Origin of the sequence: Leeia aquatica (genome assembly GCF_012641365.1) — a bacterium.
In the GTDB taxonomy this organism is placed as follows: Bacteria; Pseudomonadota; Gammaproteobacteria; order Burkholderiales; family Leeiaceae; genus Leeia; species Leeia aquatica.
Map to the genome: position 1 here is coordinate 569,563 of NZ_JABAIM010000001.1, position 216,127 is coordinate 785,689.

Here is a 216,127-nt window from a genome sequence, read left to right on the forward strand (position 1 = left end):
CACGTCAAACGGATGGCGGTTGGTCTCGGCCACCCCGGAGATAAAGTAAACCAAGAACAGCGGGAACAACGGCAGCCAGTTCCAGCCGAGCACGCTGCCACCGAAGTGCAGCGACTGACGGGTCACGATATCGGTCAGGTTCAGCGAGCCGGAGACCATCAGCACGCCAACCAGCGCAAAACCCATGGCAATTTCGTAAGACACGATCTGGGCAGCGGAACGCAGTGCACCCAGGAACGCATACTTGGAGTTGGAAGCCCAACCCGCCACGATCACGCCATACACACCCATCGAGGTGATGGCCATGATGTAGAGCAGACCGGCATCGACATTGGCCAGCACCACTTCCGGCTGGAAGGGGATCACCGCCCAGGCGGCAATCGCCGGCATGATGGTCAGCACCGGTGCCAGGATGAACAGCACCTTGTCGGCCTTGGTCGGCAGGATGATTTCCTTGGACAGCAGCTTGATGGCATCGGCAATCGGCTGCAGCAGACCCAGCGGACCCACCCGGTTCGGGCCGATCCGGATCTGCATCCAGCCAATGATCTTGCGCTCGGCCAGCGTCAGATAGGCCACGGCGCCCAGCAGCGGCAGCACGATGACCACGATCTTCAGCACGATCCACACCAGCGTCAGTGCGTCCCCACTCAGTCCCAACTTATGCAGCAGCTCCATGTTTACGCACGCTCCACAGTAATCGCGTCAAACAGGCCACCCAGTGCAATGGTGCTGGCATGGGCTGCCGAAACCTGAACGGCGTCATCGGCCAGTGCCTCGCTGGTGCTGACAGTCAGCACCACTTCCGCACCGCCTTGGCGCAGCTTCACGCGGTCGCCCGCTTGCAGGCCCAGCCGTGCCAGTGTGGCGGCATTCATGGCCGCCTGCGGCACAGCCGCATCCACTGTCGCCTGCAGGGCCGGTGCGCGACGGGTCAGGCTGTCAATCTGGTACAGCGGTACATCGCCCACGCGGTGCAGCCCCTCAGCAGCGGCAACCGACACCGCCACGCTGGCGTGGTTGGACAGCAGCGCCGGAATATCCAGCCCTTGCTGCCATTCGGCACGGACCACGTCCACGGTATCTTGCTCAAAGCCCGGCAGGTCGAACAGGTTGCCCAGCACGCGCAGCACCTTCCAGCCCGGGCGGCTATCGCCTTGCGGCTTCACCACCGGATTGAAAGTTTGCACCGTACCCGCCATGTTGATGAAGCTGCCCGCCGTTTCGCTGAACGGGGTAATCGGCAGCAACACATCGGCGTACTGCAGTGCGGCTTCCGATTTGAAGGGCGCGCAGTATACCACCATCTTGGCTGCAGACAAGGCACCCAGCGCCTGGGTACCGTTGTGGCCGTCAAATTCCGGCTCGGTATTGAACAGCACATACGCTTGCTTGCCACCGGCCAACAGATCGCCTGCGGCGTGGCCTGCCGTGGTGTGCTTGCGGCCATGACCATGCATCGGCACTGCGCCCATCAGCCAGGCACCGGTGCTGTTGGCGGCCATGCCCAGCACGCCCAGCTTGGCGCCGGACAGTTGAGCCAGTGCATTGGCCAGCGTCAACAGCTGTGCATAGTACGGATGGTTTTGCGCCAGTTGGCCCAGCAGGATGCTGCGCTGCTCACCGTTGAGCAGGGCAGCCGCGGCAGCGCGGTGGGCATCGCTCACCACCAGGCCGTTCAGGCTGGCAGCCAGCTCAGCGGGCAGCTCGCCACCCGTTGCCTGCTGTACCGCCAGCAGCACGCTACCCAGCGCGGCTACCAGCTGTTGCGGTGCGACCACCACATTGCTGCTGTACTTGACCAGCAGGTCGCTGGACAGGCAGGACACGCTGGCGACCTTGGCGCCGTGCTTCACGGCGTGGCGCAGGCGGGCTGCCAGCAGCGGTTGTTCCTTGCGCAAGGCACTGCCAACCAGCAGTGCGCCACTGACCGTGCTCAGCTCGGCCACCGACTGACCCAGCCACGGTGCACCTTGCACGCTGGCATCGGCACTGAAATCAGCCTGACGCAGGCGGTGGTCAATATGGTTGCTGCCCAGGCCGCGCAGCAGCTTCTGGAACAGATACAGTTCTTCAGTGGTACTTTGCGGCGAGATCAGACCCGCCAGCGCATCGGCACCATGGTTGGCGCAGATGTCCTGCAGGCCATGCGCAACGTATTCGATGGCCTGTTGCCATTCGACTTCGTGCCAGCGGTTGTCCTGCTTGATCATCGGCTTTGTCAGGCGGTCTGCCGCGTTCAGCGCTTCGTAGGAGAAACGGTCACGGTCGGACAGCCAGCACTCGTTCAGCGCTTCGTTTTCCAGCGGCAGCACACGGTGCACCTTGTTGTGCTTGACTTGTACGATCAGGTTGGAACCCAGACCATCGTGCGGGCTGACCGACTTGCGGCGGGACAGCTCCCAGGTACGGGCCGAATAGCGGAAGGGCTTGCTGGTGAGCGCGCCGACCGGGCACAGGTCGATCATGTTGCCCGACAGCTCGGAATTCACCGATTTGGAGATGAACGGCATGATCTCCGAATGCTCGCCGCGATTGGCCATGCCCAGCTCCATCACCCCGGCAATTTCCTGGCCAAAGCGCACGCAGCGGGTACAGTGGATGCAGCGGGTCATGTCGGTGCTGATCAGCGGGCCCAGCTCCTTGTTCGGCACCACGCGCTTTTCTTCTTCGTAGCGCGAGCTGGAGTTGCCGTAACCGACGGCCAGATCCTGCAGCTGGCACTCGCCACCCTGATCGCAGATCGGGCAATCCAGCGGGTGGTTGATCAGCAGGAATTCCATCACGCCCTTCTGGGCCTTCAGCGCCAGCTCCGAGCGGGTCTTGACCTTCATGCCGTCGGTTACCGGGGTGGCACAGGCCGGCAGCGGCTTGGGTGCCTTCTCGACTTCCACCAGACACATGCGGCAATTGGCCGCAATCGACAGCTTTTTGTGGTAGCAGAAATGAGGGATGTAGACACCGGCCTGGTTGGCGGCGTCCATCACCGTGCTGCCCGTTTCTACAGACAAGGGTTGACCGTCGATTTCAATTTCTAACATTGCAAGCGCTACCTGAATGTTGCGGGCTACCCTGCTGGGCAACCCCATGCTGGCACCGGCCTTGTGGCCTGCCAGCGCCCGTCAAATCAGAACCACCGATGCTCGACCATGCAGCGTTTGTGCTCGATGTGGTGCTCAAACTCGTGCTTGAAGTGCTTGGTAAAGCTGCGCACCGGGAACACGGCGGCGTCGGCCAGTGCACAAATGGTGCGGCCTGCCATGTTGTTGCCTACCGAGCTCAGCAGGTCGAGGTCATCCGCCCGCCCCTGCCCGTTCTCAATCCGGTGCACCACGCGATACAGCCAGCCGGTACCTTCACGGCATGGCGTGCATTGCCCGCAGGACTCTTCGTGATAGAAGTAGGCCAGACGTTCCAGCGCTTTCACCATACAGACGTTCTCGTCCATCACGATCACCGCGCCGGAACCGAGCATGGAGCCCGCCTTGCTGATGGCGTCGTAATCCATGGTCAGGTCCATCATCACATCACCCGGCAGCACCGGTGCAGACGAACCACCCGGAATCACCGCCTTCAGCTTGGCGCCATTGCGCATGCCGCCTGCCATCTCCAGCAGGGTGGCAAACGGAGTGCCGAGCGGAATCTCGTAGTTACCCGGACGATTGACGTGGCCGGAGATCGAGAACAGCTTGGTACCACCGTTGTTCGGCTTGCCTGCTTCGAGGAACTTGGTGGCGCCATCACGCAGGATGAACGGCACCGAGGCAAACGATTCGGTGTTGTTGATGGTGGTCGGCTTGCCATACAGGCCGAAGCTGGCCGGGAACGGCGGCTTGAAGCGCGGCTGGCCCTTCTTGCCTTCCAGCGATTCCAGCAGCGCGGTTTCCTCGCCGCAGATGTAGGCACCGTAGCCGTGGTGGGCAAACAGGTCAAAGCTGAATTCGGACCCCAGAATGCGCTCACCCAGCAGGCCTGCCTGACGGGCTTCGTCCAAGGCAGCTTCAAAGCGCTGGTACACTTCGAAGATTTCACCGTGGATATAGTTGTAGCCGCGCTTCACACCCATGGTGTAAGCGGCAATGATCATGCCTTCGATCAGCGCATGCGGATTGAACCACATGATGTCGCGATCCTTGAAGGTACCCGGCTCGCCTTCGTCCGAATTACAGACGATGTACTTGTCGCCCGGGAAGCTGCGCGGCATGAAGCTCCACTTCAGGCCGGTCGGGAAACCGGCACCGCCGCGACCCCGCAGCGAGGAATTCTTCACTTCGGCGATGACTTCGTCCTGCGGCACCTGGTTTTCGATCAGGCGCTTGAGCGCACTGTAACCGCCACGCGCCTGATAACTGGCCAGGGTCCAGCAGTCGGGATTGCTGGTGTCGACGCCTTCAAAAATGACACCCGAGGAATAGACAGCCATCAGCGACCACCCTGTTGTTCGAGTTCTGCCAGTTTCTTGTCGATGGCTTCCTTCGACATGAAACTGCACATGCTGTGATTGTTCACCAGCAGCACCGGGGCATCGCCACAGGCGCCCATGCACTCCCCTTCCATCAGGGTGAAGCGGCCATCTGCGGTGGTTTCACCAAAACCGATACCCAGCTTTTCCTTCAGGTAATCGGCAGCGGCCACACCGCCACCCAGCGCACAGGGCAAGTTGGTGCAGACGGTGAGCTTGAAGCTGCCCACCGGCTTGAGGTTGTACATATTGTAGAAGGTGGCGACTTCATAGGCCGCGATCGGCGGCATCTCCAGATAGTCGGCCACCGCCTCGATGGTTTCCGGGGCGAGCCAGCCTTTTTCTTCCTGCGCGATGCGCAGGGCCGCCATCACGGCGGACTGTTTCTGGTCGGCCGGATATTTGGCGACCTCGCGGTCGATCCGGGCAAGCGATTCAGCGGACAGCATCAGCGGTCAATCTCCCCAAACACGATGTCCTGCGTACCAATGATGGCCACCACGTCGGCAATCATGTGGCCACGGGCCATCTCGTCCAGCGACGCCAGATGCGGGAAGCCAGGCGCGCGGATCTTCAAGCGGTACGGCTTGTTGGCACCATCCGACACCAGATAGATGCCGAACTCGCCTTTCGGATGTTCGACGGCGGCGTAGGCTTCGCCGGCCGGAACGTGCATCCCTTCGGAGAAGAGCTTGAAGTGGTGGATCAGCTCCTCCATATTGCTCTTCATCTTGACCCGCGACGGCGGTGCCACCTTATGGTCGTCAATGATGACCGGGCCGGGGTTCTTGCGCAGCCAGTCCACACATTGCTTGATGATGCGGTTGGACTGACGCAGCTCTTCCACGCGCACCAAGTAGCGGTCGTAGCAGTCACCCTGCACGCCCACCGGGATGTCGAACTCCACCTTGTCGTACGCGGCGTAGGGCTGCTTCTTGCGCAAATCCCACGCGATGCCGGAGCCACGCAGCATCGGCCCGGTCATGCCCAGCGACAGTGCGCGCTCAGGGCTGACCACACCGATGCCGACGGTACGCTGCTTCCAGATACGGTTATCGGTCAGCAGGGTTTCGTAGTCATCTACACACTTCGGGAAGCGGTTGGTGAAGTCTTCGATGAAGTCCAGCAGCGAACCCTGGCGGTTTTCATTCAGCTTGCGCAGGGCCTCGGCATTTTTCAGCTTGGACACTTCGTACTGCGGCATGCGATCCGGCAGGTCACGATAGACACCGCCCGGACGGTAGTAGGCGGCATGCATGCGCGCACCGGATACCGCTTCGTAGCAGTCCATCAGATCTTCCCGCTCGCGGAAGGCGTACAGGAACATGGTCATGGCACCGATGTCGAGCGCGTGTGCCCCGATCCACAGCAGGTGGTTCAGGATACGGGTGATCTCGTCGAACATGGTACGGATGTACTTGGCCCGCTCCGGCACATCAAGGTCCAGCAGCTTCTCGATGGCCATCACATAGGCGTGCTCATTACACATCATCGACACATAGTCGAGACGGTCCATGTAAGGCACGCTCTGGATGAAGGTGCGGGTTTCCGCCAGCTTTTCAGTCGCACGGTGCAGCAGGCCGATGTGCGGGTCAGCCCGCTCGACCACTTCACCATCCAGCTCCAGCACCAGACGCAGCACGCCGTGGGCGGCCGGGTGTTGCGGACCGAAGTTCAGGGTGTAATTGCGAATCTCAGCCACCGTAGCCTCCTTCACGCACGATGCGCGGCGTGTTCTCACGCGGCTCAATGGTGACCGGCTGGTAAATCACGCGCTTCTGTTCTTCGTCGTAACGCATTTCGACGTTACCGGAAATCGGGAAGTCCTTGCGGAACGGGTGGCCAACAAAGCCATAGTCGGTCAGGATGCGGCGCAGGTCCGGGTGACCAGCGAACACAATACCGTACAGGTCAAACGCTTCGCGCTCGTACCAGTTGGCGGCAGACCAGATCTCCACACAGGAGGCGACCACCGGCATGTCGTCATCGGCACAGAACACCCGCACACGCAGGCGCTGGTTCAGCGCGACCGACAGCAGATGATAGACCACCGCAAAGCGACGGCCATCCCACGCGCCATCGGCGTAGGTGCTGTAGTCCATGCCACAGAGGTCGAGGCACTGCTCGAACTGCAGGCCATCGCTGTCACGCAGCTGGCGCAGGGTGGTGGTCAGGTCTTCAGGTTTGACAACGGCAGTGAGCTGGCCACAGGATTCCAGCACATGCACCAGGCGGTCGCCAAGGACAGCCTGCAGGGTGGTAGTCAACGTTGCGGTCATCGTGTCAGGCCTGCCGTGCAATGGTGGAAGTACGGCGGATCTTGCCTTGCAGCTGGATCAGGCCATACAGCAGTGCCTCGGCGGTCGGCGGACAGCCCGGCACATAGACATCAACCGGCACAATACGGTCACAGCCACGCACCACCGAATAGGAGTAATGGTAGTAGCCGCCGCCATTGGCACAGGAGCCCATCGACAGCACCCAGCGCGGCTCGGCCATCTGGTCGTACACCTTGCGCAAGGCGGGCGCCATCTTGTTGCACAGGGTACCGGCCACGATCATCAGGTCACTCTGACGCGGACTGGGGCGGAAAATGATACCGAAACGGTCCAGGTCATAGCGCGCCGCGCCAGCCTGCATCATTTCCACCGCACAACAGGCCAGGCCAAAGGTCATGGGCCACAGCGAACCGGTACGGGTCCAGTTCAGAACCTTGTCAGCCGTGGTGGTGACAAAGCCCTTCTCCAACACGCCTTCTACTCCCATTCCAGCGCACCTTTTTTCCACAAATACACGAAACCGATCACGAATTCAGCGAGGAAGATCATCATGGAGACAAAGCCGCCCCAGCCGATGTCTTTTTGTGAGATCGCCCACGGAACCAAAAAGGCCGTTTCGAGGTCGAACAAAATGAACAGGATGGCGATCAGGTAGTAGCGCACATCAAACTGCATGCGCGCATCTTCAAACGCCACAAAGCCGCACTCGTAGGCGGAAAGCTTTTCAGAATCCGGACGATTGGGCCCGATGAGACGGCCGAGCAGCATCGGCACCAGACCGATGCCAATCCCGACAGCAATAAAGAGCAAGACCGGAAAGTATTGTTGCAGCATACCGCCCCCAAGCGACTTCGCAATTCGGGCAGCAACAAACACCACCCGACCCGCGGCCGGATTGCCAAGACTTGAAACAAATGGTGCCGACAGTGAGACTCGAACTCACACAGCTTTCGCCACTACCCCCTCAAGATAGCGTGTCTACCAATTTCACCATGTCGGCCCAGGAAAATCACACCCCGTGAAAAACGGGGCCAGACTTAATTGGGAACCTGAGGATTACCCGCCGGTTTAGCCGGCGCTTGCGGCGCAGGTTGGGTCGCCGCTGCAGGCTGGGTCATGATACTGGAGGATTTCTGACCATGCACGGCCAGAACTGCCAGACCCAGACTTGCTGCAAAGAACACGGTTGCTGCGATGGCGGTACTGCGACTCAGAAAGTTCGCCGAACCGGATGCGCCAAACAGGGTACCCGAAGCGCCAGAACCGAAGGATGCACCCATATCGGCACCCTTGCCCTGCTGCAGCAGCACCAAGCCGATCACGATCAGTGCCGCCAGCACATCCACCACCAGCAGCAAGGTTTTCAGCCAATCCATACAGAACCTTATTTTACCGTTTACCGGAAACTTCGACAAATCTTGACAAACTCGTCCGCCTTCAGCGAAGCCCCGCCAACCAGCGCACCGTCAATATCAAGCATAGCCTGCAATTGTGCCGCATTTTCAGCTTTTACGCTACCCCCATACAGGATTTGCAAGCCTTGCGCGGCCTCAGCCGCTTCCTCTGCCACTTGGGCACGGATAAAGGCATGCACTTTCTGCGCATACTCAGGGGTCGCCACCTTGCCAGTGCCTATCGCCCACACCGGTTCGTAAGCCACCACCACGCGCGTCCAGTCAGCCGCCGCCAGCCCAGCCAGCAAGGGCTGCAGCTGGGCTGCAATCACGGCTTCCGTTGTACCGGCGTCATGTTGCGCCAGTGTTTCACCCACGCAAATGACCGGGATCAAGCCCGCTTGCAACGCCTGCCCTACCTTTTGTAGCACATCATGGTCGCTTTCGCCGAACAAGGTGCGCCGTTCGGAATGCCCCACCAGCACATAGCGGCAGGCAAAGTCGGCAAGCATGCGGGCCGACACTTCACCGGTAAAGGCACCCACCGGCTCGCGGCACAGGTTCTGCGCGCCCCAGTGAACAGCGCTCCCCTGCAGCAGCGCTTGCGCTTGCGCCAGATACGGTGCAGGCACGCACACGGCCACCCGTGCCTCTTCTGCGGAGAATCCGGCCTGCAGCAAGCCTTGCAGCAAGGCGGCATTCTCTTGCAGATTGCCATGCATCTTCCAGTTGCCCATTACCAGCGGGCGGCGTACCGTCTGCGCCATGTGCGGCTCCGTATCATGAAAAAGGGGCGGTTTGCACCGCCCCCGGATGATACCACTGCCCTGCCCGGCTGGGCAGGCTCAGCCAAAGCGACCGGTGATGTAATCCTCAGTCTGCTTCTTCTTCGGCTTGGTGAAGATGTTGTCGGTCAGGTCGAATTCCACCATCTCGCCCAGATACATGTAGGCGGTATAGTTGGACACCCGCGCCGCCTGCTGCATATTATGGGTCACCACTAGGATGGTGACGCGGTTCTGCAGCTCGGTCATCAGCTCTTCAATGCTGGCCGTCGCAATCGGGTCCAGCGCCGAGGTCGGCTCGTCGAACAGCAACAGTTCCGGATCGGTCGCCAGCGCGCGTGCAATACACAGACGCTGCTGCTGGCCACCAGAGAGGTTGAACGCCATATCGTTCAGGCGGTTCTTCACCTCATCCCACAAGGCAGCACCACGCAGCGATTCTTCTACCTTGTCGTCCACCAGCGATTTGTTGTTGGTGCCACGGATGCGCAGGCCATAAGCCACGTTCTCGTAGATCGACTTGGGGAAGGGGTTGGGCTTCTGGAACACCATGCCCACCCGCATGCGCACTTCGATCGGGTCCACCCGGCGATCCAGGATGTTCACGCCATCCGGCTGCAGCACAATCTCGCCCTCATAACGGTTGCCCGGATAGAGGTCGTGCATGCGGTTGAAGCAGCGCAGGAAGGTGGATTTGCCGCAACCGGAAGGACCGATCAGCGCGGTCACCTTGTTGGCATACACCGGCAGGCTGACGCCCTTCAGCGCGTGAAAGCCGCCATAGTAGAAGTTGAGATTGCGGGCTTCCACCTTGAGGGTTTCAGCAGCTTGCTGCTCTTTTACCGGATTCAGGTCCATGTTTTCAGTCACTTTCATGGTTGTGCTCACCACTTGATCGATTTGCGCAGACGGTAGCGCAGGTAAATGGCCAGGCCGTTCATCAGCAGGGTCATCACGATCAGCACCAGCCCCGCCCCGGCGGCCAGCGCATGGAAATCTTCCTGCGGACGCGACACCCAGTCAAACATTTGCATCGGCATCACGGTGTACGGGTCTTTCAGCCACTCGAAGGAAATCCATGGGAAATCCGGCTGAATCGGGCTGTGCGGCAGGAAAGTGATAAAGGCCACCGCCCCCACCACCACCAGCGGTGCGGTCTCACCGATGGCGCGCGCCATGCCGATAATCACCCCGGTCAGGATACCCGGCATGGAGTACGGCAGCACATGACGTGATACGGTCTGCCATTTGGTGGCACCCACCCCATAAGACGCCTCCCGGATACCCACCGGGATCGAACGCACGGCTTCACGGGTGGTCACAATGATTACCGGCAGGATCAGCAGTGCCAGCGTCATGCCTGCGGACAGGATACTGTTACCCAGCGCAAACTTCTGCACAAACACCGCCAGCCCCAGAATACCGAAGATGATGGAGGGTACACTGGCCAGGTTGGAGACATTCACTTCAATCAGCGAGGTAAACCAGTTCTTGCCAGCATACTCTTCCAGATAGAGGCCTGCAGCAATGCCCAGCGGAACCGCCACAAGCAGCGTCACCACCATCACCGCTGCCGAGCCCACCAATGCGGCCAGCACACCGGCCCGCGATGCACGACCAGACGGGAAGTTGCTGAAAAAGTCTTGCTCTGGCGACACCATCGGGGCATAGCCATCATAAATCAGCCCGCCAAACAGGGTGATCAGGGTCAGCAGACCCAGCATGATGGCCACCAAACCCATCGCCGCAAAAATCACATCCCAACGCTTGTGGCGGACGATCATCTGCCGCAGCGCGAGGCTACGTTGCGCATCCATCAGTAGGTCTCCCGGAATTTACGACGCAGCCAGGCGCCCAACAGGTTGAACAGCAAGGTCACCAGCATCAGCGCCAGACCGGCTGCAAAAATGCTCTGGTAGCCTACGCTGCCATGTTCCAGGTCACCCTTGGCCACCTGCACAATGTAGCTGGTTACGGTGAGGCCTTCCTGCATCGGGTTGACGGTCAGGTTCGGCTGCATGCCGCCTGCCACCGCCACAATCATGGTCTCGCCCACCGCACGGGAAATCGCCAGAATGTAGGCTGCGCCAATGCCGGATGCCGCACCTGGCATCACCACCCGCCAGGCGGTTTGCAGCTTGGTGGCCCCCATCGCGTAGGAACCTTCGCGCATGTGCATCGGCACCGCGCGCATGGCATCTTCCGCCAGCGAACTGACATACGGGATGATCATCAGGCCCATGGCCAGACCGGCCGACAGCAGGTTGTAGCCCGGCAAATTGGGCATGATTTTCTGCAGCAACGGCGTAATCACCAGCATGGCAAAGAAGCCGTACACCACAGTTGGCACCCCGCCCAGCAGCTCCAGAATCGGCTTGGCCATTTCGCGGGTACGGAAACCGGCAAACTCGGACAGGTAAACCGCAATCACCGTCCCCAGCGGGATGGCAATCAGCAGAGCCACCAGCGACGAGGTCAAAGTACCGGACAGCAGCACAAAAATGCCAAACTGCGGGTTCTCAAACAGCGGTGTCCACTGGGTGTCCGTCAGGAAGCGCCAGACCGGCACATCCTTGAAAAAAGACAGCGACTCGGAAATCAGCACCACCATGATGCCGACCGTCGCCAGTACGGAAATGGAAGCGGCCGCCAGCAGCAGCAGCTCAATACCACGCTCTTTCATATTACGCGAAGCGCGGTAGGTCAGTGTCGAACGCGCCAGTGCGGCGTCAGCGGTAGCAGACACGTTTTCCCCTCATACAAACCCTCTCTACAGGAGGGTAGAAGCACGTACGGGGGCGATGCCGCCCCCGCCTTGTCGATCAACCTGGCTTACATCTTGGCTTCGAGGGCCAGCAGGTCTTCGATCTTCACACCCACCTTCGGATCACCACCAAACACGGTACCCAGCTTCTTCTTGGCCACGTGTTCCTTGATCATGCCGTAAGCCTTGTCAGGCAGCGGGATGTACTTCACTTCCTTGACCAGCTTCGGTGCATTGGTCAGGTAGAAGTTCACCAGTTCCTTCACTTCAGCACGGTCCAGCGCCTTGGCGTTCACGTAGATGAAGATCGGGCGGGACAGCGGCTGGTAGCTGCCGTTGATCACGTTTTCAGCCGACGGCATCACAGCCGGTGCACCATCCTTGGCGATGATCGGCACGGCCTTCAGCTTCTTGCTGTTTTCAGCGTAGTAGGCGTAACCGAAGTAGCCCAGGCCACCCTTGTCACGCGACACGCCTTGCACCAGCACGTTGTCATCTTCCGATGCGGTGTAGTCACCACGGCTGGACTTCGGCTTGCCGACGATGGCTTCGGTGAAATAATCGAAGGTACCGGATTCAGAACCCGCACCGTACAACTTCAGCGGCATGTCAGGGAAAGATGTATCCACCTGGTTCCAGTTGCTCACCGCACCCTGAGCTTCCGGTGCCCACATTTTCTTCAGCTGGGCCACGGTCAGCGCCTTGATCGGGCTGGACGGGTTCACCACCACGGTCAGCGCGTCGTATGCCACCGGCAGCTCCAGGTAGCTGATACCGGCCTTCTTGCACTCGTCCATTTCCTTAGTGGTGATCGGACGGGAAGCGTTGGAGATGTCAATCTCGCCACGGCAGAACTTCTTGAAGCCACCACCAGTACCGGAGATACCCACGGTCACCTTCACATCGCCCTTTTTGGAGGCCTGGAAGTCTTCCGCCACGGCTTCGGTAATCGGGTACACGGTGGAGGAACCGTCGATCTTGATCAGGGATTCGGCGTGAACAGCAGCCGTGCTCAGGGAAAATGCACCTGCGACCAGCAGGGCTGCGGACGTCATCCGGATCTTGCTCATGTGCTTACGTCTCCAAAGGGTTCCAGTTTTCGCATTGGCCGGTTGGCTTCTGCAACTGGCGCCATCATAGGCGGGAAACATTACACAATTGTGACACAATCATGCATCGACTGGAGCCACCCTGCCGCAGCGGCTCCCGTGCGGCCAGACTCAGGCGGCAGCGGCCTCTACTGCGGCGGCCAGACGTTGCACCCAGTGTTGCACCAGGGCCTCTTCCCGCGCCTCTACCATCACCCGGATCACCGGCTCGGTACCACTGGGGCGCAGCACCACCCGCCCCTGCCCGCGCAAGGCCTGCTCGGCTTCCGCCAGCGCCGACTGCACGCCTGCCGAACTGTGGAAATCAAAGCCCTTGCGGATGCGGACATTGATCATCTTCTGCGGGAAGGGGGTCAGTTCCGCCGCCAGATCGGCCAGCTGCTGCTTGCGCTGCAACAGCGCCCGCAGCACCTGCAGGGCCGACACAATACCGTCACCGGTGGTATGGCTGTCCAGGCACAGCAGATGGCCCGAGCTTTCGCCGCCCACCTGCCAACCGGCTTCCAGCAGGCGCTCCAGCACATAGCGGTCGCCCACCTTGGCACGGGCAAACGGGATATTGCGTTCCGCCAGCGCCACCTCTACCGCCATATTGGTCATCAGCGTCCCCACCACCCCGCCCTTCAGGCTGCCTTGCTCGTGGCGCGCCAGCGCGATCAGGTACATCAGGTAGTCGCCGTCAAAGCTGCGCCCGGTATGGTCAACCATGATCAGGCGGTCACCGTCGCCATCCAATGCAATGCCCAGATCGGCCTGGTGTGCTACCACCGCGTCCTGCAGCGCCTGGGTATCGGTGGCGCCAAAACCGGCGTTGATATTGGTGCCGTTCGGCTGGTTGCCGATGGCAATCACCTCGGCCCCCAGCTCGTGGAACACGTCTGGCGCCACGTGGTAGGTCGCACCGTGCGCGCAATCCACCACGATCTTCAGTTGCTTGAGGTCCAGATCGTTGGGGAAGCTGCTCTTGCAGAATTCGATATAGCGACCGCGCGCATCATCCAGGCGGCGCGCCTTGCCCAAGCGGGACGAGGCCACCACCTGCATCGGCTGCTCGAGGGCGGCTTCAATCGCCAGCTCCATCTCGTCCGGCAGCTTCCAGCCGCCCGGCCCAAAAAACTTGATGCCGTTATCTTCAAACGGATTGTGCGAGGCACTGATCACCACCCCGGCGTGCAGGCGCAAGGCGCGGGTGAGGTAGGCGATGCCCGGCGTAGGCAAGGGGCCCACCAGCAGCACATCCACCCCAGCAGCGGTAAAGCCAGCTTCGAGCGCAGCCTCCAGCATATAGCCGGAGATGCGGGTATCCTTGCCAACCACGACGGTGGGCCGTTCACCACTGCTGTGCGCAGACTCCATGCTGGCAAACACCCGGCCAGCTGCATTGGCCAGTCGCATCACGAAATCCGGGGTAATCGGCGCTTCGCCCACCCGGCCACGCACCCCATCGGTGCCAAAATATTTGCGACTCACTGTAACGCCTCCCACATCTTCAATGCATCACGGGTGGCCGCCACATCGTGCACCCGCACGATGCGCGCCCCCCGCGCCACTGCCAGCAGGGCCATGGCCACACTGGCATGTATTCGTTCTTCCACTGGCCTGCCGGTCAGTGCACCTAACAGGGATTTGCGCGACACACCGATCAGCAAGGGGTAGCCCTGTGAAGCCAGGCGTCCTGTGGCCTTGAGCAGCTCCAGATTATGTTCCACCGTCTTGCCAAAACCGATGCCGGGGTCCAGCACAATGCGTGCCGACGCCACCCCGGCCGCCCGCAGCACCACAGCACGCTGCAGCAGAAAGTGCTCGACCTCGTCCACCACACTCGCATAGCGAGGAGCCTGCTGCATGGTGGCCGGGTCGCCCTGCTTGTGCATCAGACACACTGCTGCGCCACTGTCCGCCAAGGCTTCAACCGCACCCTCTGCCTGCAGCGCGTTGACATCATTGATCAGATCGACCCCGGCAGCCAGCGCCGCACGCATCACCCCTGGCTTGACGGTATCCACTGACAAGGGCACACCGTCGTCCCGTAGCGCCGCCAGCAGCGGCATCACCCGCTCCAGCTCTTCGGTTTCGGATACCGTCGCGGCACCAGGGCGGGTGGATTCGCCGCCAATATCCAGCAAGTCGGCCCCCTCCGCCACCAGCTGGCGCGCATGGGCCAGCGCGCGGGCAGGATCAGCATAACGTCCGCCATCGGAAAACGAATCCGGCGTCACGTTGACAATGCCCATGATCAACGGCCGCTGTAAGGACAGGCGAAAACGCCCGCACTGCAGCATCCCCTCTTCCTGCATGACCACTCCTGCAAACAAAAACGCATTGGCCGAGGCCAATGCGTTGTGAGTGTAACAAAACCGTGATGTTTATGCGGCGCCAACCGTCAAGTGACGCGCCTTACAACCCTTCAGCCGGTTTGCTGGTGGCCTCAGGAGAAGGAGCAGCCGGAGGCGGCGTATCGCTGCCGCTGCTGCGCAGGCCGGCGGCCGGTTGCGGCGGGCGAATCGGACGACCGGCCATGATGTCAGCAATCTGCTCGGCGTCGATGGTTTCATACTCCATCAGCGCGTCGGTCATCGCTTCCACCTTGTCACGATTGGTGAGCAGGATGTCCTTGGCACGGGCATATTGCTCGTCCAGAATGCGGCGAATCTCGGCGTCCACCTTCTGCATGGTGGCTTCCGACAGATTCTTGTGGGTGGTCACCGAGCGGCCCAGGAACACTTCGCCTTCATTCTCGGCGTACACCACCGGGCCCAGCTCGTCCGACATGCCGTAGCGCATCACCATGTCACGTGCGGTGCTGGTGGCGCGCTCGAAGTCGTTCGAGGCCCCGGTCGAGATGTCCTTGGTAAACAGCTCCTCAGCCACCCGCCCGCCAAACAGCATGCAGATGTTGGCCAGCATTTCATTGCGGTACAGGCTGAAGCGGTCCTGCTCCGGCAGTGACCAGGTCACGCCCAGCGCACGGCCACGCGGGATCACCGTCACCTTGTGTACCGGATCACACTCCGGCAGGCTGGCACCGATGATGGCATGGCCGGACTCATGATAGGCCGTCTTGCGTTTGTCTTCCGGCTGGATCACCATCGAGCGGCGCTCCGGGCCCATGAAGATCTTGTCCTTGGCCTGCTCGAAATCCAGCATGTCAACCAGACGCTTGTTGGCGCGGGCAGCAAACAGGGCGGCTTCATTGACCAGGTTGGCCAGATCAGCGCCGGACATACCCGGTGTACCCCGGGCAATCACGTCGGCCTTCACATCGTTGGCCAGCGGCACCTTGCGCATGTGCACGTTCAGGATCTGTTCGCGACCACGGATATCCGGCAGCGGCACCACCACTTGGCGGTCAAAACGGCCTGGCCGCAGCAAGGCAGGGTCCAGCACGTCTGGTCGGTTGGTAGCGGCAATCACGATCACGCCAGTGGTGCCTTCAAAACCATCCATCTCCACCAACATCTGGTTCAGGGTCTGCTCGCGCTCGTCATTGCCGCCACCCAGACCGGCGCCGCGCTGGCGACCGACCGCGTCGATTTCGTCAATGAAGATGATGCAGGGTGCGTTTTTCTTGGCATTCTCGAACATGTCGCGCACGCGGGCCGCGCCCACGCCGACAAACATTTCCACAAAGTCTGAGCCGGAGATCGAGAAGAACGGTACCTTGGCTTCACCGGCAATCGCCTTGGCCAGCAAAGTCTTGCCGGTACCGGGGCTACCCACCATCAGTACGCCGCGCGGGATATGACCGCCCAGACGCTGGAATTTGCTCGGGTCACGCAGGAAATCGACAATCTCGGCCACTTCTTCCTTGGCCTCGTCACAACCGGCGACGTCGGCAAAGGTGATGGCGTTGTTATTCTCATCGAGCATGCGGGCGCGGCTCTTGCCGAAGGAGAAGGCACCGCCTTTGCCGCCACCCTGCATCTGCCGCATGATGTAGATCCACACCCCAAAGAACAGCAGCATCGGCGCCCAGTTGACCAGCAGCGACAGCAGGATGTTGCGCTCTTCCGGCTTGGCGGAGACTTCCACGTTGTACTTCAGCAGGTCGTCCATCATGCGGGAATCAAACGGGGCGCGGGTGGTGAACTCGCTGCCATCGTTGCGCACGCCACGAATCACCTGCACATCCAGCGGGGTGCCTTCGATGGTGACCGACTTGACTCGCTGATCGCGCGCCATGCGGATGAAATCACTGTAGCTGACATCGCTCGAGGAGCGGTCATTGCGGCTGAAGCTGCTGTATACCGACAGCAATATCGCCGTGATCACCACCCAGATGATCAGGTTCTTGCCCAGATTGTTCAAGGTTGCTTCCTCATGACATGCGTTTGCCTGTGTCGGACGACTGCCGCCCGACAAAGTTCACGCCGGACTGTCCTCATTATCTACCGCACCTGCCGAATTGACCAGACAGGATTTCCCCAGCAAGTACACTTCCGTGCTTTTATCGCGCGACGCTTTGGGTTTACGGGTCAGCACCTGCTTGAAGTGCTGCCGCATCTGTTCCATGAAATCCGGGTAACCCTCACCCTGGAACACCTTGACCACAAAGTGCCCACCGGGACGCAGCCAGCGGCTGGCAAAATCCAGCGCCAGCTCGTTCAGGTAAATGCTGCGCGCCTGATCGGTTGTCCGGTTCCCTGAGAGATTGGGGGCGATATCGGAAATTACAAGGTCTACCTGACGTCCGGCCAGACGCGATTCCAGCTCCGCCAGCACCTTGTCCTCACGAAAGTCACCCTGAATGAAGTCTACGCGGGGCAGCGGGTCCATCGGCAGAATGTCCAGCGCAAACAGCCGGCCTTCGTCACCCACCAGCTCCCGCGCCACCTGCGACCAGCTGCCGGGGGTGGAGCCGAGGTCCACCACCGTCATGCCACGGCGGAACAGTTGGTCTTTTTCGTGGATTTCCAGCAGCTTGAACGCGGCACGAGAACGGTAACCCCGCGCTTGGGCCTGTTGCACCCAGTGGTCGGTCACATGTTGTTGCATCCACGCCTTGCTGGTCTTGTTTCGTGTCATACTGGTAAAATAGCCGGTTTAGTCAGGTTAGCCATCATGAAAATCGAATTGAATCCAACGCAGCGCCGCGCGCTGCGTGCCCAGGCCCACGGTCGCAACCCGGTGGTCAGCATTGGCCAGAACGGTCTGACCGATGCCGTCATCCGTGAAATCGCCCTGTCGCTGGACGCGCACGAGCTGATCAAGGTGCGGGTGTTTTCCGACGAGCGCGAAGAGCGCGAAGCCTTGTTCGACAGCATCTGCGATCAGCTGGACGCCGCCCCGGTACAGCACATCGGCAAACTGCTGGTGATCTACCGCCCGAATCCGGACCGGCCCCGTATCACGCTGCCACAGGAAAAAGGCAGCAAGACCAGCACCGTCAAACTGAAAAGCCCCAAGTAAGCTTCCCTCTGTTGCTGCGCGTACTGCCCTGGCGTACGCGCAGCGCTGCCCTCTCCGTTCAGGACAGGATCAGCAGCACCCCCAAGACACACTGAATCAGATACAGCATCATGCTGATGGTGTGCCAGGACACCACCACATCCCCCAGCCGCACCCCGAGGGCCGCCGAGCCGGTATGAATGGCGTAGCCCAGCACCAGCGCAAACAGCCACATCACGGTGATCAGCCAGAACGGCAGGGTGCGCATAGCGCGAAAACCCACTTTCCAGAACTGGTGGATCAGCAGGATCAACCCTGCGATGCAGCCGGTGAGCGCCACCGCGCCAAACAGGCTGCCCGCCACGCTGACGCCGAGATCATGCCGCCGCAGCATCAGCCAGGCCATGATGGCCGCAACGAACAGCAGACTGCCTACCCACAGGGTTTCCGCCAGTTTGCGCAGCGCTTCCATCAGCCCTCTCCGTCGCTCAAATGTAACGAACGTCCAGCACTTCGTATTCGCGGATGCCGCCCGGTGCCTGCACCTCGGCCACATCACCGGCCACCTTGCCGATCAGCGCACGGGCAATCGGGCTGGATACCGAAATCTTGCCCAGCTTCAGATCCGCCTCATCATCACCCACGATCTGGTAGGTCACCTGATTGCCGCTTTCCAGGTCTTCCAGGTCCACCGTTGCGCCAAACACACAGCGACCATCGGCATCCAGCTCGCTCGGATCAATGATCACCGCGGTCGACAGCTTGCCTTCCACTTCCAGGATGCGACCTTCAACAAAGGCCTGACGTTCCTTGGCCGCATCGTACTCGGCGTTTTCCGACAGATCGCCCTGTGCGCGGGCTTCAGCAATGGCCTGAATCACAGCAGGACGTTCCACCGACTTCAGCCGCTGCAACTCCGCCTTCAACAGTTCCGCGCCATGGACGGTCAACGGAATCTTCTGCATGGTGCTACTCCTCATTCTTGATGATTTCTTTTTTGGCACCGCTGATGGCGCACGCACCAAAAAGAACAAGCCGCCGTACACAGGGACGGCGGCTTGCGGGATGATTTGCGGGCTATTGTAACGCGGTTTTTCCCATTGCGGGAGGGTTTTTCACCCTCCCCTGTTCATCAGGCCAAGCGGGCATGCAAGTCTTGCAGGGCATAGACCGGCAGGTCGGTCGCATGCTGCAAGCCTACCGCTGCCGCGCGCGCTTCCGGCAAGGTGGTGTAATACGTCACCTTGCCTTGCAGGGCGCTGTGGCGGATGGCGAAGGAATCACGAATCGCCTGCTTCTTTTCTTCCACCGTATTGATGATCATGGCCACTTCGCCATTCTTGATCATGTCCACGATGTGCGGACGGCCTTCCATCACCTTGTTCACCGCCGTCACCGGCAGACCCGCATCACGGATTGCCGCTGCCGTGCCCTTGGTGGCCAGCAGGGTGAAGCCGAGGTCGGTCAGGGTGCGGCAGATATCCACCACGCCAGTCTTGTCGGCATTGCGCACCGACACGAAGATCTTGCCTTCCGACGGCAGCTTGACGCCCGCCGCCAGCTGCGATTTGACGAAGGCTTCGGCAAAGGTCTGCCCCACGCCCATCACCTCGCCGGTGGATTTCATTTCCGGCCCGAGGATCACGTCCACGCCCGGGAACTTGATGAAGGGGAAGACCGCCTCCTTCACCGAGTAGAACGGCGGCACCACTTCCTGGGTCACCCCTTGCGACGCCAGCGATTGCCCGGCCATGCAGCGGGCTGCGATCTTGGCCAGCGGCAGGCTGGTGGCCTTGGACACAAACGGCACGGTACGCGAGGCACGCGGGTTCACTTCCAGCACGTAAACCACCGCCTGCTCACCCTTGCCCTGAATGGCAAACTGCACGTTCATCAGGCCGACCACGTTCAGCGCCCTGGCCATCGCCACCGTCTGGCGGCGCAGCTCGTCCTGCAGCGCCGGGCTCAGGCTGTACGGGGGCAACGAGCACGCCGAGTCGCCCGAGTGCACCCCGGCCATCTCGATGTGCTCCATGATGCCGCCAATCAACACCTGCTCGCCGTCGCAGATGGCGTCCACGTCGACTTCCACTGCGTCGTTCAGGAAGCGGTCCAGCAGCACCGGGCTGTCGTTGGACACCTTCACCGCTTCGCGCATGTAACGCTCAAGGTCGGACTGCTCGTGCACGATTTCCATGGCACGGCCACCCAGCACATAGCTCGGGCGCACCACCAGCGGGTAGCCGATTTCGTTGGCCAGCACAATCGCGTCCGGTGCAGTACGCGCCGTGCGGTTTGGCGGCTGCTTCAGACCCAGATCGTTCAGCAGCTTCTGGAAGCGCTCGCGGTCCTCAGCGGCGTCGATCATGTCCGGCGAGGTACCGATAATCGGCACCCCGTTCATTTCCAGTGCACGTGCCAGCTTCAGCGGAGTCTGCCCGCCGTACTGCACGATCACGCCCGCCGGTTGCTCGACGTGGACAATCTCCAGCACGTCTTCCAGCGTCAGCGGCTCGAAGTACAGGCGATCGGAGGTATCGTAGTCGGTCGACACGGTTTCCGGGTTGCAGTTGACCATGATGGTCTCGAACCCGTCTTCACGCAGCGCCAGGGCCGCATGCACGCAGCAGTAGTCGAACTCGATACCCTGGCCGATACGGTTCGGGCCACCGCCCAGCACCATGATCTTCTTGCGGTTGGTCGGCTGCGATTCGCACTCCTCCTCATAGGTGGAGTACATATAAGCGGTATTGGTGGAGAACTCGGCCGCGCAGGTATCCACCCGCTTGTAGACCGGGCGCACGCCCAGCGCATGGCGCTTGCGGCGTACTGCGTTCTGGTCGGTGCCCAGCAGGCTGCCCAGACGGCGATCCGAGAAGCCCTTGCGCTTCAGGCGGCGCAGCCAGCCTGCATCCACGGCGTCAATCGATTGGCCACGCAGCGCTTGCTCTTCGCGCACCAGATCATCAATCTGCACCAGGAACCATGGGTCGATGGCGGTCAGCTGCTGCACTTCCTGCAGCGACATGCCGATACGCAGCGCGTCGGCCACATACCAGATGCGTTCGGCACCTGGCTCGGCCAGCTCTTTTTCGATCACATCGCGTTCGGTGGTTTTTTCATCCAGACCGGACATGCCGGTTTCCAGACCACGCAGTGCTTTCTGCAGCGACTCCTGCCAGGTGCGGCCCATTGCCATCACCTCCCCCACCGACTTCATCTGGGTGGTCAGGCGGTCGTTGGCTTGCGGGAACTTCTCAAACGCGAAGCGCGGGATCTTGGTGACCACGTAGTCGATGGACGGCTCGAACGAGGCCGGGGTCGCACCACCGGTGATGTCGTTCTTCAGTTCGTCCAGCGTAAAGCCCACCGCCAGCTTGGCCGCCACCTTGGCGATCGGGAAGCCGGTGGCCTTGGAGGCCAGCGCCGAGGAGCGGGACACGCGCGGGTTCATTTCAATCACGATCATGCGCCCGTCTTGCGGGTTGATCGAGAACTGCACGTTGGAGCCGCCGGTATCCACCCCGATCTCGCGCAGCACGGCAATCGAGGCATTGCGCATGATCTGGTATTCGCGGTCGGTCAGCGTTTGTGCCGGGGCCACGGTGATGGAGTCGCCGGTATGCACGCCCATCGGGTCGAAGTTTTCGATCGAGCAGACGATGATGCAGTTATCCGCCTTGTCGCGGACCACTTCCATCTCATACTCTTTCCAGCCGAGCAGCGATTCTTCGATCAGCAGCTCCTTGGTCGGCGACAGGTCCAGACCCCGGGTGCAGATTTCGACGAATTCTTCCACGTTGTAGGCAATGCCGCCGCCGGAACCACCCATGGTGAAGGACGGGCGGATGATGGCCGGGAAACCCACCCGCGCCTGCACCTGCATCGCCTCTTCCATCGAATGCGCCACACCGGAGCGGGCGGAACCGAGGCCGATGCGGGTCATCGCATCCTTGAACTTCTGGCGATCTTCCGCCTTGTCGATGGCTTCCGGCGAGGCGCCGATCAGCTCGACCTTGTACTTGTCCAGCACGCCGTGGTGCCACAGGTCCAGCGCGCAGTTCAGCGCCGTCTGGCCACCCATGGTGGGCAGGATGGCGTCCGGGCGCTCTTTGTCGATGATCTTTTCCACCATCTGCCAGGTAATCGGCTCGATGTAGGTCACGTCCGCCATATTGGGGTCGGTCATGATGGTGGCGGGGTTGGAGTTGACCAGGATGACCTTGTAACCCTCTTCGCGCAATGCCTTGCACGCCTGGGCGCCGGAGTAGTCAAACTCGCAGGCCTGGCCGATCACGATGGGACCGGCGCCGATGATGAGGATGCTCTGGATGTCTGTCCGCTTGGGCATGGGGGCACTCTACCAAATTAAACGCATTGCATTCGACCTGCGGGCCAACGGGCCATGCGGCCCGCTACCCCAGACCGCTACATCACTTCTGACGCTTCGCCATCAAGTCCACGAAGCGGTCAAACAGATACGCCACGTCATGCGGACCGGGGCTGGCTTCCGGGTGCCCCTGGAAGGAGAACGCCGGTACATCGGTGCGGGCAATGCCCTGCAACGAGCCATCGAACAGCGACACATGGGTCGCCCGCAGAGTGGCGGGCAGGCTGTCCGGGTCCACCGCAAAACCGTGGTTCTGGCTGGTGATCATCACCTGCTTGCTGTCGAGGTCCTGCACCGGGTGGTTGGCACCGTGGTGACCGAACTTCATCTTCAGCGTACGTGCGCCAGAGGCCAGCGCCAGCAGCTGGTGGCCGAGGCAGATACCGAATACCGGGATGCCGGTGGTCAGCAGCTTGCGGATCGCCGTAATGGCGTAATCACACGGCTCCGGATCGCCCGGGCCATTGCTGAGAAAGAGACCATCCGGGTTCAGCGCCAGTGCTTCTTCTGCAGTGGCCGTGGCAGGCAGCACCGTCACCTTGCAGCCGCGCTCGGCCAGCATGCGCAGGATGTTGCGCTTCACGCCGTAGTCAAACGCCACCACGTGATACACCGGCTTGTCCTGCTGGCGGAAACCACCCTGCAATTGCCATTCGCCTTCGGTCCAGCTGTAGGCTTGGTCAGTGGTCACCACTTTGGCCAGATCCAGACCCGCCATCGACGGCGCTTCCTGCGCCATGCGGATGGCACGGGCTTCGTCGATGTCGCCCGCCATGATCACGCCATTCTGCGCGCCTTTTTCACGCAGCAGGCGGGTCAGCTTGCGGGTGTCGATATCCGCAATGGCCACCACCTGGTTGGCCTTGAGATAATCGGGCAGCGACTGCTCGGCACGCCAGTTGGACAGAGTAAGGGGCAGATCGCGAATCACCAGACCGGCGGCATGAACACCGGCGGACTCGCAATCCTGCGCGTTGACGCCGACATTGCCGATATGGGGGTACGTGAGGGTGACAATCTGATGCTTGTAGGACGGGTCCGTCAGGATTTCCTGATACCCGGTCAGCGCGGTGTTGAACACCACTTCGCCTACGGTGACACCGGTACTGCCGATGGCCGTACCACGAAACACGGTTCCGTCGGCAAGGGCAAGAATGGCGGGCTGAGGTGCTGACACAGTGGGGCTCCTTGTCCTTGAATGGGGGGTCTGCGCACGTCGGGAGCGGCAGGCAGACCGGCTTTTTCGCCCCCCACTTATGCAAACGGGACAGGCCGGCAGGCCTATCCCGTTTCGCGCAGTTCTTAACCATGAGATTATAGCGGAGAAAGCACTTCGCTTCAATGCAAACCCGCTCCGTAATGACCACATACCGCCCAGACAATAATCAACCCTGGCGCACGCTGAACTGGCAGGATGCCAGTCTGGCCGCCGAAGAGTTTCGCACAGCCCTGAGCCACAACCGCGGGCTACCGGCAGACAGCCCTTCGGCCCGCCATCCGCTGCTGCGCCACATCGAGCACTTCCGCCCTGCCGCCGTACTGCTACTGCTGCACTGGCGACCGCAAGGCGTGGACATCATCCTGACCAAGCGGCAATATCATCTGAAACACCACCCCGGCCAGATCAGTCTGCCCGGTGGCCGGCAGGACCCGCAAGACCGTGACCTGGCGACGACCGCGCTGCGCGAGGCCCGCGAAGAAATCGGCCTGCCATCTGAGCAGGTACGCATACTGGGAGAGCTCCCTGCCCTGCTCACCGTCAGCGGCTACGAAGTCACCCCGCTGGTGGGATGGCTGGATCAACCCTTCCGCGCCACCCCCAACCCCGGGGAGGTGGCCCAGGTCTTTCACCTGCCGTTACTGTATTTATTGAACCCGGATCACATTCGGCGCTTTCGCATCGAGCGGCGTAGCGGCCCGGTTGACCTGCTGACCATCCCCTATCAGGCACACTTCATCTGGGGGGCATCGGCCAGCATGCTGAGCAGCTTCCGCCAGCGTTTGCTGCTGCACCGGCCCTTCTAGGGTGTGGCATCACGGATACAGCACCCGCTTTGCGCCAGATCAAGGACAAGTGGCCTGCTTTACTCCACAGGGCAAGCTGCTACAATTTGACGCACCCGAGAAGGTTGGCAGGGCGCGACGTCGCCAGCAGCGGACAACGCATCCGGCTTTTTCCAGAACAGAAAAGAGGTTGATCCGTGAACAAACTGCTGCAAATCATGGTGGTCAGTGCCGGTCTGCTGTTGCTTGCACCTGTCGCCGCCAACGCCGCAGGCGATCCTGCCCGTGGCAAGCAAAAGAACTCCATGTGTGCGGGCTGTCATGGCATTCCAGGCTACCGCACCGCCTTCCCGTCGGTGTACAGCGTGCCCAAGATTGGCGGCCAGCACCCCGAATACATTGTCAGCGCGCTCAAGGCCTACAAGGAAGGCCAGCGCAGCCACCCCACCATGCAGGGGATCGCTGCCGGGCTCAGCGAACAGGACATGCAGGATCTGGCTGCATACTACGCCGCACAAAAATAAGGGACGACAGCCAATGAACGCCATTCAACGCATTGCCGCCTGTAGCAGCCTGCTGTTGCTCGGGCTGACCAGCACCAGCAGCTTCGCCGGGGGCGACCCGGCTGCCGGGCAAAAGAAAGCCCAGGCCTGCATTGCCTGCCATGGTCAGGGCGGCCTCAGCACCAGCCCGACCTATCCGATTCTGGCTGGCCAGCAGGAAGACTATCTGGTTCAAGCGCTGACCGACTACCAAAAGGGCAACCGCAAGAACCCGATCATGGCCGGCATGGCCAGCCCGCTGAAAAAGCAGGATATTGCGGATCTGGCTGCTTACTTTGCCAAGCAGACCAGCCCGCTGGCAGTCAAACGCTAAGCCGCTCCAGCCACTCGCCCAGTGCGGGCGGGTGGCTCCCCCTCGCTTTACCCCACTCTCTGCCTTTCCTGCCGGATCAGATCGACTGCTTTTTCTGCAATCATGATGGTCGGCGCATTGGTATTGCCGCCTACCAGCGTGGGCATGATGGACGCGTCAACCACCCGCAGCCCGTCTACCCCGCGCACCTTCAGCGCAGGGTCCACCACCGCCAGTGCATCCACCCCCATCCGGCAGGTGCCGACCGGGTGGTAGATGGTTTCGGCATGCTGCCGGATGAAGTGCTCCACTTCTGCATCGCTTTGTACCGCAGGCCCCGGCAGGACCTCCGCCCCACCATACGGGGCCATGGCAGCCTGGGACAGGATCTGCCGGGCGTGGCGCACGCCACGGATCATCCGGCGCAGGTCATCCGGGTGGTCCAGATAGTTCGCTTCAATGCGGGGTGGCTGCGCAGGGTCGGTTGAGGCCAGTGCCACCCGCCCTCGGCTCTTGGGGCGCAGGTTGCAGACGTGCAGGGAAAACCCCTGCCCGGTCAGAAAGCGCAGGTTGCGGCCATGGTCCTTGAGCTTGGCCGGGGTGAAGTGAAACTGCAGGTCCGGAATGACTTCGTCCGGAGCGCTCTTGATGAAGCCACAGGCCTCGGCGCCGTTGGTGGAGAGCATGCCGTCCCGCCGCATCAGGTAGCGCAGCAGATACCAGGGGGACTTGAGCAGGTTGCGCAGGCCCAGATTGTACGAAACAGGCTGCCGGGAAGCCTGCACCACCATCACATCCAGATGGTCCTGCAGATTCTGCCCCACGCCGGGCAGATGCGCCAGGCAGGCGATGCCTTGCGCCTGCAAGGCCACCCGATCACCGATCCCGGACAGCATCAGCAATTGCGGACTGAAAATGGCCCCGGCAGCCAGCAACACTTCGCAGCGCGCCTGCACCACCTGCTCCTGCCCCCCCTTCCGGTACGCTACCCCACTGGCTTTGGGTGCGCCTGTCGCTGTGGTCGACAGCAGGATGCGCGTCGCCTGTGCGCCGGTGATCACGGTCAGATTAGGCCGCTGCCGCACCGGGGTCAGATAAGCCTTCGCCGCACTGCAGCGTGCGCCATCCTTCTGGGTAACCTGAAACAGGCCCACCCCATCCTGCTGCGCACCATTGAAATCCGTGTTGTGCGGAAAGCCCGCCTGCACGCCCGCCTCGACAAACGCCTTGCTCAGCACGTTTGGCGTGCGCAGATCCGCCACATTCAGCGGGCCACCCACCCCGTGATACGGGTCCTCGCCCCGTTCCTGATGCTCGGCCCGCCGAAAGTAGGGCAACACCTCCTGGAAAGACCAGCCCGTGCAGCCCTGCGCGGCCCACCCATCATAATCTGCAGCATGACCCCGGATATAGCACATGGCGTTGGATGAGCTGCTGCCACCCAGCACCTTGCCACGCGGCCAGAACAGCCGACGCCCGGCCAGCGCAGGCTCGGGATGAGTATTGAGGTTCCAGTTCATGCCCGGGCTGCGCATCATCCACAGCAAGCCAATCGGCACATGAATGGCCGGGTGCCAGTCGCTGGGGCCGGATTCCAGCAGGCACACCGACAGGCTGGGGTCTTCTGACAAGCGCGCCGCCAGCACACAACCCGCCGAGCCACCGCCCACCACCACATAGTCGAAACCCGTCATCCGCCCGCCCCTCCAGCCGTATGGATTACCCGATTTAGTGAATGCAAGTTTACTTTCACTGCATCATAAGAGGGTTCACCTCAGGCAGGCAACACCAGCCCCTTCTCCCGTTCCCGAGACACCGCAGCTGCCACACCCTGCACGCCATACCCAACAGCCGCACAGCACATCCCGGAGACGAGACATAGCCACACTCAAATGAGAATAATTGTTCATAACACAAAAACATAAATCATCAAGTGGTATCTGAATAACCGTTCGTCAGAACTAAAAAAACATTTAGCAAAACTAAATTTAACTGGCTAACAAGCTGAAAATAAAGGACTGATCTAAAAACAGCCCAAGCAGTCATCCACACATCTGGTATTAGAGTCCACCCATTCATCAGCTCCGTATTGATCCTGAATTTCCACCATGTGAGCATCCCCTTCGTGCATTGAGGCTGAAGCAGTTAGTCAAAATAGCAGCATGAGATGCACACACTGTGTCTTTTACTCAAAACTTGAAACGAGGAAACACGACAATGAAAAGCACTTTGAAAACGTTGGCAGTGGCCGCCATGGTCAGCGCTGCCGCACTGATGAGCTCGCCTGCTTTCGCGGTGTACTGTGTCCAGGACGTGTGCTTTGACAGTTGGGGCGGGGGTAACGGCAAGGAGCGCCCAGATCCGGAAGCGACAACGAAGGATCAGATGAGGAAGGCCAAGGCTGCCTGCATGGCCTGGAACCTCGCCCACCCGACGAAGAAGAGGGATTGCTCGGTATTTGATTAAGTCGCTGCCCTGCAGGGCAACCGCAATCATGTCGTGCCGCGGTTGCCCTGCACGGACAGGATGAATTCCATCCATGTACAAGACACGTAGCTATCGGGTACGCCCCCGCGCACCATCAGTCTCCAGCCACGAAGTACGCCAATCGCCACTGGCCTGATAGTTTCACGAACCCGGCGCGATAACTCAGCCCAGCGTGCGCAGGACATGCCACCGTCTCTGGTGTCTCTTGAGCGCACGCCACGCCAGCCGCCGTGATCCGCGACAGCGTGCGCAACAAGTCAGGCCTGGCCTTCCAGGCCGCAATGGCCTGATCTGCACTGCCATCTCCACCGAAGCTCCAGATGAACTCCGCCACCATCAACCGTCTCAGCGCCACATAGTCGCGCTGCAGTGCAGCCCGATGCACCTGCTGTTTGACCACATCCAGACGGGGTGATGCAACGCCAGGCCCGGACATACCCTGCAGCAGTAGCCCCATCATCACTGCCTGACACTTTGGCTTGATTGCAGACATCCCTGCTAACCTCTGCTTCCTTATCAACCACAATCATGCATTATGCATATAAATTGATGTCATATCACTGAAATATTTTTAAACATCAGGGTACTAGTTCACTTATTGCTGAGTGACTACATTGACCAGTGAATGACCCACGCCCGGCCCTGCCGGACCTTTACTAACCTCGCACCAAGCTATGCAAGAAATGAAAACCATGTTATCCCACACCCGACTCACCCTCTCCCTGCTGACCACCCTGCTGCTCACGGCCATGCCTGGCAGCCAGGCACTGGCCGCCACCCCACTCACCCCCTCCGGCAAACCGGCAACGGCCAAGGCAGGCAGCAAAACCACCGATGAGGACGTCATCGCCGCGCGCAACAGCATCCGTCAGGAAGGTCTGGAAGCCACGGTCAGGGAGCTGGCCAAACCCAAATACAATGGCCGCCTGCCCGGCACAGAAGGCGATACACTGTCCCGCGACTGGCTGGTGAAGCAGTTTGAAGCCATAGGCCTGACCCCAGCGGGCAGCAAAGGCTACCTGCAACCCTTCACCACCAGGATCACCGACCCTGATGAATCTTCCAACTTGCAGCTTGGCCAGAAGGCGAATACCAGCAACATCATCGGCATCCTGCCGGGTAATGACCCTGAGCTGGCCAAGGAAGTGATCATCATCAGCGGCCACCGGGATCATCTGGGCTTCAACAATGACCTGCGCAAGCAATACCCGGGCGCCAATGATGACCTGACCGGGGTCGCCGCCACGCTGGAGCTGGCACGTGCCTTTGCAAAGCTGGAAGGCCAGAACAAGCGCACACTGATGTTTGTCGCCTATGGTGCGGAAGAGCAGAAGTACATGGGCTCCATCTACCATAGCCAGAACCCGGTCGCCGCCGCCCCCAACGCACAGATTGTGCTGATGATCAGCATCGACATGATCGGCCTTGGCTACGACAAATGGCAAAGCTTCAGCCAAAAGCAAATGGATGCCTACAGCAAGCGCTGGTTCCGCGAGGTGTATAACGACTCGGATGAAGACAAGGACGCCTATTCACACGAATACCCGAAAACCCCGGGCCCGACCTTTGACTATGATGCCGGACCATTTGCCCGTATCGGCATCAACACTCGTGTGATTGGCCTCGCCGACGTGCCGAATTACCACTCCGTCAACGACACCCCGGACAATGTACACTTCAAGCCCATGGTCAACGTCACCCGCACCCTGTTTGACTATCTGTGGCAGGTCGACCAGGACGATCAGCCGCACACCCGCTAAGTGCAAACCGCCGGATGCCTGCGCCGGGCATCCGGCATTGCTCCGGCAAAGCGTTGCCATTACACTGGCCTGCACAGTACACACGGGTCAGGCCAGCCATATGGGATACGCATTATGGGATACGCCCTCTACCTCATCCTGTTGACGCTACTGTTTGCCGCATGGGTGTGGCTCGTGCCAGCGCTCAGCCAAGCGCCTCATCCTACCCTTCGGGAAAAGGCCTTGTCCTGGCCCATCTTGCTGCTATTCCATCAGCGCGAGCCGAAATATCACTTGCGGGAGCGCATCGGGCTGGCGCTGCTCTATCTACTGATGGCGCTGGCGCCCATGCTCAGCAGAGTGCTGGACAACAGTGCTGCTTGACAGACCAGACATGAATCTCAGCGCAGACGCTCCACTCTCACTGGCCGAATCCATCTTCTGTGCAGCGGATACAGCGGAGGAGCATGGTGATTTTACTTTGGCCGCCTCACTCTTTTTACAGGCCGCATTAATGGGCGATGGTGCCGCCATGTCCCGCCTTGCCATTCTGTACGAATCAGGTCAGGGTGTATCGTGGGATGTGGAAGCTTCGGTGGCATGGGATCGGCGCGCCATTGATGCCGGTTATGCCGCCTCCCGCTTCAATCTGGGCATCACCTGCCGTCGCAGCGGGCAGATTCGGCAAGCCCGCTACTGGTTTGAACGGGCCCTGGAGCATGGTGATAACGATGCCGCGCTGGAACTGGCCAAGCTGTACGCGGTCAGTGGCAGGGAGCGGGATACCGTTCGCGGCTACTTGCAGCAAGTACTCAACAGCGAGGATGTGTTCCCGTCTTCGAAAGAAGAGGCTGCGGAAATGCTGGCAGTACTGGACCAAGCCTCTGCCAAAGCAGGCCCTTACCAAACAGGTGCACAACCTTGACCACCCCACTAGACACACCCAGCCGCAAACAATCATCACACGCAGCGCCATTCTGGCAGTGGATACTGGTCTTGCTCGCAGGCAGCACGGTCATGGTGCTGGTGGTGTTCCTTGCCCCTGCATCGAGCAGCCTATGGCCACTGTTTTCGATCTCGGTCGGCTGCGCCGCCATCTTGTCTCATGGCACACCCTCCCTCATCGGACGAATTTTGACGGCAATGGCAGTCTTTGCGCTTGCCATCTTCACCTGCGGGCTGACTGGCGTCATGACCGCTTGCGGGATGGGTCACTGCTTATAGCTGGCCCGACAGGCACAACATCAGCCCTACCGCCTAAGCTTCCCCCACATCAGGCCCCCAGCGGCTGATGTCCCCCTCCCCTGCCAAGGCAGCCACTTCACGGCGGGCAGACTGGAAATCGAGGTCGTGAACAAGGTCATCCCACTGCAGGGGATTGGGTTCGCCGTGCAGGCGGGCGAGGCGGCTGAGGGACACCGGGCTAATCTGCCAGTCCAGCCGCTGCAACAGACGCTCGGCCTCTTCCGGGCGGTTGGTGGCCAGTACCAGATCACAGCCCGCCTCGAACGCGGCCTTGGCACGCTCCTCGATGGTGTTGCCTGCGAAAGCGGCACCGGCCATGTCCAGTGCGTCGCTGATGATGGCACCCTGAAAGCCAAGCTGGCCGCGCAGGATGTCCTGCAGCCAGCGCGGCGAGAAGCCGGCGGGCCGCTCGTCTACCTTGGCGTAGATCACGTGCGCAGGCATCACCGCCGCGAGCCCGTGCTCGATCAAGCGGCGGAAGGGTTGCAGGTCGGCACCGTGAATTTCCGAGAGCGGGCGGTCATCCACCGGCAGGGCGTGGTGGGAGTCCAGCACCACATGACCGTGACCGGGGAAGTGTTTGCCGCAAGCGTTCATGCCAGCCTGCCGCATGCCCTGCATCAGGTATTGCCCCAGCTCGCTCACCGCATGCGGGTGGGCATGGAAGGCGCGGTTGCCGATGACGGTGGACACCCCATAGTCGAGGTCCAGCACCGGGGCAAAGCTGAAGTCCACCCCGCTGGCGCGCAGCTCCGCCGCCAGCACCCAGCCGGTGCGCGCTGCCAGCGCACGCGCGGCTGCGCGGTCGTCATTCCACAGCTTGCCCAGCTCGGCCATCGGCGGCAGTCGGGTAAAGCCATCGCGAAAGCGTTGTACCCGGCCGCCTTCGTGGTCCACCGCGATGATCAGCCGTGGGCTGCGTAGCTGGTGAATCTCACGGGTCAGTGCACACAGTTGCGCCACCGAACGGAAATTGCGGCTGAACAGGATGACACCGCCCACCTGCGGGTGCAGCAGGCGCTGCCGCTCAGCATCGGTCAACTCGGTACCGGCGAGGTCGACACACACCGGTCCCAGGGGCAGATTGACTGTGGTCATGGCTCGTTTCCTATCCGATTTCCAGAATCACGGTGGCAACCGTGTAGTCGGCCTCATCGCTGAGGCTCACATGCGTTCGGCTTATCCCGCGCTCCGCCAGCCAGGCGGCAACCGCCTCATCCCAGCACAGCAGCGGTCGCCCCAGCGCGTCGTGGCTGAGCCACAGCGCTTGCAGGGTAATCGGCGCACGCACGCCGGTGCCCGCCGCCTTGCCAAACGCCTCTTTCACCGCCCAGCGCTTGGCCAGCAGGCGGGCCGGGTGGGCGGCCTGAGCAAAGGACTCGCGCTCAGCCGGGGCCAGTATTTGCTCGACAAAACGCTCTCCATGCCGCTCCAGCCCTTGCTGGAAGCGACTCACCCGCGCGAGGTCGGTCCCCAGTCCATAAATCATGCGTCCCTCCCGTTGGCGGGCTCGTCCAGCTGCCGCAACAGGCGGAACAGCTCGCGGGTGGCCAGCGGCCGCTCTGGCAGCAAGCTGGCCAACAGTCGCCGCATCAAGGCCAGTGCTTGCTGGCGGGTCTCAGCCCGCTCATAGTGGCCGTCGTGCAGGTCGAGCAGGGTTTGGCCATCCAGCGGGATGTCATCACGCTGGCGCTCACGCGCCGGGTACAGCCCATGTTGCAGCCGATAAGCATAGCGCTGCCCGGCCTCAACCGGCAGCCCTTCCACCGTGTGGCTAAGCAAGAGGCCGTACCCCAGCTCACTCAGCAGCGCCTGCTCGAACTGGCGCAGCACCGGTGCTTGCTCCAGGCCGTGGCTGAGCGCATGCAGCGCGTGCTGGTAATGATCAAACAGCTCGCCGCTGGCGTCTTCCTTGGGCAGCAAGGCCAGCAGCAGTTCATTGAGATAGTAGGCACAGATCAGGGCATGACCTGCCGGAAAGCGTACCCCGCCGACCCACTCGGCCTTGTGCAGGGTTTTCAGCTCGTGTTTGCCATACCAGGACAGCAGCAGCGGCTGAAACGGCAGCAGCACCCCGCGCAAGGCAGAGCCGGGGCGGCGTGCGCCGCGGGCGACGATGCTGAGCCGCCCATGCTCGCGGCTGAACACTTCCAGAATCAGGCTGGTTTCCCGCCACGGGTAGTGGTGCAGTACAAAGCCTTCGGTCAGATCGACTCGCTGGGATTGCGCCACGGCCTGCGCTTACTCGAAGCCGAACTCGCGCAGCAGGCGGGTATCATCAGCCCAACCGCTCTTGACCTTGACCCACAGCTGCAGGAACACCTTGCCGTCGAACAGCTTTTCCATGTCGATGCGCGCCTCGGTGCCGATGCGCTTGAGCTTTTCGCCGCCCTTGCCGATCAGGATGGCTTTCTGGCCGGGCTTATCCACCATGATGGCGGCGTGGATGCGGCGCATGCTGCCATCCAGCTCGAACTGCTCGATGAACACGTTCATGGCATACGGCAGTTCGTCGCCCAGCAGGCGGAACAGCTTTTCCCGCACGATCTCAGCGGCAAGGAAGCGTTCACTGCGGTCCGTGATCTGGTCTTCCTCGTACATCGGCTCGCCCTGCGGCAGCAGCGGGCGCACGGCATCAAGCAACACGTCCACCTTGTGGCCATGCTGGGCGATCACCGGTACCAGCGCGGCAAAATTGAACTTGCCGGACATCTCTTGCAGGAAGGCGAGCAGGGTTTCCTTGTCGTCCTTGAGGTAATCCACCTTGTTGACCACCAGGATCACCGGACGGTTGGTCGGCAGGCGCTTGAGCACATCGGCATCCGCCTGCGAGAAGCGCCCGGCCTCAATCACGAACAGCACCACGTCCACGTCCGCCAGCGTACCGCTGACGCTGCGGTTCATCGCGCTGTTCATCGCGCTCTTGTATTTGGTCTGCCAGCCGGGGGTATCGACGAACACCATCTGGTGGCTGGCATCGGTATAGATGCCGGTCACACGGTGGCGGGTAGTCTGTGCCTTACGTGAGGTAATGCTGATCTTCTGCCCGATCAGGTGATTGAGCAGGGTGGACTTGCCAACATTGGGCCGACCCACGATGGCCACCAGGCCACAGTGAAAGTCCGAAGGGGGCGGAAACGCTTCTGTCATGATGCTTTCTTGTTTGCCTGCCGTTGCTGCGCCTGTTGCAGCGCGGCCTTGGCAGCCTCCTGCTCGGCGAGCCTGCGACTGTTGCCACTGCCTGGCACCGTGATGCCGAGCACAGCGATTTCACATTCCACCGCAAAGGACTGCGCGTGGCTGGCCCCTTGCGCTTGCAATACCCGGTAGACCGGCAGCGGCAGCCGCTGTCCTTGCAGCCATTCCTGCAGCAAGGTCTTGGGGTCTTTACCCAGCGTCTGCGGGTTGAGCGACACCAGCACCGGCTGGTACAGCCGGGCAATCCAGGCCAGCGCCGGCGCCAGCCCACCATCCAGATAGACGGCACCGAACAAGGCTTCCAGCGCATCAGCCAGAATTGACGGGCGCTCCCGCCCACCACTCTTGACCTCACCCTCGCCCAGCCGCAACACCTGTCCCAGCTTGAGGCCGATCGCCAGCTCGGCCAGCGCCTGCTGGTTGACCAGATTGGAGCGCACCCGCGACAGTTCTCCCTCGGAGAGCTGCGGGAAGCGCTCGTACAGCAGGTTGGACAGCGCGAGCGACAGCACACTGTCGCCCAGAAACTCCAGCCGCTCATTATGTGGCGTGCCAAAGCTGCGATGCGTCAATGCCTGTTGCAGCAATGACGCATCGGCAAAATCATGACCGATACGCGCTTGCAGCGCCCGGTCTTCCTGCCGCCTCAAGGCAGCTTACCACCACCACCCGCGCCAGCGGAGGTATCAAAATCCAGCACCAGGCTGACATTGCCGAACAGCTCAATCTTGGCCTCATACTTGGCCCGGACGGTAACATTGTCACCCGAACCCTGGATTTCCAGACCTTCGCCCTTGATGGAATGGATATCTGTCACATCCGCAGTCTTGTTGAACGCGGCACGCATCTCAGCCGGTGTTCCCCCCTCGTGCGACACCTTCTTCAGCGCGTTCTTCACCGCCTGATATTCCGAGATGGCCGGAATGGTCTTGGCAATAATGAGCAAGAAAAAGCCCAGCACCACCGCCACGATGATCAGCCCCATGATGGACAATCCGTGTTCGGCCTTGCGCGGTTTCAGTTGCAGCATGCAGCGTCTCCTCAATCAATGCGTTTGCCCATATGGGCTGGCGGTATGCCTGTTTGCCAAGCCCCGCTTCCCTTACCGGTGTGGACGGGAGGAAAGCTTCGTTATCATAGCGGCATTACCCCTGATCGGATAGTTAAACACTATGCCATGAGGCAGCCAGCCCATGGGGATGCGCTTACTGGATGGAAGTACCGATACGGCTGAACGCGCCGATGTTCATCCAGATCAGGGTGGCTTTGCCGACGATGTTCTCGTCCGGCACGAAGCCCCAGTAGCGGCCATCCGAGCTGTCGTCGCGGTTGTCACCCATCATGAAGTAATGGCCTGCGGGCACCTTGCAGGTAAAGCCACTGTCATCATACTGGCAGTTATCGCGGTAGGGGAAATTCAGCACCTGATCCTGGTTCACGGGAGGGGCTTGCTCGACCGTCTGCACCAGATAGCTGCGGGTTGCGGTTGTTTCCTTGAAACGTTGCACCGGAATCAGATTGGCGGAGTTGTCGCGCACATAGCTGCCTTCTGCGAGAGCAACCTGTGTTACCGACTTGCCATTCACCGTCAGCTGCTTGTTACGGTATGTCACGGTATCACCCGGCAAGCCGACCACCCGCTTGATGAAATCCGTCTTGGGGTCCACCGGATAGCGAAACACCATCACATCACCGCGTTGCGGCTTGCCCGTCTCGATCAATACGGTGTTAAGCACCGGCACACGGATGCCGTAGCTGAAGCGGTTGACCAGAATGAAGTCACCCGGTTCCAGCCCGGGCCGCATGGAGCTCGACGGTATGGTAAAGGGCTCAAACAGGAAGGAGCGTACCAGAAACACCACGGCAATCACCGGGAACAGGCCCGCGAACAGCTCCACCTCATCCGATTGGCGCTCGCCTTGCTTGCGACGGCGCGCCAGATACCATTTGTCCACCGCCCAGACCACACCGGACACCAGCACGAACAGCAACATGGCCAGCGACAAGGTGGTGTACACCGCAATCAGGCCAAATACGCCGATGATCAGCGCCATATGGGCAAACTGTACCGTGGCGTGTGCTTCACCCTTGTCATTGCGCGGCAGGTTGCGGCCCATCGCCAGCATCACGGCCCCGATGATGGCGGCGCCGGTCCAGGTTGCAATCCAGTTCATGCTTGTCCTTGTGTGTACGGCTTACTTGTCGCTGACTTGCAGGATGGCGAGGAAGGCCTCTTGCGGAATCTCCACATTACCCACCTGCTTCATCCGCTTCTTGCCAGCCTTCTGCTTCTCCAGCAACTTCTTCTTGCGGGTGATATCGCCGCCATAACACTTGGCCAGCACGTCCTTGCGCATGGCTTTCACGTTCTCGCGGGCAATGATGTTGGCACCAATCGCGGCCTGCACTGCCACGTCGTACATCTGGCGCGGGATCAGCTCACGCATCTTGCTGACCAGTTCGCGGCCACGGTATACGCTGTTGGCCCGGTGCACGATGAGGGACAAAGCATCCACTTTGTCGCCATTCACCAGCACGTCGAGTTTGACCAGATCAGCAGGCTGGAATTCCTTGAAGTCATAATCCAGCGAGGCGTAGCCACGGCTGACCGACTTCAGCTTGTCAAAGAAATCCATCACCACTTCGTTCATCGGCAGGTCGTAAGACAGCATGACCTGACGGCCCATATACTGCATATTGCGCTGCACGCCGCGCTTGTTGTTGCACAGGGTCATCACCGAGCCGAGGTAATCCGGCGGCACCAGAATGTGGGCGGTAATGATCGGCTCGCGGATTTCTTCGATCTTGGAGAGGTCCGGCAGCTTGGAGGGGTTTTCCACTTCCAGCTCGGTGCCATCTTTCATCAGCACGTGATACACCACGGTCGGCGCGGTGGTGATCAGGTCCATGTCGAACTCGCGCTCGAGCCGCTCCTGCACGATCTCCATGTGCAGCAGGCCAAGGAAACCGCAGCGGAAGCCAAAGCCCAGCGCTTGCGACACTTCCGGCTCGAAATGCAGGCTGGCGTCGTTCAGCTGCAGTTTTTCCAGCGAATCACGCAGGTTCTCGTAGTCATGGCTTTCCACCGGATACAGACCGGCAAACACCTGCGACTTGATTTCCTTGAAGCCTGGTAGCGGCTCGGTCGCGGCCTTATTGGCGATGGTGATGGTATCGCCCACCTTGGCGCTCTTCAGCTCCTTGATGCCGGCGATCACAAACCCCACCTCACCGGCACGCAGCGCATCGCGCTGCAGCGACTTCGGCGTGAACACCCCGACCTGTTCGCACAAGTACTGGGTCTTGCTGCTCATCAGCAGAATTTTGTCTTTCGGCTTCAGCTCGCCATCCACCACCCGCACCAGCATGACCACGCCGACGTAGTTGTCGAACCAGCTGTCGATGATCAGCGCCTTGAGCGGCGCGGTCGGGTCACCGGTCGGTGCCGGGATATTGGCGACCACCGATTCGAGGATGTCCTCAATGCCGATGCCACTCTTGGCGGAGGCGCGCACCGCATCCGTCGCATCAATGCCGATGATGTCTTCGATCTCTTCGCACACCCGCTCCGGCTCGGCAGCAGGCAGGTCGATCTTGTTGAGCACCGGCAGCACTTCCACACCCTGTTCGATGGCGGTGTAGCAGTTGGCTACCGTCTGCGCTTCCACCCCTTGCGAAGCGTCCACCACCAGCAGCGCGCCCTCGCAAGCGGCCAGCGAGCGGCTCACCTCGTAGGAAAAGTCCACGTGCCCCGGGGTGTCAATCAGGTTCAGGTTGTAGACCTGGCCATCGCGTGCCTTGTACTGCAGCGCGGCGGTCTGCGCCTTGATGGTAATGCCCCGCTCCTTCTCGATGTCCATCGAGTCGAGCACCTGGGCAGACATTTCGCGGGCGTCCAGTCCGCCACAGAACTGGATGAAGCGGTCGGCCAGCGTGGATTTGCCGTGGTCGATGTGGGCGATGATCGAGAAATTGCGTATGTGTTTCATGCAGCTTGTGGTTCCAGCAGGCCGTGCGGCAGGCGCAGTCGGCAATAAGAAGGGGCACTACACGAGTGCCCCGTCACCTTAACCCTAGATTTTACCCAATTTCCGCCAGATACGCATCCAGTCTTGCACGGTTGAGGTGGTAATGACACAACTCGTACTCACCCGCCATCAGCACCGGAATCAGCTGGCCGTAGCGGGCCTCGGTGTCATCATCATCCTCAATGTCCACCACCTGCAGCAGCAAGCGCCCCCGGTAGTCCTGCTGCAGTGCAGCCAGCATGTCCTGGCACAGGTGGCAGTATTCGCGAATGTAGAGTGTCAGCGTCGGTAAGGCGCTCACTTTTCCGGAACCCGCACCGGGATGTACAGCGTGCTGTCATCACGGCGGATCAGCAAGGCCACCACACTGCCCTTCGGCGCCCGCTCCAGCAGCAGCAGCAGTTGCTGCTGCGACTTCAGGGTTTCATTGCTGACGCCGATGATGACATCGCCCTCCTCCACCCCGGCTCGCGCCGCGGCACCCTGCGCCGAGGTCACCAGCAGACCAAATCCGACGTCCAATTGACGTTTCTGAGCCGCATTCAGCTCGGTCACCTGCAAGCCAATGCGCACCAGCGCATCCGGCTTCGGCGGGGCGGCAGGCTTGGCCTTGGCGCTGTCATCCACCACCTCACCCAGCGTCACCGTCACATCCTGGGATGCCTTGTTGCGCCATACCTGCAACTGTACCTTGCTGCCGGGTTTGGTGGAGCCCACCACACGTGGCAACTCGCTGGACGCACCAATCGGCTTGTTGTCGAACTTCAGAATCACATCACCGGCCTTCAGCCCGGCACGGTCAGCGGCAGAGCCCTTTTCCACACCCACCACCAGCGCACCCGATGGCGCACCCAGACCCAGCGACTCCGCAATATCCTTGCTCACTTCCTGGATATTGATACCCAGCTTGCCACGACTGATCCGGCCATTGCTCTTCAGCTGATTGGCCACGTCCATCGCCACGTCGATCGGGATCGAGAACGACAAGCCCATGAACCCGCCGGAGCGACTATAGATCTGGGAGTTGATGCCAATCACCTCACCGCGCATATTGAACAGCGGGCCACCGGAGTTACCGGGGTTCACCGCGGCATCGGTCTGGATGAACGGCACATAAGTATCGTCCGGCAGGGTACGCCCCTTGGCCGACACGATCCCGGCCGTCACGGTGTTTTCCAGCCCGAACGGCGAACCAATGGCCAGCACCCACTCGCCCACCTTCAGCTTGTCCGGGTCACCCAGCGTAACGATGGGCAGCTTGCTGGCTTCAATCTTCAGCACGGCCACATCGGTGCGCTTGTCCGCCCCGATCAGCTTGGCCTTGAATTCGCGCTTGTCGGTCAGCTTGACGGTGATCTCATCCGCACCATCCACCACATGCGCATTGGTCAGAATCACGCCATCGGCACTGATGATGAAACCGGAACCCAGCGAGCGGGTCTGGTAATCCCGCTGCTTGGGCAATTGCGGCATGAAGCGCTTGAAGAATTCATAGGCCGGGTCACCCTCGGCAAACGGATTGGCAGCGCCACCACTCACCGTCTGCGTGGTACTGATGTTGACCACCGCAGGGCCCTGCTTTTCCACCAGCTCAGTAAAATCCGGTAAATCCTTGGCTGCTGCCACGCTCACAGTGGACCACAACACAGCCACACCCAACAGGCCGGATTGCAACGAACGCCACAGTTTCATGCTCTTCCTCGACTCCAGTCAGACCCAGATCCAATCAACGCTTGGGCTTGATCCGCAAGCTGTTACCCAGCTGCTGCAGGGCCCCTTTCGGCACCTCGCCCAGCAACATCATCACCGCGCCTTCATCGGTTTCCACCAGGATATTGGTGTCGTTCTGACGCGATGCGCCCTCTGCAGGCCGCCCTTCCTTGCCGGTAAATTCCAGGAACACCGACATGGAAGCCAGGCCATCCGAGAACAGGTAATGCGACACCGGCGCAGGCTTGCCCGGTAGCTGCCGCTTGCTGCCCCGCACCAGCTTGAAGCCTGCGGGCAGCTGCTTGTCGTTGATGATCAGGTCGTCCGCCTTCACCGGGCCATCGCTACGCTGCCAGGCCCCCACCTTGTTGGGCAGACGCGGCTTGAAGGCACTGCGATCAATCACCCCGCCGATGTTGACCTGGGTAAAGGACATCTGCTCCAGCAGCTCCTGCCGGTCGTTATAGACCTGCGCCTTGAGCAGCACCGCACGGGTGGGCTCATAACAGAAGCGGAACGGGTTACGCAGCCCGTCCTTGGGTGCCAGCAACACCATCTGGCAATCGTGGTCGGCCACCCGCTCCATGTCCTGCCGGATCACGTGATAGTTTTCCAGCAGGGCGCGACTGTCATTCGGCAGCACATCAGGGAAGAAGCGGCTGTAGGACTGGTAATCCACCTTGTCACTGCGGTTGGCAGGCACATAGCAGCTGAGCATGTTGTTGGCACGGATCAGCTCCTGCGCCGGGCCATCCAGCGCCTCCAGCTTCTCATAGCTGTTGCCGTCCGCAAACTGATGGGTAATGCGGGAGGTTTCCACCAGGGTATCGCGCTGGTAGACATACACTCCGACGAAACTCTGCTGCCGGGTGGCCTGCGTCACCCGGTTCAGCAGTTGCAAGCCTTCCGAGGGCGACAGTGCCTGCCCGGCCAGCGCTACCCCGACACAGCACGGCAGCAGCAAGCGCAGCAGGTGAACCGGTTTGAAACATAAACTCATTTGTTCACCGGCTCCCCACCCTCATAGTTGGCGGGGCGCACCTCGCTGCGGCCATTCACCTGCCCGGAGAACTGCTGATGCGCAGCCAGGTAGGGGCGCATGTCTGCCGTACCTGTTGCCTTGAGCGGGGCCGTGACCGCAGCCTGCATGGTCGGGGCATTGGCCGGGGTCGGGCGGGTATGCCAGCCCATCCAGCCCACCACCGACACGGCAGCGACCGATGCCGCAGCAGACAAGGCCACCATGGTGCGGCGAGCCGGCATGCGCGCGCGTCGCGGCGCCAGAATGGTCGGCTCGGCTTCCAGCTGCGCCATCACCCGGCTGCGGACATCCACATCGGCAGCCCCTTTCTCGCGCAGCGCATCACGAATCAGGTGATAGGTATGCCACTGCTCAGCCCCGTCCGGGTTGTGTCGCAACCATTGCAATACCGAAGCTTCTTCCTGACTGGAAAGCTCACCATCCATCAAGGCTGAAATACGCTCGTTCATGCTGTTCACCATCTTCTGTTCTGCTTCTGTTCCACCAGCGGTCGCAGCTCCGCTGCAATCGCTTCCCGGGCGCGGAAGATCCGCGACCGCACCGTGCCAATCGGGCACTGCATTGCCTCAGCAATTTCTTCGTAGCTGAGTCCTTCCATCTCGCGCAGCGTGATGGCCTCGCGCAGCTCCTCCGGCAAGGCTTCCACCACCCGGTTCACCGCCTGCACGATCTGCTGGTTGGCCAACTCGGTTTCCGGGGTATTGTCATCCGGCACCTGCTCGGCCATGTCCAGCGTTTCGGACTCGTCCACCTCAATGGATGTCGAGGTGGTGGTCGCCCGCCGCCCTGCCGACATCAGATAATTCTTCGCCGTATTAATAGCGATGCGATACAGCCAGGTATAGAACGCACTTTCCCCGCGGAACGAGGGCAAGGCCCGGTAAGCCTTGATAAAGGCTTCCTGCGCCACATCCTCGATCTCCTCCGGATTGCGGACGAAGCGGGACAACAGGCGTGCAAGCTTCCGCTGGTATTTGCCTACCAGCAGGTCAAAGGCCCGTTTGTCTCCGCGCTGTACGCGCTCTACCAGCTGTTGATCGACTTCGCGATCACTCATGCTGCCATCCCTGATGCTGCGGGACCGGCCCATCCGGTTGCCGCAGACTGAACTCTTGTTTTTGAAGGGTGCAATGCTACCACCTGCAGCAACAGACCTGAAAGCGGAAGGGAAGTTCCGGCCACCGTCTGTTAAAATTCACACCTCACTCACGTCAGCAGGAAACGGGCAGCATGCACAAGACAGACGTCCTCATCATCGGCAGTGGTCTGGCAGGCCAGGCACTGGCGCTGCGGCTGGCCGACCGGCTGAAGGTCACGCTGGTGACCAAGAAAGCCCTGCTCGATGGCGCCAGCAGCTGGGCGCAAGGCGGCATCGCCGCCGTGCTGACCGACGAAGACTCCATCGACGCCCACCTGCAGGACACCCAGATTGCCGGTGGTGGCCTGTGCGATCCGCACGCCACCCGCTACATCCTCGAGCATGCCCGCCGCAATATCGAATGGCTGATTGCCCAGGGCGTACCGTTCACCCCGGATGCAGGCCACCCCTTCGGCTTCCACCTCACGCGGGAAGGCGGTCACAGCCACCGCCGCATCATTCACGCCGCCGACGCCACCGGCGCAGCGGTACAGCAAACGCTGGTGGAGAAAGTACGGCAGCACCCGAACATCACCGTGCTGGAAAACCGGGTGGCGATCGACCTGATCACCAGCCGCAAGCTGGGCCACAGTGAACAGCGCGCGCTCGGTACCTATATCCTGAACACCGAAACCGATCACGTGGAAACCCTGCTGGCCTCGTACACCGTGCTCGCCACCGGCGGCGCAGGCAAGGTCTACCTGTACACCACCAACCCGGATACCGCCACTGGCGACGGCATTGCCATGGGCTGGCGCGCCGGATGCCGGGTCGCGAACATGGAGTTCATCCAGTTCCACCCCACCTGCCTCTACCACCCGGAAGCCAAGTCCTTCCTGATTACGGAGGCGGTGCGCGGCGAAGGCGGCATCCTGCGCCTGCCGGATGGCCACCGTTTCATGCCGGATCACGACCCGCGCGCCGAGCTGGCCCCGCGTGACACCGTCGCCCGCAGCATCGACTTTGAAATGAAACGCCACGGCCTGGATTGCGTGTATCTGGACATCTCGCACAAACCACGCGATTTCCTGCGTGACCACTTCCCCACCATCTACGCCCGCTGCCTGGAGCTGGGCATCGACATCAGCCGCCAGGGCATCCCGGTGGTCCCCGCCGCCCACTACACCTGCGGCGGCCTGATGGTGGACCTGCAAGGCCGCACCGATGTCGCCAACCTCTACGCTGCCGGTGAAGTGGCGTACACCGGCCTGCACGGTGCCAACCGGCTGGCCAGCAATTCGCTGCTGGAATGCCTGGTGATTGCCGAGAGCGCCGCCGAGGACATCCTCTCGCGCCAAGCCGAGCCGCTGCCCAGCGTGCCGGACTGGGACGAAAGCCGGGTGACCGACGCCGACGAAGAAGTGGTGATCGCGCACAACTGGAACGAGCTGCGCCACGCAATGTGGGACTATGTCGGCATCGTGCGCACCACCAAGCGCCTGCAACGCGCCCAGCACCGCATCCAGCTGCTCACGCAGGAAATCAACGAGTTCTACCGCAACTTCCGCGTCAGCAACGACCTGATCGAGCTACGCAACCTGGTGCTCACCGCCGACCTCATCATACAAAGCGCCCTGCGCCGCCACGAAAGCCGCGGCCTGCACTTCAGCCGCGACTACCCGGACCTGCTGCCGAAAGCGGTACCGACGGTGCTGGTGCCGTAGAATAATTAGATCAATCTTATCTCGAAATAACATAAAAATTTTTACTTTAGAGCCGAGCGTGTTTATGAAAGGTAAACATTGGGTGCACACATGCAAGAAGATTTGAATATTTCCATAAAAAAAGAACTTATCAACTTTGAGGCCCACATAGATGCATATTACTCCTCGCTTAATACAGAAGGAGTATGGCTTTTTCTTGCAACGCTTGGTTGCTGGGGTGTAAGCCCCGCCTGGCCTCAACTTCATGCAATTGTTTTAACGGTCATTTTATTTATGCATAGAACATATTTAAAATTCAACGACAAGAGATCTTTAAAGACCATAAGCAAAGATCTTGAAAGCAAAATAAAAAATGAACTTGACGCAGGAGACACACAAAAAGCTAGACTGCATGATTTGCAGCAGATTCACAACATTAAGTTATCCACCACGTCCCAGTTCAAATCTACAATAATTTTTTTTCTTTGCTATACTTTTCTAGTCGTTACAGTGTGGCATTGGTTCTCTATTCCGAAGGTATATTAAAAACAAAACGGGCTACCTATTCAGGTAGCCCGTTTTGTTTTACACAGCCTCAGGCTGCACTGCCTGGATCAGGAACAATCAGGCCTTGTTCTTCAGATAACGCGTCACACCGCGGTAGGCAATATAGCCTGCAACCAGTTGAGCGAGATAGAAACCAAGGCTCAGCGAGAACGGCGATGGGCGGCTGAATTCGCCCAGCGCGTTCGCCAGTTGATCCATGCCCGCGTTGAAGCTGGAGAACACGCGGTAAGCCTGAATATCCGCCAGCAGGGTCACCAGCAGTGGCGCACACAAGGCCAGCGGGGCCAGCTTGTGCTTCCAGAAGTGGGGAACAGCAATGCTGGCGCTTGCGAGCAGTACCAGCAGCACACCCGCTGACACAATCTCGGCCAGCGTGATTTTCTGCGCGGCCAAGAAGCCATTGCCCGACAGGAAAGGCAGGAATAGCGCCACGATGGCAAACACGCCATAGGCGATGGCAACATCCTTGCCGATGTCTTGCCCGATGATTTTAGCGAGCGCGACACCTTGCGTACCCAGTTGCGCCATTTTTTCCTTGGCCAGCTCGCCTTCGGCAACCGGGGCAAGCCCAGTGAGGGTGTCGCCGTCCAGACTGAGCAGAACCGTCATGTCCGGCTTGGGCGCGACATTGCCTTGCCACAGCTTGATGTCAAATTCGAAACGCTGCTCAGCAGCGGCAATGGTGCCACTCTCGCCATTCCACGCAATAATGGTTCCGCGCATACCCGATGACTCCCTTTTATGTGATGTACGGTCTGAATCATGATGTACCGTGCGTCCCCATCATGGCAGGTACTGCTTGAGCAGAACAACACACGGTCACACACCGACGGCATGACATTATCACATAAAGGTGGCGTTCTCCATCTCGTACCGGTGATAGCCATGCGAGCAGAAAGCCGCGCCAGCCCTCGCTTGGTGAGATGCATTCTTGCCCATACGGTGGACCAGACCGGATTGACCCGCCCGTCCACCTGTACAAAAGGCCGGTGTTGCCACCGGCCTTTTGTCTGTCGCGCTCGCCTGCTTTAGCGGGATTTGACGAAGGGGATGCCGATCGCTTTGGGGGCGATGGCGCGGCCAACGAAACCGGCTACCAGCAGCACCGTCAGCACGTACGGGATCACTTCGAAAATCTGCGACGGCATGATGCCGACCACCGGCAGCGATACCCCAGTGAAGCGGATCTGCAGCGCGTCGAAGAAGGCGAACAGCAGGCAGCCGATCACCGCACTACCCGGCCGCCACTTGCCGAAAATGAGCGCCGCCAGTGCCAGGAAGCCCTTGCCGGCGGACATGTCCTTGGCAAAGCCGGAGTTGATGGAGATGGCCAGGAAGGTACCGGCGATGCCGCAGAGGATACCGCCCCAGAACAGGGCAATGTAGCGCACCTTGGCCACGCTCACCCCGGCGGTATCAGCGGCATGCGGGTTCTCGCCCACCGCGCGTACGCGCAGGCCAAAGCGGCTGCGGTAGATGAACCAGGTGACCAGCGGGATGATCAGCACCGTCAGGTATACCAGCAGGGAGTGGCCGGAGATCACATTCTTGTAGATGTGGCCAATCAGCGGAATGTCCTGCACCGCCTCCACGCCCGGCCAGTGGATTTCACGGAAGCGCGAGGCATCATCCAGCTGCGGGGTAGCGCCGCCCTGCTCAAACCAGGCCAACCCCAACACCGGTGTCAGGCCGGAGGCGATGGTATTGATCGCCAGCCCGGAGATCAGCTGGTTGCCATTGTAGGTGACGCTCACAAAGCCGTGCAGCATGGCCATCAGCACCGCAGCACCCATGCCGGCCAGCAACGCCAGCCAGGGGGAATGGGTGACGGCGGCCACAGCACCAGCAGCAAACGCAGCTGAGAGGATTTTGCCTTCCAGACTGATGTCCACCACGCCCGAGCGCTCGACAAACAGCCCCGCCAGCGCCGCCAGGATCAGCGGCGTGGACAGGCGGATGGTCATTTCCAGCAAACCGAAGAATTGGTCCATATTAGTTCTTCCGTTTGAAAAGTTGTGACAGCAGCGGGTCGAACAGGTTGTCCAGTGCACCGCAGAACAGGATGATCAGGCCCTGAATGAAAATGATCATCTCGCGGGTGATGTTCGGCTTGTCCAGCGCCAGGTCCAGCCCGCCTTGAGTGAGCGCGCCAAACAGCAAGGCAGAGAGCACCACCCCGACCGGGTGGTTGCGCCCCATCAGCGCCACCCCAATACCGACAAAGCCGATACCATTGGTGAAGTTGGTATTCAGGCGGTGGGTGGAGCCCAGCACTTCGTTGACCGCAGCCAGACCGGCCAGTGCGCCGGAGACCACCATGGCCATGATCACCACTTTGCTGACATTGATACCGGCGTAGCCTGCGGCTTGCTGGTTGGTACCCACCGTACGCAGCTCATAGCCCCAGCGGCTGTGCCACACCACCAGCCAGAACACTACGGCCACTACCACCGACAGGAACAGCATGGCGTTGAGCGGGGTTTGCGGCAGATCCAGCCCGATGGCCGCCCCCATCTGCTGCATGGAAGGAATCCAGCCTGCCTGCACCAGCTCACGGGTAGAGGTACTGTTGAATGCACCCGGCTCTGCCAGCGGCTTGCTGATCAGGTAAGACATCAGCGAGCTGGCAATGTAGTTGAACATGATGGTGACCAGCACGATATGGCTACCGCGCTTGGCTTGCAGCCAGCCCGGCAGGAAAGCCCATGCACCGCCAAAGGCGGCCGCTGCGACGATGGCAAGCGGAATCAGCAGCCAGGAGGGCAAGCTGGTACCAAAGGCAAAGCAGACCAGCGTGACGCCCAGACCGGCGATGTACATCTGCCCTTCACCACCAATATTGAACAGCCCGGCGTGAAACGCTGCGGCCACCGCCAGCCCGGTGAAGATGAAGCTGGTGGTGTAGAACAGGGTATAGCCGATGCCTTCCTTATAGCCGAAAGCGCCGCCCACCAGCAGCTTGAGGCATTCCCACGGGTTCTCGCCGATCAGCCATACCACCAGTGCCGTCACCGCCAGTGCAGCACACAGATTGAGCAGCGGCAGCAGCGTGAGCTGCGCCCAGCGCGGCAGGGCGGACGGTTGTCCGAATTTCAACATCAGTGACCTCCCATCAACAAACCGAGCGAGGTGGGGGTCGCCTCGCTTGCCGGCATTTCGCCGGTAATCTTGCCACCTGCCATCACCACCACGCGGTCGGACAGGGCCAGAATTTCGTCCAGCTCCACCGATACCAGCAAGATGGCCTTACCTTCATCACGCAGCTGGATCAGCCGCTTGTGGATGAATTCGATGGCGCCAATGTCCACACCACGGGTCGGCTGGCCAACCAGCAGCAGGTCCGGGTTGCTGTGGATTTCGCGCGCCAGCACCACTTTCTGCTGGTTGCCACCAGACAGCTGGCCCACGCGCAGCAGCGGGTCCGCCGGGCGGATGTCGAACTGCTGGATGAAGGATTGCATGCGCTCCACCAGCTTCACCCGATGGTACAGGCCCTTGCCTTGCAGGGCCGGGTCGCGGTGGTAGCCGAGAATGCCGTTCTCGAAATTGGAGAAGGACTTGATCAAGCCTTCGCGGGAGCGGTCTTCCGGCACATGGCCGATACCCATCTGCCGCAGCAGCGCCGGTCGTGGCAGCTTGCCCTTCAAACGGCTGATGTCCTGCCCCTTGTAGAGGATCACGCCCTCGCTGGCTTCGGTCATGCCCGCCAACACTTCCATCAGCTCGGACTGGCCATTGCCGGACACCCCGGCAATGCCGACCACTTCGCCAGCGCGGACTTCAAAATTCAGTTTGTCGAGCAGTTTGACGCCACGGTTATCCACCAGACTGAGGTCGCGCACCTGCAGCACCGGCGCACCGGCTGCACGCACCTGCTTTTCCACCTGCATGTTCACCTTGCGGCCCACCATCAGGTCCGCCAGGATTTCCTTGCTGACGTCCGCCGTCTGCACATTGCCGACCACGGCACCGGCTCGCATCACGGTCACCGCGTCGGTCACGTCCATCACCTCACGCAGCTTGTGGGTGATCAGGATCACGGTCTTGCCCTGCGCTTTCAGCGCCTGCAGGATGCGGAACAGATGGTCGGCCTCCTGCGGGGTCAATACGGCAGTGGGTTCGTCCAGAATCAGGATGTCGGCACCACGGTACAGCGCCTTGAGGATTTCCACCCGTTGTTGCAGGCCCACGCCCAGCTCGCCCACGATGGCGTCCGGATTCACATCCAGCGAATAATCCTGGTTGAGCTTGCTGAGGTGCGCGCGCGCCTGGTCCATGCCGCCTTTGAGCACGAACCCGCCTTCGGCACCCAGAATGATGTTTTCCAGCACGGTGAAGTTGTCGACCAGCATGAAGTGCTGGTGGACCATGCCAATGCCCAGGGCAATGGCGTCGTGACTGTTGCGGATGCGCACCGGCTTGCCGTTGATGGCAATGCTGCCGGAATCCGCCTGATAGTAGCCGTAGAGAATGCTCATCAGCGTGGATTTGCCCGCGCCATTCTCTCCGATGATGCCGTGAATCGATCCCTTGGCGATGGTCAAGGTGACGTCACGGTTGGCATGCACGGCGCCGAAGCGCTTGTCGATGCCGCGAAGCTCGATTGCCATCTCAGCCATGAGCTTTTCCCCGTTATGTTTTTACTTGTAAGACTTCAGGTGACATGCCACCAGTTCGGGGGGCGCCCCGGCAGCAAATCAAAGCCCTGCGCAGCAGCGCAGGGCTTTGAGGTACAACGTGCCCGTGCGGGATTATTGCACCGGGCAGCTGTTTTTGTCGCGGTAGTCCACCACCACAATCTTGCCAGCGATGATGTCGTTACGTGCGGCCACCACCTTCTTCTCGATATCGGCAGAGATCAGCTTGCGGTTGTTGCTGTCCAGCGCCCAATCCACGCCGCCTTCCTTCAGGCCCAGCACTTTCACGCCCGGCTTCCAGGTGCCATTCTTGGCGGCCGTGAAGGATTCGAACACGGCGTTGTCCACGCGCTTGACCATGGAGGTCAGCATGGTGCCCGGCTGAATGTGGTTCTGGTTGCTGTCCACACCGATCGCCAGCTTCTTGGCATCCTTGGCGGCCTGGTACACGCCCAGACCGGTGCCGCCTGCAGCAGCAAACACCACGTCCGCGCCACGGTCGAACTGGGACTTGGCCAGCTCAGCACCCCGTGCCGGGTCGTTGAAGGCTTGCGGGGTGTTGCCGGTCATGTTCTGGAACACTTCGGCGTTCTTGTTCACGTACTTGGCGCCCTGGGCATAGCCGCAGCCGAAAGCACGAATCAGCGGGAAATCCATGCCACCGATGAAGCCGATCTTCTGGCTCTTGGAGGACAGGGTAGCGGCCACGCCCACCAGGAAGGAGCCTTCCTGTTCCTTGAACACGATGTTCTGTACGTTGTCGCCCTTGGCTACCGCGTCGATCAGGGTGAACTTGACCTTCGGGAATTCCTTGGCCACGGTTTCCACCGCCTGGGTGAAGGAGAAGCCCACCGCGATCACGATGTCGGCGTCCTTGCGGGCCAGGTTACGCAGCACTTGTTCTTTCTGGGCTTCGTTGGCGATCTGGCCTTCACGGTAAGCCACGCCGCTTTCCTTCTTGAAGCGCTCGGCGCCGACGTAAGCCATTTCGTTGAAGCTCTTGTCAAACTTGCCTGCGGAGTCATACACCACAGCCGGGACAAAATCCTTGGCGCTGACGGTCGCGGCCATCAGGGCGGCGGCTACAGCGATGCTCATGTGTTTGATGCTGACCTTCATGCTCTTCACCTTTGTATGAGTGTGATTTTCCAGTACTTCAACAAGCCGAAACAGGGCCACCTGACCTGCATTCCCTGCGGTTAGACAGGGTAGACTGCACGCCAGCAGCGCCTGCAGGATTCCAGCGTGTCGGCATTGTCCCTCGCTTGCGGCGTGCGGACAAGCCACTGCGAACTTTCATTCACGGACTGTTCACTGACTGAGGGATTCTGTTGTCCCGTCGTGTGCGGCAATTGTCATCAAATCAGGTGAAAATTGTCAACAATTTCCATCACCCCTACGCCGCTTGCCACATCTGCGCAACGGGCCATTGGGCCAGCCACTTGATCGTGCTCAGTTTTTTACCAGCTCCAGCTGGCCGTTGCCCCGCACCATCTTGACGCGATTGAGGAAGCTCATGCCCAGCAGCACACCGGGCATGTCCGCCTCGATCACCGCCCCTTCCACCTGATACAGGGTAATGGTACCCAGCCGCACGGTATCCCAGCGGACAATCCACACCGGCACCAGCCCATTGGCTGTCTGGCTGACGGCGCGTTGCCCATTGCGATACTCCAGCCCTAGCTGGCGAGCGGTGGCGGCGCTCATCGACACGGTGGTCGCACCGGTGTCCACCAATGCCTGCACCGAGTGACCATTGACTTGCACCGTGGTGACAAAGTGGCCATTGCCATCTGCCGTCAACACCTCGCGGGCCTTGCCCTTGTCGCTGGACGCGGTGGAGAAGCTGCTGCTGCCCATGGCAATGCGGGTGCGGCTGCCGTCGATCTCGAAGGTACCGCTGCTGCCATCCACCGCCAGCAACTTGACGCTGCCCTGGCTTTGCCCCACCCGCAAGGTCTTGGGGCCACTGCCATCGACCTTGACCACTGCCATGCCCGGCATCACGCCAATCACTTCCACCTGGGTTGCCGCAGCCGACAATGCACAGCATGCCAGCAAGGCCGCCAGTCCGGTTTTGATCCGCAAGTTTGCCTCCTGTTGGTCCCTGAACCCGTAATAGTCAACGCTGGCCCATTCGGCCAGGCTGGAATGAAAAACGCGGGCTCACGAGCCCGCGTTCATCTTACACCAGCTACGCCATTTCAGCGTGCTGAGTGACCACTCAGTTTCACTTCCACCCGCTCGTGAGCTTCCAGCCCGGCGTAGTATTCGCGCAGGATGGCCAGCACCTCGGGACGGCTGAAATGCTCCGGCACCGGCTGGTCTTCCGACAGCAGCTTGCGCAGCTTGGTGCCTGAGAGCAACAGGCGCTTCGATTCATCATGCGGGCAGGTACGGCTGGAGGCCATACCGCCGCACTCGGAGCAGTAGAAGGTCCAGTCGATCTTCAATGGCTCGATCTGCAATGCCCCGGCAGGCAGGGTATCGAAAATGTGCTGGGCGTCGAACGGGCCGTAGTAGCTGCCCACCCCGGCGTGGTCGCGCCCCACGATCAGGTGGGTACAGCCGTAGTTCTGGCGGAACAGCGCATGCAGCAGTGCCTCACGCGGGCCAGCGTAACGCATGTCCAGCGGGTAGCCGGCTTGCAGCACGGTACCCGGCACAAAATAGCGGTCCACCAGCGTGCCGATGGCCTCGGTCCGCACCGGTGCTGGAATGTCGCCCGCTTTCAGCTTGCCCAGCAGCGAGTGGATCAGCACGCCATCGCACACTTCCACCGCAATCTTCACCAGATACTCATGTGAGCGGTGCATCGGGTTACGCGTCTGGAAGGCAGCGATCTTCTTCCAGCCCTTGGCGGCGAACGCGGTACGCGTCTCGGCCGGGGTCTGGAACAGCTCGCCATATTGCTCGGGGAATTCACCCAGGCTCAGCACCTGCACCTGACCCGCCAGATTGACCTCGCCCTGCTCCAGCACCATGCGCACGCCCGGATGCTCCGGGTCAGTGGTGGCAAACACCTGCTGGCATTCGTAGGCTTTGTCGATGGTGTAACGCTCACTCAGCGTCAGGATGGCCAGCGGGCTGCCGTTGTCCGGGTCACGCAGCACCACCTCCTGCCCGACGGTCAGCGCCTCGGCCTCGCTGGCACTGGCAGACAGGGTGATCGGAATCGGCCAGAACACCCCGGCCAGCGCGCCCTGCTGCAGCTGCATGTCGGCGCAGACACCGCGCCAGTCTGCCTCGCCCATGAAGCCGCTCAGCGGCGTAAAGCCACCGATGCCCAGCATGATCAGGTCCCCCTTCTCACGCGAACTGACCGTCAGTGACGGCAGCGATGGCACCCGGGCCAGCGCTGCCTCCAGCGCCGCACCGGTCAACAGCAACGGCTTCAGCTCACCCCCACCGTGGGGCGGAATCAATGCAGACATCCAGAACTCCTTGCGGGCGACACGCGGCCCGGTAACATGATCAGACAAGCGTCACTATATCACCCGCTTTAGCGCCATTCATTATCATGTTTCCATATCATTATAATAAACAGGTCTATACAAACACCAAGTCAAAAAAGCGTCATGGACGGGTATGCTAGAATAGGGGCTCAAGACCTCACTACAGCGCTGGAGTATTTGCCCATGCGTGTCATTGCCGCGCAAGATGCCGAACGTCTGGCTCGCAATATCGTCATCCCGCCGCGCCCGGCTTTGCTGGATCAGCTCCAGCAATTGATTCACCAGGCGGACCCGGACCCGGCCCAGATTGCCGTCGTCGTGGGGCAGGACCTCAGCCTGACCGCAGCGGTGATCAAGGTCGCCAACTCGCCCCTGTATGGGCTGGAACAGAAGGTGGCCACCGCCCCACAGGCCATCCAGCTGCTGGGGCAGCAAAATGTACTGCAAATCCTCTCCGGGCTGATGCTGCGCGCCGCCATCGGCCAGGCCACACAGCCTGCGCAGGCCGCCCGGCTGGAGCAGTTCTGGCACGACAGTACCCAGGTAGCCATGATCTCGGCCATGATCAGCAAATCCCTGTCGGGCCTGTCTGCCGAGGAGTGCTACAGCTTTGGCCTGTTCCGCGACTGCGGCATACCGGTCATGATGCTGCGCTTTGCCGACTACCTGAAGACATTGGCGCTGGCCGAAGCAGCCCGCTGTGAGCAATTCCCGCTGATCGAGAACCAGTTTCACGATTGCGATCATGTCCGGATCGGTTATATGGTGGCACGCGCCTGGCTGCTGCCAGAAGAGCTGGCGCAGGCCATCCTGCACCACCATGAAGACCCGACACTGTTTCAGCAGACGGACGCCAGCCTGTCACGGGTCGTGACGCTGGTGGCTGTCGCCCGGCTGGCTGATCATGTGCAGCACACCCTGCAGCACGCCATCCAGGACAGCCAGTGGCAAAAAGAAGACGGCGCGGCCCTGCTCAGCTGGCTCGGCCTGACCCCGACCGACTACGAAGACCTGCGTGACGCCATCCACCAACGATTCCACCAGCACTGACCCCCGCCTTGCGGCAAGTCAAACTGCCGTATCGCAGGCTGTTAGATGATGCGGGTTTGCCTTTGAGTTTGCTGTTTCATGTCTGAGCTGTGCTATCACTGCCAATTGCCGGTGCCTGCCGGGGCGGATTTTCCCATCCGGCTGGATTCGGGCCATGCCCCGGCCTGCTGCGCCGGTTGTCAGGCGGTGGCACAAACCATCCTCGACAGCGGCATGGGGGTCTACTACCGCCAGCGCAGCGAACCCGCCGGCAAGGCGGATCCGTTGCCGGACAGCCTGCGCCAGCAACTGCTGTTGTACGATGATCCCTTGGTGCAGCAGGACTTTGTCCATCCCAGCGACCAGCACCCCGAGTTGCAGGAAGCCCTGTTGCTGCTGGAAGGCATCACCTGCGCCGCGTGCGTGTGGCTGAATGAGCAGACCGTACGCCGCCTGCCCGGCGTACACCATGTCAGTATCAATTACAGCAGTTACCGCGCCGTGGTGCGCTGGGATCCGGCACAGGTGCGGCTGTCTGACATCCTGCAGGCCATCAGCCTGATCGGCTACCGCGCCCACCCTTTTGATGCGTCTCGTCAGGCCGCCCAGTACCAGCAGGAGCGCAAGACCGCATTGCGGCGGGTGTTCGTCGCCGGTTTCGGCATGATGCAGGTGATGATGTATGCCTGGCCCGCCTATTTCTCTGACCGGCTGGAACTGCCACTGGATCAGGACGTATTGATGCGCTGGGCCAGCCTGTTGCTGACCTTGCCGGTGGTGCTCTACTCCGCCTGGCCGTTCTACCTCGGTAGCTGGCGCGACCTGAAGAGCGGCCGCATGGGTATGGACGTGCCAGTGACACTCGGCATCCTCGGTGCCTTCCTGCCCAGCGTCTGGGCAACGGTCAGCCAGCATGGTGCCGTGTACTTTGACTCGGTCACCATGTTCGTCTTTCTGTTGCAGGGCGGGCGCTATCTGGAGCTGACCGCGCGGCGCAAGGCCAGTGAAAGCGCCGACAGCCTGTCACGCCTCTTGCCCGCCTTTGCCCATCATTTGCCGCACTGGCCCCAGCCCGAGGTGGTAGAGCAGCCACTGGCGCGACTGGAGGTGGGTGACCATGTGCTGGTCAAACCCGGTGAAACCATCCCGGTTGATGGTGAGGTGGTTGACGGTGACAGTTTGGTGGTCGAAGCGCTGCTCACCGGCGAAAGCACACCATTGCCACGTCAGCCGGGCGACCGCGTGGTGGGTGGCAGCCTCAACCAGCACAATCCGCTGGTGATCCGCGCCACCCAGGTCCGGCAGACCACCCGGCTGGCGGGCATCGTGCGCCTGCTGGAGCAGGCGCTGGGCGAAAAGCCCCGCATGGCCGAGCTGGCCAACCGCTTTGCCCACGGCTTTGTGCTGCTGATCCTGCTGGTGGCCATCGCCACTGCTTTCTACTGGGGGCGGCACGATCCGGCACAAGCGCTGTGGGTAACGGTCTCGGTGCTGGTGATCACCTGCCCGTGCGCGCTGTCGCTGGCGGTGCCAGTAGCGCTGACGGCCGCCACCGGACAGCTGGCGCGCCTGGGCGTGCTGGTCGGGCGCGGCCATGCCCTCACCACCCTGCCGCAAGTCACCCAGGTGGTGTTCGACAAGACCGGTACCCTGACCCTGGGCGAGCTGAGCGTCGCCCACGCCCATTACTTTGCACCCGCCGCCGAGGTGCAGCCGCTGCTGGCGAGCCTGGAGTCGCGTTCGGAGCACCCGGTCGCCCGCGCCCTGCTGCGTCACGCCGGCAGCCATGCCGCCCTGCCCTTGTCGGACTATGACAACCAGCGCGGCCAGGGTGTCAGCGCCGTGATTGCAGGCCAGCGCTACTGGCTGGGCCGCCCGGAATTTGCCACCCCCCATTGCAGTGCCCCGCGCCCGTCTCAGCCGGAACATGCCGTCTGGCTCGCCAGCAGTACGCAGTGGCTGGCCGCCTTTGAGCTGAGCGATACCTTGCGTCCGGATGCACAGGCCACCGTGCAGGCCCTGCAGCGTGCGGGGCTGCGGGTGACGCTGGCCAGCGGCGACCAGCGTGGCCCGGTTGCGCATATTGCCCACAGTCTGGGCATCAGCGACTGGCACGCCAGCCTGTCGCCAGAAGACAAGTTGGCGCTGATCCGGGAACGGCAGCAGGCTGGCGAAGTGGTCATGATGGTGGGTGACGGCGTCAACGATGCGCCGGTACTGGCGCAAGCCCAGCTGTCGGTCGCCATGGCCAGCGGTGCCGACCTGGCCCGCCACAGTGCGGACATGATCCTCAATACACCGCAACTGTGGCCGCTGTATCAGGGCTGGCAACTGGCGTCACAGACCCGTCGCATCATGCGGCAGAACCTGCTGTGGGGCTTCTGCTATAACGGTATAGCCATTCCGCTGGCGGTGCTCGGTCATGTGACCCCGTTCATTGCCGGGATCGGCATGGCGGGCAGTTCGCTGCTGGTGGTATTGAATGCCTTGCGGCTGTTGCGGCGCAACGCCGTCAGTTACCCGCCAGCCGCTTGATGTGCGTCAAGAATCAAGTGGCCTGACTGCGCTAAATTGCCGCAGTCAGGTGGAAAAGATGCTGCGGCGCTTTGTCGCATCGCAGCAAGCATGCGTATAATTGGCCGCTTTTTGATTTCTGGACCCTCCATGGACATCGTCTATTTGCTGATACCCCTGAGCCTGCTGGCGGTACTGGCGATTGGCGCGCTGTTCTGGTGGGCCATCAAGTCCGGCCAGTTTGATGATCTGGACGGACCCGCTTATCAGGTCGTGATGGACGAGGATCGTCATCAGGCCGTGCCCGCCGACACCGGGCCGCGTCACCAGCCGCACGACGCCTGCTGACCTGCTTGCAGGCCAGAACAGAATTTTCAAAACGGGAGAACCCACACTATGGAAGTGCAAGCCACTTATAACTATAAAGTGGTCCGCCAGTTTGCCGTGATGACCGTGATATGGGGCATCGTCGGCATGCTGGCGGGCGTTTATATTGCAGCATTACTGGTCTGGCCGGAGCTTAACGGCAATATTTCCTGGTTGTCTTACGGCCGCCTGCGCCCGCTGCACACCAATGCCGTGATCTTTGCCTTCGGTGGCTGCGGTCTGTTCGCCACCTCCTACTACGTGGTACAGCGCACCTGTCAGGTTCGCCTGTTTGGCGAAAAGCTGGCCGCCTTCACCTTCTGGGGCTGGAATCTGGTGATCGTGCTGGCCGCCATCACCCTGCCGCTGGGTTACACCTCCGGCAAGGAGTATGCCGAGCTGGAATGGCCGATTGACGTGCTGATCACGCTGGTGTGGGTCTCCTACGCGGTGGTGTTCTTCGGCACCATCATCAAGCGCAAGGTACCGCACATCTATGTGGCCAACTGGTTCTTCGGTGGCTTCATCCTGACCGTCGCCTTGCTGCATCTGGTCAACAGCGCAGCGGTTCCTGTCAGTTTCTGGAAGTCTTACTCGGCCTATGCCGGGGCACAGGATGCCATGGTGCAATGGTGGTATGGCCATAATGCGGTGGGTTTCTTCCTGACCGCGGGCTTCCTTGGCATCATGTACTACTTCATCCCGAAGCAGGCGGATCGTCCGGTGTACTCCTACCGCCTGTCGGTGGTGCACTTCTGGGCACTGGTGTTCACCTATATGTGGGCGGGTCCGCACCATCTGCACTACACTGCGCTGCCGGACTGGGCACAGAGCCTGGGCATGGTGTTCTCGCTGATCCTGCTGGCGCCGAGCTGGGGCGGCATGATCAACGGCATCATGACCCTGTCGGGTGCCTGGCACAAGCTGCGTGATGACCCGATCCTGAAGTTCATGATCGTGTCGCTGTCCTTCTACGGCATGTCGACCTTCGAAGGCCCGATGATGTCGATCAAGACCGTGAACGCCCTGTCGCACTACACCGAATGGACCATTGGCCACGTGCACTCCGGCGCGCTGGGCTGGGTGGGCTTCATCACCATCGGTGCCTGCTACTACCTGATCCCGCGCCTGTTTGGCCGTGAGCAGATGTATTCCAAGAAGCTGATTGAAACCCACTTCTGGGTTGCGACCATCGGCATCGTGCTGTACATCGCCTCGCTGTGGATCGCCGGCGTGATGGAAGGCATGATGTGGCGCGCCTTCAACGTCGACGGCACCCTGGCTTACCCGGACTTTGTCAACATCGTCAAGCAGAAGCAGCCGTACTACATCATCCGTCTGCTGGGTGGTGCGCTGTACCTCTCCGGCATGCTGATGATGCTGTACAACACGATCAAGACCATCCAGCAGGGCAAGGCCACTGAGGCCGCCATCCCGGCCGTCACTGCCCACGCCTGATCAGGATCGCACATCATGTTTATCAAACACGAAACCATTGAAAAGAACGTCGGCCTGATGATCATCCTGACCATCCTGGTGGTCAGCATTGCCGGTCTGGTCGAAATTGTGCCGCTGGCTTTCCAGCGCTCCACCACCGAGCCGGTCAAGGGCCTCAAGCCTTACACCGCGCTGCAACTGGCAGGCCGTGACATCTACATCCGCGAAGGCTGCTATGGCTGCCACTCGCAGATGATCCGTCCGTTCCGCGCCGAAACCGAACGCTATGGACACTACTCGGTGGCCGGTGAGTCGGTGTACGACCACCCGTTCCAGTGGGGCTCCAAGCGTACCGGTCCGGATCTGGCCCGTGTCGGCGGCAAGTACTCGGATGAATGGCACCGCCGTCACATGAACAACCCGCGTGACGTGCTGCCGGATTCGATCATGCCCGCCTACCCGTGGCTGGAACGCACGCCGCTGGATGGTAGCGACCTGTCGAAGAAACTCTCGGCCATGAAGCTGCTGGGCGTGCCTTACACCGACAAGGAAATCGCGGATGCCCCGGCTGCAGCGGAAGGCAAGACTGAACTGGACGCGCTGATCGCTTACCTGCAAGTGCTGGGTACCGCGATCAAGAACAAGCGCTAAGACATCAGGAGCATAAGCATGGATATCAATATCCTGCGCGGTGTCATGACTGCCGCCACCTTTCTCGTCTTCCTGGGCGTGATCTGGTGGGCAATCCTGCCGAAGAACCGTAGCCGGTTCGAGCAAGCTGCCCACCTGCCCTTTGCTGACGACGACAAGCCTGCGCAGCCGTCTTCTGGAGATCAAAAATGAGTGACTTCGTACACGGCTTCTGGAGCCTGTATATCAGTATCATCACCATCGCCGGTTTTATCGGCCTGTTCATCCTGTTGCTGTCACAGAACAAGGTGAAGAAGGCTGCTGGCGAGCAGGTCAAGACCATGGGCCACGTCTGGGATGGCAATCTGGAGGAGTACAACAACCCGCTGCCGCGCTGGTGGATGGGCCTGTTCCTGCTGACCCTGGTGTTTGGTGTCGTCTATCTGGTGCTGTATCCCGGTCTGGGCAGCTACAAGGGCGTTTACGGCTGGTCCTCCAGCAAGGCGTATGAGGATGAAGTGAAGGTGGCGGATCAACAGACCGCCCCGCTGTTCGCCAAATACCGCGCCATGCCGGTGGAGCAACTGGCCAAAGACCCGGCTGCACAGCAAATGGGCCAGCGCCTGTTCCTGACCTACTGCGCACAGTGCCACGGTTCGGATGCACGCGGCGCCAAGGGCTTCCCCAACCTGCGTGACAACGACTGGCTGTGGGGCGGCGAGGCCAAGACCATCGAAGAGACCATCCTGCATGGTCGTCCGCCGATGGATCAGGACGGCAAGCAGGAAGCTGTGATGCGCATGCCGGCCTGGGGTCAGTCGCTGGGTGACGAGAAGATCAAGGATGTGGCGAACTATGTGGTCAGCCTGTCCCGTCCGGCCGAAGCCGATGCCTCGCGCGCTGCACGTGGCAAGGATGTGTACAACCAGAACTGTGCGGCCTGTCACGCTGCCAATGGCAAGGGCACGCAAGCCATGGGTGCGCCGAACCTGACCGACAACACCTGGTTGTATGGCTACAAGATGGAAGACATCGTGCTGTCCATCACCAACGGTCGCGGTGGCCTGATGCCTGCTCAAGAGAAGCTGCTGGGCAAGGACAAGGTTCATCTGCTGGCCGCTTACGTCTACGGCCTGCCGAAAGACCAGTAAGCCTTAACCCTTGGGGCTGCGACGGCTTGTCGCAGCCCCAAGGTGCTCTACTGCACTATACTACCGTAATGCTGCATTGCAGCGTGCCGGTCGCCAAGCCGATGCTGCCGCGTCGTTTTCGCAACCTGCATGCCTTCCCGAGACTGTCATGACCCAGTCATTCAAGAATATCCCGATCAAAACCCAGCCCGCTCCGCCGCTCGATGACCAGGACGAGCTGTATGAAGTTCGCAAGAAAATCCACCCGCGTGCCATCAGTGGTCTGTTTGCCACCTGGCGCTGGATTGCCGTCTGGGTCACACAGCTGGTGTTCTATGGTCTGCCCTGGCTGAGCTGGGAGGGTCGTCCGGCGGTGCTGTTTGATCTGGATGCCCGCAAGTTCTACATTTTCGACCTGATCTTCTGGCCGCAGGATTTCATCTACCTGGCGCTGCTGCTGATGCTGTGCGCGTTCGGCCTGTTCTGGTGGACCGCTATTGCTGGGCGGCTGTGGTGCGGCTACGCCTGTCCGCAGACGGTCTATACCTCGATCTTTTTGTGGATCGAGGCCAAGGTAGAAGGTAACCATCTGGCGCGGCAGAAGCTGGATGCTGCGCCGATGAGCGGCCGCAAGCTGCGTCTGCGCGCCACCAAGCACGCGATCTGGATTGCCTTCTCGCTGTGGACCGGCTTCACCTTCGTGTCCTACTTCACGCCATTGACCGACCTGTTCCGCGAGAGCCGCCATGGCGGTCTGGGGCCGTGGGAACTGTTCTGGATCTGCTTCTATGGCTTCGCCACCTATGGCAATGCCGGCTTCCTGCGCGAGCAGGTGTGCAAGTACATGTGCCCGTATGCCCGCTTCCAGGGCGTGATGTTTGACCGCGATACCCTGATCATCAGTTACGACACCGAGCGTGGCGAGCCTCGCGGTGGCCGCAAGAAATCGGCCAACCCGCAAGAGCTGGGGCTGGGCTCCTGTGTGGACTGTAGCATCTGCGTGCAGGTCTGCCCCACCGGCATCGACATCCGCAACGGCCTGCAAAGTGAGTGCATTGGCTGTGCCGCCTGTATTGACGCCTGTGATCAGGTGATGGAGAAGATGAACTACCCGAAGGGGCTCATCCGCTACACCACCGAGAATGCGCTGGAGCACCGCTATGCGGAAGACCGGTTCCTCTCGCACATCCTGCGCCCGCGCATCATCATCTACACCGTGATTCTGGCCGTATTGGTCACCAGCATGGTGTGGACGCTGGCCACCCGCAATCCGCTGAAGGTAGATGTGGTGCGCGACCGTAATGCACTGGTGCGTGAAACGGTATTCGGGCAGGAAAATGCCTACACCCTCAACCTGATCAATACCGATGACCATGAACATCTGCTGATGATCAAGACCGAGGCCCTGCCGCAAGCGGAGCTGCTGAGCGACCAGGCCCTGCCGGTACGTGTTGCCGCAGGCAGCACCCAGCGCCTCACCCTGCGGGTCCGTACCAAAGGCACGCTGGCCCAGGGCAGCAATCCGCTGATCTTTGTGGTGCAGGCCGTCGACCAGCCAACCATGCAGCGTCGTGAAAAAACCTCGTTCCAGGCCGCCCGCTGAGACCCTATGAAACCTGCTACCCCACCCATCACCCCCTGGTACCGCCAATTCTGGCCCTGGCTGCTGATTTGCCTGCCTGGCGTGGTGGTCATCGCCAGCATCGCCACCTGGATCATCGCCAGCCGCACGGCCGACGATGAAGTGGACAAGGACTACTACAAGGTGGGCCTCACCATCAACCGCGACAAGGGCAAGGAAGACCAGGCCCGCCAGCTGGGGGTGCAAGCCAACCTGATGCTCGGCGAGCAAGGTCTGATCCGCGTCTACCTGCGCAGCAAGAATGCCCTGACGGCGGAGCCCCTGGAGCTCTTCCTGCAACACCCTTCCCGCCAGGCCTATGATCAGCGGGTACAACTCAAGCCGATCGGCCCCGGCCTGTACGAAGGCCAAGCCCAGCCGCTGCGTGCAGGGCGCTGGTATGTGGACCTGAGCAGCAAGCAATGGCAGGTGCGGGGGGAAGCGCACTACCCGCAGCAAGGCCCGCTGGATCTGGCCGCGCCGTAATCGCCCGAAAAGCCTGTGGGCAGCCGCGTCCCCCGGCGCCCATCCTGTACAAGCGCGCAGGTCGTTCACAGGACACTTGACGACGCAATGCAACATCCGCCATGCTGAAACGGTAGCTCTTCCTTTCAGCCTGGGAGCATCCGATGAAGCGTGCTGTGCTGCTGTTGTGGCCGTCGTTTATGCTGTCTGTGGTGGTAACCGGCCTGTTTTTTGCCTTCTTTGATCCACAAGAGCTGTCCATCCAGGGGCAACCCTTGGAATTGAGCCGCATGCAGACCTATACCCTGGCGTTTTTCGGGGCTTGGTTCTTCTTTGCCGCTTGCAGCTGGCTGACCCTGTTTTTTGAGCGCACGGCGGAGCAGGTTGACCACCTGCCGGGCCACGACCACGGTAACGCCTGACGTCGTGCTAACATGCAGTGTTGCCCGCAACAAGCGGGCTTAGCCTGCTGGAGATTGCATGACCCCCTCCCCGGTCATCCAGATGGATGATGGCCACGCCCATCCGGTGCGTAACATTTTCTGCATTGGTCGCAATTATGCCGCCCACGTGGCCGAGCTGGGTAACACCAGCTTTGGCGAGCCGGTTGTGTTCATGAAGCCATCGCATGCCCTGCTGCACGCACCCGGCCCTATCCGCCTGCCCGCACACTCGCAGGACATCCATCATGAGGCCGAGCTGGTCCTGTATATCGGCCGTCAACCTGATCCGGGTCACCTGCTGCAGTCGATCACCGGCTACGGTCTGGGGCTGGACCTGACCGCGCGTGACCTGCAGAGCCATGCCAAGCAGCATGGCTTGCCGTGGACACTGGCGAAAGGCTTTCCCGGCTCGGCGTGTGTCTCCCGCTTCCGCCCCGCCGAACAGATCGAGGACTTGTCGGCGCTGAATTTCACCCTGCATGTGAACGAACAGTTGCGGCAGCACAGTGACCTGAACCTGATGCTGTACCCGCTGGAAACCCAGCTGCGCTTCCTGCTGGAACGTGTAGGGCTCGATGCCGGCGATCTGGTGTTTACCGGCACCCCGGCGGGTGTCGCAGCCCTCCAGCCAGGTGACCAGCTGCAACTGGCCTTTACCAATGGCAGCCTGTCTGCCCGCTTCAGCGTGGAGGCCGCATGAAGGGTTGGCTGGCCGCCCTGTTGCTACTTGTCACGCTGCCTGCCGGGGCCGAGTCTTACGATGACATGCTGCAAGGGGTGAAGAACGACTTCGCAGGGGATGTTTCCGAGCTGCTGGCGCGCGGTTTTGATGTGGATACCACGGATAATCAGGGCAATACCCTGCTGATCTTGGCTGCCAGCAATAGTTCGACCCGGGTCTTCCCCCTGCTGCTGGCAGCCCGCCCCAAGCTGAACCGGAAGAATCAGTTTGGCGAAACCGCGCTGATGATGGCGACGTACCGCAAGCAGACCGGCATGGTCAAAGCCTTGCTGGAAGCAGGTGCTGCGGTCAATCAGGAGGGCTGGGGCCCACTGCATTACGCCGCCAGTGCCGGACATCTGGAAGGCCTCCAGCTGATGCTGGAGGCTGGGGCAGACGTCAATGCCAAAGCCGCTGAGGGCAGCACACCGCTGATCATGGCGGCACGCGATGGCCACACCGAGGTGATTGCGCTGCTGCTGAAATACAAGGCCGACCCCAATGTGGTCAACGAAAGCGGCATGACCGCGCTGCGCTGGGCCATCCGGCGTGAGGATACCGACAATATGGAATTGCTGGTGGAGGCGGACGCACAGCAGTAAGGACTGCCCCACCGGTTTTTGATCCACCCGCAGCATGAAGGAGGTCATCATGAAGACGGCAGGACAATTGCTGGCAGAAAAACAGCGGCAAGCCATCTATAACGTCCCCCCACAGGCCACCATCTATGCCGCGCTGCAGCTGATGGCGGAGAAGGACATCGGTGCGGTGCTGGTGATGGATGAAGACAGCCTGGTGGGCATCTTTTCCGAGCGCGACTACGCCCGCAAGATCATCCTCAAGGGTAAAAATTCGACGGACACCCTGATTCAGGATGTGATGACCTCCCGTCTCTTCGTCGTCAGCCCGCACAGTACCATTTCCGAGTGCATGGCCTTGATGTCGGAAAAACGTATCCGCCATCTGCCGGTGGTTGAAGGCAGCCAGGTGATGGGCGTGCTGTCGATTACCGATCTGGTGCGAGAAACCATTCGCGAACAGGATTTTGTAATCCAGCAGCTGGAACAGTACATCCACCAGTGACCGTCAGCCTGCCAGCTGGCGCGCCAGCTCCAGCGGCAGGTCTTCGGCAAGGTGATCGTAGACGACCCGGACCCGGCGGTTGCCCCGTATTTCACGGTGCACCGTCAGCCAGATCGGATAAGCCGGAATGCGGAGATTCGGCAGCACCGGCAGCAAATCCGGTGCCTTGCGCGCCATGTGGTCGCTGAGAAAACCGATTCCCATCCCACTGCAGACGGTAGCCCAGTACACCAGATAATCATCCGTCCGCAAAACAAAATGTTCGGCGGGCAGATCCAACCCCAGCAATTGCAGGCCGCGCTGGATGGTCGTCCCCTGATCCTCGCCCAGCAAGGCATGCGCCAGTAAATCCGGCAGCTGTTGCGGGGTACCACAACGCGCCAGATAATCACGATGGGCATAGGCCCCAATCCCGATTTCCGCGACCTTGCGTGCCACCAGTGAGGCCTGTGCCGGTTGCACCATGCGCAGCGCAATATCCGCCTCGCGTTGCAACAGATTATCCACGGTATTGCTGGCCACCAGCTCGATGCGGATGGATGGGTAACGCTCACGTAAACGGCTTAGTACCGGTGGCAGCAACTGAAAGGCAACCGGTTGACTCGCCGTAATACGCACCACCCCCGGTAGCAGAGTGTCGCTGCCCGTCGCCGCCATATTCAGCTGAAACGCCCCTTCCGCCATACGCTCGGCATGTTCCGCCAGCTGCAATGCCATGGCGGTTGGCAACAAACCACGGCCCGTACGCTCAAACAGCGCCACCCCCAGTTGCTGCTCCAGCTCGCTGATATGCCGTCCCAGCGTAGGCTGACTGCTGCCCAGCTGTCGTGCGGCCCCAAGCAAGCTCCCCTGCTGCAATACCGCCAGAAACGAGGGAATCAATTGCCAGTCAAAGCGGGTTTTCATACCGATTCATTCATATATGAATATCAGAGTAGCAATTATAACCAATTGTGGATAACCATGCCTTGCCGGACAATGGCTTCACACCCAACCCACCCGGAGCACAGCATGAAAAACGTTCTGATCCTCGGCGCCCGTGGCCGCTTTGCCAGTGCCGCACTCAAAGCCTTCGTGGCCGATGGCTGGCAAGTCACCGCCCTCACCCGTCCCGGCCGCCAACCACAGCCGCAAGCTGGCGTGCGCTGGCTGGCGATGGACCTGCAAGACAGCCAGAGCATCGCCGCCGCTGCGGGCCCGATCGACCTGGTGGTACACGGCCTCAGCCCGCGCTACACCGATGCAGACTGGAAGCAACACGCACTGCCGATGCTGGAAGCCAGCATTGGCATCACAGCGGCACTGGGCTGCGCGCTGATGCTGCCGGGTACCGTCTACAACTATGGCAGCCAGCTGACCCCACAACTGACGCCAGAGCAAGACTTCCAGCCCGACCACTACAAAGCACAGGTCCGGGTACACATGGAACACGCACTGAAAGTGGCGGTGCAAAAAGGTCAGATCCGGCAGGCTATCGTACTGCGGGCGGGCGATTTCTTTGGTGCTGACAGTGGCACCTGGCTGGATCAGGCCATTGCCAAAAACCTGCACGGCGGGGTAATGCAATGGCCAGGGCCGCAAGACGTCGCTACGCCATGGGCTTACCTGCCAGACCTGGCCGCCACGGCAGTACGGGTGGCCAACAAGCGCGATCAGCTCCCCGCCTTCAGCCGCTTGCACTTCGCTGGCCATCAGCAAACCGGCGCAGACTGGGCCAAAGTGCTGCAAGCGATTGCGCAGCAACAAGGCTGGCTGCCACAGGCGCAAGCGCTCACCGTCAAGCGTTTGCCATGGTCTATCCTGCGCGTGGTCGGCTGGTTCAAGCCAGAAGTCGCCAGTCTGGTCAAGCTCAATTACCTGTGGCGCACGCCGCACGCGCTGAACAACCGCTCACTTGAAGCGCTGATTGGCCCGGAGCCGCATACGCCCTTCCCGCAAGCCGTCGCACAGGCCCTGCAGCAGGCTGGATTGCTGACCGCTCAAACAGGGCGTGCCGCCATCGCTGCATGACCCACTGGCTCCCAGATGACACAGGTACATCCCGCCCCCGACAGGGTGGGATGTACCACAGGGGCTTGCTGATGGCATAGCCTTGTTCCTGCAGCTGCCACCCTCCATGCAGGGCGTGGCGGCATGCGCAGACCAAAGGTACGGTAAAACATACCTTAACTGAAACTCAAGTCAGCCCTGGAAATCCATGCTCAGCGCCTTGATGATGAAACAATGGCTGTGTAAGCTTCTGCCCGCGTATTAACCAATGCGCTTAAACCATACAAGAACGCAGGAGCAGTTATTTTGAATCGTATCCGCAAGCCTTTTATCGCCGCCTTGATCACCCTGGCCTCGGCCACCGCCATGGCAGACACCTTCCAGACCCGTTGGGAAGAAGTGACCGAGCCGCTGACGGTCAACGGCAATAGCCAGTTCACCATTGAAGACACCGGCGAAGGTTTTATCCGCATCAAGGAAAAATTCAGCAACAACTACCTGAATATTGAGACCGGCTCGCTCAAGAGCACCAACATCACCCCCGGCTGGCACAGCGCCCAGTGGAAGGTGATCCAGACCGGCGACGGCTGGATCCGCCTGCAAAACCGCTGGAAGCCTAACCAGTACCTCCACGTCGAAACCGGCAGCGCCAAAGCCGGCCCGATTGAATCCGGCTGGTTCAGCGCACAGTGGAAGATCATCAAGTAAATGATGGTGCCAGACTGCCAGGCACACCGCTGTGCTTCGGCAGTTTTCTGAGGCGGGTAGATAAAAAAAGAAACGACACCCCGTCTGTCCAGTCCTCCCCACTCAATACGTCATCACTACTTTGTCGGTCTTGACGTTGTAATGCCAGATCCGTTTGACTTTACCCGCGTTCACATACACCAGTGCTATATCATCCCCGTTGGGGGCAATCCAGAGCTTGTCATTTATGGAGAACAAGCTGAGCCCTGACTCGCGCGTGATCCGTCCACGCCCCTCCAGACGAGACTGGACCTTGCGTTTGACGACATCCCCACTTTCTGCAGCAATCAGAAACAGCCCATCCCCCCGCTCCTCCAGCGCAACATAGCGGTCCAGTTTGCGATCATAAGTCAAAGAGGCGAGGTCAACCCCTTGTAGAGATTGATAATCAAGCCACTTCCGGTTCTTGGCATCATAGCGATACCAGTAGCCATGCCCTCCCCATGTGACGATGCTGACAATCTCCCGTTTGCTGTCATAGGCAATATCTCTGGGATGAGAAAACTCAGGGAAATCCGGCGGCAGATGCACCAGCGTAGACCGCTCCTCAGGCAGGTCGATGATTTCCAGAAAGTCCCCGCTATAATCCATCCGGTACAACGCCCGGCCTGAGTCGGACAACACCAACAGGCTCCGGTCATAATAGGCTTTTTTGACGGACTCTTGCGGCCCCGTCAAGCTCCAGTTCACCCGAATAAAATCCTTGGTGATCAGGCTGAATACAAAGTTGCTGTCCGGTTTTTGGGGTTGTGGCCCAGCCTGGGTCAGTGCTGCGCTGGGTGGGTCCAGTTGGGTGATGCAAATATCCGGCGGCAAAGTCCCATGACCTTGGAAAACATCCACCTTAGTGATGCCAAACAGGGCATTCAACTGACTCATCAGTTTCCCGAACTCCGGGCTGTCAATCTCTCGGGGTTCGCCCAGTGCAACCCGGTATGCCAGGGTGGGCACACTGGTACTCAGTGTTTGTGGTTCGAAGCCGGATACCAGAATACCCACCACGGTGGTTTGTGGTGTTGCGGTAAGCTGCCAGCGGGTTTGCTTTCCCCCAACCAATATCAACAGCACTCTGGAACCGGGCCGATCTACCCTCACCTGCACCGGATGCTTCTGGCGATCCACCTCACCAGGTTTATACCCGGAAATCACCAGCACCTCCGCCCCTACGGCCAACGCTTTGGGTGGCTCCAGCGGTAACAACGGTAGCACTTTCAGCGTCTCGCGCGGCAACTCCGCCCGAATGGCCGGGCCAAACGACAAGGCTTCATCTGCCTGCGCAATATGCACCGCAACCAGTGTGATCAGCCCGAGCAGCATCCGAGAACAGGACATCTTTACGTTTCCACAAAAATAGTGAGTCGGTGTTGTAGTAGCCCGGCAGGCTTATGGCTGGTACGCCTCATCCACCAGGCGCTGGCTCAGCCACCAGATGTTGCCGTGCGCATCACGCACGCCGCCTTGCCGGTCGCCATACGGCATGTCTTCTACGGCCATCTCCAGCGTGGCACCATGCTGCAGAGCAAGCTGCATGGCCTGATCAGCATCTTCCACATAGAGGTAGTACGCCGCCGCCATCGCTGGATAGTGAGGAGTGGCTTCGCTGATCATCACGGTGGAGGTCCCCAGCCGAACCTGCGCATTGGCAATCTCACCATTGGGGCGCATGCTGCGGCAAGTTTCCTCCCCACCGAGACCCTGAATCAGGAAGCGGACAAAGGATTCCGCATCCCGCACAAAGAAGTAAGGGGTCACGATATTGAAGCCGGACGGGATATGCATGCGGGGACTCCTAGTTGAAGCTCATATATCGGCTTATCAAACTGCCAGCAAGTGAATATATGAAAATTCTGCCTTGCCATGTAGTGCAGCAACCACTTCCTCCAGCTCACCATCAAACCGCACACCGGCACCCCAGCCCTTGGGAATACACGTCACTTGCTGAATGATACCGCGCACCGCTTACTGCATTGACTGATCGCTCCGTTCGTATAAGCAGCTGATCTCACCAGCACGACCAACTCCAGCCCCTCACTCACTCCTCCTCAAACACCGCTTCCAGTTCATCGCGCCATTGGCGGTGGGCGGCGTGGGCGCGTTCGAGGGCGGTGGCGGGGTCGGCGACGGCGAGGTCGATCCGCTGGGCAAAGGCGCGCCCGGCGGCTTCGTCTGGCGTCTGCTGCCAGTTGTTGCCGGAGGCATCTTCCACATTGCACCAGAGTGCGCCGCTGCTTAGCAGGGCCTGCAGGCCGTCCAGGTTTTCTGCCAGGATGTAGATGCCGGTGGGGGAGCTGGTGTCCGGGTCATCATGGTTGCTGGCCCAGCCAAAGGCCAGTACCGGGCCGGTGGTCAGTGTGGCGCCATCACGCAGCCAGACGCCGACGATGATGGATTCCTGCGCTTCAAACCAGTCCTCGCTATCATTCGGCTCTTGCCACGGCGGGGTGAGGTACATCAGGCAGGCGACCTCTAGCTGCTCCGGTATGAAATCCTGGTTATGGGTTTCAAACCAGCAGCCGGGATAGAGTTCCTGCCAGTCGCTGAACTGCGCTTGTGCGCAGCGTTGCAGCCAGTCCGGCACCGCATGCAGGGCGGCAAAGGCTTGCCAACGTTCTTTTTGTACGGCTTCCCAAGCGGGATCAGGCATCGTATTGTCCTCGTCTTCAATGTTTTGGTGAGGCCATGCTGCCCGCATGGCGTCTGTGTACGCTCATGATGCCGCTTGCCGCCCACACCCTGCAAGGGCCAGCTTGCGACGCTGCAAAGGTTGACCATGTTCCTACTGTTTTACCGGATCGTGCACCGCCTTGCTTTCCTGCTGCTAGGAGGCGGGCTGGCGCTGGCGTGTGCTGCGCAGCCACTGGCGGTGGGCAAGGGACAGTTTGAGTACCGTGATGCTGGTCATCCGGACAAGCCCATCACCGTCTGGTATTACCGCCCGGCCAGCTTGCGGCCGGACAGCAAGGTGGTATTCGTGATGCATGGCACCCTGCGCAACGGTGAAACCTATCGCGACCACTGGGCGGACTATGCCAGGCGCCATCATTTCCTGCTGATCGTGCCGGAGTTTGCCAAGGCCTACTATCGAGAGGCGGATTATCAGTTTGGCGGTGTTCGCCATGCCGACCCGGCGCGCTGGAGCTTTGCCAGCATTGAGCACCTGTTTGACCTGATCCGTAGCCGGGAATCGCTGCAGACCGCGCAGTATTACCTGTACGGCCATTCTGCCGGGGCGCAGTTTGTACACCGTTTCATGCTGCTCATGCCGCACCCGCGGGTGGCGCTGGCGATCTCGGCCAATGCCGGGGCCTATACCCTGCCGCGCTTTCCTACAGGGAGCCAACCCGGCTTTCCGTGGGCGCTGGACCCGGCACGGGTTGATGAAGGCCAGTTAACCGCGGCGCTGGCACAGTCTCTGCTGGTGCTATTGGGGGAGGAGGACACTGATCCGCATCACCCGCACTTGCCGAAGGAGGCCGAGGCCGAGGCACAAGGGCCGAATCGCTTGCAGCGCGGGCAGTATTTCTTCCAGCTGGCCCGGCAGCAGGCGCAGCAGCGTGCGGTGCCCTTCCACTGGCGGCTGCGCACCGTGCCCGGCGTGGGTCACAGTGATAGTGGCATGGCGCGGGCGGCGGTCGAGGAGATCATCAGCACGCCTTAGCCCCTGTTGTCACTGTCGCGACACACCGGCGTCATGCCTTCATCATGGCCGTGTCACAGCCAGCCCGCATACTGCGCGGCGACTTGTTGACTCTGGAGTGTATGTCATGGATCGTCGTCGTTTTCTGCAATCTTCACTGGCAGGCAGTGCGCTGGCCCTGCCCGCCACCCGCCTGCTGGCCGCCCCGGCCATTGTCGGCTCGGATGCCGTGCGTCCTACCCTGCCCTCCGGCATCCAGATTGGTGATGTCACCGCCAACCGGGCCCTGATCTGGACGCGCGCTGATCGTACTGCCCGCATGATTCTGGAGTGGGACACCAGCGAGCGCTTTGCCAACCCGCGCCGCATGGTGGGCCCGTGGGCCACGGAAGCAACGGACTTCACCAGTCGGGTGGACCTGAGCGGCCTGCCCGCCGGGCAGCAGCATTTTGTGCGGGTAAGCTATCAGGATGCCGGTACCGGCCGCACCCTGTCTGAGCCGGTGGTGGGCCGCTTCTTCACGCCGGGGATAGTGGCACGCCCGGTGCGCTTTGTCTGGTCGGGCGACACCGCCGGTCAGGGCTATGGCATCAACCCGGAATGGGGCGGCATGCGCATCTATGAAACCATGCGCCAGCAGCACCCGGATTTCTTCATGCACTGTGGCGACACCATCTACGCTGATGGCCCGATCGAGGCTGAGCGCAAGGTGGAAGAAGGCCGCATCTGGCGCAATCTGGTGACCGAAGAAGTGAGCAAGGTGGCCGAGACGCTGAACGAGTTCCGCGGTCGCTATCGCTACAACATGATGGATGCCAATGTGCGCCGCTTTGCCAGCGAAGTGCCGCAAATCTGGCAGTGGGACGACCACGAAGTGACCAACAACTGGTCCGACAGCAAGGACCTGAGCGGCGACAAGCGCTATCAGGAAAAGAACGTCGGCGTGCTGCAGGCCCGCGCCACCCGCGCTTTTCTGGAATACGCCCCGCTGCGCCCGGCGGACGCCAGCGAGCCGGAGCGCATCTATCGCCAGTTCAGCCACGGCCCGCTGCTGGACGTGTTTGTGGTGGACATGCGCAGCTATCGCGGCCCTAACAGTGCCAACCTGCAAACCAGCCGCGATCACGATAGCGACTTCATGGGCGAAACCCAGCTCAAGTGGCTGGTCGAAGGGTTGAAGCGCTCCAAAGCCACCTGGAAGGCCATCATGGCCGACATGCCGATTGGCCTGCACGTGCCGGATGGCAAGCTGGCCGACGGCACCGCACGCTGGGAAGCCATCGCCAACGGTGAAGACGGCAGCCCGAAAGGCCGCGAGCAGGAAATCGCCTGGCTGCTGCGCGAGCTGAAGAAGCAGCGCATTCACAATGTGGTGTGGTTCACCGCCGACGTGCACTACACCGCCGCCCACCACTACCACCCCAACCGCGCACAGATTGGCGACTTTGACCCGTTCTGGGAGTTTGTGTCCGGCCCCTTGAACGCAGGCAGCTTTGGCCCGAACGCCATTGACCGTACCTTTGGCATCGAGGTGGTGTTCCAGCAAGCCCCGAAGGAACCGAACACCTCGCCGCTGGCCGGTTTGCAGTTCTTCGGTCAGGTGGACATCGACCCGAAGAGCAAGGCGATGACCGTCTCCCTGAAAGACCTCAACAACGCGGTACTGTTCAGCAAGCAGCTGCAACCCGCCTGAACCGCCGCTTCAGCTGTGGCGCAGCCCACCCTGTTTGCACAGGGTGGGCTTTTTTATGGCTCGCACCGTCACATCATCAACATAATTTGACAATATATCTACAAATATGTAGAAATAGCATCATGGAAAATTGGCTCAGCTTGATTACCACCCTGCCTACTGAGAATGCCACCCTGCGCCAGCGGGCGTGGCGCGCGCTCAAGGCATCCGGCGCAGCGGTATTGCGCGATGGCGTCTACCTGATGCCCGCCCGGCCATCCTGCCTCGATACCCTGGGCAAGCTGGCGCATGAGGTGCGTGAAGGCGGCGGCAGCGCCCACTTGCTGACGCTGCGCTCGGAAGAAGACGAGGACTTCATCCCGCTGTTTGACCGTAGCGCCGAATTCAGCGCGCTGCGCGCCGAGATTCGCCAGCTGCGACAAACACTGACGCCGGATACCCTGCCGCAGGTGCAGCGGCACACGCGCAAGCTGCGCAAGGCGCATATGGCGCTGGCCGAGATCGACTTCTTCCCGGCTGAGCCGCAGCAGCTTTGCGAAACTACGCTGCGCGAGCTGGAGCTGGCCTGCGCCCGTGCGCTGTCGCCGGACGAGCCACAGCCGCAAGGTGGCGACATTCCCCGTCTGTTACTGGCCGATTATCAGGGCCGGGTGTGGGCCACCCGCCAGCGGCCGTGGGTGGACCGGCTGGCCAGCGCCTGGCTGATCCGCCGCTTCATCGACCCGCACGCCACGCTGCTGTGGCTGGCGAGCCCCGCCGATTGCCCGCCGGATGCACTGGGCTACGACTTTGACGGCGCCACCTTCAGCCATGTCGGCAAGCAGGTGACGTTCGAAGTGTTGCTCAGCAGCTTTGGCCTGCAGCAGCCCGCCCTGCTGCGCCTCGCTGCCGTGGTGCACAGTCTGGATGCCGGTGGTGCCATGCCACCGGAAGCCCCCGGTCTGGAAGGCATTCTCGCCGGGCTGCGCGCCCAATTGACCGATGACGATGCCTTGCTGGCTGCCGCCTCGGCGGTGCTGGATGGCCTGTTGACCCACTTTAGCCAGGATACCCCTGCCGCATGAGCCCCTCCCCTTTGGCTGACAACACCCCGCCCCCGCCCGTTTCCTTCTGGCAAGCCCTGCTGTTCTGGCTGAAGCTGGGTTTCATCAGCTTTGGCGGCCCGGCAGGCCAGATTGCACTGATGCATCAGGAGCTGGTGGACAAACGGCGCTGGATCTCCGAGCGGCGCTTCCTCCACGCGCTGAACTACTGCATGCTGCTGCCGGGGCCGGAGGCGCAACAGCTGGCCACCTATCTGGGCTGGCTGATGCACCGGGTGCCGGGCGGCATCGTCGCCGGGGCGCTGTTCGTGCTGCCCTCGCTGCTGATCCTGATTGGCCTCTCCTGGCTGTATGTGGCGCTGGGACATACCGCCATCGTCGCCGGGCTGTTCTGGGGCATCAAGCCTGCGGTCACCGCGCTGGTGTTGCAGGCCGCCTGGCGGGTGGGCAACCGTACCTTGCGCAACCCCTGGCTGTGGAGCATTGCCGCGGTGGCCTTTCTCGCCATTTTTGCCGTCGGGCTGCCCTTCCCGCTGATCGTGGCTTGTGCCGCGACGATTGGCTATATCGGTGGGCGCATCGCTCCGGCGCAGTTTGCCACTGGCGGCGGACATGGCAAGGCCAGCGGCACGCATCACCCCGCCTTGATTGACGATCACACCCCCACCCCGCCGCATGCGCAGTTCCGCTGGTCGCGGCTGGCATCGGTAATCGGGGTCGGCCTGCTGCTGTGGCTGCTGCCGATGGCCGCGCTGTATCAGTACTACGGCTGGCAGCATACGCTGACACAGATGGGCTGGTTCTTCACCAAGGCGGCGCTGCTGACCTTTGGCGGCGCTTACGCGGTGCTGCCCTATGTGTTTCAGGGTGCAGTCGGCCATTACGGCTGGCTCAGTTCCGGGCAGATGATGGACGGGCTGGCGCTGGGCGAAACCACGCCCGGCCCCTTGATCATGGTGGTGGCCTTCGTTGGTTTCCTGGGTGGCTATGGCAAGGCGCTGTTCGGGCCGGATGCCCTGCTACTGGCTGGGGTGGTGGCCGCCTCGCTGGTGACCTGGTTCACCTTCCTGCCCTCCTTCCTGTTCATTCTGGCCGGCGGGCCACTGGTGGAGCGCAGCCACCATACGCTGTCGCTCACCGCGCCGCTGACCGCCATTACCGCAGCGGTGGTCGGCGTCATCCTCAATCTGGCGCTGTTCTTCGCCTGGCATCTGCTGTGGCCAAAAGGCTGGCAAGGCGGCTTTGAATGGGCCGCCGCGCTGCTGGCACTGGCGGCGGGGGTGGCCCTGCTCTATTTCAAACGCAATGTGATCGAAGTGATCATCGCCTCGGCGCTGGCCGGGCTGCTGATCCAGACCCTGTTGCACCCTTAACCTGTCACCGGATGCTTGTCATGAACTTGCTGCCTCGCCCCCTTCCCTTTGATCCCGCGCAGATGCCCGGCTTATCTGAGCGTTTGCTGAACAGCCACCACAGCAACAACTACCAAGGCGCACTGAAACGCCTGAACGCGCTGCGCAGCGAGCTGGCTGCCCAGCCGCTGAGCGGGCAGGCCAACTACCATATCAACGGCCTCAAGCGCGAAGAACTGATCGCCAGCAATTCCGTGACGCTGCACGAGCTGTATTTCGACAGCCTGCACCCGGCCCCGGAGCCGATGGTTCCGGCCATGGCACTGGCGCTGTCGGCCAGCTTTGGCAGTGTCGAACAATGGCAGCAAGAGTTCGCGGCGATGGGCAAGGCGCTGGGCGGCGGCTCCGGCTGGGTGATTCTCGCCTTTGATCCGCGCAGCGCACGCCTCATCAACCAGTGGGCCAGCGACCATACCCAGCTGCAGGCGGGCAGCCTGCCGCTGCTGGCACTGGACATGTACGAGCACGCCTACCATCTGGACTTCGGCGCCAATGCCGGGGCTTATGTCGACGCTTTCATGCAGCAGATCGACTGGGACAAGCTCTATCTGCGTTACCAGCATGCGGTACACGCCTGCAGCGAGGGTTACGAAGTGGAGCCCGACGCATTGGGCGACAGCACCATCCTGGACGTACGCCGTGCCGGGCCCTTCCAGCAGTCGGCCCACATGCTGCCCGGAGCGCGCTGGCAAGACCCGGCGCGGGTCGATGAGTGGGCGGCAGAGCTGCAACCCGGCCAGGCAGTGACGGTCTATTGTATCTATGGCCACGAAGTCGGCCGCTCCACAGCCCTGCGCTTGCGTGCGCGAGGGGTGGATGCCCGCTTCCTCTGCGGCGGCATCGACAGCTGGCAGGCGGCAGGACGTCCGCTGGTGGATAAATGACCGCACCGGCCCACTGCATGCAGCGGGCCGGACCGGGGCACATGCCGTAGCAAACCTTGGCCTGGCTCACCAGCCCAGGCCAGGGGTGAGTCTCAACGGGCAACCGTCTCCGCCAGCGTATCGGCGTAGCAGGCTTTCAACTTGCTGTAGTCGTAGAAGAAACTGCCTTGGGCTTGCCTTGCACTGTCACACGCCGGTTTGAAGGCAGTTTCCTTCTCGTTGTACAACATCTTCACCAGCAACTGGCCTTGCGGGTTGCGCCAGATATCCCACTGGATATTGGCGGCCATCGGTGAAACGGTCTGACCCCGCCATGGGTTGCTCTCGTAGCGGTAGCGTTGTCCCTCAGCCACTGGCGCATCCACCCCGGCCAGCCCCAAGCGGGTGGCGAACGGCATGATGATTTCCGCATGGGCAAAGCGCAGCTTGGCGGCATGGTCCATCTTGCCTTGTGCCACCACATCCACCTCACGGAAAAAATCCTGCAGCAGGCCATTGGCCATGCGCGAGGTGACTTTGGCAGAGGCCACGGTGGACGGGCCACTCAGATAGAAATCCTCGGCATCCGAAGCAGCCGCCAGCAGGCGAGCCTGCTCCGGCTGCAGGTAGCGGCTGAACGCGGCTTCCAGTGTGGTCTCAAACGCGGGCGCAATCTGGTAGAGCCCATACAGCGCCTGCGCTACCTCCAGCGTATCATCCACCTTGCGCTTGCCGCCGCTACCAGCGGTCCCACTGCAACGCTGATCCTCACTATTGAATGCGAAACTGCCCAAGCTCAGCGACAGCTTGCCGCTGTCGATGCGCTCGACAAATTCCGGGCTGAACAACTGCACCACCACCGCGCGGGCTGCAGCTTTCAGGGCGGGGTCCTTGCGGGAGGCTTCAACAGCATCCTTGGCTTCCGCACTTTTCTGGTAGCGCTGGATGGCGAGGCTATCCTGATACACCGCGTAGTTGGGGTCTGAGTTGTCTGTAACCAGATCGGTATCGGCCTTTAGGCGGTGGAAATACAGCTGGAAGCGGTTTACCCCCTCCGGCTGTGCCACCGCTTTATCCGCCGGGTAGCCGGTCAAGGCGGGTGCGGGCACGATCAAGGGCTGTAGCGCTGGCAAGCGTTCTGCCAGCGAGCGGGTAAAGGAACGGGAGCTGTCGATGGCCCGGTCCACGCCGGAGGTCTGCACCACCAGCTTTCGACCGTCCTTCAGCGCTGCGGCAAACAGTGCGCCCTGCCGCTGTAGCAGACGCTCGGCCAGCTGGCGATGTTCACGGAGACCACGCACGGTGAGGTTGCCATAGCCCGGCTTGCTGATGTCTGCTACGCCGCAGCCCAGCAAGGCGTTCGCCTTCATCATTGCCATCAGGTCCGGCCCTAGCTGCTGCCCCAGCGGGGTCAGCGCGCCTTCCGATTGCGCCAGCTGCCACAGCGCGTACAACATCACATCGTCCTTGGCGCTGGACAGACCGCGCGACCCATGCCGCGCCACCAGCTCGGTGAACATCGGCGCAAAACCAGCAGGCGCCTTTTCATAACTGGCCGCATCCTGCTGCGGCTGATACGGTGTCTTGGTGGCATACCAGCCTTCGGCATTGGTGCCCATGCAAACCAGGGCGAGCAACAGCCCTCTATGTGCCATTCTTTTCACAACGTGTCCTTGTCGGGTCAGTTTCATGTCGCGGGATCATCACGCCACGCGGTCTGCACAGCCTATCAGCCGCATGTGTCGGACCGATGTCAGCGGCAGTACACCCGTCAGTCCGGCAGCAGCTCGATCACCACGCTGCCCCGCTTGTGGCCGCCATCGACATAGCGATGCGCCTCCACCATTCGCTCAAAGGGATAGCTGCAGTCGATCACCGGTTTGAACACGCCGCTGGCGGCGAGTTCCGCCACAGCCAGCAGGTCTTCCCTGCGCTCGGCGGCGGGGCCGGCGATGATGCGGTGACGGGTGGTCAGCGCAACCCAGGGTGCGGGCAGCATGTCGGGTAGCCCGGCCAGCACCAGCAGCAGGCGGCCTCCAGCATTCAACACCGATTTGCTGCGACGATAGGGTGCATTCCCCACGGTATCGACAATCACATCCCAGCGCTCGCCACGCTGGGTGAAGTCTTCACGGGTATAGTCGATCGCCTGCGCCGCGCCCAGTGCGTACATCCGCTCGACATTGGCGGTACTGCACACGGCCGTGACCTCGGCCCCTTGATGGCGAGCCAGCTGCACCAACGCGCTGCCCACCGTGCCGGATGCACCATTGATCAGAATGCGCTCGCCCGGCTGCAGCCGCCCTCGGCGCAGATAGTCCAGTGCAGTCATGCCACCAAAGCAGAGTGCCGCCGCTTCGGCATCACTGAGCCCTGCCGGGATCCGCGCCAGCTTGCCGTCTTCAGGCAGGCAGCGGTATTCGGCGTGGCAGCCCATGGCCATGCCGGTGAAGGCAAACACCCGGTCACCCACGACAAACTGTTGCACCGCCTGGCCGACGGCCACCACCTCGCCCGCCAGCTCGGTGCCCAGCACCGGCTGCCGGGGCTTGCTAAACCCCAAGGCCAGCCTTGAGATCAACCGAAAACCCAGTGGCACATTGAGGGCGCGCACCCGGCAATCGCCCGAGTTCACGGTAGTGGCATGCACCTTGATCAGGACTTCCTTGTCCTGCGGCACCGGCTGCGGCCGCTCCTGCAGTGTCAGGACCTCCGGCGCACCATAGCGTTCACAGACATACACTTTCATGCATTCGCCTTTCGAGAGAAGCGTCCGGCCTGCCCCTCTCGTCAAGCGGCAGGTCGACTCAATCGCAATGCCCTGCTTGGGGGCAGGGTGCCTTGATGCGGTGCACAACCAGCATCCTGTCAAAGCGCCACTTCATCACCAGCACCGAGCCCGCCAGCAGCAGCGAGCAGGCGTTCGCCAGAATGACCGGCAGGGACTGGATCAGCAGACCATACCAGAGCCACAAGGCAATGCCCATCACCAGCAGCAGATAGGTGGCCAGTGAAATATCCCGCGCCGAGCGGTCACGCCAGACTTTGAGCGCCTGGGGCAAAAAGGCGAAGGTGGTGCAGCAGGCCGCCACCATGCCAATGCCGTCGATCAGGTTCATGACCCTTCCTTCCAGATCCCAAGCGTTGAGATCCATTAAATGGTAATGATAACCGGATTTCCTTCCGGGTCCGTCACTACGCTTTCATAGTATCCATCCACACTGAGCCGGGGCTCGGCCAGAATGGTGCATCCCTTGGCGGCCAGCTGCTCGGTCAGGCGGTCGACATCGGCTGCGCGCCCGGCCCCCACCGCAAAGCTGCCTTGCGCTGGCAGTGCCTGGTCCGCGCGTGCCTGCAGCAGCTTGAGTGAGGCTCCGTTTTCAAACAGCAGGCAGGTGCTTTCCACTGCGCCCCATAGTTCGCAGCGGCGCTCACTGGCGCTGGCCTGAAAGTTGCTCTGGTAAAAGCTGCTCATCCGCGACAGGTCTCGCACCCACAGGCAGGTATAGGCGAGTTGCATGATTCTCTTCTCCAGCCACACGCTGATCCAATTATGCACATATCGGCACAAAACAGCAAATATCGGAACACATAATGCAAGCACGCTCACAAGTACGCTGGATTACCGCTATACTGGGGCGCATGTTTACCGAAGAACGCCGACAACACATCCTCAGCGAGCTGAAAGCCCAGGGGCGGGTGACGGTGGCCGATCTGGCCGCCCGGCTGGCCGTTTCCGAAGATACGGTGCGGCGCGACCTGCGCGCGCTGGCGAGCGAGGGCTATCTGCAAAAGGCGCATGGTGGCGCGGTGCTGCTGGACATCCCGCACCTGCCCTGGCAAACCCGCACGCAGATCCTCAGCGACAGCAAAACCCGCATTGGCCAGCGTGCAGCACAGCTGGTGGAAGCCGGGCAGGTGGTGCTGCTGGATGCAGGATCAACCCAGCTGGCGCTGGCGCAGCACCTGAAAGTCCGCCCGCTAACCGTGCTGACCAACTCGCTGGACATTGCACAACTGTTTGCCGACGATGAGCAGGTGACCCTGATTCTGGCAGCAGGCACCTGGCAACCCTCGCATCGAGTGTTCCTTGGCGAAACCGCCCTGCAGACCTTGGCGGGCATCCGTGCCGACTGGGCCTTTGTAGGCGTCTGCGCCATCCATCCGCAAGCCGGGGTGACTGCGGCCAACCCGCTGGATGCCCAGTGGAAGCGCGCGCTGAGCCAGCACGCGGTGCGGACAGCCTTGCTGGCCGACCACAGCAAATTCCACCAGCTGGCGCCCTATTTTGTCAGCGAACTGAACCAAATTGATGTGCTGGTCACCGATCAGCCCGACGACACCCTGCAAGCCTGCGGCGTACAGATGCTGTGCGCGCCGCCGAACGAGACCACCCGATGACCCTCACCCCAGACTATAGCCAGTGGCAGCAACGCGATGAGCTGGACCTGCTGCATATCGACGCCCCTTTCGGCCAGGCGCTGATTGCCCGCCAAGGCGCGCAACTGCTGCAATACCAAGCACATGGCCAATCGCCCATGCTGTGGCTATCCCCTCTGTCACGCTTTCAGCGCGGCAAGGCCATACGTGGCGGCATTCCGCTGTGCTGGCCGTGGTTTGGCGCTCATCCGAACGACAGCAGCCTGCCGCAGCATGGCATCGCCCGCCAGCTGGACTGGACCTTGCAGCAGGCCGAAGTCACCCCGCAAGGCGCCAGCCTGCACTGGCAGCTGCAAGACAGCGACGCCAGCCGTGCGCTCTGGCCCCACCCCTTCCGGCTGGAGCTGCACATGCAGCTAGGTACAACCCTGCGGCTGACGCTGACCATGCATAATCTGGATGACCGCCCGCTGACCACCAGCCACGCGCTGCACAGCTACTTCCCGGTGCCGCAGGTCGCCCAAGCCACGGTAGACGGCCTAGACGGCTGTTCCTTCTACAGCAAGCCCGACCAGCAAAGCGGCCAACAGCAAGGCCCGGTAACGATCGACAGCCTGCTCGACCGGGTCTATCTGAATGCTCCAGATACACTCACCCTGCACCGCCCTGGCCTGCCCGCGCTGCAATTGCGCAGTGCAGGTCTGCACAGTGCCATCGTGTGGAACCCCGGCCCCGGTGCCGAGCCGCACATCCCTGATGTTGGCCCGCACTGGTCACAGATGCTGTGCGTGGAAAACGGCAACGCCCTGGACAACAGCCTCACCCTACCCATCGGCGGGTCGCATCAGCTGCGACTGGAGATTGCCGAGCAATCCGTCGCATGCTGACCGTTCAAGCCCGCAAGCTGACGCTTCGTCCATCTCCGATTGAGGTGGGCGGCGGGCTCAGGCACAATGGCTACTTTTAGCTGCGGCTGACGCGCCCATGTCCGACACGGTTACCCTCTCCCTGACCGGCCAGGTGCTGCCGGGCCATGATGTTCAGCAGGTTGCCCAAGCCTTGGCGGCACTGCTGAAGATTCCGCCGGAGCAAGCCACCGGGCTGCTGGCCGGAAAAGTAACGGTCATCCGCAAGGCGCTGCCAGTCACGCAACTGCCGCAATACCTGCATGCGCTGACCCGAATTGGTGCCGATGCACGCGTGGAAACCAGCGCGCCGGAGCCCGCAGCGGCTACACCCGTTTCTGCCCCGGTAGTCAGTGTCAGCAAGCCCGGTGCCAGCGCCTTCCCTACCCTGCTGGCCACGCTGGACGATGAGCCGGTAGTGGCAGCCGCCCCCAACCCTGTACCGGCCCCCGTCGCCGCCCCCAGCCCGGCCCCCATACCCGCTGCCCCTGCGGCCAGTCAGTTGCCCGAGAGTGCCGATGATCCGTGGATGATGGCGATGCCCGCCAGCAAGCCCCCGCAGGCATCGGCGCCTGAGCCTGCGGCTGTAGCCAGCCCGGCCCCGTCACCCGCCCCGGCGCCGATGGCGGCGGATGACCCCTGGCTGATGCTGAGCCCAGATGGCCCTGCACCCGCAGCGGCACCCGCTGTGGCCAGCCCTCCCGCCGCCGCACAGCCCCCCGCGCCGCAGCCCGGCGGGCTGTCGCTGGTCGATGCCCCGGGGCTGGAGACACCTCCACCGGCTGAAGCACCTGCCAGCAGCGAGATGACCTGCCCGGCCTGCGGCAAGCAGCAGCCCAAACGCACCCTGTGCGTACAGTGTGGTGCCGACATGCCGCGCATGCTGGCAGCGCGCAACCAGCCGTCGGCGAGCCCTGCGCCCGCAACCGATTCACCCACCTCTGGCAAGGACATCTACGCCGCCCCCAGCAGCCCGCTAACCCGGCAAGATGACGATGGGCCAGACTGGGATACCCCGCCGCTGGTGGCCCTCTCGCTGGAAGGCCGCATCGGACGCATCCGTTTCATGGCCTACCAGGTGGGCGCCAGTGTGCTGACGGGACTGATGGACATCGTCAATCTTGGCATGGCGCTAGACCTGATCCTGGGTCTGCTGGCCTTCTGGATTACCCTGCGGGTGTGGGCGCTGCGTCTGCATGACTTGAACCTGAGCAGCAAATGGCTGCTGCTGCCGCTGCTCTCGGTACTCATGGTGCTGACCAAGAGCCCGGTGATGGGGCTCATTACCATGGGCATCTGCATCATCGCCTTCCTGCTGCTGCTGATCCTGCCCGGCTCAGAGGATGAAAATGAATATGGCCCGCCTGCCGGGCCCAATTCCGTGCTGGTTTATATCGGCGCAGCCCTCTACATGACCGCTACCCTGTATGTGGCCTACTCCGCCTATCAGGGTTACAAGATGGCTGTCGCATTTGCCCAGGCAGCCGCCCAGCAGCAGTCTGCACAACGCTATGATGAGAGCGGGCAGGAGCAACCAGTACCGCTGAACGAGCAATAGTCTCGCCTTGATGCGACTCGCCGTGTGCCGGCATGGATGCGGTGACTAAAGCTGGGGTTAAGACTGGGCCGTCACAATGATGCCATTGGTATGGCATGCAACCCCTGCATTCCCCAATTGCACCTCAGCGCAAAAAAGGCCACCTCATGACGTCCGAGAACAGCGAAGCCTGGATATCCAAGCATGACTTGATCAGCGAGATCACCCACTACATGAAGTACGCCGGGGCGGAGGGGGAGCATGATCCGTGGTACGACCCCAAGGCCGATGTGGGTTACCAACAGGCGCATGTCGACCAACTGGATGGTTTGCTGACCCGCTTCCTGCAAACACTGCAAGGCCTGCCAAACCCCAAAGCGGAGGCGGACATCATGGCGGCGGTGCAGACCGCTGTGCTGGGCATCAACGCGCTGAATGACTCAGTGCAAGGCTGCATGATCGAAACCGGTGAGCGTGAAATGCTGTGTGATTTTTTCTGCCTGGCAGTCAACGAGGCCGGGCTCGCATGTGAAGACGACATCACCGACGAATGGCGCGACTGGTGAGCCTTGGCATGCCTGTTGTGTCCATACGCCCGGCCACCCCAGCAGACCAACCCGCGCTGCGCCAGTTGTTTCTCACCACCCGGCGCATCGCCTTTCATTGGCAACCACCGGATGCCTTCCAGCGGGATGATCTGGATGCCCAGACAGTGGGGGAAGCCTTATGGGTAGCGGTGGATGCGCAGCAGAGGCTGGCAGGCTTCATTGCCCTGCAAGAGGCGGACCATTTCATCCACCACCTGTTTGTCAGCCCGGATCACCAGCGTCTGGGCGTTGGCCAGCGCTTGCTGCAGGCGCTGCCCGGCTGGGGCCACCATCCCTTCCAGCTGAAGTGTCTGCAGCGTAATCAGCCGGCGCTGGCCTTCTATCAGGCGCAGGGGTTCCGCAAGGTGGGCAATGGCGATGGCCCGGATGGCGCCTATGACCTGCTGGAACATACAGCCCGCGCCACAGCGTGATCCAGCTTGCCTCACGGCCCTATTATTCCATTTTACGGAACGATATTTTAAGAAATACGGTTATTATCATTTCATAGAGAAAGGCCCATCATTCTCCCCATCGAGCACGCCGTGCTCACTACCCAACAGGAGAATGCCATGTCCCGCCTTTCCATCCCCGCTCTGAATGCCGCACCGGAAGCCTCCCGCCCGACCCTCGACGCCGTCAACCAGCAACTGGGCGTGGTGCCCAATCTGTTCCGCCTGCTGGGTAGCAGCCCGGCGGCGCTGAATGGCTTTGTCAGCCTGCAAGGCGCCCTGTCCAAAACGCTGGACGTGAAAACCCGTGAGCGCATTGCGCTGGCCGTGGCCCAGGCCAATGGCTGCGACTACTGCCTGTCCGCCCACACCTACCTGGGCCAGAACCTGGTCAAGCTCAGCGCGGAAGAAATGGCGCTGAACCGCAAGGGTGCCTCCGGCGATGCCAAGGCCCATGCTGCCGTGCAATTCGCTGCCAAGGTGGCACAAGCGCGGGGTCACGTCAGCGATGCCGACATTCAGGCGGTGCGTGCTGCCGGTTACAGTGATGCCCAGCTGGTCGAGATGGTGGCCTTGGTGACTGAAAACACCTTCACCAACTTCCTCAACTCGGTCGCCCAGACCGAGATCGATTTCCCGGTGGTTCGCGCTGCGGAAATCGCCTGATCGGGCCGGGGTGGGTGCAACCGCACCCACCCGTTTTGCTTGCCACGCGGAGAACCGCCATGACTTACGGATTTCTGGACATCGCCATCACCCCCAGCGTACGCGCCGTGCAAGCGGAAATGGGGGTGGACCATGTGTGGCGGGATTTCAAAGGCCACCGTGAATTTGACCGCTTTGGCGACAGCGAGGCCGGTTTCATCGCCGCACGCGACAGCTTCTACATGGCCACCGTGTCCGAGACCGGCTGGCCCTATGTGCAACATCGCGGCGGCCCCGCCGGTTTTCTGGTGGTGGTGGACGAGCACACGCTGGCCTTTGCCAACTACCGGGGCAACCGCCAGTACATCAGCAGCGGCAATCTGATCGCCAACGACAAGGCCTGCCTGTTCCTGATGGACTACGCCCACCGCGCCCGGCTGAAGATTTATGTCCAGGTCGAGCGGCTCGCCCCGCAAGATGACCCGGCGTTGACGGCTCTCGTCGCCCAGCCTGAATACAAAGCCAAGGTGGAAAGCATCTTCCGCCTGCGCCTGCAATCCTACGACTGGAACTGCTCGCAGCACATCACCCCGCGCTTCACCGAACCGGAGATCCATGAGGCAGTGGAACCGCTGCGCCGCCATCTGGCGGAGCTGGAAGCGGAAAATGAGGCACTGCGGGCGCAGTTGAAAGCCAAACCCTCTGCATAAGGCCCTGCTCACATTCTTATAGGCGTACGGGCGAGACCCTCTCAGTCCTGCCCTGCCAGCCCGCTACAACTGGTCTCTTGTAGCCCACATAGCTGGTTGACCCAGCCTTGGAAGCGCGCAGGCGGCTTGCCTTGCCCTGCGCCCGGCTGCATCTGCGCCTGAAGGTCGGCGGACAGTTTGTCCCTGCGCCACGCCACCAGCGCCCAATGCCCACTGCAGGCCAGCAGTTGCCCGGCCCTAACCATCTCATCACTGTCGAATGCGCCGTCCTGCAACTGCAAAACCACCGGCGAGCGAACACTCGGCCTAGCGTAGGCCTTGCTCGCCTGGGATTTCACCACCAGCTTCGCGCCACTGACCCAGCCCCTTCCGGTAAATACCTTGCGCGCCGGCAGGCCGGTCAAATCCGGATTATCCCGTGCATGCTGAATCTGGAACCAGCCCCCTTGCGCGGCCACCACCTCCACCTCGATCCGTACCGGGAAAATACCCATTTCACGGTTGCGCCACACCGGGGGCAGATGCCCCAGTACCTTTGCCGACACCCCCGGCGCTTGCCTCACATTCAAACCGGCTGGATCGGTTTCTTGCACAAAGGCGGTGAAGTTGCAGGATGCCCGCTGGTCCGCCTGCGCCGCTGACACCGCCAACTGCGGCGGCGCAAGGCTGGCCGCCTGTGCCGTCAGGCTTACAGCAAGCACACCCGCCATGATCCCCAGCCCGTGCACGAATCTCACCACACCCCATCCCTTTCATCACAGCGCAGCACTTGATCTGCCTCCGGCACCCCCGCCTCACGTGTCGCGGGCCTGGGTATCAGCGTCGTGCCTTGGGCTTGTACACGCCATCAAACATGACATCACCCCAGGCGATGGCACACCCTGCCACACGCAGCTTCAGGTTCTCACCCGCTCGCGCCATCTCCATATGGCAACCCTCTTCATGATACGCCCAGCCCCCCGGCACGAAGGTCAGCGCGCCCGCTCCGGAGCCATTGCGCAGATGGTTGCCGGATTTGCCCTTCATGGTCACTTCCAGCGAAAACGTGTAGTCCTCGTGGATGGTCAAGGTGCGCGTAAACCGGCGGTCGCTGCCCTCAAATACGCCTGTGGGTGGGTAATTGGGGATGTCGAGGGCGTGCGCCGCAGCCGCCGCCCCCAGGGCTGCCAGCAGCAACAAGGTTTTCATGCCGACTCCGTGGCGCTGTGAAATATGCAATATTCATGCTTATACCGCAGAAACGGCAGCACCGGCAAATGCGTCAGCCAATCACTCCTGACCATTCAAACAGGACGGCGAAATGCGGCCCGTGTGGCCTCCACTTGCGCCCGTATCACGCAGCCATGGGCATGATCATTGACCAGCCCCATGGCCTGCATGAAGGCGTAGACCGTGGTCGGCCCAACAAATTTCCAGCCGCGTTGTTTCAGCGCTTTGGAGAGGGCTATCGATTCTGCTGAGGTCGATACGGTTTGCGGGGCTGCCCGCGTGGCGGCATCCGGCTCGTAGCGCCAGAAGAAGGCGGCCAGTGATCCGGCCTCCTGCACCAGCTGCCGGGTACAGCCTGCATTGTGGATTGCGGCCTCGATCTTGCCACGATGGCGGATGATGCCTTCATCTTGTAGCAATTTCGCCACACCTTGCTGATCGAAGCGCGCCACCTGCTCGAAGTTGAAATCGTGAAACACCGCCCGAAAGCGGGGGCGCTTGGCCAGAATGGTGCGCCAGCTCAAACCGGACTGAAATCCTTCCAGACAGATTTTTTCAAACAGGCGGACATCATCTGCCACCGGGAAACCCCACTCGGTATCGTGATAATGGCGAAACGCCGGGCTGATGCTGCACCAGCGGCAGCGCAGCTGGCCATCGTCATCGACAAAGGTCGGGCTCATGGCTGCGCCGCCAGCAGGAAATCCAGCCTCGGGTCCACCTTGGCGGGGGTCATGCCGATCACCGTTACGCTGACCACACCCTGCGCCACCAGTGGGTCCTGTGCCAGCCGTTGCTGCAAGGCCGTCTCACTCAAGCCATGCACCAGAATGCCGCCGCCCGCTTGCCCCGTCAGGTTGCCCGATGCCAGAAAGCAGCCCTCCGCAAAGCCCTGCTGCAGCCATGCCTTGTGCTCCGCCATCCACTCCGGCGTCGGGGCTGGATTGCCCGTCATCGTCAGCCTTACCATGAACATCGCGACCTCCTGTATGGATGCGGCCTGCGCCGCTTACTTTCCGGATGGCGGCGGCAACTGCGCCAGCCACTGGTTCAACTGCATCACCTCTTGCTGGATATAGGCTTCATCGTTGAACGCGCTGGCCAGCGTCGCAATGCCTTGGCTGCGGCCCAGCAGATGCATGGCCAGGGCATCGGCCTCCAAGGCGTAGCCCAGCTGCGCGAACTGCTGCGCCAGCCACTGCCGGAACAAGGTGAACAGCTGGCTCGCCTGCGGCAAGGCCGGGTGCTCCAGCTTGGCCAGCTCGGTGCACAGTGTCCCCACCGGGCAGCCATGCCGACGGATCCTGGCGGCATTCATCGTCAGCATGCCGATGAACTGACGGATGCGCCCAGCGGGGTCAGCAGCATGGTCGGCCCAGGCCGCCAGCATCTGCTGCGTCTTGCGGCTTCGGTGCGCAATCACGGCGGTGAGGATGTCGTCCTTGGTTTTGAAGTGATAGTAGAAGTTACCCCGCGAAAGCCCCACCTCGTCCGCAATATCGGCAAAGGAGGTGTGGTCGTAGCCGCGTTCATAGAACAGGCGGTCTGCGGTTTCTACGATGCGATCCTGAGTCGCGGTACGGCCTGCTTGCATCTCTGCCTCTCGATGATGATGGCTTGCGCGCAATCACCATTAGGTCATTTGTCCTATTTAAATTAGGACAAATGACCTAGACCTGTCAATAGCGGATTGCAAGCCATGAACCGCCAAGGTGCGGCAGGCATACTCCAAGCGAACAGAAGCGGCTTGCCGCGTCAGCGATGCAAGCCACTGCGGGAGGGTGTAGAACAGTCCGTGTGGTAATACCGGCTCAATACTCGGACGACACTTCCGGGCATTTCACCTTGCTGGCGGGCTTCACTTCCTGCAACTGCATGGCCGCATCCAGCATCCACGCGCTGTGGCGGCGGCTCTGGATGCCCTTGCCATCCGCGCGGGTGAGGTTGACGGCGATCACCTTGTTGCCCTTGCCAGCACTGCAGCCCGCCTGGAACAGCAGACCTTCATTGGCGGCCAGTTTGGGCAGCGGGATAGTGATCAGCTGCAGCGGTGACTTGGCCTGCTCGCTGGGCGACAGCGCGGCATAGTTGCTGCTGCTATCCACCACAAAGGCCGCCTGCGAGTAGCGCTCCAACGAAGTGTACTTCGGGTCCGCCGGCATGGACCGCGCCATCGCCGTCACATGCTTGCCCGCCATCTTGTCCACTTGCAGATCGGTCCACTGGTTCAGCAGCTCCTTGCGCGTCGGCAGCGGTGCATTGCCTGCCGGGCTCGCCGCAGCCGGAGCCGCAGCAGCGGGTGCGCTGGCGGTGCCGCTCTTTGGCTTGAACATGCCATCAAACAGCACATCACCCCAGGCAATGGCGCAGCCTTCCACATGCAGCTTCATGCCACCCATCGCCCGCTTCAGGGTCACATAGCAGCCCTCTTCCCGATAATCCCAGCCACCCGGCGCATCGCTGAACTTGCCGCTGCCGGAGCCATTGCGCAGATTGCTGCCCGGCTTGCCCTTCATCGTCACTTCCAGCTCGAACTTGCCATCTGGACGAATGGTCAGCTCGCGCGAGAAATCCTTGTCGCTACCGTCATACACCCCGGCCTGCGGGTAGGGGGAATACTCGGCAGCGTGAACCACAGCGCATGCCAGGCCAAGGGCAGCAGCAATAAAGGAGGGTTTCATGGTGAACTCCGGAGGGTTTGAAATATGCAATATTCATGCTTATACCGCATCCACCACCTCGCGGGCAAATGCGCCAAGCCTCACCACGGCCAGTCTGACTTGAACATTCCATCACGCCCGGTCAGAATCACCGGCTGGCAAGCCACCGCATGCCAGCCCATTGTTCCGCTGAGCCACGCATGAAAATCACCCTGCTGAATCCGCCTCACACCGCCATTGGCAGCCGTATCCCCGGTGAACACCTGCCCCCCTTGGGCCTGCTGTCCATCGGCGGGCCACTGCTCGATGATGGCCACCACGTCCACCTGCTGGATGCAGACCTGCGCGCGTTGAAGCCCGACACGATTGTGGCCGAAGTGCTGGCCGATAGCCCGCAGCTGGTGATGATCGGCCATTCCGGCTCCAGCTCGGTCCACCAGACGGTTCTGAGTCTGTGTCAGGCTCTAAAGGCGCAACGGCCCCAGCTCATCATCATCTACGGAGGGGTACACCCGACTTATCACTGGGATGAGATCATGGCGGAATCCGCCGACATTGATTTCATTGTGCGGGGAGAGGGCGAGCACACCGCGCAGCGGCTGGCGCGCGCCATCGAGGACGGCACCCCCTTCTCCGCCGTGCCCGGCATTGTGTACCGCGAGCAAGGCCAGATTCGTGACACGCCAGCCGCCGAAGTGATTGCCGATCTGGACCAATACCGCATCGGCTGGGAGCTGATTGACCACAAGGATTATTCCTACTGGGGCGGCAAGCGGGCGGTGGTGGTCCAGTTTTCGCGCGGCTGTCCCTACCTGTGCAGCTACTGTGGCCAGCGTGGCTTCTGGACCAAGTGGCGCCACCGCGACCCGCACAAATTCGCCAAGGAGCTGGCCCGGCTGTACCGGGAGCACGGCGTGGAGCTGATCAACTTTGCCGACGAGCTCCCCACCGGCTCCCGCAAGGCCTGGCGCACCTTTCTGGAAGCCCTGATTGCCGAAAACGTACCGCTGATTCTGGTCGGCTCCACCCGCGCCGGGGATATTGTGCGTGACAAGGACATCCTGCACCTCTACAAACAGGCGGGGGTCATCCGCTTTCTACTGGGCATTGAAGCCTATAGCGAGGACCTGATCGCCAACATCCGCAAGGGCGGCAGCGTGTCGGAGGACCGGGAAGCCATCCGCTTGCTGCGCCAGCATGGCATCCTCTCCATGGCCACCTATGTGCTGGGTTTTCAGGAAGAAGGTGATGCCGACTACTGGCGCTCCTACCGCCATCTGCTGTCTTACGACCCGGACCAGGTGCAGCTGCTCTACGCCACCCCGCACAAGTGGACACCGTTTTACAGCAGCGTGGAAAACCGGCGTGTGGTGCAGAAAGACACCACCAAGTGGGATTACAAGCACCAGGTGCTGGAAGCAGGCAACGTCCCCGTCTGGCGCGTGTTCCTGTGGTTCAAGATCATCGAAGTGCTGATGCAGGCCAGACCCCGCGTGCTGCGCCGGATGCTGTTTCACCCGGATGCCGGCGTGCGGCATGCCATGCGCTGGTATACCCGCATGGGCCGCCGGGTCTGGTTCCATGAAATCATGGAATTCCTGTTCAAGACCCGCATCGAGAAAAACGGGCCACTGCTCTCCGCCCTCAAAGGCAGCAACTTCGCCTCACGCGAATACGCCATGCAAGCCAAAGGCAAACGCAGCGCCGGTACCATCCCGATCAGTGAAATCAAATCAGGCTGAATCCGGCATGCGGTTCTTCTCGACAAAGCGGGCAGCCGCCAATCAGCCAGCGAGCAGGCGATACCCCGATGAGCGGCTTTGACTGCACCACCTGCGGCCAGCACCACGACGAACTGCCAATGTGCTTGGGCCTCTCGGCACCCGAGCTGTGGCTGCGCTGGCCGGACACCGAGCGCAGCCGCGCACGGCTCAGCAGCGACCAGTGCGTGCTGGAGGGCCGGTACTACGCCATCCTCGGCCGCATTCTGCTGCCGGTCGTCGATACCGCCACGCCCTTCACCTGGCTCGCCTGGGTGTCGCTGAGCGAAGCCAGCTTCCGGCGCTGTGATGCGCTATGGCACACCCCGGGCCGCGAACAGGAGCCGCCTTGTTTCGGCTGGCTGCACAGCGCCCTGCCCGGCTACAGCACCAGCACCCTGAGCCTGAAAACCCATGTGCAGACCATGCCCGTTGGCGAGCGCCCGCTGATCACCCTGGAAGCCACCGCCCACCCGCTCGCCCTCGAACAACACCACGGCATTACCCTGGCCCGCGTGCAGCAACTGGTGGAAGCCTCGTTGCACGGCTAACGAGCCAAGCGCACGCCCCTATCGAGGCGCAACGCGCGGGCAGTGCCCCGCTTGCGGGATGTACGGGCATGCCTTACCCCAGCTTGTGAAAACGGAATACGCCGTGCTCAGCGGGCATGATCTGGTGCGCCAGTGATGCCGCCAGCGGCATGCCACGCTCGCTGTTGGTCAACAGGACAAAACCATCTCCTGTCGTGGCAGACATCATGGCAAAGGCCCGGAACCCCGGGTTGTTACCCCACTGCCAGAGGTAGGGGCCCTGGGCAGCGTTTTCGATGCCCCAGCCCAGCCCCCAGCTCAGCCCGAGCCCGTTCTCTACGGCAACCGCCTGGCTCAGCGTCCGTGTCAGTATGGTTTTGTCTACAAACACAGCCTGCATCAAGCGGGCATAGTCCGCCGCCGTGGTGAGCAATGAGCCTGCCGCCAGCGGCTGGGTATAGGTCAGCTGACTTTCGTTGCCAAACCATGAGGTGCCTTTGACGCTCTGCATCCGGAGGTCATCCGTCCAGCGCAGCCGTGAGTGCTGCATACCCAGCGGCACAAACGCATACCGGGACACACTGCGCTCAAAATCCAGCCCGGTGAGTGCGCAGACCAGCGCCTGCAGGAGCATGAAGCCCTCCCCCGAGTATTGCCAGCGAGAGCCTGGCTGGAACGCAAGAGTGAGCGGCCCACGGCTCCAGTTGGGCAGCCCCGAGCTGTGATTCAGCAAGGTAAACACCGGGATGTGTGCCAGGCTGGCCGCCGGGAAGATATCCGTATGCGCCAGCCTCAGTGGCACCATGGGATCGGCCTGATGCACATACCCCTCAGGCAAGTAGTTCGAGACCGGGGCCGACAGGTCGAGTTTGCCTTCCGCCACCAGCTTCATGACGACGTATGCAACAAGCGGCTTGGTCAGCGAGGCGGCCTGGAACACAGACACCTCATCCAGCGGGGGCTGCATTGAGCAGGGCGACACCAGCACGGCTGGAGCAGGCTGGCCTGCCTTGAGCGCCACATAACTGGCAGCGCATACCCGCAGCCGGGCAGCCAAAGCCTCAAACGGCACCTCACGGTAGTCGGCAAGAACACTTGCGCACGAGGTCAGCAAGGGTGCAATGACACCCGCTGCCAGAAAGGACCGGCGAGTAACAGGCATGGGGCAGCCCCGTCGTCTGGGAAACCATACTATAGCAGCCTCACCCAGCCAATGACGCATCACGATGGATGTCCCCCACTGGCCAAGGGGTCGCTCGCGCGCGGCATGCGCCGCAGCAGCGAACTACTGCATCAATCAGCAGCTCGCCGGTAGTGCATCGCGACCGCGCCGTTACGGAGCGGTGTTGCCGACACCAGATCGAGCCGTCGCGTGCTGGGCAACCCGCTCTGATAAAGGGTCGGGCCATGACCGGCAATCCTGGGATGGATGAGGAACTGGTACTCGTCAATGAGATTCAGGCGATCCAGCTCAGCCGCAAGCTGGCCACTGCCGAGGAGCACGCCCCCGGGTGTTGCATCCTTCAACCTTTGGACACTCGCACGCAGGTCACCTGCCATGTGGTGGCTGTGGACCCAATGGAAATCCTTGCGCGTAGAGGACACCACATACTTCGGCTTGGCCTCCAGCTTGACCGCCCACTCCCGGATCGCAGGCGGGGCCTCCACCTCACCACGGGCCACCGCTGGCCAATAGCCCTCCATCATTTCGTAGGTCACCCGCCCCCACAGCATCGCACCGCCCTCATCCATGAGGCGGGTGAAAAACGCATGTGTCTCCTCATCCGCGATACCCTCACGGTGATCGACACAACCGTCCAAGGTCACGTTGAGGCTAAACGTCAGGATTCCCATGGCAACCAATACCTCCTCGGGGCGAATGCATCATGTAGACGGACAGAACGGCCCGGCTGGCCCTCATCATGATGACACGAAAATACGGTGTCCCACGCTGTTTCATACTGAAACACCCACCATGCGGCCCCCTCCTGCCTTCCCCACTGCGTTGCCCGACTGATGTCGAGCACAAGTGCGGCGGCAGTGGGCAATGGCGGTGTCGATGGTGGCGGTGGCGGTGGCGGTGGGCTGCAGTTGGCGACAGTTCGGCCATACCGGTAGACTGCCTGCAGGACGAACTACCTGATCATGGCATGCGCCAGCACATCAAGCTTACCTTATCCCGATTCCCGCACAGCAAACTGGCTTTTCTGTGCGTGTTCCTGCTGCTGATGTTCCTGCTGCCACGGCTGTTGTCCTGGCTGTCTGCCACAGATTATCAGCCCGGCGCGGTGCCGAGTGGACTGTTTCAGGTGGCCGTCAGCAGCCACACAGGCAAACCCTTTGAGCTGGTCAGTCTGCAAGAAGCCCGCAGCCCGGCCTTGGCGGGCCGCACCTTATGGACGCAAGCCGCCAGGTTCAGTGAGGGCGGGGGTATCAGGGAAGCAGAAGTTCGCATCGTGGCACAAAGCCCGCAAGGCACCCTGATCGAAACCATCGACAGCGATGACGACCTCACCCTTACCAGCCGCTACCGTGTAACAGCCGGGCGCATCGAACCCGTCTCGCTGCAAACCTTCAGCCCCGGCCATGTCATGAGCGGCATCCTGCTGGCCATCGCTCTCAGCAAACTGCTGTTTTTCGTGCTGCACACATTGAAGCCGCTATCGATGTCTCAAGCGAACGCGCCACAAGAGAAGCCATGATCTGCAGCAGTCCAGACGTGGCCTGGCAAGCGGGCACCGTCAAAGCGGGTCCACGATCAGATCAAGCCTGAACGTCTACACCCCATTTGATGGCGCAACACTTGGTGGATATCACACCCTCTTTGCAAATCGAAATGAAAAGTCGCATTTTCTGCCACCAAACACCACACTGGGCTAGCGCTTTGCTGATGCCAGCCTGACATGCATTAACCCTGTCAAAATGGGGCTGTCATCCTCGCCTTTCAGGACAGGTCATATGAAGCTGCCACATTTGAGCCGAAACCGCCTGGCCTATCTGTCTAGCTTGCTTACCTTGTCGGCCTGCATGATCAGCTGCGGTGGTTTGTTCCACCTTTTCGACTGGGCACCCCCTGCATGGCTGCAAGACCTGCAGCCCAACCCGTGGTTACTGCTTCTGCTGCCTTTCTTCCTGATCTTCCTGTGCCTGCAACCTGTGGTCTGGCTGGTGGGTGATGTGGACGAGGCCTGTGATGCGATTGCGGATGTTGTCCTGCTTGCGCCACTGGCCGCTGTGCTGACTGATACGGCCAATATCTCCATGCAGCACCCCGCCAGGACCCTGTTTATGGCGCTGCTCAACTACAACCTCATCGCCCTGGCCATCTGCGCGATCCCCACCGTGCTGGCGATGGGTTTGTGCATGCTCCGCTCTCGTTGGCATCAGCACCGTTCACCTGCCACGACCGCTGTTCTGCCCGAGGGTGAAATAAGTCCGGCCTACAGTGATGCAGCGGCCCGCTAATCGCTTGATGCACATAGCTTCGCCTGCAGAAGTTCAACAGCATATCGACACTCCAGTTCAGGCTTGGCATGTAACTTCGATAGCCGTTGTAGCATCACTGCATCACTTGAGATAATTTGCCCTGCCAGAGCCCAGCCTTTCAGGGCGTCTACTGCGGCCACTGCAACCCGATCCTCAGGATGACACAAAAGCTCCTTCAAGATATCCAGCGACGATGCTGCATATACTTCTTCGAGTGTTTCAGCACACCGGCACAACCAAGATACACTCCGAAAGGATAGTGCCTGCCGCAAGCGTGTCCAGTCTGAATGCTTAAATTGCCATAGCAATTCGATAGCAAGCGGCAGCGCATGATCGTACCAATAGTCTGCGCCAGCAGGATCAATGCTGTTATCGTATTGTTCAAACCGATCCTGCATAACCGTACTACCCCGCCGTATATGTCAACAGTACCTTGTCGGTTTTGACGTTGTAATGCCAGATCCGTTTGACACTGCCGCCCTGCAGGTACAACAGCGCAATGTCGTCGCCATTCGGGGCGAGGGTAAGGCGGGGCATGCGTTCATTGCCTCGGTCGTACAGGCGGCCGAAGCCTTCGAGACGGCTGGCGATTTCCTTGCTGCCTTGGGCATTGCCGTCGCCGGAGATGAACAGCAGGCTGCCTTGATCGGTCCATGCGACATAGCGATCCATCTTACGGTCGTAGGCCAGCGAGAACAGGTCTATGTTGTTCAGGGAGCGGAAGTCCAGCCAGCGGCGGGCTTTGGCGTCGAAGCGGTAGAGAAAACCTTCGCCTCCCAGGCTGATGACGCTGATGATATTGCGTTTGTCGTCATAGGCCAGATCCATCGCCCAAGAGAAGCGGGGGAAGTTCGGCGGGAGGGTGATGGCGGTAGCACTGCCGCCTGCCGAATCAGCGACTTCCAGCTGATCGCTGCTCAGGCGGTAGAGCGGGCGACCTGCTTCCGGTGCGGTCAGTTTGCCTTCTGGATACGTTTTGTCCGCATGGCCTGCCGGGCCACTGAGGGTCCAGCGTACTTTGCTGCCATCCGTTGCAAGCAAACTGAACCCCACATCCGTGACCGGTTTTTGCGGTGCGGGGTCTGCGGTGGTCAGGGCGGCTCGCGGCGGGTCCATGCTGTTGATGCTCAACGCGGCGGGAATGGCGTAGCTGCCTCGAAAGACGTCGATCTTCTTGACACCCATCCGAGTGTTCAAGGTGGTCAGCAGTGTCTTGAAGTTCCGGTTCTCGGTTTCATAGGCGTAGGGCAAATCGGCCAGCCAAGCCTGTGTCTTGATGGTAGTGGTCACGGTGGGTTTGTCATGGCCGCCGACGATGATGCCCACGATGTTGGTGCCCGGAGAGGCGATCACGTTCCACTGGATTTTTTCGTAACTGCTCAACACCAGCAGCACCTTGGAGCCTGGCCGGTTGACGTTCACAATGATCATGCCACCCGACTGACTGGCATTGGCAGGCTCATAGCCGGAAATCAGCACCACCTCGGCCCCATTAGCCAGTCCGGCAGGGGGTTGCGATATTTGCAGGGGCAGCTGGTGATTGCTTTGTGCATTATTCGCACGCACGGGCGTCCCAAACTGGACTTGACCCTGTGCCATGGCAGTGTTGATCCCGCCCAGCGCTATCAGCGAGGCAAGGGCGATTTTCGGGTAGGACATCTGTTGTCTTTCCTGGTCGATTAAAAATCAGTCCGCGGTAGCGTGTTGCGTTTCAGCCCCCCCACAGCGGGACTAATGCAACATCGCTTCATTAAGCTGTGGCAGCAGCAGGCGTGGCAGGTTGGGGTCTTTGCGGATAGTTTCGCTGCGTTTGCCGTTGCGGCGTTCCCATTGCAGCACTTTGCCTGCGGGGTAGTTGATGCTGGTGCCATTGCTGTCCTTGCCCTGCTGCACGGTACGTTCCTGCCCGATCAGGCGCAGTTCACCCGCTTCCAGCCGATACTGCAGGCGCAGGCTGCCGGTGCTGCTGCTGCGCTCAAAGAAGAGGAAGCTGTCGGCCTTGGTCTGATAGTCGGGGTCACTGCTGCTCGGGTCGCTGCTCACCAGGCGGTAGCGTTGTTTGAGGGTGACGCTTTGCTTGCTGCCGGCAGGCACGGCCAGTTCGCCCGAGCTGAACTGGAGGGCGAAGCTGCCATCTGGCTGCCCGTAGAACACCACCAGTTGCACTGTGCTGCCGTCTTTCAACGGGCGCAGGGCGGCGAAGTCTTCCCGCTGGTCTTGGTTCAGCTCTTCAATGCTGAATGCAATGCGGCTGGGGTCGCTGTCCGGAAAGGCCTTGCGCCAGGCGCTGTGGGCACTGTTGATGGTCTGGCGGGCGGCAGCAATCACGCTGGCGTTGTTTTCCTGGCCGCTACGGCAGTAGACCGGCGCGGTGGCCGGGTCTTGCAGCAGACCGAGGCAGCCAATGCGGATGGCTTCTGCCATCCATTCGCAGCGGTTGCTGGCGTTGCAGGGGGGATGACTGCTGGCATCCACATTGATACAGCGGGCCACCAGCAGGCTGGAGAGCTGCGCGCCTCCCGTTTGCTCGCAGCTTTGCTCGGCCATGACCATGCTGGCGGCGGCCCATAGCAGACCTGCGATGGCAGCCTTGAAACGTCTTTGCACGTCATACTCCTGTGTTTGAAGGAAGGCGGGATCGCCATACGATCCGGCCATGCTGAAAAAGTTTAGCGATCGCAGCCCACCGTGGCAGCAAGGCTGGCTCTGTCAGGGCTGAACCGTGATGCGCTGAAGCAGGGTTTCAATCGCGCGGAGGACGAGGTCTGGCCGGTCTACCATCACCTTGTGGCCACTGTCTTTGGCGAGGACATAGGATCTGCTTGTATCTTTCTGCACAAAGGCACGATGGGCAGCATGCCAGGCGGCGGCTTCTTCCGGGGTATCCACCGCTGGCTTTTCTGCCACGATGTCTACCACCGGCAAGCCCGGCGGCAGGCTTACTGCATCCAGCGCCTTGGCCGTGTCCGGGTAGGCTTCCATCATCGGGATGACTGCAGCCGCAAGCTTGGGGGCTTTTTCGCGTATTTCCGGGTATTGCGGCCGATAGGTATCCAGAATTTTCTGGATGCGCTCGGCTGTGTTGTAACCCGGTATCACCGTATCCAGCAGCACCACACCTTTGACCTGGCGATGCTGTGCCGCCAGCAATAAGGCGATGTTGCCGCCATAGGAATGGGCCACCAGTATCAGGTCACCTTTGACCTCACAGGCTTCCAGCGCAGCCGCCAGTGCGGCGACCTCCCGCTGTACCGTATAGGGAGACGGGTCTACTTCACTGTTTCCCAGCCCTGCCCGGTCATAGACAAAGGTGCTGAGCCCCAGCGGCTTGGCCTGCTCCAGAAAGCGGGACCAGCCCGTGGCATCGTTGCCGCCCCCGGCTTCAAACACAAGCGTCGGTTGCGCGCCGGCCTGATGATTCACCCACAGCCCATGGCCATTGACCGGAAGCATGCCCGGGCTACAGGCGGGCCCTGCCACCGCCATGCTGGCGGCAACCCACAGTAGACCTGCGATGGCAGCCTTGAAACGTCGTTGCACGTTATTCTCCTGCGTTTGAGGGGAAGCGGGATCACCATACGATCCGGCCATGCTGAAAAAGTTTAGCGAGGCCATACTGGCAGCGTGTGATGGCGGCGAGTACCTTCATGACGAGCTGCGTGATGAGCCGCATCAAGACCTGGGGCAGCCCAGTCTACGCCCCGGCCACGCGATCACGCCCCCACATCGGGCGGGTGAGACACAGCGGGCTCCGGTACCCAGCCCGCACGCTTGAACAATTTAAGCACGCCATGCAGGCAGAGGGCCACGGAGCTGATATACACAACCATCACCAGCGCCAGTTGCAGGTAGGGGTTCAGCGGCAGAACAATGGCGGGTTCACCCAAGTACAGCGCCATCCATGGCCACGCGCACACCACACTGATGGCAGACATCAGCAAGGTCCACAGCAGCGCCAGTGCCAGCAGGCGCAGACCGCGCCACAGGCGGCGCAGGGCGTGCTGCCGCAGCAGGGCCCACAACCCGATCAGCAGCATGCCAGCCGCCAGCAGCACCGCAGCCACCGACACCATGCTTGCCAGCACCTTGAACCCCTGCTCCATGCCCCGCTCACCTCGCCAAGAAACCAACATGCTAGCAAGCCTTGCCTTGTGCGGCTATGGGGCGGGGTGGACAGGTTCGATGATCAGCAATACACCGTCGCTACCCGCATCAACCGCGTGCGGGATACCCGCAGGAACCAGGCAGCATTGCCCGGCATGCACCCACCGCAGCGTTCCATGCAGCCGAAGCGGCATCTGGCCGGACAGCACCAGCAGCAGCTCTTCATAAGGGTGGCGCTCTTCCGGTAGCGCCTAGCCGTCCATGCGCAGCACCTTGCCCCGCAGACTGCTGGAATCGGTAAACAGGTGCGAGCACCAGGCCTGGGGCAGACTGGTGGCGAGAGTATGGAGGTCGATGAGGTCTGGCACAGCTGGCTCCGGCAGTCAGAAAACCACCAGCTTATGCGGTGTCCGTGCTGCGGTCTTGTACCAGACTGCTACTGGTATCCCCCATGGGTCTGGTTGTCACACACGGTTGAGCAGGTAACGGAAGGGGACCTGCTTGATCAGCCCGTCGCCCGGAAAATGACTTTGACATTTCATGCGCAATGACAAGACAATCCTTCCAGAGAAACCGGCTTGACTTGCAAGGCAGGTATTAAAAGGGGCACCCTTGATGAATCTCGTAGCACTTGGGCACCTTGTTTCGGATCGCTTTTGCGACCATAGGCATCATGGCAACGACGTGCAGGTGCCATCGTGAGTAGATCTTGCTGCATCTGGATGCTTATTGCGGCTTTGTTCGCATGCACGTTGCGCACGGGGGCTGCCGCAGGAACCGTAAGCGTGCACAGGGTTGAAACTGCGCTGAAGGAAGGCGGTGCCAAGCTTGCTCTGGAGACGTATTTCAGCTGCGAAAAGCATGAGGGCAGCGCTTACGTGGAAATAGCCACCGGTTCTCCGCCGTGGGTGTCGCTAGCAGAAAAAATGCTGGCCTACTCAGATGCCTGTTACACCGAAGGCATTCAGGCCGCGCTGGGACAAGCCATGCAGCAGTCGCCAAAAACCGTCCTGCCCCTGGTTGGAAAAACACCAGCACTTGCAGCCGACGCGATCTGCCTGCCTTTTATTTCAGATGAACTTCCCGCCAGATTGCAATTGAGGGCGATCCGGAAGTCAAAACAGGCCATCCAAAGCGTCGTATCCAGACGCCTTGCCGCACAAAAGGCCCGTTGTTTACATTTCATCCAGTCGGTCGAAGCCGGCATTTCCTCACCGTGATCCGCATCCCTGTCCTGCCCGCTGGTTGCCCCATTCGACAAACGCCAGCCTGTACGGCGTCAGTGCAGCGGCCTGCTACCAGACTGCTGTTGATAACGGGCCGGGGTGAGGCCGTACAGCCGTTTGAACAGCCGGGTAAAGTGTGCCAGGTCCACCAGCCCGACCGCCGGGGCAATGTCGGCAATGGGCCAGCCCGCCGCCAGCGGTTGAAATCGGGTGTCGTCCCCGCAGGCGGGCGATGCAGCAGGCAAGAGTGCTGCGACGCTCACCCCGCCCCCAGCAGCACACGGGCGAGGAAGGCACGTACGTCGCGCTGGGCGAGCGGTAGCGCCGGGCGGCTGCGGTCGTGCGGGAGCCAGTAGAAGGGTACATCGCGCTCTACCGGCTGGGTGCCGCCGTGCATGCGGTCGGGGTGCATGCCGTGGTCGCTGGTCAGTACCACGTGGTAGCCTTCGGCGTGCCAGCGCGGGATCAGCAACGCCAGCTGCATGTCGAGCACGCGGGCGGCCATGTTGTAGGCGTCTGTACCGCCACCATGCACGTGCCCGGCGTGGTCGCTGCCCATGGTGTGGATCATCAGGAAATCGGGCTGGTAGTGCTGGCGCAGCGCTTCACCGTCGGCCAGGGTGTGGCTGTCCGGGTACTCATCGGCGTGGTACCAGCAGGCCGCGCCCAGGCCCGCCGCCGGCACGGCTGCCAGCCGGTGCTGGTAGGGGTGATAGCGCTCGCCGCTCAGCATCTCGTAAAAGAAGTAGTAGGCGGCAGCGGCACTGCGCTTGCCGGACTGCATCAGCTGGTGAAACAGCGTTTCGCCGCAGGACACACCCGGCTGATCATTGCTGACCACGCCGTGCTCGATCGGTGCACGCCCGGTGATCAAAGTAGCATACAGCGGGCGCGACAGGCTGGGCAGCATGCAAGGGAACTGGGTACGATGCGCGCGCCCGCCCTCCTCCAGCGCCGCCAGATAGCCCATATAAAATCGCGCGGTATCCGCCCGCAGCCCATCGGCCAGTACCAGCACCAGCTTGTCCATGCTTTGCTCATCCATCCAGACAGGAGAAAGCAGACATCATAGGCCCGGCACTCGCATTTGCCCACCCTCCCCTTGCCACGGGGTCCGTGCTAACGGCATGATGGGCCTTTACTCAACTGACACCACCATGACGCCCCCGCGCCTGCCCTCCCTGCACGCCCTGCATGTGTTTGAAGCGGTAGGTCGCCTGCTCAGCTTCACACGGGCGGCGCAGGCGCTGCATTTGACGCGCAGTGCGGTCAGCCACCAGATCGCCCGGCTGGAGGATGAGCTGGGGCAGAAGCTGTTTGTGCGGGAGACCCGCCGTATCCGCTTGACCCCGGCCGGGGCCGAGTATCTGGACTGGGTGCGGCGCGCCTTTGCCTTGCTGCAGGAAGGCACGCAGGCGGTACGTGCGCCTACCCGGCAGGTGCTGCGGGTGAGCCTGCTGGCTTCGTTCGCCAGCCACTGGCTGGTACCGCGCCTGCACCGCTTTCAGGCGCAGCATCCAGACATCGAGCTGCAGATGGACCCGAGCATCCGCCTGTCGCAACCCGGCGTGGATACCGATGTGGCGATCCGCTACGGGCGGGGGGACTGGCCGGATGTGCAAGGCATCCAGATCATGGACGAATGGCTCACGCCGATCTGCAGCCCGGCCTTGCTGGCCGAAGGCGGGCCGTGGCGGCTGCCGGAAAGCCTGCTGCAGCACAACCTGCTGTTTTCCTGGTCACCCAATGCGCTGGAATGGAGTGCGTGGTCGGGCGCGTTTGGCTGCTCGCTGGCCGGTACCCGCCAGACCATGCTTACCGACTACAATATTGTGCTGCACGGTGCGCAATCCGGCCAGGGGCTGGCAATGGGCCGCCTGCGGCTGCTGGCGCCGCTGCTGGCGCAAGGCAGCCTTGCCTGCCCCTTCCCGCAACTGGTGCTGCGCGGCGATGTGAGCCACTGGCTGCTGCTGCCGCCCGGTCCGCCCTCCCCGGCGGCGCAGGCGTTTGCCGACTGGCTGCAGCAGGAAGCCGCCATGGGTGAATCCAGTTCACCCATCGGGTAAATTCTTCGCGCTCGTCAGCCGCGCGCGCGACCCTCATGATGACTCCACCTTTAGCCCATACCGGAGATCATCATGTCCAACAGCATCCGCGCCCGTGTCGAACAACTGGGCCTGTCCCTGCCGCCGCTCACCAGCCCGGCCGCCAACTATGTGTCGCGCGTTCGTACCGGCAACCTGCTGTACCTCTCTGGCCAGATTGCGCAGCAGCAAGGCGAACCGGCCTATATCGGCAAACTGGGCCGCGAATTCAATGTCGAGCAAGGCCAGCTGGCTGCGCTAAGCTGCGGCCTGTCGCTGATTGCCCACATCATCCAGGCCACTGACGACCGGCTGGACCAGGTCCGCAAAGTGGTAAGGCTGGGCGGCTTCGTCAATGCCACGCCGGAATTTGCGGACCACTCACAGGTAGTCAACGGCGCATCCGACCTGATGGTATCGGTGTTTGGTGACGCCGGACGCCACGTGCGTACCTCGGTGGGGGTGGGTTCGCTGCCGGTCGGGGTGGCGGTGGAAGTCGACGCCATCATTGAGCTGGCCTGATGAACCGCCCCGCCCTCGCCCACTGGCGCGCGCAGACGCCCGGCCTGCAGCACGTCTGCCATTTCAACCATGCTGGCAGCTCGCTGATGCCGCAGCCGGTGCTGGATGTGCTGCAGGCACAGTGGCAGCGTGAAGCCGAACGTGGTGGCATGGAAGCCGCCGCCAGCGTGGCCAGCGCGGTGGACGCCACCTATCAGGATGCCGCCCGCCTGCTGGGGGCCCAGCCGGACGAAGTGGCGTTCAGCACCGGAGCCGGTGCGGCCTGGGGGCGGCTGGTGGCCAGCATCCGCTGGCAAGCGGGCGACCGCATCCTGATCGGGCGGCAGGAATGGGCCAGCAATCTGGCGCTGTTGCAAGACCTGTCGCAGCGGCATGGCCTCTCGCTGGAAGTGCTGCCCAGCCGCGACGATGGCAGCGTGGACCCGGACGCACTCAGCACCGTGCTGGACGATCGGGTGCGGCTGGTGTCGCTCACCTGGCTACCGGCCAACGGCGGGCTGATCAACCCGGCGGCGGAGATCGGCCAGCGCTTGCGCGGCAGCCGTGCGCTGTATCTGATCGACGCCGCGCAGGCGGTCGGCCAGCTGCCGGTGGACGTGAATGAGCTGCAGTGCGACCTGCTGGTGGCCGCCGGGCGCAAATACCTGCGCGGCCCGCGTGGCAGCGGCCTGCTGTATGTGCGCCGCGAGCGGCTGGCCGAGCTGACCCCGCCTTATGGCAATGTGCAGACCCAGCCCTGGCGCGAAGGCCGGTTCGACTGGATAGACAGCGCCCGGCGGTTTGAAGATGCCGAGCTGGCCCCCGCCATCAAGCTGGCTTTGGGCGAAGCCATCCGCTACGCGCTGGACATCGGGCTGGACACCATCCTCCTGTGCATCGACCAACAAGCACAAGCCTTGCGCCAGCGGCTCGCCACCCTGCCGGGGGTAACGGTACATGATCTGGGCCTGCAACGCTCCGGCCTGGTGTCCTTTACCGTCGACAGCCTGCCCGCCAGCGTGCTGCAGCAGCGCCTGCGCCAGCAAGGCATCCACATTGGTGCCAACGGCGTGGCCTACACCCCGCTCGACATGCAGGCACGCGGCCTGCACGAGCTGGCCCGCGCCTCGGTGAGCTACTACAGCAGCGATGAAGAGCAGCACCAGCTCTACCACGCCATCCATGCATTGATTCCACAAGGAGAATACCTATGAATTTCGGACTACAGGGCAAACATGCCCTGATTCTGGGCGGCGGCAGCGGGCTGGGCTATGCCACCGCCGCCGCACTGGCGGCAGAAGGTGTGAGCCTTACTCTGCTGGGGCGGCAAGCCGAGCGCCTGCAACAGGCCGCGCAGCGCTTGCAGGGATACGGTGTCACCGTGCACTGCCTGCCGGCCGACCTGGCCGACCCGCAGCAGGTGACGCAAGCCCTGCTGCAGCTGGACGAACTGCCGCCAGTCGACATCCTGCTCAACAATGGCGGCGGCCCGCCGCCGTGCGCTGCTGCCGGTATTCCGCTCTCGCTGTGGCAAGCGCAATTCCAGAGTCTGGTGCTGTCGCTGGTGCAGATTACCGACCATGTGCTGCCTGGCATGCGCGCGCGCGGCTGGGGACGCATCCTGACGGTCGCCTCCACCACCGTGGAAGAACCCAACCCGGCGCTGGCGCTCTCCAACAGCCTGCGCAGCACGCTGGTGGGCTGGTGCAAGACACTGGCCAGCGAAGTGGCGGCGGATGGCGTGACGGTGAACATGCTGCTGCCGGGCCTGATCAACACCGACCGCAGCGTATCGCTGACCGCACGCGCCGCCGCAGAGGCCGGTGTGAGCGTGGACGAGATGAGCAAGCGCCAGTCCGCCAGCATCCCGCTGCGCCGCTTTGGCGAGCCGGAAGAGTTTGGCGCGGTGGCCGCCTTCCTCGCCAGCCAGCAGGCCAGCTACCTGACCGGCTCCATGATCCGGGTGGATGGCGGCAAGGTGCATCACGTCTAGCATAAGTGGTTAACCCCACCCAGCCAGGCGAGGCAGGCTGAGGACAGCCTAACCAGTAGGGCGCAATACCCGCAGGGCATTGCGCCGCACCGCTAGCCCTGCCTCACCTTGGCATACCGGCAAGGTACGAACATCAAGGCTTGCTGCCTGCGCGTAGCGCTGGCATGATGCTCATTATTATTAGCGCGCTAAGGAGATAGACATGGCTGGCTTGATCATCCTCACCGGCGGCAGCCGGGGCATTGGTGCCGCCACGGTACGGCTGGCTGTCTCCCGTGGCTACGCCGTCTGCTTCAGCTACCTGCGTCAGCAGGCGGTGGCCGAAGCGCTGGTGGCCGAGCTGCGCGCCAACGGCGGGCAGGTGTGGGCGGTGCAAGCGGATGTCGGGCAGGAAGCTGACGTGCAGCGCCTGTTTGCAACGGCAGACGGCCTGGGCCAGCCCCTCACCGGGCTGGTCAACAACGCCGGCATTCTGGAGCGCCAGATGCGGCTGGTAGAAATGGATGCCGCCCGCTGGCAGCGGGTGCTGCAGGCCAATGTGATCGGCAGCTTCCTCTGCACCCGTGAAGCGGTAAAGCGCATGTCCACCCGCTTGGGCGGCCAGGGCGGCAGCATCGTCAATGTGTCGTCTGGCGCGGCACGCGGCGGCTCACCGTTTGAATACATCGACTACGCCGCCTCCAAAGGCGCCATGGACAGCATGACCATCGGCCTCTCCAAAGAAGTGGCTGCCGAAGGCATCCGCGTCAACGCCGTCCGCCCCGGCGTGATCGAAACCGACATCCATGCCGACGGTGGCGAACCCGGCCGCGTCGCCCGCCTGGCCAGCACCGTCCCCATGCAACGCGGCGGCCAGCCCGAAGAAGTCGCCGAAGCCATCCTCTGGCTCCTCTCCGACGCCGCCAGCTTCAGCACCGGCGCGTTTATTGATGTGACGGGGGGACGGTGAGGCGGGGCATGCCGTGCGCTCACTCTTAGTAGGGCGCAATAACCGCAGGGCATTGCGCCATTTGCCTGCCCCGTGAGGGCATGTGATGCTGCCTTCAAGCTGGCATAACGGGCCATTGCTGTACTACTCAGCTGATGATAAGTTGAATACGGCGCAATGCCCTGCGGTTATTGCGCCCTACCGGGTTCATCTGGCTTATAGTCTGCGCCGCAAGCGTTTAAATTGGATGAAGAACCTCCACATCACTTATCGCCCCATCTGAGTCATCTACTGCTTCCCAAGCAGAACCATCGGGAAAATAGCAAATAAATCTTCCTTGCCCTTCTTCGCCAGTCTTTCGATAATCCCCTATTACGGCCATAGAATTAAAATAAAAAGCTACATTTTTGGCCATTTTCTCAAGCGCAGCATCATCCAGAGGGCGATATATGAAGCCTGATATATTTGTCTTTAGTCCTGCCGGGGATTCCAGCAATCCAACGCCAACACGATCCTTACCCTCCCATTGCTCAGACCAGCACTCGCTATCTGTAACAACATTTTCTAGCGGGAGGTCTAAATACTCAGCTAGAAACTTTGCCATTTCCTCGAATGATATACTCGTTCTAAGCCCTATTTCGTACACATCATGCATTTTACGTTCTCACTGAATTGAAAAGCGTTATCAAGTTCTTCATTGATTCAGTGGTCAGACCTAAACTTCCAGCTGCCATATTTCCATTGAATGCTCGCAGCTGAGTAGAGCGCAATAACCGCATAGCATTGCGCCATGCACCTACCCCGAGAGGCCATTTAATACCTCCATCCGCCTGGCACAATGGGCCATTGCTGCACTACTCAGCTGATGGTAAGTTAAATACGGCGCAATGCCCTGCAGTTATTGCGCCCTACCGGGCTGTACACCGGGCTAAGGTACCCACAGCAACCCATGCAGCAGGATGCAAAGCGCCCCCTTTATGCCAGCACGTCCAGCCCTTTTCGCTCCACCAGGTTCAACAGTTTCAGCGAGGGGCCGTTGGGGTGTTTCTCGCCCCGCTCCCATTTCTGTACCGTCGAGGGGCTGGTGTTCAGGTAGGCCGCAAATACCGCTTGGCTGGCCCGGCAGCGTTGTCGCAGGGTCTTGATCTCGTCTGCGGTGTAGTCTTTCACTGGCGGCAAGCTTGTGGCGTCAAATTCGCGCATGGTCTGGGTGTCGAGCAGGCCAATGTCGGCGAAGTCCTGTGCGGTCTCTTGCAGTGTCTTCAGCAGGCGGCTAGTCATGATTGTCCTCTTTCCCGTCCGGGTTTACTGGCAGCAGTTTGCCTTGCTGCACGGCATGCGCCAGTTGTGTTGCGGTCCAGCTCAGCATGATGGTTGCCAGGCGTTTCAAGGCTTTCAACTCCTGGCTGTCTATATTGTCGCGCTCGTTCTTGGCAAATCCATACACAAAGAAGGCGCGGTCTTGTGTCCGGTAAGCCAGCAGCGTTCTGGCGCCACCGCTTTTGCCTCGGCCTGGCAGGGCAATCCGTTTTTTCACCACGTGGCCGCCCAGGTCTGCATCAATCAGGCCATTCTCCATCTCGGCGACCGCTGCGGCCAAGGCGGCGTCGGTCAAGCCTTCTTTGCCAGCCCATTTTTCAAATGATCGGGTTTTGTAGATGTGCATGCGCTGGCCGGATGTCATGGATTAAAACTATACCACCTAGTGATATAGATTCATAGTGGAAATGCCCCCTCACAACGGCCTCAACATCCGCTGTCCAGCCTGCACCAGCGTGCGGGAGAGGTGTTCCAGGCGGGGGGATTGTACTTTCCAGCTGTGCCAGTAGAGGCCTACGTCGACGGGGTGGGCGGGTAGCAAGTCGTGCAGGCCGTTGCAATCGGCAAGGCCGCCCACTTGAACTTCGGGCAGCATACCCCAGCCGAGGCCGAGGCGCACCGCTTGCAGGAAGGGCTCGGAGGCGGGCAAGTAGTGGCGGGGCCAGGCTTGGTCGCTGAGGCCAAAGTGCTGCTGCAGGAAGTCGGCCTGTAGCCGGTCTTTGCGGTTGAACACCATCACCGGGGCGTGGCGCAGGCGCTCGCGGCTGACGCCATCGGGGAACCAGCGCTGCATGAAGTCGGCGGAGGCCATGGCACGGTAGCGCATCACGCCCAGCGGTTCGGCCACGCAGCCGCGCATGGGCTGGGCTTCGGTGGAGATGCAGCCGAGCGCCAGCCCGGCTTGCAGCAGCTGATAGGTGTGGTCCTGATCGTCTACCGTCACGTCCAGCAGTACCCGCTGGGCAATCAGGAAAGGGGCAACGGCGGGCAGGAACCAGCTGGCGACGCTATCGGCATTCACCGCCACCGGCACGGTGAGCAAGGCCTCCTCCCCTTCAGTGAAGCGAGCCACCAGATCGGCCTCCAGCAGAGCGGCCCGCTGCACGTATTGCAGCAGGGCTTGCCCATCCGGCGTGGCGCGGCAGGGGCGGCTGCGCACCAGCAGCGGCCGACCCAGCGACGCTTCCAGCGCACGAATACGCTGCGAGATAGCGGAAGGGGTGACGTGCAGCGCCGTGGCGGCCTGCTCCAGACTGCCGCGCTCGATGGCGACACGAAACGCCTCGCACTGCTTCTGGTCCAGCTGCATGCCCACCCCACTTATTAAGATATTCTAATGATTATGGAGTAATTTTAACTTTGCTTCACCCTGTGGCTGACAGGCGTTAAGCTGGGTGCAACGTAAATGGAGACCTCCCTATGCTTAGCGCCGCCCTGTCCGGATTCAGCCTTGCTGCCGGTTTGATCATGGCCATCGGTTCGCAGAACGCGCATGTGCTGCGCATGGGCCTGCTGCGCCAGCATGTGGGCAAGACGGTGCTGGTGTGCATGCTGAGTGATGCGCTGCTGATTGCCGCCGGGGTGGCGGGCATGGGTACGCTGGTGCAACAGCACCCTCTGCTGCTGGACCTCACCCGCTGGGGTGGTGCGGCGTTTCTGTTCTGGTATGGCCTGCGGGCGTGGCGGGCGGCATTTGCCAGTGAGAGCCTGAACCTGGGCGATGCGGCGCCTCGCTACACTGCGCGCCAGGCCATGCTCACGGTGCTGGCGTTTACCCTGCTCAACCCGCATGTGTATCTGGATACCGTGGTGCTGCTGGGCTCGATTGGCGCGCAGCAGCCGGGCGAGGGCAAGCTGTGGTTTGCCATCGGCTCCACCACCGCGTCCATCCTGTGGTTTGCCGCGCTGGGTTATGGGGCGCGGCTACTGGCACCGCTGTTTGCCCGGCCCTTGTCATGGCGGCTGCTGGACGGGCTGGTGGGCACAGTGATGTGGAGCCTCACGCTCTCGCTGGTGTGGCGGTAAACCTTCACACGGCTGCACAAATCGTCACACGCACGGCCAGGCAATGACGTTATCATCCCCCGGTCTTTACAGGAGATGATCACGCATGAATGCAGCACAACAGGCCGAGTGGCAACAGCAAGTTCTGGCGTATAGTCAGGCCATCAATGCTTATGTGGATACCGGCCTGCGCGAGGGCTGGGATGCAGCGGGCAAGGAGCCGGCGGTCCCCGAGCTCCAGCATCTGCTGCAGCCGGTGGTCGAGCATGTACGTGCGGCTTTTGCAGCGGGTAATGACCGCGACCTCAAGGCCGAGCTGCCGATCAGCCATGAGGCGATGATCCCGCTGCTGGAACATGTAGGCTGCGCGGTGATGCAGGTGCTGCTGCTGGACGATGGTAGCATCCTCGCCCGCATTGGCGACTGGTATCAGGATGGCGGCGTGATGCATGTGCGTGGCCGTGAGGCACACTGGCTGGAGGATATCCTGTTCATTGGCCGCTCGGCGGACCGTCGCCATTATGCTGCCGCTAGCGCAGCAGGCATCCGGGTGACCGAGGGCTGGCAGGGCCGCGAAGTGGCCCGTTTCGACTGGCCCACCGGGCAGGAAGGTCTACTGGGCGAGCTGGGCGGGTCGGATGTATCCTGGGCGCAGCAACCCAACCAGTTGATCCCGTTTGATGAGGGCCAGCGCCTGCTGCTGGTCAGCAGCCACGGCATCTGGGTGCTGGCGGCGAGCGGCGCCACCCGCCTGCTGCCGACCGACGCCGAAATCGAGGAAGACCGCGAAGACCTCGACGACGACGAGGCCTTCGACATGCGTTACGACATGCCACACGGTGCCGTCTCGCCAGACAACCGCTGGATTGCCGTCGGCAACCAGGGCAGTGCGCATCTGGTGTTCGACCGCGACCTCAATCTGGTGGCCAGCATCGGCCCGCACAGCGAGTACCCGCACTTTGCCTGCTTCAGCGAAGATGGCCGCCACGTCGCCTTCAACGCCTGCCATTTCTACAACGGCACCACCATTGGCGTGGCGGTAGCCGATTTGCCGGGCATGGATACCGATTACTACGCGGACGATCCGCGCCAGACCGTGCTGCAGGAAGGCTCGCGGGTGTACGCCACCGCCTGCCGCCCCGGTGAGTTGATCATCGGTGATGCCAATGGCTACCTGCGGGCGATGGGTTGGGATGGTCAGCCTCACTGGTTCCACCACCTCGGCAGCACCATCTCCGGCATGGACATTTCCGCTGATGGCCGCACGCTGGTGGTGGGCAGCCACGCAGGCTACCTTTCCATCATCCAGCTGGATGCCGAAGCCGCCCGCCCCTACCAGATCGGCAATGCCCGTCACTGGGAAGAAAAGCGCTGGTTCTTCTGGCAGAACACCGCACCTTTCTGCTGGTAAGCACACACGCCATGCCGGTCGTCGGCAAGCATGAAAAAGCCCTTGTGGTAACCGGTATTTGCTGCCATGATATGGAACATACGTTCTACATCATGGCAGCTGTGCATGATGTAGCGCACCGTCCCCCACAGCGGCGCAGCCAGGCCGGCAACGGTCTGCCAGCGCCGCTTGAGGCCCACATTACCGCCCCGGAAAGCGCTCAGCAGAAAGGCAGCACATGTCCTCCAGTACCGATTTTGACTTCTTCATGGGCCGCTGGAATATCCAGCACCAGCGCCTGAAAGAGCGTCTGGCCAATTGCCAGGAATGGGATCACTTCCACGGCTCTTCCCATGCCCAGCACATCCTGGGCGGCATGGGCAATATTGATGACAACTATCTGGAGATGCCGGGAGGCGCCTATCGTGCCATCACCCTGCGCTCCTTTGACCCCGCCACCCGCCAATGGAGCATCTGGTGGCTGGATGGCCGTTTTCCCGGCACGCTGGATGCCCCCATGCGCGGCAGCTTTGAAAATGGCGTGGGCTGCTTCCTGGCGGACGATGTGTTTCAGGGTCGGGACATCAAAGTCCGTTTCCTGTGGTACCCCGCCAAGGACGGCACCCCGCGCTGGGAGCAGGCCTTCTCGGTAGACAACGGACAGACCTGGGAAACCAACTGGATCATGATTTTCCACCCCGCCGGGGAAGGCTCAGCCCAACCGGTTTGACCCGCAAGGGGAGCGGTAGCCACAGCCCATTGAGTTCACTCGGTGGGCGCGGTATGCTGGCAGGGCAAGCCATATGCCATTCGCCAGCCTGTCGCCCGGAAAGGGTAATGGGTGATGCCCTCAACAGCCCGTCAGGCCACCCATGCAGCCCACCTACGCCGAGAAACGCAATGTGCTGCTGCTGGCCAGTGCGCAGGCCCTGTTCCAGACCATTTCCGTGATGGTGCTCACCCTCTCCGGGCTGATTGGCCAGCAGCTGGCCACCGACAAGCGGCTGGCTACCCTGCCGATTGCCATGATGATGGTGGGTGCCGCGGCCACCATGATCCCTGCTTCCCTGCTGATGCAGCGCCATGGCCGCAAGGCGGGCTTTCTGCTCGGCACCGGGCTGGGCTGCGCCGCCGGGCTGCTGGCCGCACTGGCCCTCTGGCTGCATCACTTCTGGCTGTTTGTCCTCGCCAATACGCTGGTGGGCGGCTACCAGGGCTTTGCCCAGTACTACCGGTTTGCCGCCGCCGACATTGCCAGCGCGGATTTCAAAAGCCGCGCCATCTCCTGGGTGATTGCGGGCGGCATTGTCGCCGGGCTACTGGGGCCGAACATCGGGCGCTGGACCCAAAGCATCAGCCCGCTGCCCTACCTCGCCGCTTATCTGGTGCTGTTTGGCCTCAGCCTGCTGGCCATGCTCATCGTCAGCCGCACCCATATCCCGCCAATGCAGGTGAGCCAGCAGCACGGCCCGGCGCGGCCCCTGCTCACCATCCTGCGCCAGCCGGTCTTCCTCACCGCCGTGATCGGCTCTGCCGTCGGCTATGCCGTGATGGCGATGGTGATGACTGCCACCCCGCTCGCCATGCAGCTCTGCGGCCAGCCGCAAGGGGCCTCCGCCACTGTCATCCAGTGGCATGTGCTCGGCATGTTCATCCCCTCGTTTTTCACCGGCAACCTGATCCGCCGCTTTGGCGTGCTGCCGATCATGGGCCTGGGCATCGCCCTGCTGGCGTTACAAGTCGTGATCTCGCTCAGCGGCATCGGCTTCCTGCACTTCCTCTCCGGGCTGATTCTGCTGGGTGTGGGCTGGAATTTCCTCTTCATCGGCGGCACCAACCTGCTCACCGAATCCTACCAGCCCAGCGAACGCGCCAAGACGCAGGCCGCGCACGACTTCCTGATGTTCGGCCTGGTCAGCCTCGCCTCCCTCTCCGCCGGTGGCCTGCTCAACACCTGGGGCTGGCAATCGGTCAACCTCACCGTCCTCCCCTTCCTCGCGCTCGCACTACTCGCCGTGCTGGGGCTGGGGATCAAACGGCGGGGGCGTCTCCAGCTGAGCTGAAGCCGCGTAAACGTCCCTGAAGCGCAGCATGTCAGCGAGGCGCGCCTCACCGTTCCCCGGGAAGCCACAGGCCGGGACAAAATCTTCAGCCTCCTTGAACGTGCCGAACAGGCGATCCCACAGGGTCAGATCGCCATAGTTATAGTGGTGCACGTCCAGCTGATGGTGAATGGCGTGATGCTCCGGGCGCTGAATCAGGTAACCCAGCCATTTCGGTGTGCGGATATTGGCGTGGTAGAAGTACTCGCCCGTTGCACCAAATAGAGAGGTCCACGCCCCCGCCTCTGCCGTACCCCCCATCACGCAGTAGATCAGCAGGCCGGTCAGGATCGAGTCCGCCGCAATCTCCAGCGGATGCTTGTAGAACGAGGTCAGCACCTCAATCCGGCTGGGGCTATGGTGAATCTGGTGAAACAGCAACCAGAAGCCTCTGGCATGGCGAAGGCGGTGCCACCAGTAGAACACAAAGGTACCCACAAACCAGTAGAACAGGCCTTCCAGTACCGGATTAGACCAGCCGCCAATCTGCAGCAGGGCGTGCCCCCTGAAATACCGGTTCCACGTCAAACCGCCCAGCCCGATCAAGCCGAGCTGCAGCAGGTTCATCAACCCCGCCCGCCCATACCAGCCGCGTGCATTCGGCAAGGCCCGCCCCGGCGCCACCCGCTCCACCACCAGAAACACACTGGTACTCAGTACAATCAATACTGCGGGAAGGAACTGCTCCTGATACGGCATGGGGCCCTGCGCCTCCGGTCATCAAGCAGGCTAGTGGCACCTGAAGCAGGTACCCGCTGCCTGCCCGTCATTCAAAGTGGTACAGAAACGAGCATGTGCGAATGCGCATGGATTGCATGGTAGCAAGCCTGCCCATGCCCGCTACGCCGCAAAAGAAAGTCCCATTTATTGATACCCAAAGGCGCAGCACAGCGTCCCAGCCAGCCAACCCGAAGGCGTGGGTCCTGCAGACAGCCTCGGGTACAATGCACACATGCGGCGCAATGCCCTGCGGTTATTGCGCCCGGCCTCGCTATTCGACTCGGCCAACATTTGGCGACTCACCCACTTTGATCAATAAATCAGCAATCCAAATTGCCTCTTCCTTAGTTCCAACATACAAATTTCCCGGCAGGTCTTTAGCAAGCCTGCTTGCCTCTTTCATATCAATACTGAGTGCTTTTCGAATTACTTTTAAAATTTCTTTTTTAGAAATTACCTGCAAAACATTAACTCGCCACAATCCATCATAATCAATTATTTTCTGCCGAATATCTACTGGCGGAATTCCTCCTCCGTCCGCTTCGCTGCGTAACCCACAGTTGGTACAATTAACCGTTTCGTACCAACGAAGCTTACCTCGATGGTTAAGCTGCCCAGCATTAAGTGCATTCTCACACCCACATTGAGGGCAATTGTTCTTAGTAAGTATTTTATTAAATTCAACCATTTATTCTACCCAGTTCAGTAGGGCGCAATGCCCTGCGGTTATTGCGCCCTACTTTGCTCTCGCTTGCTCCAGTGTTGCTGTGGACGCCCCCTCTATTTCCCCCATCCACTCAGTACAACAGCACACAGCCCGGTTTGAGTGCCACTTGCGCTTCGTTCAGCACACGCTCCGCATCTAGTTGCCCGTCAAAGACCCAGTAAACCTTGATAGCGGTCTCTTTTCTTTGCAGGGGATAAGGATTGGCCAATACGCTGGCGATCGAATCGACATAACCTCCTCTATCAGGCTGGTTCCCCATGGTGGCGGTCAGGCAATTCAGGTTAGCACGGGTATGGCGTAAGGTGGGCTGACTGATCTGCAAGGTGCCATACAACAGGGTTTGGTGGCGGTCGCCCTTTTCATCGGATGTTACGGCCCGGGTTTTGGTGATGGTAATGCGCGCGTCGCCTTCCTTCAGGGTGATTTCCGCCGGGGCAGGCTGGCAGCCGCTCAGCAGCGCGACCACGCCCAGCATGAGCAAGTAACCCCAGCACTGTGTTAAGCGCATACACGCTCCTTTTGATGTACAGCCATCCTAACAATTGCCTGGACAGTCGCTTGCTGCACCCCACTTCTCAGTGCTCAGCAGCCCCTGACTTCGTTGCTTGCGCTGCCGCACGGCGGGTTTTCCATCGTCGCAGCAGGAAGATGCCTTCGTAGAACAGCATGTTGACCAGCATCGCCACGCCATAGAAGGACCCAGTACTATGAGCTTCAATCAGCCCGGCGACCAGCAGCCCCGGTGACAGGCATACCAGCACAAATATCAAGCCCGAGTGCGCCAAGGCCATGCCGTCCCGCGCCACCCACAGCAGGGGTAGCGCAGACCATGCCAGGCTGTACAGATGGTGGCGGGTGACGGGCTTCATGTCTCCTTCCGATGCTTGGTGCGAGAGGGGTAATGCGCTTGATGCCAGTCGGCATCAGTCTCCAACAAAATGCCAGCTTTTCTGGGCAAAATCGTAGTGATTCGTTTCAAATACCGTCCATGGCGACTGGTACATCAGAGCAGGCCGACCTCCCTCATCCAGCCGATAGTACAAGCCCAACCTAAACCTGGCCTGCTGTGTGTTATACCCGATGCCCTCTAGCTGGGCGGGGTAGTGTCCGGTGCGGTCATGATATTGGACCACGGCCTGTGCAACGACGCTTGCATCTTGCCCGATGGACCAGCTACGGCAGTATTGCCCGCCCCAGGCTACGGCGGCCAGCAGTGAGGCCAGCATATACACTGCCATGGGGTGGAGACGTGGACGCCGCAGCAGGCCCCTCACGCTCCAGATCAGCATGGGGACGGCCAGCATCAGCGTCATCATGCCGGGCATGCGCGCCATAAACAGCAATACCGCGCCCATCGCCAACACATACCAGCTGACTCTTGGAATAGTCATGCCGACTCCTTTATCCGCTTTGGGGTACACGCTACCATACTGTTCAGCCTGTGGCAGCCTTTCACGCATGCCGTTGCGGCACGGGATCAGCCAACGGGATTGAAGGCGGGATGGCTCAGGCAAGCCTTGGGTATGATGCACACACGGCGCAATGCCCTGCGGTTATTGCGCCCTACTGCACTTTCCCCCAATAGTCTAGGGGTTATTATTAAATGACATCCGCACAAAAGAAATTGGTACTAAATTTTCACTATATATCGAGGCTAATTGGACCACTTGTTTTGGCTTCCGAAATGGACAATCAGATCAACGAACTTGGATTAATTGATTACACTGATGCTTTGCAGTGCAAAATTGCGTTTGACTGCTTGATCCGACCGAGCTTTGACCGATTAAATGAACTGACCAGGCAAGAGGTAAAAAAATCTTTAGGTTATTTGGTTGAAAACCCAACATACTTTCCTGATTTAATTGAAGATAGGCTTTTATTGTGTGGCGTGCCATTTATTGCTTTTAGATTATTCCTCAGCGAGCTCTGGAATACATTATTTCCTTTAGAAGATACCAGTGATTACAAACCTGAAAATTACAAGATTAAAAACAAGCCTCTTGCTTTAAATCAGTATTCATTTAGTCAGCCAGAGAGTGAATCACTCCAAGATAGATTGAATGAGCTGTATAAAAAACTGTTAAACCGTTAATTGTTTTGGCAGCAAGAAATGCCTCTCTCTTGTTGTTCCAAACAGGGCTGCAAGTGTCAGTTGACAGTTCGTAATTGTAAGGTCTCGCATGATTGCGTACCCCGCTAAAGCGTAGTAGGGCGCAATAACCGCAGGGCATTGCGCCGCATCGGTAACCCTGACCAGATGCTACAAACAAGCGTGTCATGATTGTCAGGGCATTCAGGGTGGGCAAAGTATGCATACCGCCTGCGGGTAACGTCAGTTACAGCCTTTCACGGTTGAAATACCATCCTTGCTCCTCCAACTGGCTGTAGGCGTGGATGCCTAAAACATGTCTCGTTATGATGCATACACGCGGCGCAATGCCCTGCGGTTATTGCGCCCTACCTGCTGAATGACGCTCTGTTCGATCATTGCCCCTCCACCATTGGGCACTTCAATCCCAAGGCTTCATTGACGTGCATAAAGTCCTGATAAGCGGTGGCGTATTGGACTCCAGCGTCTCCCGGTACCACAACCTTATCCTCATATTCCTTAAACGCTATTTTTTGATGCTTCAGGTACATCACATAGCCATGGCGGTAGCATGAGGTTTGGGCAAGATATAACTCTGACAAGGCGGGGGGCTGTGGTGTTTTATGCAGCAACAGCCATGTACCCGCTAGCGCAAGGATGGCGACAACAAACAGAATGCTCTTCTTCAAAATAGGCAAGCCTTGGGTTGTGTGACAGCGGTCACGGTCTGGGCGCTTCTCGTTAGTTTACCGTGATGGAGACCCCCAATAAAAAACCCCGTACTGCTGTACGGGGTTTTTGGTTTGCAGCAGAAGAACACTCAGGCTTTCTGGCCCAGCTCGCGGGCGAGGTAGAGCCAGGTTTCGACCACGGTGTCGGGGTTGAGCGAGACGGTTTCGATGCCTTGCTCGACCAGCCATTTGGCGAAGTCCGGGTGGTCGGAGGGGCCTTGGCCGCAGATGCCGATGTATTTGCCTTGCTTGCGGCAGGCGGCAATGGCCATGCTGAGCATGGCTTTGACGGCATCGTTGCGTTCGTCGAACAGGCTGGCGATGGGGCCGCCGGAGTCACGATCGAGCGCCAGCGTGAGCTGGGTCATGTCGTTGGAGCCGATGGAGAAGCCGTCGAAGTATTCGAGGAACTGTTCGGCGAGGATGGCGTTGGACGGGATCTCGCACATCATGATCAGGCGCAGGCCGTTCTTGCCGCGCTCGATGCCGTTCTGCCGCAGCAGCTCGACCACTTGGCGGGCTTCGTCCAGGGTGCGGACGAAGGGGATCATCACTTCGACATTGGTGAGGCCCATGTCGTCGCGCACGCGCTTGATGGCGGTGCATTCCAGCTCGAAGCAGTCGCGGAATTCCGGCGAGATGTAGCGGGAGGCGCCACGGAAGCCGATCATCGGGTTTTCTTCGTGCGGCTCGTAGTTGGTGCCACCGATCAGGTTGGCGTATTCGTTGGACTTGAAGTCCGACATGCGCACGATGACCTTTTTCGGGGCAAAGGCGGCGCCAATGGAGGCGATGCCTTCCACCAGCCTGGCGATATAGAACTCCACCGCATTGGGGTAACCGGCAATGCGCTCTTCCACCTGGGCCTTGAGGTCCCACGGCAGGTTCGGGTAGGCCAGCAGCGCCTTGGGGTGGACGCCGATCATGCGGTTGATGATGAATTCCAGCCGGGCGAGGCCTACGCCTTCGTTGGGCAGCTGGCTGAAGTCGAAGGCGAGCTCAGGGTTGCCGACGTTCATCATCAGCTTGACCGGGGCGGGCGGCATCTTGTCCAGCGCGAGGTCGATCACGTCGATATCCAGCAGGCCTTCGTAGATGTTGCCGGTGTCGCCTTCGGCGCAGGAGACGGTGACGGGCTGGCCGTCTTTCAGTAGGTGGGTGGCGTCACCGCAGCCCACTACCGCCGGGATGCCCAGCTCGCGGGCGATGATGGCGGCGTGGCAGGTGCGGCCACCGCGGTTGGTGACGATGGCGGAGGCGCGCTTCATCACCGGTTCCCAGTCCGGGTCGGTCATGTCGGTGACCAGTACGTCGCCGGGCTTGACCTGGTCCATCTCGGAGGCGTCTTTCACCAGCCGCACCACGCCCTGGCCGATCTTCTGGCCGATGGCACGACCGGACACCAGCACATTGGAGCGCTGCTTCAGGCGGTAGCGGCGCAGGGTTTCCACGCGGGCGTCTTGCGACTTCACAGTTTCCGGGCGGGCCTGCAGGATGTACAGCTTGCCATCCACGCCGTCCTTGCCCCATTCGATGTCCATCGGGCGGCCATAGTGCTGCTCGATGATCATGGCGTAGCGGGAGAGCTCCAGCACGTCGGCGTCGGAAATGGCGAACTGGCGGCGCTCGCTCTGGGTGGTGTCCACCACGCGCACCGAGCGGCCGGTTTCGGCCTTGTCGGCGAATTCCATGCGGATCAGCTTGGAGCCGAGGTTGCGGCGCAGGATGGCCGGGCGGTTGGCGGTGAGGTTGGGTTTGTAGACGTAGAATTCGTCCGGGTTCACCGAGCCTTGCACCACGGTTTCACCGAGGCCATAGCTGGCGGTGAGGAACACGGCGTCCTTGAAGCCGGATTCGGTATCGAGGGTGAACAGCACCCCGGCGGAGCCTTTGTCCGAACGCACCATGCGCTGGATACCGGCAGACAGTGCCACTTCGGCGTGTTCAAAGCCTTGGTGCACGCGGTAGGAAATGGCGCGGTCGTTGTACAGCGAGGCGAACACGTGCTTGATGGCCACCAGCACTTGCTCGATGCCGGAGATGTTGAGGAAGGTTTCCTGCTGGCCGGCAAAAGAGGCGTCCGGCAGGTCTTCCGCCGTGGCGCTGGAGCGAACGGCTACCGAGATAGTGGCGCCGGAATCGGCTTCCATTTTGGCGTAGGCTGTGCGGATGTCCTGTTCCAGATCGGCGGGCAGCGGGGCGTCGATCACCCACTGGCGGATTTCGGCACCCACTTTGGCCAGCTGGGTGACGTCGTCCACGTCCAGCCGGGAAAGGGCTTCGTTCACGCGGTCGGTGAGGTGGCTCTCGGCCAGGAAGCGGCGGAACGCTTCTGCAGTGGTGGCAAAACCACCGGGCACCCGTACACCGGCACCGGCCAGCTGGCTGATCATTTCACCCAGCGAGGCATTCTTGCCCCCTACCCGTTCCACGTCCGTCATGCGGAGGTGCTCGAACCAGACTACATTTTGCGACATCGTCGATTTCCCGTTGATTACGATCAAAACCGGCAACACGCACACGCACCAAGGCCGCAGGCAGCCAGTTTGCTGCAGTGCACCGAGGGGGCGGCGTGGAATGCGCGCATTCTACCGTGTTTCGTTTTTACCGTGCGCGTTCGCACTGTAAAAAGGATGAAAAGTCATTATGTTACGCAAACCCACCGAGACAGCCTGTAGTTTGACTAGATTAACGTATTTTTCAGCGCCGAACGCTGCCGAAAGCGCCCATTCTCCGTCTATAATCGTCCATCCCCCCTCCAGCAGAGAGCCAACATGACGCACCGCCGCAAGGTGTTCTTCGTTTCCGACCGCACCGGGATCACCGCCGAAGTGCTCGGCCACAGCCTGATCACCCAGTTCGAAGACATCGACTTCCAGCGTACCACCCTGCCCTTCATCGACACCATCGAAAAGGCGCAGGCGGTGGCACAGCAGCTGGGCGACATCTGCATGCAGGAGGGGCACCGCCCGGTGGTGTTCTCCACCATGGTGGACAGCCAGATCCGCAACGCGCTGCGCCAGCGCAACAATGCCCTGCACCTCGACTTCTTCGAGAAGTTCATCGACCCGCTGGAGCAGGAATTCGGCATGCAGTCGTCGCACACCATGGGCAAGAGCCATGCCATTGATGACAACGACGACTACAAAACCCGCATCGACGCGGTGAACTTCACCATGGCCAATGATGACGGCGGCCAGACCAAATACTATGAAGAGGCGGATGTGATCCTGGTTGGCGTGTCGCGCTCTGGCAAAACCCCCACCTGCCTCTACCTTGCCCTGCACTACGGCATCCGCGCCGCCAACTACCCGCTGGTGCCGGAAGACTTTGGCAGCATGACCCTGCCCAGCGTGCTGCAGCCCTACCGCAACAAGCTGTACGGCCTCACCATCCGCGCCGACCGCCTGCAGCAGATCCGCAACGAGCGCAAACCAGACAGCAAGTACGCCTCGCTGGACAATTGCCGTTTCGAGATCGCCGAGGCCGAGGCGCTGATGCGCCGCGAGCGCATCTCTTTCCAGGACGCCACCCACAAATCGGTGGAAGAGCTGGCCTCCACCCTGATCCACACCGCCGGGCTCACCCGCCGGCTGTTCTGATCGCCTTGCCTGCTTTCAGTGTAGACGGCGCACCGCAGAATGTGCGCCGGACTGCAGCATGACTGTGCGGGCTACTTGAGAGTGACCCGCGTCACCTCCATCAACACCGGGGTGTGGTGGTGGCCGGTGATGGCGTGAAAGAGCGTACCGGTCAGCACCACCGTCTTGCCCTGGTAGGGTTTGAAGCGCACGCCAGCGGGCGGCACCAGGGTAATCAGCCGCTGGCCCGTTTCAGCTTCTTCTTCAGTTTGCGGGTTCGCCGCCACACAGATCGGTTTGGGCAGCACCAGCACCGCCTGCACCTCGCGCGCATCCGTCTTCGGGCTCTCGCCATAGTTGGGCGGGCCGTAGAAGGTTTTCAGGGTCACGGTTCCCGTGAGCGTGAGCGGCGCACCGGCGTAATGCAGGCAATCTGCAGCACGGGCGGCCGGGGCAAGGCTGAACGCGGCCAGCAGGGCAAACCGGAGGAAGGTCATGATGGGGATGGCTCCTTGGGGCAGATCAGGCGACGCTGAATCTAAGTGGCAACGCAGGCCCTGTCAATGACGAAGTCATGTCAAGGCCACGCCCCATGAACGATGCGCTGCAGCGGCTCGGAATGCCTCGTATCGCGCACGTCTGCGCCACCACAGCAAGATTGCCGCATCCATCCCCAGCAGGATACCCTGCACGGCAGTCAGCCAGCCCAGGAGCAGCACCAGCCCATACGCGACTTCATCCGCGCAGCAAGGATGCGTGGTCAACAGCAGGCTGGCCGCAAACAGCAGCAGGGTCACCGCCCCCCAACAGGTATTGCGCCGGTAGCGAGGGATGCGCAGAAAGTGGCACCAGAAGGCGGCTGGCATCAGGGGTGCTGCCGGGATGCATCCTGCGCCGCTGGGGGTCGAATGCCCATCACAGGCGATCAGTCTTCGCGCTTCTTGCTGCCGTACCGAGCCATGCCAATCCGGACATGGTCGAGGATGGATTCGTGGTAATCCCGGTTGAGCGAGCATTTGTTGATGCGAACCGGATGAAGACGGAGGCTGTTGTCTTTCGCAATCACCGGATAAGGTGCCGCTACCGTCACAGTCATGGCAGCATGCCCGTAGACGGCAAGATTGACGACCACATCCTTTTCCTGCCCGGGAGGATAGTCGTGGTAGGCATCTCGCACGAGTACCGCGAACGCGGCTTTTTCCGGATTGCTCCACAAGATCTCATCCGCGCGGTATATCGCATCCTCTTCTGACTCCTCCATGATGGGCACCATCAGACCGCCGCCATTCTGGGTCGGGTACAGGATGGTCGGTGTCGTCGGCTGAAGCCCTGCCGACATGAACCGTCCATAAGCCAGCATCATGCCTGCCTCCTCGCAGGCTTTGGCTTGCTCAGGGTCCAGTGCCGCTTTCTCCATTGCCAGCAAGGTCAAGCCGCCCTCCTCCTCATCCGGCTCCGCAGGCGTTGGCGGATTCAGCCGGAAAATGTCTTGGGCATGCTGCGTGCAGCTGGTTTGCCTCTCACCAAACAGTATCTCGTTTATGGTGAGCAGCGGAGAATACAGCGCATCATTCAGGCGGGCCCAGTGGGTGAGCTCGAATGCCAGGTCCCACCCCATGCCCAGCTTCTGGGCCTCTTCGTAGGTATGCCAGGTCAGCACATAGGGGCCATTACGGGCTACGGTGGTCGCAAAATAGAATGCCAGGAATTGCAGAAAGTTGACGGTGTCCGGGTGGGTAATGAAGTCACCATAGACCGGGGCTTGCCCTTTGCGGATGGTCCTCAGCAATGCATCGATCCGTGTCAGACTCTCCAGCGAGTAGTCCAGCGTCAGCCGCTCCAGCGCGGCGCGGAGTGCGATCCGGTCGCCAATATATTCCTTGTCAGCGTACAGGCGCAGCATGAGCGGCACCCAAATGTTCGGATCCTGGCGTGCTGCTGCATGATAGGTGTCCAGCGTTTGCTGGAGGGTTGTTTGCAGCGACACATCCCGTTGTGCAAACAGTTTCTGGTGAAGGTAGGTCAGCGGCGTGAACGCTTTACCGAGCGCGTATGCGACCAGCCGGTTCTCTGGTTTGTCCCCCAGCTTAAAGGTATCGGGATACTGCGCCAGCATCTGCTCACGCGTTCCCCAGGTCAGGTCGGTACCTATCCGCGCTGACAGGTAAGACCCAATATAGAACGACACCATATTGGCAAAGCGCTGCACAGCAGGATCCTGGCTCAGATCAGCGGCCTTGAGCCCTGCTTTGTCATGAATCTGCTCCAGCAACGCGTCCAGCCTGTCGAGACTGGCGGGGGTGCCATCCAGCCTTGCTTGCTGCAGGGCCTTGAAAAAGCGGATACCCCCGGGCAGGTCTTGCTGCCGGGCATACGCATCCAGGTACTCGCGCGCCGCACGGTTCCAGTCCATGAACACTCATTCATACATAAGGAAAGCGCAGGATGATGCCGCAGGTATGCAGGTCAATTCAATAGCAGGGAAACCGCTCGGTGCGGAATATTTCTTCCGTTGCCCGCCTTGCCGCACAAAAGATCAAAAATACCGCGCTATCCCGCATGGGATATGGGTTTGTCACTTTTTGACCGGACAGGGAAAAGTACGCTTCTTTGCAGCACCTGCCACAGCATTGAGATCAATGCCGAGAGCACCGGGCAGCAGCCCCTCAGAGTTCACCTGCTTCAGCCGGTGCTGCCGTCGGTTTGCAGTATTGCTGCAGCAAGGCCAGGTGATGATTGGCATCCAGAATGAAGTAACGGCCGTGATGCACCGCCAGCTTGCCCCACCACCAGTTGCGCTCGGTGATGCAGTCAAAGTAGCGGCTCTCACCGTTATCCAGGTAATAGGTTTCAACACCGCGCTTGTCCATCTGGCCGTAGAAGCGGTCTTCATTGCCGTCGATGAAGTCACCGGAGTCCTGCGCCAGCAGCACGTAAGTGGCAAAGGCCGGGCCTTGGTAGTAGCGCAGCTGAAATTCAAATGGCTTGGGATAGAACGTCACGAGCAGGAACAGCGATATCGGCAACAGGGCCAAGCTGATCCACAGCGCGGGAGGCTTGCCTCGCCAGCGCAACCACAACATGCAGCCAATCCCCAGCAGCATCAGCACCGCGGAGAGCAACATGAACAGTTGGTGCAAACCCCAGATTTCGAACCCGCCTGCGTTCAGGGTTTCGCCATTCTTGTCCAGAATCTGCCTCAAACCAAACGTGGTGTAGTCGCCCGACAGGATCAGAATTGCCGTACAGAAGCTGGCGACAGAGAACAGCCCCATATAGATGGCAGCGGGCAGATTGGGGAAGCGGGGCAAGGACATATCAGGGTTGCAGGCAATCAGACATGCAGCAAGCATATCATGTTGCCGGCATATCCGCCCTGCAGTTCACCGGATTTAACCCTGTACGGAGGATACGCAGGCATTCATGACCCGTTCAGCGAGCGCGGTGCACACTACGCTGCATGTCCACCACGATGGTGGAAGTCGACTGAAAGGAGTCACACCATGCGTCGCTTGACTGTGTTTGCTACCCTCGCAATGAGCCTGGCGGTTCCGACCCTGCGGGCGGAATCCTTTGCAGATTATGCCCGGGTGCGTCAGGTGGAGCCCCAATATGAGCGCGTCAACTCACCACGCGAGGAGTGCTGGACGGAAACCGTCAGCAGCCAACAGCCGCGTGAATCCCGCCGCAGCACCAGCGGTGCCATCATTGGGGGTGTGGTGGGGGCGGCGCTGGGCCACCAGGTTGGCAAGGGGCGTGGCAAGGATGCCGCCACGGCGGTCGGTGCCATCGCAGGCGCCATGATTGGCGACCGCTGGAATGATCGTGGTGGCGATGAATACGAAACCGTGTCTCGCGATGAGCGCCGCTGCCGCAGCGTGGACCAGTGGGACAATCGCCTGACCGGCTATCGCGTCACCTATGAATACGCAGGCCGCCGCTATACCAGCTTCATGCCGCGCGACCCGGGCCGTGAGGTGCGGGTGAACGTGTCGGTGGAGCCGTCGCGCTGATCCACGCCAAAGGCGTTCTGGCACGGTACAATGGGCAGCCGGATATGACCCCGGCTGTCAGAAGGATGGATGGAGAAAGATCATGATGCGCGCAGCCCTGCTCACCCTGTTGCTGGTGGCCGTTCCGGCCTGGGCCATTTCCCGTGATGATGCCGCCCGCATCGCACAGGAGCGGACCGGGGGCAAGGTGCTGGCAGTGGAACAGCAGGGTACGCTGTTTCGGGTCAAGGTGCTAAAAAGCAATGGCGAGGTGGTAATTCTGAAGATTGACGCTGGCAGTGGGGAGGTGCACTGAGATGCGCATTCTGGTGGTGGAAGACGAGCCCATCCTCAATGCCCGCCTGCGGCAGATGCTGACCGAGGCGGGCTACCGGGTAGAAGGCGCGCAGGATGGCGAGCAAGGGTTGTTTCTGGCCAAAGAGTACCCCTTCGACACCATCGTGCTGGATCTCGGCCTGCCCAAACGCTCGGGCCTCGACATCCTGCGCATCCTGCGCTCGGAGGGCAGTACCACCCCGGTGCTGGTATTAACCGCCCGCGACCGCTGGCAGGATAAGGTGGAGGGGCTGGAGGCCGGGGCCGACGATTACCTGACCAAGCCGTTCGAGCCGCCAGAACTGCTGGCACGGGTCAAAGCCCTGTTGCGCCGCGCTGCAGGTGCGCCCCAGCAGAAGCTGCAATTCGGCCCGCTGCAACTGGACCTGGGCGCGCAGAGCGTACAGCGTGAAACGCAAGCGCTGGACCTGACCGCCTTTGAATACCGCATGCTGGAATTTCTGGTGACCCACCGGGATCGGGTGGTGCCCAAGGCGGAGCTGAACGACTACCTCTACCCGGTGAACGCCGACCCGGACAGCAATGTGATTGAAGTGCTGCTCGGCCGCCTGCGCAAGAAGCTGGACCCGGATGGCAGCCTGCAACCGATCGAGACCCTGCGCGGACGCGGTTACCGCTTTACCCTGCAACCTGGCGCATGAGCCGCAAGCCCCGCTCGATCAACCAGCGGGTGATCCTGGCCGCCGCCGTGCTGCTGCTGCTGTTCGTGATCCTCACTGGCGCGGCGCTGGACAAGGCCTTTCGCGAAAGTGCGGAGACTGCCCGCCGCGAACGCCTGAGTGCCCTCGCCTACCTGCTGATGGCCGCCGCCGAGGTCGATGAGCAAGGCGTGCTGCACATGCCGCCACAACTGGCCGAAACCCGCCTGCAACTGCCTGGCTCCGGCCTGTATGCCCGCGTTCAGCTTGGCCGCACGCAATGGCTATCCGCCTCCAATACCGGCCGCGCCATACCCTTTGCCGACAGCGCCACGCCAGGCCAACCCTGGTTTGGACAGGTGGACATGGGTCAGCAGCGCTACTGGGCGCTCTCCATGCAGGTTAGCTGGCCTGTCGGCGTGCGTCGGCTGCCACTGCTGTTCAGCGTCAGCGAGGACCTGCGTGATTTTGAGCGCGAGCTGAACACCTATCGCCGTACCCTGTGGGGCTGGCTGGCCGCCTCGGCCGTGCTGCTGTTGCTGACCCAGACCGTGCTGCTGCGCTGGGGACTGCGCCCGCTGCGGCAAGTCGCACGCGCCTTGCGCCGCATCGAGCAAGGGGAAGATGAGCAGCTGGATGGCCCCTACCCGCGTGAGCTGCAAGGGCTCACCCGCAACCTGAACACCCTGCTGCAGCGCGAACGCGCCCAGCAGCAGCGTTACCGCCATGCACTGGCCGACCTCGCCCACAGTCTGAAGACCCCATTGGCGGTACTCAAAGGCACGCCGGAAGACGATGCCGAATTTGCCCACACGGTGCGCGAGCAATGCCAGCGCATGGAAACGCTGGTGGGCTATCAGCTGCAGCGCGCCGCCACTGCAGGCAGTGCGCCCTTTGCCGCCGCCCGTCTGCTCGCGCCCCAAGTGCAACGGATCACCGACACCCTCAGCAAGGTCTACCGTGACCGAAGCCTGCAGTTCCAGCAAGACATTCCACCTGATTTCAAACTACGGCTGGATGAAGGCGATTTGCTGGAGCTGCTGGGCAACCTGATCGACAACGCCGCCAAATGGGCTACGCATCAGGTGCGCATCAGCGCGCAGCGAGAGGGAGAGCGCTGCACCCTCAGCATCGAGGACGACGGCCCTGGCATCAGTGATCCCAGTTTGATGCAGCAGCGCGGGGTGCGTGCGGATGAGGCAGTACCTGGCCACGGCATCGGACTCGCCATTGTGAACGATATCGTCAACGCCTATCAGGGCCGCCTAGACATCCTGCGCAGCGATACACTGGGCGGTGCCTGCATCCGTATCCAGTTCAACGGCGTGTGAATCCCGCTTGGCACCCCGCCAGCAACTGCGCAGCGGCAAGGCTCATGCCCCTGACACCATCGCCGCTCAGGGCTGTACAACCACCCCGGCACGCTGTAAATAAGCTTGCAGCGCCATCAGTTGGTCAGCGTTGTCGTGGCAGGCGTCGGTGTTACGGTTGATGGTCTGGACGGCGGTAAAGGCGTCAAGACCTTGGGTGGGGCCATCAGATCCGCCGGCACCGTCCAGGCGGGGCACGTCACGACGGATGGCGGCGTTGTAGAGGTACACCCAGCGAGCAGGCAGCCGAACCCGGCCAGCAGCATCCATTTCATAGCGTTTCTCCAGTAAGATACGGGTTTGCGTTGCAGCCACACGCTGCTGTAGCCGGTGCGCCTGATCCTGCAGCGCATAGGTGGCGGCCTCAGACTGACGGCGCGCCTGCTCCGCATTGCGGCGCGTGGCCAGCGCCGCCTGCTGAGCCAGTAATGCCTGCTGCTCCGCCCAGCGCGCCTGCCAACGCCGCTCGGACCAGGCATGGCCCGCCCAGCCCGCAAGCAATAACAACACCACCCCGGCCAGCCCGCGCCAATGGCGCAGCAGCCAGGGAAAAAACATGGCGATCATGGGGATTTACTCCGAATGGGTTCAGAAAAGGAACCATGCCCCTGTTTATCAGCGGGGGCATGGCTGGTAGTAAAAAATGGAAACTAATGCTGATCTATATTGCTCACCCCATGCCGTGGTTCAACGTAGTGGCAACCATGCCTGTTTCGCCGGTCTCGCCCACAGCAGCCGGTAGGCGTATGCCAAGATTGTGGGCATAGCAGGGTTCGGCAGGAATAAATGGATTGGCGGAACCCAGTTCTACGCATGTAGGGACTCTGTGCGTTGCGATCACCTCGGGCTGTTGGAACGTGAGGCTACCGAGAACCCGGGAAAGGTTCCGCCTCACCTCTCGCCACAGCTCAGGCTGCGCGATATAATGCTTAAAATCTATGCTGCTACCGCTTGGAGAGCAGCCTTCAGCGGAAGCATGCCCGAATGACTCAAGGCACTGGTCTTGAAAACCAGCGGTGAACAGCCATCCTTGAGTTCGAATTACACCGCTTCCGCCAATAAATTCAATGAATTAGCTCGGCTTCATGCTACTCAAAGCAAGCGAAGAAGCACCCTGCTGCTGCCCTGCATGGCAGGACAAATTCACCGCCTTGGGTGATTGTCAAAAGAAGTAATGCTCCAACTGAATTACCTAGCCATTACCCACATTCACTGGGATAAATATGATCAAGACCCTCAACTCGCTGGAAGCTTTGCGATTTGTTGCTGCAGCATTGGTGATTCTAGCCCATTCCGGGGGCTTTCCGATCCCTGTTGTCAGTATGTTCCTAGGCGGCGGAATATTTCTTGGCTCAATAGGGGTCGACATCTTCTTTGTCATTAGCGGCTTTGTAATGTATTTGAGCGCTTGCAATACCACCAAGGGCAAAGGAGGATCGATTGCATTCATTGTTGCAAGATTACTTAGGATCCTCCCACTTTATGCTATTGTCACAGTAGCATGGGGCATCAAAGTCGCAATTTATGACGGCAAGAGTTTAAATATCTTCTATGTGCTACAGTCTTTACTACTACTCCCAACTACAGAGAGCATTGATCCACTTGTGACTCTGGGCTGGACCCTCCGATACGAGATGTTTTTCTACATGCTGGTCACAATAGGAATTCATTTTAATAGGCTAATTCTAATTCCAACCCTAGGAATAATCCTATCCTTTATTGCATGGTTAATTTGGGGCTTTTATTATGGCGCCCCCATTGCTATTGAGTTTATTGCAGGATACGGCCTGGCACACTATTACACCTCACATGAGACATCCAACCCAAGAAGCCAGAGGATTGTAAACTTTGGTCTTGTAATCTCTGCTTGCTTAATGTTTTTAGCAGCAACAGGAAATGACTGGGGGTATGTGGACACGAATCATTCTTTTATCCCGAGGATGTGGATAGTCTATGAGAATGGTATTACCATCCCTCGCCCTATTGCATGGGGAATTCCTGCCGTGTTGTTGATTTACTTCTCGGTTCAGAAAGAAAACCGTTGGCATTGGAAATTGGCGGCACTTGGCAAATATACTTACTCGATTTATTTGCTACAAACATTCTCTAACCCACTTGCAAAAAAACTCACGCATTACATGCCAGACCTGGTAGCGCTTACTTCTGGCTTTCTTATTCTTTTTGCAGCAAGTTTTCTCTCACATCATCTTTTCGAGCGACGAATCATGCGCTTGAAAAATGGGCTGGTAAGAGTAGTGCTCAGCCTGTTTTATATAAAGCCAGTTAGCCCACTCTAGAAATTCATTGATACATTCCCCAGATCATTTCGTTCCCGCTTGTCGGCGCAAATTAACCTACATCACCCGCAAGCGGTGCTGGCTAACCACAAATTATGTGGTAGGAATCTTGTCGGTGCTGGCTCGACACCGCCAATCCACCCATACCGGCACCTATCACTGATGGGAACCAGAGCGGCAGGTGAGTTGAGTCATAGTGTTCACCTCGGATGAGTTCAAACAAGAAACCATGCCCTGTTCGAAGGCAGGGCATGGCTGGTGGTGAAAATAGAAATCAGTGGCGACAGTACCGAATATTACTCACAGTGCAAGTGGCTAATCGGAATAGAAGGCCTTGCCCTTTGTCCGTTCTCTTTTATTAAAACTTTATACAAGCCAACAGCGCGACATTGCGAGGTCGAACACGTTTGTAGGCCATAAATCGCCCTGCTGCTGCACTGATATTTATAGAGTAGCTGGTGTCATAGGAGCTGGTACCGTCGTGATTTGCAACGCTAGTCAGTGGGATAATGCCGTTCGGATTGTCGACAACCGCTATCTCACTACCTGCCTGCCCTGTCCCCATTGCTCGGCCCACATCGACGCCACGTCCATCATCCCACCCTCGCATAAACTCACCTCGCAGGTCGGGCAGGTTGAAGGTGGTGGTACCGTCGCCGAGGCCGAACCAACTTTGCAGGTAGCTGTGGGTGCCCGACTGTGTGCCGCTGGTCACGATCCGGCCACCGCCGGAGCTTAGGTAGAAGGTGTTGGCATCGATTTTCTCGACGAAGTAGTCTGTGGTGCTGTTAAGCCCGGAGGGTAGCGCGCCGGTGGTGGAGAGTCGCAGTCGCTCGCCGCCAGTGAAGCCGTGGGCGGGCTTGGTGAAGATGGCCGGATTGGCGATGTTCACGGTGAACGTCTGCGGTGTGAAGCCCGCACTGGCCACCAGTGCCGCAAAAAGCGCGGCATAGGTACTGCGGGAGACCTCTGCCCCGTTGGCTTTCAGATAGCCTGCAGGCGGCGTGTTCTGCGCAACATGGATGATGGTGCCGACCGGAACTGCGGATGACAACCCTGCCGCCGGATTCAGCAACAGCCATTTGTCCAGCGTCTGGTCATACAACAGTTCCAGCCAGTGGCCGGCACCGGCAATGTCGCCAATCATCAGCGCTTGCCCCGTGCCTTTGACGATGGTTTTGGCCGGGATGACGCCGCTGTTCGGGGTAAAGGTTGGGGCCGCTGAGGCATTGCTGCCGTTGCTGCGCACGCACAGTGACATGCCGTTGATCAGGGTGGTCACCGCGGGGGCAAAGCTGGCGGTGAGCGCGTCACCGGTGCCACCGGCCGTGGCGGTGACTTGACGGCCACTCTGGATGCCAAGGTCGCTCAAACTGCCCAGTACGGTCCAGCCGTCGTTGTTGCCATTGCGTAGCTTGAGCAGGCCGCTTTGGGTGTCGGCCCACAGCCGGTTGGCACCCACTGCGCCGGGGTCGGTGGCACCGCTCAGGTTGCTGGCGATGGTATCCAGCGCATCATTCACTTTCTGCACCAGGCCAAGGCCGGTCAGCGTGCCACTGGTAGGCAGTACGGTCGGATTTTGTGACATTGCTTTCTCCATGAAAAAGGCCGCCCGCAGGCGGCCTGTCTTGTGCAAACGGGATGGTGCTCAGTAGCCTTGGCTGATCCAGTTGATCTGGCGTGCCACATCATTGCTGCCGTTGACCACCCGCACGGTGAAACCGCTGCGGGTTTGCGCGGTCAGCAGCAGGTCGTCCCCCGGCATGGCGTTCAGCAGGGTAATCTGCGGCAGGGGCCAGGGCTGGCTGCCGTTGCCGCCGTTAAACGGGCGCTCGTAGAGCACTGAGAAGCCACCGATGGGGACGTTGACCGAGCCGCTGTCAACGCGGTCCGGCGCATCCACCAGGAAGGTGAGCCCGCTCAGGATGGGGCTGATGCCGGGGTCACGGGTGCTGATCAGCACCCGTGCCTTGAAAGACTGGGCGACATAGCTGCCCGGTACAAACTGCTGCCAGTCACCAAACACCCCGTCTTCCTGTGCCAGCGCGATCTGCGGCACCACATCCACCTGCTGCCCCAGCACCTCACCGAACCAGTCGTTCAGCGCGAAGACGTCGGGCGTGGTCAGCACGTTTTCGTGGATGGCCTGCCCGCGCACGCTGTAACTGATCAGCACATTACAAGGCGCAACCCGACCGATATTGATGGTATGGCTGGCGGGCAGGGTATACATGCCATTGCCCGCCACCCCGCCCAGCCACAAGATATCCGGGTTGGACAGCACATCCGGCAAAGCCAGCAGGCTATCCGCCGCATCCAGCTGGATGGCGCCACCCAGTACCATGGCGCCACCGGCGCACGTCCCCGACCAGCCGCTGGCCGCTTCGTCGAAGCGGGCCACCACGTTCTTGACCAGCGCGGCACCGGTGATGCTCAGCCGCCCGGGCTGAGCCGAGTAAACCTGCACGCCGCCTTGTGCCTGGTAGTGTGCCGCAATCCAGTACAGGCCATCCCCCACGGCGGTAAAGCGTGGCAGCGGGGTGCGCCCCAGTACCTTGGCTTGATGCCAGCTGGGGCCGAGCCGGATTTCATAATCGACCGACCGCAAGTCCTGCACCTCGTCCCAGTAGAGTTGCGTCAGACCCGCCACGAAGTTGGTGCGCAGGTTGCGGATGTCCGGCATTGGCGACAGCAAAGCGGTACCTTGCACCGTGTACTGGTAGGCGGGCACCTGACTGATATCCTGCAGCCCGCCCCCATACACGTTGAAGCTGACCAGCTTGAACCACAGCGTTTTGCCCACCTGATCCAGCGACAGCGCCTCGCTCTCCCCCACCGTGGCATCCAGCCGCACAAAGGGGCTGCCCGCTGCATGGTTGCTGGCCGTACTGCCCCAGCTGCCGCGCTGCAATCCACCCAGGGTGTATTGATTGACGCCATCCAGCGTTGCCTGCTGATAGCCAAGGTACTCGCCATCCACCCAGCAGGCGGTGTGCATCAGCCGGGCATCTTCCTCGGTACCGGACAGCAGCTGCCCGCCTTTACCCGTCAACTGTACTGACAACACATTGCCCGCAGCGGCCAAGGCGGCGCGCAAGGTGCCATAGCGGCTGCCGCCCACGATGCGATCCACCTGCTTGTAGGTGGCACCATCTTGCGAGGCATACACCAGACAGCCCCCCCACATGGGACCAGGGCCCGTCACCGCCAGCTTGACCCGCAGGGTCTGGTCCTGCCCGGTGAAACCGGGCTCGAAGAACAGCGGCGGCAGCACCTTGCCGGGATCGGCATTGAAGTCATGACCAAACCCGGAGACCACCTGCGTCGGATAGCGTACCGAGCTGGCCACCCCGCGCGGAAAATCCTCAGCGCGAACGGTCAGGCCACCATCCTCATCCTCTTCGATCGACGTCACCCGTACCGGGGTTTGCTGCAGGCCAAGGCCACTATCGGTCAGCGTCACCAGATCCATCGGTTCCAGCAGCGCGTGTCGCCAGCCCAGCCGGAATTCATAATGGTTGCGCACATACAAGGCCCGCTGCAGAAGCAGCTGCGCCACATGGCGGGCTACCGCCGGTTGGCAGATGGCGTGCAGCTTGACCGGCTCCTGCGGTCGCAACCCGAACTGCTCGATATTGGCCAGATCCTTGGCCTCGGCCACTTCGAGGTTGTAATCGTTACTGCGGTTGAGAAACTCCACCTGCACCTGGTTATAGGCATCCGCAGGCGTCTTGCGCTGCACCCGTACCGGGTCATCCGCGCCGCTGACCAGAAAATCGTCATCGCTCAGCGCGTACACCGGGGTCAGGTCAGGCAAGAATTGAGCCCCCCAGCCGCTGGCAACCTCATCCCCGTAGGGCAGCACCTTGAGCTGCCCTTCCGACCACAACAGCGCCGAGTTGGACAACATCGCCAGCTCCTGCAAGTGTTCATGGGCCTGGCGCTGCTCGTGATAGGCGGGCGAAATGAACAAGCCATTGGCGGTGCAATAATCCCGATAGCGGCTGAAATTGCCCAGCTTGCCGGACGGGAAGCCTGCGCCATGGCGCGGATTGGACAGCAAGTCCGACATCACATCCGCCGGGTTGGCATCGACCACCCCATTGCCAAACGCATAGCCGCCCACCACTTCAAAGCTGTGGTTTTGCACCTCGGCATTATTGGTCAGCTGATAATTGGCGCCATACAGCACGGCCGTCTGGCTGTAGCCAATGGCCTGCGCCGGATGACGGCTGAGCAAATGTCCCCATGCAGCCTGCCCTGGCACCCCCGATTGCAAGGCCAGCCCCAGCTGTTGCAAGGCGCTGAGGTAGTAGGCGGCATCACGCCACTGATAGCTGAGTTTCACCGCCCTGCCGGCCAAGCCCGCGTTGAAGGTATACACACCATTGCTGATGCTGAAATCCGCCCCCGGCGACAAGGTCCGCTCAGACCAGTAGCTGCGCCTCTCGCCCTCCACCCGTTCGCTGGTGGTGGCTGACAAGTGCGCCACCCAGCTTGCCGCCTGCGGCACGCTCACCTGATAAGGCGCGGTCGCGGGGACCGTCACCGACAGATTGTTCTCCGTGTGCAAGGCACCGGGAAACAGGCTGCCGCGCAGGCGCTCCTTGCCACGCCAGGCGGAAACAACCGCGTTGATCGGCCCTTCGCCCAGACCCATTACCAAAGCAGCTTCGTAGGTATAAGTGGTGTCTTCCTGCACCGTCTTGCCACCACCACCACCGCCCTTGCCACCACCGCCCGACTCCGTGCGGGTCACATGCGGGATGGCGGTGAAATCGCCGTACCACAGCAGGTTGCCCGTGACCCGGGTCTGCCCATAAACAATCGGCACCACCAGACCATAGCTGGACTGTTGTACCTGAATGGCACCCAGTCGTGGCTCTGAGGTCGAGATGGTGCTGGTCTTGCGCTTGCCAAACATGCCGCCCATCAGCTACTCCCACAAACTGTAAAACCGTACCGGCCGGTCGGCCAACGGTGTCTCATCCCGCCGCGCCAGCACCACGCCCTGCTTGAAATAGGCATGCAGCACCAGCGTGTCGTCGACCACCACCGCACCGTGGCTGAAGCAGCGGCCAAAACGCCATACCGCCACATCACCGGGCTGCGGCTGCGCCACCGGGCGGGCATACTGTTTCAACCAGCCCAGATAGCGTTCATCGTCCCGATGAAAGTGCCAGTCCGGCGGATAGGGGCGTGGGTCTATCCACGGGATCAAGCCCACTTGGTGATAGATGTCACACAGGATCATGGCGCAATCCACGCCTACCCCCTTGACCCGCCCCTGATGGTGATACGGCGTGCCCAGCCAGCTTCGGGCTTCGGCCAGCACCTGCTGGCGTTGTTCTGCCTCCGCCATGGCTTCCTCCATAAAAAAACCGGGCCGCAGCCCGGTTCATGATTGGCGCAATGCCCCGCTCAGGCGGCCGTTTCCGGCACCGGGATGTAGGGAAAGCCCCGGAAGCGGGCCAGATTGTTGAATTTGCCCTGACAGGTCGTCTGGGTCTTGTCGCAACCTGGCAGCATGGAGATGGCATCCCCCGGTTGCACCGCCGCTGGAAAGGGCAAGGCGATCTGTACCTGCTGACCCTCGGCGTAGGAACGCACCGTCCGCGAGATACCGGCATTGGCACCACTGCTGAAGGTAATCAGCCCTTGGTCAAACCAGCCCGCCGGGCGCGGCAACGACACCACAAAGCGATTCGGGTCCAGTACCTGCACGATGCTGCCGGTCTGCACCATGGAAGCACGGCTAACGGCACAGCCCGCGTCGTACACCGTATGCAGACAAGACGGCTGATACAGATTGCGCGGCATCTTGATATTGAGCAGCTCCAGATCACTCTTCACCTGCAAATGGCAAGCACCACGGGTGCCCGACACCTCAGCCACCCGGCCGCTGAACAAGGACAACACCCCAACCACGGGCGCATCCCAGCGGCTCAAGAACGCGCGCGACAACGTCAAGTTGGCGCCATCCAGCCCGCCACGCATGGCATGCGCCACAAAAGGCTGGCCATTGATCTGGTCCGTCACCGAAGCAAACACGGTCACCTCCAGCGTATCCACCTGCACCCCCAGCGACAGCTGGGTACGACCGCGCTTGAAACCCGGCCCCGTCGACAAATAGGTTTCCCCCTGCCAGCTGACCGGTGTGTCCGCACTGGTGTAGCGCAGCACTTGTCCACCCTGCAGCACAAATACAAACAGGTCTGCCATGCAGAACGCGTCCTGACTGTTCAGCAGATCCAGTAAAGGTTGGCTCGCTGTCTTCATGGTTTCACCGTCAACAATTCCACCCGCTTCAACGCCCACAGATTGGACATGAACTGCTCGAATTCCGCCTGATCCTGCTGAAAACGGCAGCGAAAACAGAACTTTCCGGACCAGGTCAGCGCACTACCTGCCACGGGTGGGGTAACAAACGTCACGGTTGCCATATTGTCCACCGCATAGTCCACCCCCTGCTGCAGCAACACACCATCACGGCTGATCTGCGGCGGCTCCTTCAAGCCGAACACCGGCTCGGTAAAGCCCCCCATGCTGCGCAGCAGCTGGAACCGCGTCGTCACCCCGTTGCCCTGCCCAAAGGGCTGTTCACTCACCAGGCACTCCTGCGGGTCGTAGAACAAGAAGGTATCCCACGACCCGCGTCGGGCATTGAAAAACCCGGCCAGCTGCTGCATCTCGCTTTGCCGCAACACAGAAAATGACACTTTGATCAGCCAGCACGGGCTGGCATAAAACGACGCCCGTGTTTCGCGGCCCGATGCCGTGGTCTGCACCTTGGTAGACCATTTAGCAGCCTTCACCACCGGCCACGCCTGCCCCGGCAGGCTCGGAAAAATGGCTTCCGACATTTACGCCCCCGCAAAATTACGGCCCTGCGCCCGCAGCGACGCCACCATGGCCGAACCATGCTCCATGAACAACTGGCGAACCCCGCGCGCATCCAGCGCCTGGATATTGATGTGATACTGCCCACCGGAGGCCGCTGCACCAGCGCCTTCGCCTTGACCCGCCATGTCGCGAATCACATTGGCGTAAGGCTTGGGCAGCACCATTTCCTCTTCATGCAGCTGCGTCAACGGATTGGTGCCACGCGGAATGTCGTAGCCACCCGAAGCCGATTTGACCTTGCCTACCATACCCTTCACCGCTGCAAACGCCGCCGCCCCTGCGCCCACTGCCAGAATTGGCCCGACAAACGGGATGCCGACAATCGCCTTGAAGGCCCCCGACATGGCTTCAACAGCGTTGTTCATGATGTTGCCAATCACGCCACTCGCGTTAGTTGCCATGCTGTTTGCCGCACCCATTTTTTCAATACTGCCTTTAGCGGCAGTCCCGGCAGCAGTAGACCCAACATCTGCTTCCTTGAACCCCAGCAGCGCCATGAGTTTGGTTTTCAGATGAGAAAGAAACTCTCGTAGTGTTGGCTTGATGTATTCATTCACAAAAGCTTTTCGCATATCGCCCCAGACATTCCTCATGGCCTCCTTGAAGGTCTGGGTCTTATCCAGCATGGCCGCCAGATTTTTCTGCAGCGACTGCTCGGTTTGATCCATCACCCGAACCATGCTGGGACGCTCAGCTTCGAGCTGCTCCTCATACTCCTTCTGCTTTTTTCTGGATTCCAGCGCCAGCTCTTCCAGCTGTTTATCCAGGCGCATCTGAGCCTCAATCGTCAGCGCCCCTTTTTCTTCCAGCATGGCCCGCTCATCATCCAGTGCCTTTTGCTTGATGCCGCGGCGACGCTCCTCCAGCTCTATTTCAATCTCGAGGAACTGTTCGTTGGAAATTCTTTTCTTTTCCAGACTTTTCTTGGCAGTTGCCTCATCTTCGTCAACTGCTTTTATCGCCAAATCCCTCTTCTGGGTAATCGCATCAGTAGCGAGCTTGATTGACGCATCTTGAGCGGCCTGCTCCTGTCGCGCCCGGATATTGTCCAGCGCCAGCTGAATTGCACCGTACTCAGCACTGCCCGCTCGCGCCAGCTTTTGCCGCTGTTGCCAGAACTGCAGCTCCATTTCCAGGCGCTTCTTGAAATCCTTTTCCCCACTTGCCTGCAGCTGTTCTGACAATTCCTCCTGCCAGTAATCCAGACGTGTTTCGTGCTTGGAGCGCTGCTTACCCACAGCCCCCGCTGCTGGCTGTTCCTGCGCAGGCGGTGTAGCTGGTGGTGTGGCAGGCGCGGGGACGGAGGGGGTGGGCGTCTCCACCTTGCTGGGCTCAGCGGGTTTGGCATCCTCCTTCTTGCCTTCGTCCTTCTTTTCTTCTTCCGGTTTCTCCTTGAAACTGGCGGGAGTGAAGGCTTTCCTGATCTTGCCAACCAGCTCAAAGATCGTAGCGAGAACCTGTTTGATCAAAGGCATGATCAACGTCGTAAAGAAGGACAGCTGGATGTCGCGACGGATATTATTCATCGCCTGCTTGAAAGACAGCCCCTTGGCGACCATTTCATCCATGCCGTCATGGAAAGCCTTCTCGAACTCCTTGGCAAAGTTCGTCATGCTGGGAGGATCCACGATGATTTTGCCGGCCTTCCGGGCCTTTTCATCCGCCTCTTTTTTGGCTTTATCTTCAGCCTCGATCTTCTGCTTTAAAGCCTTCCGTGCCTCGTAGCGCTGCTGAAGCTTGGCCTCTTTCTCGGCAAGCCCAGCATCCTGGACCTCCCGCGCATGGGCAACCTCACCTTCCAGCTTGTCGATCTCATCTTCAAGCTCAAACAGCTTCCCCTTGCTTTCTGTTTCAGGAAAATAGCGTTGCGCAAATTGCGAAAGCAATGTAGCGGCATCTTTCATTACGGACACACCGATGGTGTCCCTGGCAGCGGGCCTTATCGCCTTAAGAAAGTTGTGCCAAGCTTCTGCACCGGTTTGCTTGCCATCCTTTACACCTTTATTTTGCTCCTTGGCTACCTTTTCCAGCTTGGCCCCGAACTGGTGTAAGCTGCTCTTTTCTTCTTTCTTCTTGTCATCCGGCTTGCTGCCTTCGCCCGCATTCGGTTCAGCACCCGGCTTCTCCCCCCCTGGCTTTCCGCCCTGACCGGCCTCCTCCTTCACCTGCTCAATACTTTTGCCGACCTTTTCCAGCAGTGTCTGGGCTTCCTCTGCAAACTGACGGATGGGCTCGATATTGATCTGGATGCCTTCAGCAAACACTTCCTGCAGTTGCACCACGGCCTGCTGGGTGGAGCCCATTTTGTCCGCCAGCACCGTAGCCGCTTCGCTGGCACTGGTCAGGTTGTCCGCCAGCGCCTTCAGAGTATCCGCCAGTGGCAGCCCATCTAGCGCAAACACAGCTTCCAGTGTGCTGCGCAGCTTGCCCAGCTCGGTGTTCATGGTCGAAACGGCTTGACGAACGGTCGCTACAATCCGGTCGAGTGCGGCTTGCACATCTGCCGTATCAGCGGCAAATGTGAATGTAATGTTGGTGTCACTCATCCCTCACCTCCTTCTACGGCAGTGTGCGGCCTGCCTGGAAGTCTGCCAGGGTGAGGCCGCCGGTGTACTGGCAGTGGGCCAGCTCTTTGAACGATTGCCAGCGCCCGGCCCATTCCAGGCCGAGGCTTTCGGCGATTTCGCCGCAGCGAGTGAAGCTGCGTACGTCGTTCCATTGCGCCTTGCCGTTCAGCAGTGGCACAAAATCGAAGGCCACCCGCCAGTTGTGCCAGCTCTGGCCGGGTTTGGCATTGGTGACCTTGGCACCGGGGGCGGTGCGGCCCTGGGCGTAGAGCGCGGCTTGCGATGCGGCATCGCGGTAGGTGCTGGTAATCAGCACGTCGATACCTGCCGCCTTGCAGTGCGCCACAAAGGCGCGGCACAGCACGGCTACTTTCGGGTGCAGGTCGGCAATTTCGCGGCTGTTGATCATGGGTTTTCTCCAAACAGGCGGCCGTAGAGTTTTTCCAGCCGGAACAGTGAGCGGGTGCCCATGTGGCCGGCGATGCCCACCATCACGGCGGTCATCGGTGCGCTCATGGCGGCGGCCTGGCACAGCCAGTAGGTGAGCAGGCCGACGAAGCCGCTGGTGAGCAGCTCGGCGGCAAACGCCAGCCAGCGAAAGCGCAGGCGCAGGGCGTTGATGCGCTGCAGGTGGGAGACGGCACCGCCCAGCATGGACAGCCCCATCACCCAGCCATAGGTGGCGACCTGCTTGAGCAGCGGCCACCAGTCGAATGGTTTGTCAGGCATGGCGTCCCTCCATCGTTGTCATTGCAAAAAAAAAGGCCGCACAAGGCGGCCTGGGGTCTATCAAGAACAGTATTACTTGAGTTCGGCCTTGATCTTGGCCATGAGTTGCTTCTCCAATACACCATTGGAAATGCACGATAGTGTGATGTTCTGCAGCGAGTCGCCTGGGCGGTAATCCCCTTGAACCACGGCACGTACATCGACCTTGCCCGATTCGTCGATCAACACGTTATATGCAACCTGGGTCGTGGTCCGATTGTCCTTCAAATAGTCCAAGCCCATGGTCTTGCCACAGTCTGCTTGCTCTGGGCGCACCCGGAAATTGCGCATCACGGTTGACACAACACCAGACTGCTCATCCGAGTTCAGAAGCTGATTCCCATCGGTCAGCAAGGCTCGCTTGGTTGCCTTCATCAGATCTGCACGTGTCGCATTGAAACGCTCAGAAGCAAACTGAGACGTGCCGGTAGGTGCAGTGTAGGTCATTGCGCAACCCGCCAAAATGAAAGCAGATGACAATACAGCAGCTGTTTTAAGCATGTTCATGTTTTCCTGAATCGAGTTTAAAAAAGGAAACTCGATTCTAACCCGCTCCCCCCGCCTGCGGAAACTGGTTCAACAGGGCGGAGAGGTCCGGGGCGTCCTGTGGCTCGTCCTTTTGCTGGATGCCGAGGAAGGACTGGATCATCAGGTGCAGCGGCGGGTGTTGCCTCCAGTAGCGCTTGAAGCCTTCCAGCCGCGGCAGGTCCATATGCTGGTCGATGTAGTCCCAGCTCCAGCCGGTGCACTGGATCAGGTGGGCATAGAGCTCGTCCCAATCGAGGGCTCCCCCGCGTCGGCTTCCTCCTGTGCCTTGCGACGCATGCCGGAGACATCCATCACCGCCTGCATCACGTCCACCATATTGGCGACGTCGATCATGTCGGCCAGGGCTTCGCGGTTCAGCTCGGGGTAGTTTCGGCGCAGGGCGGCCAGCGCCACGTCGATGACCGTGGCAATGGAGGCCGAATCCAGCCCGCCGGTGAAGGCAGCCAGCCGGTCCTGCAGTTGTTGCAGCGCGCCCAGGGTGAGCGGCGGGACCACCAGGGTGGTGCCGTTCAGGTTCAGGGATACGCCTTTGACGTTCACGATCGCGGTCATCTTGATTCCTCAGTGCAAAACAAAAAAGAAAACGGGCTGCGCACCTGCGCAACCCGTTGCTGCCGCCCGAAAGCGGCGCGCCCGATTACTCGGACAAGCTCCAGGTCACCACCCGGCCCAGCGGGTCGGCAAAGGCTTCGAAGTCGAATTCCGGAACCAGGAAGTCATCCTGCTTGGTGCCGAAAGACAGCTTGCCTGCCACCGCCGAGTGCAGCCGCAGCTTCATGCTCTTGCCCTGGTAGGGAATGAACAGGTCCGCCGCGAAAGACGGTGCCGAGCCCATCGGCAGGTTCATCACCGTGGACTGGGTGGCCGTCGGTGCTGACGCCGCCGCCACGCTGTACTCGTAGTTGATGAACACGGTCTTGCCGACGTCCCCCGCAGCAAAGGTGTACAGGCCGACGTTGCTGACCATGTACTGCCCGGTAGCCGGTGCGCTGGCGACACGGGTCATCGGGCGGCCATTGGCGTCGATCACGCCGAAGTCGCTGGTAAAGGTGCCGCTGGAAGGCGGCGCGACGGTGATCTGGAACGGCGTGGCCGGGATCACGCTGCCGGTGGTGTCGTACTTGGCGGTGATCAGGCCGCCACTCATCGACTGGCCGAAGATCACGTTGTTGAACATGGCGCCGAACAGCTGGGCAAACTTGCATTTGCCGCTGATCTTGCCCTTGCCGCGCCCCACCGCCACCGGGAACTGGTTTTGACCGTGCAGCGTCTTGCTCTCGAACGAGATGTCGACACTGCCCTCCTGCATCACGCCGATCATGATCGGGGTCGGCGCGGCGATGCTGTTGCCGAAGGCGTCGTTCTGCGGCGTTGCCCAAAGCATGCCGGAACCGAAACCATACTGTGCCATTGTGTTACCTCCAAAAAGAAAACCCGCCAAAGCGGGTCAGAACAAACAGAAAATCCAGCCCGTTCAACGACAAACGCGGATACGGACCGGCACGATGCACACCGCCTGGTCACCCAGCGTGCCTTCATCGGTTTCCAGCTCACCTTCAATCCAGCAGTGCTCCACCAGCCCGCCCAGCGTCTGGCAGCGTTGCATGGCGTTATCCGGCTTCAGCGCAGCTTCCAGCGCGTCCAGCAACGGATTCATTACCGTGCCGGGTGCCAGCCCGCCGTCGGTGCGGGCGTACAGGTAAACGTCGACCTGCAGCGTCCACTGCGTTGGCAGGCCACGCACCGGATCGCCCGGCACCGCCTGCTCGCTGCCTTGCGCCATGAACAGGGCGGGCTGCTCGGCGGCGCGTACATCGGTCCAGTGCCGCAGGCGGCGGCTGCTCACCACCAGCCCCGGCACCGTGGTCAAGCGTGCAAACAAGGCGCTGTATATGGCTTCGCGGTTCATGCGTGTATCCCCCGTTTCAGGCCTTCCAGCAGCAGCTTGCGGGCGGGCTCGCCCATCTCGCGCAACGCGCCGTGCAGGAAGGCATGCGGTTTCAGGTGTACCACCCGGTTACCCGCTGGCTGCGGCTGCTTGCCCAGCTTGCCCAGCTTGCCGAACTTGCGGCCTTGCTTGAGCCGGGCGCGCACCGCAATGCGGCCATGGAAGCCCTCTTCCTGCATGCGAGCGTAAGACAGCGTGCTGCCAACCTCGCCGACCAGCAGTCCGTTCACCTCGGTCACCGGGCGGGCAATGATGGAGGCCCGCAGTTGCCCGCTGCGCGCGTTCAGCGCCTGGCCGGACAGCTTGTTCTGCTGGATATGCCGTTGCAGCATCAGGCAGGCGCGGCCCATGCTCAGCCGCAACGCCACTTCCACCTCACTGCGGATGCGGTCAAGGCGGGCGTCCATGTCTGCCGCGCCGGTTACCCAGGCGCGGATCATGTTGGCACCACCTTGCGGTATTGCTGCAGCACGGCGCGCGCCGTGGGCGACAGCTCACCGAGGAAGAAGCTGACGGTTTCCCCGGCCAGGCTCTTCGACTGATGCCCAATGCGCTCGCGCTCGCGGTAGCGCAAGGCCACGCACTCCAGGCAAGCCTGCTCCAGATCGGCCGGCACCGTGTCGTAGCCTGCGGTGTATTGCAGCTCGATGTTGCGACGGCCCCGGGCGAACAGCTCGCCCTGCAGCAGCAGCACATTGCGGTCAAAGCGGTAGCCATAGCCGGTGGGGCTGCTGGCTGGCGGAATGTCCTTGCCGTTCACCCGCAGCAACTGCACCGATTGCACCGGCCCATTGCCGAACAGCAGCAGCTCGCGCCCGGTGCCGTCGCGCCACTCGCGGTAGCTTTGTGTCCCCAGCGAACGGCTGAGCCAGGACTCGATAAAGGCACTGGCCGCACTGATCAGCCGCAGCAGCAGCGGGTCATCCGGCGTCGGGGACGATGGCAGCAACAACCAGGCTTTGGCGTTCTCCAGCGTCGTCAGCAACATGGCCTTTACTCCGCTGCTGCGGCTTTGGCAGCCTTGCCGCGCTTGGCAACCGGCTCAGCCAGCCGCACAAAGCCCAGCGGCTCCAGTGCCGGTGCCACGCCATCCGGCGCCTCGATCAGCCCCTCGGCATCCGCATTGAACTGTTCGCCACCGACGTTGACCGAAGTCACGTCCGGCGGACATGCAAATTTCGCCATGATTCCTCCTGCAAAAGAAAAGCCCCGCTGCAGCGTGCAGCGGGGCCGTGCGCATGCGACTTAGCCGCGTGCGATGTTGGTGATGATGCCGAAGGCCGGCGGGAAGAAGTTTTGCAGCACCTGGTCGGTGTACACGCCGTACTCGTACTTGCGGGTACGCAGCGGCCACTCCAGCTGGTAGTAGTCGCGACGGGTGCGAATCTGCACCGCGTTCTGGATGCCGGACAGCTTGTACGGCAGGTTGTCCGACCAGAACAGGATGGTGCCCGGCGGTACGTTCGGATGCACCTCGATCTTCACCTGGGTGTTGGTGATCTTGTTCAGGTAGCTGCCGATCACTGCGCTCGGGTTGTACGCGCCCGGATTGTTGCCATCCAGGTTGAAGCGCACCAGCGGCGCACCGCCGCCGATCAGGATCTTGCGGTTCATGTCCAGCAGCTGCTGGGCATTCACGTAGATCACCTCCGGCGACAGGCGATACTGGCTCCAGAAGGCAAAGAAGGCGTCTTCCAGCTCGACGATGCCACCGGCGTTGTCCGCCGTCAGCGTGGAGCCCACGCCCGGGGTACCGGTCGGCAGGGTCTTGACGTAAGCACCGCTGCCCGATTTGGCGATCTGCGTCAAAATACCGTCGAACTCCAGCGAATTGACGGAATTATCGCTGGCAGGCAGCGAAGCAGCCGTCTGGGTGCCGCTGGCGTTGGCGGTGATGCTGACGCTGTTGATGGTGGTCACCGCGCCCAGCACTTCGGCACCGGCTGCGCCCCAGTACCAGGCATAGGCCACGGCGTTGGCCATCGGCACCACCGAGGCGGTGGCCGAGCCATTGGGACCGGTGATCGACACGGTGGCGGCGGTCGACTTGCGGGCGGCGCCGCCGCCGTAGCTGTCGCTGGTGCCATCGGCATTGCTGCGGTTCACCACCGTCGGCACCTGTGCGGTGGCCAGATTGATGGTGCTGCCTTGCTGGCCATTGTTCCAGCCGCCCAGCGCCCAGAAGGCATCAAAGCCGAGGCCGACGGCCACCACTGACAGCGTACCCGTGGCCAGCGAGCCGCCAGTGGTGGAGCCAATCAGCGTGGGCTGCGGGGTGGTGCCCAGCGGCATGCTGGTATTGCCGCCGAGAATCACGCCTTCTTCACCGATCATCAGCGAACGCAGCAGGCCTTCCACCGCACGCGCCTTCACGTCGTCAAAGCCTTCGGCGGCATATTCCGCTTCAAAGCTCACATAGTCTTCCAGACCCAGCCCACGGTAGGCCGCCACATACTCGCTGGTACTGGTGGCAATCACCCCGCCACGGCGGCCTTCGGCCACACCGGCAGCCAGGTTGTTGACGTTGATGCCGGTGATGGCACGCCAGCTGGCCTGGGTGCCGCCTTTGCCGGAGACACGGGGAATCTTGTTACGCAGCGGGGTCAGCACCGGGTACAGCGTCAGCGCCGGGGCTTGCAGGTCGTAAGCGGTGAGGCCCTGGGTCGGGCTGGCGGCCTGGTTGAACGCCTTGGCGATTTCATCCGGCAGCGCCGCCTTTTGTGCCAGCTTCAGCAAAGCCAGCGTTTCTTGGGTGGCATGAGCGCCCATATAGCAATCTCCTTCGAGAGAAAAACGCGCCGTCGCTCTCGCGCGGCACATACACACATCCGCTTGCGCGGCACGTTCACAGCAGTCGCATCGGCGTGGCAAACGCCCGCTTGATCAGGGTGGCGGTCTCCTCCACGCTGCCATCCTCCTTGCGCACCGCATCCGTCACCGGCACGCGGCGCACATCCTCGCCCTTCTCCACGCTGCGCAACGCCAGGCGCGGCTGCTCCGGCAGCGCTTCGAGCTGGCGCACCCGCTTTTGCAGGCGCGAGCGCTCTTGCGACAGGCGGCCCAGCTCGCCTTTCAGCAGTTCAAAATCGGCTGCCAGCCGGTTCAGCTTGCGCAGCGCGTCGCCGCCCAGCCGGGTTGATTTACGGGCTGCCGGTTTGTCACCGGTTCTGGCAGAAGCCTTGCCAGCGGGTTTGCCTCGACGGCGGGCCGGGGCGGCGTCTTCATCGTCCTCCTCGGCCTCGTGGTCCTCAGCCTCCTCGTCATCCTCGGCGTCTTCCTCTTCGTCCGCGTCTTCGTCCTCATCCTCGGCGAAGGCGGTCTTGCCCGGTTTGGCGGGAGGTTGTTGCTTGCCTGCTTTGGCCGGAGGCTGCTTGCCGGAAGGTGCAGGGTCGGCGGCGTCTTCGTCTTCCGCGTCGGGATCGACTTCGTCCTCGCCTTCGGGCGCAGCCCCCAGCAAGCCTTGCACCCGCAACGCTTCAAACTGGGTGAGCTCCACCAGCGCGTCGTACATCGCCCCGGTCAGCTGGCCGACCTGCCCGATCAGCACCGTTGGCGCTTCGCTGTTGCAGGACAGCAGCTCCAGATAGCCCTTGAAGCCATGCAGCGCTTCCGCCAGCTCGGCGGCGCGGGCCACGGCAAACGCACCCTTTTTCAGTGGGCGAGCCTGGCGGGCCTTGAAGCAGGTAATCACCGCGTCCGGGTTGGCCGGGCGATCCACCAGTGAGACTTCCACCAGCTTGAGGCCGGTGATGACTTGCGGGTTGGCCGGGTCACGGGTGGTCACCTGGCCACCAATGGAAAACCCTTTGTAGACCCCCGCGCGCACCTTGCGCACGGCTTCGCTGTCCACAATGTGGGCGCAGAAGCGGGTCTGGCCGTCGGGCAGCACTTCCGCCTCCAGCGCGGTGCCCGCTGCCAGTGGCTGGTGCATTTCGCGCACCGCGCCAAAGCGCAGGTAGTCTGGCAGCGCATCGCGCATGGCCTCGGCGGTGATGGTTTCGCCATCCGCATCTTCTGCGGCACTGGACGCGATCCCCCACACCCGGATGGTGCCGTCGTCCAGGTCCTCGACCTTGGCAATCGCACCAAAGCGTTTCTTAAGCGACATCGTCAGCTCTCCAAAAGAAAAAGCCCGCCAGTGGCGGGCAGGTTGTCAGGGGGTGTCCAGCGCGGCGTCATCCTCACCCACCGCGGCGGGCGGAGGTTCAGGCGGCGTCAGCTCCGGCATCAGGTCGGCGCGTTGTGCGGCGGTGAGTGCGGGCAGGCCGAAGCGCTTGGCGCGGACTTCATCCGGATGCAGCACGCGGGCTTCCACATACTGGCGGTCGATCTCGGCCTGCTGCAGTGGGTCGACCGATTCGTCGCTCTCCCACACAAATTCCAGATCGGTATAGCCAAACTGGCTGACGATCACCCGGTCGATCAGTGATTTCACCCAGTGCTGCAAGGGGGCCAGCCCTTCGGCCAGCGCGGCCTGCTGGCCGGTCTGCGCGGTGGCACGGTTCATGTCACGCACAAAGGCCTGCGGACTGACCGAGAAGGCAAAGCAGATGATGCGGGCCAGCCACTCGTCCATCTCGTCTTTCAGCGCTTCCGCCTTGGTGTTGTACGGCTCCACCCCCTTGGGGACAAACTTGGCACCGCGACGGGCGCTGCTGTTGCCGGACAGCACCGAGTTCCACCAGTCCTCGAACTGGCGGATCTGCTCCGGCTGCCAGCTCTCCGGTACCTGAAAGATCAGGTCGGGCGTGGCGCCTTCGCTGTAATAGGCGAGCTGGTGGGCCTGCCGGCGCAGCGCGATGTTGACGCTGACAATCACCTGCTCCACCGGGCTATAGCCATAGACCTTGTGGGTGCGCGGATTACGCGGCAGGTAGAGCAGCTCATCGCGGCTGTAGTTCACCGCCGGCAGGCCCTTCAATACCTGCTGGTAAGCGGGATCGGGTGGCAAGGGGGTGCGACCGGAGAGGTCCAGCACCCGCTTGATGGTCGAGCCATCCACCGGCTCCAGCGCGTACAGGCCGCCGCCACGGGTGCGGCGGGGGTACAGCGCCGGTGCGTCGATCACCAGCAGGTCTTCCAGTAACATCCGCAGCCAGGTGGACCAGTCGTGCTCACGGTCCGGGCTGTGGAAAAACGCCAGCAAGGCCTCGCAGCGGGCATCCGGCTTGGCCAGCCGGGCCTTGGGCCGGATGGTCCAGTGCAGCTTGGCCAGCTGGTCCTTGCGGGTTTCAATCACCAGCCGCATCAGGTCGTAGCCATCGGCCAGCGCCCGCATCTGTGCAAAGCTCACCGGCTCTTCCGCCCGCGGCGTCTGCCGCAGGTTGTAACCGGTCGGGTAGTCCATCTGCCGCCCGGCTACTTCCGGCGGGGCCTGCGGTGGAAAGGGCTGCATCGGCCCGAACCAGGCCGGGGTTTCGCCGGTTACGGCATAGCGCACCCCGGCCACCATCCGGGCCAGCAGGCCGGGCTCGATCGGGGTCAGTTTGGCGTCGCTCATCGGAATCGGTCCTCTGCAAGTCAAGCGTTGATCGCCCCGCCACGTGGCAGGGCCGGATTCGGGTCAGTCGGTTCGCGGCGGGCGCGGTGGGCGTAGTGGTCGAGCAGGCCAAACGGGCTCTGGCTCAACTGCGCAAAGGCCAGCGACAGCGCGTCCACCTGATCGTCGTGCCGGGCGTTGGGGAACAGCCGCAGCTCGGCCAGCAGCGCGTCGTTCCACGGTGCGCGCTGCAGCAGCACGTTGCCGACGTTGAGCTGCGCCGCCAGTGGCTCGGCACGGGTCAGCTTGTCGCCCGTCACCGGCGAGGCACTGAGGCTGAAACCGGCCAGCTGGCGACTCAGGTAGGCCACCTGCGCCTTGCCCGCCTGACCGGGATCCTGCGGGATGGCGATACGGCAAGCCGGGCCATCCCGCTGGGCGGCATGGCGAATGGCCGCTTCCACCTGGTCCGGCCCGCCTTGCAGGCGGATCAGGTCGCCCACCAGCCAGCGACCATCTGGCAATGCCCCCAGCTTGGCTCCCACCGTCCAGTCGCCACCTTGTGCGGTGGCGGCCAGATCCCAGGCGCGCACCCAGCGCACCCCGGCGGGTACGGCGTCCAGCAGCGCCACCTGATCCGGCTTGAACAGCAGCCCGGCAGGCGGCGCAGGCTGTTGCTGGTATTGTCCGGCAAAGGTATACGGTGCCGCCTGCGCCATGCGCTGCAAGGTGGCGACATCGTGCCGCTCTGGCCAGAGCGCGTGACCGTCGTCTTGCAAGGCGGGCAGGCACAGGTGCTCCCAAGCTTCGCCATTGCCACCGTCCAGCAGCCAGCCGGAGAGGTCGTGCTCATGCAGGCGCTGCATGATGAGGATGACCGGGGTATCCGGACGGTTCTTGCGGCTCTCCAGCGTATTCTGGAACCAGTCGATCACGCCTTGCCGGGTGGTGTCGGAGCGGGCTTCATCCGGCTTGTGCGGGTCGTCGATCAGGATGGCCCCGCCAAAGCCGGGCCGCTGCTTGCCGGCACCAAAGCCGGTAATGGTGCCACCTGCCCCGGTGGCGTACATCACGCCGCCCGCGGTGGTGCTCCAGTGTGAACGTGCGCTGCGTGCCAGCCGGGTGTGCGGCGCAATCGCCCGGTAGGCCTCGTGCTGCATCAGGCTGCGGATCGCTGCGCTGTTATGGCTGGCCAGCGCAGCGGCGTAGCTGACGTGGATGAACTCGGCGTCCGGCACTTGCGCCAGCGCCCAGGCGACAAAATTGACCACCGCCAGCTCGGTTTTCGAGTAACGCGGCGGGATGTTGATGATCAGGCGGCGACATTCGCCGCGAAACACCCGCATCAGCGCGTCACAGATCAAGCGGTGATGCGGTGCGCGCTGCCACAGGTAGCCGCGCCGCTGCAGGAACAGCCAGCGCGAGAAGAAATAGAGGTCCTGCCGCGCCCACTGTGCGGCCACAGCGTAGTGCTGGGGAGAGAAAGGCTGCATGGACCAGACCTGTACCGTCGCCTGTCAGGCGGGAATGAAAGGTGCGCCCTCCCCGCGCGGTGTCGGGTACGGCGGCTAGACCTGCTCGGCGAGTTCGCGCCGCAGGGTGTCCAGCTGCTGTTCATCCAGCAGTGGCCAGCTGGGGGTGGCTGGCTCGCCGTCACTCGGCAAGGGCTGCGCCAGTTGCGCTGCGCGCCACTTGCGTACTTCCACCCGCAGCTTGGCGGCTGCCACACCGGCGTTATCCAGCCCTTGGGCGGCGTCGGCAATCTCCACCATGTCTTCTGCCAGTGCGTCGAGCTGCACACTACGGGCCAGCTGGTACTGCTGGCGAAACTCGGCTTCGCTTTGCAGCCAGCCCAGCACCACGGCCAGCGCGGGCAAGCCACGCTTGCGGCACACCCGTGCCAGCGGCAAACCCTCGGCCAGCCCGGCACACACCCGCGCCGCCAGGGCCGGGTCATAGGGATGCGCGACGGTCATGCATGGACTCCAGAAAACAAAAAAGCCCGCACAAGGCGGGCTTCAGATGCACTTATTGCAAGGATGACTGAATGATATCAAATGTTGCACATAATGTCAAATGATATATATCAAAATCACACTTTCACCACACGGGTGCCGAACACGATGTCGTGAAAGCAACGACGGTCGGCAGCGAAGATGCGCAGGGCATCAATCAGCGCGATGATGACGCCAGCAAAAGGGATCAGCCCCAGCAATGACATACTGGCTATCCGCAGCAAGCCGGTCTGGCCGCTGGCCTGCTGGCCATCCAGCATCACGATCCGGATACCCACTGCACGCTTGCCGACACTTTGACCGCTGCTCGACAAGCCACGCCAGTTGATCAGCGTATAGAGCACGATGAAGAGCACAGATGTAAACAGCTGCTCAAGATAGGCACTGCCGAACAAAGGGGGCATTTCTCCCGCAGCATTGCGATTCATGAAGTGCCAGGCGGTCATCAGAACAAAGGGCAATAGCCAGACCACGATGGAGTCCAGAAAAGAGGCTCCCAAGCGTTGCCAGCGGCTCGCATCCACCAGCTCTCCGTCAGCGCCTTCCGGACGATCTACGTTGGCCTTGGGGGCGGCATAGGGATTACTCTGATCACTCATGCTTTCAACCTTGCTTGATGGAAAGCGAGCAGTGTAGCGAGCCCTTGCGTGCTGATCCAGCCCCCAAAACACAAAAAGCCCGCACAAGGCGGGCTTCAGATGCAATGATTGCAAGGATAGATGAATGATATCAAAACCTGCGCAAAATGTCAATGGATATATATCAAGTCACACCTTGACCACACGGGTCTGGAACATGATGTCGTGCAGGCAGCGGTGGTCGCTATGAAAAATGCGCAGTGCATTGACCAGGGCAAAGATGTGGCCGACGAAGGGAATCTGGTTGATCAGACCGGGAATCATGAAGCGGAGCAGGCACCGCGCCAGACCGGCTTGCTGACCGTCTTCTGTTACGATGCGGATACCCAGGATGCGCTTGGCCAACGTCTGGCCGGTGGCCATCAGGGGTATCACATTCAATACCGCAAAGCTGCCAAACATCACCGCGGTGATGCCCACCAGCGCCCCCAGCGGCAAAGCATCTTCATCCTCGCCCAGCAGCGAAGCCAGCCAGGCATCTTCGCCATTGCCATAGTAGAACATCAGGGCAATGGCACCCGACAGTAGCAAAAGAAATATGCTGTCCAGGATATTGGCGCCCAGCCGGCTGAGGCGGCTCGCCATCTGCATGCCGTCGATCAGCGGCTCGTCCGGCCGGTCGACCTGGGCGGTTGGGGCGGCATAAGGGTTGTGCGGATCAGGTTCCATCATGGGGTGCTGTGGCTCGCTTGGTGTAAAGACATCATCATATCATCCTGCCTTTACGCACTGAACCCCGTACCCTGCTATGCTGAATCACTGCGCCAAGGAGAGACGATCATGTTCAAGCGATTAAGTGGTTTCCTGCTGGCCTGTCTGGCCGTCATCACAGCACATGCGGTGCAAACCGAGACGGTGCTTTACCGTCAAGGTGATACCGTTCTGGAGGGCTATGTAGCGTGGCCGGACAAGGCCAACCGCAACAGCCCGGCGGTGATCATCGTGCATGACTGGACCGGGGTGGGCGACTATGTGAAAGGCCGCGCCCGCCAGCTGGCCGAGCTGGGCTATGTGGCCTTTGCGGCAGATATCTATGGCAAGGGCGTACGCCCGGCCAGCGGCCCGGATGCGCGGGCGGTGTCCAGCCAGTTTGGCGGCAACCGGCCGCTTTACCGTGCGCGGATGCAGGCAGCACTGGACTGGCTGCAGGCCCGCCCGGAAGTAGACCGCAGCCGGATCGCGGCTATGGGCTACTGCTTTGGTGGCATGGGTGCGCTGGAGCTGGCACGCAGCGGTGCACCGATTGTCGGCGCCATCACCTTTCACGGCAGTCTGAGCAGCCCGACACCGGAGGACGCCCGTAACATCAAGGGCAAGGTACTGGTGCTGCATGGCGCACTGGACCCGGCGGTGAACGCTGAGCAGGTGCGTGGCTTCCAGCAGGAAATGAATAACGCCGGGGTGGACTATCAATTCATTGCCTACAGCGGCGCGGTGCATGCCTTCACCCTGCCCACCGCTGGCAACGACATCAGCAAGGGCTCGGCCTATAATGCCAATGCCGACCGGCGTTCATTTGCGGCGATGCGCACCTTCTTGGATGAGGTGTTCCAGTAAAGGGACATCTGCTCACTACCCTGATGAGACCATGCCGACCCGTTTGATGCTTTGGCTGTCTGGCTTGTTGTATGGTTGCCTGGCCTGGCTGCCGGTGGGCGCACAGGCGCGGACCACTCTGCATCTGGCGACGGGGGAGCTACCGCCATACGCCACCGAATCCCGCCCGGATCAGGGCATTGTGCTGGCGCTGATCCGTCAGGCGTTCGATCAGGCGGGTTATGATGTGCAATACCACTTCATGCCATGGAGCCGCGCCCAGGTGGAAACCCGACTTGGTCGATGGGATGGGACGGCTTATTGGGGCAAGACGACAGATCGGGTGCGGGATTTCTGGCTGAGTGATAATGTGCTGACCGAGCAGTGGGTCTTCCTGCACCGCAAGGACATGCCATTTGACTGGCACAGCGAGGCGGATCTGGCCCCTTATACCATCGCCGTGATACCGGACTACACCTACACCCCCGCCTTCCGCAAACTGCTGACGGAAGGCAAGCTGAAAGGCGACACCACCCCGGATGACCTCTCCGGCCTGCGCAAGCTGCTGTACAAACGGGTGGACCTGCTGCCGATTGAGCGCAATGTGGCCTGCTTTCTGCTGCACAAGCAGTTTTCCGCTGCACAGATCCAGCAACTGGCCGCGCACCCCAAGCGGATGACCGATCAATTCACCACCCACCTGATGCTAAGCCGCCAGCGCCCGGCCAGCCCCGCCATTCTCAAGGCTTTCAACAAGGCACTGGCCGAACTCTATCGCAAGAAGGTACCGCAGCAGCTGCTGGCCAAACTCAACTGCGACCTGCGCTGGACCATCGCCCCCTGATGCCTCACCCCACCCGTTGCAAGGTCAGGCTCACTGGAAAGTGATCGCTGAAGCCGTTGAGGTCGCGCTTGCCGGGTTCCAGCCCGAAGCGGTGCGGCTGGCGGTTGCTTTGCGCCATCAGGCCTTGTCCTTCGATGCGGCATGGCGTTTCCACCCGCCAGCCGCTTTGCCCATTCACCACGCCCTTGCTGACCAGCATTTGGTCCAGCATGCCCCAGCCATCGTAGTAATGGCTGCCCTGCCCTGTAGCCAGCAGCGGCCACATCAGGTTCAACCAATAGGGGTTGCGTCCGTTCAGCACGGTGTCGCGGTCGTTCACCGCCAGCGCGTACTCCTGCAGCGAGCGGTTGAAGGGTTCATCGTTGAAGTCCCCCATCGCCACCACCGCCACCTGCGGCCCCAATTCTTGCTGGATGCGCTGGTGCCAGTAGGCCAGTGTTTCGCCTGCCGTCATACGGTAGGGCTCGGATTCGTACTGCCCGCCCAGGCGGGACGGCCAGTGGTTGGCAATCAGCACCAGCGGCTGGCCCTCCACCGTGAAATTCACTTGCAGCAGGTCGCGCGTAGCCTTGCGTTTCACCACCCAATGCTGGAAGGTGGCCCCAGCCTGCATGCGCTGCGCGTCGTAGAGGAAGGCGACATCAATGCCGCGTGCGTCGCTGCTGTCGGCATGCGCCACCTGGTACTGCCGCCCGCCGTCAGTAGCAATGCGCTGGCACAGTTTGCCCAGCACGGCGGCGCTCTCTACCTCGCACACACCCAGTGCGTCCGGCCCCTTGCCCTCATTGAGGCTGCGGATCACTTTGGAGAGTTGGCCCAGCTTGCTGGACAGCACCGCGTCGTCCCAGCCCTGCAGGCTCTTGCCGATTACTTTCTGCAGCTTGTCGAGCCGGGGTGCTGTCTCCAGATCAAACAGGTTTTCCACATTCCAGAATGCCAGAAATAATGGCTGCATGATGCGCTCCTTGGGACGTTGGCACTCACTGTTCAGGGGACGTGATGACCTGTTTGCCCTGCACGCCGAACCCTATTATTGATCGTGCGAACCTCACTCCGCCATCGTCAGCACAAAGTGGCCCGCATCCGGCTGCCAGCTCAGGCTGCCGGATGACCGCTCCGCTGGCACGACAGGCCCTTGCAGCGGAATCAGCACGGTTTCACCGTCCACTCGGCTTTGCAGCGCGAAGGACAAACCTGTGGCATTGACTGCGCCAAGTTCACCTTCCAGTGACTGCTCCCCCGTCCCCGCCACCGGCCAGGGCAACGCTTGCCCGCTCTGCCATTCCAGTACCTGTGGCGACGCCGCATGCTCACCTGATGTCGTCGCGTACAGGGTGTAGTCTTCCGACCAGTTTACGGTGTTCTGCGCCTGCGGGCTGAAGGTCAACCACGCCACCGAGGCGCCAGCACTACCATTCACTATCTTGGTGATCACCACATGCTCACCTGCCGACAGCAGCGTACCCAGATCGGCGGCAGAGAAATCAATATTCAACGTGTAGCTAGGCATGCTGGGTTCCTCACGGCTGGTGTGGTTCAAATCGTCCGGTTTCAGCACTATAGAACAACGTCAGGCCCTGCTGCACGGCCTCGATGGGGTACTCGGCCACATTGGCCTGCAGGCTGGAGGCCGGGCCCAGTACCGTGCCGGGCTCGACAGCCCGTGTGAGGAAAACCAGCAGGGTATCTGGTGGCGTAAAAGTGATCGTCTGCTCTTGCAGTATGGAGACCGCCGTCACCGGGCTCGGCGCTTGTACATTGCCTGACAGCACCGCTGCCTGTGCCAGGCCAAAGGTCATCATCCGGGCATGGGTGTAGCTATTGGAGATGGCATACTGCCCGGCTGCCGCACCGGCAGTGGGCGGACCAAAACTGGCGTGCCGGTCGAAAGGATAGACCTTGCCCGGCATCGCTGCGTCTTGCAGCGCCTGGACCATCACCACATCATTAGACAACACCTCGGTGGTGGATGCGTACAGGGAATACGCTTCTTCCCAGCTCACCTGGTTGGATGGCAAGGGACTGAACGCCACCCAGGCCAGCAGCGGGCCGGTGCTGCCCTTGTTCTGCCGGGCCACCACCACAGAGAGGTCCGCATCCAGTACGGTGGCCAGCACTTTTGGCGCAATATTGAGGGTCAATTGATAGTGTTGCACACGACGCTCCAGCAAACCCGAAATGGGGCAGCAAGAGCATAGCGCAGACCGTCGCGGTCGGAATTCGACCGGATGGCAACCTCGACTTTCGGACAGGCCAAAACCCCACCAGCCAGGCTGGTGGGGCAATACTGCCGAAGGCCTTGATCGGCTTAAGCAGCGTCAGAGGGCGGATTGGGTACCCGCCGCACCGCCAGCTGATAGCCTGCTGCCGTAGCGCCAACCGCCACCACGGTCAGGATCAGTCCGCCAACCGTGCGAGGACGCCCAAAGAAATTGGCTAACGCATTCACGGTGGGGGGTACATCCCGCGAGCTGATGCGGATGTTGAAGATGGTCCGCTGCGGTGGCGGGTCTACATCCAGCTGCAGGGGAGCCGCAGCCTGGATGGTACGACTCTCTTGACTATCAAGGGCAACCACCCACATACCCTGTGCTTGCTCCACCTGGATCGTACTCTTGGCCAGCTCAGCAGCAATGCCATCGCTGACAACGGCTGCATTCCACTCCACGCTGTTGGCGTAAGCATCCAGTGTTTTCTGATCCACCCGGTCTTTGGGCGACTGCGACATATCCGGGATGCAGATCAACGCCGTGGCGGCGTCATCGCTTGTAAAAGTACTCATGATTCGTCCTTCTTGTATTGCAAAGCCATCAAACGGCCCACTCCACCGGAGTGGGCCCAAGGGGGCGGGGCTCAGCGCAGCACGCCGCAGGCCGGGCACGGTATGGCCATGGGATTGACCGCGTCTTTCTCCTTGCGGACAAACAGCAGGTGCAACACCTGCTCCCGCGTATGACCGTCGCGGATCTGGTCCAGAACATAGCTGCCGTACAGCAGCCAACCACCATTGAACATGCAGGATACGACCTGCTCGACGTCCTGCTGCGGCGAAGCCAGAACTCCCAGATCCAGTTCAATCACTTTGCTGGCATACGACATGGCGCTGTCCCCTTGAACGATCAGCCGCGCGGCTTCAGCACGAAACCACCCACTGCCGGGCTGTAGACGATGGTCTGCTCATTGACACCGGCACCGAAGGTCAGGTCGATGGTGTTGCTGTAGACTTCGGTCAGCACCATGCCGCTGTCGATGTTGGCCTGCATGAAGACCTGGATGATTTCCAGCGGCTGGAAGGTAGCCTGATGGTTCATCGGCACCAGCGCAGCGTTGATCGGGCTGGCAGGCAGGCCGGTACCGGACACATTGGCTTCCTGTGCCAGACCAAAGGTCATGGCAGGCTGACGCAGGTACTGGTTGACCAGGCCATAGGTGTCCACCGGCAAGGTCAGGCCCGGCGTGGCAGCGCCGAAGCTGGCGAGGTTGGTGAACGGCAGCTGCATGGTTTCCGCACCCGGCGCTTGCGACAGCATGTTGATGGTGGCGCCGTTCTGCACGCTGGAGGTGGACGCATACAGGGTGTAGCTGTCGGTCCAGCTCACCGTGTTTTGCTCCAGCGGGCTGAAGGTCACCCACGCCACTGAGGAACCGGCGCTGCCGTTCACCGTCTTGGTGATCACCACATTCTCGCCAGCCGACAGCAGCGTACCCAGATCGGTAGCAGCGAAATCAATGTTCAACTTGTAGCTAGGCATGTCCATTACTCCATAAAAGTTGTCAAAACAGGATAAAATCCGCCAAAACACAGCAACGCCAGACAAACGCTTTGTGCTGCAACGGAGGCTCCAGCATGCGCCGATTGCCGCCCCCGCCCCACCCCTCTCATGTCGTATTGACTGTGCTGCTCATCTCCAGTCGAACTGCTGTAACTGCAGGCCATCGTTCAAGCCCAGCTTGCGCAACAGGTTCTCCCGATGCTTGCGCACCGTCAGGTCACTGATGCCCAGCTGGCGCGCCACCTCCTTGTTGCTCAGCCCCTGCGCCAGCCAGAACCCCACCTCGCGCTCGCGCCGGGTTAATCCTTCAGGCGCACAGGGGGGAAGCGCCCGCCACCGGGATCAGGAGCTGCTGCCGGGCCACCCTGACGGCTTCGGTGGCATTGCGCACCTCCAGCTTGCGGTAGAGGCTGGCCCGATACTCCTTCACCGTGTAGACGCTGATCTGCAAGCGCAGCGCCGTCGCCTTCTCCCCCAAGCCCTCCACCATGCACAGCAACACCGCCCGCTCACGCGGGCTCAAAGCCGGACGCATCATGTCTGCTCCATCTCCGGGCCATTTCAGGCCTCACAGCGTTAACGGCGATGGAGAACAACAGGGCGCACGCTCCCCCAGGGGCGTGGGCGGCCGCACCGGGCCAGCCAACGCCACACGTCAGCACCAGGGGGATAAGGGAGGAAGCACACTACTGGCGTACCGGCAGAACGACGGTACGATGCCAAAGCAGGCAAGGGTCGGGGGTTACCGGCTTGCAGAGCAGCAGTGCAGCACGCCGGGGCGAGCTACAACAGCAGGTCAGCAATCCTCGTGTCATGTGATTGCCGAACCTGAACCATGCAGACCATCACAGCACAGGAGCGGCGTTGCGCAAGCTGCACCTCCACCGACCAACAGGGAGCACGAGCATAGAACAGCTCTCATTTGATGCGTTGTGTGGAACCAGCCAAACGCGACTTTCGTACAGGTAAAAACGGGGGGCAACGCACGGCATAGCGCAAACCTGCAACAACAGGCCATCCCGACACCGACTTGATATGCCGATGGATTAACGCTACCGTACCATCCGTAGATGAGGGATGAGCGCCCACATACCCGGCAAGAGGGCCTCACCCCCGCCGATACCGCCAAGGAGGACACCCATGAACACACGAATCTTGCCCATGACCGCCCTGCTGATCAGCAGCCTGGTCGCGCTCAGTACGGCCCACGCCGCCAGCGCCCCGGTCTGCCCGTTCAGCGCAGATGAACTGAAAGCCCAGCTGGGGCAAACCTTTGCTGCCGGCACCCCCGGCGAAGGCATCATCGGCAAAGGCTGCGTGTACAAGGGCAAAGACCTCAAACTGCTGGTCGATGCCGGCCCCCTGCCCGCCCCCACCGCAGAGCAATGGCGCAAGATGTCCACCCCGCCTGGCACCCAGTGGAAAGCGGCAGCGGGCGACCCGAACAAGGCACTGCATGAAATCCCGCCCACCGGGGTCAGCCCCTTCCCCAATATCAGCTACGAGCGCGGCGGCTGGCTGGTCAATGTCCGGGTACTGGGCGTTGCACCGGCAGCCGTGGCCGACTGGAACAAGAAACTGCTCAAGCTGCGCCGCATTCCCTGAGCGTACGCCTGCGGGCAGGCCTTGCCGCTGGCCTGATCTGCCGATTGCCATAAGAGTGATGGTGGAGGCCCATTTGGCAGAGCATACCGTCAGGGTGCAGCGCCTCCTGCTTCAGGACAAAGCGGGAGGCCTTCCACCTTACGCCAGTGGCAGGCCCGGGTACCGTTCCCGCATCTTGTGCAGCGCAGCTCGGGCGAGCGGTGGACCTTCCGGAAAAGGCGCATAGTCATACAGCCGACCGCTGGGTAGCTGCATCAAGGGATGAGCAGCACAAAAGGCGTCACCATCCTCCAGGCCATGCCGTTGCCGCAAGCGCAGCCAGGCCAGGATTTCGACCGGATACAGCATGTAGGGCGGCGAGTCGAAGCAGTAGGTTGTGTGGTCCGTGGTATTGCGCGTCTGCCGGATGTGCCAGTCACATGCTGCCGTTACCGCAGGCAGCAGGCGTTCGGTATCCGGCTCCAGTGCATGGTCCAGCAGGGTCTGATACCACGGCAGCAGCACCCCATCATGCCGGCCATGCAGGGCATCGTAGCCCGAGAACCATTGCAACAGTCTTGCTGAATAGGGGGTATGCCCTCCGTACCCCCCAAGATACTCCAGCCGCTGGGGCTGATCGGTGTCCAGTATGGTCAGCAGCGTGCTCACGGGTTTGTCATACCCGGCCACCAGCATATGCAACAGCTCCAGCGGCAAGTCGAGGTAGAAGCTGACGCGCTGCACCCGCACAAACTGGACTTCAAGCTGCGCATACCAGTAGCAATACCAGGCGGCCAGCCGGTTGGCCTCCAGACCGGCTTCCAGATCATTGCGCAACAGGCTGTACATGCCATGGCAAAGATGCCCGTACGACAAATAATGGAAATCCTGTCCTACAAGAAAGTGTGACCGCCCCGCCTTCCCCGCAACAAAGTCTTCCAGCCCCTTCATGGGCTCATCCAGCAGATACGGCGCTCTTTCCCGCAAGATGAACTTCAGATGGTCATACTGCCGCCGATATTTTTGACCTGCGTGGATCGCCATGCTCACTTGCTCCGCCCTATCCTTGAACCAGCCCTTGCGCCCCATGACCTAACCTGCCATTGAATACCGCTCGACCAAGCCTTGCCAAACCATTTGTGCAGGCCATCCCCCTCTCACGCACGAAGGCGGCCAGCAGTAAGCGCCCCACCGGCCGACGCCCTGCCTTGCCAGCCCTGCCGATTGCCATTAAGGTAATTGCTTGCGACCCGCAGGGCCAGGGAGGCCGATTTGGCAGAACATGCCGTCAGGGTGCAGCGCATCGCCAGCCTGGACCTGGAAGTGGTCGAGGCGGCATCAGACCGCACCTTTAGCAAACACATCCATGACCAATATGGCATTGGCCTGCTGCTGCATGGCGCGCAGCAATCGGCCAGTGGACGTGGCCCGGTGGAGGCTACGGCGGGCGACCTGATCAGCGTCAACCCCGGCGAGGTGCACGACGGCAAGCCGGTGGGCCTGCAAGGGCGGCGCTGGCACATGCTCTACCTGTCGCCGCAGCGGGTGCAGGCCGTACTCGACGACATGGCCGCCGACCGCGCCCAGCCTGCGGCGGAGCTCTCCTACCCGGTACTGCGCCATGCGCAAGCTGCCGCGCTGTTCCAGACCCTGTATCAGACCGTGCGCCAGCCCGGCGGGCGCGACCATGCGCTGGTGCTGGATGAAACCCTGCCGCTGCTGCTGGCGCAGTTGCTGGACCGCCCGCTACCCCCAGCCCCCGCGGCCGACAGCGCCGCCGGGCGCGCCCGCAGCCGCATCGACGACACCCCCTTGCAAGCCGTCTCGCTGGCCGAGCTGGCGCAAGAGGCGGGCCTGAGCCGCTTTCAGCTGATCCGCGCTTTCACCCGGCTGACTGGGCTCACCCCGCACGCCTACCTGCTACAGCAACGCCTGCTGTGGGTACGCCAGCAGATCGCAGCAGGCATGCCGCTGGCCGAGGCCGCCCACGCCAGCGGCTTTGCCGACCAAAGCCACATGACCCGCTGCTTTGTCCGCAGCTTCGGCTACACCCCGGGCCGCTATGCCCAACCCGCCCGCTAGGCCGCTGCCCTCGTCGGCGCGTACATACTAACCAAGACCATCCCACCTCCAGCGTCATTCCCAGATGAGTAGAGGAACTACCGAGGAGCTTTCACCCAAAGCATGAGCTAGCTCTGGGCATATTCATTTCAACCTTGATGACAGGGACACACTCTGAACACATGATGCATCCCGATCATGCCTTACCGTACTTGCTGCTACGCCCATGAATGAAAAATGCCCTTCACGAGAAGGGCATTTGATTCACAGGCCGGCGTGTCTTATACGCCCTTGGCAACTGCCTTGCGGAAATCCGGATCGTCCAGCAGTTTATCCACCAGCTTGTGGTATAGGTTTTCATACTGCCCAACCGCACCCGGAATGGCTACAGCCCCCAGGAAAGGCGAGTCCCAGCCAGACTCCACCCTCAGGTCGCGCTTATAGCGCTCTACGCCAGCCAACGTCACAATGAAGCGGGCCGAGAGTACAGCGCTGCCCTTACCAATAGGCGCCTGGACATCATGCTCCAGCAGAGTACCTGTAATCACCACGGGAGAAGCATCATCCAGCAATCCAGCTGCTTGTAGCTCCACACGCAGCAGTTCACGCAAGTGCTGGCTGAAGGCACCGTTTACCGGGGAGCTCAGCGTATTGGTCCGGATACTGATTCCCTTGTCCGTCTGCGGATCTTTCGCAGCATCCAGTGCGAAAGCGCCAACCTTCATCATGGTAAAGCTAGCTGCGCGGAGTTTGCTGGTAGTGGCGATGGTGGGTTGCGGTGGTGACATGCTCAACTGCATACACCCTGTTAACTGCAACAACCAGACCAAACCCACTGCACCTACGACATGCCTGAACACCACTTTCAATTTCTACTCCCTGTCTTGTTTTAGTTATTGAAACCAGCGTCACGCGACAAGTCGCGCAGCGCATTGCTCAAGATTGCACGGGTCATAACGGTCACCGCTTCATCAATACTGCCCACCTTGATGCCCCCTGGAGGCGCACCTGCGCTACCCAGCGCCGTATGAATGGCGTGGCGTGCAGTCGTGACGACAGGTTTGACCTGACCAGCAGGCAGATACGTCAACGTGCAGATATAGCCATCCGTGACCGTGTTGCCTGCTGCCCCAAAGCTGAGGCCGGTCAAGAAGCCCTTGCGCATCGCCTCATCAACCAATGCAACATTATTCAATGTCACATTCAGGATGGGTGTATTTGCGCTGGGTGTACCTTCCACCGATGAAAACAAGCCACTCTCGGAGATTTGTTTAACAACCATCTCCTTCAATGCCTTGGTACCCATGGCATTCGATACGCCATTGGTTTGAAACTCGAACACCACGGCGACAGGCTTGGCATTCGCCACAGCCTTCATCTCAGACACCGGCACTTCCTTGGTCGTACCATCCACATAGAAGTTGGCACAACCCGTCAGCATCATGGCTGCAAAGAAAACCAGAGCACCCGACATCTTGTGGGTTAGCTTCTTATAATAAAATGACAAATGCATTCAAATCCCAATCATGCTTGATATTGAAAAACGCTACTCCCTTACGGCTGTATACGCAGATTCGCCGCGGCGAATACCATAGCGTGAGCTGCAGAATATTACAACGCAAAGGACGAAAACGCTTGACTAATGAATGAGACGTCACGCAAACGCCCCATCTATGGGCTAACTCACCTCGTTGCCTGCAGGCGCACAGCCGCAGCGTTGATGTACTCTCATCCGAAGCCGCCCACGCCAGCGGCTTTGCCGACCAAAGCCACATGACCCGCTGCTTTGTCCGCAGCTTCGGCTACACCCCGGGCCGCTACGCCCAACCCGCCCGCCAGGCCGCTACCCTCAGCCCATGCTGCAGGACAACACAAACATAGACAGCACTTCCAATACCACACCCAGCGGCACCAGCCACAGAAAGCCCAACCGCGCCCAGCGCCAGCGCTCACCCTGCGTCCACAGCCCCCAACCCACGGCTATCGAAACAATGGCGAACCAGTGCAACACATCCACCGACACCGGACGCACCCAGCCTGCAGCCCCACCACATTTGGGCTCCATCACCAAATCAATGACGCACAACGCCGTCCCCATAAGGTAAAGCAACATCAGCAGGCTATGGGCAAGTATTTTCAGTGCGGGCTTGAGGGTCATGGTCAGGATGTCGCTTAGGGTAGACGGACGAAGTATTCGCGGAGGTGGAGATCAGGCATCAGCGGGTTAGCCGTGTAGACCCACATCACGTCCTTGCTTTCAAAGTTGTAGATCGTGATAAAAGGCCGCTTGGTGTATGGGTCTATGGATGACAGGGCTATCTGCGTATCCGTCTTCCCCAGCACGGTATAGGCGTCATGATTCGTGTAGGCCGTGAACCTGGAATGTTTCCCGGATGCTGACAGCACCTCAATTGCCGGCATGTCACTCGTCACCATTCCAGGCTTGAACGTCAGCACCAGATGCCCCATCAGCTGTTCCAGAAACCGTACCGTCTTGGCTTCCAGCAGGGCATGCTTACGGGCAAAATCCATCGTCCGCTGCCGGTCAGACTTCCACCGCCCGAGCAGTTGTGGCTCATCCGCCTGTGCGGGCAACAGCAGAACCGGCAATAACAGCGCGAGCAACAGCAAGGCCAGCCACAGCCAGGGCCCTTGATGGTGCGATCTCACCGTACCGCCATTATTGCGATATCTCATCCGACCTCAACTCTTCAGGCACCGTGTCCGGAAACTGCTGGTGCAGCGCGTTGGAAATCTCAATTAACGCCACCATGCTGGCCCCCAGCGACTGCCGGAAGTCGTCAAACTCGGCATCGGTCAAATGGCGCTTCATGTAGTGCGCCACCTGATCAATGCTGCCCCTTGCCTGCATCAGCATGGCGTCCAGCCTGAGTGCAATATCCCGCTGCATGGTGTCTCCAGTCAACAAGGTGGTGAGCCCAGCAAAGGCCCATGTTCAACCCAGCGTGTAGTCAAAATCGTAATAATGCTGGCCACCCTCGATGCGGATGACCATCTGCCCGGCGAGGCCGCTGAGCTCGCCACTGCCGGAGTGTGGCACCACTTTCAGCGCCAAGTGGCTGTGGCTGCCAACGTGCTGCAGCAGGAAGCTGCCCTCGCCCTCAGCCCATGCTGCAGGCCCACACAAAGAGAGAGGCCACCGCCGACACGATACCCAGCGGTACCAGCCACAGAAAGCCCAGCCGCGCCCAGCGCCAGCGCTCACCCTGCGTCCCCAGCCCCCAACCCACCACCATCGCAATGACGGCGAGCCAGTGCAGCACATCCACCGACACCGGACGCACCCAGCCTGCAGGGGCCGCACACTTGGGCACCATCACCAGCGCGATGGCACCCAATGCCGTCCCCACGAGGTAAAGCAACATCAGCAGGGCTTCCAGCCAAGGTTTCAGGGCAGACCACGTTAACTTGATGCCCACCAGGTTACCCCTTCACACTCAATCCAGCGTGTAATCAAAATCGTAATAATGCTGGCCACCCTCGATGCGGATGACCATCTGCCCGGCGAGGCCGCTGAGCTCGCCGCTGCCGGAGTGTGGTACCACTTCCAGTGTCAGACGGCTGTGGCTGCTGCTGCGGGTGCCGAAGTGTTGCAGCAGGAAGCTGCCGGTTTGGCCACTCAGACTGCCGCTCACCTGCTCGATGGCCACATAGGCAGCGGCCCCCTCCACCGCCGTGCGGGCGCTCAGCATCTCGCCCCGGCTTTGCGCGCTCAGCTCGCCATGAAAGGTCTTCTCGAACGACATGCGCCCCAGCTGCACCCCATCCTGCCCGGCAAACGCAGGCTCCAAGGGTTGCAGGGTAATGTCAAAGCTGCCATGAACGACCATGATGTGTCCTCTTCCTGAGCGGGATATGAATTGAGCATGCATGCTAGCAGGATGGACTTGTGAGGCGTCAAGCCCGGCGTGGTCTGCGCGGGCGGAGAGGACGCAGCGCCGCCCTGTCTGACTCCAAGGCCAGATGGGGCCGCAACCGTGCCCAGGCGCGGGTCAGGTAATCCCGCGTGACCACATGATCCCGCCGTCGCCATGGCAAAGTCTGGCGGTCTTCGGCGGACAGATCGTCCAGCACATCTGCGCCGCAAAACAGCAGATGGTAAGCCCAATCCACCGCTTTTCGCCTGGTCGTCGCATAGGGTGGCAAGGTATAGCCCAGCGTGCGGGCGATATCCTCCATCATGTTCCACGCATTCAATATCGTGGAGAACCAGGCTTTGTCAGGCACCCGAGCCGGCCGCACAGACCGGATCATCGCCATCACGTCATCCAGATGGTAATGCGTGACCGACTCCACCTCCATCAGCGTGACATGCTCAGGCACCAGTTGCAGCAAGGCCTCTCGAGAGTCTGCCAGCAACAGCCGCCCTTCGTGCATCAGCAGATACTCCGGCTGATCACCCGTCAGCCACAGCGCATACTGCGCCTTGCCGCCGTAGTGCAGACAGATGATACAGGCGGTGGGAGCGTGCTCATGCATCCTGATCAGCCCAGTTAAAATCCGGCTTTATCTTGTAGCGGATGCCAACCGAGTCCAGCAACCTTCGTGCACGCAGTATGTCCCTCGCCAATCCTTGATACACCTGCAGGGTTGGCGCTCGGGTTTCTGCTCGAGCTTGCAGGTAATTGATACTCATCAGTTCTGCAACGGCCTTGATTTGTTGCTGCGATACTGGGGGCGCTGGATACACCAGCACCGCATATACCTGCTGATCATGATCAATCGGTGGTAACCATGTCGTCACCACAGACCAGTTGCAATGCACACAGCGCATACCCTGCGTACTTCCATCTACAAATGGTTCTGCTAGCGCACCACACTCAGGGCAGTTTTGCTTACGCTCAGCGGTGGGGAGCGTAAGCTCACCTTGCCACGCCCCCGACCGATACGCCTCGGGAATATCATCTGACCACGGATCAACCCCTAACGCCCCCAGTTCCTCAAACCAGCGGTCGCGCAGCGATGCGGGCAGGCGCGTGCCGCACCACGGGCAGAAGGCAATGCTGACTGAGCTGCGCCCGTCATCATGAATGATCAGCCCGTACTCTCGAAAGCGAGGGTCATAGACGATCAAGGCATCCGGGCACGCATGCGGCGACGCATGCTGCGCGCACGTCCACTGCCGTTGCTGCCACATGGCATCACAGCAGCATCCAGCATCATCGGCGAAAGCGCCATTATTATCGTCAATCAAGCTGCCAAATCCTCAAAAATCAACCCCATATTGAGGGTGTCGTGGTACACGCCGTGGTGGAACAGCCCCATCGCCCGGCGCCCTTCGGGCTGGAAGCCTGCGGCGGTGTAGAGGGCAATGGCGCTGGCGTTGTCGGCGCGGACTTCGAGGTCCACCCGGCGTACGCCGAGGCGGCGGGCGTGTGCCAGTGTATGCGACAGCAGCCGGGTGCCGATGCCCTGCCCCCGGTAAGCCGCCAACACCCCCATGCCCAGCTCGGCCCGATGCGCCAGCCCGGCCGCCCAGCACGGGATGGCATCACACCAGCCCACCACCACCTGCTGGTGCAGGGCCACGTATTGCGGCAAGTTGCCCTCAATATTGTTACGCACAAAGGCCGCGATGGCTTCCAGCGGCGACGCCTGTGTCTGCCCCAGAAAGCGCCCCTCACGCGCCACCGCATCCAGGCAGGCGTGGAACCCGGCGATGTGGGTTTCGTTGATCTTTTCAATGGTGATGGTCATGCAGCGGAATACCCTCAGTCATGGCCAGGCGGCCCGGAGGGCTTCAGTGTAGCGGGGAATGTCTGTACGGAGCCAATGGACAGGCTCTACGCCCGGCGCATGCCACCTGTACGTTCGGGCAACGTAACCATTCGCCCCCCTCCCTCACAACACACAGCCTCCGGGCTTCATTAAACTGGACGCACTTAACCAATCTGGCTTAGCCCGTGTTGAGTTTTAAAAATCAATCCATTCTGAAACAGCAACCCCCGGCACTTCAGGAAACTCCTCTCTCTCCCAAGACCACTCGCTATTATTTGAGATATTTTCAACTAACGCATCCAAGGCAAGCAAGCACCCGAAACCGTTTTCAACAACACAATTCTTACAAAAACCCCCAAACCATTTCCCAATTAACAAAACAGCCTCTTTGGCAAGATTTATGTTTCGATAATGTATCGTAATTTTTGACCCACAAGCCAACAGCGTTTCCCTCATATCGTCCGCGGGTCGATCCCATTGGGAAATTTCGTGAATAAAATCCAGATTATTACCATGGTACTCCAACAGGAGATATCCTTTACCCCTACCTCTTTGTGCTGAAAATTTAAAACCAAATCTTAACTTATCAGGAAGCTCATCTACCTTTAATGCAAGACTCTCGACCAAGCCGTCAAGCATGAATTGCATATCAGCGCGCGAGGGCGTAAAAATCGTTAACAAGTCAATCCACTCTGAAACAGCAACTCCCGGCACTTCCGGAAACGCCTCCCTCTCCCAAGACCACTCGCTATTACTTGAGATATTCTCAACCAGTGCATCCAGGGTAAGCAAGCATCCAAAGCCATTTTCAACAACACAACTCTTACAAGCCCCCCCAAACCATTGCCCAATAAACAAAAATGCCTCTTTGGCAAGACTTATGTTTCGATAATATATCGTAATTCTTGAACCACAAGCCAGCAACGTTCTCTTTATATCACCCGAGGGGCGATCCCATTCAGAAATATCGTGAATAACGTCCAGATCATTAGCACGATACTCCAATAGAAAGTACTCTCTACCATTGCCTTTTTGTGCTGAAAATTCAAAACTAAAATTTGAATGATCAGGAAGCTCATCCACCTTTAATGCAAGACCCTCAACCAAGCCGTCAAGCATGAATTGCATATCAGCGCGTGAGGGCGTAAAAATCATTAATTCTTTCGCAGCCATCTTATTAGCCCCTTTCCCCCAGATACCGCAGCAAGGGGGCCACATGCATCAGCATTGGCCGCACGGCCTGCGTTTCATCCTGCAGGGTGGCGGTCAAGAATTCCCAGTCATGGTAAAGCTGGCCATGCTCAAAGGTCTGGCCATCCGGTACTTTTGAAAAATCGTAGCGCATGAATGACGGTACATCCCAATAGCTATCCAGGGTAACCGCTACCCGGCTGCTGCCTGCTTCCTGCTCCATGCGGTCCAGTATGAGATTGATCACCCGTCGGAGCGCATCCAGATCCAGCTCAAGGTCTTTCATGGCCTCCCTCAAAAAAACACCGACAGCAAAATGCCGCTGAAGGCCAGCACCACGCCGCTGAGGTAGATGCGCAGGGTTCGCTGGTAGTAGGCCTTGATGTCGCTGTCCGGCAGGATGGCGAGCATGCGGAAGAGGGCGACGAAGAGGCAGAGCGAGCCGGCAAGGCAGCCGCCAAACACGATGCGGTCGTCCCACCGCTCGAGGCTGAAATGCTCGTCCGTCACCCACTGGCCGAGGAAGCCAACCAGAAAGCCGAGGATCACGCCAATGGAGGTCACCATCGGCTGGCGGTAGTCTTTGAGGTCAAATGCGGGCTTGGGGGTAGGGTCGCTCATGGCTGGCTCTTTATGGGTAAGGGGTGCGGCGCCGTTTTAGCTGCGCTGCAGCTTATTGCGTCAAATACGAGTACGCCTGTCATCCAGTCTACCTTATGATGTTCCGCTCTTCTTCCCCCAGCGAAAGCGAGCCCAGCCATGTCTGCCCTCCCCTTGTATGCCCAGATGTTCCGCTATCAGGCTTGGGCCAATGCCGACATGCTGCGGGCGCTGGGCGAGCTGGAGCCGGCATTGCATCCGGACCAGCGGCATCTGGGCATCCGGCTGATGAACCACTGTCTGGTGATCAACCAGATTTTCCAGGCCCACCTGCAGCGCCAGCCCTCACCGCACAGCGCAGTAAACACCAAGGACACCCCCGCGCTGGATGCACTGCGCGCGGCGCACGCCACGCTGGACCAGTGGTATCTGGATTACCTGCCCAGCCTGAGCGCCGAGGCGCTGGCAGAGATGCTGCCCTTCCGCTTTACCGATGGCGAGGCGGGCTATATGAGCCGCAATGAGATGCTGGCGCATGTGGTCACCCACAACACCTATCACCGTGGCGAAGTGGGCATGCTGCTCAAGCAGGCCTCTGCCGTACCCGGCACCACGCTGACCATGCCGTGGGACACCTACGCGGTGTTCCTGCATCAGGACGAACCGGCCCGCCGCCAGCAAGGCCAGCCGGGCTGAGGGTTAGCCGGGGGGCGTATCGTCCGGCAGGCGGGTGGCGAGGGCTTCAATGGCGGCAATGCCGCGCAGCATGCGGGCGCGCGCCGGGGGATTGGCGGAGTGGACGTGCAGGCGGGGTGGGCGGTAGCCGCGCAGCGCCACCGCCTCTTCAATCCAGCGGATCACATCGTAGCCGGTGCCGCGCTGGTCGTCGCCCAGATCATGGTCCAGGCTCACCTCTGCCACCTCGCAGGTCTGCAGCAGGGTGATGACTTCATCCGGCCACCACGCCCGCACCCAGCCCGCTGGCGTGGCGCGTTCGTCGTCCAGGAAAATCCGGATCGGCATGGTGGCGCTGCCGGGGGATCAGGCTTTTTTCACAAACTCGGTTTTCAACTGCATGGCACCGATGCCGTCGATCTTGCAGTCGATGTCATGGTCGCCGTCGATCAGGCGGATGTTCTTCACCTTGGTCCCCACCTTCACCACCAGCGAGGAACCCTTCACCTTCAGATCCTTGATCACGGTGACGGTATCCCCATCGTTCAGCACCGTGCCGTGCGCATCCTTCCACACCCGCGCCGTCACCCCCTCCGCCACCGCCTCACGGCTCCACTCATGCGCACACTCCGGGCACACGTACATCGCCCCATCTTCATAGGTGTAGCTGGACTGGCACTGCGGGCAATGGGGCAAGGCGGTCATGGGATCAACACTCCAAGGTTCATGGCTAAACCCGGATTTTAACCGAGTCGCCGCCGGGCTGCCGGGGGAATCGGTTTTGCCGCCTCCTTATCAAGACTGATCCCCAGCCTGCCGCCGGGGCAGGTGGTCCCATATCAGGCCGAGCAGGCCGATGCAGAACAGCAGGTAGCCGTAGGCTGCACCATGCAGTTGCAGGAGCAGCGCCAGCGAATTCTGCTCAACCGTTGGCTGCGGGGCAGGCAGGGTGATGAAGTGGACCTGCACGCCCAGTACTCTCATGATGCGCGGCACCAGGATCAGCAGCGACCCGGTAGCAACCATGCCAGACCATACGCCGGGTCGTCTGAACACAGCCAGCCCGGCAATCAATATGCAAAGGGCAGGCAGTGCAAGCTGCGCAATGTCAGCCCCTCTATCGAGTAGCCACCACAGGGTGGAAGCGCTGTATACGTGTTGGTCCATATGGGATAGGCAAGGTCAGGAAGGGGAAGTAAGTCAGCAGCATGTCCAGCTTAGGCTTTGCTCAACTGATAGTGCAGGCGGGTAACGCCATTATCAAAGTGGTGGATGTCGGTCAGCTGCAGGGGGACGATGCCCTCCCACGCGGCGAACAGGCGCATGCCCTGCCCAAACAGGACCGGATTCACCTTCAGAATCACGTTATCAATCAGTCCGGCGGCCATCAGGCTGGATGCAAGCCGGGAGCCACCACATAACCAGATGTTGCCTCCGGCTGCGGCCTTGAGGCTGTGGACGTGGGCGATGGCATCGCCGCTCACCAGTTGCACATCCGGGTGAGGCGAGGTTTGCCATTGCGTGCTGAATACGTACTGCTGCATTGCAGGATAGGGACTCAGCACACCCATGCTTTGCCCAAGCTCATAGGTCGCACGCCCCATCAGCACAGTATCGTAGGCGGCCAGGGAATCCAGAAAATCGGCCACATGGGGACCTTCCATGAGGAAGCCACCCAGTGAGCCATCAGCATGGGCGATAAAGCCGTCTGCAGAGGTTGCCACATAGTAGGTCAAGCGCCGCATACTGCCTCCAGATTCAAGGGGAAGCCCACAGCTTACCGCTCTTGGCCATGGCTGCACAATTGAACATCTGGACAAGCGCGTAGCGACCAGTCCCCCCCTTGCAATCCTGCTGGTGCTGGTATAGTCTGACATTAATTTCAGTCAATACAGAAATTGAAAAAATGAAAAAGCCACTACTCCCTGCCGGTTACGGCCTTCTGATCGCACCGGGTGTGCCTATTCTGATGCTGTACTTCGCACTGGGCGCTTATGGCCATACGGGCGCTTTTTTCTTTCTCGCCTTCCTGGCTTACCTTGTGGCCCTGTTGCTCGGAGTGCCAGTGCATCATTATCTGCGGTACAAGCACCACAGCAGCCTGCTGGCCTACATACTGTCCGGCGCGTTGGTCGGGCTCTTCGGTGTTCATCTGATCCTTAGCATACCTTCCAACTCAGCACTGCCCATGCTGTCGCTGCTGGTTTTCTTCACGCCCATTGTGCTGGCTTTGGCATTCTGGAAGCGCTGGCTAAAGGGCAGAATACGCCATGCGGGGCTGGCACTATTGGCGTGCAGCATGTTGTATGCCGCTTACCTTACTGCGGTTTACTTTCTGCTTAAGGATGAAGGCGTTGTTGAGTTTGGCATCGTTCCAGGCATTGCTGCCGCCATTATGGCCACCTCCGGCCTGATCTTCTGGCTATTGTCAGTGTGCGGGATACGCAAAAACCTCCCACAGACCACATCGTCCCTCGCCACTTCCCGGCATTAATGTCGCCCCTCAGGCAGGCCGAATTGCACGCAGATATTTCTCTCAATACCGAAAGTGAAGAATGAAAAAGCCGCTTTGCTCCGTTCAAGCCGGTTTCCTGCTCGCGCCGGGTGCGCCGTTCTGGGTGCCTGCGCTGCTGGTGCTGGTCATCTCGCCTTCTATGGCGGGTTTTCTCCTGTGCATCGCCGCTTTTACCAATCTGGGGGCATTACTGCTGGGCGTACCCGTCTACCGATTCTTTCGGTACAAGCAGATAAACAGCCTGCCGGCCTACCTGCTGGCGGGCGCCATGATTGGGGCGATGTATAACCAGCTCGTCTTCTCCGTGTTTGGCAATAAGGAGGCCACGCTGGCCTTCGTCATGTTTTCGGTGCCGTTGCTGCTCATGGTGCTGATCGGGCAAGCCTGGCCACAACGCTGGTCCAGCCGGGCCGAAAACCAGGCAGCGCATAAGTGGCTTGCTGCAGCCATACTCGTGACGCTCTACGGGGCATATCTCGCGGTCGTCAAAGCCATGATCGGCTCATACACCTTTGGCAATTGCCTTGCTATCACCATGTTTGGCGCGGTGCCAGCCACCCTCTCCAGTCTGATCTTCTGGCTGCTGTCGGTGTTTGGCACCCCGAAGGAACCGGCCACCCTGGAGCCTGACACACCCGCGGCCAATGCAGCGCAGCAGTGCGTCACCCCTTGAACCTGCGGCATGCGTCTGTGCGGCCTGCTCGCCAGCCCATGCCTGTCATTATCCTGATCAAGCCAACCCAAGGAGCCATCATGACGATCGAGGCCTATCAACACCTGAGGCAGCTTGGCATGCAACTGGCGGGCGGCATGGATGCCCTCTGCCAGCGGGTCGGGGTCTATCACCATATGTATCGGGATTCTGGCGGGCGTAATGTGTTTCCGCTGATTGCGGCTCATGTGGGCCTGCATGCGGTGGATTTTTATCGGAAAGGGGCGTTGGCCGGTCAGCTGCTTTCGCTGCTGCATGTGCTGTGGCCACGTCGGCGGCGGGCGCTGCTGGCGTCGCTGGCGGGGTTTATTCACCAGTTTCGCGATATCAACCGCCGGGTCTGTGCCGAATCGTATGCTCTCTATTACTACACCAGGCAGTATGGTCACACGGCGGAGATTGAGTCGGTGATCGGGCAGGATTTTGCGGCGTTGCTCTGTCGCTGCCATGACTCGCAACGGCACAGCAGTGTGTTTGCGCCGGAGGAACGGGCCGCGCTGTTCTCGGCCTTCTTTGGCTGGGAGCAGGATCATATCGTGGCCCCGGCGGTGAAGGCGGCGTTTCGCAGCTTTGACTGGCCGCTGATCAAGGCGCTGGCGCTGCGGCCCAAGATCGAGTTTGCCTATTTTGGCCGCCGCAACCCGATCCGGTTCAAGAATTTCTCCAGCAAGGCCGAGCGCATCGCGCACGGGCTGGAGGCTTATCGGCGGGCAGAGGCCATCGGGCTGGATCGCGTCGAGGCCGCACTGGCCGATTACCGCATCATGCCGCAGGCGTTTGTGCAGAACCCGCAGCGGTATTTTGATTCGGTGGCGCTGGCGGCGGGTGTCAGCAATAGCACCAGCAGCTACTATCTGGCTCGTTGAGATGGCTCCCCATTCAAGTCAAGGAGGAAAGCTGCACCATGCACGCACATGCGCTCTACAAAGAAATCTTCATCTGGTCTCGCCTGAACGAAACCAGCGCCGTTCGCTATACCTGTTTAGAACCCCTGCAAGATGGGCGATTCGCCGTACAAAGCGCAGATTTCTTTCATTTGCCCCTCACGCCACAAACCTTGCAGGCAGCGGATATGCAGAAAGTGGAACTGCTGATTGAAACACCAATCGCCGAGCGTTGCCGTTGGTATAGTACGCTGCAGGAGGCTATTGCAGCCCATCAGGCTGAGTTTGTATGATGCAGCCCCCTATTCCAGCACAAGGCTAACACGCTAATCAGGTACTGCTTCCGTCGCTTGCCTGCCATTTTTGCCTGGTATACCCTGCCCGCTTCGCCCCCGCTGCCTGAACCATGAACCCCACCCTGCTTGCCGACTTTGAACAGCGCGCCCGCTTTGCGCCGGATGAGGTCTATCGGCATCAGGCGTGTGGCTGGCGTTATATTCCGGTGCACCCGTTTGCCGATGAAGCCGCGCTGCTGGTACAGCTGGGCTGGCAGGCGGCGCAGTGTACGGCAGTGGATGCGCTGTGGGCGTGCGGGGATGAGGTGCTGATGCTGCAGGTGAGCACGCAGGCGGCCGCCGCGCAGCCCGTACAGCATGTGCAGATGCAGCCAGACCCGCAAGGCCACCGTTACCTGATTTCCATTGTCGATGCGCCCTGCCTCACCCGCCCGCTGTTTGAGGCCGTGATGCAGGATTGGGCGCAACGGCTCAGTACCCCCACCTGAAAGACACTGCATGGCCTCCTCCCGCTTGTGGAACCGCTATACCTTGACCGCGCTGTGCATCCTGCCTGTTGCGGCGCTGTGGGGCTGGCAGCAGCTGTATGTGCGCGGCCCCAGCCTCTCGCCCGCCGCGCTGTCACAGCAGCTGCAGCTGGCGCAAGCGGGGGACAGCAAGGCAATGGTGGCCCTGATCCAGCACTATCAGCTCTCGGTGCCGGGTGATCCCAAGCAAGCACGCTACTGGATGACCCAAGCCGCCGACAAAGGCATCGCCGCCTGGCAATACCAGCTGGGTAACGACTTGCTGCGCGAAGGCCAAACCGCCAGTGGCTGCCGCTACCTGACACTAGCCGCTGCACAGGGTGAGGAAGAGGCGCGCCAACTGCTGGCCGCCTCGCCAGCTTGTGCCAAGCCCGCATGACCCTCCGTAGGGCGCAATAAGCGTAGGGCATTGCGCCGTAGCGGCAGTCAGGATAACGTGCGCCGAGCCCAAGCTTGCGGCGCAATGCGCTTTGCTTATTGCGCCCTACACGGTTTGCACATGCCTTGCCCCGGCACGTCGCATGCTCCTACTCACCCGCATCTTGCCAATCAACGGTTTCCAGCCTCTCGACATTCCAATCCGGAATCAACCCAAGCGACTGCATGTAAACGGGAAAGGTGGAGCCCGACTCACTGGAGACGGGCTGGTGCGAGTCCCAAACGGCATCACATTCAAAGCACATCAGGAAACTGTACTCAGGGTGCGCTTTCAGCCGGACACGCCAGATGGCATCCTGCTCACAGTAGGGGCATAGGTTGGCAGGGGTTTCCAGAGCAATGATATGACGCGGCACATGGCGATAATGCCGACGCATTGATTCATCCATCACATGCTGTTTGAAGCGCGCCGCACAAGCACCAAGCTGCAGGAAGTTGTTTCGCCCCTGCCGGAGTGTCAGCCCGTGGTTTGCTCCCGAGCGCTGATCGGGTTTGCTGATACCCCACGCATCCTGCTCCCAGAAGCAAACCGGGCAGATTTCATAGTCTGCCCCCGCTGGAATACAGAAATAGTCACAGCAATCACACTGCACCAGCGCTTGGGTCTGCAAGATATCCGACATTTAGCTTTCCGCAGGTCCAGAGGCTCGCTGCGGGCCACATTCCGGTTACGACGCCCCGGATTCCAGCCTGGCCTCAAGCGGACCTCCTGCTGACTTAAAATCAGGCCTCATCATACAAGATACCTCCCAGTGTCACCATGATGCTGCCTGACATGGGGGGCATCTCGACGTGGTCACGCACAGTTTATGGAATCTCACAGAAACACCCCAGCAATCAACCATGCCTTTGGCATTCATTAAGCTAGCCACGTTAGCCTGTGCGTTCGCTCAATGTACCTCCCGGCATACTCAAGAGGCCCGCCATGTCTGAACCCCGTTCCCTGTTTGTCAAAGCCAGCTTCATGCCGATGCAGTTCGAGCACTTCATGGAGGCCGAGCCGTCACAGCCGGTGCTGGATGCGATGTGGCAGGCGTGGTGGCAGAGCCGGGAGATGTCCGGCAAGATGGCGTTGACGCAGGATGCGCTTACGGCCACACGCGCCCGCTGCTATCGGGACTACGTGCAAGCCTGGCTGGATGAGCCGTCGGCGGCTGCGTTCTCCCGCTACCACGTCGACACCTTGACGTGGACGTTTGGCATCACCCTGTTCAGCGAGAACTATCTGGAGCTGTTGCCGATGCTGGCCATGCTGGTAGACCTGGGGAACTACCGCTGTGCTACGGCCATCCTGCCGGATGATTTTGCGCTGGTCTACCCCTTCTTCTGGGGCGACAGTGATGTGATGGCTTACCTGTGCTACGGCGAGGGGCAGACCCGCATCGACCCCACGGTCAATGATCTGTCGCAGATTCCCGAGGCGCAGGTGGCGCTGGCCAGCAAGCGGCTGGGCGAGCACTGGCAGACAATCGAAGCCACCTTCAACAGCCAGCCCGATTGAACAGCCGATCGCTCCTCCGGCGGCCACGCGTCGCTGGGGTGCTCTGCCCGGCGTCCTCGGCTATGATGTCTGCTTCAAACGCGGAAATCCCATGTCGACCTCCAGACTGACCCTATGCGCCCGCGCTACTCTGGCGCTGCTGCTCCTCTCGACCACCGCCCATGCCGAGCTGGTGCTGACCGATGTCGGCCAGCGCCATGAGTGCCTCTCGCCCGGCCTGTATGCGCCGGTATCGGCACTGGAGCGCAGCAAGCGCACCCAGTTCTGTGCCAGCACGTTTGCCGACTTGGAATTCATGCGTGCCTCCTGCATGGAGCAGGCCAACAGCCCGCATGCGATGCGGGTCTTCATTCAGGATTGCGCCACCCTGCCCCAGTTCAGCCCCTATCTGATCAGCGTGAATGGCAAGCTGCACCCGCTGACCGCCCGCACCCCTCCAGCACAAGGTTCCTTGCTGGGGGAGTACACCGGGCGCGGCATTACCGTGCGCATCGAAGCCCTGTCCCCCGCCACCCCCACCACACTCACCACAGACAACGATGCCACCCTCAGCCCGCAAAGCGTGCGGATGACGGTGACACTGGGCAAACAACAGCGCAGCTTTGACGTGGTGGTGGGGCAAGGGCGCTAGCATGGACAACACGCCCTTGATCGGCTACGTGTATGTCGGTGCAGACCGGGACGATCCGATGTCCGCCGCCGTAGTGGGCGCGCAGATCGGCAGCGGCGTGGACCAGCCGCCGTATATCGTGGTAGACCACACGCTGGAGCGTACCCTGCTCACCCGCTGGCCGGGGCGGCTGTGGCGGGTGCAGGTGCTACAGTCAGCATCCGACCAGCCCTTGGCCTACGCCCGCTACACCCGCGCCACGGCGGTACAGGTGCTGGAAGCCCTGCCGCTATCTTGCCTATTTGAGCATCAGGGCGACGCCGTGGTGGATTTTCTCAATGGCATTCGCCTGCTCACCCCCGCCCAGAAGATGGCGCTGGCTGAGGCACAAGACCCGACCGCCCATCAGCTCTACAACCGCGTATTTGACCGCTGGCTGACACGGATGAACCCGGAATCCCAGCATCTGGGGCAGGACCACCACGGCGTGATCGCCATGGGTGGCCTCAACCCGCGCTCCCCGGTGGGCAACGCCAGTTCCGTGCTGTATGACGAACTGCGCAAGCGCGCCTGTGAACTGGAAGGCGCAGCCGCCTTGGTGCTGGACGAAGACGGCGACGAATGCCTGCACCCGCAATGGCACGCCGCTGCCGACACCCTGCAAAACGCCCTCTACGGCATCGCCGCCCCCGACGCCCTGCTCAGCCCGGAAGAACGCACGGTGCTGCTGCGGGCGTATCGGGCAGTGGTAGGCGAGGACGGCTGAACAGCGCCCCTCTGACGCGGCGGAATACGTCCGGAGGCCTGCCAGATCCGCCCTGACAACATGAGCACCACACAAGGTAGCATGGCTGTCACGACCTGGCCGTCCTGCCAGCCACGATCCCGGAGCCCCAGCATGTACATCAGCCAGGAAACCCCTGAAGCTACCCACGCCCGCCTGTGCCAGGTACTGGCGCAAGCCGAGCTGGTGGTTCATGAGGGGGCCTATACTTTCATGGAAACCCCAGTCTCAGCCTTCCCTCTGCATGCGCTGGAGCACGCGCTGGCTTTTGTGCGGGATGATGCGGTATGGAGCGCCCTGATACCCTGCCAAGAGGGCGCAGATGATCCGGAAGCGTTCATTCTGTTCAGCTTCCACTTCCCACCCGGCCTCGACAATTCAGGCTTTGTCGGCTGGCTGGCCAGCCACCTTAAAGCCCGTGTCGGCACCGGCGTGATGGTGGTGTGCGGGCAAAACACCGCGCGCGGTGGCATCTTTGACTACTGGGGCGCCCCGCTTGCCGTTGGCGAGGCCGTCATTCAGGCCGTGCACCAACTGCGCGGCAACGCAGAAGCACAGCGCTAACGGCGAGCCCTACCGCCGCACCTGCCCATCCAGCCAGGCGGCGCGGATCGCCCGCCCGCAAGCCACCGGGCCGATGGCGGGCTTGTCTCAGGCTGCCGCTTGCTCAGGCTTTGAAGGAGATCAGCACCGATCCCGGTGTCTGCTTGAAGGCCTTGAGCACGGCGCTACGGGTTTTGGCGGCGATCTCCGGCAGCGTGGCATGGGCCGGCACGCTCTCAAACGTCACCGTGACCGAGGTCAGCGTGCCATTGTGGATATTGAAAACGACAAAGGACTTCACCCCCAACGACTGCTCCAGCTCAGTGGCCACTGCTTCAGAGTTCCTCAGCCCATCGGACAGGCTCTCCAGCGGATTGCACGCAGCCAGGGTCAACGCCAGCAGCACGGCAGCCAGGATACGAAGCATCATGTTCACGCTTTCTCAAGAATCAGGGAGGGGGACGCGCGGGTCCGTAGCCGCCATGGTAACCGCCCACGGCACAGCCAGCCATCCCCTCGCCGCAAGCAACCGTCCAGCGGAAAAACTGGAAGCCCCCCGCAGGCTGACCAACAATACAAACACCCCACCGCCCCGACAGGAGTACCCCCATGAACCGCCGTATCCTGATCACCACCCTCAGCCTGATGAGTGCTACCGCAGCTTGGGCCGCCGCCCCGGCCCACGTCACCAATGGCATGCTCACCGGCCCCAACGGCATGACGCTGTACACCTTTGACAAAGATGCCGCAGGCAGCGGCAAAAGCGCCTGCAACGGCCCCTGCGCCGCCAACTGGCCACCGCTGATGGCCGCCGCCGACGCCATGACGGAAGGCGACTACAGCATCATCACCCGCGACGACGGCAGCAAGCAATGGGCCTACAAAGGCCACCCGCTGTACTACTGGATCAAGGACCAGAAACCGGGCGACCAGACCGGCAACGGCGTCAACAACGCCTGGCACACCGCTACCCCGTGATACGGGCAGGCAGGGCGCAGGCACCGGCAGCGCAAGGGCTGATGGTGGCTGCGTCCTGCTGCATCATGGCAAGGTTGAGCTTTCATCATGGTCCAGGGAAGGTGTCGCCTCAATGGCAGTGATCACAGGTTCCTTATCTGCCAATATGGACACACACTCATGCCGACTAATCAGCAGGAACTCTCTTACGCAGCCTAAATGCCTGGAATAGAAATCGGGCCGCAGCGACTCCAGCGCCTTCCAGCCATTCGCATGTACTTCGAACAACCAGCCCTGCTTCAGGGAGCACTCACTCCAAAAGGCGGTTAAGTCCAACTCATCCAGCACGCGAAACCCATAATACTCATGGAATGTAACATTCACTTCCCAGTGAGGGGATAGCACATGGATAACGAGCCCATCGCTTGAAAAAGAGAGCCTTTCAATATCCAGCAGTACATCTGCTGGAAAAGGGGTCTGAACCGCGACCACTTGCACAGGACCAAGCATCAGATCGCCTCCTCTTAGCCCTCAACCGCCACAGTCACAGCCTGACCGGACCAGAAGGCATTCAGGGCGTGCCACGCCCGCTGACTCTCCGGCCCAAGGTAAGGCTCGAATTGGGCCGGGTCTACACCGGTATTTCCCCAGACATTCTGGATGCCTTCCAGCAACCCGATGGTTACCAGCTCTTGCACCCAGGCATCACCCTCGACATGCAGCCGCTCAATGGCCACGCCCAGTGCAGCAAAGCACGCCGCCTCTCCCGATTGCTGCAACTCAAGCAGGTGGTGGGCCAACTCTCCCATTACGATGTAAAACAGCACCTCCCCCTCATACTCCCGCAGATGCGCCTCCCACAGCGGTGCAAAGCTGGGGCAGGCTTGCAGCAGGAGGGGCATCACCTCGTGTTGTTGAATCATTTCAACCTTTGCTTAATTTATCTGCCGGGACCAACCCATTAGGCATAAGTGATCCTGACCCCTCGAGTCTCCTTGGCTTCTGCCCGTCGCGAGAAGGTCAGCTTGAGGTTAACCAAGCTCTTGGAAGTGTCTGACCCAACCACCTCAGCATAGACATACCGCCCCTCGCCATAGTCCGTAAATGTCAATTCATGGAAAGCCTCACTGGACATCAGCAGGGATTGCCCATTTGGAATCGGGGCAACATAGACATCAATGTCATTAAAACTGCATTGGTACTCGTCGCCTGCTCCATCGCGGCGTCTTACGCGAAGATCGTCGGGTCGCTTGTAAGTGTCAACAAAATCAGCATGTTGCCAGTCCCACACCCAATCAGGGCTGGTTGCGTCACCTAGCAGCAGGATGGGTTTCTCCCCCCGCTCCGTAATATGTCTGGCTTCTTCCTTCAGCACTCTCCAATAGGTATCAGCATCTTGAGCGGTAATGTGCTTGAGGTTCGATTGCCGCAAGATATCGTTCAGTACAACGCGAGCCACCTCCTGCGCCATGACCTCAGCAAAATATTCCCCCTCATTGGAAACCGGCTGCTCCATTTGCATCACCGTGAATTCACCACGCCGCCGTTGAGTGAAGTTGATCGTGAAATCTTCCAGCGGCTCAACCGTATGTCCGACCCTGAACAGGTGCACAGGAAAATATCCGCTCTCCTTGCTAAATCCACTTGATGAGGCCTGCCCTGCAAGCAAGAGGAGCCGCTCCTCATCAATCGGCTGAGCCACCAAAACCTCTGTGCGCAGGCGCTCCAATACCTGCTTTGCTTCGGTCAGCCCTGCCTTCACATGGTCAATCGCAGTTTGTGCTTTAATTCCAGGTCTGACGCACCCCTTCAACCAGCCAATGTGTGCCACCGGCAACTCAGGCTGCATGTCTAGTCGGTCAATCCAGTGTTTCAGACGACCACGCAGAACTTCAAGACAAGGGTAAAGCTCAAGACGAGGGTCAAGCCATACCTCCATCTGCCGCTGCAGTGCATCAGGCACGCTCCAGCCCTCTGTTGCCAGCACCGCCATCAGTGCCAATTGCGACTCTTGCAGAGACTCCACATCATCTGCCCCGGAAAAGGAATACACCCGCGAGCTGATCATATTGGGGCGTTCCATGTCCTTTACGGATGCAACAAACCCGTCCAGCCTTGCTATATAACCCTCGCGCCATGATCCGGATGCCGCAAACTGGCGTGCTTTGGCAAGCAGGTATTCTGGTGGGGACAAGTCGTCGAGCGTGCCCACCTGTTGCCCCCCGCTCTTCCACTGCTTTCCAGTCAAAAGCCCCGCGGTGATCTCGAACGCCAGTGAAGGGCTGTCTGCCTCCGCAGGTGTGGACCACACCCAGTCAAGCATCAACTCGATGCTCAGCAGGCGTATATCCGTCCAGTAGTTCCGAAGAGCAATCAGGAAGGTGTCATATTGCAAGTCAAAGTTCGCGTCTACCCCAAACCTCATGCAAAAGTCTGGCCACGCCAGCTTGAGATCTTCAATGGTGATGAATGCCGTCTTGCCATAAAGCGGGTAGAGCTCATAGTGAAAGCCTAAATTCCCGCTCCACTTGCACAACACATCAGCCAGCCATTCGGCGGCGGCTCGGTCACCACGCGACACTGCCGCAAGCAGCATCAGAGCCGTATGGTCGATATGCTTGGTTATTAGCCGCGCTTCCGTTGAACAAACAGCCCAGCTCGGCATGGCCTTCTTTTGATACTTGGCATAGCGGATAGGCGTTGCGCGTTCCCATCCTGCCACAAAGGTAGCAAGCACTTTGTCATAGGTACGGCTAAATGGTGGGCGTAATGCCACACCCTTGGCATGGCTATGGTCCATGTCACCTTGCTCTTCAACCCTGTCGACCCACCAGTGGCCCAAGCGAAAAAACATCATCAGTGGTAATTGCAGCAGGTGCTCACGGAGCTCAATGGGTGAAACACGCAACGCATCACAATCAAGATGCAGCAGCAGGTAGCATAAGCGCTCTAACGGGTCTGCATCTTTGCTCATGCCCTCCACGGCGGCCTCAAAGAGGCCTCGATAAACATTGCCCCACTTCACATGCAGCGCGCGCTCAAAGATGCCTTCAATATCGGGGAGCAACGCCCAGCTGCCTTGCTCCCCGGTTTTCGTTTTGTCCAGACTGGCTGCCAGCAGCAATCTATGTAAGTCAACCAGTTCACCATACGCTCGTTCAAAACCGGCCCGATCGGCTTTATCCACCATGTTTCGTGCTTCAGCGGCCACATCTTCAATGATCGCCTGAGTTCGGATGCCAGTCCGCCCACGATACTCAGGTTGAAGTACAACGGCAGTGCGCAGCAGCCAGTGCTGCCATGCCGTTAATGCTGGGCCGTTCTCCACATAGGCAAGGCCCAGCTTGCTTTCGTACACCGTTCCCGGCACGAGCGGTAAACTGAGTAGTGGCTGTGGCTTGTGCACGCCCACACGCTCTGCTTTGTCAGCCGGTGGCCGCTTTCGTGCGTTGCGATGCCAGGATTCGACAACCCACTTTAGCAGCCAGATCCGTACATCAATCAGCCGAGCTGGCCTGTGCAGGCTAATCTCTTGCTGAAGTGCTCCTTCACGATACAACGTACTCAATAACAGATGCGGCCCAGTTGCAGCTGAACTGCCCTCATAAGAAGGAACTGAGAGCCACCCCCTCTCTATCGCCCGAGCCAGCACCTGAGAAGCGCTAAGGCGCGCAACATCCCGTGGCAAAGCCATGCCGATAGCATAACGCTGAACAACCATCTTCTGAACAACTGGTCTGAGAAACTCTACTGTCTTGAAAAGAAAATAGATCGTCAGTGCAACATTCAGCACAAACCAAGTAGTATCAATCACCAGCCAGCCATGCAGCCGGGCCACACCCCAGTTAATAACCTCCAGATACTGGATTGCCATCACCAAGACCAACCCCAGTGAAGACAGGCCCGCCACCAACGCTCCAGAGTCCAGCAGGTATAACTGCATGGAGACCTCTGCTGCAGCTCGGCGCTGCAAGACAACGGCAACAAAGGAAATCACGATTGGGTAGACCAGCGCCGAAAGCGTCGCCTGAATGCTCCATACGGTGGTGAAGTGCTGTACTAGCCCCTCCAACTTCCAGCCGTACCAGAGCGGCACGAACCACGCCTTGGGAAGAAACGCCACCGAGAACATCAATGCAGTGCATAGCCCTACCAGGCAAGCCAAAAATTGCATTGGACGCTCTCCTGCAAACAGCAGGCAGCGCTCTACTCTGGAAAACCGGTAAAGACGTCTGGTTTCGTTCTGCGCAAGCCATTCGGCCTCATCGCGCCGAGTAACCGAGTGGATGGACCAAGGTATCCGATACCAATCTCTGATCACATGGAACATGCGCTTCTTTGGCATCTCTACATTGCAGGATAATGGATCCTTTGGCATCTCTACATTCTAGGATAATGGATCCGCCATTCTAACGTCCTCCAGCGCGCTATGCGTTGAACGAAAGGGCAAGCGGCACACACACCAGCCTGCGTTGTATTAAAAAGCCACTCTCTAGATACCCCCCTACCCCACCAGACCCGTTTCCTTCCAATAATCATGCAGCTGGGTTTCAAGGGTGGTTTCGAGGTGTTCCAGTTCGGTGCGGATGAGTTCGGCCAGGTAGTCGATGGCGCGGCGGGAGGTGCCGCTGCGTTTGTGGATGCTGTAGGGGGTGGGGGCTTTGAGGCCGCGGAAGCGGTTGACGTGGCGGCGCACCAGCCCTTCGACGACGATGCGGTCGGTGATGCCGCAGCGTTCCATCATCAGCTGTTCCAGCTCGGCGAAGGCGACCACGCGCTCGGCGCCCCAGGAGTAGAAGGCGAGGCAGTAGGCGAGCAGCGGGCGCTCCAGCTGGCCCACGCGGGCGAGGATGAGGGCGCTCTGGGCGTGCCAGTCCCACGCGGTGAGGGTGGCGGGCCCGGCAGGCAGCAGCTCGGCGCCGTGTTCGGTGACGACGAGGCGGGAGAGCATGTTGCGCGGCTCGATGCGGTATTCGCGGATGGCGAAGGCGAATTTGAGGGCGTGGTCAACGTCGCGGAACGGGGTGTGCATGGGCTTTCCTTTGGGCGCAGGGGGGCTGGCCGGCCGTGCGGTCACGGTCGGGTGCATCGGGGCGGGCGCGCTGCGCCTGCCGGGCGGTGCGTGCGGTGCTTAGCGGGTGTCGGGCAGCCGCAGGGTGATGCGGCTGAGCGGTAGCAGCGGCGGGCTGTTTTGGCCGTCGTGGTAGACGCGCTGGGCGCGGTGGGCGTCGCCAATCGCCAGTGGGTCGTCTCCCGCGTAGCCGTGCTGGCGGTTGTGGCTGTCGGATAGCCCTTGCAGCAGCGGCAGCCAGGCGGGGGGCTCGGCGCGCAGCCGGTAGCCGCGGTAGAGGGTTTCAAAGCGGTTGGCGAGGTAGGGCCAGTCTTGTTCGCTCACTTGGCCGAGCCGGGTCCAGCCGCCGAGGTCGGCAATGCAGAGGTGGATCAGCGGGTCGTCAAACACCACGCTGCGGTGGGTGCCGACAGAGCGCAGCGCGCGGTCGACCTTGGCCCAGGCAATCTGGGCGGCGTCCTTGCTGCCGCCTTGCAGCAGGCGCACGATGTCTGCCGGTTTCGGCAGCCACTGGCCGCCATCCGGATTGGTGCAGTGGCGGCTGAAGGCTTCGCGTACTGCCGGGTAGTCGTAAGGTCGCATGGCTTCGCTCCAGATGGCGTGGGCAAACCGGCTGAGCGGTTTGTTGTAGAAGTCGTAAACCGCGGTGAGCAGTTGGCGGAATTCGGGCTGGTGGTGGTCGTGCATGGTTTACGCCGTCCGGGTGAGCGGGGTCCACGGAGCGCTGTCCCCCCAGGGTGAGTGTGTCTGTGACGGTGACGGTGTTTCGTCTGGGTTCAGCGCTGGGTTTGCCTGATCCGGCAGCGCGGCCAGCCGTGCCAGCAGGCTATCCACGGCCAGCGGCTGCTTGCGCGGGCGGCCGCCTTTGCGTCCATTCTGCCGGTTCTTCTCGGCAATGGCCTCGGCGCGTTCCCACTCCGCCAACAGGCGCGGCTGCACCAGGCTATCGCCCTCTTGCCGGAAGAAAGGCAGCAGCACCGGCTTCACCCGCTGCCAGCTGCGCACGCTGTAGCGGCAGATGGCGGCAAGCTGGCTATCCTGCAGCGGCAGCCGCCCGCCCTGCCGCCAGGCGGCCATCAGCAACAACAGGTAGGCGCCGTGCTGGGCGGTGCTGAGGTGGGTGGTGTCGGCCAGATAGTCGCCCACGTACAGCGGCATCCAGATATCGGTTTTCTTGCTCATGGGCGGGGGTTCCTGATCGGTTACGGTTTCGATATCTTAAGATATATTCATGAATATATCAAGCGATGTTTGCGAAAAAATACCGACCGCTATATGCTGGCAACAGTCGTCTGCTGTACGGAAGAACAGGGCATCGCGCTGGACTTGCCGCCCCGGATGTGCTGCAGACCATACCCCTTGAAATACACCAAGGGATGTTTTTATACCCATGATGGATGAGCCCCGATGAGCACCTTTGCCGACCGCCTGAAAGCCGCCCGCCAGTACGCAGGCCTCACCCAGAAAGCGCTGGCCGACCGCTCCGGCGTGCCGCAGCCGAACATCTCGCGCATCGAGCGCGGCGGGCAAGACAGCAGCGCGCATGTAGTGGGGCTGGCCACCGCCTGCGGCGTGCGCCCGGAGTGGCTGGCCGGCGGGCAGGAACCGATGGTGGCCGAGGGCGGCAACATCGCCTCCGCCCCGCGCCCGGTGCGCGCGTTTGAAGACAGCGACCCGCTGGATGCCGACGAGGTGGAAGTACCGCGCCTGACACTGAAGCTCTCCGGCGGCAGTGGCCGCCTGCAATGGGAGATCGACCAGCACGGCGCCTCCAACCGCTTTCGCAAGAGCTGGTGCGCCAAGAAAGGCCTGCGCGCCGAAAAGCTGGTCACCGTCATGATCGAAGGCGACTCCATGGCCCCCACCATACCGGATGGCGCCAGCGTCACCGTCAACACCGCCGACACCACCCTGCGCAATGGCCGCCTGCACGCCATAGACTACCTGGGCGAATTCTTCATCAAACGCCTGCTGCGCCAGCCCGATGGCTCGCTACTGGTACGCAGCGACAACCCGGACAAAACCCGCTACCCGGACTGGCCCATCTCCCCCGAACACGCCGACGCCCTGCGGGTACTCGGCGCACCGGTGAGTGTGTCGGCGGATCTGGATTGAGGGGGGCGGCGGCATGACTTTAATGTACAAACCTATGGAATGTGACAGGGCTGAAACAGGAGACTTGCACTGATGCTAACCTCATTACATATAAAAAACTTCAAGGCATGGCAGGATACTGGCCCCATCAGGCTGGCGCCACTTACAGTGATTTTTGGTGCTAATAGTGCGGGTAAAAGTAGTCTGGGTCATTTATTGCTGGCCCTTAAGCAAACTGCGCTCTCAGCAGACCGAAAGCGACCTCTCCATTTGGGAGATGATAATGCCCTGATTGATTTGGGTACATTTGAAGAGTGCTTGCATAACCACGACCTGCTAAACACCTTGGAGTTTGAACTAGGCTGGAAAATACCAGGCAAGGAATTGGAAGCACGGGACCCTCTGACCCATGACAAATTTACAGGTGATGAATTAAAAATTTCAGTGACACTCTCTGCTGATTACAAAAAACAACCTCGAGTGGATAAGCTAACATATCAGCTTCTTGCTAATAGCTCAGTCCAGCTTGCTGTAAAATATGGCAGAGACGATAAAGAAAGGCTCGCAATAAAATCCAGTGAATACAAATTTGTACGCAACACAGGCAGAGGTTGGCCATTGGATGATCCAGACAAGTTTTACCGTATTTCTGATCAAAGTCGCGCTCGTTTCCAGAATGCAGAATTCCTGTCAGATTTTGCGTTAAGCACTGAGGCAGCGCTGAACAGCATTTACTACCTTGGGCCACTGCGAGAGCACCCAAAGCGTATCTATTCATGGTCTGGTGAAACACCGGAAAGTGTTGGACAAAAAGGTGAATTTGCTGTTGCCGCCATTCTGGCAGCCAGCGCGCAAAACCGGAGGCTTAACCGTAGGGCTAAAAAACCTCTGTCGCGGTTTGACGCTTTTATTGCGCAATGGCTCAAAGACCTAGGGATCATTGAAAGCTTTGAAGTGAAGCCTGTCGCGGAGGGGCGTAAAGAATACGAAGTTGTGGTGAAAACTCATGCTACCGCCAGCGAAGTAAAGATTACCGACGTTGGTTTCGGCGTGTCACAGGTTTTACCCGCTCTAGTCCAAGCCTTTTACTGTCCACCAAACACAACCATCTGGATGGAGCAACCCGAAATTCATTTGCACCCTCAGGTACAGGCCGAGCTTGCTGATGTTTTTATATCCGCCACGCAGGTTTCCGAAAACGCTAAGGCACGCAATGTGCAATTAATCGTTGAAAGCCATTCCGAGCATTTTCTCAATCGCCTACAACGCCGCATTGCGGAAGGTGCAATAGCACCAGAAAATGTAGCTGTCTATTTCTGCCGTCGAGCCGGTGCCGCCGCGGAGTTAGAGCCACTACGCCTGAATATGTTTGGAGAAATAGAAAACTGGCCTGAAAACTTCTTTGGTGACGAAATGGCTGATATTTCAGGTCGTGCTTTAGCAGCAATGCAGCGAAAAAAGGAACTTGCCAAAGAGGCTCCACAATGATACGCGCAGTGATTGATACCAATGTCATTTTGGTTGCCAACGAACAGCATGCGAATGTTTCTCCAGATTGTATCATCGAGTGTATTAAACGCTTGCAGACCATGGGAAAAAATGGCATAACGGTCATTGACGATGGATTTCGCATTCTGAAAGAGTATCAAAACAAAACGCGCCTACACCCTCCCAAAGGGGTTGGTGATGTCTTTCTGAAAGAACTGTTACGCCACGTTGGAAATCCAAAGCGAGTGGAGCAGATCAAGCTAACTGAGCTGGCCGAGGATGAATTCGCTGAATTCCCGGATAAAAACTTGCTACCGGTGTTTGATGCCCCGGATCGCAAGTTCGCAGCAGTCTCTCACGCTCACCCTGAGAAGCCCCCTGTATGGCAAGCTGCAGATTGCAAGTGGCTGGATTGGTGGCCTGCACTGCAGAGCAACGGAGTCCGTGTGGAGTTTCTTTGCCCCATGGATGCTTGCGAATTTTATAAAAGTAAGTTTCCGGACAGACCATTACCAGTATTGCCATTACCAGGTTGAGCCGTATCGACTTTTGCGTTCCCCCCTTTCCCCGGAGCTTCCCCATGACTACCCTTACCGTCGAAACCCTCGTCCAGGCCCCGGTTGCTGAAGTTTGGCGGGCGTATACCACGCCGGAGGACATCATGCAGTGGAATGCGGCGTCGGACGATTGGCATACGCCGCGGGCGTCGGTGGACCTGCGCGAAGGCGGGGCGTTTTCTTCCCGCATGGAGGCACGGGATGGCAGCATGGGCTTTGATTTTGCCGGTACTTACACCCGTATTGTGCCGTTGCAGCGGATTGAGTATGCGTTTGGTGAGCGCTCGGCGCAGGTGGAGTTTGTCGCCGGTGAGCAGGGTGTCACCGTGCGGGTGACGTTTGAGGCGGAGACGGTCTATCCGCTGGAGCAGCAGCAGGCGGGCTGGCAGGCGATTCTGGATTGCTTTGCCCGCCATGTGCAGGCCCGCTCCCGCGCATAAGGTACCGCCCGGGCGCGTTTGCCAGGGCCCCGGGCTTGCCCCTTGCCGGTGGCTGGCTTAGACTGCCATGCCATCGACATACCCCTTCCGGACCGCCATGCCTTTCCGCCCTCTGTACGGCCCTCTATTATGCTTACTGGCCCTGCCTGCGCTGGCCGGTAGTGCAGCGCAGTGGCAGTATGGCAGCGATCTGCGCAACCCCACGGCCTGGCTGTATAGCCGCGAGGTGGTGAATGCGTATGAGGCGTCGCAGGGGCGCAGCCCGAACCCGATCGGGCTGACCATTCGCCAGCAGGGCCGCCGTGCGCCGGAGGTGTCGCTGGGGCAGGAGAAAGGCAGCTTTTACTGCCCGCGCCACCGCTGTGATGTCACACTGCAGTTTGACGATCAGCCCGCGGAGCCGTGGCCTGCGCATGCGGACCCGATCCCATGGGCGCCGCGCAGTTATCATCACTACACTTTCAAGCTGGACCGCAGCCGTGAGTTGATCCAGCGCCTGCAGCACAGCCACCGCATGGTGATGACAGTACGCAGCTACCCCGATATCATCCTGACCGCCCGCTTTGAGGCCGAGCCGCTGCTGTGGCCGCCACAAGCCCCCAGTAACCCGCCCCCGGAACCTGTGTGAAAACCTCAACCTGCCCCGCTTGCCAGCACCCCCTGCCCCCTCATGCGCAAACCTGCCCGCAGTGCGGCGCAGCCCTGCCGCCCGCCGCCTCGCCCGCACGGGCCGGGGTGAGCAAATGGCAGTGGTATGGTGGGCTGACGGTGCTGGTGCTGGGCGTGTTGTCTCTGCCGCTGATCTGGTATGTGCAGCGCCCGGCCATGCAGGAGGCCTCTGGCGCACAGCTTGCCGTTGCCGCCGTACCGGTGGCCTCGGCCCCTGTTGCCCCGGCCAGCGAGGTATCGGCATGTGGTGAGTTTCCGCCGCCGCCGGAGCCGTTGGCCTCCATGCCCATTGCCGCCGTCGCACCCGCCGATACCACTGAAGATCCAGGGCCGCTGGTAGCGGCCTGTGGCAGCGCCCCCTCCACCGCGCAAGGCACGGATGCCACCCAGTGCGCGTATGACATCACATCACAGGATGGGGAGGTTGCCCCCGTCGTCGGCCCGTGTGTCGATGGGGTAGCCAGCGCAGCGGCCGGTGAAGGCAGCGGCCCGCGCTGGACCTATGTGCAATCCGCCAGCCAGGGGGACAGTGTGGATACCATGACCGCCCTGCTCACCGCAAAACGCCAGCCCTACCCCGGAGCCCCGTTCAGCAAAAGCACCACGCTGAGCATCCGCCGAGGCCCCGGCAACCTGCTGCAAGCCATGCTGGAGGTGGATGATGGCCGCTTTCTATGCGATGACGGCTGCACCGTACAGCTCCGCTTTGACCAGCGCAAGCCCGTCCGCTGGCGCGCCAGGCGCGGCGAAGCGCTGCAACAGGTTATCCTGCAAGACCCGCAGAAGCTGGTCAATCTGCTGCGTGAGAGCCAGAAGCTGACGGTGGGCTTTGACATCTACAGGATGGACCCGCAAACCACCACCTTCGACAACATCACCGGCCTGCGGCTGGAATAAACGCCCTCCGGGCCGGGTAGCCTCCCGGCCCCTTATCCCGATTTTACCTGCAGCAAACTTCCTTTTAAATACAGCAGCATACGGTGTCAGTGGCAATCGCTGAAACGTTACGATTTCTTCCGTTGACATTTAAAATAGAACAAATGTTCAATATCGACCGTCTGACCCGCCAGTACATTTGGGCAGGTCAGCAGGGAGTTGTCCGTACCGCTGTTGTTATACAAAACCTCATCAACACTGGAAGGATCATCATGCAAGCTCTTGCCATTCTGGCGCTGGTTTTTGCCGCACTCTCCACCTTTATCCCGGTCGTTGGCCTGTGGATTGCCATGCTGTGCAGCGTGGTGGCCATCATCACATTCCGCAAGCACCCTACGCTGTCCGGAATCGCCATCGGCATCAACATCATCGTCACCGCTTTCCTGAGCCCCAGCCTGCTCGTGGCCTCCGCAGTGGTGGCCACCGAAGCCGTCATTGCAGCCTCTGGCGCCACTGAAGCTGTGCAAACGACCAAGGCCAATACGGCCTTCTTCAGCGTCTACACCTTCTATGTCGGCTGGCATGTGGTGTCGCTGGCACTGGGTCTGGTGCTGTACTTCACCCGCAAGAAGGATAGCGCCCAGCCAGCCAATCAGGCCGCCTGAGTTTTGCCCTGCGGACGGGTCAGCCCATACGGGCTGGCCCGTTTGTTTTATGCTTTAGCCCCACCGGCGCCGCTCCTCTTGCGCCTTAGCAGAGCCACCCCATCCAATCCGGGAATGCCAGCCCCATGAGCACCACAGCCTGCCGCGAATGCAATCTGCAGATCAGCCCGAATGTTGCCAACTGCCCTGGCTGTGGGGCGGCGGTGCGGCAACCCGGCAACACGGGCTGCTCGCTGTTGTTCATTGCCTTGGTGATTTTCGGCTGGGTGATGTGGCTGAGCCGCAGCTACGCGCCTGCTCCCGACCGCAACACGGCCAGCACCGCCCCCACTGCCGCCACCGTGGAAGCGCCGCCCAACGTCGCCAGCCTGCAGAGTGCTCCTGTTCCGGATAGCGCGGCGACCCCGCCTTCTCCATGGGAATACAGTGCCAACCCGGACCCGCTGCGCAAGGCTCAAACCCGCGAGGCCAACCTGCGCAGCAGTGATCTGGATGCCAAGCTGACCGTACGGCAAAGCCCCAAGTACGGCTTTGACATCTACCTCAGCATCCGGCAGGGCCACTTCCAGTGCAGCATGGGCGGCAGCTGCACCCTGCACGCCCGGTTTGACGACCAGCCGGAGAAAAGCTGGCGCGTCACCGCTTCTAACGATGACGACACCCGCACCGTATTCCTTGCGGAGGGCAGCAACCGGAAATTCCTCGCCCTGCTGAAAAAATCCAGACAGCTGGTGATTGAAGTGGGCCTCTATCAGCAAGGCGACCAGCAGTTCATCTTCGACAACACCACCGGGCTGGAGTGGGACTAAACCGGTGAAATCCGTAACCTGCCTGCACTGCCAGACCCTGCGGCCAGCCCGACCGCCCCGCTGCCCCAGCTGCGGACGGCGGCGCATCCCGCCCCGGCTGGTGCGCGGACTGATGCACGCCCTGCTTGGACTCCTGTTGCTGGGTGGGCCGCTGTGCTGGTGGATCTGGGGGCGGTGATGCGGGCGTGGCAGGCGTAGCCGGGCCAGGGCTGCGCGCGTGGTCAGCCGCAACCCAAGGGTATGGCTTAGCGGGCGACGCCGTTGCTCCCCGCCTGCACCACCAGTTCAATGTCCAGATCCGGAAAGCGTACCTGCAAGCCGCTTTTCAGGCGTTGCTGGTCGGCAGCGGGCAGGACTGATGGGGTTTGCATGAAAACCATCAACACCGGCGGCAGCGGCGTACCATGAGCAATGGCCTGCTCGCCGAACGCGACCGTTACCTTTTGCGCTTCCGGATACTGCGCCAGCAGCTCGCGGATCAAGGCTTGCCGCTGGAGGCCCCGCGCCTGAAGCTGGTTGCGCTCCGCCTGCAGCCGCGCAATGGTGGCGTTGCGCTCCTCCAGTTGCAGCAGGGTATTGCGGTACAGGTCCTGCCGCAGCTCTTGCTTGAGGGAGGCGGTATCCAGGCTGGCGGCGCTGGAATTGCGGATCACCACCTTGACCTCGCCCAGCCCGGCGGCCAGCAGCTGGCGGCGCACCTCGTCATCCAGCCGCGCAGGCAGCGCCTTGCCACCTACGGTGAGGGTCACGGTACGATCCGTGGCGGAAATGGTCTTGGCCAGCAGGATAAAGCGGCTATCCTGCTCCAGGCGTTGCAACTGACGGCCCACGGTGGCGGTAAACACCTCCTGCTGGATCAGGCGGTAAGTCAGTACCACGCCGGGCAACATGGTGGCGACAACGGCCACCCCGATCAGCAATCGGCTGCGCCGCCGGGCGGACTCATTCAGCGGCGCGCGCATCGGCAGCTTCAGCAGTTTGACAAACAACAGCGTGGCAAACGCAATGAACACGCAGTTGATGGAAAACAGGTAAAACGCCCCGGCAAAATACCCCAGGTTGCCGGTGGCCAATCCAAAGCCTGCGGTGCACAGCGGCGGCATCAGCGCAGTAGCAATGGCGACACCGGGTACCGCATTGGAAATGTCCTTGCGGGTCAGCGCCACAATCCCCGCCGCGCCACCACAGAAGGCGATCAGCACATCCCACACCGTGGGGGTGGTCCGCGCCAGCAGCTCGGACTGCGCCTGGGACAAAGGCGTACACAGAAAATACAGCGTTGCCGTCAACAAGCTGATGGCAACAAACACGCCGAAACTGCGCAGCGCCGCCCGAATCAGGGCCACATCATTGACCCCGGCCCCATAGCCGACACCGACAATCGGCCCCATCAAGGGTGAAATCAGCATCGCCCCAATGATGACAGCGGTTGAATTGACATTGAGCCCGATCGACGCAATCAGAATCGCAAACATCAGCACCCACAGATTGGTGCCGCGCAGCTGCACGCCACGGCGTATTGCCTCATCAATCGAAGCCGCGTCATCCTGATCCTGCCGCAGATCAAACAAGCGCCACAAGGTTGACTTCACACCACCCTCCTGAATCCGATGTCACCATCCGCAACCGGCATGCTGGCGCGCGCCAGGCCGGGGCATCCCGTTGATCGCAGCCCCGCCGGGGAGCCGCATTCGCCCCTACTTTGGCTGCGCCGCCTGTGCGATAAAATCAAAGCGCCCCATGTAGCGGTCAATGCTCAGCTGGTACACCACCCCATCCAGCTCCAGCGTTTCATCCTCCGCCAGCGCCTCGTCCAGCCGCTGGGTGATGAAATCCTGCAGCTTATCCGCCAGCTGGTTCAGGTCCGCATCCTTGTCCAGCCCCAGCGCCACCGCAAACATCGCCTGGCTGCAATGCGCCTCCACATCACAATGCAGCAGGACCCGGCGCAGGCTGTCAGGCGACACCGCCTCCGCCGTTACCGTCAGCCCCGATGCCACCTTGGCACGGTGCGTACCCGCCGCCGCCGGCCACGACGCCATCACCAGCGGCCACTTCAGCTTCTTGGCGTAGCGATTGAACGCCTCGCTAAAGGCAGGCGGTGACACCTTCATCAGCGGCTCCGCCAGCGCCAGACCGGGCAGCAGCAACAAGGGCAACAACAGGGCTTTCAGACGCATCCAAGGCTCCAATGCGGGTTATTAAGGGGTTGAGGGTGAGGATGGCACCGCAATGATACGTCCTTCGCGATCCAGCGTCGCCCGGTCGCCCGGGTCCATGGAAAACACCTGAAAATACGCCACATGCGGGATGCCCCGGGTCGGACGCACACAGTGCCGGTACCAGACCCAGACCTGCAGTTCGCGCTTCAAGCCGGATACCGGTCCATCCCCACCGTAAACGGTATACACCGCAGCTGCCCCTTTCAGGGAGACCTTTTGCCGCGCCCCCGTCCGCCCATTGCGGATCACCACATACGGCAGCTGCACCCGCTCAATCTTGCCAAACAGGTTGGCGGGCGAAGGTGGCACTTCATCGCCATCCGGCACCGGCAGTACACAGGCGGCTACGCTGGACAAGGGTACACTCAACGCCGCACACAGTAACAAAGCAGATATGATGGGTTTCATGGGATGGATTCTCGCTCATTGCAGCCCGCTTTGGCAGGGGCCTCGCTCAAACAACACAGGCGCAGCCATGAAACCCGTTTCCCCACCGCAAGCCCAGGCGCTGCTGGATACCGTACATATGAAAATAGGCAGCTGGGGGCAGCTGTGCGACGCCACAGACCGACCCTTTTCCCCGGATGGGGTTGAGGTTCGTCAAGCTCCGCGTGATGCCCTCGCCCTCTACCAGTGCATGGACCAGGCATTGCAATGGCTGGACGTGCAAGGCTGGGCGCTGCTGCAGATCGACTACAGCAGCCATTTCGCCAACTCGGAAGAAGCGTGGTCCGTCTTCCCGCTCTCCCCTGCCAAGGTCGATGCAGGTATGCTGGATCACTACCGTACTTTCCTGTTTGAAGCGTGTGACTCCCAAGCAACACGGAGCTGGTACGCGCTGCTGGACCTGGCCCACAAACTGCTGCTGTTTGGCTACCACTTCCAGATCGTTGCCGCCAACAGCACGCACGGCCAGCATCTCTCCGTGCAGGATGGCTTCATCTACTTCATGAGCCGGAACCCCGCCTCGCTGGCAAAAGTGGATACGCTGTTGGGCGGTAGTGTGTAAGTGGCGTCCGTTGGCGGTCAGGTAGAGGGCAATATGCACAACATCCCCAGATCGCTCCAGTACACCGCCTCCATCAGCAAGACCTGCACGTCAATCAGGATGAAGTACACGCCAAGCCGTAGCCAGCCAAAACAGCGGCGCTCAGCCACCGCAGGCCTACGCACTCCCCCTTACGGCAAGTCCAAGACTTGTATGGAAAAGGGGACGCCCACTGGCAGCTGGTGCAGTTGCTGGGGGGGATAGGCCAGTAGCTGGCTGAATTTTGAGTTCAGGTAGTACACGCGCTTGCCGACTATCGTGCCGGACGAGGGGGTGGGTGCGGTGCGGGCATCGGCCAGGGTCTGTACGGTGGCGGTCTCACCGGTGATACGGGCGAGGCTGATGGCGGATTGTGGCCCGCCCACGTCATTTTCAAAGAACACCAGTTGCCCGTGGGTCAGCCGTCGCAGGCCGTCTACCCGCTGCAGGGTTCGCGGGAACTGCACCTGACTGGGTTGGCCCGCCGTGCCGTCGGCGTTGACCGGGATTTGCACCAGGTAGTTTTCGGCATCCACCTTGGAGAGGTAGAGCGTGTCATCGCCGTCCAGTGCGATGCCGTTGAGGGTGAGCCCGCTGCGGCCGGCGGCCAGTACGCCCCCTTGCGCCCAGACTTCCAGCCCGGCGCTGTGGCTGCGCCAGCGCAGGATGCGCGGCTGGATGGAGTCGGTAATGTAGAGCGTGCCTTTGCTGTCCAGCGCCATGTCGTTGCAGTAGCCGCCACCCGGCAGCGGGTAGCTGGCCATGGGCGCGCCCGTCTGCAGGTCAAAGCGCTTCAGGGCCGAGGCGGCGGGTGCGGCCGTGCTGTAGCCAAAGTCACCCGAGCAGACCCAGAGGGTGTTGCGGGCTTCATCGACCACCAGCCCTTGTGCGCTGACCAGCCCATTGCTGCCGCTGGGGATGAACACCTGCGCTTGCTGCTGGCCGGGCAACAGGCGCGCTACCGCGCCCTGGCGGAAACTGCTGACATAGACGTTCCCCCGGCTGTCTGCGGTGATGCTCTCCGGATAAAAGTCATCCGGCAGGCCCCACTGCCGGGCGAGGTCGGTCTGTGGTGGCGGGGTGACGGCGGGTGCTGCGCTGACGGTGGCGGCGGTCAAGACGGCAGCCAGCAACAGGGATAAGCGCGAGGATGTCATGTGGGGAAACCGGTTCTTTTGTTAAGGAACCAGCATCATAGGGAGCGCATGATGATGAAATAATCCACTCAAATTTCGATTAAGAAGTGAAATATTTTAATCAATATTACCCTTGACCATCGCCCCTCCTTGCTTCCTTGTCGGCCACAGTTGTTTGACCACCCTACGATGGCGTCTTTCGCAAAATAGGGGGCATGCGCAGGCTTAGCCAGTCTCCACACATTCGCCCCTGTTCAGGCCGCGCGGGTCTCTGCTATCGTACCGGCAACTTCATGAGGGAATTTCACATGTACCAAGCCCATGCCGACCGTTACGAGCGCATTCCTTACCGACGCTGTGGCCGCAGTGGGCTGAAATTGCCCGCGCTGTCGCTGGGTACCTGGCACAATTTTGGCGGCCATGTGGCAATGGAGCAGCAACGCGAGATGCTGCGCACGGCGTTTGATCTGGGCATCACCCATTTTGATCTCGCCAACAACTACGGCCCGCCGCCGGGCAGCGCTGAGGAATGCATGGGGCAGCACCTGCGGCAGGATTTTCGCCCCTACCGCGACGAGCTGATCATCTCCACCAAGGCAGGCTGGAGCATGTGGCCCGGCCCCTATGGCACCAGCAACAGCTCGCGCAAATACCTGCTGGCGAGCCTGGACCAGAGCCTGCAGCGGCTGGGGCTGGACTATGTGGACATTTTCTACTCGCACCGCTACGACCCGGATACCCCGCTGGAAGAGACCATGGGCGCGCTGGCCAGCAGTGTGCAGCAAGGCAAGGCGCTGTATGTGGGCATCTCCAGCTACCCGCCGGAGCAAACCCGGCAAGCGGCTGAGCTGCTACAGCAGATGGGCGTGCGCTGCCTGATCCACCAGCCCAACTACAGCATGCTCAACCGCTGGGTGGAGCATGGCCTGCTGGATGAGCTGGCGCGACAAGGCATGGGCTGCATCGCCTTCAGCCCGCTGGCGCAGGGTCTGCTGACCAACAAATACCTGAACGGCACGCCGCAGGACGCCCGGGTCAACCGCCCCGGCGGCAGCTCCATCGACGAAGTGCTGACCGAGGCCAACCTCAACCGCGTGCGTGCCCTTAACCGCATCGCCGAGCAGCGCGGGCAAAGCCTGGCGCAAATGGCCGTGGCCTGGCTACTGCGCGACCCACGCATGACCTCGGTACTGATCGGCGCCAGCCGCCCGGCGCAAATCATCGAGCTGGTCGCCGCCCTGCAAAACGCCGACTTCAGCGCCGAAGAACTGGCCGCCATTGAGCCGCATACGGTGGCCGGGGGCTTTGATCAGTAATATGGTGCTACCTGCACCTCCCTTCACCCGGCTGGACGGGACACTGCAGGCGATGCTGCGTGCGCCCTCCGCCGCCCTGCTGCTTGAAGGTCTGCATCAGGAACCGGCCTTTGCCGAGATGCCGATCGTCGGGCTGAAGCCCCTGCTGGAAGCGGCCTGGCAAGGCGGCGAGGATTATGAAGAGGAGCATGTGGCAATGCAGGTGGATGGACGCTGGGCGGTGGGGACGTTCGAGCACCTGCACGACCTGACCGTGGGTGACGCCCTGCAGCTGGTGGTGGCCCCGTCCACCCCGCTCAATCCGGCTGTCTCGCTGATCCGTGGCATACACCGCGTGCAAGATGGCCTGCTGTGGCTGCCCTTTGGCTGTGAAGAAACCCAACCGTGGCGCAGCCACCTGCCACTGTTTATGTTCAGCCTGGTGGTCGCCCTGTTTACCGGCCTGCTGTCGACGCTGATTGCTGAGGGTTTGACCTTCTGGGCCATCGGCAACGGCTTGATGCTCGCCATTCTCCTGCTCGGCATTTATCTACAGCCACGCAAGGTCAAACTGCAATGCGCCACCACGCTAGAGGTGCTGCACGGCTTAGGCATCCCGCAGCCCCACCGGCTACACCTGTCGCGCCATAAGCTGAAGGACCACCCTGCCGACGCCGCCAGCCACTACCTGCTGCGCAGCCAGCTGGGCCACGTTTTCAATCTGCGGCAAGCGCAGCAGCACCGGGATTGAGAGGCAGACTGCGGCCCTGGGCCTGCGCCATCCCCCTAAAAGCCACTCCCCCCGCCTATTCCGGACAAGCTTTGTCAACCAGACGTACCCAGTCAGGCAAAATGGGTGGGGTATGGCGGCTGGTCGCCTCACGGCAGTCAAACTCCGCCAGCAGCTTGCCATCAACGACTCGTCGTAAGTAATAGTGGGCCGCAGTGGGGCCGTGCGGCAGGTCGGTGACATAAACCACCGTCCCCGGCTGGCGCCCAAAACTCCAGCGCCAGATGGCCTGCCCTTCACGCATCACCCGGTGCTGATGGCCCCATTGCACCACCAGCGCGGTGGGCAAGGGGTAGCTGGTGCAGCAGTTTGGCGTGAGCACCAGCCAGCCGATCATCCGGCCCTCTCGGGACACTCGCGCTTGCGCAACACCCTGCTGCTCATTTACCCAGCGGGGCGCCGCTATCCGGTGGCCATCCTGCACGTAACTCAGTTGCGCCTGATCCGCAGTCCCGTGCAAGCGCGGCGCGGCGTACTGTGTGGCCTCTGCCAGCAGCGGCCAGATGCAGAGCAAAACAGACAGCCTTACTCGCATTTGTGTCTCCATGCAGCAGAAGGGGGCGCGTTCTTGATACTATGATGCGCATACGGCGGCAACGTTTCCGCCTTAACAAGGTTTGGCATGAACCCAAGCAACCTGACGTCACACCAAGGGCGCATTACTCAGCTACAGCGGTTCCCCTTTGTGGTCCACGAGGGCAAGGTCACCCCGGCGCTGAGCGCACTCGTCACCCTCATCCGCCAACAGCGCCCGTGGCAGCATCTGTCGGACGAAGCGGTGTTACGTGCTTTGCGCGCCCGGCTGGTGCGGCATGGGCCGCGTCGTACCCATCAGCGCACAGCGCCCGCCCATTATGACTGGGTGATGCTGCAGCTGGAGCAGCGCATGTATCTGGCGCAGTTGCAGGATACGCAATCCCTGCAGGAGGGCGATGAGGTGCAGCTGGTGCAGGCAAACGATGATCCCCTGCAGCCGGTACTGGCCATCCAGCGCCCGCGGGATGGCTGGCTGTGGCTGCGGGATGACCTCGGCTATAACGCGCAGCAAGTGCGACGCAGCATGTGGCTGCTCTGGCTGGTGGTACCGGTATCCCTGCTGCTGGCCCTGCTGTTCTTCCGCGATACCATCTGGTCAGCCGATATTTTTGCGCTGGCCTTCATGGCCATTTTCCTGCTGGGGCTCGTCGGCATGGTCCGCAACCTGCAGCGCCTCCAGCAAGGCAGCCATGACCGCAGCACACTCACCGCGGAGATCATGGCCGCGCTGCAGGTACCGCAGCCCGAGCGTTTCATGCTTACCCGCTACCGCATCCGCCCGCCGCAACCCGATCAGCCGACCCGGCAGGTCAGCTTCGTGTACGACTTCGGCCAGGCCCTGCGGCAGCACCGGGAGCGCCTGCTGCAGGAATGATTCTTCACAAGGCGTTCGGCAGGGTATTGCGGTGATATGATGCAGGCATGTCGCGCCGGGCAGGCCTGCAGGCAGCCCGGCTTACCTTCACCGCCAAGGATGCCGCCATGCCCCGCTATACCCGCCCTGCTCTGCTGCTTGCCCTGCTCACCTGCGGCCTCGCTGCAGCTGCCGCCGCACCCCGCGCCCAGAGCTGGACCACGGTGGGTGTGGAAGGCGGGGTGCAGATCACCCTGCCGATGTTTGACCAGCGCGAACAGCTCATCATCCGCAAGCAGCCCGCCAAGCGTAGCATCTACACCTACCGCATCCAGAATTACCAGACCAGCTCGGCCGAGTTCAGCCTGAAGCCCGGTGAATTCTTCCTGGAAATCTGGCGCAACGACAGCGTGTACGACCCCGCCGCCTTCCAGAACCGCTGCGCCGACAAAGCCCGCCCACTGCCCAACGCCAAGGCTGGGCTCTACTGCAAGGCCCGCCCGGATGAAAACGGCGAATCCAGCATCACCCACCTCGCCATCGTCCGCAGCGGCCCGCTGGCCGTCAACCTGCAATGGGACGCCAGCGGCCTGAACCCGGCAGACGTCGAAAAAATGGCGCAGTCGATCACCGACAAAGGCGCGCAGTAAGCCTCACACCCGAGCCGCAGCATGGCACCTGCCACCACGCTGCGGCCCGCAGGCTTACGCCTCCTGATAGAGCCGAACCTCCGGCGCGGCGTCCAGCAGCGGCTGCAGGGCCACCACCACATCGGTGTTGAAGAGGGCGCTCTTCAGGTAGGCCTGGGCTTGGTCCTGAGTATCAAAACCGTGCAGGACCTGCACGTCTTCGTCCCGCACCAGCAGTTGCTTGGAGCGTGCGCCGGCAATGCCTTGCAGAAAGGCCGCCTTGTACTGTGCGTACACAGCCGCCGCAGCGGCACGGTTGGCCTGGGCAATGCTCAGGGTGATTTGCAGATAAACCATGTTATTGCTCCTCGTTGAAAATCAGTTGCGTCCGGCCATCACGCCGCCATCGACATCCCAGTTGGCACCGGTCACCCAGCTCGCCTTGTCGGACAGCAGGAAGGCCACCACTTCGGCCACATCCAGCGGCGTGCCGATCCGGCCAATCGGGTGAAAACCGTTAAAGCCCTGCAGGGCCTCGCGCACTTCCGCCTTGGGGATGAAACCCTCGTAAATCGGTGTGGCCACCACCGCAGGGGAAACCGCGTTGACCCGGATCTGCCTGGGGGCCAGCTCCATGGCCAGATGCTGGGTCAAGGCATGCAGCCCGGCCTTGGCCATGGAGTAGGCCGAAGAGGGAGTGGCCGCAATCGCCTGCTTGGCCCACATGGAGCCGATGTTCACGATGGCCCCCGGGCGCTCCTGCGCCACCAGATTGGCCGCCACCTTCTGGCTGATAAAGAAGAAGGCCTTGTTCAGCCGCATGTACTGCTCATAGTCCTCCGGCTCATGTGCCAGAAAGGCCTTGGGGAAGAACACCCCCGCCGCATTCACCAGCAGGCTGATGTCGCGGTGCTGGGTATCCAGCGCCTGCAGCAGCCCGGCCAGACCCGCCTCGCTGCCCAGATCCGCCGTCAGCGCCCACACCTGCCCCAGCGGGGCCAGCTTCTGCCGGGCGGCCTCCACCTTGTCGGCCTGGCTACCGACGATCACCGCCGAGCCGCCCTGTTGCATCACCAGACGGGCCGTCTCCAGCCCCATGCCGCTGCTGCCCCCCACCACCAATAATTTCTTGCCTTCAAATTGCGCTTGCATATGAACACCCTCTCATTAGAAAAACTTTCCGCAATCAGCCATGCCTGTGCTGGATGTCGCTTTACTCTGCTACATCAACCCGCACCAGATGGATCGTGCTGCCATTTTTCACCGCTTCTCAGCGGCCGACAAACGAGATAAAGTGTCTATCAAGCAAAGAAAATCTTTATCATATGAAGCTACCGGTACACCTGAATGCCCTGCGCGCCTTCGAGGCCAGCGCCCGCCACCAAAGCTTTGCGGGCGCGGCGGCCGAGCTCAATGTCACCCCCGCCGCAGTGGGGCAACTGGTCCGCACGCTGGAAGCCTGGCTGGGGACGCCGCTGTTTCACCGCAGCAGCAGTGGCCGCCAGCGCCTCATCGTCAGCGACAGCGCACAGCGAGCCCTGCCGGACATCCGCGCCGGGTTTGACCGCCTCAGTCTGGGGCTGGACTTGCTCAAGGCGCAGACGGCCAGCGGCGTGCTCACGGTGACCGTCAGCCCCGCTTTTGCCAGCAAATGGCTGCTGCCGCGGATCGACCGCTTTCAGGCGCAGTACCCGGATACAGATGTCCGCCTCGACACCAGCCTCAAGCCGATCGACTTCATCACCCACGGCATCGACATCGGGGTGCGCTATGGCACCGGCCACTGGCCCGGTCTGACGGCGGAAAAGCTGCTGGATGAAGACCTGTTCCCGGTCGCCTCCCCGCGCCTGCTGGAACGGCACGGCAGCATCGCCACCCTGCTGGCGAACGAGAGCCTGCTGCACGACCTCTCGATGGATGGCCACGCCGACTTCCCCGGCTGGGAAGGCTGGCTGCAGCACGCTGGCTGGAGCGGGCTGCTGGTGCGGCGCGGCCTGCAAATCAACAACTCCGCCGCCGTACTGCAAGCCGCCATGGACGGCCACGGCATCGCCCTCGCCCGCAGCGTGATGGTGAAAGACGACCTCGCCACCGGCGCGCTGGTGCGGCTCAGCCCCGACCTCACCCTGCCCTCCCCGCTGGCTTACTACGTGGTCTACCGCCCGGACTGCGCCACCCAGCCCAAACTCACCCGCTTCCGCGACTGGCTGCTGCAGGAGGCCGCATGAGTGCCATGTCGACACCCACCCGGAGGGCAGCATGAAACAGACTCAAAAATGGATCGCGCTGGTCCTGCTGGTCAGCAGTGTCGGATGGATGATTCCCATCCTGAGTGCCCTGCTGCATGGTTATGTGCACGCTCGCTCTGCCACCCTGCTATCCGTTTTCAACGGCCCCTTGCTGTGTGGCCTGCTGTGGATGCTCACCGCACTGCTGCTCCTGCTGCAGCGGTGGCGGCTAGCCTGGGCTACACTATTGCTGCTGAGCATCGCCCTGCTGCTGCGCTGGTGGCATTATCGGGAGCAGCTGCCACCCTTTGGCCGTAGCCGGTTTCACCCTGAAGGCACAGGAAGCCTGGTCATGGACATCTGGCAGCAACAGCACTTCGCCCTGCTGATGGTGAATGTATCCGTGCTGGTGCTGCTCGGGTGTGCCAGACGCCTGTCCGTCGAACCACAACAACCCTGATGGATGCCCCATGCCCACACGCCCCAACCTTCCATCACGACTCAAACCCATACTGCTGGGGCTACTCGCCGGTGCACTGGCCTTTGTCGCCCTGCAGATGATTGCAGCCCAGTATGCCGACTACCGCGCGCTGAGCAATAGCGAGGACCTGCTCGTCGCCTTGCGCCCGGTGCAGCAAGTACTGGATGCCGCCCCCGGTGGTGCGCAGGCCGGTGCCGAGCAAGCGGAGCAGACATTGCGCTCGCCTTCTGGGCGTACGATCGGGCGCTATCGTGTGATACACCATGGCATGATTGTGGCCTATGGTGATTTTGGCCAACTGTTGCTGCTGATGCGGTCAGGCAAGGGCTGGACGTGTACCGGAGGCAGCCCGGATGCCGTGCCGCGCGCATGCCGGTCGTCTCCTCCCAATCCTTAACCTGGTCTTAAGCCTGCACCCTGTATGCTGCTGATGACGCACGGTCGCGGGTCAGCCGGAGGCGTGCAGGATCACAATTACAGAACAAGATGAGGGCAAGCACGTGAGCATGAAGATTGGCATTGTGGGGGGGCTGAGCCCGGAATCGACGGTGACCTACTACCTGCACCTGACCCGGCGCTATGCGCAGTTGTTTGGCGGCTCAACCGCACCGGAGATCGTGATTTACAGCGTGAATCTGGAGGCTTACCACCAGTATCGCAATCAGGGCCGCTGGGATCTGGTGACCGATGATCTGGTGAAGGCCATTCACCATCTGGAGGGCTGCGGCGTGGACGTGGCGCTGATCTCCACCAACACCATGCACAAGGTGTTTGCCGAGGTGCAGGCGCGCTGCACGGTGAAGCTGCTGAGCATTATTGACGCCACCATTGCCGCCATTCAGGCGCAGGGCTTGCGCAAGGTGGGCTTGCTGGGCACCCGCTTTACCATGGTGGACGATTTCTTCACCAAGGCGCTGACCCGGCATGGGCTGGACCCTGTGACGCCGAATGCAGAAGAAGTGGCGATGATTCACCGCATCATCGAGGATGAACTGGTGAAAGGGATATTTACCGAGGCCTCCCGCGCGCAGTACCTGGCAGTGATCCAGCGCCTGATCGGCGAAGGCGCGGAGGGCATCATTCTGGGTTGCACCGAGATTCCACTGCTGATCCAGCAGCAGCATGTGCCGGTGCCGGTGTTTGACACCGCCACCCTGCACGCCGAGGCGGTGCTGCAGTATGTGCTGCCGCACCATACGCCGGTTTGACGCCGCTCAGGGGATATTCGGCTCCACCAGCCGTGCCAGATGCTGCAGCGATTCTTGCCAGCCGAGGTAGCAGGCTTCCGGCGGGATCAGATCGGGGATGCCTTCTTGCACAATGTGGATTTCCGTCCCCACGCTGACCGGCCGCAGGGTCACAGTCACCTGCATCTCGCCGGGCAGGGCCGGGTCGTCAAAGCGGTCGCTGTAGCGCAGCCGCTCGTTCGGTACCAGCTCCAGATACTCGCCGCCAAAGTGGTGAGTCTGCCCGGTACCGAAGTTGGTGAACGAAGCACGATGCACGCCGCCCACCCTGGGCTCCAGCGCTTCCACGCGGCAGGTAAAGCCATTGGGCGGCAGCCAGCGCGCCAGCGCATCGGCCTCCAGAAAAGCACGGTAGACCTTGTCCGGCGTGGTGGTCAGCACACGGTGCAGGCGGATGGTGTTCGGCATGGCGTCACTCCCGGAGGGTGGTGTGAGCAGGCAGCATAGTCGCTGGTGCGGGGTGGGGGCAAGGGTCGTCTGGCTGATCAGCCTGCCACACCGGGACTGACAAAGCGCTGGGCCGGGTCGCCGTCAATGATGAGGGTGTCAAACTGACCGCCAGTGTAGTCAGTGAGTACCCGTTTCCAGAAAGCGGTGGCCGCGGTGTTGGCAGGCAGTTGCAACATCTCCCAGCGGCCCGGCAGCCGGTCGAACAGCGCACAGGCCGCCCGCCGCCCCACCCCGCAGCGCCGGTAGTGGCGCAGGATGAAGAATTCGCTCAGCCGGTAGTCCACGTCCTGACGCATATGCGGGAAAGGCCGCGCGCCCACCAGCGCCAGCCCCACCGGCTGCGCATCCAGCCAGAACAGGAACGGGTTCACCTGCGGATCATCCTCCGCCAGCCAGGTGGGCAGATAATCCGGCGACCACGCCCCATCCGCGCCCAGCTGGTAGAAATCGGTAAACTCGGAGAGGTCGTGCAGATACAGACCATACAGCGCCCGGAACAGGCCATGCTGCGCTGGAGTGACGGCTTGCAGGGTGATGGCAGGGGTCATCAAGTGTTCGCAGCTCCAGACGCGGACGATCAGGCCTTACTTGCGCGGCAACACAGGTAGCAGGGGGACACAGTAGGCATTGCCGGTGATCGCCAGCTCATCTTCCGTGAGGTTAGGGTTATTGCCACTCACCCATTTCATGTACTCAGCCGTTTTCTTGATCGCCGTGTGGATGGGGCCTGGCTTTTGAGCTTCCATCAGCACCAGCTTAAAGAGCGTGGAATCATCACTCCCAAAGCGATTCCGTAGTGCTCTGGCTTTCCGTGTGGAAAAATCAGCACACATTGATCTTAATGCTTCTACATCCTTCCTCGTCAAAGGCTTCACCGGCTCCGCATCTGCATCGGGCTGGCTTGGCGCCTCCATCACCTGCTGCTGCCCTCCATCGCAAGGCGTACTGCTGTAGGTGGTCTTGCCGTTGATCGCACATTTGTACATGGCCGCGTGGGCAGCAGGGGTCAGCAAGCACAGCAGCAACCCCAAGGTACTTATCCGCATGAATCCCTCCAAAGTCAGAGCCGGAATGATACGGCACCGGGAGCGCACCTGCTGCCCCCAGTTCCGGCATATCTGACCTTTTGTCCAGTTATGTAGCGAGGCAGCAACACTCAAGGCACCCGCCGCGTCACGCGCAGCCTGACGGTATAAGCACTGAGCGGCAGCGGGTCCGTGCTCGGACGTTTGGGCAGTAATTCCTGCAGCTCGATCTGCCAGGCCGGATGCTGGTAGCGCTGCCCCCATGCCGCCAGCCCTTGTATGATCGGGCCATCCTGCGTGGGCCAGCTGAGCCCGATCAGGGTAGGTGGTGCGCTGGTCTGCTCGCGCAGGCCCAGCACCAGCAGCGCGTGCCCGGCGTGGTAGCACTCGCGGTCCTGCGGGCAGCGGTGCTCGTCCACCGACAGCAGCTCCAGCCACGGTCCGCCGTTTTGCAGGGCAACGGCCTTGCCGCCGCTGAGGGTGAGATGCATGGTGGGCTCCGCCTGTATGTGCAAGGCCAGCAGCAACAGGCTGCTGCAGGCCAGATGTCGTAATAGCCGCTTCAAGTGCGCTCCTTCAATGAAAGGTCACCAGAAACTGCGGCATCGTCCGCTGCCCGGGCTGGTAGAGCGCGTAGCCGTAGCGGTTATAGCTCTCCCGCATCATCAGGAAACCCGGCTGGTCTTTGCCGTCCAGGTCAACCATGCTCAGCACCGTCAGGCTCGGCCCGCCAAAGCCGTCACCCTCCAGCTGGTCTGGCAGCAATTGCACCTTGCCGTGACGCGGGCGGTAGAACCAGAGTTGCTCCGGGTAGGTCAGATCGCCATCGCAATGGCTGCGGCGTGAGCGTTTGAACTGGAGCTGTGCCAGCTGGTTTCCCCGCTGGTCCTGCCACTGGCTGATGACCTGCAGGTCATCCTGCCGCACAGGCCGAACTGGCAAGACACGCCCCATGCGCGTACACGCCTTCACGCGCGGAATGTGCTGGCGAAAGTAAGGGAACCATGCCGCCTTGGCGTGTTGGTCCGGCGGCTGTGCCTGCCAGCCCTGCGGTGACGACGCGGACTGCACGCCCCCCACCGTTGCCAGCAATGGCCGACGCAGCATGCCCGTGTCTGGCAGTGGCTGGTCTTGCTTGGCTCGAGGCGGCCAAGGTGCAGGCCCGGTCAGCTGCTGCTGTCCCAAACGATGGTAATAGCCATAATCGTCCGGCGTGACGCCTTCTACGGTGCCCACTGCCCGACCTTGCTGCCAGACCGTCCAGTTCAGACGCGCCGGGAAATCCAGTGGCGCCGTGTGCAGGCACGTCTGCGTCCGACAATCCGACGGCAGCGCCTGCCAGCCTGCCTCAGTGCGCTGAAACAACACCCGCACCACCGACTGCGCCGGCTCACCGTCGTACGTACCTTCCTGCTCCTCCAGCACCCCCAGCCACGTCGGCCCGGTGGCCATCGCCCACAGTGGCAAGGCCAGCAGCCCGGCCAGTGCTCTCCTCACATATCGCCCCATACCCACCCTCCGCCATCATGCGTAGAGCATACTGCTTGCCGCAGTCTGGCGGTGTGAGGAAATGCTCACTGCCCTCTCAACGACCACTTCCTGAACCCAGTATTATCAGTGTGATATACACATACAGAATCATTGCCAACGACATTACTGCGTACCAAGTTTGTATACAATACTACCGATCGGTATGGTCGCGATTACCTAACCAGACAGGAATATCGCGACATCGACTTATGTCTTGGTGCAAACCCAGTGGCCCACACGATGAAATCCCACGTCTATCTACTCCGCCATCGAAACGGACTGCGTTTCAAGATCGGCAAGGCCAACAACATCATCAGACGTGCGCGCAACTTTGGCCTTCAAGACATCGACTGGGATAGTTCGATTGGACTTGAGGTATCAGACGAACGTGAAGCGTTCCGCCTGGAGAGGATTCTGCTACGTGCATTCGAGAAATGTCGGCTGACTGCACAAGAGGTTGTCGACGACGACGGAGTGCTCGATGGCGCGACGGAATGGATGGATGCTGGCAGCTTCGCTCGCGTTGATTTGTTTCTGCAGCAAGGCACTGACCTTTTCCCGCATGCACGCATCACTGGGGCGCGCCTGCGTGAGGAGGTGATAGCACTGACAGCTTCTGCAATCGAGAAGATCGCAAAGCGAGCGCATCGCAAGGCCGAAAAGCTGGCTCGCTCCGAAGCTCTCGCCGCTCGAAAAAGAGCTGACGATGCTGCGGCAGATGCTGCACTGACAACCGCCTTACGCAGTGCGAAAGACGTTCTTTGGCAAGAGCTGCTACGTCACCTCGACGCCGGAACGATCATAGGAATGGCTACGGAAAGTAACAATTGGTATCTCGTCCTCATGGGACAAGACCTAGGCCAAGATGAGAGAATCTGGCGCCCGTCCCTAAGGGGGACGGAGTTCAACTGGCCACGGGGAGCTGGCAACTTGGTGAACTCATTTTCGGAATATCGATCAGCTGATGTACGAGTTTGCTTCGTATGCTTGAGCGATTCTTTTTATAGCGGCCGGCCAAGTAGGGAGGTTGTGCTTCCCGCCCTCGCGGAACCTAGCGGACTCTTGCAATCTCTACCTCTCGTGGACCTTGGGGGGCTCAGCCCGACGTCTGATATGCGTCAGTGTGGTGAGCCTTGGTTCGTAGATACCCGCACAGGCCTGCACGAATTTTTTGACACGCATTTACCCATTTTGCAGTCACGACAAGCGGCTCGCTTGTCGATGCCTCTCTTTTAACAAGACCGCTTTGTGGGCAAATGCTGTAACAACCTGCTGACTTATCAACTGCCATTTACCCCCCTTGCCACCACCTCCGCCCATTCCGCATCCGTGAAGACGCGGGAGCGGGTGTGGAAGGCTTTGCCTTCCGGGCCTTCGAGGGAGAAGGTGCCACCCGTGCCGTCGATCACGTCGATGATGAGCTGGGTATGCTTCCAGTATTCGTATTGGGAGCTGCTGATGTAGAAGGGGCAGCCGCCGATGTCGCCCAGGTGGGTGTCGCTGGGGCCGATGGTGAGTTCGCCGGGCAGGTAGCAGTTGGCGGCGCTGTTGTCGCAACAGCCGCCGGACTGGTGGAAGATCAGATCCGGGCCGTGTTTGTGCTGCAGGTGGGCGATCAGCGCCAGCGCGGCGGGGGTGGCGATCACTTTGTCGACCATGGTTGGCTCCTGGGTGAAAGGCAATGGCGCAATGCCCTGCGGTGATTGCGCTCTGTTGGGCTGGGCTGTCGGGCTGCACTGGTGCGGGTGATACCGGCCCCTTGCGGGGCCGGTTTCCATCACGGCTTCTGCGAAACCATCGCTCAGAAGAAGCCCAGTTTCTGCTCGGCGTAACTTACCAGCAGGTTCTTGGTTTGCTGGTAGTGGTCGAGCATGTCCTTGTGGGTTTCGCGGCCGATGCCGGATTCCTTGTAGCCGCCAAAGGCGGCGTGTGCCGGGTAGGCGTGGTAGCAGTTGGTCCACACCCGGCCGGCCTTGATGGCGCGGCCCATGCGGTAGGCGATGTTGCCATTGCGGGTCCACACCCCGGCCCCCAGCCCGTACAGGGTGTCGTTGGCCATCTCCAGGGCGTCGGCTTCGTCCTTGAAAGTGGTCACCGCCAGCACCGGGCCGAAGATTTCTTCCTGAAAGATGCGCATCTTGTTGTGGCCCTGGAACACGGTGGGCTGCACGTAGTAACCATCGGCCAGCGCGCCGCTCAGTTGCGCCCGGTTGCCGCCGATCAGCACTTTCGCGCCTTCCTGCACGCCCAGATCGAGGTAGGAGGTGATCTTGGTGAGCTGCTCGCGGGAGGCTTGCGCGCCGATCATGGTGTCGCTGTCCAGCGGGTTGCCCTGCTTGATGGCGGCGATGCGGGCGAGGCAGCGTTCCATGAAGCGGTCGTAGATGGATTCGTGGATCAGGGCGCGTGAGGGGCAGGTGCAGACTTCACCCTGGTTGAAGGCAAACAGCACCAGCCCTTCAATGGCCTTGTCGAGGTAGTCGTCGTCTGCCGCCATCACGTCCGGAAAGAAGATGTTGGGCGATTTGCCGCCCAGCTCCAGCGTGGCGGGGATCAGGCTGTTGGCAGCGGCCTGGGCAATCACCCGGCCGGTGCTGGTGGAGCCGGTAAAGGCAATCTTGGCGATGCGCTTGCTTTGCGCCAGCGGCATGCCGGCTTCGCGGCCAAAGCCGTTGACGATGTTGAGCACGCCCGGCGGCAGCAGGTCGGCAATCAGCTCGGTCAGCAGCAGGATGCTGACCGGGGTGGATTCGGCAGGCTTGAGTACCACCACATTACCGGCAGCCAGCGCCGGGGCCAGCTTCCAGGCGGCCATCAGGATGGGGAAATTCCACGGGATGATCTGCGCCACCACGCCGAGCGGCTCGTGGAAGTGGTAGGCCACGGTGTTGTCGTCGATCTGGCTGATGCTGCCTTCCTGCGCACGTACGCAACCGGCAAAGTAGCGGAAGTGATCCACCGCTAGCGGAATGTCGGCGTTCAGCGTTTCGCGGATCGGCTTGCCGTTGTCCACCGTCTCGGCATAGGCCAGCCGCTCCAGATTGGCCTCGATGCGGTCGGCAATCTTCAGCAGGATGTGCGCGCGTTCGCCCGCCGAAGTTTTGCCCCATGGCTCGGCGGCGGCGTGGGCGGCATCCAGCGCCAGCTCGATGTCCTCCGCGGTGGAGCGTGCGGCCTGGGTGTAGGGCGCGCCGCTGATCGGGGTGATCACGTCAAAATACTGGCCTTTGACCGGCGGAACCCATTCGCCACCAATGAAGTTTTCATAGCGGGCCTTGTATTGGACCAAGGCATCTGCCGTACCGGGTGCAGCGTAGATCATGGTGTCGCCTCCTTGTAGGTATGCAGTGTCATGTGTCATGACACCTGCACCCACCATGGCAAGATGCGTACCAGCCGAAGGCTGAATGGCAAGGCACTGATTTATCAGTGTTATTCATAAAATGCAGCACCACTGCACCCAAGCCTGACACGTCCCGAAGCGGGACACTGTCCCAAAATGGGACACCCGGCTGGCAATTTGACCGGTAGGGCTTGTTTATTCCTTTTGGCTTCAGTACCTTAGCTTGCATAACAGCGGCCACCGACCACGGTGAGACCGGACACAAGCGCCCGCGCACAGCGCCCGGCGCAAAGGAGGAGACATGTTGCCTGCCCAAACGGGCCCGGACCTGCGCCGCGCCCGGCAACGCTATCTGGCGCACGGTGAAGCGCCCCCGGCAGATCTGGTCGGGGCCATGCTGTCGCGCTCCTGGCAACGCTGCCTGGCAGCGGGGCTGGCCCCGGTGGGCCGCCTGCCCAGCCCGCTGCAGCTCGACGCCAGCCAGGTAGCCCGCGCCAGCGACCGGCAAAGCGAGCTGGTGGCCCATGCCCGCCCGGTGATGGAATACCTGTACGGGCAAACCCGCGACAGCGGCAGCATGGTGATCCTGGCCGACGACCGCGGCGTGCTGCTGCAAACGCTGGGCGACATGGATTTCCTCAGTCGCGCCGAGCGGGTGGCGCTGATGCAGGGCGCCTCCTGGCACGAGAACCAGCGCGGCACCAATGCCATCGGCACCGCCATAGCCGAATGCGCACCGATTGCCATCCACGGTGCCGAGCATTTTCTGGAGCGCAACGGCTTCCTCACCTGCGCCGCTGCCCCGGTGATGGCCCCGACGGGCCGCCTGCTCGGCGTGCTGGACATCTCAGGCGAACAGCGATGCCGCCACCCGCACACCTTCGGCCTGGTACGGGCTGCCGCGCAGATGATCGAAAACCGGCTGTTTGAAGCCCGCCACGGCGACGCCATCCGCCTGCGCTTCCACCCGCTGCCGGAAGGCATCAGCACCGTGGCCGAAGGCGTGCTCGCCCTCACCGAAGATGGCTGCTGCAGTGGTGCCAACCGTGCGGGCCTTGCCCTGCTCGGCCTGGTCCCGGCGGACCTGGGCCTGACTCCGGTTACGCAAGTGTTCCAGATTCGGGTAGCCGATCTGGTGGCCTGGGGTCGCCAGCACCCCGGCGAAGCCATGCCAGTGCTGCGCCACAACGGCCAGCGCGTCTTCCTGCGTGTGGAGCTGGCACACGGCGCGCGGCGCATCGTCGCAGCCGAACCGGCCCGCAGCACCCCGCCGCAGGATGCCTTCACCCGGCTGGATAGCGGAGATGCCGCGCTGCAAACCGCCATCAGCAAGGCACGCCGTGTGCTCGGCAAGCCCATCGCCCTGCTGCTGCAAGGCGAATCCGGTGTTGGCAAGGAGCTGTTTGCCAAGGCCTGCCATGAATCCGGCCCGCGCCAGGCCCGTCCCTTTGTGGCGGTGAACTGCGCCACCCTGCCGGAGAACCTGATCGAAGCCGAGCTGTTTGGCTACCTGCCCGGTGCCTTCAGCGGTGCACGCAAGGAAGGCTGCCCCGGCCGCATCCGCGCCGCCCACGGCGGCACCCTGTTTCTGGATGAAATCGGCGACATGCCGCTGGCGCAGCAAGCCCGGCTGCTGCGGGTGCTGCAGGAGCACGAAGTGGTGCCGGTGGGCGGCAGCACCCCGGTGCCGGTCGACTTTGTCCTGATCTGCGCCACCCACCGCAACCTGAAGCAGGACATGGAAGCCGGGCGGTTCCGCGCCGACCTCTACTACCGCATCAACGGCCTGACCCTGATGCTGCCCCCCTTACGCGAGCGCAGCGATTTTGCCGCCCTCACCGCCCGCGTACTGCACGAGCTCTCCCCCGAGCAGCCCCGCTACCTCGATGACCGCGTCGCCGCCGCCTTCGCCCGCTACCACTGGCCCGGCAACCTGCGGCAACTGGTCAACGCCCTGCGCACCGCCTGCGCGCTGATGGGCGACGATGAGCACACCCTGAGCTGGGACCACCTGCCGGACGACCTGCTGGACGAACTCCACAGCCAGCCCACCCCACTCCCCAGCCCCCACCCGCCGGAAAACCTGCACGCCCTCTCCAACGCCGCCATCCTCCGCACCATCACCTGCTGCGAAGGCAATATGTCCGAAGCCGCCCGCCGCCTCGGCATCAGCCGCAATACGTTGTACCGGAGGATGAAGGGAATGCCGAATTGAGGCCGTACTCACAAAATAGCCGCAGGGTCACTGGCTTTCTACACCAAGCGTCTGGGTAGGAAGCATCCACAATCCGGTTAGCCACCGAGGTGCCTGCTCGCGGTGCCCCGCATGGTAGTCCAGCCAGGCCCGGGTCCAGAGCACACTGTTTTCAAACGTATCTGTGCTGAACACCTCGGGGTAGCTCTCCGACAGCTCCATCGGGTAGAAGATTTTGGTGCATGGCATGGCCTCGCGCCGCTTCCCCTCTGGCCCCAGCGGGCACCAGGCCGTGTCGCCTGGAGCTACCGTCCAGCTCACCCCCTGAATGAAGCAGGACAAGGCGCGGTAGCGCGGCTCGATAATCATCTTGCCCTGCCCATCCTGCAGGCCCCACAGCCCCGCTTTCTCCACATAGCGTAGCCCACCCGGGCATGCCAGCGAGCGCGCCCGCGCCACAAATGGATTGTGGTGCGGATCAGGCTGGTACTTGCCGTAAGCATTGATCCAACCCGACTGGCCTTTATCCCGGTATGCGAACAGCGCCTCCTCCGCCGACCATTGCAATTGATCAAACTGGGGTCTGACAGTGAACCTACCGTGAAGGTCTGCAATACCCCATTTGCCGTTGACCTCGACTGCCCGGTATTCCCTCTGTGGGGCCTTCGGATCCAGCCAGCTGCCATCCTCCAGCAACAGCCATGCGTTACCCTCGCGGGTAACACGGAACGGGCCAGGGCACCGTCCACTCCAGTCCCCTGGAAACCGCCCCAGAGACTGCCCACCCGGCTTCAGAAATTCATCGCCATCACTGTGATAGAGAATGGATATTCCGCCGGGGCAAGCCTCAATTGGCTTTCCCTCTTTTTGGTCCGCGATCAACTCACCGGCGTTCCGGATACTGAACCATGTTGCCCCCACTCGCACACGGGGAAGCGCGTCATAGCCCGCCTCATCCACCTCGTCAAAATAGCGCCCGCCCAGCAGCTGCCCATCCTCGGTTACCAGCGCCTCTTGCTGCCACCTGGAGCCATTATGATCATTGATGCGTCCTTGGTGAGCCACGCCATAGCGACCTCCACGAAAGGTTAGCCATTCAAAGGCCATCGGCACCACCAGCTTGCCATCCGGGTCTACCGCACCCTCACGACTAAGCAAATGAGCACCACCCGGGGCTGTCGCACCCTGCTCGGGCTCACCCTCAACCACAGCACGAGTCCCGACCAAGCCCTGCACCCTATGAAAGCGCGGGGCCACTTGCCAGCTACCATCCATGCTCATCAACCCCCAGCGCAGATCCCACTTTGAATTACGGGTACCGGCCCAGACCAAGCCGCGCTCTGCGCGATCAAAGCGGGTAAATCTCACGTTCGGCTCTGTCAGCCACCCCCGGTGAAGGTGGTACAAGCCCATTTCATCCGACCCAAACAAACCGCTTTTGTGAACGTCATACCGCCCTGCAAGCCAGGAAGGCCGACTACTGGCCATAAAGTTATCCTCAAACTGCTGGTGCTTTCGTGACCAGACTGACACGGGAGCGGCAAAAAATACCTCGCCCGTAAAGGGGATGATCCGGCCAAACTGGGCAGGCACCACCCACCGGCCTTGCCGGTCGATGATCCCGGACGCCTGCAGGGCGCGAACCTCCGCGTAAGGCCCCAAAAAGGGACCGGCATCCTGATAGGCCGGAGGAATCACCACCTTCCCGGTGTGATCAATGTAACCATAGCGCCCCTGGATGCGCACTGCAGCCAGACCATTGCTAAAACGCTGCGCGTCCTCAAACTGCTGAGGAATACGCTCTACCCGGCTGTCCTTGTCCACATAGCCACACAAGCCGAAAGCCCCCCCGCAGTGGGGCACCAGCTCGACCTCAGCCTGTGCGGCAAGCGACAGCATGCCGAGCAAGGTTAGCAGAAGGGCGTGTGCACGTGATGGCAAGGCGGATAGCAGGTATCGGAGCAGCGTCATGAGGGGGCTGTCTATGGATTGGAAGCATTCACTATACCGCACGACACTACCCTCAAGAACCACTGCACCATTGACAGCCCGCGTAGGGCGCAATAACCAAAGGGCATTGCGCCGTTTGTGGTGAACCACATGCGCCAAGCCCGACAGGTTCGGCCCAACGGTGGGAGGGGTACCTCTCCAACACAAAACACTAGGGCAGCATCTCTGTCTGGCACATTGAATGCACCTCGATCCGTTTCAAAGGTGAGGCGAGGTACGGCGCAATGCCCTTTGGTTATTGCGCCCTACACGAGCTGCATGACCCGCGATCAAGGCAAAGCCGCACCGCCTCCGCTTCAGCCGTAATACTCTGTATCGGAGAATGAAAGCAATACGGGGGTGAGGGTGCGCTGTCAGGGCAGATTGCCATCGTTGCTCAAGATGCACCAGAAGAGACGGCTGGCGGTGCGGGCGGCCCACACTCCGGACCCGTAGTGGGATTATCCTGAGCGCCGGGCCGGCGCAAGCCGCACATGGCCTGTAGCAGGGTGGAATAGGCTTCTTGCTGCCCCAGCCCGTGGCGCACAAAAAGCGTGATGGCGGTGGCCTCTCGTTTTGTCATGGCGTCCATCGGCTCACCCTTCTCCCCGTACTGCGATACGATCCAGTATGCGCCGAGGTCACCCTTGACCTTCAGTACGGCATGGTAGTATTGGGCATCGTCTCCTCCTGCTACCTCGGCAGGGCACACCAGAGACACCTCTCCAGCCTGCGCCGGAACAGGATGATCCGCCATCGCGTCACCACGGCAGTGGATGGAGCTACCGGGCGCCCTGATTCGCAGGGTCTTCAAATCCACCAGACTGAATCGACCGGGGAGCGCCTGCTTGATGGCAGACCAAGGGTTCGTGCATACCGCATGGGCCCATTTGCGCTTCATCTTGGTGCAGGTCATTTCGCTGCGCTCTTCAGGGCCGCTCCAATCCAGCGTAATCGTCACCTGCTGCATCGGCAACGGCTGGTTCGGGTTCCCTGTTTGCTGCAGAAATTGCTGACGTTTCGCCTTCTCCGCCTTGCGGTCGCCTTCGTGATCCAGGGTGAATGCAATGTACCCATGTCCATAATCCTCAAGGGCAATAAAAGGCAGGGTCACCGGGCGCTGTGCGATGGCGAGGTGAACGTCCAATGCGCCGGAGCCATCGTCGGCCAGCTGGTCCGCTTGAGAGGAATTCAAATCAAGCACGATCAAATACAGCACCACCAGCACAACAGCCAGCCCCCACGGCCACCAGCGCTTCCGCTTGCGGGAAGCAGTGTGTAGCTTGGGCTCTTGTTCTACGGCATCCGTCATGGGTTTTGTTTTCCTGTGAACAGGGGGTAGCGTCAGGGCTGTGGGTCCTGCACGGCAGGCTGGCCCGGCATGTTGTCGGCGTGAATGATGAATGGTGCTTCAGGGTTTGGCAACGGCGCACGATATTCATCCAGCGGCAGCAGGTCTGCCAGTTCCTGAATGTGGCCGTAGCGGATGTCTTGCCCTGCTGAGGCGAGGCAGCGGTCGATCAGGGCGAGGGTCAGCCGGGTGTAGCGTTCCGCCGCGCCCGGTAATACGGTATATACCCCGTCGGCGGAGGGGGGCAAATCGTTGCGGGTTGAATAGCGGTGGAGCCAGCGTAGTTCCGGGGGCAATTTGGGCTCAGGGGTTGCAGGGGTCACGCCGTGATAGTCCTGCCGTACCCAGCCCATGGCTTCAGCCAGCTTGCCATAGGCCTCTGTGCTGAACGGCATGGCGACACCGTCCGGCACGCCATCCAGCCCGGCCAGCCGGGCTTGATCGGCCAGCAATTGCCGCTCATTCCAGCGCACAATGCCCTGCACCCACGGCACTGGCCCGCGTTCGATGCTCAGGTCCAGCCAGGGGCTGTGGAGCTGGCAGCCCCGCGTGGGGGCATCCTTCAGCACCGTGAACACTTGTGGTGGGGTGCCTGCGGGATACACCAGCGGCCAGCGGACAAAGCGCAGCAGTGAGCGCTGCTGGCTGGCGGCGCTGCCCGGGCAGTGCTGCGGGTCGGCCAGCCGTGCGGCCAGATGCTGGCTGATGGCGGTAACAAACTCACGGTAAGCGGGGGGGTGTGCGGTCCACCGGGTGGTGGACAGGGTGGTGACCGGTGCGCGATTGGACGGGTCCACCAAACGGATCGGGATCGAGTCTACCGGGCAGCTTGCCGCCACGCACGCGCTGCCGAGCAGGGCGGCCAGCAGGAGGGTGCCGGCGATGGTGGGGTTACGCATCATTAAGCTCACAGGCATCGCAATGATTGAGGGCTCAGCTGGATCAAGTGTCGGCGATTGTGCCAGTATAAGCTGGCCACGGGCACCGGCTTTGATGTTTTCAGCCCGGCTTGCCGTGCCGGGCCGTCTGACCGGGCGGGCTTGTGTTCCCCGCCCGCACTGCTACGCTTCAGGCAAGCTACCGGACACCGACACCCTGATTTCGCCCGAAACCTTGCTTAGCATGTATACGGTGATGACCTCCCCCTCGTTGACCACGGCTGTTACGCCATGAGCTGGCAATCCCGCCTGCCGCCGGAGCTGCTGTGGCAGGCTGCTGCGCAATCGCCCTTGCTGGTGGCCCTGTTTGATGAGCAGGATGTGCTGCAATACGCCAATCCATCATTCTGCCATGCCTTTGGGGTGGCCGAAGGGGAGCAAATCAGCTGGGCCAGCCTGATGCGGCGCAACCATGCGCGGCGTGAGGGCTCATTAATCGAAACGGAGGATATCGACACCTGGCTACGCCAAGTCAGCACCCGGCGCGGCAAGCTGCCGGTGCGCAGCTTCGAGGCCGATCTGTGCGATGGCCGCTGGATCTGGATGACTGAAACCCTGCTGCACAATGGCTGGATGCTGTGCCAGGCTTGTGATGTGACCCAGCTGCGCCATGATGAACGCGCCTTGCGGCAAGCGCTGCAGCGTGCGGTACGGGACAAGCAGACCGATACCCTCACCCAGATCAGCAGCCGTTCGCACATCCTGCGCCTGCTGCAGCGGGACCTGAAACGGCTGGCGGTATCCGGCCGCCCGCTGTGTCTGGCGGTGCTGGATCTGGACCATTTCAAGCAGATCAACGATCAATACGGCCACCCATTTGGCGACAGGGTGCTGGTGAACTTTGCGGCGCGGGTGCAGCGGCAGTTGCGCCGCAGTGATCGTTTTGGCCGGCTAGGCGGCGAGGAATTCCTGCTCATCCTGCCCGACCTGCAACCGCACGATGTCACCACCGTGCTGACCCGCCTATGTGAGGACATCGCTCAGCCAGTGTCCCTGGGGGAACAGCCCGCATTCCGCTACACGGTGTCCATCGGGCTGACCCTGGCCCACCCGGATGAAACGGCCGACCGCGTCTACGCCCGCGCTGACCGTGCGCTCTACCTCGCCAAACAGGGTGGCCGCAACCGGGTAGTTGCACTCGGCTGATGCCTCCTTGCCGGTGCTGGCGCCCTGAGGGGCTCAAGGCATAGAATAACCCATCACCGCGATAAGCGCTCCTCATGCACATTGCCATCCTCACCTTTGACGGCTTCAACGAGCTGGATTCGCTGATTGCCCTCGGCATCCTCAACCGTATCAAAAAGCCAGACTGGCGTGTATCGCTGGCCTGCCCTACCCCCACCGTACGCTCCATGAATGGGGTGACCCTGCACGCCCAGGCCACGCTGGCAGAAGCCGC

Annotated in this window: 254 protein-coding genes, 1 tRNA gene and 3 pseudogenes (2 of these 258 running past the window's edge); 97 read left to right on the plus strand and 161 right to left on the minus strand. The window is 61.1% G+C overall.

Going from position 1 to position 216,127, the window contains the following annotated elements; translation table 11 throughout:
• The 19 genes from nuoH to HF682_RS02795 all read right to left on the minus strand — a co-directional run.
• Positions 1-678, minus strand: the 5' portion of a protein-coding gene (gene nuoH, locus HF682_RS02705) for an NADH-quinone oxidoreductase subunit NuoH (RefSeq protein ID WP_168875700.1). 366 nt of this gene lie to the left of the window's left edge; only the first 678 of its 1,044 coding nucleotides appear in the window; it begins with the start codon at positions 676-678; its stop codon lies beyond the left edge, outside the window.
• Positions 679-680: 2 nt separating this feature from the next.
• A complete protein-coding gene (gene nuoG, locus HF682_RS02710) occupies positions 681-3,041 on the minus strand; it encodes an NADH-quinone oxidoreductase subunit NuoG (RefSeq protein WP_168875701.1) in 2,361 nt (786 codons plus the stop codon).
• A gap of 86 nt (positions 3,042-3,127) precedes the next feature.
• Entirely contained in the window at positions 3,128-4,423 is a 1,296-nt protein-coding gene (gene nuoF, locus HF682_RS02715) for an NADH-quinone oxidoreductase subunit NuoF (protein ID WP_168875702.1), read from the minus strand.
• Positions 4,423-4,911: an NADH-quinone oxidoreductase subunit NuoE gene (gene nuoE / locus HF682_RS02720; protein WP_168875703.1), complete on the minus strand. Its 489-nt coding sequence runs from the start codon at positions 4,909-4,911 to the stop codon at positions 4,423-4,425. Before nuoE ends, nuoF begins: the two co-directional genes overlap by 1 nt.
• Entirely contained in the window at positions 4,911-6,164 is a 1,254-nt protein-coding gene (locus HF682_RS02725; protein ID WP_168875704.1) for an NADH-quinone oxidoreductase subunit D, read from the minus strand. Before HF682_RS02725 ends, nuoE begins: the two co-directional genes overlap by 1 nt.
• Positions 6,157-6,741, minus strand: coding sequence for an NADH-quinone oxidoreductase subunit C (locus HF682_RS02730; RefSeq protein ID WP_168875705.1), 585 nt, complete (start codon positions 6,739-6,741; stop codon positions 6,157-6,159). Before HF682_RS02730 ends, HF682_RS02725 begins: the two co-directional genes overlap by 8 nt.
• Before the next feature lie 4 nt (positions 6,742-6,745).
• Positions 6,746-7,228: a NuoB/complex I 20 kDa subunit family protein gene (locus tag HF682_RS02735; RefSeq protein WP_168875706.1), complete on the minus strand. Its 483-nt coding sequence runs from the start codon at positions 7,226-7,228 to the stop codon at positions 6,746-6,748.
• Positions 7,219-7,575, minus strand: a complete 357-nt coding sequence (locus HF682_RS02740) for an NADH-quinone oxidoreductase subunit A (protein WP_168875707.1) — start codon at positions 7,573-7,575, stop codon at positions 7,219-7,221. Before HF682_RS02740 ends, HF682_RS02735 begins: the two co-directional genes overlap by 10 nt.
• 81 nt (positions 7,576-7,656) lie before the next feature.
• Positions 7,657-7,741: transfer RNA gene (locus HF682_RS02745), tRNA-Leu, on the minus strand.
• Between the two features lie 37 nt (positions 7,742-7,778).
• Positions 7,779-8,117, minus strand: a complete 339-nt coding sequence (gene secG / locus HF682_RS02750) for a preprotein translocase subunit SecG (RefSeq protein ID WP_168875708.1) — start codon at positions 8,115-8,117, stop codon at positions 7,779-7,781.
• Positions 8,118-8,137: 20 nt separating this feature from the next.
• Complete coding sequence (gene tpiA, locus HF682_RS02755; protein ID WP_168875709.1) at positions 8,138-8,902, minus strand: triose-phosphate isomerase; 765 nt, start codon at positions 8,900-8,902, stop codon at positions 8,138-8,140.
• Positions 8,903-8,980: 78 nt separating this feature from the next.
• Positions 8,981-9,778 carry a phosphate ABC transporter ATP-binding protein PstB gene (gene pstB, locus HF682_RS02760; RefSeq protein ID WP_373282873.1) on the minus strand — a complete coding sequence of 266 codons (798 nt, stop codon included), beginning with the start codon at positions 9,776-9,778 and terminating at the stop codon, positions 8,981-8,983.
• Between the two features lie 26 nt (positions 9,779-9,804).
• Positions 9,805-10,737, minus strand: a complete 933-nt coding sequence (pstA, locus tag HF682_RS02765) for a phosphate ABC transporter permease PstA (protein WP_168875711.1) — start codon at positions 10,735-10,737, stop codon at positions 9,805-9,807.
• Positions 10,737-11,666, minus strand: a complete 930-nt coding sequence (gene pstC, locus HF682_RS02770) for a phosphate ABC transporter permease subunit PstC (protein WP_205881873.1) — start codon at positions 11,664-11,666, stop codon at positions 10,737-10,739. The genes pstA and pstC overlap by 1 nt, the downstream gene beginning before the upstream one ends.
• A gap of 86 nt (positions 11,667-11,752) precedes the next feature.
• Entirely contained in the window at positions 11,753-12,754 is a 1,002-nt protein-coding gene (locus HF682_RS02775) for a PstS family phosphate ABC transporter substrate-binding protein (RefSeq protein WP_168875712.1), read from the minus strand.
• Between the two features lie 150 nt (positions 12,755-12,904).
• On the minus strand, positions 12,905-14,263 hold the full coding sequence (glmM, locus tag HF682_RS02780) for a phosphoglucosamine mutase (RefSeq protein WP_168875713.1): 1,359 nt from the start codon (positions 14,261-14,263) through the stop codon (positions 12,905-12,907).
• Complete coding sequence (gene folP, locus HF682_RS02785; protein ID WP_373282859.1) at positions 14,260-15,090, minus strand: dihydropteroate synthase; 831 nt, start codon at positions 15,088-15,090, stop codon at positions 14,260-14,262. The genes glmM and folP overlap by 4 nt, the downstream gene beginning before the upstream one ends.
• A gap of 100 nt (positions 15,091-15,190) precedes the next feature.
• Complete coding sequence (ftsH, locus tag HF682_RS02790; RefSeq protein ID WP_168875714.1) at positions 15,191-17,101, minus strand: ATP-dependent zinc metalloprotease FtsH; 1,911 nt, start codon at positions 17,099-17,101, stop codon at positions 15,191-15,193.
• A 57-nt stretch (positions 17,102-17,158) separates the two neighbouring features.
• Positions 17,159-17,818 carry an RlmE family RNA methyltransferase gene (locus tag HF682_RS02795; RefSeq protein ID WP_168875715.1) on the minus strand — a complete coding sequence of 220 codons (660 nt, stop codon included), beginning with the start codon at positions 17,816-17,818 and terminating at the stop codon, positions 17,159-17,161.
• Between the two features lie 36 nt (positions 17,819-17,854).
• On the opposite strand from HF682_RS02795, the gene yhbY reads away from it, so the two are divergent.
• Positions 17,855-18,202: a ribosome assembly RNA-binding protein YhbY gene (gene yhbY, locus HF682_RS02800; protein ID WP_205881874.1), complete on the plus strand. Its 348-nt coding sequence runs from the start codon at positions 17,855-17,857 to the stop codon at positions 18,200-18,202.
• 58 nt (positions 18,203-18,260) lie between these two features.
• Here yhbY and HF682_RS02805 read toward each other — a convergent pair whose 3' ends face one another.
• From HF682_RS02805 to carA, 4 genes are all read right to left on the minus strand, one after another.
• The gene (locus HF682_RS02805; RefSeq protein ID WP_168875716.1) at positions 18,261-18,653 is read right to left on the minus strand and encodes a hypothetical protein; all 393 of its coding nucleotides are present in this window, start codon (positions 18,651-18,653) and stop codon (positions 18,261-18,263) included.
• A 16-nt stretch (positions 18,654-18,669) separates the two neighbouring features.
• Positions 18,670-19,146: a transcription elongation factor GreA gene (greA, locus tag HF682_RS02810; RefSeq protein ID WP_168875717.1), complete on the minus strand. Its 477-nt coding sequence runs from the start codon at positions 19,144-19,146 to the stop codon at positions 18,670-18,672.
• Positions 19,147-19,313: 167 nt separating this feature from the next.
• Positions 19,314-22,532 carry a carbamoyl-phosphate synthase large subunit gene (gene carB / locus HF682_RS02815; protein ID WP_168875718.1) on the minus strand — a complete coding sequence of 1,073 codons (3,219 nt, stop codon included), beginning with the start codon at positions 22,530-22,532 and terminating at the stop codon, positions 19,314-19,316.
• Positions 22,533-22,614: 82 nt separating this feature from the next.
• On the minus strand, positions 22,615-23,748 hold the full coding sequence (carA, locus tag HF682_RS02820; protein ID WP_168875719.1) for a glutamine-hydrolyzing carbamoyl-phosphate synthase small subunit: 1,134 nt from the start codon (positions 23,746-23,748) through the stop codon (positions 22,615-22,617).
• A gap of 182 nt (positions 23,749-23,930) precedes the next feature.
• Here carA and HF682_RS02825 point away from each other — a divergent pair, with 182 nt between their 5' ends.
• The 3 genes from HF682_RS02825 (at position 23,931) to HF682_RS02835 (ending at position 25,451) form a co-directional block, all read left to right on the plus strand.
• Positions 23,931-24,596, plus strand: a complete 666-nt coding sequence (locus HF682_RS02825) for a CoA pyrophosphatase (RefSeq protein WP_168875720.1) — start codon at positions 23,931-23,933, stop codon at positions 24,594-24,596.
• Between the two features lie 176 nt (positions 24,597-24,772).
• Complete coding sequence (locus HF682_RS02830) at positions 24,773-25,099, plus strand: c-type cytochrome (protein WP_308418688.1); 327 nt, start codon at positions 24,773-24,775, stop codon at positions 25,097-25,099.
• 13 nt (positions 25,100-25,112) lie between these two features.
• Positions 25,113-25,451 (plus strand): c-type cytochrome, encoded by a 339-nt coding sequence (locus tag HF682_RS02835; RefSeq protein WP_168875721.1) that lies wholly within the window; start codon positions 25,113-25,115, stop codon positions 25,449-25,451.
• Positions 25,452-25,498: 47 nt separating this feature from the next.
• Here HF682_RS02835 and HF682_RS02840 read toward each other — a convergent pair whose 3' ends face one another.
• Entirely contained in the window at positions 25,499-27,124 is a 1,626-nt protein-coding gene (locus tag HF682_RS02840) for a GMC family oxidoreductase (RefSeq protein ID WP_168875722.1), read from the minus strand.
• Between the two features lie 523 nt (positions 27,125-27,647).
• Here HF682_RS02840 and HF682_RS02845 point away from each other — a divergent pair.
• Positions 27,648-27,896, plus strand: a complete 249-nt coding sequence (locus tag HF682_RS02845) for a hypothetical protein (protein WP_168875723.1) — start codon at positions 27,648-27,650, stop codon at positions 27,894-27,896.
• 115 nt (positions 27,897-28,011) lie between these two features.
• Here HF682_RS02845 and HF682_RS02850 read toward each other — a convergent pair whose 3' ends face one another.
• On the minus strand, positions 28,012-28,410 hold the full coding sequence (locus HF682_RS02850; RefSeq protein WP_168875724.1) for a hypothetical protein: 399 nt from the start codon (positions 28,408-28,410) through the stop codon (positions 28,012-28,014).
• A gap of 199 nt (positions 28,411-28,609) precedes the next feature.
• Here HF682_RS02850 and HF682_RS02855 point away from each other — a divergent pair, with 199 nt between their 5' ends.
• From HF682_RS02855 to HF682_RS02870, 4 genes are all read left to right on the plus strand, one after another.
• Positions 28,610-29,677 (plus strand): M28 family metallopeptidase, encoded by a 1,068-nt coding sequence (locus tag HF682_RS02855; RefSeq protein ID WP_168875725.1) that lies wholly within the window; start codon positions 28,610-28,612, stop codon positions 29,675-29,677.
• 114 nt (positions 29,678-29,791) lie between these two features.
• Positions 29,792-30,040, plus strand: a complete 249-nt coding sequence (locus HF682_RS02860; RefSeq protein ID WP_168875726.1) for a hypothetical protein — start codon at positions 29,792-29,794, stop codon at positions 30,038-30,040.
• Between the two features lie 10 nt (positions 30,041-30,050).
• Positions 30,051-30,581, plus strand: a complete 531-nt coding sequence (locus HF682_RS02865) for a tetratricopeptide repeat protein (protein WP_168875727.1) — start codon at positions 30,051-30,053, stop codon at positions 30,579-30,581.
• Positions 30,578-30,880 (plus strand): hypothetical protein, encoded by a 303-nt coding sequence (locus tag HF682_RS02870; protein ID WP_168875728.1) that lies wholly within the window; start codon positions 30,578-30,580, stop codon positions 30,878-30,880. The genes HF682_RS02865 and HF682_RS02870 overlap by 4 nt, the downstream gene beginning before the upstream one ends.
• 33 nt (positions 30,881-30,913) lie before the next feature.
• Here the strand turns inward: HF682_RS02870 and nagZ are convergent, their stop codons facing one another.
• The 13 genes from nagZ to rpoE form a co-directional block, all read right to left on the minus strand.
• Positions 30,914-31,999 (minus strand): beta-N-acetylhexosaminidase, encoded by a 1,086-nt coding sequence (nagZ, locus tag HF682_RS02875; protein ID WP_205881875.1) that lies wholly within the window; start codon positions 31,997-31,999, stop codon positions 30,914-30,916.
• Between the two features lie 10 nt (positions 32,000-32,009).
• Positions 32,010-32,390 (minus strand): holo-ACP synthase, encoded by a 381-nt coding sequence (acpS, locus tag HF682_RS02880; RefSeq protein ID WP_168875729.1) that lies wholly within the window; start codon positions 32,388-32,390, stop codon positions 32,010-32,012.
• Positions 32,387-33,133, minus strand: coding sequence for a DNA repair protein RecO (gene recO, locus HF682_RS02885; RefSeq protein WP_168875730.1), 747 nt, complete (start codon positions 33,131-33,133; stop codon positions 32,387-32,389). The genes acpS and recO overlap by 4 nt, the downstream gene beginning before the upstream one ends.
• A 9-nt stretch (positions 33,134-33,142) precedes the next feature.
• Positions 33,143-34,051, minus strand: coding sequence for a GTPase Era (gene era, locus HF682_RS02890; protein WP_168875731.1), 909 nt, complete (start codon positions 34,049-34,051; stop codon positions 33,143-33,145).
• On the minus strand, positions 34,048-34,749 hold the full coding sequence (rnc, locus tag HF682_RS02895; RefSeq protein ID WP_168875732.1) for a ribonuclease III: 702 nt from the start codon (positions 34,747-34,749) through the stop codon (positions 34,048-34,050). Before rnc ends, era begins: the two co-directional genes overlap by 4 nt.
• Positions 34,746-35,129, minus strand: a complete 384-nt coding sequence (locus HF682_RS02900) for a DUF4845 domain-containing protein (RefSeq protein ID WP_168875733.1) — start codon at positions 35,127-35,129, stop codon at positions 34,746-34,748. The genes rnc and HF682_RS02900 overlap by 4 nt, the downstream gene beginning before the upstream one ends.
• 175 nt (positions 35,130-35,304) lie before the next feature.
• On the minus strand, positions 35,305-36,273 hold the full coding sequence (lepB, locus tag HF682_RS02905) for a signal peptidase I (protein WP_205881876.1): 969 nt from the start codon (positions 36,271-36,273) through the stop codon (positions 35,305-35,307).
• A 21-nt stretch (positions 36,274-36,294) separates the two neighbouring features.
• On the minus strand, positions 36,295-38,088 hold the full coding sequence (lepA, locus tag HF682_RS02910) for a translation elongation factor 4 (protein WP_168875734.1): 1,794 nt from the start codon (positions 38,086-38,088) through the stop codon (positions 36,295-36,297).
• Positions 38,089-38,179: 91 nt separating this feature from the next.
• On the minus strand, positions 38,180-38,428 hold the full coding sequence (locus tag HF682_RS02915; protein ID WP_308418689.1) for a glutaredoxin family protein: 249 nt from the start codon (positions 38,426-38,428) through the stop codon (positions 38,180-38,182).
• Positions 38,425-39,819 (minus strand): DegQ family serine endoprotease, encoded by a 1,395-nt coding sequence (locus HF682_RS02920; protein WP_168875735.1) that lies wholly within the window; start codon positions 39,817-39,819, stop codon positions 38,425-38,427. The genes HF682_RS02915 and HF682_RS02920 overlap by 4 nt, the downstream gene beginning before the upstream one ends.
• Positions 39,820-39,853: 34 nt before the next feature.
• Positions 39,854-40,837 carry a MucB/RseB C-terminal domain-containing protein gene (locus HF682_RS02925; RefSeq protein WP_168875736.1) on the minus strand — a complete coding sequence of 328 codons (984 nt, stop codon included), beginning with the start codon at positions 40,835-40,837 and terminating at the stop codon, positions 39,854-39,856.
• Positions 40,834-41,328: a sigma-E factor negative regulatory protein gene (locus HF682_RS02930; RefSeq protein ID WP_168875737.1), complete on the minus strand. Its 495-nt coding sequence runs from the start codon at positions 41,326-41,328 to the stop codon at positions 40,834-40,836. The genes HF682_RS02925 and HF682_RS02930 overlap by 4 nt, the downstream gene beginning before the upstream one ends.
• Positions 41,329-41,333: 5 nt before the next feature.
• On the minus strand, positions 41,334-41,936 hold the full coding sequence (rpoE, locus tag HF682_RS02935; RefSeq protein ID WP_168875738.1) for an RNA polymerase sigma factor RpoE: 603 nt from the start codon (positions 41,934-41,936) through the stop codon (positions 41,334-41,336).
• Between the two features lie 173 nt (positions 41,937-42,109).
• Between rpoE and nadB the strand changes: the two genes are divergently transcribed.
• A complete protein-coding gene (gene nadB, locus HF682_RS02940) occupies positions 42,110-43,681 on the plus strand; it encodes an L-aspartate oxidase (RefSeq protein WP_168875739.1) in 1,572 nt (523 codons plus the stop codon).
• 90 nt (positions 43,682-43,771) lie between these two features.
• On the plus strand, positions 43,772-44,206 hold the full coding sequence (locus HF682_RS02945) for a hypothetical protein (RefSeq protein WP_168875740.1): 435 nt from the start codon (positions 43,772-43,774) through the stop codon (positions 44,204-44,206).
• Between the two features lie 78 nt (positions 44,207-44,284).
• Here the strand turns inward: HF682_RS02945 and HF682_RS02950 are convergent, their stop codons facing one another.
• The 7 genes from HF682_RS02950 to sat all read right to left on the minus strand — a co-directional run bounded on the left by HF682_RS02950 (position 44,285) and on the right by sat (position 52,298).
• Positions 44,285-44,950 (minus strand): hypothetical protein, encoded by a 666-nt coding sequence (locus HF682_RS02950; protein WP_168875741.1) that lies wholly within the window; start codon positions 44,948-44,950, stop codon positions 44,285-44,287.
• 305 nt (positions 44,951-45,255) lie between these two features.
• Positions 45,256-46,218: an ABC transporter permease gene (locus HF682_RS02955; RefSeq protein WP_168875742.1), complete on the minus strand. Its 963-nt coding sequence runs from the start codon at positions 46,216-46,218 to the stop codon at positions 45,256-45,258.
• A gap of 1 nt (position 46,219) precedes the next feature.
• Positions 46,220-47,326, minus strand: coding sequence for an ABC transporter permease (locus HF682_RS02960; protein WP_168875743.1), 1,107 nt, complete (start codon positions 47,324-47,326; stop codon positions 46,220-46,222).
• Positions 47,326-48,846, minus strand: a complete 1,521-nt coding sequence (locus HF682_RS02965) for an ABC transporter ATP-binding protein (RefSeq protein WP_168875744.1) — start codon at positions 48,844-48,846, stop codon at positions 47,326-47,328. The genes HF682_RS02960 and HF682_RS02965 overlap by 1 nt, the downstream gene beginning before the upstream one ends.
• 132 nt (positions 48,847-48,978) lie before the next feature.
• Positions 48,979-49,962 carry a BMP family lipoprotein gene (locus tag HF682_RS02970; RefSeq protein ID WP_240947042.1) on the minus strand — a complete coding sequence of 328 codons (984 nt, stop codon included), beginning with the start codon at positions 49,960-49,962 and terminating at the stop codon, positions 48,979-48,981.
• A 354-nt stretch (positions 49,963-50,316) separates the two neighbouring features.
• A complete protein-coding gene (locus tag HF682_RS02975; RefSeq protein ID WP_205881877.1) occupies positions 50,317-50,952 on the minus strand; it encodes a retropepsin-like aspartic protease family protein in 636 nt (211 codons plus the stop codon).
• 116 nt (positions 50,953-51,068) lie between these two features.
• A complete protein-coding gene (gene sat / locus HF682_RS02980) occupies positions 51,069-52,298 on the minus strand; it encodes a sulfate adenylyltransferase (protein WP_168875746.1) in 1,230 nt (409 codons plus the stop codon).
• A gap of 204 nt (positions 52,299-52,502) precedes the next feature.
• On the opposite strand from sat, the gene HF682_RS02985 reads away from it, so the two are divergent.
• From HF682_RS02985 to HF682_RS03045, 13 genes are all read left to right on the plus strand, one after another.
• A complete protein-coding gene (locus HF682_RS02985; RefSeq protein ID WP_168875747.1) occupies positions 52,503-53,369 on the plus strand; it encodes an HDOD domain-containing protein in 867 nt (288 codons plus the stop codon).
• Between the two features lie 78 nt (positions 53,370-53,447).
• Positions 53,448-55,883 (plus strand): heavy metal translocating P-type ATPase, encoded by a 2,436-nt coding sequence (locus HF682_RS02990; protein ID WP_168875748.1) that lies wholly within the window; start codon positions 53,448-53,450, stop codon positions 55,881-55,883.
• 129 nt (positions 55,884-56,012) lie between these two features.
• Entirely contained in the window at positions 56,013-56,210 is a 198-nt protein-coding gene (gene ccoS / locus HF682_RS02995; protein WP_168875749.1) for a cbb3-type cytochrome oxidase assembly protein CcoS, read from the plus strand.
• A gap of 48 nt (positions 56,211-56,258) precedes the next feature.
• Positions 56,259-57,686, plus strand: coding sequence for a cytochrome-c oxidase, cbb3-type subunit I (gene ccoN, locus HF682_RS03000; RefSeq protein WP_168875750.1), 1,428 nt, complete (start codon positions 56,259-56,261; stop codon positions 57,684-57,686).
• A 15-nt stretch (positions 57,687-57,701) separates the two neighbouring features.
• The gene (gene ccoO, locus HF682_RS03005) at positions 57,702-58,316 is read left to right on the plus strand and encodes a cytochrome-c oxidase, cbb3-type subunit II (RefSeq protein WP_168875751.1); all 615 of its coding nucleotides are present in this window, start codon (positions 57,702-57,704) and stop codon (positions 58,314-58,316) included.
• A gap of 18 nt (positions 58,317-58,334) precedes the next feature.
• Positions 58,335-58,508, plus strand: a complete 174-nt coding sequence (locus HF682_RS03010) for a cbb3-type cytochrome oxidase subunit 3 (RefSeq protein ID WP_168875752.1) — start codon at positions 58,335-58,337, stop codon at positions 58,506-58,508.
• Positions 58,505-59,446: a cytochrome-c oxidase, cbb3-type subunit III gene (gene ccoP / locus HF682_RS03015; protein ID WP_168875753.1), complete on the plus strand. Its 942-nt coding sequence runs from the start codon at positions 58,505-58,507 to the stop codon at positions 59,444-59,446. The genes HF682_RS03010 and ccoP overlap by 4 nt, the downstream gene beginning before the upstream one ends.
• Positions 59,447-59,594: 148 nt before the next feature.
• The gene (gene ccoG / locus HF682_RS03020; RefSeq protein ID WP_168875754.1) at positions 59,595-61,028 is read left to right on the plus strand and encodes a cytochrome c oxidase accessory protein CcoG; all 1,434 of its coding nucleotides are present in this window, start codon (positions 59,595-59,597) and stop codon (positions 61,026-61,028) included.
• Positions 61,029-61,034: 6 nt separating this feature from the next.
• On the plus strand, positions 61,035-61,532 hold the full coding sequence (locus HF682_RS03025; protein WP_168875755.1) for a FixH family protein: 498 nt from the start codon (positions 61,035-61,037) through the stop codon (positions 61,530-61,532).
• Between the two features lie 143 nt (positions 61,533-61,675).
• Complete coding sequence (locus HF682_RS03030; RefSeq protein WP_168875756.1) at positions 61,676-61,933, plus strand: hypothetical protein; 258 nt, start codon at positions 61,676-61,678, stop codon at positions 61,931-61,933.
• Positions 61,934-61,991: 58 nt separating this feature from the next.
• Positions 61,992-62,654, plus strand: coding sequence for a fumarylacetoacetate hydrolase family protein (locus HF682_RS03035; protein WP_168875757.1), 663 nt, complete (start codon positions 61,992-61,994; stop codon positions 62,652-62,654).
• Positions 62,651-63,277: an ankyrin repeat domain-containing protein gene (locus HF682_RS03040; protein ID WP_168875758.1), complete on the plus strand. Its 627-nt coding sequence runs from the start codon at positions 62,651-62,653 to the stop codon at positions 63,275-63,277. The genes HF682_RS03035 and HF682_RS03040 overlap by 4 nt, the downstream gene beginning before the upstream one ends.
• A gap of 49 nt (positions 63,278-63,326) precedes the next feature.
• Positions 63,327-63,758 (plus strand): CBS domain-containing protein, encoded by a 432-nt coding sequence (locus HF682_RS03045; protein WP_168875759.1) that lies wholly within the window; start codon positions 63,327-63,329, stop codon positions 63,756-63,758.
• A gap of 3 nt (positions 63,759-63,761) precedes the next feature.
• Here HF682_RS03045 and HF682_RS03050 read toward each other — a convergent pair whose 3' ends face one another.
• Positions 63,762-64,664: a LysR family transcriptional regulator gene (locus HF682_RS03050; protein WP_168875760.1), complete on the minus strand. Its 903-nt coding sequence runs from the start codon at positions 64,662-64,664 to the stop codon at positions 63,762-63,764.
• Positions 64,665-64,769: 105 nt separating this feature from the next.
• Between HF682_RS03050 and HF682_RS03055 the strand changes: the two genes are divergently transcribed.
• Together HF682_RS03055 and HF682_RS03060 are read left to right on the plus strand one after the other, a co-directional pair.
• Positions 64,770-65,768, plus strand: a complete 999-nt coding sequence (locus HF682_RS03055) for an NAD-dependent epimerase/dehydratase family protein (protein WP_205881878.1) — start codon at positions 64,770-64,772, stop codon at positions 65,766-65,768.
• 285 nt (positions 65,769-66,053) lie between these two features.
• Positions 66,054-66,455 (plus strand): RICIN domain-containing protein, encoded by a 402-nt coding sequence (locus HF682_RS03060; RefSeq protein ID WP_168875762.1) that lies wholly within the window; start codon positions 66,054-66,056, stop codon positions 66,453-66,455.
• A gap of 102 nt (positions 66,456-66,557) precedes the next feature.
• Here the strand turns inward: HF682_RS03060 and HF682_RS03065 are convergent, their stop codons facing one another.
• The 3 genes from HF682_RS03065 to HF682_RS03075 all read right to left on the minus strand — a co-directional run bounded on the left by HF682_RS03065 (position 66,558) and on the right by HF682_RS03075 (position 69,138).
• Positions 66,558-67,811, minus strand: coding sequence for a hypothetical protein (locus HF682_RS03065; RefSeq protein ID WP_168875763.1), 1,254 nt, complete (start codon positions 67,809-67,811; stop codon positions 66,558-66,560).
• Positions 67,812-67,877: 66 nt separating this feature from the next.
• Positions 67,878-68,273 (minus strand): VOC family protein, encoded by a 396-nt coding sequence (locus HF682_RS03070; protein ID WP_168875764.1) that lies wholly within the window; start codon positions 68,271-68,273, stop codon positions 67,878-67,880.
• Positions 68,274-68,526: 253 nt separating this feature from the next.
• Positions 68,527-69,138, minus strand: a complete 612-nt coding sequence (locus tag HF682_RS03075) for a hypothetical protein (RefSeq protein ID WP_168875765.1) — start codon at positions 69,136-69,138, stop codon at positions 68,527-68,529.
• A 126-nt stretch (positions 69,139-69,264) separates the two neighbouring features.
• On the opposite strand from HF682_RS03075, the gene HF682_RS03080 reads away from it, so the two are divergent.
• The 5 genes from HF682_RS03080 (at position 69,265) to HF682_RS03100 (ending at position 75,163) form a co-directional block, all read left to right on the plus strand.
• Complete coding sequence (locus HF682_RS03080) at positions 69,265-70,152, plus strand: alpha/beta hydrolase family protein (protein WP_168875766.1); 888 nt, start codon at positions 69,265-69,267, stop codon at positions 70,150-70,152.
• A gap of 106 nt (positions 70,153-70,258) precedes the next feature.
• Entirely contained in the window at positions 70,259-71,824 is a 1,566-nt protein-coding gene (locus HF682_RS03085; RefSeq protein WP_168875767.1) for an alkaline phosphatase D family protein, read from the plus strand.
• A gap of 122 nt (positions 71,825-71,946) precedes the next feature.
• Positions 71,947-72,888: a chromate resistance protein ChrB domain-containing protein gene (locus tag HF682_RS03090; protein WP_168875768.1), complete on the plus strand. Its 942-nt coding sequence runs from the start codon at positions 71,947-71,949 to the stop codon at positions 72,886-72,888.
• Positions 72,885-74,240 (plus strand): chromate efflux transporter, encoded by a 1,356-nt coding sequence (gene chrA / locus HF682_RS03095; protein ID WP_168875769.1) that lies wholly within the window; start codon positions 72,885-72,887, stop codon positions 74,238-74,240. The genes HF682_RS03090 and chrA overlap by 4 nt, the downstream gene beginning before the upstream one ends.
• A gap of 20 nt (positions 74,241-74,260) precedes the next feature.
• On the plus strand, positions 74,261-75,163 hold the full coding sequence (locus HF682_RS03100) for a Fe-Mn family superoxide dismutase (RefSeq protein WP_168875770.1): 903 nt from the start codon (positions 74,261-74,263) through the stop codon (positions 75,161-75,163).
• A gap of 92 nt (positions 75,164-75,255) precedes the next feature.
• Here HF682_RS03100 and HF682_RS03105 read toward each other — a convergent pair whose 3' ends face one another.
• The 4 genes from HF682_RS03105 to HF682_RS03120 all read right to left on the minus strand — a co-directional run bounded on the left by HF682_RS03105 (position 75,256) and on the right by HF682_RS03120 (position 78,662).
• Positions 75,256-76,779 (minus strand): histidine-type phosphatase, encoded by a 1,524-nt coding sequence (locus tag HF682_RS03105; protein WP_205881879.1) that lies wholly within the window; start codon positions 76,777-76,779, stop codon positions 75,256-75,258.
• Between the two features lie 134 nt (positions 76,780-76,913).
• Positions 76,914-77,891: an NAD(P)-dependent alcohol dehydrogenase gene (locus HF682_RS03110; protein WP_168875772.1), complete on the minus strand. Its 978-nt coding sequence runs from the start codon at positions 77,889-77,891 to the stop codon at positions 76,914-76,916.
• A gap of 58 nt (positions 77,892-77,949) precedes the next feature.
• On the minus strand, positions 77,950-78,261 hold the full coding sequence (locus tag HF682_RS03115) for a SemiSWEET transporter (protein WP_168875773.1): 312 nt from the start codon (positions 78,259-78,261) through the stop codon (positions 77,950-77,952).
• A 35-nt stretch (positions 78,262-78,296) separates the two neighbouring features.
• The gene (locus tag HF682_RS03120; protein ID WP_168875774.1) at positions 78,297-78,662 is read right to left on the minus strand and encodes a VOC family protein; all 366 of its coding nucleotides are present in this window, start codon (positions 78,660-78,662) and stop codon (positions 78,297-78,299) included.
• 74 nt (positions 78,663-78,736) lie between these two features.
• Between HF682_RS03120 and HF682_RS03125 the strand changes: the two genes are divergently transcribed.
• The 7 genes from HF682_RS03125 (at position 78,737) to HF682_RS03155 (ending at position 84,358) form a co-directional block, all read left to right on the plus strand.
• Positions 78,737-79,543 (plus strand): DeoR/GlpR family DNA-binding transcription regulator, encoded by an 807-nt coding sequence (locus tag HF682_RS03125; RefSeq protein ID WP_168875775.1) that lies wholly within the window; start codon positions 78,737-78,739, stop codon positions 79,541-79,543.
• On the plus strand, positions 79,540-80,409 hold the full coding sequence (locus HF682_RS03130) for a D-hexose-6-phosphate mutarotase (protein WP_168875776.1): 870 nt from the start codon (positions 79,540-79,542) through the stop codon (positions 80,407-80,409). The genes HF682_RS03125 and HF682_RS03130 overlap by 4 nt, the downstream gene beginning before the upstream one ends.
• Positions 80,410-80,506: 97 nt before the next feature.
• Positions 80,507-81,985 (plus strand): DUF805 domain-containing protein, encoded by a 1,479-nt coding sequence (locus tag HF682_RS17930; protein ID WP_168875777.1) that lies wholly within the window; start codon positions 80,507-80,509, stop codon positions 81,983-81,985.
• A gap of 146 nt (positions 81,986-82,131) precedes the next feature.
• Positions 82,132-82,530 carry a hypothetical protein gene (locus HF682_RS03140; RefSeq protein WP_168875215.1) on the plus strand — a complete coding sequence of 133 codons (399 nt, stop codon included), beginning with the start codon at positions 82,132-82,134 and terminating at the stop codon, positions 82,528-82,530.
• An 8-nt stretch (positions 82,531-82,538) separates the two neighbouring features.
• Positions 82,539-82,985 carry a GNAT family N-acetyltransferase gene (locus tag HF682_RS03145; protein WP_168875778.1) on the plus strand — a complete coding sequence of 149 codons (447 nt, stop codon included), beginning with the start codon at positions 82,539-82,541 and terminating at the stop codon, positions 82,983-82,985.
• 138 nt (positions 82,986-83,123) lie between these two features.
• On the plus strand, positions 83,124-83,669 hold the full coding sequence (locus HF682_RS03150; RefSeq protein ID WP_168875779.1) for a carboxymuconolactone decarboxylase family protein: 546 nt from the start codon (positions 83,124-83,126) through the stop codon (positions 83,667-83,669).
• Positions 83,670-83,728: 59 nt separating this feature from the next.
• A complete protein-coding gene (locus HF682_RS03155; RefSeq protein ID WP_168875780.1) occupies positions 83,729-84,358 on the plus strand; it encodes a pyridoxamine 5'-phosphate oxidase family protein in 630 nt (209 codons plus the stop codon).
• 41 nt (positions 84,359-84,399) lie between these two features.
• Here the strand turns inward: HF682_RS03155 and HF682_RS03160 are convergent, their stop codons facing one another.
• The 6 genes from HF682_RS03160 to HF682_RS03185 form a co-directional block, all read right to left on the minus strand.
• A complete protein-coding gene (locus HF682_RS03160) occupies positions 84,400-85,095 on the minus strand; it encodes an SH3 domain-containing protein (RefSeq protein ID WP_168875781.1) in 696 nt (231 codons plus the stop codon).
• A 79-nt stretch (positions 85,096-85,174) separates the two neighbouring features.
• A complete protein-coding gene (locus tag HF682_RS03165; protein ID WP_168875782.1) occupies positions 85,175-85,546 on the minus strand; it encodes a hypothetical protein in 372 nt (123 codons plus the stop codon).
• Positions 85,547-85,641: 95 nt separating this feature from the next.
• The gene (locus HF682_RS03170; RefSeq protein ID WP_168875783.1) at positions 85,642-86,250 is read right to left on the minus strand and encodes a DNA-3-methyladenine glycosylase I; all 609 of its coding nucleotides are present in this window, start codon (positions 86,248-86,250) and stop codon (positions 85,642-85,644) included.
• Positions 86,247-86,543: a YciI family protein gene (locus tag HF682_RS03175; protein ID WP_168875784.1), complete on the minus strand. Its 297-nt coding sequence runs from the start codon at positions 86,541-86,543 to the stop codon at positions 86,247-86,249. The genes HF682_RS03170 and HF682_RS03175 overlap by 4 nt, the downstream gene beginning before the upstream one ends.
• A 33-nt stretch (positions 86,544-86,576) precedes the next feature.
• On the minus strand, positions 86,577-87,161 hold the full coding sequence (locus HF682_RS03180; protein WP_168875785.1) for a TetR/AcrR family transcriptional regulator: 585 nt from the start codon (positions 87,159-87,161) through the stop codon (positions 86,577-86,579).
• A gap of 217 nt (positions 87,162-87,378) precedes the next feature.
• The gene (locus HF682_RS03185; RefSeq protein ID WP_168875786.1) at positions 87,379-88,248 is read right to left on the minus strand and encodes a hypothetical protein; all 870 of its coding nucleotides are present in this window, start codon (positions 88,246-88,248) and stop codon (positions 87,379-87,381) included.
• A 179-nt stretch (positions 88,249-88,427) separates the two neighbouring features.
• Here HF682_RS03185 and bchE point away from each other — a divergent pair, with 179 nt between their 5' ends.
• Both bchE and HF682_RS03195 read left to right on the plus strand, forming a co-directional pair.
• Complete coding sequence (gene bchE, locus HF682_RS03190) at positions 88,428-89,969, plus strand: magnesium-protoporphyrin IX monomethyl ester anaerobic oxidative cyclase (protein ID WP_168875787.1); 1,542 nt, start codon at positions 88,428-88,430, stop codon at positions 89,967-89,969.
• Positions 89,970-90,037: 68 nt separating this feature from the next.
• Positions 90,038-90,538, plus strand: a complete 501-nt coding sequence (locus HF682_RS03195) for a DUF2199 domain-containing protein (protein WP_168875788.1) — start codon at positions 90,038-90,040, stop codon at positions 90,536-90,538.
• 73 nt (positions 90,539-90,611) lie between these two features.
• Here HF682_RS03195 and HF682_RS03200 read toward each other — a convergent pair whose 3' ends face one another.
• Together HF682_RS03200 and HF682_RS03205 are read right to left on the minus strand one after the other, a co-directional pair.
• A complete protein-coding gene (locus HF682_RS03200; protein ID WP_168875789.1) occupies positions 90,612-91,679 on the minus strand; it encodes a serine hydrolase domain-containing protein in 1,068 nt (355 codons plus the stop codon).
• Between the two features lie 131 nt (positions 91,680-91,810).
• Positions 91,811-92,371, minus strand: a complete 561-nt coding sequence (locus HF682_RS03205) for a dihydrofolate reductase family protein (RefSeq protein ID WP_168875790.1) — start codon at positions 92,369-92,371, stop codon at positions 91,811-91,813.
• 296 nt (positions 92,372-92,667) lie between these two features.
• Between HF682_RS03205 and HF682_RS03210 the strand changes: the two genes are divergently transcribed.
• Together HF682_RS03210 and HF682_RS03215 are read left to right on the plus strand one after the other, a co-directional pair.
• Positions 92,668-93,219: a hypothetical protein gene (locus HF682_RS03210; protein WP_168875791.1), complete on the plus strand. Its 552-nt coding sequence runs from the start codon at positions 92,668-92,670 to the stop codon at positions 93,217-93,219.
• A gap of 256 nt (positions 93,220-93,475) precedes the next feature.
• Positions 93,476-93,982 carry a hypothetical protein gene (locus HF682_RS03215; RefSeq protein ID WP_168875792.1) on the plus strand — a complete coding sequence of 169 codons (507 nt, stop codon included), beginning with the start codon at positions 93,476-93,478 and terminating at the stop codon, positions 93,980-93,982.
• Here HF682_RS03215 and HF682_RS03220 read toward each other — a convergent pair.
• The 6 genes and pseudogenes from HF682_RS03220 to HF682_RS18070 form a co-directional block, all read right to left on the minus strand.
• Positions 93,979-94,401 carry a hypothetical protein gene (locus HF682_RS03220; protein ID WP_168875793.1) on the minus strand — a complete coding sequence of 141 codons (423 nt, stop codon included), beginning with the start codon at positions 94,399-94,401 and terminating at the stop codon, positions 93,979-93,981. The genes HF682_RS03215 and HF682_RS03220 overlap by 4 nt on opposite strands.
• Positions 94,402-94,408: 7 nt before the next feature.
• Positions 94,409-95,662 carry a hypothetical protein gene (locus tag HF682_RS03225; RefSeq protein ID WP_168875794.1) on the minus strand — a complete coding sequence of 418 codons (1,254 nt, stop codon included), beginning with the start codon at positions 95,660-95,662 and terminating at the stop codon, positions 94,409-94,411.
• Between the two features lie 72 nt (positions 95,663-95,734).
• Complete coding sequence (locus tag HF682_RS03230; RefSeq protein WP_168875795.1) at positions 95,735-96,610, minus strand: hypothetical protein; 876 nt, start codon at positions 96,608-96,610, stop codon at positions 95,735-95,737.
• A gap of 102 nt (positions 96,611-96,712) precedes the next feature.
• On the minus strand, positions 96,713-97,543 hold the full coding sequence (locus HF682_RS03235) for an alpha/beta fold hydrolase (protein WP_168875796.1): 831 nt from the start codon (positions 97,541-97,543) through the stop codon (positions 96,713-96,715).
• A 173-nt stretch (positions 97,544-97,716) separates the two neighbouring features.
• Complete coding sequence (locus tag HF682_RS03240) at positions 97,717-98,136, minus strand: hypothetical protein (protein WP_168875797.1); 420 nt, start codon at positions 98,134-98,136, stop codon at positions 97,717-97,719.
• Positions 98,137-98,160: 24 nt separating this feature from the next.
• Positions 98,161-98,340 (minus strand): annotated as a pseudogene (locus tag HF682_RS18070) (cupin domain-containing protein); the annotation flags it as partial.
• A gap of 552 nt (positions 98,341-98,892) precedes the next feature.
• Here HF682_RS18070 and HF682_RS03250 point away from each other — a divergent pair.
• A complete protein-coding gene (locus tag HF682_RS03250; RefSeq protein ID WP_168875798.1) occupies positions 98,893-99,327 on the plus strand; it encodes a hypothetical protein in 435 nt (144 codons plus the stop codon).
• Positions 99,328-99,386: 59 nt separating this feature from the next.
• Here HF682_RS03250 and HF682_RS17655 read toward each other — a convergent pair whose 3' ends face one another.
• Entirely contained in the window at positions 99,387-99,596 is a 210-nt protein-coding gene (locus HF682_RS17655) for a helix-turn-helix domain-containing protein (RefSeq protein ID WP_205881881.1), read from the minus strand.
• Positions 99,593-100,363, minus strand: coding sequence for an alkaline phosphatase family protein (locus HF682_RS17660; RefSeq protein WP_205881882.1), 771 nt, complete (start codon positions 100,361-100,363; stop codon positions 99,593-99,595). The genes HF682_RS17655 and HF682_RS17660 overlap by 4 nt, the downstream gene beginning before the upstream one ends.
• 127 nt (positions 100,364-100,490) lie before the next feature.
• Between HF682_RS17660 and HF682_RS03260 the strand changes: the two genes are divergently transcribed.
• The 5 genes from HF682_RS03260 to HF682_RS03280 all read left to right on the plus strand — a co-directional run bounded on the left by HF682_RS03260 (position 100,491) and on the right by HF682_RS03280 (position 104,860).
• Positions 100,491-101,399, plus strand: coding sequence for a LysR substrate-binding domain-containing protein (locus tag HF682_RS03260; protein WP_205881883.1), 909 nt, complete (start codon positions 100,491-100,493; stop codon positions 101,397-101,399).
• Positions 101,400-101,471: 72 nt separating this feature from the next.
• Entirely contained in the window at positions 101,472-101,939 is a 468-nt protein-coding gene (locus HF682_RS03265) for a RidA family protein (RefSeq protein WP_168875799.1), read from the plus strand.
• Positions 101,939-103,132 (plus strand): aminotransferase class V-fold PLP-dependent enzyme, encoded by a 1,194-nt coding sequence (locus HF682_RS03270; protein ID WP_168875800.1) that lies wholly within the window; start codon positions 101,939-101,941, stop codon positions 103,130-103,132. Before HF682_RS03265 ends, HF682_RS03270 begins: the two co-directional genes overlap by 1 nt.
• On the plus strand, positions 103,129-103,911 hold the full coding sequence (locus HF682_RS03275) for an SDR family oxidoreductase (RefSeq protein WP_168875801.1): 783 nt from the start codon (positions 103,129-103,131) through the stop codon (positions 103,909-103,911). The genes HF682_RS03270 and HF682_RS03275 overlap by 4 nt, the downstream gene beginning before the upstream one ends.
• A 202-nt stretch (positions 103,912-104,113) precedes the next feature.
• Entirely contained in the window at positions 104,114-104,860 is a 747-nt protein-coding gene (locus HF682_RS03280) for an SDR family oxidoreductase (protein ID WP_168875802.1), read from the plus strand.
• A 217-nt stretch (positions 104,861-105,077) separates the two neighbouring features.
• On the opposite strand, the gene HF682_RS03285 is transcribed toward HF682_RS03280, so the two are convergent.
• The 4 genes from HF682_RS03285 to HF682_RS03300 all read right to left on the minus strand — a co-directional run bounded on the left by HF682_RS03285 (position 105,078) and on the right by HF682_RS03300 (position 107,468).
• Positions 105,078-105,494, minus strand: coding sequence for a hypothetical protein (locus HF682_RS03285; RefSeq protein WP_168875803.1), 417 nt, complete (start codon positions 105,492-105,494; stop codon positions 105,078-105,080).
• A 320-nt stretch (positions 105,495-105,814) separates the two neighbouring features.
• A complete protein-coding gene (locus HF682_RS03290; RefSeq protein WP_168875804.1) occupies positions 105,815-106,120 on the minus strand; it encodes a helix-turn-helix domain-containing protein in 306 nt (101 codons plus the stop codon).
• Positions 106,113-106,505: a type II toxin-antitoxin system RelE/ParE family toxin gene (locus HF682_RS03295; protein WP_168875805.1), complete on the minus strand. Its 393-nt coding sequence runs from the start codon at positions 106,503-106,505 to the stop codon at positions 106,113-106,115. Before HF682_RS03295 ends, HF682_RS03290 begins: the two co-directional genes overlap by 8 nt.
• A 69-nt stretch (positions 106,506-106,574) precedes the next feature.
• Positions 106,575-107,468, minus strand: a complete 894-nt coding sequence (locus HF682_RS03300; protein WP_168875806.1) for a LysR family transcriptional regulator ArgP — start codon at positions 107,466-107,468, stop codon at positions 106,575-106,577.
• Between the two features lie 110 nt (positions 107,469-107,578).
• Here HF682_RS03300 and HF682_RS03305 point away from each other — a divergent pair, with 110 nt between their 5' ends.
• The 4 genes from HF682_RS03305 (at position 107,579) to HF682_RS03320 (ending at position 111,616) form a co-directional block, all read left to right on the plus strand.
• Entirely contained in the window at positions 107,579-108,184 is a 606-nt protein-coding gene (locus HF682_RS03305; RefSeq protein WP_168875807.1) for a LysE/ArgO family amino acid transporter, read from the plus strand.
• Between the two features lie 85 nt (positions 108,185-108,269).
• Positions 108,270-109,574, plus strand: coding sequence for a WD40 repeat domain-containing protein (locus tag HF682_RS03310; protein ID WP_168875808.1), 1,305 nt, complete (start codon positions 108,270-108,272; stop codon positions 109,572-109,574).
• A 217-nt stretch (positions 109,575-109,791) separates the two neighbouring features.
• Complete coding sequence (locus tag HF682_RS03315) at positions 109,792-110,283, plus strand: DUF1579 domain-containing protein (RefSeq protein ID WP_168875809.1); 492 nt, start codon at positions 109,792-109,794, stop codon at positions 110,281-110,283.
• A 142-nt stretch (positions 110,284-110,425) separates the two neighbouring features.
• Entirely contained in the window at positions 110,426-111,616 is a 1,191-nt protein-coding gene (locus HF682_RS03320; RefSeq protein ID WP_168875810.1) for an MFS transporter, read from the plus strand.
• On the opposite strand, the gene HF682_RS03325 is transcribed toward HF682_RS03320, so the two are convergent.
• The 5 genes from HF682_RS03325 to HF682_RS03345 form a co-directional block, all read right to left on the minus strand.
• Positions 111,560-112,354: a sterol desaturase family protein gene (locus tag HF682_RS03325; protein WP_168875811.1), complete on the minus strand. Its 795-nt coding sequence runs from the start codon at positions 112,352-112,354 to the stop codon at positions 111,560-111,562. The genes HF682_RS03320 and HF682_RS03325 overlap by 57 nt on opposite strands.
• A 292-nt stretch (positions 112,355-112,646) precedes the next feature.
• Positions 112,647-113,063, minus strand: a complete 417-nt coding sequence (locus HF682_RS03330; RefSeq protein ID WP_168875812.1) for a hypothetical protein — start codon at positions 113,061-113,063, stop codon at positions 112,647-112,649.
• Positions 113,064-113,172: 109 nt separating this feature from the next.
• Positions 113,173-113,610 (minus strand): hypothetical protein, encoded by a 438-nt coding sequence (locus HF682_RS03335; protein WP_168875813.1) that lies wholly within the window; start codon positions 113,608-113,610, stop codon positions 113,173-113,175.
• 67 nt (positions 113,611-113,677) lie between these two features.
• Positions 113,678-113,971, minus strand: coding sequence for a hypothetical protein (locus HF682_RS03340; RefSeq protein ID WP_168875814.1), 294 nt, complete (start codon positions 113,969-113,971; stop codon positions 113,678-113,680).
• Between the two features lie 54 nt (positions 113,972-114,025).
• The gene (locus HF682_RS03345; protein WP_168875815.1) at positions 114,026-114,493 is read right to left on the minus strand and encodes a hypothetical protein; all 468 of its coding nucleotides are present in this window, start codon (positions 114,491-114,493) and stop codon (positions 114,026-114,028) included.
• Positions 114,494-114,786: 293 nt separating this feature from the next.
• On the opposite strand from HF682_RS03345, the gene HF682_RS03350 reads away from it, so the two are divergent.
• The gene (locus tag HF682_RS03350) at positions 114,787-115,194 is read left to right on the plus strand and encodes a hypothetical protein (protein WP_168875816.1); all 408 of its coding nucleotides are present in this window, start codon (positions 114,787-114,789) and stop codon (positions 115,192-115,194) included.
• 392 nt (positions 115,195-115,586) lie between these two features.
• On the opposite strand, the gene HF682_RS03355 is transcribed toward HF682_RS03350, so the two are convergent.
• Both HF682_RS03355 and ppsA read right to left on the minus strand, forming a co-directional pair.
• Entirely contained in the window at positions 115,587-115,880 is a 294-nt protein-coding gene (locus HF682_RS03355; protein WP_168875817.1) for a hypothetical protein, read from the minus strand.
• A 131-nt stretch (positions 115,881-116,011) separates the two neighbouring features.
• On the minus strand, positions 116,012-118,399 hold the full coding sequence (gene ppsA, locus HF682_RS03360; RefSeq protein WP_168875818.1) for a phosphoenolpyruvate synthase: 2,388 nt from the start codon (positions 118,397-118,399) through the stop codon (positions 116,012-116,014).
• Between the two features lie 297 nt (positions 118,400-118,696).
• On the opposite strand from ppsA, the gene ppsR reads away from it, so the two are divergent.
• A complete protein-coding gene (ppsR, locus tag HF682_RS03365; protein WP_168875819.1) occupies positions 118,697-119,524 on the plus strand; it encodes a posphoenolpyruvate synthetase regulatory kinase/phosphorylase PpsR in 828 nt (275 codons plus the stop codon).
• Positions 119,525-119,595: 71 nt separating this feature from the next.
• Here ppsR and HF682_RS03370 read toward each other — a convergent pair whose 3' ends face one another.
• From HF682_RS03370 to HF682_RS03385, 4 genes are all read right to left on the minus strand, one after another.
• Positions 119,596-120,000, minus strand: a complete 405-nt coding sequence (locus HF682_RS03370; protein WP_168875820.1) for a DUF4431 domain-containing protein — start codon at positions 119,998-120,000, stop codon at positions 119,596-119,598.
• Between the two features lie 75 nt (positions 120,001-120,075).
• A complete protein-coding gene (locus tag HF682_RS03375; protein WP_168875821.1) occupies positions 120,076-120,369 on the minus strand; it encodes a hypothetical protein in 294 nt (97 codons plus the stop codon).
• A gap of 59 nt (positions 120,370-120,428) precedes the next feature.
• Positions 120,429-121,916: a hypothetical protein gene (locus HF682_RS03380; RefSeq protein WP_168875822.1), complete on the minus strand. Its 1,488-nt coding sequence runs from the start codon at positions 121,914-121,916 to the stop codon at positions 120,429-120,431.
• Positions 121,917-122,169: 253 nt separating this feature from the next.
• Positions 122,170-122,820 (minus strand): hypothetical protein, encoded by a 651-nt coding sequence (locus tag HF682_RS03385; protein ID WP_168875823.1) that lies wholly within the window; start codon positions 122,818-122,820, stop codon positions 122,170-122,172.
• A gap of 186 nt (positions 122,821-123,006) precedes the next feature.
• Between HF682_RS03385 and HF682_RS03390 the strand changes: the two genes are divergently transcribed.
• From HF682_RS03390 to HF682_RS03405, 4 genes are all read left to right on the plus strand, one after another.
• Positions 123,007-123,516, plus strand: coding sequence for a glycine zipper 2TM domain-containing protein (locus HF682_RS03390; RefSeq protein ID WP_168875824.1), 510 nt, complete (start codon positions 123,007-123,009; stop codon positions 123,514-123,516).
• 82 nt (positions 123,517-123,598) lie between these two features.
• Positions 123,599-123,811, plus strand: coding sequence for a PepSY domain-containing protein (locus tag HF682_RS03395; protein ID WP_168875825.1), 213 nt, complete (start codon positions 123,599-123,601; stop codon positions 123,809-123,811).
• A 1-nt stretch (position 123,812) separates the two neighbouring features.
• Positions 123,813-124,493: a response regulator transcription factor gene (locus HF682_RS03400; protein WP_168875826.1), complete on the plus strand. Its 681-nt coding sequence runs from the start codon at positions 123,813-123,815 to the stop codon at positions 124,491-124,493.
• The gene (locus HF682_RS03405) at positions 124,490-125,821 is read left to right on the plus strand and encodes an ATP-binding protein (protein WP_168875827.1); all 1,332 of its coding nucleotides are present in this window, start codon (positions 124,490-124,492) and stop codon (positions 125,819-125,821) included. The genes HF682_RS03400 and HF682_RS03405 overlap by 4 nt, the downstream gene beginning before the upstream one ends.
• A gap of 66 nt (positions 125,822-125,887) precedes the next feature.
• Here HF682_RS03405 and HF682_RS03410 read toward each other — a convergent pair whose 3' ends face one another.
• Entirely contained in the window at positions 125,888-126,427 is a 540-nt protein-coding gene (locus HF682_RS03410) for a hypothetical protein (protein ID WP_168875828.1), read from the minus strand.
• Positions 126,428-127,083: 656 nt separating this feature from the next.
• Here HF682_RS03410 and HF682_RS03415 point away from each other — a divergent pair.
• Positions 127,084-128,157 (plus strand): acyltransferase family protein, encoded by a 1,074-nt coding sequence (locus HF682_RS03415; RefSeq protein ID WP_168875829.1) that lies wholly within the window; start codon positions 127,084-127,086, stop codon positions 128,155-128,157.
• A 358-nt stretch (positions 128,158-128,515) separates the two neighbouring features.
• Here HF682_RS03415 and HF682_RS17665 read toward each other — a convergent pair whose 3' ends face one another.
• From HF682_RS17665 to HF682_RS03530, 23 genes are all read right to left on the minus strand, one after another.
• Complete coding sequence (locus HF682_RS17665; RefSeq protein WP_205881884.1) at positions 128,516-129,745, minus strand: tail fiber protein; 1,230 nt, start codon at positions 129,743-129,745, stop codon at positions 128,516-128,518.
• Positions 129,746-129,805: 60 nt separating this feature from the next.
• Positions 129,806-133,090 (minus strand): phage tail protein, encoded by a 3,285-nt coding sequence (locus HF682_RS03425; protein WP_168875830.1) that lies wholly within the window; start codon positions 133,088-133,090, stop codon positions 129,806-129,808.
• Positions 133,091-133,093: 3 nt separating this feature from the next.
• The gene (locus HF682_RS03430; protein ID WP_168875831.1) at positions 133,094-133,519 is read right to left on the minus strand and encodes an NlpC/P60 family protein; all 426 of its coding nucleotides are present in this window, start codon (positions 133,517-133,519) and stop codon (positions 133,094-133,096) included.
• Positions 133,520-133,578: 59 nt separating this feature from the next.
• Positions 133,579-134,436: a phage/gene transfer agent baseplate hub protein gene (locus HF682_RS03435; protein ID WP_168875832.1), complete on the minus strand. Its 858-nt coding sequence runs from the start codon at positions 134,434-134,436 to the stop codon at positions 133,579-133,581.
• Entirely contained in the window at positions 134,433-135,020 is a 588-nt protein-coding gene (locus tag HF682_RS03440) for a DUF2460 domain-containing protein (RefSeq protein ID WP_168875833.1), read from the minus strand. The genes HF682_RS03435 and HF682_RS03440 overlap by 4 nt, the downstream gene beginning before the upstream one ends.
• Complete coding sequence (locus HF682_RS03445) at positions 135,021-137,606, minus strand: coiled-coil domain-containing protein (RefSeq protein ID WP_168875834.1); 2,586 nt, start codon at positions 137,604-137,606, stop codon at positions 135,021-135,023.
• Between the two features lie 13 nt (positions 137,607-137,619).
• Positions 137,620-138,036 carry a M15 family metallopeptidase gene (locus HF682_RS03450; RefSeq protein ID WP_168875835.1) on the minus strand — a complete coding sequence of 139 codons (417 nt, stop codon included), beginning with the start codon at positions 138,034-138,036 and terminating at the stop codon, positions 137,620-137,622.
• Positions 138,033-138,356, minus strand: coding sequence for a phage holin family protein (locus HF682_RS03455; protein WP_168875836.1), 324 nt, complete (start codon positions 138,354-138,356; stop codon positions 138,033-138,035). Before HF682_RS03455 ends, HF682_RS03450 begins: the two co-directional genes overlap by 4 nt.
• A 72-nt stretch (positions 138,357-138,428) precedes the next feature.
• Positions 138,429-138,902: a hypothetical protein gene (locus HF682_RS03460; protein ID WP_168875837.1), complete on the minus strand. Its 474-nt coding sequence runs from the start codon at positions 138,900-138,902 to the stop codon at positions 138,429-138,431.
• Between the two features lie 37 nt (positions 138,903-138,939).
• Positions 138,940-139,107, minus strand: a complete 168-nt coding sequence (locus HF682_RS03465) for a hypothetical protein (protein WP_168875838.1) — start codon at positions 139,105-139,107, stop codon at positions 138,940-138,942.
• A 41-nt stretch (positions 139,108-139,148) separates the two neighbouring features.
• Positions 139,149-139,496, minus strand: coding sequence for a hypothetical protein (locus tag HF682_RS03470; RefSeq protein ID WP_168875839.1), 348 nt, complete (start codon positions 139,494-139,496; stop codon positions 139,149-139,151).
• Positions 139,497-139,581: 85 nt separating this feature from the next.
• Positions 139,582-140,355, minus strand: coding sequence for a hypothetical protein (locus HF682_RS03475; protein ID WP_168875840.1), 774 nt, complete (start codon positions 140,353-140,355; stop codon positions 139,582-139,584).
• 63 nt (positions 140,356-140,418) lie between these two features.
• Entirely contained in the window at positions 140,419-140,853 is a 435-nt protein-coding gene (locus tag HF682_RS03480; RefSeq protein ID WP_168875841.1) for a hypothetical protein, read from the minus strand.
• The gene (locus tag HF682_RS03485; RefSeq protein ID WP_168875842.1) at positions 140,850-141,332 is read right to left on the minus strand and encodes an HK97 gp10 family phage protein; all 483 of its coding nucleotides are present in this window, start codon (positions 141,330-141,332) and stop codon (positions 140,850-140,852) included. Before HF682_RS03485 ends, HF682_RS03480 begins: the two co-directional genes overlap by 4 nt.
• Positions 141,329-141,880 carry a head-tail connector protein gene (locus HF682_RS03490; protein ID WP_205881885.1) on the minus strand — a complete coding sequence of 184 codons (552 nt, stop codon included), beginning with the start codon at positions 141,878-141,880 and terminating at the stop codon, positions 141,329-141,331. Before HF682_RS03490 ends, HF682_RS03485 begins: the two co-directional genes overlap by 4 nt.
• Positions 141,881-141,885: 5 nt before the next feature.
• On the minus strand, positions 141,886-142,077 hold the full coding sequence (locus HF682_RS03495) for a hypothetical protein (protein ID WP_168875843.1): 192 nt from the start codon (positions 142,075-142,077) through the stop codon (positions 141,886-141,888).
• A 60-nt stretch (positions 142,078-142,137) separates the two neighbouring features.
• The gene (locus HF682_RS03500; protein ID WP_168875844.1) at positions 142,138-143,661 is read right to left on the minus strand and encodes a hypothetical protein; all 1,524 of its coding nucleotides are present in this window, start codon (positions 143,659-143,661) and stop codon (positions 142,138-142,140) included.
• A 76-nt stretch (positions 143,662-143,737) separates the two neighbouring features.
• Entirely contained in the window at positions 143,738-145,000 is a 1,263-nt protein-coding gene (locus tag HF682_RS03505; protein WP_168875845.1) for a hypothetical protein, read from the minus strand.
• 45 nt (positions 145,001-145,045) lie between these two features.
• Positions 145,046-146,392 (minus strand): phage portal protein, encoded by a 1,347-nt coding sequence (locus HF682_RS03510; RefSeq protein WP_168875846.1) that lies wholly within the window; start codon positions 146,390-146,392, stop codon positions 145,046-145,048.
• Between the two features lie 20 nt (positions 146,393-146,412).
• The gene (terL, locus tag HF682_RS03515; RefSeq protein WP_168875847.1) at positions 146,413-147,864 is read right to left on the minus strand and encodes a phage terminase large subunit; all 1,452 of its coding nucleotides are present in this window, start codon (positions 147,862-147,864) and stop codon (positions 146,413-146,415) included.
• 75 nt (positions 147,865-147,939) lie between these two features.
• On the minus strand, positions 147,940-148,347 hold the full coding sequence (locus HF682_RS03520; RefSeq protein ID WP_168875848.1) for a terminase small subunit-like protein: 408 nt from the start codon (positions 148,345-148,347) through the stop codon (positions 147,940-147,942).
• 116 nt (positions 148,348-148,463) lie between these two features.
• Positions 148,464-148,985, minus strand: coding sequence for an RDD family protein (locus HF682_RS03525; protein ID WP_168875849.1), 522 nt, complete (start codon positions 148,983-148,985; stop codon positions 148,464-148,466).
• A gap of 168 nt (positions 148,986-149,153) precedes the next feature.
• On the minus strand, positions 149,154-149,696 hold the full coding sequence (locus tag HF682_RS03530; RefSeq protein ID WP_168875850.1) for an RDD family protein: 543 nt from the start codon (positions 149,694-149,696) through the stop codon (positions 149,154-149,156).
• A gap of 108 nt (positions 149,697-149,804) precedes the next feature.
• Between HF682_RS03530 and HF682_RS03535 the strand changes: the two genes are divergently transcribed.
• Positions 149,805-150,581 (plus strand): dienelactone hydrolase family protein, encoded by a 777-nt coding sequence (locus tag HF682_RS03535; protein WP_168875851.1) that lies wholly within the window; start codon positions 149,805-149,807, stop codon positions 150,579-150,581.
• Between the two features lie 31 nt (positions 150,582-150,612).
• Positions 150,613-151,404 (plus strand): substrate-binding periplasmic protein, encoded by a 792-nt coding sequence (locus HF682_RS03540; protein WP_168875852.1) that lies wholly within the window; start codon positions 150,613-150,615, stop codon positions 151,402-151,404.
• A gap of 4 nt (positions 151,405-151,408) precedes the next feature.
• On the opposite strand, the gene HF682_RS03545 is transcribed toward HF682_RS03540, so the two are convergent.
• The 8 genes and pseudogenes from HF682_RS03545 to HF682_RS03580 all read right to left on the minus strand — a co-directional run bounded on the left by HF682_RS03545 (position 151,409) and on the right by HF682_RS03580 (position 155,715).
• The gene (locus HF682_RS03545) at positions 151,409-152,359 is read right to left on the minus strand and encodes an endonuclease/exonuclease/phosphatase family protein (protein WP_168875853.1); all 951 of its coding nucleotides are present in this window, start codon (positions 152,357-152,359) and stop codon (positions 151,409-151,411) included.
• A gap of 93 nt (positions 152,360-152,452) precedes the next feature.
• Positions 152,453-152,914: a hypothetical protein gene (locus HF682_RS03550; RefSeq protein ID WP_168875854.1), complete on the minus strand. Its 462-nt coding sequence runs from the start codon at positions 152,912-152,914 to the stop codon at positions 152,453-152,455.
• A 10-nt stretch (positions 152,915-152,924) separates the two neighbouring features.
• Positions 152,925-153,560 carry a hypothetical protein gene (locus tag HF682_RS03555; RefSeq protein ID WP_168875855.1) on the minus strand — a complete coding sequence of 212 codons (636 nt, stop codon included), beginning with the start codon at positions 153,558-153,560 and terminating at the stop codon, positions 152,925-152,927.
• A 152-nt stretch (positions 153,561-153,712) separates the two neighbouring features.
• Entirely contained in the window at positions 153,713-154,186 is a 474-nt protein-coding gene (locus HF682_RS03560; RefSeq protein ID WP_168875856.1) for a hypothetical protein, read from the minus strand.
• Positions 154,187-154,257: 71 nt separating this feature from the next.
• Entirely contained in the window at positions 154,258-154,503 is a 246-nt protein-coding gene (locus HF682_RS03565) for a hypothetical protein (RefSeq protein WP_168875857.1), read from the minus strand.
• 20 nt (positions 154,504-154,523) lie between these two features.
• Positions 154,524-155,156 (minus strand): hypothetical protein, encoded by a 633-nt coding sequence (locus HF682_RS03570; protein WP_168875858.1) that lies wholly within the window; start codon positions 155,154-155,156, stop codon positions 154,524-154,526.
• 150 nt (positions 155,157-155,306) lie between these two features.
• Positions 155,307-155,471, minus strand: a pseudogene (locus tag HF682_RS03575) (response regulator transcription factor); the annotation flags it as partial.
• Between the two features lie 13 nt (positions 155,472-155,484).
• Positions 155,485-155,715, minus strand: coding sequence for a response regulator transcription factor (locus HF682_RS03580; RefSeq protein WP_168875860.1), 231 nt, complete (start codon positions 155,713-155,715; stop codon positions 155,485-155,487).
• A gap of 602 nt (positions 155,716-156,317) precedes the next feature.
• Here HF682_RS03580 and HF682_RS03585 point away from each other — a divergent pair.
• Entirely contained in the window at positions 156,318-156,782 is a 465-nt protein-coding gene (locus HF682_RS03585; RefSeq protein WP_168875861.1) for a hypothetical protein, read from the plus strand.
• 138 nt (positions 156,783-156,920) lie between these two features.
• Here HF682_RS03585 and HF682_RS03590 read toward each other — a convergent pair whose 3' ends face one another.
• On the minus strand, positions 156,921-157,805 hold the full coding sequence (locus HF682_RS03590; protein WP_168875862.1) for a hypothetical protein: 885 nt from the start codon (positions 157,803-157,805) through the stop codon (positions 156,921-156,923).
• Positions 157,806-158,033: 228 nt separating this feature from the next.
• Between HF682_RS03590 and HF682_RS03595 the strand changes: the two genes are divergently transcribed.
• Positions 158,034-158,843: a helix-turn-helix transcriptional regulator gene (locus HF682_RS03595; protein WP_168875863.1), complete on the plus strand. Its 810-nt coding sequence runs from the start codon at positions 158,034-158,036 to the stop codon at positions 158,841-158,843.
• A gap of 260 nt (positions 158,844-159,103) precedes the next feature.
• Here HF682_RS03595 and HF682_RS03600 read toward each other — a convergent pair whose 3' ends face one another.
• Entirely contained in the window at positions 159,104-159,610 is a 507-nt protein-coding gene (locus tag HF682_RS03600; RefSeq protein ID WP_205881886.1) for a hypothetical protein, read from the minus strand.
• Positions 159,611-159,711: 101 nt separating this feature from the next.
• Positions 159,712-160,335, minus strand: a complete 624-nt coding sequence (locus HF682_RS03605) for a hypothetical protein (RefSeq protein WP_205881887.1) — start codon at positions 160,333-160,335, stop codon at positions 159,712-159,714.
• Positions 160,336-160,493: 158 nt separating this feature from the next.
• Here HF682_RS03605 and HF682_RS18075 point away from each other — a divergent pair.
• Positions 160,494-160,703, plus strand: a pseudogene (locus HF682_RS18075) (helix-turn-helix domain-containing protein); the annotation flags it as partial.
• Here HF682_RS18075 and HF682_RS03615 read toward each other — a convergent pair.
• From HF682_RS03615 to HF682_RS03665, 12 genes are all read right to left on the minus strand, one after another.
• Complete coding sequence (locus HF682_RS03615) at positions 160,672-160,887, minus strand: hypothetical protein (RefSeq protein WP_168875864.1); 216 nt, start codon at positions 160,885-160,887, stop codon at positions 160,672-160,674. The pseudogene HF682_RS18075 and the gene HF682_RS03615 overlap by 32 nt on opposite strands.
• Before the next feature lie 107 nt (positions 160,888-160,994).
• Positions 160,995-161,519, minus strand: coding sequence for a hypothetical protein (locus tag HF682_RS03620; RefSeq protein WP_168875865.1), 525 nt, complete (start codon positions 161,517-161,519; stop codon positions 160,995-160,997).
• Complete coding sequence (locus HF682_RS03625; RefSeq protein WP_168875866.1) at positions 161,503-161,733, minus strand: hypothetical protein; 231 nt, start codon at positions 161,731-161,733, stop codon at positions 161,503-161,505. Before HF682_RS03625 ends, HF682_RS03620 begins: the two co-directional genes overlap by 17 nt.
• A 45-nt stretch (positions 161,734-161,778) precedes the next feature.
• Positions 161,779-161,970, minus strand: coding sequence for a DUF3224 domain-containing protein (locus tag HF682_RS17670; RefSeq protein ID WP_205881888.1), 192 nt, complete (start codon positions 161,968-161,970; stop codon positions 161,779-161,781).
• Entirely contained in the window at positions 161,945-162,208 is a 264-nt protein-coding gene (locus HF682_RS17675; RefSeq protein WP_205881889.1) for a hypothetical protein, read from the minus strand. The genes HF682_RS17670 and HF682_RS17675 overlap by 26 nt, the downstream gene beginning before the upstream one ends.
• A gap of 72 nt (positions 162,209-162,280) precedes the next feature.
• Positions 162,281-162,673 carry a DUF3224 domain-containing protein gene (locus HF682_RS03635; protein ID WP_168875868.1) on the minus strand — a complete coding sequence of 131 codons (393 nt, stop codon included), beginning with the start codon at positions 162,671-162,673 and terminating at the stop codon, positions 162,281-162,283.
• A gap of 67 nt (positions 162,674-162,740) precedes the next feature.
• Positions 162,741-163,322 (minus strand): hypothetical protein, encoded by a 582-nt coding sequence (locus HF682_RS03640; protein ID WP_168875869.1) that lies wholly within the window; start codon positions 163,320-163,322, stop codon positions 162,741-162,743.
• On the minus strand, positions 163,315-164,037 hold the full coding sequence (locus HF682_RS17680; protein ID WP_205881891.1) for a DUF6980 family protein: 723 nt from the start codon (positions 164,035-164,037) through the stop codon (positions 163,315-163,317). Before HF682_RS17680 ends, HF682_RS03640 begins: the two co-directional genes overlap by 8 nt.
• Positions 164,034-164,540, minus strand: coding sequence for a GNAT family N-acetyltransferase (locus HF682_RS03650; RefSeq protein WP_168875870.1), 507 nt, complete (start codon positions 164,538-164,540; stop codon positions 164,034-164,036). The genes HF682_RS17680 and HF682_RS03650 overlap by 4 nt, the downstream gene beginning before the upstream one ends.
• Before the next feature lie 216 nt (positions 164,541-164,756).
• Positions 164,757-165,734 (minus strand): hypothetical protein, encoded by a 978-nt coding sequence (locus HF682_RS03655; protein WP_168875871.1) that lies wholly within the window; start codon positions 165,732-165,734, stop codon positions 164,757-164,759.
• 4 nt (positions 165,735-165,738) lie between these two features.
• Positions 165,739-166,038, minus strand: coding sequence for a hypothetical protein (locus tag HF682_RS03660; RefSeq protein WP_168875872.1), 300 nt, complete (start codon positions 166,036-166,038; stop codon positions 165,739-165,741).
• A gap of 8 nt (positions 166,039-166,046) precedes the next feature.
• The gene (locus HF682_RS03665) at positions 166,047-166,373 is read right to left on the minus strand and encodes a hypothetical protein (RefSeq protein WP_168875873.1); all 327 of its coding nucleotides are present in this window, start codon (positions 166,371-166,373) and stop codon (positions 166,047-166,049) included.
• Positions 166,374-166,511: 138 nt separating this feature from the next.
• Between HF682_RS03665 and HF682_RS03670 the strand changes: the two genes are divergently transcribed.
• Positions 166,512-167,048 (plus strand): DinB family protein, encoded by a 537-nt coding sequence (locus HF682_RS03670; protein WP_168875874.1) that lies wholly within the window; start codon positions 166,512-166,514, stop codon positions 167,046-167,048.
• A gap of 3 nt (positions 167,049-167,051) precedes the next feature.
• On the opposite strand, the gene HF682_RS03675 is transcribed toward HF682_RS03670, so the two are convergent.
• The 4 genes from HF682_RS03675 to HF682_RS03690 all read right to left on the minus strand — a co-directional run bounded on the left by HF682_RS03675 (position 167,052) and on the right by HF682_RS03690 (position 168,772).
• Complete coding sequence (locus HF682_RS03675; RefSeq protein ID WP_205881892.1) at positions 167,052-167,375, minus strand: cyclic-phosphate processing receiver domain-containing protein; 324 nt, start codon at positions 167,373-167,375, stop codon at positions 167,052-167,054.
• A gap of 18 nt (positions 167,376-167,393) precedes the next feature.
• Positions 167,394-167,732 carry a zinc ribbon domain-containing protein YjdM gene (locus HF682_RS03680; protein ID WP_168875875.1) on the minus strand — a complete coding sequence of 113 codons (339 nt, stop codon included), beginning with the start codon at positions 167,730-167,732 and terminating at the stop codon, positions 167,394-167,396.
• A gap of 90 nt (positions 167,733-167,822) precedes the next feature.
• Positions 167,823-168,053: a hypothetical protein gene (locus HF682_RS03685; RefSeq protein WP_168875876.1), complete on the minus strand. Its 231-nt coding sequence runs from the start codon at positions 168,051-168,053 to the stop codon at positions 167,823-167,825.
• 191 nt (positions 168,054-168,244) lie between these two features.
• Complete coding sequence (locus HF682_RS03690) at positions 168,245-168,772, minus strand: dihydrofolate reductase family protein (RefSeq protein WP_168875877.1); 528 nt, start codon at positions 168,770-168,772, stop codon at positions 168,245-168,247.
• A gap of 161 nt (positions 168,773-168,933) precedes the next feature.
• Here HF682_RS03690 and HF682_RS03695 point away from each other — a divergent pair, with 161 nt between their 5' ends.
• The 6 genes from HF682_RS03695 (at position 168,934) to HF682_RS03720 (ending at position 172,340) form a co-directional block, all read left to right on the plus strand.
• Complete coding sequence (locus tag HF682_RS03695; protein ID WP_168875878.1) at positions 168,934-169,521, plus strand: hypothetical protein; 588 nt, start codon at positions 168,934-168,936, stop codon at positions 169,519-169,521.
• Between the two features lie 61 nt (positions 169,522-169,582).
• Complete coding sequence (locus tag HF682_RS03700; RefSeq protein WP_168875879.1) at positions 169,583-170,215, plus strand: hypothetical protein; 633 nt, start codon at positions 169,583-169,585, stop codon at positions 170,213-170,215.
• 80 nt (positions 170,216-170,295) lie between these two features.
• Positions 170,296-171,120: a hypothetical protein gene (locus HF682_RS03705; protein WP_168875880.1), complete on the plus strand. Its 825-nt coding sequence runs from the start codon at positions 170,296-170,298 to the stop codon at positions 171,118-171,120.
• Between the two features lie 38 nt (positions 171,121-171,158).
• Complete coding sequence (locus tag HF682_RS03710; RefSeq protein ID WP_168875881.1) at positions 171,159-171,431, plus strand: hypothetical protein; 273 nt, start codon at positions 171,159-171,161, stop codon at positions 171,429-171,431.
• A 113-nt stretch (positions 171,432-171,544) separates the two neighbouring features.
• Positions 171,545-171,922 (plus strand): hypothetical protein, encoded by a 378-nt coding sequence (locus HF682_RS03715; protein ID WP_168875882.1) that lies wholly within the window; start codon positions 171,545-171,547, stop codon positions 171,920-171,922.
• Between the two features lie 10 nt (positions 171,923-171,932).
• Positions 171,933-172,340: an SEL1-like repeat protein gene (locus HF682_RS03720; protein ID WP_168875883.1), complete on the plus strand. Its 408-nt coding sequence runs from the start codon at positions 171,933-171,935 to the stop codon at positions 172,338-172,340.
• 148 nt (positions 172,341-172,488) lie between these two features.
• Here HF682_RS03720 and HF682_RS03725 read toward each other — a convergent pair whose 3' ends face one another.
• Entirely contained in the window at positions 172,489-173,022 is a 534-nt protein-coding gene (locus HF682_RS03725; RefSeq protein WP_168875884.1) for a CPCC family cysteine-rich protein, read from the minus strand.
• A 302-nt stretch (positions 173,023-173,324) separates the two neighbouring features.
• On the opposite strand from HF682_RS03725, the gene HF682_RS03730 reads away from it, so the two are divergent.
• From HF682_RS03730 to HF682_RS03745, 4 genes are all read left to right on the plus strand, one after another.
• Positions 173,325-173,900: a hypothetical protein gene (locus HF682_RS03730; protein WP_168875885.1), complete on the plus strand. Its 576-nt coding sequence runs from the start codon at positions 173,325-173,327 to the stop codon at positions 173,898-173,900.
• Positions 173,901-173,991: 91 nt separating this feature from the next.
• Positions 173,992-174,531, plus strand: coding sequence for a hypothetical protein (locus tag HF682_RS03735; protein WP_168875886.1), 540 nt, complete (start codon positions 173,992-173,994; stop codon positions 174,529-174,531).
• Between the two features lies 1 nt (position 174,532).
• Complete coding sequence (locus HF682_RS03740) at positions 174,533-175,276, plus strand: hypothetical protein (RefSeq protein ID WP_168875887.1); 744 nt, start codon at positions 174,533-174,535, stop codon at positions 175,274-175,276.
• A gap of 132 nt (positions 175,277-175,408) precedes the next feature.
• Entirely contained in the window at positions 175,409-175,858 is a 450-nt protein-coding gene (locus HF682_RS03745; protein ID WP_168875888.1) for a DUF6196 family protein, read from the plus strand.
• 103 nt (positions 175,859-175,961) lie between these two features.
• Here HF682_RS03745 and HF682_RS03750 read toward each other — a convergent pair whose 3' ends face one another.
• Complete coding sequence (locus HF682_RS03750; RefSeq protein WP_168875889.1) at positions 175,962-176,267, minus strand: hypothetical protein; 306 nt, start codon at positions 176,265-176,267, stop codon at positions 175,962-175,964.
• A 179-nt stretch (positions 176,268-176,446) separates the two neighbouring features.
• Here HF682_RS03750 and HF682_RS03755 point away from each other — a divergent pair, with 179 nt between their 5' ends.
• Positions 176,447-176,815: a COG4315 family predicted lipoprotein gene (locus HF682_RS03755; RefSeq protein WP_168875890.1), complete on the plus strand. Its 369-nt coding sequence runs from the start codon at positions 176,447-176,449 to the stop codon at positions 176,813-176,815.
• Positions 176,816-176,878: 63 nt separating this feature from the next.
• Here the strand turns inward: HF682_RS03755 and HF682_RS03760 are convergent, their stop codons facing one another.
• From HF682_RS03760 to HF682_RS03785, 6 genes are all read right to left on the minus strand, one after another.
• Entirely contained in the window at positions 176,879-177,304 is a 426-nt protein-coding gene (locus tag HF682_RS03760; RefSeq protein WP_168875891.1) for a hypothetical protein, read from the minus strand.
• A 14-nt stretch (positions 177,305-177,318) separates the two neighbouring features.
• Positions 177,319-177,717 carry a DUF7674 family protein gene (locus HF682_RS03765; RefSeq protein WP_168875892.1) on the minus strand — a complete coding sequence of 133 codons (399 nt, stop codon included), beginning with the start codon at positions 177,715-177,717 and terminating at the stop codon, positions 177,319-177,321.
• A gap of 38 nt (positions 177,718-177,755) precedes the next feature.
• Positions 177,756-181,139: a hypothetical protein gene (locus tag HF682_RS03770; protein WP_168875893.1), complete on the minus strand. Its 3,384-nt coding sequence runs from the start codon at positions 181,137-181,139 to the stop codon at positions 177,756-177,758.
• 159 nt (positions 181,140-181,298) lie between these two features.
• Complete coding sequence (locus HF682_RS03775; RefSeq protein WP_168875894.1) at positions 181,299-181,826, minus strand: hypothetical protein; 528 nt, start codon at positions 181,824-181,826, stop codon at positions 181,299-181,301.
• 99 nt (positions 181,827-181,925) lie between these two features.
• Positions 181,926-182,552 carry a DUF6475 domain-containing protein gene (locus HF682_RS03780; RefSeq protein WP_168875895.1) on the minus strand — a complete coding sequence of 209 codons (627 nt, stop codon included), beginning with the start codon at positions 182,550-182,552 and terminating at the stop codon, positions 181,926-181,928.
• A 3-nt stretch (positions 182,553-182,555) separates the two neighbouring features.
• Positions 182,556-183,047, minus strand: a complete 492-nt coding sequence (locus tag HF682_RS03785; RefSeq protein ID WP_168875896.1) for a YdaU family protein — start codon at positions 183,045-183,047, stop codon at positions 182,556-182,558.
• Between the two features lie 225 nt (positions 183,048-183,272).
• On the opposite strand from HF682_RS03785, the gene HF682_RS03790 reads away from it, so the two are divergent.
• The 8 genes from HF682_RS03790 to HF682_RS03825 all read left to right on the plus strand — a co-directional run bounded on the left by HF682_RS03790 (position 183,273) and on the right by HF682_RS03825 (position 189,463).
• Positions 183,273-183,980, plus strand: coding sequence for an XRE family transcriptional regulator (locus HF682_RS03790; RefSeq protein WP_168875897.1), 708 nt, complete (start codon positions 183,273-183,275; stop codon positions 183,978-183,980).
• A 72-nt stretch (positions 183,981-184,052) separates the two neighbouring features.
• A complete protein-coding gene (locus tag HF682_RS03795) occupies positions 184,053-185,447 on the plus strand; it encodes a DUF3696 domain-containing protein (RefSeq protein ID WP_168875898.1) in 1,395 nt (464 codons plus the stop codon).
• Positions 185,448-185,455: 8 nt separating this feature from the next.
• Positions 185,456-185,983 (plus strand): hypothetical protein, encoded by a 528-nt coding sequence (locus tag HF682_RS03800; RefSeq protein ID WP_205881893.1) that lies wholly within the window; start codon positions 185,456-185,458, stop codon positions 185,981-185,983.
• 44 nt (positions 185,984-186,027) lie between these two features.
• Positions 186,028-186,444 (plus strand): SRPBCC family protein, encoded by a 417-nt coding sequence (locus tag HF682_RS03805; RefSeq protein WP_168875900.1) that lies wholly within the window; start codon positions 186,028-186,030, stop codon positions 186,442-186,444.
• Positions 186,445-186,541: 97 nt separating this feature from the next.
• On the plus strand, positions 186,542-187,072 hold the full coding sequence (locus HF682_RS03810; RefSeq protein WP_168875901.1) for a hypothetical protein: 531 nt from the start codon (positions 186,542-186,544) through the stop codon (positions 187,070-187,072).
• Positions 187,069-188,010, plus strand: a complete 942-nt coding sequence (locus HF682_RS03815) for a zinc-ribbon domain-containing protein (protein WP_168875902.1) — start codon at positions 187,069-187,071, stop codon at positions 188,008-188,010. Before HF682_RS03810 ends, HF682_RS03815 begins: the two co-directional genes overlap by 4 nt.
• A 251-nt stretch (positions 188,011-188,261) precedes the next feature.
• Positions 188,262-188,654, plus strand: a complete 393-nt coding sequence (locus HF682_RS03820) for a hypothetical protein (protein WP_168875903.1) — start codon at positions 188,262-188,264, stop codon at positions 188,652-188,654.
• Between the two features lie 125 nt (positions 188,655-188,779).
• Positions 188,780-189,463, plus strand: coding sequence for a hypothetical protein (locus tag HF682_RS03825; RefSeq protein WP_168875904.1), 684 nt, complete (start codon positions 188,780-188,782; stop codon positions 189,461-189,463).
• Positions 189,464-189,708: 245 nt separating this feature from the next.
• On the opposite strand, the gene HF682_RS03830 is transcribed toward HF682_RS03825, so the two are convergent.
• From HF682_RS03830 to HF682_RS03840, 3 genes are all read right to left on the minus strand, one after another.
• On the minus strand, positions 189,709-191,055 hold the full coding sequence (locus HF682_RS03830; RefSeq protein ID WP_308418690.1) for a DUF389 domain-containing protein: 1,347 nt from the start codon (positions 191,053-191,055) through the stop codon (positions 189,709-189,711).
• A gap of 105 nt (positions 191,056-191,160) precedes the next feature.
• Positions 191,161-191,643 carry a hypothetical protein gene (locus HF682_RS03835; RefSeq protein ID WP_168875905.1) on the minus strand — a complete coding sequence of 161 codons (483 nt, stop codon included), beginning with the start codon at positions 191,641-191,643 and terminating at the stop codon, positions 191,161-191,163.
• A gap of 21 nt (positions 191,644-191,664) precedes the next feature.
• The gene (locus HF682_RS03840) at positions 191,665-192,093 is read right to left on the minus strand and encodes a hypothetical protein (protein ID WP_168875906.1); all 429 of its coding nucleotides are present in this window, start codon (positions 192,091-192,093) and stop codon (positions 191,665-191,667) included.
• 67 nt (positions 192,094-192,160) lie between these two features.
• Here HF682_RS03840 and HF682_RS03845 point away from each other — a divergent pair, with 67 nt between their 5' ends.
• Positions 192,161-192,694, plus strand: coding sequence for a hypothetical protein (locus HF682_RS03845; RefSeq protein WP_168875907.1), 534 nt, complete (start codon positions 192,161-192,163; stop codon positions 192,692-192,694).
• Positions 192,695-192,711: 17 nt separating this feature from the next.
• Here the strand turns inward: HF682_RS03845 and HF682_RS17935 are convergent, their stop codons facing one another.
• On the minus strand, positions 192,712-192,843 hold the full coding sequence (locus tag HF682_RS17935) for a hypothetical protein (RefSeq protein ID WP_277346153.1): 132 nt from the start codon (positions 192,841-192,843) through the stop codon (positions 192,712-192,714).
• A gap of 21 nt (positions 192,844-192,864) precedes the next feature.
• The gene (locus HF682_RS03850) at positions 192,865-193,869 is read right to left on the minus strand and encodes an SMP-30/gluconolactonase/LRE family protein (RefSeq protein ID WP_168875908.1); all 1,005 of its coding nucleotides are present in this window, start codon (positions 193,867-193,869) and stop codon (positions 192,865-192,867) included.
• Between the two features lie 287 nt (positions 193,870-194,156).
• Between HF682_RS03850 and mgrA the strand changes: the two genes are divergently transcribed.
• Positions 194,157-195,164 carry an L-glyceraldehyde 3-phosphate reductase gene (gene mgrA / locus HF682_RS03855; protein ID WP_168875909.1) on the plus strand — a complete coding sequence of 336 codons (1,008 nt, stop codon included), beginning with the start codon at positions 194,157-194,159 and terminating at the stop codon, positions 195,162-195,164.
• A 1-nt stretch (position 195,165) separates the two neighbouring features.
• Positions 195,166-195,894, plus strand: a complete 729-nt coding sequence (locus tag HF682_RS03860; protein ID WP_168875910.1) for a hypothetical protein — start codon at positions 195,166-195,168, stop codon at positions 195,892-195,894.
• Positions 195,895-195,949: 55 nt separating this feature from the next.
• Here HF682_RS03860 and HF682_RS03865 read toward each other — a convergent pair whose 3' ends face one another.
• A complete protein-coding gene (locus tag HF682_RS03865) occupies positions 195,950-196,468 on the minus strand; it encodes a hypothetical protein (RefSeq protein ID WP_168875911.1) in 519 nt (172 codons plus the stop codon).
• A gap of 87 nt (positions 196,469-196,555) precedes the next feature.
• Between HF682_RS03865 and HF682_RS03870 the strand changes: the two genes are divergently transcribed.
• A complete protein-coding gene (locus HF682_RS03870; protein ID WP_168875912.1) occupies positions 196,556-197,344 on the plus strand; it encodes a hypothetical protein in 789 nt (262 codons plus the stop codon).
• Between the two features lie 47 nt (positions 197,345-197,391).
• Positions 197,392-197,973: a hypothetical protein gene (locus HF682_RS03875; protein ID WP_168875913.1), complete on the plus strand. Its 582-nt coding sequence runs from the start codon at positions 197,392-197,394 to the stop codon at positions 197,971-197,973.
• A 54-nt stretch (positions 197,974-198,027) separates the two neighbouring features.
• Here the strand turns inward: HF682_RS03875 and HF682_RS03880 are convergent, their stop codons facing one another.
• Together HF682_RS03880 and HF682_RS03885 are read right to left on the minus strand one after the other, a co-directional pair.
• Positions 198,028-198,309, minus strand: a complete 282-nt coding sequence (locus HF682_RS03880; protein ID WP_168875914.1) for a hypothetical protein — start codon at positions 198,307-198,309, stop codon at positions 198,028-198,030.
• A gap of 21 nt (positions 198,310-198,330) precedes the next feature.
• Positions 198,331-199,104 carry an SDR family NAD(P)-dependent oxidoreductase gene (locus tag HF682_RS03885; protein WP_168875915.1) on the minus strand — a complete coding sequence of 258 codons (774 nt, stop codon included), beginning with the start codon at positions 199,102-199,104 and terminating at the stop codon, positions 198,331-198,333.
• Positions 199,105-199,277: 173 nt separating this feature from the next.
• Between HF682_RS03885 and HF682_RS03890 the strand changes: the two genes are divergently transcribed.
• The 4 genes from HF682_RS03890 to HF682_RS03905 all read left to right on the plus strand — a co-directional run bounded on the left by HF682_RS03890 (position 199,278) and on the right by HF682_RS03905 (position 201,869).
• A complete protein-coding gene (locus tag HF682_RS03890; RefSeq protein ID WP_168875916.1) occupies positions 199,278-200,180 on the plus strand; it encodes a LysR substrate-binding domain-containing protein in 903 nt (300 codons plus the stop codon).
• Between the two features lie 31 nt (positions 200,181-200,211).
• On the plus strand, positions 200,212-200,640 hold the full coding sequence (locus tag HF682_RS03895) for a hypothetical protein (protein WP_168875917.1): 429 nt from the start codon (positions 200,212-200,214) through the stop codon (positions 200,638-200,640).
• Between the two features lie 10 nt (positions 200,641-200,650).
• Entirely contained in the window at positions 200,651-201,058 is a 408-nt protein-coding gene (locus tag HF682_RS03900) for a hypothetical protein (RefSeq protein ID WP_168875918.1), read from the plus strand.
• 109 nt (positions 201,059-201,167) lie between these two features.
• Positions 201,168-201,869 carry an aspartate/glutamate racemase family protein gene (locus HF682_RS03905; protein WP_240947139.1) on the plus strand — a complete coding sequence of 234 codons (702 nt, stop codon included), beginning with the start codon at positions 201,168-201,170 and terminating at the stop codon, positions 201,867-201,869.
• Between the two features lie 6 nt (positions 201,870-201,875).
• On the opposite strand, the gene HF682_RS03910 is transcribed toward HF682_RS03905, so the two are convergent.
• The 5 genes from HF682_RS03910 to HF682_RS03930 form a co-directional block, all read right to left on the minus strand.
• Positions 201,876-202,316 carry an SRPBCC family protein gene (locus HF682_RS03910; protein ID WP_168875920.1) on the minus strand — a complete coding sequence of 147 codons (441 nt, stop codon included), beginning with the start codon at positions 202,314-202,316 and terminating at the stop codon, positions 201,876-201,878.
• Between the two features lie 77 nt (positions 202,317-202,393).
• Positions 202,394-202,906: a GNAT family N-acetyltransferase gene (locus tag HF682_RS03915; protein ID WP_168876899.1), complete on the minus strand. Its 513-nt coding sequence runs from the start codon at positions 202,904-202,906 to the stop codon at positions 202,394-202,396.
• A 36-nt stretch (positions 202,907-202,942) separates the two neighbouring features.
• Complete coding sequence (locus HF682_RS03920; RefSeq protein WP_168875921.1) at positions 202,943-203,389, minus strand: DUF4124 domain-containing protein; 447 nt, start codon at positions 203,387-203,389, stop codon at positions 202,943-202,945.
• Between the two features lie 125 nt (positions 203,390-203,514).
• Positions 203,515-203,949 carry a hypothetical protein gene (locus tag HF682_RS03925; protein ID WP_168875922.1) on the minus strand — a complete coding sequence of 145 codons (435 nt, stop codon included), beginning with the start codon at positions 203,947-203,949 and terminating at the stop codon, positions 203,515-203,517.
• A 10-nt stretch (positions 203,950-203,959) separates the two neighbouring features.
• Positions 203,960-204,892, minus strand: coding sequence for a hypothetical protein (locus HF682_RS03930; RefSeq protein ID WP_168875923.1), 933 nt, complete (start codon positions 204,890-204,892; stop codon positions 203,960-203,962).
• 261 nt (positions 204,893-205,153) lie between these two features.
• On the opposite strand from HF682_RS03930, the gene HF682_RS03935 reads away from it, so the two are divergent.
• Positions 205,154-206,149: a GIY-YIG nuclease family protein gene (locus tag HF682_RS03935; protein ID WP_168875924.1), complete on the plus strand. Its 996-nt coding sequence runs from the start codon at positions 205,154-205,156 to the stop codon at positions 206,147-206,149.
• Positions 206,150-206,193: 44 nt separating this feature from the next.
• Here the strand turns inward: HF682_RS03935 and HF682_RS03940 are convergent, their stop codons facing one another.
• A complete protein-coding gene (locus tag HF682_RS03940) occupies positions 206,194-206,571 on the minus strand; it encodes a DUF779 domain-containing protein (RefSeq protein ID WP_168875925.1) in 378 nt (125 codons plus the stop codon).
• A 143-nt stretch (positions 206,572-206,714) separates the two neighbouring features.
• Positions 206,715-208,235, minus strand: coding sequence for an aldehyde dehydrogenase (gene adh / locus HF682_RS03945; protein WP_168875926.1), 1,521 nt, complete (start codon positions 208,233-208,235; stop codon positions 206,715-206,717).
• Positions 208,236-208,557: 322 nt separating this feature from the next.
• On the opposite strand from adh, the gene HF682_RS03950 reads away from it, so the two are divergent.
• The gene (locus HF682_RS03950; RefSeq protein WP_168875927.1) at positions 208,558-210,471 is read left to right on the plus strand and encodes a sigma-54-dependent Fis family transcriptional regulator; all 1,914 of its coding nucleotides are present in this window, start codon (positions 208,558-208,560) and stop codon (positions 210,469-210,471) included.
• A 27-nt stretch (positions 210,472-210,498) separates the two neighbouring features.
• On the opposite strand, the gene HF682_RS03955 is transcribed toward HF682_RS03950, so the two are convergent.
• The 3 genes from HF682_RS03955 to HF682_RS03965 all read right to left on the minus strand — a co-directional run bounded on the left by HF682_RS03955 (position 210,499) and on the right by HF682_RS03965 (position 214,692).
• Complete coding sequence (locus tag HF682_RS03955; RefSeq protein ID WP_168875928.1) at positions 210,499-212,421, minus strand: WG repeat-containing protein; 1,923 nt, start codon at positions 212,419-212,421, stop codon at positions 210,499-210,501.
• Between the two features lie 415 nt (positions 212,422-212,836).
• The gene (locus tag HF682_RS03960) at positions 212,837-213,751 is read right to left on the minus strand and encodes a hypothetical protein (RefSeq protein ID WP_168875929.1); all 915 of its coding nucleotides are present in this window, start codon (positions 213,749-213,751) and stop codon (positions 212,837-212,839) included.
• A gap of 32 nt (positions 213,752-213,783) precedes the next feature.
• On the minus strand, positions 213,784-214,692 hold the full coding sequence (locus HF682_RS03965; protein WP_168875930.1) for a hypothetical protein: 909 nt from the start codon (positions 214,690-214,692) through the stop codon (positions 213,784-213,786).
• Positions 214,693-214,959: 267 nt separating this feature from the next.
• On the opposite strand from HF682_RS03965, the gene HF682_RS03970 reads away from it, so the two are divergent.
• On the plus strand, positions 214,960-215,874 hold the full coding sequence (locus tag HF682_RS03970) for a sensor domain-containing diguanylate cyclase (protein WP_168875931.1): 915 nt from the start codon (positions 214,960-214,962) through the stop codon (positions 215,872-215,874).
• Between the two features lie 74 nt (positions 215,875-215,948).
• Positions 215,949-216,127 carry the beginning of a DJ-1/PfpI family protein gene (locus tag HF682_RS03975; RefSeq protein WP_168875932.1) on the plus strand. The gene runs 439 nt beyond the window's last position, so only the first 179 of its 618 coding nucleotides appear in the window; it begins with the start codon at positions 215,949-215,951; its stop codon lies beyond the right edge, outside the window.

Bases quoted from the DNA above. Each gene is read 5' to 3' on its own strand.
- nuoE (WP_168875703.1), bottom strand. From the start codon at position 4,911: ATGCTGTCCGCTGAATCGCTTGCCCGGATCGACCGCGAGGTCGCCAAA.
- HF682_RS03520 (WP_168875848.1), bottom strand. From the start codon at position 148,347: ATGACCGTCGCGCATCCCTATGACCCGGCCCTGGCGGCGCGGGTGTGT.
- HF682_RS03490 (WP_205881885.1), bottom strand. From the start codon at position 141,880: ATGTTGCTGACGACGCTGGAGAACGCCAAAGCCTGGTTGTTGCTGCCA.
- HF682_RS03890 (WP_168875916.1), top strand. From the start codon at position 199,278: ATGAAGCTACCGGTACACCTGAATGCCCTGCGCGCCTTCGAGGCCAGC.
- HF682_RS02945 (WP_168875740.1), top strand. From the start codon at position 43,772: ATGCAAGAAGATTTGAATATTTCCATAAAAAAAGAACTTATCAACTTT.
- HF682_RS02805 (WP_168875716.1), bottom strand. From the start codon at position 18,653: ATGGAAGCGCTGCGCAAACTGGCGGAAACCCTGTGGGTAGGCAGTCTG.
- HF682_RS03745 (WP_168875888.1), top strand. From the start codon at position 175,409: ATGTACATCAGCCAGGAAACCCCTGAAGCTACCCACGCCCGCCTGTGC.
- HF682_RS02740 (WP_168875707.1), bottom strand. From the start codon at position 7,575: ATGCTGCAACAATACTTTCCGGTCTTGCTCTTTATTGCTGTCGGGATT.
- HF682_RS03560 (WP_168875856.1), bottom strand. From the start codon at position 154,186: ATGAGTACTTTTACAAGCGATGACGCCGCCACGGCGTTGATCTGCATC.
- HF682_RS03300 (WP_168875806.1), bottom strand. From the start codon at position 107,468: ATGCAGCTGGACCAGAAGCAGTGCGAGGCGTTTCGTGTCGCCATCGAG.
- HF682_RS03155 (WP_168875780.1), top strand. From the start codon at position 83,729: ATGACTTACGGATTTCTGGACATCGCCATCACCCCCAGCGTACGCGCC.
- HF682_RS03620 (WP_168875865.1), bottom strand. From the start codon at position 161,519: ATGAGATATCGCAATAATGGCGGTACGGTGAGATCGCACCATCAAGGG.
- HF682_RS03495 (WP_168875843.1), bottom strand. From the start codon at position 142,077: ATGGCGAAATTTGCATGTCCGCCGGACGTGACTTCGGTCAACGTCGGT.
- HF682_RS03565 (WP_168875857.1), bottom strand. From the start codon at position 154,503: ATGTCGTATGCCAGCAAAGTGATTGAACTGGATCTGGGAGTTCTGGCT.
- ppsA (WP_168875818.1), bottom strand. From the start codon at position 118,399: ATGTCGCAAAATGTAGTCTGGTTCGAGCACCTCCGCATGACGGACGTG.
- HF682_RS02825 (WP_168875720.1), top strand. From the start codon at position 23,931: ATGACCACATACCGCCCAGACAATAATCAACCCTGGCGCACGCTGAAC.
- HF682_RS03550 (WP_168875854.1), bottom strand. From the start codon at position 152,914: ATGCCTAGCTACACGTTGAATATTGATTTCTCTGCCGCCGATCTGGGT.
- HF682_RS03295 (WP_168875805.1), bottom strand. From the start codon at position 106,505: ATGCACATCTACAAAACCCGATCATTTGAAAAATGGGCTGGCAAAGAA.
- HF682_RS03790 (WP_168875897.1), top strand. From the start codon at position 183,273: ATGAGCACCTTTGCCGACCGCCTGAAAGCCGCCCGCCAGTACGCAGGC.
- HF682_RS03370 (WP_168875820.1), bottom strand. From the start codon at position 120,000: ATGACCTTCCTCCGGTTTGCCCTGCTGGCCGCGTTCAGCCTTGCCCCG.
- HF682_RS03240 (WP_168875797.1), bottom strand. From the start codon at position 98,136: ATGTTGGTTTCTTGGCGAGGTGAGCGGGGCATGGAGCAGGGGTTCAAG.
- HF682_RS03655 (WP_168875871.1), bottom strand. From the start codon at position 165,734: ATGGCTGCGAAAGAATTAATGATTTTTACGCCCTCACGCGCTGATATG.
- HF682_RS03825 (WP_168875904.1), top strand. From the start codon at position 188,780: ATGAGCACCACAGCCTGCCGCGAATGCAATCTGCAGATCAGCCCGAAT.
- yhbY (WP_205881874.1), top strand. From the start codon at position 17,855: ATGAAAATCGAATTGAATCCAACGCAGCGCCGCGCGCTGCGTGCCCAG.
- terL (WP_168875847.1), bottom strand. From the start codon at position 147,864: ATGCAGCCTTTCTCTCCCCAGCACTACGCTGTGGCCGCACAGTGGGCG.
- HF682_RS03600 (WP_205881886.1), bottom strand. From the start codon at position 159,610: ATGTCACCACCGCAACCCACCATCGCCACTACCAGCAAACTCCGCGCA.
- HF682_RS03615 (WP_168875864.1), bottom strand. From the start codon at position 160,887: ATGGAGCCCAAATGTGGTGGGGCTGCAGGCTGGGTGCGTCCGGTGTCG.
- HF682_RS03940 (WP_168875925.1), bottom strand. From the start codon at position 206,571: ATGGTCGACAAAGTGATCGCCACCCCCGCCGCGCTGGCGCTGATCGCC.
- lepA (WP_168875734.1), bottom strand. From the start codon at position 38,088: ATGAAACACATACGCAATTTCTCGATCATCGCCCACATCGACCACGGC.
- HF682_RS03480 (WP_168875841.1), bottom strand. From the start codon at position 140,853: ATGAACCGCGAAGCCATATACAGCGCCTTGTTTGCACGCTTGACCACG.
- HF682_RS03910 (WP_168875920.1), bottom strand. From the start codon at position 202,316: ATGCCGAACACCATCCGCCTGCACCGTGTGCTGACCACCACGCCGGAC.
- HF682_RS02855 (WP_168875725.1), top strand. From the start codon at position 28,610: ATGTTATCCCACACCCGACTCACCCTCTCCCTGCTGACCACCCTGCTG.
- HF682_RS03145 (WP_168875778.1), top strand. From the start codon at position 82,539: ATGCCTGTTGTGTCCATACGCCCGGCCACCCCAGCAGACCAACCCGCG.
- HF682_RS03195 (WP_168875788.1), top strand. From the start codon at position 90,038: ATGAGCGGCTTTGACTGCACCACCTGCGGCCAGCACCACGACGAACTG.
- HF682_RS03210 (WP_168875791.1), top strand. From the start codon at position 92,668: ATGCGCCAGCACATCAAGCTTACCTTATCCCGATTCCCGCACAGCAAA.
- HF682_RS03450 (WP_168875835.1), bottom strand. From the start codon at position 138,036: ATGATCAACAGCCGCGAAATTGCCGACCTGCACCCGAAAGTAGCCGTG.
- HF682_RS03380 (WP_168875822.1), bottom strand. From the start codon at position 121,916: ATGGACTGGAACCGTGCGGCGCGCGAGTACCTGGATGCGTATGCCCGG.
- era (WP_168875731.1), bottom strand. From the start codon at position 34,051: ATGACAGAAGCGTTTCCGCCCCCTTCGGACTTTCACTGTGGCCTGGTG.
- HF682_RS02985 (WP_168875747.1), top strand. From the start codon at position 52,503: ATGCGTGTCATTGCCGCGCAAGATGCCGAACGTCTGGCTCGCAATATC.
- HF682_RS03965 (WP_168875930.1), bottom strand. From the start codon at position 214,692: ATGATGCGTAACCCCACCATCGCCGGCACCCTCCTGCTGGCCGCCCTG.
- pstB (WP_373282873.1), bottom strand. From the start codon at position 9,778: ATGGACCTGAATCCGGTAAAAGAGCAGCAAGCTGCTGAAACCCTCAAG.
- HF682_RS03905 (WP_240947139.1), top strand. From the start codon at position 201,168: ATGAAGATTGGCATTGTGGGGGGGCTGAGCCCGGAATCGACGGTGACC.
- HF682_RS03010 (WP_168875752.1), top strand. From the start codon at position 58,335: ATGGATATCAATATCCTGCGCGGTGTCATGACTGCCGCCACCTTTCTC.
- HF682_RS03435 (WP_168875832.1), bottom strand. From the start codon at position 134,436: ATGAAGACAGCGAGCCAACCTTTACTGGATCTGCTGAACAGTCAGGAC.
- HF682_RS03625 (WP_168875866.1), bottom strand. From the start codon at position 161,733: ATGCAGCGGGATATTGCACTCAGGCTGGACGCCATGCTGATGCAGGCA.
- HF682_RS03670 (WP_168875874.1), top strand. From the start codon at position 166,512: ATGTCTGCCCTCCCCTTGTATGCCCAGATGTTCCGCTATCAGGCTTGG.
- HF682_RS03795 (WP_168875898.1), top strand. From the start codon at position 184,053: ATGCTAACCTCATTACATATAAAAAACTTCAAGGCATGGCAGGATACT.
- HF682_RS03955 (WP_168875928.1), bottom strand. From the start codon at position 212,421: ATGACGCTGCTCCGATACCTGCTATCCGCCTTGCCATCACGTGCACAC.
- ccoP (WP_168875753.1), top strand. From the start codon at position 58,505: ATGAGTGACTTCGTACACGGCTTCTGGAGCCTGTATATCAGTATCATC.
- HF682_RS03895 (WP_168875917.1), top strand. From the start codon at position 200,212: ATGAAACAGACTCAAAAATGGATCGCGCTGGTCCTGCTGGTCAGCAGT.
- HF682_RS03175 (WP_168875784.1), bottom strand. From the start codon at position 86,543: ATGTTCATGGTAAGGCTGACGATGACGGGCAATCCAGCCCCGACGCCG.
- lepB (WP_205881876.1), bottom strand. From the start codon at position 36,273: ATGAACTGGATTGCAACCTGGACCGGCGCCGCCATCATCGGGGCCGTG.
- HF682_RS03880 (WP_168875914.1), bottom strand. From the start codon at position 198,309: ATGGTTTATCTGCAAATCACCCTGAGCATTGCCCAGGCCAACCGTGCC.
- HF682_RS03185 (WP_168875786.1), bottom strand. From the start codon at position 88,248: ATGAAACCCTCCTTTATTGCTGCTGCCCTTGGCCTGGCATGCGCTGTG.
- HF682_RS02925 (WP_168875736.1), bottom strand. From the start codon at position 40,837: ATGAGTTTATGTTTCAAACCGGTTCACCTGCTGCGCTTGCTGCTGCCG.
- HF682_RS03335 (WP_168875813.1), bottom strand. From the start codon at position 113,610: ATGCGCTTAACACAGTGCTGGGGTTACTTGCTCATGCTGGGCGTGGTC.
- HF682_RS03805 (WP_168875900.1), top strand. From the start codon at position 186,028: ATGACTACCCTTACCGTCGAAACCCTCGTCCAGGCCCCGGTTGCTGAA.
- HF682_RS03685 (WP_168875876.1), bottom strand. From the start codon at position 168,053: ATGGTTGCTACCGGGTCGCTGCTGATCCTGGTGCCGCGCATCATGAGA.
- HF682_RS03475 (WP_168875840.1), bottom strand. From the start codon at position 140,355: ATGGCACAGTATGGTTTCGGTTCCGGCATGCTTTGGGCAACGCCGCAG.
- HF682_RS03775 (WP_168875894.1), bottom strand. From the start codon at position 181,826: ATGCACACCCCGTTCCGCGACGTTGACCACGCCCTCAAATTCGCCTTC.
- HF682_RS03525 (WP_168875849.1), bottom strand. From the start codon at position 148,985: ATGAGTGATCAGAGTAATCCCTATGCCGCCCCCAAGGCCAACGTAGAT.
- HF682_RS02990 (WP_168875748.1), top strand. From the start codon at position 53,448: ATGTCTGAGCTGTGCTATCACTGCCAATTGCCGGTGCCTGCCGGGGCG.
- ccoG (WP_168875754.1), top strand. From the start codon at position 59,595: ATGACCCAGTCATTCAAGAATATCCCGATCAAAACCCAGCCCGCTCCG.
- HF682_RS03440 (WP_168875833.1), bottom strand. From the start codon at position 135,020: ATGTCGGAAGCCATTTTTCCGAGCCTGCCGGGGCAGGCGTGGCCGGTG.
- ccoS (WP_168875749.1), top strand. From the start codon at position 56,013: ATGGACATCGTCTATTTGCTGATACCCCTGAGCCTGCTGGCGGTACTG.
- HF682_RS02900 (WP_168875733.1), bottom strand. From the start codon at position 35,129: ATGCTGCAACTGAAACCGCGCAAGGCCGAACACGGATTGTCCATCATG.
- ppsR (WP_168875819.1), top strand. From the start codon at position 118,697: ATGACGCACCGCCGCAAGGTGTTCTTCGTTTCCGACCGCACCGGGATC.
- HF682_RS03090 (WP_168875768.1), top strand. From the start codon at position 71,947: ATGGAAAATTGGCTCAGCTTGATTACCACCCTGCCTACTGAGAATGCC.
- HF682_RS02920 (WP_168875735.1), bottom strand. From the start codon at position 39,819: ATGAAACTGTGGCGTTCGTTGCAATCCGGCCTGTTGGGTGTGGCTGTG.
- HF682_RS03715 (WP_168875882.1), top strand. From the start codon at position 171,545: ATGAACCCCACCCTGCTTGCCGACTTTGAACAGCGCGCCCGCTTTGCG.
- HF682_RS03320 (WP_168875810.1), top strand. From the start codon at position 110,426: ATGCAGCCCACCTACGCCGAGAAACGCAATGTGCTGCTGCTGGCCAGT.
- HF682_RS03690 (WP_168875877.1), bottom strand. From the start codon at position 168,772: ATGCGGCGCTTGACCTACTATGTGGCAACCTCTGCAGACGGCTTTATC.
- HF682_RS03425 (WP_168875830.1), bottom strand. From the start codon at position 133,090: ATGGGCGGCATGTTTGGCAAGCGCAAGACCAGCACCATCTCGACCTCA.
- HF682_RS03650 (WP_168875870.1), bottom strand. From the start codon at position 164,540: ATGACCATCACCATTGAAAAGATCAACGAAACCCACATCGCCGGGTTC.
- HF682_RS03340 (WP_168875814.1), bottom strand. From the start codon at position 113,971: ATGAAGCCCGTCACCCGCCACCATCTGTACAGCCTGGCATGGTCTGCG.
- HF682_RS03180 (WP_168875785.1), bottom strand. From the start codon at position 87,161: ATGCAAGCAGGCCGTACCGCGACTCAGGATCGCATCGTAGAAACCGCA.
- HF682_RS03115 (WP_168875773.1), bottom strand. From the start codon at position 78,261: ATGAACCTGATCGACGGCATTGGCATGGTGGCGGCCTGCTGCACCACC.
- HF682_RS03170 (WP_168875783.1), bottom strand. From the start codon at position 86,250: ATGAGCCCGACCTTTGTCGATGACGATGGCCAGCTGCGCTGCCGCTGG.
- HF682_RS17675 (WP_205881889.1), bottom strand. From the start codon at position 162,208: ATGTTGCTTTACCTCGTGGGGACGGCATTGGGTGCCATCGCGCTGGTG.
- nadB (WP_168875739.1), top strand. From the start codon at position 42,110: ATGCACAAGACAGACGTCCTCATCATCGGCAGTGGTCTGGCAGGCCAG.
- adh (WP_168875926.1), bottom strand. From the start codon at position 208,235: ATGATCTACGCTGCACCCGGTACGGCAGATGCCTTGGTCCAATACAAG.
- HF682_RS03530 (WP_168875850.1), bottom strand. From the start codon at position 149,696: ATGATGGAACCTGATCCGCACAACCCTTATGCCGCCCCAACCGCCCAG.
- HF682_RS03740 (WP_168875887.1), top strand. From the start codon at position 174,533: ATGGACAACACGCCCTTGATCGGCTACGTGTATGTCGGTGCAGACCGG.
- HF682_RS03275 (WP_168875801.1), top strand. From the start codon at position 103,129: ATGAATTTCGGACTACAGGGCAAACATGCCCTGATTCTGGGCGGCGGC.
- nuoG (WP_168875701.1), bottom strand. From the start codon at position 3,041: ATGTTAGAAATTGAAATCGACGGTCAACCCTTGTCTGTAGAAACGGGC.
- HF682_RS03415 (WP_168875829.1), top strand. From the start codon at position 127,084: ATGATCAAGACCCTCAACTCGCTGGAAGCTTTGCGATTTGTTGCTGCA.
- secG (WP_168875708.1), bottom strand. From the start codon at position 8,117: ATGGATTGGCTGAAAACCTTGCTGCTGGTGGTGGATGTGCTGGCGGCA.
- HF682_RS03665 (WP_168875873.1), bottom strand. From the start codon at position 166,373: ATGAGCGACCCTACCCCCAAGCCCGCATTTGACCTCAAAGACTACCGC.
- HF682_RS03085 (WP_168875767.1), top strand. From the start codon at position 70,259: ATGGATCGTCGTCGTTTTCTGCAATCTTCACTGGCAGGCAGTGCGCTG.
- HF682_RS03810 (WP_168875901.1), top strand. From the start codon at position 186,542: ATGCCTTTCCGCCCTCTGTACGGCCCTCTATTATGCTTACTGGCCCTG.
- HF682_RS03070 (WP_168875764.1), bottom strand. From the start codon at position 68,273: ATGCATATCCCGTCCGGCTTCAATATCGTGACCCCTTACTTCTTTGTG.
- HF682_RS02860 (WP_168875726.1), top strand. From the start codon at position 29,792: ATGGGATACGCCCTCTACCTCATCCTGTTGACGCTACTGTTTGCCGCA.
- HF682_RS03900 (WP_168875918.1), top strand. From the start codon at position 200,651: ATGCCCACACGCCCCAACCTTCCATCACGACTCAAACCCATACTGCTG.
- HF682_RS03350 (WP_168875816.1), top strand. From the start codon at position 114,787: ATGGACAATCAGATCAACGAACTTGGATTAATTGATTACACTGATGCT.
- HF682_RS03935 (WP_168875924.1), top strand. From the start codon at position 205,154: ATGAAATCCCACGTCTATCTACTCCGCCATCGAAACGGACTGCGTTTC.
- HF682_RS03130 (WP_168875776.1), top strand. From the start codon at position 79,540: ATGACCCTCACCCCAGACTATAGCCAGTGGCAGCAACGCGATGAGCTG.
- HF682_RS03640 (WP_168875869.1), bottom strand. From the start codon at position 163,322: ATGCATGAGCACGCTCCCACCGCCTGTATCATCTGTCTGCACTACGGC.
- HF682_RS03820 (WP_168875903.1), top strand. From the start codon at position 188,262: ATGCAAGCTCTTGCCATTCTGGCGCTGGTTTTTGCCGCACTCTCCACC.
- HF682_RS03705 (WP_168875880.1), top strand. From the start codon at position 170,296: ATGACGATCGAGGCCTATCAACACCTGAGGCAGCTTGGCATGCAACTG.
- HF682_RS17660 (WP_205881882.1), bottom strand. From the start codon at position 100,363: ATGGACAAGCTGGTGCTGGTACTGGCCGATGGGCTGCGGGCGGATACC.
- HF682_RS03460 (WP_168875837.1), bottom strand. From the start codon at position 138,902: ATGAACATGCTTAAAACAGCTGCTGTATTGTCATCTGCTTTCATTTTG.
- HF682_RS03330 (WP_168875812.1), bottom strand. From the start codon at position 113,063: ATGGTTGAATTTAATAAAATACTTACTAAGAACAATTGCCCTCAATGT.
- chrA (WP_168875769.1), top strand. From the start codon at position 72,885: ATGAGCCCCTCCCCTTTGGCTGACAACACCCCGCCCCCGCCCGTTTCC.
- HF682_RS03720 (WP_168875883.1), top strand. From the start codon at position 171,933: ATGGCCTCCTCCCGCTTGTGGAACCGCTATACCTTGACCGCGCTGTGC.
- carB (WP_168875718.1), bottom strand. From the start codon at position 22,532: ATGCCCAAGCGGACAGACATCCAGAGCATCCTCATCATCGGCGCCGGT.
- HF682_RS03770 (WP_168875893.1), bottom strand. From the start codon at position 181,139: ATGCCAAAGAAGCGCATGTTCCATGTGATCAGAGATTGGTATCGGATA.
- HF682_RS03485 (WP_168875842.1), bottom strand. From the start codon at position 141,332: ATGATCCGCGCCTGGGTAACCGGCGCGGCAGACATGGACGCCCGCCTT.
- HF682_RS03205 (WP_168875790.1), bottom strand. From the start codon at position 92,371: ATGGGAATCCTGACGTTTAGCCTCAACGTGACCTTGGACGGTTGTGTC.
- HF682_RS03845 (WP_168875907.1), top strand. From the start codon at position 192,161: ATGAAACCCGTTTCCCCACCGCAAGCCCAGGCGCTGCTGGATACCGTA.
- HF682_RS03280 (WP_168875802.1), top strand. From the start codon at position 104,114: ATGGCTGGCTTGATCATCCTCACCGGCGGCAGCCGGGGCATTGGTGCC.
- HF682_RS03260 (WP_205881883.1), top strand. From the start codon at position 100,491: ATGACGCCCCCGCGCCTGCCCTCCCTGCACGCCCTGCATGTGTTTGAA.
- greA (WP_168875717.1), bottom strand. From the start codon at position 19,146: ATGCAGAAGATTCCGTTGACCGTCCATGGCGCGGAACTGTTGAAGGCG.
- HF682_RS03410 (WP_168875828.1), bottom strand. From the start codon at position 126,427: ATGATCGCCATGTTTTTTCCCTGGCTGCTGCGCCATTGGCGCGGGCTG.
- HF682_RS03930 (WP_168875923.1), bottom strand. From the start codon at position 204,892: ATGGGGCGATATGTGAGGAGAGCACTGGCCGGGCTGCTGGCCTTGCCA.
- HF682_RS03680 (WP_168875875.1), bottom strand. From the start codon at position 167,732: ATGACCGCCTTGCCCCATTGCCCGCAGTGCCAGTCCAGCTACACCTAT.
- HF682_RS03375 (WP_168875821.1), bottom strand. From the start codon at position 120,369: ATGCCAGCCGCCTTCTGGTGCCACTTTCTGCGCATCCCTCGCTACCGG.
- HF682_RS02845 (WP_168875723.1), top strand. From the start codon at position 27,648: ATGAAAAGCACTTTGAAAACGTTGGCAGTGGCCGCCATGGTCAGCGCT.
- HF682_RS03635 (WP_168875868.1), bottom strand. From the start codon at position 162,673: ATGGTCGTTCATGGCAGCTTTGACATTACCCTGCAACCCTTGGAGCCT.
- HF682_RS03050 (WP_168875760.1), bottom strand. From the start codon at position 64,664: ATGAAAACCCGCTTTGACTGGCAATTGATTCCCTCGTTTCTGGCGGTA.
- HF682_RS03710 (WP_168875881.1), top strand. From the start codon at position 171,159: ATGCACGCACATGCGCTCTACAAAGAAATCTTCATCTGGTCTCGCCTG.
- HF682_RS02735 (WP_168875706.1), bottom strand. From the start codon at position 7,228: ATGGGAGTAGAAGGCGTGTTGGAGAAGGGCTTTGTCACCACCACGGCT.
- HF682_RS03950 (WP_168875927.1), top strand. From the start codon at position 208,558: ATGTTGCCTGCCCAAACGGGCCCGGACCTGCGCCGCGCCCGGCAACGC.
- HF682_RS03730 (WP_168875885.1), top strand. From the start codon at position 173,325: ATGTCTGAACCCCGTTCCCTGTTTGTCAAAGCCAGCTTCATGCCGATG.
- HF682_RS03270 (WP_168875800.1), top strand. From the start codon at position 101,939: ATGAACCGCCCCGCCCTCGCCCACTGGCGCGCGCAGACGCCCGGCCTG.
- HF682_RS03225 (WP_168875794.1), bottom strand. From the start codon at position 95,662: ATGTCCTACCCGAAAATCGCCCTTGCCTCGCTGATAGCGCTGGGCGGG.
- HF682_RS02730 (WP_168875705.1), bottom strand. From the start codon at position 6,741: ATGACCGCAACGTTGACTACCACCCTGCAGGCTGTCCTTGGCGACCGC.
- HF682_RS03390 (WP_168875824.1), top strand. From the start codon at position 123,007: ATGCGTCGCTTGACTGTGTTTGCTACCCTCGCAATGAGCCTGGCGGTT.
- HF682_RS03700 (WP_168875879.1), top strand. From the start codon at position 169,583: ATGAAAAAGCCGCTTTGCTCCGTTCAAGCCGGTTTCCTGCTCGCGCCG.
- HF682_RS03750 (WP_168875889.1), bottom strand. From the start codon at position 176,267: ATGATGCTTCGTATCCTGGCTGCCGTGCTGCTGGCGTTGACCCTGGCT.
- HF682_RS03570 (WP_168875858.1), bottom strand. From the start codon at position 155,156: ATGCCTAGCTACAAGTTGAACATTGATTTCGCTGCTACCGATCTGGGT.
- HF682_RS03125 (WP_168875775.1), top strand. From the start codon at position 78,737: ATGCAAGCACGCTCACAAGTACGCTGGATTACCGCTATACTGGGGCGC.
- HF682_RS03200 (WP_168875789.1), bottom strand. From the start codon at position 91,679: ATGCCTGTTACTCGCCGGTCCTTTCTGGCAGCGGGTGTCATTGCACCC.
- HF682_RS03695 (WP_168875878.1), top strand. From the start codon at position 168,934: ATGAAAAAGCCACTACTCCCTGCCGGTTACGGCCTTCTGATCGCACCG.
- HF682_RS03660 (WP_168875872.1), bottom strand. From the start codon at position 166,038: ATGAAAGACCTTGAGCTGGATCTGGATGCGCTCCGACGGGTGATCAAT.
- HF682_RS02965 (WP_168875744.1), bottom strand. From the start codon at position 48,846: ATGGCTGAGATGGCAATCGAGCTTCGCGGCATCGACAAGCGCTTCGGC.
- HF682_RS03535 (WP_168875851.1), top strand. From the start codon at position 149,805: ATGTTCAAGCGATTAAGTGGTTTCCTGCTGGCCTGTCTGGCCGTCATC.
- HF682_RS03310 (WP_168875808.1), top strand. From the start codon at position 108,270: ATGAATGCAGCACAACAGGCCGAGTGGCAACAGCAAGTTCTGGCGTAT.
- HF682_RS03915 (WP_168876899.1), bottom strand. From the start codon at position 202,906: ATGACCCCTGCCATCACCCTGCAAGCCGTCACTCCAGCGCAGCATGGC.
- HF682_RS02775 (WP_168875712.1), bottom strand. From the start codon at position 12,754: ATGAGCAAGATCCGGATGACGTCCGCAGCCCTGCTGGTCGCAGGTGCA.
- HF682_RS03215 (WP_168875792.1), top strand. From the start codon at position 93,476: ATGAAGCTGCCACATTTGAGCCGAAACCGCCTGGCCTATCTGTCTAGC.
- HF682_RS03605 (WP_205881887.1), bottom strand. From the start codon at position 160,335: ATGCATTTGTCATTTTATTATAAGAAGCTAACCCACAAGATGTCGGGT.
- mgrA (WP_168875909.1), top strand. From the start codon at position 194,157: ATGTACCAAGCCCATGCCGACCGTTACGAGCGCATTCCTTACCGACGC.
- HF682_RS03540 (WP_168875852.1), top strand. From the start codon at position 150,613: ATGCCGACCCGTTTGATGCTTTGGCTGTCTGGCTTGTTGTATGGTTGC.
- HF682_RS03580 (WP_168875860.1), bottom strand. From the start codon at position 155,715: ATGATGCGTCCGGCTTTGAGCCCGCGTGAGCGGGCGGTGTTGCTGTGC.
- HF682_RS02835 (WP_168875721.1), top strand. From the start codon at position 25,113: ATGAACGCCATTCAACGCATTGCCGCCTGTAGCAGCCTGCTGTTGCTC.
- HF682_RS03100 (WP_168875770.1), top strand. From the start codon at position 74,261: ATGAACTTGCTGCCTCGCCCCCTTCCCTTTGATCCCGCGCAGATGCCC.
- HF682_RS03165 (WP_168875782.1), bottom strand. From the start codon at position 85,546: ATGAAAACCTTGTTGCTGCTGGCAGCCCTGGGGGCGGCGGCTGCGGCG.
- HF682_RS03400 (WP_168875826.1), top strand. From the start codon at position 123,813: ATGCGCATTCTGGTGGTGGAAGACGAGCCCATCCTCAATGCCCGCCTG.
- HF682_RS03220 (WP_168875793.1), bottom strand. From the start codon at position 94,401: ATGCAGGATCGGTTTGAACAATACGATAACAGCATTGATCCTGCTGGC.
- HF682_RS03325 (WP_168875811.1), bottom strand. From the start codon at position 112,354: ATGCCGTATCAGGAGCAGTTCCTTCCCGCAGTATTGATTGTACTGAGT.
- HF682_RS03305 (WP_168875807.1), top strand. From the start codon at position 107,579: ATGCTTAGCGCCGCCCTGTCCGGATTCAGCCTTGCTGCCGGTTTGATC.
- HF682_RS03455 (WP_168875836.1), bottom strand. From the start codon at position 138,356: ATGCCTGACAAACCATTCGACTGGTGGCCGCTGCTCAAGCAGGTCGCC.
- HF682_RS03285 (WP_168875803.1), bottom strand. From the start codon at position 105,494: ATGCATGATGTGTACGAAATAGGGCTTAGAACGAGTATATCATTCGAG.
- HF682_RS03465 (WP_168875838.1), bottom strand. From the start codon at position 139,107: ATGGACCTGCCGCGGCTGGAAGGCTTCAAGCGCTACTGGAGGCAACAC.
- HF682_RS03110 (WP_168875772.1), bottom strand. From the start codon at position 77,891: ATGAAAGTGTATGTCTGTGAACGCTATGGTGCGCCGGAGGTCCTGACA.
- HF682_RS03140 (WP_168875215.1), top strand. From the start codon at position 82,132: ATGACGTCCGAGAACAGCGAAGCCTGGATATCCAAGCATGACTTGATC.
- HF682_RS02850 (WP_168875724.1), bottom strand. From the start codon at position 28,410: ATGTCTGCAATCAAGCCAAAGTGTCAGGCAGTGATGATGGGGCTACTG.
- HF682_RS03755 (WP_168875890.1), top strand. From the start codon at position 176,447: ATGAACCGCCGTATCCTGATCACCACCCTCAGCCTGATGAGTGCTACC.
- HF682_RS03290 (WP_168875804.1), bottom strand. From the start codon at position 106,120: ATGACTAGCCGCCTGCTGAAGACACTGCAAGAGACCGCACAGGACTTC.
- rpoE (WP_168875738.1), bottom strand. From the start codon at position 41,936: ATGAGTGATCGCGAAGTCGATCAACAGCTGGTAGAGCGCGTACAGCGC.
- HF682_RS03505 (WP_168875845.1), bottom strand. From the start codon at position 145,000: ATGTCGCTTAAGAAACGCTTTGGTGCGATTGCCAAGGTCGAGGACCTG.
- HF682_RS03865 (WP_168875911.1), bottom strand. From the start codon at position 196,468: ATGCGAGTAAGGCTGTCTGTTTTGCTCTGCATCTGGCCGCTGCTGGCA.
- HF682_RS03265 (WP_168875799.1), top strand. From the start codon at position 101,472: ATGTCCAACAGCATCCGCGCCCGTGTCGAACAACTGGGCCTGTCCCTG.
- HF682_RS03445 (WP_168875834.1), bottom strand. From the start codon at position 137,606: ATGAGTGACACCAACATTACATTCACATTTGCCGCTGATACGGCAGAT.
- HF682_RS03585 (WP_168875861.1), top strand. From the start codon at position 156,318: ATGAACACACGAATCTTGCCCATGACCGCCCTGCTGATCAGCAGCCTG.
- HF682_RS03780 (WP_168875895.1), bottom strand. From the start codon at position 182,552: ATGCACGACCACCACCAGCCCGAATTCCGCCAACTGCTCACCGCGGTT.
- nagZ (WP_205881875.1), bottom strand. From the start codon at position 31,999: ATGACCACAGTCAATCTGCCCCTGGGACCGGTGTGTGTCGACCTCGCC.
- ccoO (WP_168875751.1), top strand. From the start codon at position 57,702: ATGTTTATCAAACACGAAACCATTGAAAAGAACGTCGGCCTGATGATC.
- folP (WP_373282859.1), bottom strand. From the start codon at position 15,090: ATGCAGGAAGAGGGGATGCTGCAGTGCGGGCGTTTTCGCCTGTCCTTA.
- HF682_RS17665 (WP_205881884.1), bottom strand. From the start codon at position 129,745: ATGTCACAAAATCCGACCGTACTGCCTACCAGTGGCACGCTGACCGGC.
- HF682_RS03885 (WP_168875915.1), bottom strand. From the start codon at position 199,104: ATGCAAGCGCAATTTGAAGGCAAGAAATTATTGGTGGTGGGGGGCAGC.
- tpiA (WP_168875709.1), bottom strand. From the start codon at position 8,902: ATGGCGCAGACGGTACGCCGCCCGCTGGTAATGGGCAACTGGAAGATG.
- HF682_RS03385 (WP_168875823.1), bottom strand. From the start codon at position 122,820: ATGTCCTTGCCCCGCTTCCCCAATCTGCCCGCTGCCATCTATATGGGG.
- HF682_RS03675 (WP_205881892.1), bottom strand. From the start codon at position 167,375: ATGCCGATCCGGATTTTCCTGGACGACGAACGCGCCACGCCAGCGGGC.
- HF682_RS03500 (WP_168875844.1), bottom strand. From the start codon at position 143,661: ATGGGCGCTCATGCCACCCAAGAAACGCTGGCTTTGCTGAAGCTGGCA.
- HF682_RS03030 (WP_168875756.1), top strand. From the start codon at position 61,676: ATGAAGCGTGCTGTGCTGCTGTTGTGGCCGTCGTTTATGCTGTCTGTG.
- HF682_RS03870 (WP_168875912.1), top strand. From the start codon at position 196,556: ATGAACCCAAGCAACCTGACGTCACACCAAGGGCGCATTACTCAGCTA.
- HF682_RS03725 (WP_168875884.1), bottom strand. From the start codon at position 173,022: ATGTCGGATATCTTGCAGACCCAAGCGCTGGTGCAGTGTGATTGCTGT.
- HF682_RS02930 (WP_168875737.1), bottom strand. From the start codon at position 41,328: ATGAACGAGCGTATTTCAGCCTTGATGGATGGTGAGCTTTCCAGTCAG.
- HF682_RS03345 (WP_168875815.1), bottom strand. From the start codon at position 114,493: ATGACTATTCCAAGAGTCAGCTGGTATGTGTTGGCGATGGGCGCGGTA.
- HF682_RS03875 (WP_168875913.1), top strand. From the start codon at position 197,392: ATGTCGCGCCGGGCAGGCCTGCAGGCAGCCCGGCTTACCTTCACCGCC.
- HF682_RS03150 (WP_168875779.1), top strand. From the start codon at position 83,124: ATGTCCCGCCTTTCCATCCCCGCTCTGAATGCCGCACCGGAAGCCTCC.
- HF682_RS03025 (WP_168875755.1), top strand. From the start codon at position 61,035: ATGAAACCTGCTACCCCACCCATCACCCCCTGGTACCGCCAATTCTGG.
- HF682_RS02955 (WP_168875742.1), bottom strand. From the start codon at position 46,218: ATGGACCAATTCTTCGGTTTGCTGGAAATGACCATCCGCCTGTCCACG.
- HF682_RS03860 (WP_168875910.1), top strand. From the start codon at position 195,166: ATGGTGCTACCTGCACCTCCCTTCACCCGGCTGGACGGGACACTGCAG.
- HF682_RS02950 (WP_168875741.1), bottom strand. From the start codon at position 44,950: ATGCGCGGAACCATTATTGCGTGGAATGGCGAGAGTGGCACCATTGCC.
- HF682_RS02865 (WP_168875727.1), top strand. From the start codon at position 30,051: ATGAATCTCAGCGCAGACGCTCCACTCTCACTGGCCGAATCCATCTTC.
- HF682_RS03760 (WP_168875891.1), bottom strand. From the start codon at position 177,304: ATGCTTGGTCCTGTGCAAGTGGTCGCGGTTCAGACCCCTTTTCCAGCA.
- HF682_RS03785 (WP_168875896.1), bottom strand. From the start codon at position 183,047: ATGAGCAAGAAAACCGATATCTGGATGCCGCTGTACGTGGGCGACTAT.
- HF682_RS03765 (WP_168875892.1), bottom strand. From the start codon at position 177,717: ATGATTCAACAACACGAGGTGATGCCCCTCCTGCTGCAAGCCTGCCCC.
- HF682_RS03850 (WP_168875908.1), bottom strand. From the start codon at position 193,869: ATGACATCCTCGCGCTTATCCCTGTTGCTGGCTGCCGTCTTGACCGCC.
- nuoF (WP_168875702.1), bottom strand. From the start codon at position 4,423: ATGGCTGTCTATTCCTCGGGTGTCATTTTTGAAGGCGTCGACACCAGC.
- HF682_RS03065 (WP_168875763.1), bottom strand. From the start codon at position 67,811: ATGCTGCTCGGGCTGATCACACTGGTTGCGGTGCATATTGCGCAGGCA.
- HF682_RS03315 (WP_168875809.1), top strand. From the start codon at position 109,792: ATGTCCTCCAGTACCGATTTTGACTTCTTCATGGGCCGCTGGAATATC.
- HF682_RS03735 (WP_168875886.1), top strand. From the start codon at position 173,992: ATGTCGACCTCCAGACTGACCCTATGCGCCCGCGCTACTCTGGCGCTG.
- ccoN (WP_168875750.1), top strand. From the start codon at position 56,259: ATGGAAGTGCAAGCCACTTATAACTATAAAGTGGTCCGCCAGTTTGCC.
- HF682_RS03405 (WP_168875827.1), top strand. From the start codon at position 124,490: ATGAGCCGCAAGCCCCGCTCGATCAACCAGCGGGTGATCCTGGCCGCC.
- HF682_RS03040 (WP_168875758.1), top strand. From the start codon at position 62,651: ATGAAGGGTTGGCTGGCCGCCCTGTTGCTACTTGTCACGCTGCCTGCC.
- HF682_RS17930 (WP_168875777.1), top strand. From the start codon at position 80,507: ATGTCCGACACGGTTACCCTCTCCCTGACCGGCCAGGTGCTGCCGGGC.
- HF682_RS03120 (WP_168875774.1), bottom strand. From the start codon at position 78,662: ATGCAACTCGCCTATACCTGCCTGTGGGTGCGAGACCTGTCGCGGATG.
- HF682_RS03590 (WP_168875862.1), bottom strand. From the start codon at position 157,805: ATGGCGATCCACGCAGGTCAAAAATATCGGCGGCAGTATGACCATCTG.
- HF682_RS03970 (WP_168875931.1), top strand. From the start codon at position 214,960: ATGAGCTGGCAATCCCGCCTGCCGCCGGAGCTGCTGTGGCAGGCTGCT.
- HF682_RS03545 (WP_168875853.1), bottom strand. From the start codon at position 152,359: ATGCAGCCATTATTTCTGGCATTCTGGAATGTGGAAAACCTGTTTGAT.
- HF682_RS03470 (WP_168875839.1), bottom strand. From the start codon at position 139,496: ATGACCGCGATCGTGAACGTCAAAGGCGTATCCCTGAACCTGAACGGC.
- HF682_RS02795 (WP_168875715.1), bottom strand. From the start codon at position 17,818: ATGACACGAAACAAGACCAGCAAGGCGTGGATGCAACAACATGTGACC.
- HF682_RS03960 (WP_168875929.1), bottom strand. From the start codon at position 213,751: ATGACGGATGCCGTAGAACAAGAGCCCAAGCTACACACTGCTTCCCGC.
- HF682_RS03835 (WP_168875905.1), bottom strand. From the start codon at position 191,643: ATGCGTCTGAAAGCCCTGTTGTTGCCCTTGTTGCTGCTGCCCGGTCTG.
- acpS (WP_168875729.1), bottom strand. From the start codon at position 32,390: ATGATTTATGGACTGGGGACCGACCTCGCGCGGGTGAGTCGCTTCCAG.
- HF682_RS03840 (WP_168875906.1), bottom strand. From the start codon at position 192,093: ATGAAACCCATCATATCTGCTTTGTTACTGTGTGCGGCGTTGAGTGTA.
- sat (WP_168875746.1), bottom strand. From the start codon at position 52,298: ATGTCTGCATTGATTCCGCCCCACGGTGGGGGTGAGCTGAAGCCGTTG.
- HF682_RS03035 (WP_168875757.1), top strand. From the start codon at position 61,992: ATGACCCCCTCCCCGGTCATCCAGATGGATGATGGCCACGCCCATCCG.
- HF682_RS03430 (WP_168875831.1), bottom strand. From the start codon at position 133,519: ATGGCGGAGGCAGAACAACGCCAGCAGGTGCTGGCCGAAGCCCGAAGC.
- HF682_RS03395 (WP_168875825.1), top strand. From the start codon at position 123,599: ATGATGCGCGCAGCCCTGCTCACCCTGTTGCTGGTGGCCGTTCCGGCC.
- HF682_RS03075 (WP_168875765.1), bottom strand. From the start codon at position 69,138: ATGCCTGATCCCGCTTGGGAAGCCGTACAAAAAGAACGTTGGCAAGCC.
- pstA (WP_168875711.1), bottom strand. From the start codon at position 10,737: ATGGATGCGCAACGTAGCCTCGCGCTGCGGCAGATGATCGTCCGCCAC.
- HF682_RS03055 (WP_205881878.1), top strand. From the start codon at position 64,770: ATGAAAAACGTTCTGATCCTCGGCGCCCGTGGCCGCTTTGCCAGTGCC.
- HF682_RS02960 (WP_168875743.1), bottom strand. From the start codon at position 47,326: ATGTTGAAATTCGGACAACCGTCCGCCCTGCCGCGCTGGGCGCAGCTC.
- bchE (WP_168875787.1), top strand. From the start codon at position 88,428: ATGAAAATCACCCTGCTGAATCCGCCTCACACCGCCATTGGCAGCCGT.
- HF682_RS02840 (WP_168875722.1), bottom strand. From the start codon at position 27,124: ATGACGGGTTTCGACTATGTGGTGGTGGGCGGTGGCTCGGCGGGTTGT.
- HF682_RS03080 (WP_168875766.1), top strand. From the start codon at position 69,265: ATGTTCCTACTGTTTTACCGGATCGTGCACCGCCTTGCTTTCCTGCTG.
- HF682_RS02970 (WP_240947042.1), bottom strand. From the start codon at position 49,962: ATGAGCATCGCTGTAGCCGCCGCCCTGATGGCCGCGACCGTCAGCGCC.
- HF682_RS03510 (WP_168875846.1), bottom strand. From the start codon at position 146,392: ATGAGCGACGCCAAACTGACCCCGATCGAGCCCGGCCTGCTGGCCCGG.
- HF682_RS03045 (WP_168875759.1), top strand. From the start codon at position 63,327: ATGAAGACGGCAGGACAATTGCTGGCAGAAAAACAGCGGCAAGCCATC.